The organism is Microcoleus sp. K4-B3 (assembly GCF_036704615.1).
GTDB lineage: Bacteria > Cyanobacteriota > Cyanobacteriia > Cyanobacteriales > Microcoleaceae > Microcoleus.
This window is the reverse complement of record NZ_JAUBSF010000001.1, coordinates 173,015-357,844: the sequence shown is the minus strand read 5'-3', so window position 1 is coordinate 357,844 and position 184,830 is coordinate 173,015. Positions and strand designations below refer to the sequence as shown.

At 45.6% G+C, this 184,830-nt stretch carries 165 protein-coding genes, 2 tRNA genes and 5 pseudogenes; 93 read left to right on the top strand and 79 right to left on the bottom strand.

Features of this window, described 5'->3' with window-relative positions; genetic code table 11:
- From QUA78_RS01470 to QUA78_RS01455, 4 genes and pseudogenes are all read right to left on the bottom strand, one after another.
- A partial coding sequence (locus QUA78_RS01470; RefSeq protein WP_445302441.1) for an ISAzo13-like element transposase-related protein occupies positions 1–576 on the bottom strand: 576 nt, incomplete at its 3' end.
- Positions 577–642: 66 nt separating this feature from the next.
- Positions 643–1,002: pseudogene (locus tag QUA78_RS01465) on the bottom strand (helix-turn-helix domain-containing protein); the annotation flags it as partial.
- 177 nt (positions 1,003–1,179) lie between these two features.
- Positions 1,180–2,295, bottom strand: a complete 1,116-nt coding sequence (locus QUA78_RS01460) for a formylglycine-generating enzyme family protein (RefSeq protein WP_333306231.1) — start codon at positions 2,293–2,295, stop codon at positions 1,180–1,182.
- 130 nt (positions 2,296–2,425) lie between these two features.
- Entirely contained in the window at positions 2,426–3,706 is a 1,281-nt protein-coding gene (locus QUA78_RS01455; protein ID WP_333306229.1) for a glutamate-5-semialdehyde dehydrogenase, read from the bottom strand.
- A 223-nt stretch (positions 3,707–3,929) separates the two neighbouring features.
- Between QUA78_RS01455 and QUA78_RS01450 the strand changes: the two genes are divergently transcribed.
- Complete coding sequence (locus tag QUA78_RS01450) at positions 3,930–5,654, top strand: zinc metalloprotease HtpX (RefSeq protein WP_333306227.1); 1,725 nt, start codon at positions 3,930–3,932, stop codon at positions 5,652–5,654.
- 161 nt (positions 5,655–5,815) lie between these two features.
- On the opposite strand, the gene QUA78_RS01445 is transcribed toward QUA78_RS01450, so the two are convergent.
- The 9 genes and pseudogenes from QUA78_RS01445 to QUA78_RS01405 all read right to left on the bottom strand — a co-directional run bounded on the left by QUA78_RS01445 (position 5,816) and on the right by QUA78_RS01405 (position 13,664).
- Complete coding sequence (locus QUA78_RS01445; protein WP_333306225.1) at positions 5,816–5,977, bottom strand: hypothetical protein; 162 nt, start codon at positions 5,975–5,977, stop codon at positions 5,816–5,818.
- A gap of 4 nt (positions 5,978–5,981) precedes the next feature.
- On the bottom strand, positions 5,982–7,055 hold the full coding sequence (locus tag QUA78_RS01440) for a class I SAM-dependent methyltransferase (protein ID WP_333306223.1): 1,074 nt from the start codon (positions 7,053–7,055) through the stop codon (positions 5,982–5,984).
- 137 nt (positions 7,056–7,192) lie between these two features.
- The gene (locus tag QUA78_RS01435) at positions 7,193–7,939 is read right to left on the bottom strand and encodes a peptidylprolyl isomerase (protein ID WP_333306220.1); all 747 of its coding nucleotides are present in this window, start codon (positions 7,937–7,939) and stop codon (positions 7,193–7,195) included.
- A gap of 253 nt (positions 7,940–8,192) precedes the next feature.
- Positions 8,193–8,924 (bottom strand): hypothetical protein, encoded by a 732-nt coding sequence (locus QUA78_RS01430; RefSeq protein ID WP_333306219.1) that lies wholly within the window; start codon positions 8,922–8,924, stop codon positions 8,193–8,195.
- Between the two features lie 151 nt (positions 8,925–9,075).
- Complete coding sequence (locus tag QUA78_RS01425) at positions 9,076–9,405, bottom strand: DUF4242 domain-containing protein (RefSeq protein ID WP_333306218.1); 330 nt, start codon at positions 9,403–9,405, stop codon at positions 9,076–9,078.
- 11 nt (positions 9,406–9,416) lie between these two features.
- Positions 9,417–10,473, bottom strand: a pseudogene (locus QUA78_RS01420) (IS630 family transposase).
- A gap of 104 nt (positions 10,474–10,577) precedes the next feature.
- A complete protein-coding gene (locus QUA78_RS01415; RefSeq protein ID WP_333302405.1) occupies positions 10,578–10,811 on the bottom strand; it encodes a nickel-binding protein in 234 nt (77 codons plus the stop codon).
- A gap of 247 nt (positions 10,812–11,058) precedes the next feature.
- Positions 11,059–12,267 carry an FAD-dependent oxidoreductase gene (locus QUA78_RS01410; protein ID WP_333302404.1) on the bottom strand — a complete coding sequence of 403 codons (1,209 nt, stop codon included), beginning with the start codon at positions 12,265–12,267 and terminating at the stop codon, positions 11,059–11,061.
- A gap of 194 nt (positions 12,268–12,461) precedes the next feature.
- Complete coding sequence (locus QUA78_RS01405; RefSeq protein ID WP_333302402.1) at positions 12,462–13,664, bottom strand: hypothetical protein; 1,203 nt, start codon at positions 13,662–13,664, stop codon at positions 12,462–12,464.
- Positions 13,665–14,066: 402 nt separating this feature from the next.
- Between QUA78_RS01405 and QUA78_RS01400 the strand changes: the two genes are divergently transcribed.
- On the top strand, positions 14,067–14,912 hold the full coding sequence (locus QUA78_RS01400; RefSeq protein ID WP_333302400.1) for an SMP-30/gluconolactonase/LRE family protein: 846 nt from the start codon (positions 14,067–14,069) through the stop codon (positions 14,910–14,912).
- A 117-nt stretch (positions 14,913–15,029) separates the two neighbouring features.
- On the top strand, positions 15,030–16,769 hold the full coding sequence (locus tag QUA78_RS01395; protein ID WP_333302398.1) for a hypothetical protein: 1,740 nt from the start codon (positions 15,030–15,032) through the stop codon (positions 16,767–16,769).
- On the opposite strand, the gene QUA78_RS32740 is transcribed toward QUA78_RS01395, so the two are convergent.
- Entirely contained in the window at positions 16,722–16,919 is a 198-nt protein-coding gene (locus tag QUA78_RS32740; RefSeq protein ID WP_333302397.1) for a hypothetical protein, read from the bottom strand. The genes QUA78_RS01395 and QUA78_RS32740 overlap by 48 nt on opposite strands.
- On the bottom strand, positions 16,894–17,079 hold the full coding sequence (locus tag QUA78_RS32735) for a zinc-ribbon domain-containing protein (RefSeq protein ID WP_445302363.1): 186 nt from the start codon (positions 17,077–17,079) through the stop codon (positions 16,894–16,896). The genes QUA78_RS32740 and QUA78_RS32735 overlap by 26 nt, the downstream gene beginning before the upstream one ends.
- 122 nt (positions 17,080–17,201) lie before the next feature.
- Here QUA78_RS32735 and QUA78_RS01385 point away from each other — a divergent pair, with 122 nt between their 5' ends.
- From QUA78_RS01385 to QUA78_RS01360, 6 genes are all read left to right on the top strand, one after another.
- Positions 17,202–18,260, top strand: coding sequence for a hypothetical protein (locus QUA78_RS01385; protein ID WP_333302393.1), 1,059 nt, complete (start codon positions 17,202–17,204; stop codon positions 18,258–18,260).
- A gap of 294 nt (positions 18,261–18,554) precedes the next feature.
- Positions 18,555–19,151 carry a Uma2 family endonuclease gene (locus QUA78_RS01380; protein WP_333302391.1) on the top strand — a complete coding sequence of 199 codons (597 nt, stop codon included), beginning with the start codon at positions 18,555–18,557 and terminating at the stop codon, positions 19,149–19,151.
- A 310-nt stretch (positions 19,152–19,461) separates the two neighbouring features.
- Positions 19,462–20,922: a DUF1565 domain-containing protein gene (locus tag QUA78_RS01375; RefSeq protein ID WP_333302390.1), complete on the top strand. Its 1,461-nt coding sequence runs from the start codon at positions 19,462–19,464 to the stop codon at positions 20,920–20,922.
- A gap of 310 nt (positions 20,923–21,232) precedes the next feature.
- Positions 21,233–21,568: a photosystem II reaction center protein Psb28 gene (psb28, locus tag QUA78_RS01370; protein WP_333302388.1), complete on the top strand. Its 336-nt coding sequence runs from the start codon at positions 21,233–21,235 to the stop codon at positions 21,566–21,568.
- Between the two features lie 90 nt (positions 21,569–21,658).
- Positions 21,659–22,165, top strand: coding sequence for a MogA/MoaB family molybdenum cofactor biosynthesis protein (locus QUA78_RS01365; RefSeq protein ID WP_333302386.1), 507 nt, complete (start codon positions 21,659–21,661; stop codon positions 22,163–22,165).
- Positions 22,166–22,421: 256 nt separating this feature from the next.
- Positions 22,422–23,354 (top strand): methylated-DNA--[protein]-cysteine S-methyltransferase, encoded by a 933-nt coding sequence (locus QUA78_RS01360; protein WP_333398513.1) that lies wholly within the window; start codon positions 22,422–22,424, stop codon positions 23,352–23,354.
- A gap of 168 nt (positions 23,355–23,522) precedes the next feature.
- Here the strand turns inward: QUA78_RS01360 and QUA78_RS01355 are convergent, their stop codons facing one another.
- The 3 genes from QUA78_RS01355 to QUA78_RS01345 form a co-directional block, all read right to left on the bottom strand.
- Positions 23,523–23,747: a DUF433 domain-containing protein gene (locus tag QUA78_RS01355; protein WP_333302384.1), complete on the bottom strand. Its 225-nt coding sequence runs from the start codon at positions 23,745–23,747 to the stop codon at positions 23,523–23,525.
- Between the two features lie 1,157 nt (positions 23,748–24,904).
- Positions 24,905–25,807, bottom strand: a complete 903-nt coding sequence (locus QUA78_RS01350) for an alpha/beta fold hydrolase (RefSeq protein ID WP_333302382.1) — start codon at positions 25,805–25,807, stop codon at positions 24,905–24,907.
- Positions 25,808–25,883: 76 nt separating this feature from the next.
- On the bottom strand, positions 25,884–26,267 hold the full coding sequence (locus QUA78_RS01345; RefSeq protein WP_333302380.1) for an Mth938-like domain-containing protein: 384 nt from the start codon (positions 26,265–26,267) through the stop codon (positions 25,884–25,886).
- 15 nt (positions 26,268–26,282) lie between these two features.
- Here QUA78_RS01345 and QUA78_RS01340 point away from each other — a divergent pair.
- A pseudogene (locus QUA78_RS01340) lies at positions 26,283–26,465 on the top strand (HNH endonuclease); the annotation flags it as partial.
- A 48-nt stretch (positions 26,466–26,513) separates the two neighbouring features.
- On the top strand, positions 26,514–27,911 hold the full coding sequence (locus QUA78_RS01335; RefSeq protein WP_333302378.1) for a cytochrome P450: 1,398 nt from the start codon (positions 26,514–26,516) through the stop codon (positions 27,909–27,911).
- A gap of 32 nt (positions 27,912–27,943) precedes the next feature.
- Here the strand turns inward: QUA78_RS01335 and QUA78_RS01330 are convergent, their stop codons facing one another.
- Positions 27,944–28,267: a hypothetical protein gene (locus tag QUA78_RS01330; RefSeq protein ID WP_333302377.1), complete on the bottom strand. Its 324-nt coding sequence runs from the start codon at positions 28,265–28,267 to the stop codon at positions 27,944–27,946.
- Positions 28,268–28,566: 299 nt separating this feature from the next.
- Positions 28,567–29,502 carry a class I SAM-dependent methyltransferase gene (locus QUA78_RS01325; RefSeq protein WP_333302375.1) on the bottom strand — a complete coding sequence of 312 codons (936 nt, stop codon included), beginning with the start codon at positions 29,500–29,502 and terminating at the stop codon, positions 28,567–28,569.
- Between the two features lie 333 nt (positions 29,503–29,835).
- Here QUA78_RS01325 and QUA78_RS01320 point away from each other — a divergent pair, with 333 nt between their 5' ends.
- The 4 genes from QUA78_RS01320 (at position 29,836) to QUA78_RS01305 (ending at position 33,111) form a co-directional block, all read left to right on the top strand.
- On the top strand, positions 29,836–30,738 hold the full coding sequence (locus QUA78_RS01320; protein ID WP_333302373.1) for a hypothetical protein: 903 nt from the start codon (positions 29,836–29,838) through the stop codon (positions 30,736–30,738).
- Between the two features lie 235 nt (positions 30,739–30,973).
- Positions 30,974–31,915, top strand: coding sequence for a glutathione S-transferase C-terminal domain-containing protein (locus QUA78_RS01315; RefSeq protein WP_333302407.1), 942 nt, complete (start codon positions 30,974–30,976; stop codon positions 31,913–31,915).
- Between the two features lie 234 nt (positions 31,916–32,149).
- Positions 32,150–32,788, top strand: coding sequence for a PadR family transcriptional regulator (locus QUA78_RS01310; RefSeq protein ID WP_333302371.1), 639 nt, complete (start codon positions 32,150–32,152; stop codon positions 32,786–32,788).
- 137 nt (positions 32,789–32,925) lie between these two features.
- Positions 32,926–33,111, top strand: a complete 186-nt coding sequence (locus tag QUA78_RS01305) for a hypothetical protein (protein WP_333302369.1) — start codon at positions 32,926–32,928, stop codon at positions 33,109–33,111.
- A 7-nt stretch (positions 33,112–33,118) separates the two neighbouring features.
- Here QUA78_RS01305 and QUA78_RS01300 read toward each other — a convergent pair whose 3' ends face one another.
- Together QUA78_RS01300 and thyD are read right to left on the bottom strand one after the other, a co-directional pair.
- Entirely contained in the window at positions 33,119–34,159 is a 1,041-nt protein-coding gene (locus QUA78_RS01300) for a nucleotidyl transferase AbiEii/AbiGii toxin family protein (RefSeq protein WP_333302368.1), read from the bottom strand.
- Positions 34,160–34,359: 200 nt separating this feature from the next.
- Complete coding sequence (gene thyD / locus QUA78_RS01295; protein ID WP_333302367.1) at positions 34,360–35,286, bottom strand: thylakoid membrane protein ThyD; 927 nt, start codon at positions 35,284–35,286, stop codon at positions 34,360–34,362.
- 148 nt (positions 35,287–35,434) lie between these two features.
- Here thyD and QUA78_RS01290 point away from each other — a divergent pair, with 148 nt between their 5' ends.
- Entirely contained in the window at positions 35,435–37,066 is a 1,632-nt protein-coding gene (locus QUA78_RS01290; protein WP_333302365.1) for a DUF3352 domain-containing protein, read from the top strand.
- A 172-nt stretch (positions 37,067–37,238) separates the two neighbouring features.
- Here the strand turns inward: QUA78_RS01290 and QUA78_RS01285 are convergent, their stop codons facing one another.
- From QUA78_RS01285 to QUA78_RS01275, 3 genes are all read right to left on the bottom strand, one after another.
- Positions 37,239–37,436, bottom strand: a complete 198-nt coding sequence (locus QUA78_RS01285) for a hypothetical protein (RefSeq protein ID WP_006632682.1) — start codon at positions 37,434–37,436, stop codon at positions 37,239–37,241.
- A gap of 197 nt (positions 37,437–37,633) precedes the next feature.
- Positions 37,634–38,050: a tetratricopeptide repeat protein gene (locus QUA78_RS01280; RefSeq protein WP_333302364.1), complete on the bottom strand. Its 417-nt coding sequence runs from the start codon at positions 38,048–38,050 to the stop codon at positions 37,634–37,636.
- A gap of 126 nt (positions 38,051–38,176) precedes the next feature.
- Positions 38,177–38,530 (bottom strand): HesB/IscA family protein, encoded by a 354-nt coding sequence (locus tag QUA78_RS01275; protein ID WP_172187584.1) that lies wholly within the window; start codon positions 38,528–38,530, stop codon positions 38,177–38,179.
- A 245-nt stretch (positions 38,531–38,775) separates the two neighbouring features.
- Between QUA78_RS01275 and QUA78_RS01270 the strand changes: the two genes are divergently transcribed.
- From QUA78_RS01270 to QUA78_RS01230, 9 genes are all read left to right on the top strand, one after another.
- Positions 38,776–40,422, top strand: coding sequence for a DUF6930 domain-containing protein (locus tag QUA78_RS01270; RefSeq protein ID WP_333302362.1), 1,647 nt, complete (start codon positions 38,776–38,778; stop codon positions 40,420–40,422).
- A 108-nt stretch (positions 40,423–40,530) separates the two neighbouring features.
- Positions 40,531–40,785, top strand: coding sequence for a hypothetical protein (locus QUA78_RS01265; RefSeq protein ID WP_333302360.1), 255 nt, complete (start codon positions 40,531–40,533; stop codon positions 40,783–40,785).
- Positions 40,775–41,146 (top strand): type II toxin-antitoxin system PemK/MazF family toxin, encoded by a 372-nt coding sequence (locus QUA78_RS01260; protein ID WP_333302359.1) that lies wholly within the window; start codon positions 40,775–40,777, stop codon positions 41,144–41,146. Before QUA78_RS01265 ends, QUA78_RS01260 begins: the two co-directional genes overlap by 11 nt.
- A 60-nt stretch (positions 41,147–41,206) precedes the next feature.
- Positions 41,207–42,643, top strand: coding sequence for a 9,9'-di-cis-zeta-carotene desaturase (zds, locus tag QUA78_RS01255; protein ID WP_333302357.1), 1,437 nt, complete (start codon positions 41,207–41,209; stop codon positions 42,641–42,643).
- Between the two features lie 102 nt (positions 42,644–42,745).
- Positions 42,746–43,192 (top strand): SRPBCC family protein, encoded by a 447-nt coding sequence (locus QUA78_RS01250; RefSeq protein ID WP_333302356.1) that lies wholly within the window; start codon positions 42,746–42,748, stop codon positions 43,190–43,192.
- Between the two features lie 259 nt (positions 43,193–43,451).
- A complete protein-coding gene (locus tag QUA78_RS01245; protein WP_333398512.1) occupies positions 43,452–45,521 on the top strand; it encodes a serine/threonine-protein kinase in 2,070 nt (689 codons plus the stop codon).
- An 86-nt stretch (positions 45,522–45,607) separates the two neighbouring features.
- Positions 45,608–45,681, top strand: a tRNA-Val gene (locus QUA78_RS01240).
- A gap of 576 nt (positions 45,682–46,257) precedes the next feature.
- Positions 46,258–49,833 (top strand): PAS domain S-box protein, encoded by a 3,576-nt coding sequence (locus QUA78_RS01235; protein WP_333300159.1) that lies wholly within the window; start codon positions 46,258–46,260, stop codon positions 49,831–49,833.
- Positions 49,834–49,927: 94 nt separating this feature from the next.
- A tRNA-Val gene (locus tag QUA78_RS01230) sits at positions 49,928–50,001 on the top strand.
- Between the two features lie 199 nt (positions 50,002–50,200).
- Here the strand turns inward: QUA78_RS01230 and QUA78_RS01225 are convergent.
- The 6 genes from QUA78_RS01225 to QUA78_RS01200 form a co-directional block, all read right to left on the bottom strand.
- Positions 50,201–50,947: a hypothetical protein gene (locus tag QUA78_RS01225; protein ID WP_333300157.1), complete on the bottom strand. Its 747-nt coding sequence runs from the start codon at positions 50,945–50,947 to the stop codon at positions 50,201–50,203.
- 12 nt (positions 50,948–50,959) lie between these two features.
- Positions 50,960–51,496 (bottom strand): hypothetical protein, encoded by a 537-nt coding sequence (locus QUA78_RS01220; protein WP_333300155.1) that lies wholly within the window; start codon positions 51,494–51,496, stop codon positions 50,960–50,962.
- Between the two features lie 5 nt (positions 51,497–51,501).
- Positions 51,502–52,323 carry a TIGR04255 family protein gene (locus tag QUA78_RS01215; protein WP_333300154.1) on the bottom strand — a complete coding sequence of 274 codons (822 nt, stop codon included), beginning with the start codon at positions 52,321–52,323 and terminating at the stop codon, positions 51,502–51,504.
- A gap of 83 nt (positions 52,324–52,406) precedes the next feature.
- Positions 52,407–52,574: a hypothetical protein gene (locus tag QUA78_RS01210; RefSeq protein ID WP_333300152.1), complete on the bottom strand. Its 168-nt coding sequence runs from the start codon at positions 52,572–52,574 to the stop codon at positions 52,407–52,409.
- A 183-nt stretch (positions 52,575–52,757) separates the two neighbouring features.
- Complete coding sequence (locus tag QUA78_RS01205; protein ID WP_242728623.1) at positions 52,758–52,919, bottom strand: hypothetical protein; 162 nt, start codon at positions 52,917–52,919, stop codon at positions 52,758–52,760.
- A 7-nt stretch (positions 52,920–52,926) separates the two neighbouring features.
- On the bottom strand, positions 52,927–53,925 hold the full coding sequence (locus QUA78_RS01200) for a hypothetical protein (protein ID WP_333187837.1): 999 nt from the start codon (positions 53,923–53,925) through the stop codon (positions 52,927–52,929).
- A 345-nt stretch (positions 53,926–54,270) separates the two neighbouring features.
- Here QUA78_RS01200 and QUA78_RS01195 point away from each other — a divergent pair, with 345 nt between their 5' ends.
- The 4 genes from QUA78_RS01195 (at position 54,271) to QUA78_RS01180 (ending at position 55,975) form a co-directional block, all read left to right on the top strand.
- Complete coding sequence (locus QUA78_RS01195) at positions 54,271–54,570, top strand: helix-turn-helix transcriptional regulator (protein WP_333160548.1); 300 nt, start codon at positions 54,271–54,273, stop codon at positions 54,568–54,570.
- Positions 54,571–54,882: 312 nt separating this feature from the next.
- On the top strand, positions 54,883–55,131 hold the full coding sequence (locus QUA78_RS01190) for a helix-turn-helix transcriptional regulator (protein ID WP_333300150.1): 249 nt from the start codon (positions 54,883–54,885) through the stop codon (positions 55,129–55,131).
- Positions 55,132–55,188: 57 nt separating this feature from the next.
- Entirely contained in the window at positions 55,189–55,470 is a 282-nt protein-coding gene (locus tag QUA78_RS01185; RefSeq protein ID WP_333028172.1) for a helix-turn-helix transcriptional regulator, read from the top strand.
- Positions 55,471–55,705: 235 nt separating this feature from the next.
- A complete protein-coding gene (locus QUA78_RS01180) occupies positions 55,706–55,975 on the top strand; it encodes a helix-turn-helix transcriptional regulator (RefSeq protein WP_333160550.1) in 270 nt (89 codons plus the stop codon).
- Positions 55,976–56,014: 39 nt separating this feature from the next.
- Here QUA78_RS01180 and arfB read toward each other — a convergent pair whose 3' ends face one another.
- The 3 genes from arfB to gnd all read right to left on the bottom strand — a co-directional run bounded on the left by arfB (position 56,015) and on the right by gnd (position 58,743).
- The gene (gene arfB / locus QUA78_RS01175) at positions 56,015–56,428 is read right to left on the bottom strand and encodes an alternative ribosome rescue aminoacyl-tRNA hydrolase ArfB (protein WP_333300148.1); all 414 of its coding nucleotides are present in this window, start codon (positions 56,426–56,428) and stop codon (positions 56,015–56,017) included.
- Between the two features lie 314 nt (positions 56,429–56,742).
- Positions 56,743–57,162 carry a restriction endonuclease gene (locus QUA78_RS01170; RefSeq protein ID WP_333300147.1) on the bottom strand — a complete coding sequence of 140 codons (420 nt, stop codon included), beginning with the start codon at positions 57,160–57,162 and terminating at the stop codon, positions 56,743–56,745.
- Positions 57,163–57,288: 126 nt separating this feature from the next.
- Positions 57,289–58,743 (bottom strand): decarboxylating NADP(+)-dependent phosphogluconate dehydrogenase, encoded by a 1,455-nt coding sequence (gene gnd, locus QUA78_RS01165; RefSeq protein WP_333300146.1) that lies wholly within the window; start codon positions 58,741–58,743, stop codon positions 57,289–57,291.
- 290 nt (positions 58,744–59,033) lie between these two features.
- Between gnd and QUA78_RS01160 the strand changes: the two genes are divergently transcribed.
- Entirely contained in the window at positions 59,034–59,453 is a 420-nt protein-coding gene (locus QUA78_RS01160; protein WP_172187549.1) for a hypothetical protein, read from the top strand.
- 168 nt (positions 59,454–59,621) lie between these two features.
- Here QUA78_RS01160 and QUA78_RS01155 read toward each other — a convergent pair whose 3' ends face one another.
- The 6 genes from QUA78_RS01155 to QUA78_RS01130 all read right to left on the bottom strand — a co-directional run bounded on the left by QUA78_RS01155 (position 59,622) and on the right by QUA78_RS01130 (position 67,044).
- Positions 59,622–61,487: an ABC transporter ATP-binding protein gene (locus QUA78_RS01155; RefSeq protein WP_333300145.1), complete on the bottom strand. Its 1,866-nt coding sequence runs from the start codon at positions 61,485–61,487 to the stop codon at positions 59,622–59,624.
- A 22-nt stretch (positions 61,488–61,509) separates the two neighbouring features.
- Positions 61,510–61,881 carry a GNAT family N-acetyltransferase gene (locus QUA78_RS01150; RefSeq protein ID WP_333300144.1) on the bottom strand — a complete coding sequence of 124 codons (372 nt, stop codon included), beginning with the start codon at positions 61,879–61,881 and terminating at the stop codon, positions 61,510–61,512.
- Positions 61,882–62,124: 243 nt separating this feature from the next.
- Positions 62,125–62,409 (bottom strand): DUF1778 domain-containing protein, encoded by a 285-nt coding sequence (locus QUA78_RS01145; RefSeq protein WP_333398511.1) that lies wholly within the window; start codon positions 62,407–62,409, stop codon positions 62,125–62,127.
- A gap of 412 nt (positions 62,410–62,821) precedes the next feature.
- The gene (locus tag QUA78_RS01140) at positions 62,822–65,158 is read right to left on the bottom strand and encodes a glycoside hydrolase family 31 protein (protein ID WP_333300142.1); all 2,337 of its coding nucleotides are present in this window, start codon (positions 65,156–65,158) and stop codon (positions 62,822–62,824) included.
- Positions 65,159–65,968: 810 nt separating this feature from the next.
- Positions 65,969–66,328, bottom strand: coding sequence for a group 1 truncated hemoglobin (locus QUA78_RS01135; protein WP_333160123.1), 360 nt, complete (start codon positions 66,326–66,328; stop codon positions 65,969–65,971).
- Positions 66,329–66,504: 176 nt separating this feature from the next.
- Positions 66,505–67,044, bottom strand: coding sequence for a hypothetical protein (locus tag QUA78_RS01130; protein ID WP_333300141.1), 540 nt, complete (start codon positions 67,042–67,044; stop codon positions 66,505–66,507).
- Between the two features lie 219 nt (positions 67,045–67,263).
- On the opposite strand from QUA78_RS01130, the gene QUA78_RS01125 reads away from it, so the two are divergent.
- The 4 genes and pseudogenes from QUA78_RS01125 to QUA78_RS01110 all read left to right on the top strand — a co-directional run bounded on the left by QUA78_RS01125 (position 67,264) and on the right by QUA78_RS01110 (position 73,090).
- The gene (locus tag QUA78_RS01125; RefSeq protein ID WP_333300140.1) at positions 67,264–69,477 is read left to right on the top strand and encodes an ATP-binding protein; all 2,214 of its coding nucleotides are present in this window, start codon (positions 67,264–67,266) and stop codon (positions 69,475–69,477) included.
- Between the two features lie 141 nt (positions 69,478–69,618).
- Positions 69,619–69,957 (top strand): annotated as a pseudogene (locus tag QUA78_RS01120) (transposase); the annotation flags it as partial.
- Positions 69,958–70,008: 51 nt separating this feature from the next.
- Entirely contained in the window at positions 70,009–72,066 is a 2,058-nt protein-coding gene (locus QUA78_RS01115) for an ATP-binding protein (protein WP_333300139.1), read from the top strand.
- A gap of 421 nt (positions 72,067–72,487) precedes the next feature.
- Positions 72,488–73,090, top strand: coding sequence for a 2OG-Fe(II) oxygenase (locus tag QUA78_RS01110; RefSeq protein WP_333398510.1), 603 nt, complete (start codon positions 72,488–72,490; stop codon positions 73,088–73,090).
- A 330-nt stretch (positions 73,091–73,420) separates the two neighbouring features.
- On the opposite strand, the gene QUA78_RS01105 is transcribed toward QUA78_RS01110, so the two are convergent.
- Positions 73,421–76,030: a WD40 repeat domain-containing protein gene (locus QUA78_RS01105; RefSeq protein WP_333300136.1), complete on the bottom strand. Its 2,610-nt coding sequence runs from the start codon at positions 76,028–76,030 to the stop codon at positions 73,421–73,423.
- A gap of 76 nt (positions 76,031–76,106) precedes the next feature.
- Positions 76,107–77,219 (bottom strand): AAA-like domain-containing protein, encoded by a 1,113-nt coding sequence (locus QUA78_RS01100; RefSeq protein WP_333300135.1) that lies wholly within the window; start codon positions 77,217–77,219, stop codon positions 76,107–76,109.
- Between the two features lie 298 nt (positions 77,220–77,517).
- On the opposite strand from QUA78_RS01100, the gene QUA78_RS01095 reads away from it, so the two are divergent.
- Entirely contained in the window at positions 77,518–78,312 is a 795-nt protein-coding gene (locus QUA78_RS01095; RefSeq protein ID WP_333300134.1) for a calcium-binding protein, read from the top strand.
- Between the two features lie 250 nt (positions 78,313–78,562).
- On the opposite strand, the gene QUA78_RS01090 is transcribed toward QUA78_RS01095, so the two are convergent.
- The gene (locus tag QUA78_RS01090) at positions 78,563–79,819 is read right to left on the bottom strand and encodes an AAA-like domain-containing protein (protein ID WP_333300133.1); all 1,257 of its coding nucleotides are present in this window, start codon (positions 79,817–79,819) and stop codon (positions 78,563–78,565) included.
- A gap of 53 nt (positions 79,820–79,872) precedes the next feature.
- Between QUA78_RS01090 and QUA78_RS01085 the strand changes: the two genes are divergently transcribed.
- The 8 genes from QUA78_RS01085 to QUA78_RS01050 all read left to right on the top strand — a co-directional run bounded on the left by QUA78_RS01085 (position 79,873) and on the right by QUA78_RS01050 (position 92,743).
- Positions 79,873–80,292 carry a 2OG-Fe(II) oxygenase gene (locus QUA78_RS01085; protein WP_333300132.1) on the top strand — a complete coding sequence of 140 codons (420 nt, stop codon included), beginning with the start codon at positions 79,873–79,875 and terminating at the stop codon, positions 80,290–80,292.
- A 246-nt stretch (positions 80,293–80,538) separates the two neighbouring features.
- A complete protein-coding gene (locus QUA78_RS01080) occupies positions 80,539–81,846 on the top strand; it encodes an AAA family ATPase (protein ID WP_333300131.1) in 1,308 nt (435 codons plus the stop codon).
- A complete protein-coding gene (locus tag QUA78_RS01075) occupies positions 81,836–82,495 on the top strand; it encodes a DUF4276 family protein (protein ID WP_333300130.1) in 660 nt (219 codons plus the stop codon). The genes QUA78_RS01080 and QUA78_RS01075 overlap by 11 nt, the downstream gene beginning before the upstream one ends.
- 360 nt (positions 82,496–82,855) lie before the next feature.
- Entirely contained in the window at positions 82,856–84,106 is a 1,251-nt protein-coding gene (locus QUA78_RS01070) for an alpha/beta hydrolase (RefSeq protein ID WP_333300129.1), read from the top strand.
- 899 nt (positions 84,107–85,005) lie between these two features.
- Positions 85,006–87,180, top strand: coding sequence for a glutamine synthetase III (locus QUA78_RS01065; protein WP_333300128.1), 2,175 nt, complete (start codon positions 85,006–85,008; stop codon positions 87,178–87,180).
- A 358-nt stretch (positions 87,181–87,538) separates the two neighbouring features.
- Positions 87,539–88,636: a BMP family protein gene (locus tag QUA78_RS01060; protein WP_333300127.1), complete on the top strand. Its 1,098-nt coding sequence runs from the start codon at positions 87,539–87,541 to the stop codon at positions 88,634–88,636.
- Between the two features lie 41 nt (positions 88,637–88,677).
- Entirely contained in the window at positions 88,678–91,509 is a 2,832-nt protein-coding gene (locus QUA78_RS01055) for a PAS domain S-box protein (RefSeq protein WP_333300126.1), read from the top strand.
- 229 nt (positions 91,510–91,738) lie between these two features.
- Positions 91,739–92,743 carry an ADP-ribosylglycohydrolase family protein gene (locus QUA78_RS01050; RefSeq protein WP_333300125.1) on the top strand — a complete coding sequence of 335 codons (1,005 nt, stop codon included), beginning with the start codon at positions 91,739–91,741 and terminating at the stop codon, positions 92,741–92,743.
- Positions 92,744–92,960: 217 nt separating this feature from the next.
- Here the strand turns inward: QUA78_RS01050 and QUA78_RS01045 are convergent, their stop codons facing one another.
- The 6 genes and pseudogenes from QUA78_RS01045 to QUA78_RS01020 all read right to left on the bottom strand — a co-directional run bounded on the left by QUA78_RS01045 (position 92,961) and on the right by QUA78_RS01020 (position 99,435).
- Positions 92,961–94,370 carry a cation:proton antiporter gene (locus tag QUA78_RS01045; RefSeq protein ID WP_333300124.1) on the bottom strand — a complete coding sequence of 470 codons (1,410 nt, stop codon included), beginning with the start codon at positions 94,368–94,370 and terminating at the stop codon, positions 92,961–92,963.
- Between the two features lie 112 nt (positions 94,371–94,482).
- Entirely contained in the window at positions 94,483–95,256 is a 774-nt protein-coding gene (gene hisA, locus QUA78_RS01040; RefSeq protein ID WP_333300123.1) for a 1-(5-phosphoribosyl)-5-[(5-phosphoribosylamino)methylideneamino]imidazole-4-carboxamide isomerase, read from the bottom strand.
- Positions 95,257–95,395: 139 nt separating this feature from the next.
- A complete protein-coding gene (locus QUA78_RS01035) occupies positions 95,396–96,073 on the bottom strand; it encodes a TIGR02117 family protein (RefSeq protein WP_333300122.1) in 678 nt (225 codons plus the stop codon).
- A gap of 14 nt (positions 96,074–96,087) precedes the next feature.
- Positions 96,088–97,290, bottom strand: a complete 1,203-nt coding sequence (locus QUA78_RS01030) for a glycoside hydrolase family 10 protein (protein ID WP_333300121.1) — start codon at positions 97,288–97,290, stop codon at positions 96,088–96,090.
- Positions 97,291–97,421: 131 nt separating this feature from the next.
- Positions 97,422–98,552 (bottom strand): annotated as a pseudogene (locus tag QUA78_RS01025) (serpin family protein).
- A gap of 295 nt (positions 98,553–98,847) precedes the next feature.
- Positions 98,848–99,435 (bottom strand): amidohydrolase family protein, encoded by a 588-nt coding sequence (locus tag QUA78_RS01020; protein ID WP_333300120.1) that lies wholly within the window; start codon positions 99,433–99,435, stop codon positions 98,848–98,850.
- A gap of 380 nt (positions 99,436–99,815) precedes the next feature.
- On the opposite strand from QUA78_RS01020, the gene QUA78_RS01015 reads away from it, so the two are divergent.
- The 7 genes from QUA78_RS01015 to QUA78_RS00985 all read left to right on the top strand — a co-directional run bounded on the left by QUA78_RS01015 (position 99,816) and on the right by QUA78_RS00985 (position 105,317).
- The gene (locus tag QUA78_RS01015) at positions 99,816–100,586 is read left to right on the top strand and encodes a cysteine hydrolase family protein (protein ID WP_333300119.1); all 771 of its coding nucleotides are present in this window, start codon (positions 99,816–99,818) and stop codon (positions 100,584–100,586) included.
- Positions 100,587–100,813: 227 nt separating this feature from the next.
- Complete coding sequence (locus QUA78_RS01010; protein WP_333398508.1) at positions 100,814–101,251, top strand: cupin domain-containing protein; 438 nt, start codon at positions 100,814–100,816, stop codon at positions 101,249–101,251.
- A 115-nt stretch (positions 101,252–101,366) separates the two neighbouring features.
- Entirely contained in the window at positions 101,367–102,959 is a 1,593-nt protein-coding gene (locus tag QUA78_RS01005; RefSeq protein ID WP_333300117.1) for a CocE/NonD family hydrolase, read from the top strand.
- Between the two features lie 19 nt (positions 102,960–102,978).
- Complete coding sequence (locus tag QUA78_RS01000; protein WP_333300116.1) at positions 102,979–103,326, top strand: DUF952 domain-containing protein; 348 nt, start codon at positions 102,979–102,981, stop codon at positions 103,324–103,326.
- A 13-nt stretch (positions 103,327–103,339) separates the two neighbouring features.
- On the top strand, positions 103,340–103,507 hold the full coding sequence (locus tag QUA78_RS00995; protein ID WP_333300115.1) for a hypothetical protein: 168 nt from the start codon (positions 103,340–103,342) through the stop codon (positions 103,505–103,507).
- A 65-nt stretch (positions 103,508–103,572) separates the two neighbouring features.
- Entirely contained in the window at positions 103,573–104,667 is a 1,095-nt protein-coding gene (locus QUA78_RS00990; protein ID WP_333300114.1) for a DUF262 domain-containing protein, read from the top strand.
- Positions 104,664–105,317: an MAE_28990/MAE_18760 family HEPN-like nuclease gene (locus tag QUA78_RS00985; RefSeq protein ID WP_333300113.1), complete on the top strand. Its 654-nt coding sequence runs from the start codon at positions 104,664–104,666 to the stop codon at positions 105,315–105,317. Before QUA78_RS00990 ends, QUA78_RS00985 begins: the two co-directional genes overlap by 4 nt.
- Before the next feature lie 19 nt (positions 105,318–105,336).
- Here QUA78_RS00985 and QUA78_RS00980 read toward each other — a convergent pair whose 3' ends face one another.
- Positions 105,337–106,587, bottom strand: a complete 1,251-nt coding sequence (locus tag QUA78_RS00980) for a CCA tRNA nucleotidyltransferase (protein WP_333300112.1) — start codon at positions 106,585–106,587, stop codon at positions 105,337–105,339.
- 107 nt (positions 106,588–106,694) lie between these two features.
- On the opposite strand from QUA78_RS00980, the gene QUA78_RS00975 reads away from it, so the two are divergent.
- From QUA78_RS00975 to tsaB, 3 genes are all read left to right on the top strand, one after another.
- Positions 106,695–106,943, top strand: a complete 249-nt coding sequence (locus QUA78_RS00975) for a Ycf34 family protein (RefSeq protein WP_333291180.1) — start codon at positions 106,695–106,697, stop codon at positions 106,941–106,943.
- A 190-nt stretch (positions 106,944–107,133) separates the two neighbouring features.
- On the top strand, positions 107,134–108,849 hold the full coding sequence (locus QUA78_RS00970) for a serine/threonine-protein kinase (protein ID WP_333300111.1): 1,716 nt from the start codon (positions 107,134–107,136) through the stop codon (positions 108,847–108,849).
- 2 nt (positions 108,850–108,851) lie between these two features.
- Complete coding sequence (gene tsaB / locus QUA78_RS00965) at positions 108,852–109,640, top strand: tRNA (adenosine(37)-N6)-threonylcarbamoyltransferase complex dimerization subunit type 1 TsaB (RefSeq protein ID WP_333398507.1); 789 nt, start codon at positions 108,852–108,854, stop codon at positions 109,638–109,640.
- A gap of 157 nt (positions 109,641–109,797) precedes the next feature.
- Here the strand turns inward: tsaB and QUA78_RS00960 are convergent, their stop codons facing one another.
- The gene (locus QUA78_RS00960; RefSeq protein ID WP_333398506.1) at positions 109,798–110,127 is read right to left on the bottom strand and encodes a hypothetical protein; all 330 of its coding nucleotides are present in this window, start codon (positions 110,125–110,127) and stop codon (positions 109,798–109,800) included.
- Between the two features lie 84 nt (positions 110,128–110,211).
- On the opposite strand from QUA78_RS00960, the gene QUA78_RS00955 reads away from it, so the two are divergent.
- From QUA78_RS00955 to QUA78_RS00935, 5 genes are all read left to right on the top strand, one after another.
- Positions 110,212–114,114, top strand: a complete 3,903-nt coding sequence (locus tag QUA78_RS00955) for a tetratricopeptide repeat protein (protein WP_333398504.1) — start codon at positions 110,212–110,214, stop codon at positions 114,112–114,114.
- Positions 114,115–114,350: 236 nt separating this feature from the next.
- Positions 114,351–114,974 (top strand): DUF3859 domain-containing protein, encoded by a 624-nt coding sequence (locus QUA78_RS00950; protein WP_333303604.1) that lies wholly within the window; start codon positions 114,351–114,353, stop codon positions 114,972–114,974.
- A gap of 158 nt (positions 114,975–115,132) precedes the next feature.
- The gene (locus tag QUA78_RS00945; RefSeq protein WP_333303605.1) at positions 115,133–116,992 is read left to right on the top strand and encodes an asparagine synthetase B family protein; all 1,860 of its coding nucleotides are present in this window, start codon (positions 115,133–115,135) and stop codon (positions 116,990–116,992) included.
- 140 nt (positions 116,993–117,132) lie between these two features.
- Positions 117,133–118,362, top strand: coding sequence for a decarboxylase (locus QUA78_RS00940; RefSeq protein WP_333303606.1), 1,230 nt, complete (start codon positions 117,133–117,135; stop codon positions 118,360–118,362).
- A gap of 20 nt (positions 118,363–118,382) precedes the next feature.
- Positions 118,383–119,687, top strand: coding sequence for a hypothetical protein (locus QUA78_RS00935; RefSeq protein WP_333303607.1), 1,305 nt, complete (start codon positions 118,383–118,385; stop codon positions 119,685–119,687).
- Between the two features lie 182 nt (positions 119,688–119,869).
- Here QUA78_RS00935 and QUA78_RS00930 read toward each other — a convergent pair whose 3' ends face one another.
- From QUA78_RS00930 to QUA78_RS00920, 3 genes are all read right to left on the bottom strand, one after another.
- Positions 119,870–121,624: an asparagine synthase-related protein gene (locus QUA78_RS00930; RefSeq protein WP_333303608.1), complete on the bottom strand. Its 1,755-nt coding sequence runs from the start codon at positions 121,622–121,624 to the stop codon at positions 119,870–119,872.
- 143 nt (positions 121,625–121,767) lie between these two features.
- Complete coding sequence (locus QUA78_RS00925) at positions 121,768–122,592, bottom strand: SDR family NAD(P)-dependent oxidoreductase (protein WP_333303610.1); 825 nt, start codon at positions 122,590–122,592, stop codon at positions 121,768–121,770.
- 714 nt (positions 122,593–123,306) lie between these two features.
- The gene (locus tag QUA78_RS00920) at positions 123,307–124,740 is read right to left on the bottom strand and encodes a carotenoid oxygenase family protein (protein WP_333303611.1); all 1,434 of its coding nucleotides are present in this window, start codon (positions 124,738–124,740) and stop codon (positions 123,307–123,309) included.
- Positions 124,741–124,813: 73 nt separating this feature from the next.
- Here QUA78_RS00920 and QUA78_RS00915 point away from each other — a divergent pair, with 73 nt between their 5' ends.
- The 7 genes from QUA78_RS00915 to QUA78_RS00885 all read left to right on the top strand — a co-directional run bounded on the left by QUA78_RS00915 (position 124,814) and on the right by QUA78_RS00885 (position 132,389).
- Complete coding sequence (locus QUA78_RS00915; protein WP_333303612.1) at positions 124,814–125,827, top strand: LD-carboxypeptidase; 1,014 nt, start codon at positions 124,814–124,816, stop codon at positions 125,825–125,827.
- 83 nt (positions 125,828–125,910) lie between these two features.
- On the top strand, positions 125,911–126,675 hold the full coding sequence (locus QUA78_RS00910) for a class I SAM-dependent methyltransferase (RefSeq protein WP_333303613.1): 765 nt from the start codon (positions 125,911–125,913) through the stop codon (positions 126,673–126,675).
- A gap of 221 nt (positions 126,676–126,896) precedes the next feature.
- The gene (locus tag QUA78_RS00905; RefSeq protein WP_333303614.1) at positions 126,897–127,898 is read left to right on the top strand and encodes a cytochrome c oxidase subunit II; all 1,002 of its coding nucleotides are present in this window, start codon (positions 126,897–126,899) and stop codon (positions 127,896–127,898) included.
- Positions 127,899–127,976: 78 nt separating this feature from the next.
- On the top strand, positions 127,977–129,782 hold the full coding sequence (ctaD, locus tag QUA78_RS00900) for a cytochrome c oxidase subunit I (protein ID WP_333303615.1): 1,806 nt from the start codon (positions 127,977–127,979) through the stop codon (positions 129,780–129,782).
- 136 nt (positions 129,783–129,918) lie between these two features.
- Complete coding sequence (locus QUA78_RS00895; protein WP_333303616.1) at positions 129,919–130,542, top strand: heme-copper oxidase subunit III; 624 nt, start codon at positions 129,919–129,921, stop codon at positions 130,540–130,542.
- A 74-nt stretch (positions 130,543–130,616) separates the two neighbouring features.
- A complete protein-coding gene (locus tag QUA78_RS00890; protein WP_333303618.1) occupies positions 130,617–131,012 on the top strand; it encodes an HNH endonuclease in 396 nt (131 codons plus the stop codon).
- A gap of 144 nt (positions 131,013–131,156) precedes the next feature.
- Entirely contained in the window at positions 131,157–132,389 is a 1,233-nt protein-coding gene (locus QUA78_RS00885; protein ID WP_333303619.1) for a hypothetical protein, read from the top strand.
- Positions 132,390–132,403: 14 nt separating this feature from the next.
- Here QUA78_RS00885 and QUA78_RS00880 read toward each other — a convergent pair whose 3' ends face one another.
- The 5 genes from QUA78_RS00880 to QUA78_RS00860 form a co-directional block, all read right to left on the bottom strand.
- Positions 132,404–132,703 carry a (2Fe-2S) ferredoxin domain-containing protein gene (locus QUA78_RS00880; RefSeq protein ID WP_333303620.1) on the bottom strand — a complete coding sequence of 100 codons (300 nt, stop codon included), beginning with the start codon at positions 132,701–132,703 and terminating at the stop codon, positions 132,404–132,406.
- Between the two features lie 122 nt (positions 132,704–132,825).
- Complete coding sequence (locus tag QUA78_RS00875) at positions 132,826–133,800, bottom strand: cysteine synthase A (protein ID WP_333398503.1); 975 nt, start codon at positions 133,798–133,800, stop codon at positions 132,826–132,828.
- Positions 133,801–133,865: 65 nt separating this feature from the next.
- Positions 133,866–134,450, bottom strand: a complete 585-nt coding sequence (locus QUA78_RS00870) for a Uma2 family endonuclease (protein ID WP_333398501.1) — start codon at positions 134,448–134,450, stop codon at positions 133,866–133,868.
- A 35-nt stretch (positions 134,451–134,485) separates the two neighbouring features.
- Positions 134,486–135,067 carry a Uma2 family endonuclease gene (locus QUA78_RS00865; RefSeq protein WP_333304167.1) on the bottom strand — a complete coding sequence of 194 codons (582 nt, stop codon included), beginning with the start codon at positions 135,065–135,067 and terminating at the stop codon, positions 134,486–134,488.
- A gap of 195 nt (positions 135,068–135,262) precedes the next feature.
- Positions 135,263–135,901: a peroxiredoxin gene (locus tag QUA78_RS00860; RefSeq protein ID WP_172185516.1), complete on the bottom strand. Its 639-nt coding sequence runs from the start codon at positions 135,899–135,901 to the stop codon at positions 135,263–135,265.
- A 161-nt stretch (positions 135,902–136,062) separates the two neighbouring features.
- Here QUA78_RS00860 and QUA78_RS00855 point away from each other — a divergent pair, with 161 nt between their 5' ends.
- From QUA78_RS00855 to QUA78_RS00820, 8 genes are all read left to right on the top strand, one after another.
- Entirely contained in the window at positions 136,063–136,338 is a 276-nt protein-coding gene (locus tag QUA78_RS00855; RefSeq protein WP_333304170.1) for a hypothetical protein, read from the top strand.
- A 95-nt stretch (positions 136,339–136,433) separates the two neighbouring features.
- Entirely contained in the window at positions 136,434–136,796 is a 363-nt protein-coding gene (locus tag QUA78_RS00850; RefSeq protein WP_172185512.1) for a cupin domain-containing protein, read from the top strand.
- Positions 136,797–137,346: 550 nt separating this feature from the next.
- Positions 137,347–138,222, top strand: coding sequence for a ChaN family lipoprotein (locus tag QUA78_RS00845; protein ID WP_333304166.1), 876 nt, complete (start codon positions 137,347–137,349; stop codon positions 138,220–138,222).
- A gap of 52 nt (positions 138,223–138,274) precedes the next feature.
- Positions 138,275–139,534, top strand: a complete 1,260-nt coding sequence (locus QUA78_RS00840; RefSeq protein ID WP_333304165.1) for an AAA family ATPase — start codon at positions 138,275–138,277, stop codon at positions 139,532–139,534.
- Positions 139,531–140,181: a retron system putative HNH endonuclease gene (locus QUA78_RS00835; protein WP_333304164.1), complete on the top strand. Its 651-nt coding sequence runs from the start codon at positions 139,531–139,533 to the stop codon at positions 140,179–140,181. The genes QUA78_RS00840 and QUA78_RS00835 overlap by 4 nt, the downstream gene beginning before the upstream one ends.
- Before the next feature lie 337 nt (positions 140,182–140,518).
- Positions 140,519–141,100, top strand: coding sequence for an NAD(P)H-dependent oxidoreductase (locus QUA78_RS00830; protein ID WP_333304163.1), 582 nt, complete (start codon positions 140,519–140,521; stop codon positions 141,098–141,100).
- A 151-nt stretch (positions 141,101–141,251) separates the two neighbouring features.
- Positions 141,252–141,722: a helix-turn-helix domain-containing protein gene (locus tag QUA78_RS00825; protein ID WP_333304162.1), complete on the top strand. Its 471-nt coding sequence runs from the start codon at positions 141,252–141,254 to the stop codon at positions 141,720–141,722.
- A 3-nt stretch (positions 141,723–141,725) separates the two neighbouring features.
- A complete protein-coding gene (locus QUA78_RS00820; RefSeq protein WP_333304161.1) occupies positions 141,726–142,295 on the top strand; it encodes a PIN domain-containing protein in 570 nt (189 codons plus the stop codon).
- Positions 142,296–142,721: 426 nt separating this feature from the next.
- On the opposite strand, the gene QUA78_RS00815 is transcribed toward QUA78_RS00820, so the two are convergent.
- Positions 142,722–143,555, bottom strand: coding sequence for an inositol monophosphatase family protein (locus QUA78_RS00815; RefSeq protein WP_333304159.1), 834 nt, complete (start codon positions 143,553–143,555; stop codon positions 142,722–142,724).
- 72 nt (positions 143,556–143,627) lie between these two features.
- Positions 143,628–145,061 carry a BCD family MFS transporter gene (locus QUA78_RS00810; protein WP_333304158.1) on the bottom strand — a complete coding sequence of 478 codons (1,434 nt, stop codon included), beginning with the start codon at positions 145,059–145,061 and terminating at the stop codon, positions 143,628–143,630.
- 150 nt (positions 145,062–145,211) lie between these two features.
- On the opposite strand from QUA78_RS00810, the gene QUA78_RS00805 reads away from it, so the two are divergent.
- The 8 genes from QUA78_RS00805 to QUA78_RS00770 all read left to right on the top strand — a co-directional run bounded on the left by QUA78_RS00805 (position 145,212) and on the right by QUA78_RS00770 (position 152,933).
- Positions 145,212–146,156 carry an aldo/keto reductase gene (locus QUA78_RS00805; RefSeq protein WP_333304169.1) on the top strand — a complete coding sequence of 315 codons (945 nt, stop codon included), beginning with the start codon at positions 145,212–145,214 and terminating at the stop codon, positions 146,154–146,156.
- A 163-nt stretch (positions 146,157–146,319) separates the two neighbouring features.
- Entirely contained in the window at positions 146,320–146,835 is a 516-nt protein-coding gene (locus tag QUA78_RS00800) for an isoprenylcysteine carboxylmethyltransferase family protein (RefSeq protein WP_333304157.1), read from the top strand.
- 59 nt (positions 146,836–146,894) lie between these two features.
- The gene (locus tag QUA78_RS00795) at positions 146,895–148,331 is read left to right on the top strand and encodes a hypothetical protein (RefSeq protein ID WP_333304156.1); all 1,437 of its coding nucleotides are present in this window, start codon (positions 146,895–146,897) and stop codon (positions 148,329–148,331) included.
- 390 nt (positions 148,332–148,721) lie between these two features.
- Positions 148,722–150,308: a chloride channel protein gene (locus tag QUA78_RS00790; RefSeq protein ID WP_333304155.1), complete on the top strand. Its 1,587-nt coding sequence runs from the start codon at positions 148,722–148,724 to the stop codon at positions 150,306–150,308.
- 62 nt (positions 150,309–150,370) lie between these two features.
- Positions 150,371–151,282 carry an Rpn family recombination-promoting nuclease/putative transposase gene (locus QUA78_RS00785; RefSeq protein WP_333304154.1) on the top strand — a complete coding sequence of 304 codons (912 nt, stop codon included), beginning with the start codon at positions 150,371–150,373 and terminating at the stop codon, positions 151,280–151,282.
- A 57-nt stretch (positions 151,283–151,339) separates the two neighbouring features.
- Positions 151,340–151,921: an HAD family hydrolase gene (locus tag QUA78_RS00780; RefSeq protein ID WP_333304153.1), complete on the top strand. Its 582-nt coding sequence runs from the start codon at positions 151,340–151,342 to the stop codon at positions 151,919–151,921.
- A gap of 176 nt (positions 151,922–152,097) precedes the next feature.
- Positions 152,098–152,577, top strand: coding sequence for a J domain-containing protein (locus QUA78_RS00775; RefSeq protein ID WP_333304152.1), 480 nt, complete (start codon positions 152,098–152,100; stop codon positions 152,575–152,577).
- An 83-nt stretch (positions 152,578–152,660) separates the two neighbouring features.
- Complete coding sequence (locus QUA78_RS00770; RefSeq protein WP_333191356.1) at positions 152,661–152,933, top strand: DUF3143 domain-containing protein; 273 nt, start codon at positions 152,661–152,663, stop codon at positions 152,931–152,933.
- 309 nt (positions 152,934–153,242) lie between these two features.
- Here the strand turns inward: QUA78_RS00770 and QUA78_RS00765 are convergent, their stop codons facing one another.
- The 3 genes from QUA78_RS00765 to lysA all read right to left on the bottom strand — a co-directional run bounded on the left by QUA78_RS00765 (position 153,243) and on the right by lysA (position 156,552).
- On the bottom strand, positions 153,243–153,989 hold the full coding sequence (locus tag QUA78_RS00765; protein WP_333191354.1) for an isoprenyl transferase: 747 nt from the start codon (positions 153,987–153,989) through the stop codon (positions 153,243–153,245).
- Positions 153,990–154,009: 20 nt separating this feature from the next.
- Positions 154,010–154,903 (bottom strand): diadenylate cyclase CdaA, encoded by an 894-nt coding sequence (cdaA, locus tag QUA78_RS00760; protein WP_333191352.1) that lies wholly within the window; start codon positions 154,901–154,903, stop codon positions 154,010–154,012.
- A 230-nt stretch (positions 154,904–155,133) separates the two neighbouring features.
- Entirely contained in the window at positions 155,134–156,552 is a 1,419-nt protein-coding gene (gene lysA, locus QUA78_RS00755; RefSeq protein ID WP_333398499.1) for a diaminopimelate decarboxylase, read from the bottom strand.
- A 158-nt stretch (positions 156,553–156,710) separates the two neighbouring features.
- On the opposite strand from lysA, the gene rimI reads away from it, so the two are divergent.
- From rimI to QUA78_RS00740, 3 genes are all read left to right on the top strand, one after another.
- A complete protein-coding gene (gene rimI / locus QUA78_RS00750) occupies positions 156,711–157,409 on the top strand; it encodes a ribosomal protein S18-alanine N-acetyltransferase (RefSeq protein ID WP_333303942.1) in 699 nt (232 codons plus the stop codon).
- A 470-nt stretch (positions 157,410–157,879) separates the two neighbouring features.
- On the top strand, positions 157,880–158,362 hold the full coding sequence (locus QUA78_RS00745; RefSeq protein WP_333303944.1) for a hypothetical protein: 483 nt from the start codon (positions 157,880–157,882) through the stop codon (positions 158,360–158,362).
- 88 nt (positions 158,363–158,450) lie between these two features.
- Positions 158,451–160,055, top strand: coding sequence for a hypothetical protein (locus QUA78_RS00740; RefSeq protein WP_333303945.1), 1,605 nt, complete (start codon positions 158,451–158,453; stop codon positions 160,053–160,055).
- Positions 160,056–160,195: 140 nt separating this feature from the next.
- On the opposite strand, the gene QUA78_RS00735 is transcribed toward QUA78_RS00740, so the two are convergent.
- From QUA78_RS00735 to QUA78_RS00675, 13 genes are all read right to left on the bottom strand, one after another.
- A complete protein-coding gene (locus QUA78_RS00735) occupies positions 160,196–160,789 on the bottom strand; it encodes a cyclic nucleotide-binding domain-containing protein (RefSeq protein ID WP_333303946.1) in 594 nt (197 codons plus the stop codon).
- 173 nt (positions 160,790–160,962) lie between these two features.
- A complete protein-coding gene (locus tag QUA78_RS00730) occupies positions 160,963–162,204 on the bottom strand; it encodes a 5'-nucleotidase C-terminal domain-containing protein (RefSeq protein WP_333303947.1) in 1,242 nt (413 codons plus the stop codon).
- A 24-nt stretch (positions 162,205–162,228) separates the two neighbouring features.
- Entirely contained in the window at positions 162,229–162,444 is a 216-nt protein-coding gene (locus tag QUA78_RS00725; RefSeq protein WP_333303948.1) for a hypothetical protein, read from the bottom strand.
- A gap of 88 nt (positions 162,445–162,532) precedes the next feature.
- Entirely contained in the window at positions 162,533–163,528 is a 996-nt protein-coding gene (locus QUA78_RS00720) for a nucleoside hydrolase (protein ID WP_333303950.1), read from the bottom strand.
- A gap of 72 nt (positions 163,529–163,600) precedes the next feature.
- Positions 163,601–164,584 (bottom strand): nucleoside hydrolase, encoded by a 984-nt coding sequence (locus QUA78_RS00715; protein ID WP_333303951.1) that lies wholly within the window; start codon positions 164,582–164,584, stop codon positions 163,601–163,603.
- A gap of 80 nt (positions 164,585–164,664) precedes the next feature.
- Positions 164,665–166,146 carry a bifunctional UDP-sugar hydrolase/5'-nucleotidase gene (locus QUA78_RS00710; RefSeq protein ID WP_333303952.1) on the bottom strand — a complete coding sequence of 494 codons (1,482 nt, stop codon included), beginning with the start codon at positions 166,144–166,146 and terminating at the stop codon, positions 164,665–164,667.
- Between the two features lie 40 nt (positions 166,147–166,186).
- The gene (locus QUA78_RS00705; protein WP_333303954.1) at positions 166,187–167,821 is read right to left on the bottom strand and encodes an urea transporter; all 1,635 of its coding nucleotides are present in this window, start codon (positions 167,819–167,821) and stop codon (positions 166,187–166,189) included.
- A gap of 135 nt (positions 167,822–167,956) precedes the next feature.
- Positions 167,957–168,442 carry a HAMP domain-containing protein gene (locus QUA78_RS00700; protein ID WP_333303956.1) on the bottom strand — a complete coding sequence of 162 codons (486 nt, stop codon included), beginning with the start codon at positions 168,440–168,442 and terminating at the stop codon, positions 167,957–167,959.
- Positions 168,443–168,455: 13 nt separating this feature from the next.
- Positions 168,456–168,794, bottom strand: coding sequence for a hypothetical protein (locus tag QUA78_RS00695; protein WP_333303957.1), 339 nt, complete (start codon positions 168,792–168,794; stop codon positions 168,456–168,458).
- Positions 168,795–169,310: 516 nt separating this feature from the next.
- Complete coding sequence (locus QUA78_RS00690) at positions 169,311–170,369, bottom strand: hypothetical protein (protein WP_333303958.1); 1,059 nt, start codon at positions 170,367–170,369, stop codon at positions 169,311–169,313.
- A 582-nt stretch (positions 170,370–170,951) separates the two neighbouring features.
- Positions 170,952–171,752 (bottom strand): hypothetical protein, encoded by an 801-nt coding sequence (locus QUA78_RS00685; protein WP_333303959.1) that lies wholly within the window; start codon positions 171,750–171,752, stop codon positions 170,952–170,954.
- A gap of 477 nt (positions 171,753–172,229) precedes the next feature.
- The gene (locus QUA78_RS00680; RefSeq protein WP_333303960.1) at positions 172,230–174,149 is read right to left on the bottom strand and encodes a globin domain-containing protein; all 1,920 of its coding nucleotides are present in this window, start codon (positions 174,147–174,149) and stop codon (positions 172,230–172,232) included.
- A gap of 133 nt (positions 174,150–174,282) precedes the next feature.
- On the bottom strand, positions 174,283–174,600 hold the full coding sequence (locus QUA78_RS00675; protein WP_333203659.1) for a hypothetical protein: 318 nt from the start codon (positions 174,598–174,600) through the stop codon (positions 174,283–174,285).
- 190 nt (positions 174,601–174,790) lie between these two features.
- On the opposite strand from QUA78_RS00675, the gene QUA78_RS00670 reads away from it, so the two are divergent.
- The 7 genes from QUA78_RS00670 (at position 174,791) to gmk (ending at position 180,957) form a co-directional block, all read left to right on the top strand.
- Positions 174,791–175,015, top strand: coding sequence for a hypothetical protein (locus QUA78_RS00670; RefSeq protein WP_333303962.1), 225 nt, complete (start codon positions 174,791–174,793; stop codon positions 175,013–175,015).
- A gap of 100 nt (positions 175,016–175,115) precedes the next feature.
- Complete coding sequence (locus QUA78_RS00665; RefSeq protein ID WP_333303963.1) at positions 175,116–175,304, top strand: hypothetical protein; 189 nt, start codon at positions 175,116–175,118, stop codon at positions 175,302–175,304.
- Positions 175,305–175,934: 630 nt separating this feature from the next.
- Positions 175,935–176,771 (top strand): hypothetical protein, encoded by an 837-nt coding sequence (locus QUA78_RS00660; protein WP_333398498.1) that lies wholly within the window; start codon positions 175,935–175,937, stop codon positions 176,769–176,771.
- Positions 176,772–176,951: 180 nt separating this feature from the next.
- Positions 176,952–179,054 (top strand): M3 family metallopeptidase, encoded by a 2,103-nt coding sequence (locus QUA78_RS00655; protein ID WP_333398497.1) that lies wholly within the window; start codon positions 176,952–176,954, stop codon positions 179,052–179,054.
- A gap of 509 nt (positions 179,055–179,563) precedes the next feature.
- The gene (locus tag QUA78_RS00650) at positions 179,564–179,725 is read left to right on the top strand and encodes a hypothetical protein (protein WP_333305149.1); all 162 of its coding nucleotides are present in this window, start codon (positions 179,564–179,566) and stop codon (positions 179,723–179,725) included.
- Between the two features lie 323 nt (positions 179,726–180,048).
- Entirely contained in the window at positions 180,049–180,315 is a 267-nt protein-coding gene (gene remA / locus QUA78_RS00645; RefSeq protein ID WP_172193250.1) for an extracellular matrix/biofilm regulator RemA, read from the top strand.
- A gap of 78 nt (positions 180,316–180,393) precedes the next feature.
- The gene (gene gmk, locus QUA78_RS00640; protein ID WP_333305150.1) at positions 180,394–180,957 is read left to right on the top strand and encodes a guanylate kinase; all 564 of its coding nucleotides are present in this window, start codon (positions 180,394–180,396) and stop codon (positions 180,955–180,957) included.
- A 175-nt stretch (positions 180,958–181,132) separates the two neighbouring features.
- Here the strand turns inward: gmk and QUA78_RS00635 are convergent, their stop codons facing one another.
- Positions 181,133–181,870 (bottom strand): hypothetical protein, encoded by a 738-nt coding sequence (locus QUA78_RS00635; RefSeq protein WP_333305153.1) that lies wholly within the window; start codon positions 181,868–181,870, stop codon positions 181,133–181,135.
- A gap of 235 nt (positions 181,871–182,105) precedes the next feature.
- On the opposite strand from QUA78_RS00635, the gene xseA reads away from it, so the two are divergent.
- Complete coding sequence (gene xseA, locus QUA78_RS00630) at positions 182,106–183,275, top strand: exodeoxyribonuclease VII large subunit (protein ID WP_333305155.1); 1,170 nt, start codon at positions 182,106–182,108, stop codon at positions 183,273–183,275.
- Entirely contained in the window at positions 183,272–183,499 is a 228-nt protein-coding gene (gene xseB / locus QUA78_RS00625) for an exodeoxyribonuclease VII small subunit (RefSeq protein WP_333305157.1), read from the top strand. Before xseA ends, xseB begins: the two co-directional genes overlap by 4 nt.
- Before the next feature lie 366 nt (positions 183,500–183,865).
- Here the strand turns inward: xseB and QUA78_RS00620 are convergent, their stop codons facing one another.
- Positions 183,866–184,036 carry a hypothetical protein gene (locus QUA78_RS00620; protein WP_333305159.1) on the bottom strand — a complete coding sequence of 57 codons (171 nt, stop codon included), beginning with the start codon at positions 184,034–184,036 and terminating at the stop codon, positions 183,866–183,868.
- Positions 184,037–184,830: the final 794 nt, after the last annotated feature.

Genomic DNA, 184,830 nt, shown 5'->3' with positions numbered 1-184,830 from the left:
TCTCAATGTTGTTGAGTCATCATCGGCTTGCTGATTAATGCGGTTAACTTCTTTAAAGATGGCTTCTGTTTCTGGTATCTGTTTGATTGGTTTTGTTTGAGCCACCCTTTTTAATCCATAACCTAGTTGATTTAATCGTTGTCGAATTACCTCCGCTGTTGGGAGTTCTTGATCTTGATACCCTTTGATTTCTATCAACTGATGACGAACTTGCGCTGCTGATAGTCTGGTATACAAACGGGTACTATCAAAACTCGGGTCTGTTTGGCTTTGTGGCTCTACAATTGAGCGTATATCTGACAGTAAGTTTGGCAGCCTATGTTCAATTGGTTTACTGCCTCTGAGTCGGAATGAGTCTGCTATCGATATTCCATGCTCTAATTCCTGCATCCCTTTCCGAATTGTCCGTCGATTCCATCCTAGTTCTCTTTCTGCTATTGTTGCTCCTCCTCTTCCCCATCCTTTCACCACCTCTGCCATGAATTGTCTTCGGTCACTTCCCTTTAGTTTTTTTGCTGTCTTGATGTACAACGACCTCAGACTATCACTTAGTTGCATTAACGATTCTGGAGACATACAGCAGATTGCACATTAATTATTCTCTTAGTATCCCTGATTTTGGATCATTTTTTCCTTGGATTACTCTAAATAAGTAGCCAATCTTTTAGCTGACCATCGACCAAACTCATATCCTAGCTCTTGAGGATCTTTGTCAATTGTTTCTAGTAATATTTCTATGTATTTTTCTGTAGCTTTGTGATGGTTCCCTTTCATCTTCTCATCTTTAAGACTCTCTAAATTATCTGGATCGCCATGTACGCACCAGAAACAGATTTTGTTGTGCGAACACCCGATAAATTTAGCAATTTCTTTTTGCGTCTTTCCATCATTGAGCAATAGTAAGATTAAGATTCTCTCTCTAATTTCTCCATTTTCTTCTTGTTTTAATGCTTGTTGAAGCTTTTTGACTTGCTCTGCATTTAGATGATTTTTGGCTGGCATACTTCTGGCTTTTCTGTGACTTGTGATTTATTATTATACCAGTTTTAATGCGAAACAGCTTAACAGCTTTCTCTTTTAAAATTTAGGTACAATTCGATTTCGAGCGCCCTTCTGCCGTCAGGGAAAAGGCAAAAGTGCAGAGGGTAAAAGGGTAAAGAAGAGTCTTCGCCGGGAAAACTAGGACGACGGAGAAACCGACGCTACCGCTACGCGAAAACCCCAGGGCCTCCAACTGTGATCCGCCGATAGCCACTCACGAACGGCACTGCGGCAACGGACTGCATAGATTTCCCAGGAACCCCCACGCAGCACCCGGCGATCGTCTCTGCCAGTTTCCCACGAACTTCCGTCAGTTGGTGCGCCGCTATAGTTTTCGTGCCACCTATCGCTGCACCATTCCCAAACATTGCCGTGCATATCGTACATCCCAAAGGCATTCGGGGGAAAACTCCCGACAGCAGTTGTTTTTCTGCGGTTAAGCCCTTGGGGGGCGTTTGCGTAGGGGGAGTATCCCCCATAGTTGACTAATTTCGGGGTAATGGTTTCCCCAAAATAAAATGGGGTTGTTGTACCCCCACGACAGGCGTATTCCCATTCTGCTTCACTCAGGAGGCGATATTTTTTCCCGGTTTGTTGCGAGAGTTGGCGACAGAATCCGACGGCCATTTTCCACGATACAGATTCAACAGGACGTTTTTCACCTTTGAAAAAGGATCGGTTGCATCCCATCACTGCTTGCCACTGTGCTTGGGTGATGGGATATTTGCCTGCAAAAAAAGCGGGTACTGTTACTTGATGCTGCGGACTTTCATTATCTCTTCTATCTTCCTCTGTGGCTGGGGAACCCATCATAAATGTGCCGCCGGGAATATAAACCATTTCCAGTACACTTCCATTCCCTAAATCTTCGGGGAAGAAGTGAGCATATTGACGGCGGCGACTGTTTTCTTTTCCTTCAGCATCAACTGTGATGACATCAAAGTGAAAAGTAGGCAAATATTTTTGGAACTGCTGTTTGAGATTTGGTTCATCTCTATCCTTCAGCAGCGAATAGGCTGCAAATTTAACCGCGATTGATTCATCTTTCAGTGCCGCAATTATTAAATCTAAACCTGCGTCCCCATATCTGCTGAGTGCTTCAGACAGTGCAGCAACTTTCACCTCAACAATGGGAGAAGCTAATCGAATTTTAATACCGGGAATCCCGCCTAAGACAGCCGCACCTAATGGCACTTGAGATTCACCGCCAAGGACAGCATCGTATTCTCTGGGTTGATTTGGATTTTCTGTCATAATCGGGACTTACGTAAGTGTCACACATCTATCCAGTTTAAGGGTGGGTCAAACTCAGTTCTAGGGTGATTATTCAGGGTCTCGAATTCTGACGCACCCTACTAATTATGCCAGTTGCGTAAATCTTGTATTACAAATCCCGATGAGTAAACTCCTTCGCATCCTTCCCTACATAACTCGCGGCAACATGGCCATCTCCAACAACTCGATACTTATAGGTAATCAACCCCTCTAAACCAACAGGCCCGCGAGGTGGCATTTGCTGCGTGCTAATCCCCACTTCTGCACCGAAGCCGTAGCGGAAACCGTCGGCAAATCGAGTCGAACAATTGTGATAAACTCCGGCCGCATCTACTCCATTTAAAAATGTTTCGGCGGTTTCGCTATCTTCGGTAACAATCACATCTGTATGTCTGGAACCGTATGTATTGATATGGTTAATTGCCTCTTCCACAGAATCTACTATTTTGATTGACAAAATCAAATCGCTGTATTCTGTAGACCAATCCGCTTCATTTGCTTCGGCAATATCCAAGATTTCGCTAGTTTTTTCGTCTCCCCGCAGTTCTACTTTTTTCTGCTGCAAAGCTTCGGCAACTGCGGGCAAGAAAACGGGGGCGATCGCACTGTGAACTAACAAGGTTTCAATGGCATTGCAGGCGGCTGGGTACTGAGTTTTTGCATCGACTGCAATCTCTACTGCTTTCTGAATATCCGCTGCTTTGTCTGCGTACAAATGACAAATTCCGTCGGCGTGTCCCAACACGGGAATTCGGGTATTTTCCTGCACAAAGCGCACGAAGGAATTAGAACCTCTGGGAATAATCAAATCTACATATTCATCCATTTTCAGCAGTTCGATTGTTTCTTCCCGCGTGGTCAGCAACTGCACGACTTCTGGATTGACTGCGGTTTCAGCTAATGCTTGATGTATCACTTTTGTCAATATTTCGCAGGAACGGACTGCCTCTTTGCCACCTTTGAGAATGACGCCGTTTCCTGATTTGATTGCCAAGGATACTATCTGAATTAAAGCTTCGGGGCGCGCTTCAAAAATAATGCCTAAAACGCCCAAAGGACAGGTGACGCGCTTCAGAATTAATCCTGTATCCAATTCACGGTGGATTTGCACGGAACCTACGGGATCTGGGAGTTTCGCAACGTCGCGCACGCCTGCGATCGCACTTTTCAACTTGCTCTCATCCAACTTTAGGCGATCGTACAGCGGTTTCGCAATTCCATCCGCCTCAGCCGCCTTGCAGTCAGCAGCATTCGCCGCCACAATATCCGGCGCAGCAGCTTCTAAAGCTTTAGCTATAGCCTCAATAGCTTGATTTTTGGCATCAGCGGACAAAACTGCCAATTTTCTAGCAGATACGCGCGTTTTTTGGGCAATTTCAATAATAGACATGGCAGTAACTTTTAAATTGTTTTGATTGTTGGGTTTTGACTTTTGAATTGAATCCCCAAAAAATAAATTTAGGGGCGGTTTTCAGTCTTAACAATTCTAGAGAAAATTCTATATTTTTGTTGAGACCCCTTACAGCAATCCGCATTAATAGGTTAAAACAGTGAAGTATAGATAAAATCCCACGGTCATTTCCATTTGTCAATAACCTTTGGAGATTATTATTATGTCATCTCATGCCCCTTTACGCAAGGCAGGGCGAGCCGCCAAAGCCGGCGTTAAACTGATACAGAAAACTGGGGGAAACCTCGTTTTAGCTTCCGGCGTCACCCTCAGCCTGCTGTTTGGTATGGTGTTAGCGCTATCTTTAGCCTCTGTTTTGATTCTCAACAGTCCCGATCCAGTCACCGGATTGGCGATCGCACTTCCGATTACCCTGATTTTTAACATCGCTGCTTTTTTCCTATCGCCTTACTTGATGGACTTAACCCAAAATTGGCTCTACAATACTCGCTGGGTTTCCCTAGCAGAAATTGAAAGCCTAAGTCCCGAAACAGCGAAAGTTATTCAGAAGGTTTGCAAGCAGAAAAAACTCCAGCAGCCGCGTTTAGGAATTATCGACGACCAAAACCCTACTGCTTTTACTTACGGTTCATTTCCAAACAGCGCTCGCTTAGTTGTCAGTCAAGGTCTTTTTACCTATTTAGACGACGAGGAAATTGCCACTGTTTACGCCCACGAACTCGGTCACATCGTCCACTGGGACTTTGCAGTAATGACTTTAGCTTCGACTTTGGTGCAGATTACTTATTTAATTTACACTACAGCTCAAAGAATGGGTAGAAGTGGTGGCGACAAAGCTAAAGATGCGGCCGGTACTGTAGCTGCTGTTGCTTATTTGTTTTACATCGCCGGCACTTATTTATTGCTGTATTTGTCGCGGACGCGAGAATATTTTGCCGACCATTTTGCCGCCGAAACTACTGGCAACCCCAATGCTTTATCCCGCGCTTTGGTAAAAATTGCTTACGGTATTTTGGAAGAAGGACAAACAGCAACTGAACCCAGCCGTTTGTTAGAAGGAACTCGCGCTTTAGGCATTTACGATGCCAAAGCTGCCACATCTACCGGCACTGCTTACAGGATTTCTTCGGAACCCGAAAAAATAGGGCGAGTGTTTTTGTGGGATATGTTTAATCCGTGGGGTTGGTGGATGGAGTTGAACTCTACTCACCCGCTGACTGGTAAACGAGTTCGCGCTTTGAGCACTTATGCCGAACAATTAGGCTTGGATGTTGAGTTTGATATGGGCCGGATTGTTGGCGAAGGCAATCTTTTGAGCAAGCGGAGATTGTACGGCAATTTTGTGTTTGATGTGCTGCTGTACAGTGCAGAAACTCTGGGCTTAGCGGTGGGTTTTGCGATCGGCATTTCGCTGTCTGCTGCGAATCCGATGATGATGGTTGCTTGTCCTTTAATCGCTTTGGGCGCGGGAATTTTGCTCAAAACTCTGGTGATGTTCCCCAATTACGAACAAGCAGAACATTTGGATGTTTTAAGCTTAATGTCTGACCCTTATGCAAGTCCTTTGCGAGGTCAACCTGCGAAACTGCAAGGCGAATTAATTGGTCGCGGCGATGCGGGTTATGCGTTTGGTTCAGATTTGAAATTGCAAGATAGAACGGGAATGATTTATCTGCGATATGCTTCTCGTTTTGGACCAATTGGTAATTTTCTGTTTGGGATGAAACGGGTTGAAAGTTTGATTGGAATGGATGTTAGCGCTTTGGGTTGGTTCCGCCGGGGTGTTGCACCTTGGATGGATTTGATTCAGCTTGAAAGCGATAGCGGTACGACGGTTAAGAGTTATCACCGCTTCTGGTCTGTTGTGATGGGTATAGGGGCGATCGCGATCGGTATTGTCTCGCTATTTATATCATTTCCTGCTTAATAGTTGAAAGGAATAAAGTCCTTACTACAAACAGTTTCATAGTGAAGACTTTATTCCTCTTAAGTCAGGGTTAAGGACTCAAGCATTAGTGTCAACTTCAACACTTGACAGATTAACCTCTTCATGAGTATAATCCCTGGTTTAACACCCAGGGATTATACTCATGACCGATCGCTGTTAAGTGGTTGAGCTGATTTGAATTCCGGTGTGGAAGACAATTGCTTCAGATCGATAAATACCGAAAATTGGCTGGTATCCAACAATCCTGAATTAGGCTGTTTTTTCTTCTGCCATTTTTGACCGATCGCACAAAGTTTGCACATGATTTTAGCTCTTTTTGATAAGATAATAATTGTTCATCAAATCATGGGCTAGCCGCTTGATTTCAACGCTGGCAAACCCAGCTTCGCTCAACATTTGTAGCGCTTTTTCTTGCCCCCACATCGCGCCCAATCCCATGCCGCCATAGGCTAAAGAAACACTCATACAGTGCATACAAGAAATGGTGTAGAGGAAGGGGGCAATGGGATGGTCTAGATTACCGCCGACATCCGTTGTGGCGTTGATATCTTGCATCAGGTAAACACCATCGGATCGCAGCGCATTGTAGATGTTATGCAGCACAACATCTGGTCTGGCTTGATCGTGAATGGCATCGAATGTGGTAATCAAATTGTAGCGATCGCATTCATCCAATGTGGCGGCATCCTTTACCTCAAAATGGATATTGCTTAATTTCCGCAATTGAGCTTCGGTGTTGGCACTGGCGATTGCTTCTCCCGAAAAATCGTAGCCTGTGAATCGGCTATTCGGAAAAGCTTCAGCCAGCTTGTTGAGTGCTTGCCCGCAACCGCAGCCGACATCTAGCACCTCAATACCCTTTTCCAATGCTTCGGTAAGCCCGGGAATCAGTGGCAGAATGTGCTCAAATAGCGCCGATACCACGGTTTGATTGCTATCTTCTGCCATCACCGCGTGAAAACGTTTGAACTCGGAGTAGGGTACACCACCGCCTTTGTAGAAGCAATCGATAATTCGATCCTCCACTGAACTCAGTAGGGGAATGAATTGAGCAAAGGGGGCAATGTTGTCGGAACTGGCACCTCTGGTCAGAAATGCTGCATTTTCTGTCGGCAAAGTGTAGGTTTTGTCGATCGAATTATAATCCACTAAGCGACCCGTTACCATTGCACCGAGCCATTCCCTCACGTAGCGTTCGTTCAATCCGGCAGCATCGGCAATTTGTTGACTGGTAGAGGTCGGCAATTCTGCCATTGTGTCGAACAGTTCGGTGCGATGCCCGATCGAAATCATGACTGCGAGTGCGCCACTGTTGAGAATGTCCAGCATCCGTTCGGCGAATGCTTCGGCTTTGGTTTGATCGAATGTTTGTGTCATCATAATTTAATGGTGATGGTATTCAAAAGTCATTAGTCATTAGTCATTAATCATTAGTCATTGGTGATTGGTTATTAGAACAAACAAATAACAAATAACCAACAGTCAACAGTCAACAGCCAACAGTCAACAGCCAACAGTCAACAGCCAACAGTCATTCCGGTGTTACCGGAATTGATTTCACGCATCTGTTCTTGCACCCAATTTTCAAACAGTTCGCGGAGCAAACCTTGACGCATGGCTACATCGAACTGCGCCGGAATCAATGTTTCTAATCTGACAATTACCAGCCATTCTTCTATGCGGATAGGATGCCAAAGCTGACCGGATCCGCTTATCGCCAACAGATGCGCCAAATTGGGGTGGATTGTGCCGAGTTCCGCCGGGCCAAGAATCCCATTGACTTGAGCTTCTGGGCCTTGGGAATAATCGCGCGCCAGTTCTGCAAAGGATTGCTCTTTTTCTTGAATCCGAAAATACAGTTCGCGCGCAATTTCTGCGTCTTTAACCCGAATCAAAGAATAGATGACTCGATCTAGCGATCGCTTGCTTTGCAGAAAATATGACTCTAGTTTGTGATGCCAAGTTTGGTGTTTAAATTTCTCAATTTTGAGCAGCCTTGGAATGAAAACAGTCTCTAAAAATTCCAGACTCATTCCGTCCTGTTTTAGCCAAAGCTGCTGTGTGGTTTCGTCGATCAGTTGATTTTGTTCGTAGAACTGCTGGCTGGCATTCACGATTTCTTCGGCGGTGCAATCGATGGGGGCGATCGCTTCATCAATGATGCTCTCGCGGTATAATTGGGGCAGCATTTGGTAGCTGGCAAGTCGAGGAATAATTCCCTCCCCATTGATTGTGCGATTTCCTATTTGTAAAACTGCGTTCATATAGCAAAAGGAAGTTCGGCAACGGATGAGTGTAACGGATTAACGGATGGAAGAAGTTCGGCAACGGATGAGTGTAACGGATTTACAGCAGATTCCACGTTTATGAAGCTTTTGCCGTAGGGACACGGCACTGCCGTGTCCCTACAATGGTTATGTACTTTGACTGATGCAGCCTTCAATAAACCGGGTTTTATCCTCTCAGACCCAAGGATTTTTCAAGCAACCCGGTTGCCGATTCAGTTGACTCTAGGTGCTAGACAGGAGTCATATTCAGGTTGTAGCTGCTAACGCCACTGTGTTGATAAACTTGGAGATAGTAGGTGCTACCTGGAGTCAAGAACTGAGTAATTGATTCAGACGTAGTGCCAGCGGCAGTTGAACTTACAATGACTTCACTTGCATCTACCACTGAATCGTTATTGCGATCGTTGATCGGCCGTATATCCATATCGCCACTTAAACCGCTGAGATTAAAGCGGAAATTGCGGCTTGAGTTGACAGCAAAATGGTAAGTATCAGAGGTATCCGAATTAACGATCGCTTCGTTGAAGGTGCGGGAAGCAGTCAGGGTTCCCACCTCTGTCTCGGCTGTTACGAGATTGCCGGGTTTGCTAATGGCATTGGTTGATACTCTCAAATCGTATTCGGTATTAACAGTACCAACTCGATCGACTTCAATCAGGTAGCTACCTGTATCAACGTTGTTAAGGCCAGATGACACGTTAATTGACTCAGGTTGGTTGCCAAAACGAATTGATGATGTTGCAATCTGTGAATCGTTGGTATCGCGTACACCATTGCCGTTGAAGTCTCGGAAGAATCGAACATCGGCATTAGCGGTCATATTAGTCAGGGCGATGTTGATATTGCTATCGTTCCCCAGACGAAAACTGTAGGTGTCTTTAATATCGGTATTGCCAACGAATTCACGCTTGCCTACGGGATTAGCATCGCGGATCAAGGTACCAAAGTTAAATTCAGCCATTTCATTTCTCCTTAAAGTGTAAAGGGATTAGTTAATTTGCTGGTTGTTTGCTTAACTTGATATCAATCTAACGAGGCGATCGTTCCGAAAGCGTTCCGAAAGCGTTCTCGAAGCGTTCCCAAAGCATCCAAGCGCGATCGTCGGCACGAATTCAAGGTTTGAGAACTTCGGCACACCAAACGCGATCGAAGGGAATTCCAGCTTTACCGTGGGCTTCTCGAATCACTTCGGCATCGGGCGCGTTCAGTTCGCACACCACGCGAGTTTTATCCAGCGACGCATAGGAACGCACCCATTCAATACCCCGTTCCTGATAGCACGCTAAAATTAATCGATGGGCTTCGTTCCACTCTTCATCGGTAAAGCCATTCGGATAGCTTCCCTCCAACACCTTGAGGATTGGTTCGTTCCATACAGGTGGCACACCTTCAGGTTCAATAACTTGGGCTGTCCAAACCTTGCTATAGCGATCGCAAATCATTCGTAAATTAATTAAGGGTTCGATCGAACAGCAGTTCCATTGAGTGTTGGTTCAAAAATACCAAATTTGTGTAAAAGAGAGAAAGTCAAAGCTTTGTGACTGTATGGTAAAATTGAAAAACCATTTAACCAAGGCAAAAGAACTGAGCCGATTCCCAAATTTTCTCACCCAAGTCTTGGCATGAAGCCAAATATCTTCGACTGGATTCTGCTCGCCTAGCATTAGGAGCAAACAGGACACAAGTTAAAGGCCATTCATCCCGCTCCTTACCTTGATTAATTTCTTCTAGGTAAGCTTTCATTTCTTTATATTTGTGATAGCTGGCTCCATCCCAAATAATCAAATGTCTGGCTTCGGGATTTAAAGATTGTAAGTCTTTTAAGAAAGCCACTGTATTCTCAGAATTTGCCGTTGCATATTGTCGCAGAACAAACTGTGAAAGTTAAATAATTTACTGCGCCATAATAAGTTTGTTTTTCTCTCTGATTCACCAGTGGTATTTCTATTCTCTCGTTGCGCCTTCCCCAAAGATAACCACAGACATCTCCCCACAGTAGATGACACTCATCAATCAAATACACCACAAGCTTTCTCGATTCTATAGCTCTGGCGTGTTCTTCCAGAATCTCACAGATTTCTTGGTGCTTTTTTTTGACGAGTTCTTCATCACGTTTTGGATTCTTTTTTTGAGATTTTTTCCAGCTAATTCCCGCTGAATTTAAAAGTTGGTAGTAGCTAGTTTTTGATGGAAATTCAATCAGATATCGCTCTGCTATATAATTTGATAATTCGGATAAATCGAGCGTGGTTTTTCTTTGTTAACCATTGGATTATTTCGGCTCGTTCTTCAGGCTTAAGTTGTCCCCGCGCACCCTGATAATTTAAGCGCAACCCTTCAATTCCATGCAACGCATAATTGATTTTCCACTTACTGATAAATGGAGATGATACTCCCAATATCTTTTGAATAGTTTCGCGGCGGACCCCTTCAATTAATATGCGGATAGAAGCAGCTCTTTTAAGTTCTCTTGGGTCGGGATTGCTGGCAATAAAATTTTCTAGTTCCAATCAAGCTTGGACTTCATGCTCCACAAATTTTTCTGCCGATTTCTTTTGGGACATCTCAACTCCTACTAAGATTTACGTCCTGATTATTATACATGATTTGTGATTTACAATTCATTTGCGATCGCTATAAATCCAACATCGGCTTGGCGATAAGCTTGTCGCACAGACTCTGCATCTGGTGCCTCAAAGGTGCAAATCATGCGATCGCGATCGGCTGATAGTAAAGAGTAGCACCACTTGGCATTTCTTGCCCCAAGACAATCCAAAACTCGCGTATCAGCTAACATTTCTGCGCTTATGGGTCGATCGGTCGTTGTTTCAACTTTGATGAGAGACATAATTACTTCCTCTTAATTAGTAATGACTGTTGACTGTTAACTGTTGACTGTTAACTAATGACTCATGACTAATTGTAGCGATTGATGATTTTCCCCACTCTCACCCCAATTTTTTCAGCGCCTCGCAGTGGACAAAGTGAGCGAGTTGTCACCCCCCCCCAGCATAAACGTGGGTAAAGTCTGCTCTACGCTCGCATTCTCAGCCAATCTGTAAATGATAGTATGAGCGCACAAAAATATCAGAAAATTAAGTTCTTGCCTGATGGATCTCTTGAGCAGTTCTCAATCCAGAGGCTAATGCCCCCTGCATCCATGCCTTGTTAGTAGAAGTGTGTTCTCCAGCAAAATAGACTTTCCCTTCCGACCGTCCAAGTTCATCAAAAAACGTTTTTTCTTGCTCTTTAGTCGGTTGTGCCCAAGCTGACCTTGACCACGGATCTTTAGCCCAAGAATAACTGGTGGTTTTACCCTGATAAGCACTTACACCAGGAAGAATCTTTTCCCATCGCTGTAGTAATTGAGGGAATTGTCGATCTGGAGGGAGGGTATCCATAGCGAGGGCATTTTCCCCTCTCAGATAAGCGTGCAAAATGCCTGTTTTTCCAGAAGCATCCCAAGTGGGGTGCCACAGTTCTTCAACACCACTATCAAACACTCCCCAACCATTCAATCCTTGTTTTTCCCAGAATCGTTCGGAGAATTCTACAAACATTCGTGTTGCTGAGCCATAGCTATAGCCCCCAGCTATAGCAAGCTGTTTTTGAGGTGATAGTGGAGGCTGAAAATTAATTAATCCTAAGACTGGCAAGGGAACAGTACATAGAACGCAATCTGCTGTGTACTGCTGTCCTGATTGGCACAAGACTTGAACCCCTAGAGAATTTTGTTCAATGCGAGTAACCGCAGATCCTAGATGAATTTTATCAACTAAAGCAGTAGCAAAGGCTTGGGGCAATCGATCTGAACCTTGAGCAATTTTAACAAGCTTTGATCTGTATCCTCCCGGTATAGCTTTAGCGAAATCATCAGCAGAAACAAGAAGACGTTGCCCCTTTTCAACAGAAATGTAAAACCCCTCTGGTGGGTAAAAAGGCTTTATAGCCAATCCAAAATGTTGAGCATAGTTAAGTGTTAGATTGTGAGTAGACGGAATTCTTGCTGGTCCCGTTTCTACGAAATGATTCTCACTAAATTTGTCTCTCAAGGTCAAAACTCTCCCTCCTACTCGCTCACGGGCTTCTAAAACTGTTACTGTATGACCTACTGCTGCTAACTCGTAAGCGGCAACCAAACCAGACAACCCCGCTCCGACGACGATCACTTTCTGAGAGGATAGTCCTTTTTCTAATGCTCCTGGAGTTCGGGAGTTTTGGGCTTTAACTTGAGCATGGGCTATTGCCGCACCAAACGTTACAGCGCTACTTAATAGAAATTGACGGCGATTTAGTTTAAACATAGCGCTCTAGACAATAATTACAGTAATACTAAAAGTTTTGCATAATTTAGCAAAAAAGGGGAATATGAAGCAATTATCAAACAAGCGGAAGAGTTTAAAAAATTAGATGAGCGATATGAAGTAAAGTCAAGTTCCCTGTGATGAACACCATCCCTAGTTGCAGTTCGCTACAACTAATGACTAATAACTAATGACTAAATCTGTTCGATCGCCCGATCGACAGCAGTGCGGGCGCGGAAACTCAGCGCAGGACGATCGATGCGATCGCGCAGCGATTCAAACCGCGCAGTCGCCCCCTCTCGATCGCCCAAAGCTAAAGCACCCTGAATCAAAATTGCCCAAGCCAGAGCAATCTCGCTGGGATGATCGACCGTCTGAGCAGCTTTTAAAGCAGCTTCAGCGCGGGCTGTTGCCAAAAGAGGTCGATCGCACTCTAAATCCACTTGAGCCGCCCCAATCAGCACGTAAGACAGCATCCGTTTGGCATCCACCTGTTGCAAAGTCGCGATCGCTCGCTCCAAAGCAGCATCGGCTCCAATTTGCTGAAGCTGATAGTTCGCTAAAGCTAAAAGTGCCTGGGCGATCGCACCTTCACTGCCTTCGCCTTTGATTTTGGCTCCGACGATCGCCATTTCCTGACAATAAGGCAAGGCAGCCGCCGGATCGCCCGCTTCCAGTTCCGTCATCGCCAAATAGCTGAGGTTATAACACTCGCACCAGCGATCCTGCTGGGCCGCGGCCAATCGCCACGCCTGTTGCAACAAAGTTCGCGCTTCCGCATAGTTCCCGTGATGGCGGTGTACGGCACCCAACCCTTGGGCAATTCCGATGTTTTTAGCGCCAACTCTCGCCGCCAGGGACTGCGCCTCCAGCAACAAAGCTTCTGCCCGCCTCATTTCCCGTCCAATTTCAGCCAAGCAAGACCCGCTATATACCAGCAATCGCACGGCCGTAGCTGGACTGGATGCCCGACTTACCTCTGCTGCCCGCAGCGAGTGTTGGTGGACGTTAGCGAAGTTGCTGCGATCGAAATGCAGGATCACCAATGCCTCAAGTCCCGTGGCTTCTGCTTCTTCTAAACCTAGAGCATTGGCTTCATCGATTAAGCGGTGCACCTCGCTGTCGAGTTGAGAAACTCGATCGCCCGTAACGCCTGCGATCGCGCTAACGCGCAGCAATTTTAAATGCAATTCAATCCGAGTGCGATCGTCAAGTCCTTGACACTGCTCGATCCCAAGCTGAGCTAGATCGGACGCTTCCGCGTAGGCAAACAATTTCAGGCAGCGTTCGGCGGCACAGAAGGCGCTAGACGCTGCTAATTCTCGATCGCCCCCGATGGCCGCGTGACGGGCAATATCGCCAGCCCAGGCGCTGTCTGGTGTGGAGAGTTGATTCAACTTATGGGCAATTTGCAAATGGATCAAATGGCGGCGCGGTTGTGACAACTTCAGGAATGTCAGCAGATGGCGATCGCTAATTTAAATGACATTGCTATACTATGTTATCCGCGCGGCCGTCTGTTTGAAGCTACACTTTTGTATTCTTAATATAAATGTAAGATAGATGCGGTACGATCGATTGCACTACCGCTCTCAATCAATGCAATTAACAAGGCAAACATGACCGCCAAAATTGCTACAATCATCCTCTCGTTTATACTTTTGAGTCTAGCATTCAGCAACAGGTTTTTCAAAAATGATTTCTTAAAACTTTTCCCTGACGGCAACTCGCCCAATAAATTAACATCAAAATCTACAAAATTGACCGCCCAAACGGAAAATAGGGAGAAAAAAAACACCGTGCAAGATCTTCTTGATGACAGCGCAAAATTAGAAAAACTAGCTGGGAATTTCCAATTTATAGAAGGTCCAATTTGGCATCCAGACGGCTTTTTGCTATTCAGCGATATTCCCGCCAATATTATCTATAAATTCGCATCAAACCAGCAATTTGAGGTATTTCGCCGCCCTTCGGGAAAAGCCAACGGGAATACTTTAGACAAAGAAAACCGCTTACTTACTGCCGAACACGAAAATCGCCGCGTATCCCGCACAGAAAAGGACGGCAAAGTTATCACATTGGCGGATAGATACGAGGGCAAGCGGCTCAACAGTCCGAACGATTTGGTTGTTAAATCCGACGGCAGCATTTATTTTACAGATCCGTCTTATGGTGTTAGTAAAGACCAGGAAGAATTGGGTTTTTACGGTGTTTACAGGCTGGCACCCGATGGGAAATTAACTCTGCTGGTTAAGGATTTGGTGCTGCCGAATGGCATCGCCTTTTCGCCAGACGAGCAAAAACTTTATGTCAACAATTCGGAAGCGGGATACATTGCCGTTTTCGATGTAAAACCGGACGGAACTGTTACAAATGAGCGGCTTTTTGCGGATTTAAAAGACGCCAGTCAAGGCGGAGTTCCCGACGGTCTAAAAGTTGATTTAGAGGGGAATGTTTACAGCACCGGGCCGGGGGGAGTGTGGATTTTATCGCCGGATGGTAAGCTTTTGGGGAAGATTTCGGTGCCTGAGACGGCGACTAATTTGGCTTGGGGAGAAAGCGATCGCAAAACGCTTTACATTACGGCAAATACAAGTCTGTATCGGATTCGCCTTAAAATTGCGGGTGTGCGGCCTGGAAAATAATCTAAAATCAGGCGAAGTTGAAAGTAAAGTGGTTTTTATTAGGGGTAATTGACCGGGCATGATATAGTCGTAGGTTTGAGAATCAGTCCTTCCCGATTCTTTTATCTCCAATCTCAAATGGTATTAATAGCTAGGTTGCACAAATTTCTAACTGCTACAGTCGATCGCACATCCCGATCGCGCACAATATTTTGGTTGACTCTGAGCTTGACATTTGCTGCACTTTATGCTATTTTAGGACTCAAGCAAGTCTTCAGCGCCGAGTATATGGTGCAAGACGATGCGAGGCAGCACGTTTTCTGGATGATGCGGTTTGTCGATCCTGAATTATTCCCCAACGATTTCATTGCTAATTATTTTCAATCAGTCGCCCCCGCAGGATACAGCACGCTCTACAAATTAGCCGCAACAGTTGGCATTCACCCGCTATTATTTCACAAAATATTGCCGCTATTTCTTGGGTTAATCTCGACTTATTACTGTTTTGGCTTGTGTCTAGAAATGCTGCCAGTGCCGATGACTGGATTTATTGCATCTTTGCTGCTAAATCAGCATATGTGGATGACCGACGATTTGGCTTCCACAACGCCAAGAGCTTTTATCTATCCGATATTTCTGGCTTTTTTATATTATTTGTCGCGCCGTTCGTTGCTGCCTTGTTTGGGGGCGATCGCGCTAATCGGACTATTCTATCCTCCTTACGCCTTGGTTGCTGCCGGAATTTTAGTTTTGCGCCTGCTAGCCTGGAAAAACGGCGGTTTGCGCTTGTCGGGCGATCGAACAAATTACCTATTTTGCACTACAGGTTTGGGAGTAATCTTTTTAGTAATGCTGCCCTATGCCTTAGATAACTCTGAATTTGGCCCAACTTATACCGCAGCAGAAGCGAAGCAAATGGGCGAATTTGCGCCAGGCGGCAGAAATGCTTTTTTTCGTCCAAATCCCAAAGATTATTGGTTAACAGGGCGGGGCAGCGGGATGTTTCCCAAGTCGCTGTTTACGCCTGTAACTCACTGTGTCGGATTGCTATTTCCGCTGCTGCTGTTTTTGCGATCGGCTTTTCCCTTAGCAAATCAGATTCAAAGCAAAATCTGGCTTTTGCTTCAGCTATTTTTAGCATCCTCGGCGATGTTTTTTGCTGCTCATGCTACCATTTTTAAGTTGTATCAACCAGGTCGCTATACAGCCTACAGCTTGCGATTTATTATTGTGTTGATAAGTGCGATCGTCCTAACCTTAATTATCGATGGAGTCGGTCGTTGGGCCTCAAAAACCGCAACAACATTTCATTTTAAAAATTTAGTTGCACTAATTACGACAGCGACAATCGCTATCGCCGTTGTCCTTTATCCCTGCTTAGTCGAAAAATTCCCCACAGTCGGGTATGCCGAAGGTAAAATGCCAGGTTTGTACAATTTTTTTCAGCAACAACCTAAAGATATCTTGATTGCTTCGATCGCCCCAGAGACGGATTATTTGCCAACATTTAGTCAGCGTTCGGTGTTGGTGGCAAAGGAATATGCAGTGCCTTATCAGAAAGGCTACTACAGCCGATATCGGCAGCGAGTTAGCGATTTAATTCGCGCTCAATATACGCCCGATAGAGCTGTATTGCAAAATTTTATTAATCAATATGGAGTAGATTTTTGGATGATCGATCGCAATGCTTTGACTCTTCAGTATGTTGAGGACTACGGCTGGATCGATGACTTTGATTCTACACCGCAGGCGATGATTTCTCTCAAACAAGGGAAAATTCCCGCCTTAGCTTCAGCAATGACAAGTTGTGCTGTTTTTCAGAATGAAATTCTAGTGGTTTTGGATGCGTCTTGTATTGTGAAATTGACCGGGAATTAAGGCATCGCAGGCGATCGCATTATCATTGATAGCAATATGGTCAAAGCTGTAAACTGTATGTCTATCTGAAACTGCCTCAGCTAATTTTGCTTCACCGCAACCAAAATCACCAATAGTGTAGTCGCTACGTGGTTGACACCAGCGAATCATCTCCTCCTAGGGAATAACTGCCCAATCTTTTCTTGATTCTTGATACAAAGTATGGTAATGCGCCCACTCTTGAGGGTTTTCCTGTAATAGAAGCTGGCCATTCGTGGTCAGGCCCATTAGAGCATTTCCACCAAGCTTTTTTTGCTGAGCCTGCTGGCACTTGTTCTGGAGTGAGCCACCATTCTTTGTGGGATGCCACTGCGCGGCTAGTTGAGGGTCTATAATTGATAAAGGGTTTTTCATCGAAAATACCTGTTGTAAATTGTTAATTATTGTAAATAAATGACAGATAAACTAAAACAATTTTTAGAGCTTTCGGAATCGGAAATAGAAAATATAAGAAATACTACCATCAAAGATAGGTGTCACCCTGTCAAGAGACTATTAGATCCCAGAGATGGAGGCAAAAGAGACCTTCAAGTTATAACAAATACTGAAAGAGCATTGAGGCATCTCAAGCAACATCATACTCAATGGCTTATGAATTTAAAGCCAAGGCTTCTTAATATTTATGATTATTCAACTTCTTCTGGAGCTTTAGGAGAAATCAGAGCTTTTGGATACATACTAGAGGCTGGTATTTCAGTAAAACCAATAAGCGGAAACGGAGCGGATTTTTGGGTTGAAGATAACCAAGAAAAAGTTTTGATAGAAGTACACTCAAAGCAGTTGCATGATAAAGAATCTGAATCGTTAGAAAAATTCTACAATGATTTAAGGAATGAAATGACTAACAGGGACAGAAATACAGGAGGGGTTATTGGTGAGCATAAAACTGTTCCTTTTGGAAAACCCCAAGAACATGAAAATGTAACTGAAAATGCTATAAGCAAACTATGCGCTATAAAACAAAGAGAACATCAAATGAGTACAAAATATACGTCTATCCTATGGTTAGATTTTCAAGATGAGGTATGGGACTTATTAGATACAGTCGATAGAGTATTACCTGTAAGAACTTGGAATAAAGCTTTTTACTCGGGAGAATTATGGTATGCCTTTTATGGATGGAAAGATGCTCCTATCTTTCAATACTTTAGCTTGGATATGCCTCTTAACGATGAAAAAAAAATGCGTCATCCGGGACGATTTAGAAATTCTACTAAACCTACTAAATTAGATGCTGTCATAATATCTTTTTCCAGAAATACGGTAATTTTAGAAAACCCTTTCAGTAAAAAAGCAATTAAACCATCTTTATGGAAAAAATTAACTTTTCTGCCTTGGTTTAATTTTGAGTATTCATATACAAACTGGCCTGCGATGAATTTAATACAAAGAATAGAGCTAGAGGAAGAAAAGTTAAAAAAGTTAATAGAGTTATCATCTATAGATTTATAAGCAAGCGTAAGCTTCCATCCCTGCTGCTTTCCAATCTTCATTTGGTTATTTGATGTTAAAAAGGCGATATTACTGTATATAGTGTGCCTGGGTAAGTCCTGTCTCGTAAACCCACCCAAGCTTGCTGAAATATTGCGATCGATTGACCGGACATAATACAATTGTGCTTCGTACTGGCTCTGATAAAACGAGAAGAACTATTCGGATTCTGAAGCTACAATTGCTGCATGGCTCTTCTGTAGGAGCGATCGCACAATGCGTTATAATCCCGATAGGAGATAATGGTGCGAGTCAATGACACAAGTTCTCGATCGCGAAATTCTCGATGGGCGAGTGGTGCTCAACGGCACTTGGGAGCAATTCAAGTTAATCCAGAAGGTTTCGGAAGATTCCCCTGGCATAAAGTTGTCCTTTTTTGCAGGTGCGATCGAGATTCTGATGCCGGGATTCCAACACGAAAATTTTTCGGAAATCATTGGTTACTTGGTGACCACTTTTGTGTTGCAACAAGGTATTAAGTTTTACCCTTCTGGTTCAATGACGCAGGAGAAGACGCCAGAAGCTTCAACTCAAGCAGACAAATCGTTTTGTTTGGGAGAACCTAAGTTGATTCCCGATTTGTCGATCGAGGTGGTTTATACTAGCGGTGGACTGAGCAAGTTGCCAAAATATCGAGCTTTGGGCGTGCCTGAAATCTGGTTTTGGGAAGATGGCACGCTGCGCCTGTATCATCTCCGGGAAGATGGCTACGAGCAAGTAATTCAGAGTCAACTGTCGGGATTGGAAACGCTGGATATCGATTTGCTAAGACGCTGCATTTTAATGGGTGAAACTGATTTGGCTGAAGCGGTTAAGGTTTTTGGGCCGGGAATCTTGATCGATCGTACATGACAGCAAGACGTTAGATTTTCCTAATTGGCGATCGCAATTTTAGTGGTTTTGGCAGCATCGGGAAAAAATAGCATCTTCAGAGCCCGGAATTCTTAAATAAGTCTGGTTCGGGTGTTGCTAGGAACGAGAAATACAGTTTTTTATAGGGATAACCCCCCTGTGGTTGCAACTCCTGAGGGGTGATGTTGCGGATATTATCGTGCAATTAAATAATCTCCGTAATCAAAGGTGAATATAGATTCGGGGTCAAGTTCGCAGACAATGAAAATTGCACAAAAGCTCGATCGCCAATTATCTCTTCAACAAAAACATGACAACACTTTACGTCAACCCGCAAACAGGCAGCGATTCCGCAGTCGGCAGCCAATCAGCCCCATTCAAAACTATAGCCCGCGCGATCGCCCGCACTGCATCGGGAACTACGATTCAGTTATCACCGGGAACTTACAGCGTTGGTAGTGCCGAACAATTCCCCTTGGAAATTCCCTCGGGAGTAAAAGTTATTGGCAATGAAACTAACAAAGGTAGAGGCATTCTGATTCAAGGCAGCGGCAAATTTGTCAGTCCCACCGCTGCGGGCCAAAATATCACTATACTGCTAGCAACTAATTCGGAATTGCGCGGAGTAACTGTCACCAATCTCGATAGTCGCGGCACGGGAGTCTGGATTGAGTCAACTTCTCCGACTGTGGCTAACTGCACTTTTACTCAATGCAAGCGCGAAGGCGTTTTTGCCACGGGAACCGCTAATCCTGCGATTCTCGACAACATATTTATGGAAAACTCAGCGGCTGGCGTAATTACGGCGGGAACTGCTAAGGGAGTAATACGGCGCAATATTTTTCAAAAGACGGGTTTCGGCATTTCTCTGGAAGGTCAGTCGGCTCCTTTGATTGCTGACAACCAAATTTTGGAAAATCGCTCCGGTATAGTTGTAGCGGGGGAATCTCAGCCGATTTTACGCAATAATCGCATTGAAAAAAATACGGAAGACGGTTTAACTGCGGTGGGGAAGTCGCGGCCAGATATTGGTACTGCTCAAGATTTGGGCGGCAATATTTTTCAGAATAACGGTGAATTAGACTTGCAAAACGCGACTGGGGTTAAGATTTCTGCGGTGGGAAATCAGCTCAATTCTTCGCGGGTGAAAGGTTTATTTGATTTGGGCAATGTGACGCCAATTCCGACTCCTGGCGGGCTAAAGTTCAGCGATATCAGCACGCATTGGGCTAAGGATTTTATCGATCGCTTGGCAAAGATGAATATTGTTAGCGGGTTTCCCAACGGCACTTTTCAACCTTACGAGATTGTAACTAGAGCTCAGTATGCGGCTGTGTTGGCGAAGGCGTTTGAATTGGTGCCGCGCCGTGAGGCGACGGTTTTTAAGGATGTGGCGGCGGATTTTTGGGCGCAGGGAGCGATCGACCAAGCTAATCGAGCTGGCTTTTTGGTTGGATATCCAGACAGCACGTTTCGCCCGGAGCAGAATTTGACTAGAGTTCAGGCGATCGTATCTTTGGTAAACGGCTTGCAGTTGGGGGGCGGCAACCCCAATTCTTTGAGCGTTTATGTCGATCGAGCTCTGATTCCCAGTTTTGCCACCGACGAGATAGCAACCGCCACAGAGCGCAAAATCGTGGTCAACTATCCCGCGCGCGAAAAGCTTTCCCCCGCCCACGACATCACCCGCGGCGAGATATCCGCCCTCATCTACCAAACTCTGGTAGCCACAAAGCGGGCCGAGCCAATTAACTCTCCCTACATCGTCTAAGTCCCGTAGCATCGGAATTAATATTACTCACAGTCAGGACACGGCAATGCCGTTTCCCTACCCCGATTAATTGTAGGGACTTAGGCTCTCGCGGTGTCCTCGGTATCATTCCGATGCAGCCGGAAACGATATCAGGTACACAGAACCAACCCATCTCCCCTCTCCCTTGTCTCCGATTCCCTCGCTCTCCCCCACTCTCCCCCACTCTCCCCCACTCCCACTCTCCCAAGTCTTGATTTGCGAGTACCCGAATCGTTTTATGATTAAACATTAAGAAATTAAGCAATCCTTAAGGTTCGAGTGTCAGATTATGGCTAAAATTCAATTCTCTCGGGGTATAGACGAAGATGCTGTGCCCGAAGTGCGCCTAACCCGTTCTAAAAGCGGAGATCAAGGCACTGCCACGTTTATTTTTGAAAATCCCAAAGCTCTCAGCAGCACCAGTACCGAAGACATTACTGGAATGTACATGATCGACGAAGAAGGCGAAATCCTCACTCGCGAGGTTAAGGCTAAGTTCATCAACGGTCAGCCTGCGGGTTTGGAAGCTCTTTATCTAATGAGAAGTTCCACAGAATGGGATCGGTTTATGCGGTTCATGGAACGCTACTCGCAAGCAAACGGCTTAGGATTTAGCAAGGCATAATGGGTAGTTGGTAATGGGTAATTGGTAATTAGCCGATCGCCGGTTGCCGGTTGCCGGTTGCCGATTACCGATTGCTTAGAAGAAGAAACTATGACGCAAATTCCTCACCCCGACTTATCTAAGATAACCGTAAATTGCGCTATCATTACTGTTAGCGACACGCGCTCGGCAGAAACAGACAATAGCGGCTTGTTAACTAAGAGGCTGCTAAAAGATGCGGGTCACTCTGTGGTAGCTTACACTGTTGTTAAAGATGATGCGGCAAAAATTGTATTGCAAATGCAGGCGTTTTCCCAGCGTGAAGATGTGGATGCAATCATTTTTAACGGCGGCACGGGCATCGCTCCCCGAGATACGACTTATGATGTGATGGAGAGTTTGCTCGACAGGATTTTACCGGGATTTGGGGAGATATTTCGGTTTTTGAGCTATCAAGAAATTGGTTCGAGGGCGATCGCCTCTCGCGCTGTTGCAGGCGTGTATCAAGGCAAGTTAGTCTTTTCTCTTCCGGGCTCTAGCAATGGTGTGAAACTAGCTGTGGAAAAGCTGATTTTACCGGAATTAGTTCACTTGGTAACGCAGTTGCGCGGTGGGTGAGGGCTGAATTCGGTTAATCGACTGACGCAAAGCAATTTGGTTACAATCCCCCCGAGGCATCCGTGGAGTGAGAAAAAAGCTTTGAATCCTCATCGCAAGCCCCCGGGTTTAGCAATGAGGTCGCTTTCTTCAATCTAAAATCTAAAATCTAAAATCGACTGGCTGCATTCACCGCAAGAAACGGGTGGCTTTGAGCCTGCTCTATGGCTAAAGTAAGGAAAAACCAAAATTCCCTTGACTTAGACAGATGAATTCGATGAAGAATGCGAGTGTCTATGCTAGCGAAGATTATCACCGGATTGCTCGGGCGATCGCCTTCATGCGACAACACCACCTAAACCAGCCCAATCTGGCAACTGTGGCCCAACACATAGGACTTAGTGAATATCATTTTCAACGGCTATTTACTCAATGGGCCGGCATTAGCCCCAAGCGGTTTTTGCAATATCTGACAGTTGAATATGCCAAGTCAAAAATCACTCAGACTAAAAGCCTTCTAGACCTAACATTGGACGTGAGACTATCGAGTCCCGGACGATTGCACGATTTATTTGTGAACTTAGAAGCAATGTCACCTGGGGAGTTCAAAGCAGGCGGAGCAGGTTTGCAAATTCGTTATGGCATTCATGATACCCCGTTTGGCACATCTCTAATTGCTACAACTGCCCGCGGTATTTGTAATCTTTATTTCTTGGAGACAACAGACGAACAAGCCGCCACACAAAGACTGCGATTGGCATGGAAAAACGCTGAAATTATCCGCGATGAGCAAACCACTCAATCATTGTGTGACCTGATTTTCAATTCAGAAACTCTCAGCGAACAAAAACCACTAACGCTCTTGGTAAAAGGCACTAACTTTCAGATTCAAGTTTGGCGAGCACTGTTGCAATTGCCATTTGGGGCGATCGCAACTTATCAGAGTATAGCTCAAATGGTAGCTCGCCCAACTGCTGCTAGAGCTGTAGGAAATGCGATCGGTAAAAATCCGATCGGCTATCTAATTCCGTGTCACCGAGTCATTCGAGAATCTGGAGAAATCGGTGGCTATGGCTGGGGAGTAGAGCGTAAAACAGTCATGTTAGGTTGGGAAGCTAGCCGTACAATCTGCGGAACCACCCTCGCAGGAATAGAGCCATCTAACGGTGTCAATCAGCCGCCGCAGACTACCTCCGTTCCCAACACATAACCTCTGTGCGATCGGGTGCATTGGCGTTGTTTTGCTGCGTCGCCTAGAGAACTTTTAAGAACCTCCGACTTCAATCACCGTTCTTTTTTCCCGACCATCCCATCTCAACAACTGTGCGTATCTCGTAATCAGCAAGTTCACGCTGTAAAGGTCAGTCGGGCACATTCATCAAGCAGGATTCGCATCGGCTGTCAGCATTTGCTTTGCTAATTCAAGAGCTGCAATTGTCTGTTCCCGACTGACACTAGGGAAATGGTCTAGAAATACCTCTAATGAATCACCAGCCTCAAGATAATCAAGTAGGGTTCTCATTGGCACACGAGTCCCAACAAAAACAGGGGTTCCCCCCAGAATGTCGGGGTCGCTATGAATAACACGGGATGTTAATGTCATCACAAATTCAGCCAACTGGCTACCAGCTTTGACAACAATTGTATCCCAAAGTCATTTGATTTTCGCGAGCATAATGCCAAACAAACGATCGCTAGCATCCATTTCATCTAAAACTACAACTTTTAGCAGTTTAGGTTGGGAAGCTAGCCATACAATCTGCGATCGATCGGGAAGAAAAGCTGAATTTACATGACTACACTATCGACGCGAATAAACCGAGGAAGTCATATGGGATAAGAGATAAAACCCACGGAACCACCTCGCAGGAATAAAGTGGTCTAACGACCAAGCTCACCGGGCGGGCGAAGCCGATTCCGGTGCATCTCCTTGTTAGGTCATTATTGCCTGACCTTACTGACCTTGACGGATTGAATATATTTGGTCTGCAAATTAGACAGAGGAAGATTATCGTTAATTGAATACCAAATTGAGTTCTCAATCCAGAATCGATATATAAATTCCGGAAATGTCTCTGCGCATTCCACGGTTTCGCTAACTATATTAGAGTAATCAAATGGATCGTCTTCGTTTATCATTGCGTCAAATATATCTCTGTCATAAAACAATGACGAGGCAACCACCGTGTTTGGTAAATCATTTTTTAGCAGCAAATACCACATTACGCACGACTGCGAATCATTCATGAACCGCAATGCGTAGTACCCCGGATTGCATGGGACAGGAATTGGGCTTTCTGATAATTCCAGAAAACATGCTGTGCAAGTCGGCACCTGAGCCTGCAAATTCTTATCAGAAAGAAATCTAATGAATGAATCCGAAATTGACAACCCAAGTAATCTGCACTTTTGGACAACATCCTTTAGGTTGTCTATTGTATTGTTTGGCGAATCCAATGTACACGAATATTGGTGGCCATCATTTGTAAATAGCCACGAAAAGTCATTTTGAAAATCACCAATTTTGGGCACCTTGCCATAGTCAACAACACAATAAGTGCCATCACAATCCCATAATTCCCCGTGTCCCGAGGTGATCCACACTTTCTGAATTTTCTCAATGTCTCTATTCATAGGAGGTGGGCCAGACTTATAATTGTATCGAAGTTGCGGTAGAATACCTAGTATAATCAAACAATACCTCTGCTCAATGATGTATGTCAACCCCTTCTTACTCCCCATCAGAATCTCCCTTCCTTTCTACTTGAGACTCCGATTGTAGAAATCAGCAAGTTTGTCAACGTACCTTTTTGGGTTCGTATTGTAGCTTTCTGGATGTTTCTTCGCATTGGTTTCCCAATATTCGGCCGAAGGATATGCTTCTCTGAGTTGGCGAGCGTTTTGTATAGGCGTATAAGGATCGATCGCACTGTGAACGATCAAAACTGGTCTAGGGGAAATACGACCTATCTCCTGCACGGGCTGAGAAGAAGTTAGATCGTATCCAGTCAACAAATGTCCAAACATCATGGTAGAAAGAAGAAATATCCCAGGTAATCCTGAAGCTGACTGCCAATGCTTCTGAATAATTGGATAAACCTCTGCGTAACTACTGTCAGTGACCACTGCTCCGATGTCAGAGTCATCTGCTGCTGCTCCAATTACAGTAGCAGAACCCATTGAAAAACCTAAAACCCCAATCTTTTTTGGCTTAAAGCCCCTGATTTTAAGCCAATCCACTGCTGCAATAACATCTCGCCTTTCTGTAATTCCAAAGGTGAAGCGAGAATCAGCACTTTGCCCATGTCCTCGCAGATCGATCGTAAGTATCGAAAAGCCTTTTTGATTCATAGCTGAACCAAACTCGGCAAACTTTCCAGCAAGCTCACAAGTCCGACTGGAATTCAATCCATGCACTAAAATTAATACTTTATCTGTTGCTTTTTCTGGAATAAACCAACCAGCAATCTCCACGCCATCAGGTGTACGAAATGTTACATTTTCAGGAGGAACAGCAAAAACAGATGCTTTAAGAGGGTCAAAGCATCTGTTTGGCTTTGAAAGAGTATGTCCTGCATAAGCGGAGATGCCGAAATAGGCAACAACTAGAAATGCTGAGATACCTGAAGCTAACTTGATAAAAAGATGCTTTTGGGCTTTCATCTATTTTGTTACCTAGTTCTTGAAGATTATTTTCAGCGAATGTTCTAGAGAATTTCCTGGCTGCATCGGTACCGCGTTAACACGTTGAGTGAAATATTCCCCCGACCTTCTTACCTTGTTGCATTAAATTGTTGAAAAGGTCTACAGCCAATTTGGTAGGCCCAATATAATACTCAATACCTCTTTGATGCAGCAGTTCTTCAGTTTCGGGACAGGTATGTAGCATGAGTTCCATACCACGTGTCAAAACCATAAATTCTATACCTTGCTCTAAAATTTCTTCGATATCAGCAGGTTGAATACCTGGTTGGTGACGAGTACCTGTGAGTCTCCAATCCCATTCCTTAGCACCTCCCGACCATACTTTACAATCTTTGAATTGACAAGTTTGGCCGTCAGTGGTTATCTTAATACGTCCCCAGGAGATATGACTAATTAGGCTTTTCTGAGAATTGCTCATGATCTTGTTTTTGCCATTGGAGGTAAGGATGAGTACAAAAATCTTCAACTATTGCATCGGCATTGTCACGATGTTAAAACTAAAACTGGCTTGGAATTAATCAGAAAACATAACCTGGAACTCGTATCTTCCGGAAAGAAACCTCAAGCAAGTCGGAAGAAGGGGAAGCCCTCAAATGACAAGAGTACACCCGAGTAGCCGTGTGCGGTGAAAGTGGCAAGCACGGTTCCGAATGGGAGGGAGAAGATGTTACCATCTTCTCTCGACCCTACCTGTATCGCCAGTTTTGCAATGACGCTGCCTACCGGATCTCGTTCTCCTGCCCTGTTCCAAACGCTTTCGCTGGTAGCTGACCCGATCGCATTTTTCGATCGCTACTCTGCCAAATACGGCGATACATTTACTGCCCGCGTGTTGGGGCCCGCTTCGCCCCCCGTGGTGTTTCTGGGCCGTCCAGAAGCCATTCAGGCGGTGTTTACGACGTTAGCCGATGCCTTTGAGTTTGGCAAAGTGACCAACGTATTTCGCCCGCTGGTGGGAAATGAATCCCTCATTATGAATGAAGGGCCGCGACATCTGCGACAGCGACAGCTATTAATGCCCGCCCTGCATCGGGAACAGTTGCACAGTCAAGGGCATTTGATTGTTGATTTGACGAAAAAGCAGACGATCGACTGGAAAGCCCCAGATGCGATCGCAGTCCGCGAAGAAATGTCAGAAATTTCGCTGCAAGTAATCTTGCAAGTCGTGTTTGGATTAGTGCCGGGAGAGCGCTACGAACGCTTGAAACAATTGCTCAGCAAGCTTTTAGAGGCGATTACCTCTGAACTGTACTCGATACAATTTTTCTTTGAACCGTTGCAGCAAAATTTGGGATCTTGGAGTCCGTGGGGGCAGTTTTTGCAGCAGATGGCGCAGATTGACTCGCTGATTGATGCGGAAATTGCCGAGAGGCGATCGCATTCTCTCGATTCGTCTCGCACGGATATTCTGTCGGTGTTGATGATGGCCCGGGACGACACCGGCGAATCCATCGGCGATCGAGAATTGCGCGATCAGTTGATGACGCTGTTGTTGTTGGGACATGAAACCACTGGATCGGCGTTGACTTGGGCGTTTTACTGGCTGCATCAGTTTCCCGAATGTCTCGCTAGATTGCGGCAGGAATTGGATGAATTAGGCGAGAATCCCGATCCGATCGCGCTTTCGCAGTCGCCCTATTTAACAGCAGTCTGCAAGGAAGCGCTGCGGATTTATCCAATTGCGTTAATTTCGCAGCCGCGCAAGGTGAAACGGACGATCGAACTCGAAGGCTATACATATCAACCGGGAACGATTTTAATCCCCTGTGTCTATTTGGCGCACCGTCGCCCTGAAACCTACGAAAATCCCGCCGGGTTCAATCCCGATCGCTTTTTAGACCGCAAGTTTTCCGCCTCTGAATTTTTACCGTTTGGAGGCGGGAGTCGAAGCTGCATCGGGATGGCGTTATCGATGTTTGAAATGAAGCTGGTTTTAGCAACGGTGCTGTCTTCGCGTGAGTTTGTATCGAATCTCGATCGGTCAATTCGTCCGGCGCGCCGGGGAATCACCTTTGTGCCGCCCGATCGGTTTCGATTAACGGTTGTGGGCGATCGGCGTTAGATTCAGTAAAACGCCGTGTCAAGAAAGATATGTTATTCGATGAAAATCCCAGCAACTTTGTCTCCATTCATAGTCATGTGTGCCACAAATTCATCTCCACCATCTTCAAAACTCAGCTTCCACAAATAAATCTGACTATTACCTTGTTTTATGTCGCCAAAATAATTAAATGAGTATCCCTTTTTCATGCGTGAAGCGAGCTGCTCGCTAACATCGTCAAACATTTTTTGTGTAATGCTCGCTTTGTAGCCTGCATCACCGACTGTAGTAAAAAGCTCGTAATTCTTCGATGCAGTGGCATCCAAGATAACCTGCAAACAATCGATGACGTTTTGAGAGGGGGCTGTCGGGTTCATGAAGATGTCCTTCTTTTAGGGTTTTATCACAATGTGTAACAAATGGGGCTGTAAATAGCTCCTACGGCTGTCTAATATCAAATCCGGTAGCATGGGAATTATTATATCGGTAGGGTGCGCGGTTGCAGAAATCTTTAAATCCACAGATTAGACTATTTACACTCACGCACCGTCCCAAGGATTGAATAATATCTATGCAACTTTACCATTTATAGCAGTTTTAATCGGATGAAATACAGCTTTAGACACGGCAGTGCCGTGCCCTATCCGATATCTGTAGTTCACTATACTGAAAAGCGCTACATTGCCTCAGCAACAATAGTCCGGTGTCGGACTGTATTGCAAGTGATTGTCGGCTGTGCAAAACCAGAATCAACTAAAGCTTGCTCAATATCCAACCCAAAATACTGATCCAAATAAGGCTCCGTACTCTTGAGCAAAGTCAAAATATAAGGAGGCATTTTGGCATAAACTTCCGACCGAGGATTCATATCCATAATTGTCAAATGTCCGCCAACACGCAGCAAACGCCTCGCTTCCCGGAACACTTCTCTAGTAGCTTTCTGCGGCAATTCGTGACAAACTAGACAAATAGAAACTAAATCAAAAGCAGCCGCCGGCAAACCAGTAGATTCAGCAGCAGCGTGAACCCAAGTCGGAGATTTTTGATTTAACAATTCAGATTCTCGTTGTTGGGAACGGTATTTAGCAACTGCTAAGAAATAAGGTGACAATTCCACCCCAGTCATCTTCGCTTCCGGGTAAACATCCCCAAGAGCAAAGGTACTCATTCCCACACTGCATCCCAAATCTACAATATCCTGCGGTGAAGAAGCAATCTGAGATTTGATGACTTCGTGATAGCTGGCGCGGAGTTTAGCATCGCCTTCTGCACCCGCTTCCGGCCAAATTCCCGCGTGAACTGTACGGGCGGCAACTTCAACTTCTGTAGCAGATTCCCAACTCATATTACCTTTTTCATAAGCGTGGAATGAAGTTAGATAATATTTCGGGTAAACAAGATCGGGATTTTGGACGCTGAGCAATTCTGCATCCCAATTTCGAGCTAAAAGTGCTTGGGCTTCTTGTCGCCAATGCACTCCGATTTTTTCGGCTCTTTTTATCATCATTTCCCGTGCTTGGTGCTTGGCTAGATTAGCCAAAGGTTTGATGGAGAGTACGCCATTTACTAAGCGCGAGGCTAATCCCGGAGTTTTGTTAACTGCAACAGTCATCTTTTAGGTTTTTCTATTTTGCGCCCTCTACTTTAACACATTTGGGCGATTTTGAGTTGGTCAATATAATGAAACTTAACTTGGTGCGGGCGAGTGAAATGCAAATGTTTTGTGAAAAAGACTTTTTTTAATGAACCGCAGAGGGCGCAGAGAACGCAGAGGAAGAAAAGAGAGAAAAGATAAGAGTAGGGCAAAACAGGCTGGGATGGTATAATATTTATTTGTGCTTACCTATTTAGTTCTGGGGAATTTACAAAGGAATCTGGAATCGGATTTGCCGAAGATGGAGTATTTGGAAGAACACTATCAAGTATGGCTATTTAGGAGTTTGTCGTGAGCAAATCAATTGTTGAATTGGTTGACAATTTGCCGTCTTCTGGGATTACTGTGATGATGCTAAAATCCCTGGATTTTGTGGTTCCGGGCGAGTGGAATAATCTCACGGGTTTTGATAATACTATTCAAGCGGTGACAGGGGAAACCGATCGCACATTTGTTCGGAAAATTCGCGACCGGGCGATCGAGCTTTACGCCAACCCCAACGAGCCATATCAAGGCGCAGTCAGGCTTTATCAGTTAGCAGACAGCGCCGACAGTGCGTTAGGTGCAACGGCTATGGCGAATAAAATCGGCGAAAAAATCGGCTTACTCTCCTTCATGAGCCGCCTCACTCCCAAAGCTGACACAACTCAAACGATCGACTTGTGCGTCAAAGTGGCGATCGAGCTCATAGTCTTCTGCAAACTTAACAACATTTCCCTTAACAACGTGGGAAGCTTTGCTAATTATTTATCAGACTACAAAGGCGAATCTCTGATGCGGATGGCTGCATTAGTATGCGCTGACGGTTTAATTCCCCTTGGCCCGGACTTCCTTCGAGTAGCCCAAAATACCCTAGGCGGATTGAATGCTTCAAGCTTGCAGCAAAACTCAACATTCCAAAATATCAGCAACCTAATTCCCGGCACAAATAATTCACAAAAGTTCGGATTTGTGACAGCAACTTTCGCCTCAGCCCAAGGTTGGATGAACAATTTAGTACAGTCTCGCGGCTTAACTCCCGCCACAGTTTTAGGCAATCTCAAGCAATACGTTGATGTTACTGATGACAAATTGGATTATGTCGCCGCGTTTTTAGACATGACTACCAATTATTACGAACACACGGGAATTCAGACGGTTGCTCGCCAATTGATCGATCGAGCATACGCCGAAATAGCCTTTGGCAGATACTAGAATATAGCATTTCTCAGTTGAGTGAAGTACAGATATCGGGTAGGGACACGGCAGTGCCGTGTCCCTACAGCCGTACAAATCAAGTCCTAGCAGAGAGGGATTAAGAAACCGTCGATCGCAATGTGAGTTAAAATAAGCAGATTATGTTTAGCAAACCTCTTTTAATCGCATTGTGAAAAACAAATCGCTCCCTTCATCCGTAACAGTCAAGCTCGGCAAATTTGTCTGGACATCAATGTGGCAATTAATGATGTCAAAACTAGCGCCGCCCGATCGCACCGGAGCATACATTCGCCCCAGCAGCAGTTTCCGCAACTTTGTCAGCACAGAAGCAGACAACCCTCACGGGCCCGCCACAGCACGATATCGCCTCTTCGTGGGTACGGGATGCCCTTGGGCGCACCGCACTCTGGTGACGAGAGCGCTCAAAGGGCTGGAAGATGCGATATCCGTGTCTATTGTCTATCCCTCGGAAGGGGGAATGTGGGTGATGGAGTCGGAGACTTTTGGCTGCAACACGATGCCGGAACTTTACCAGTTGGCTTTACCGGGCTATCAGGGGCGGTGTACGGTGCCGGTGCTGTGGGATGACTCGAAAAAGGCGATCGTCAATAACGAGAGTTCGGAAATTATTGTGATGCTAAACTCGGAGTTTAACGAGTTTGCTAGCAATCCTCAAATGGATCTTTATCCTCTGGATTTGCGAGAACAAATCGATCAGTGGAATAAGAAGATTTACCAATCGGTGAATAACGGCGTTTATCGCTGCGGTTTCGCGCAATCTCAAGCTGCTTATGACTCGGCTTGTAGTGAATTGTTTGCTGTTTTAGACGAGATCGATCGATCGCTCTTGAGGAGTCGTTATCTTTGTGGCGATCGGGTGACATTAGCAGACGTGCGGCTTTTTACGACTCTATTCCGTTTTGATGCAGTTTACTACAGCTTGTTCAAATGCAATGTGCGCCGCATTCAAGATTACGAGCATTTGGGAGCTTATCTGCGCGATTTGTACCAGTTACCGGGAGTTGCTGGCACTTGCGATTTGGAGGCTGTGAAGCGCGATTATTACGGCAATTTGTTCCCGCTGAATCCCGGCTGCATTATCCCCGCTGGGCCCGATCCGGCGAGTTTGCTCAAAGCTCACGATCGCGCCGGGCTCAGAAACCGGGTTTCTTAACAAAATCGCGCGTGAAGATGCCAGAATTATCGCAGAAACCCGGTTTCTTGGAGGGTCGCGTGCGGACTCAAAAACTGGGTTTAGCTCGTTCCCAGACTCCTTCCTGGTAACGAGGACAGGCTTTTGCCAGAAAACAAAAAACTCAATCACCGTATCTTTACAAATCTTTATCTAAAAATTACCGATATATCGCGATATATCGTATAGTAGAGAAAGTTGATTTTGGATTCACATATGTTTAGACGCTTTCGTTTCCACTTTCCGGCGCTTGTATCGGCAGGAGTCAGTGAAGAGGATCTATCGTTTATCAGTCATTGGTTCGAGCATGGCAAGGATCGTGGCACGCCTCATCGCGGACATCACGGCAAGCACTTTGGCGATGAAGTATTTGGTCGCGGGTGGGGAGATGAACACCGGACTCGTCGGGGTGACATCAAGTTCATCCTGCTGGAATTGTTATCCGAACACCCTGCTCATGGTTACGATTTGATCAAAAAAATGGAAACCCACAATAGCGGTTTCCGTCGTCTCAGTCCCGGCTCAGTATATCCAACACTCCAGATGCTGGAGGACGGTGGTTATCTAAGCAGCACACAGGAAGGCGGTAAGAAGATTTACACGATTACTGATGAGGGCAGACAACTCTTGGCTGAGCGTGCCCAACAGGAAACTTCAGGCTCTCCTTGGGATGCCTTCAAAACCGTAATGATGGGTAAGCCCCAAGAGTTTATTGAGTTGCGGAATGTGACAACAGAATTAGCTGCTGCTGTGATGCAAGTTGCTCGCAGTGGCAATGTTGAGCGAATCAATCGGGTGCGCGAGCTTTTAGAACAAGTTAAACGGGAAATTTACGGTATTCTTGCTGAGAAATAAGTGATATCAATTCCGGTTGCATCGGAATTATATTACCCACAATCAGGACACGGCAGTGCCGTTTCCCTACCACGATCAATTGTAGGGACACGGCACTGCCGTGTCCTCTATATCATTCCGGTGCAGCCGGAATTGATATGAGTGCGATCGGATATAACCATCGACAACACGGCAAGGTCGGACACGGCAATGCCGTTTCCCTACCCCAAAATAATCACGAACACTCCATCATAGATGTAACCATCGCCCGATTAATTGTAGGGAAACGGCACGGCCGTGTCCTGACTGTGGGTAATATCTGGTCAGTTTCGCCTGGAAACTGACCACTTATTAATCAACATCATTTATAGTCTCGCTAAATGTCCTGACTGTTATTTCCCTGCCTAAATCCTGAGCTAGTAAATCGATACCGTCAATAACTTTATTTGGCTGTGCAATACTCAAAACATCATAGCATTTTTCCCGATAATCGGGACGATCTTGGAAATACTGAATCGCTCGATCGAGCGGTTCCATAACTTGATAAGCTGCTTCCGCTTTGTCGATCGCCTCTTGGGGAATCGGAGTCGCTAACCTTTGCATAGCCAAGTCAATTAAATCTCTAGAATTTACCCGATCGCTCGGCCATCGATCCGCATTAGCCAACAACTTTTCTGCTATACTATCCATTTGATTCAAACAAGGAACAGGCGACCAATTTGGATAATTGGGTTCGCCAAACTCAATTCGCCCTTCACAAACCATCTCGAATTTAATAGTAGTGCCGTCAACAATAACAGGAAATCTTATCCCATACTGGTTTGCTTGAATATCGTTCGGGAGAACAATGCGTGAAGCGAAGCTATCCCCAAGAGAATCGCGACTAGCAAAAATCGCATCATAGCCTCCTTCGGCAACTTTTCGGCGCAGGAGATGGTAGCCATCATCCATCGGACACATAAAGTCAATATCCTGGCTCAACCGATATTCTCCGTGTTCCATACTTACCAGCGTTCCGCCGCCAAAATACGCCCGACATTCCTGTAGAAATTCGACATTTAAGTGGCTGAGTACAGTTAATATCTTTTGATGAATTTCGCGTTTAAACATTGCTTGAAAACTTACCCAATTTTCGGGATTTTTTGGCGATAAACTGCTTCCCAGTTCCGCTATTAACCAAGACTGATAGTGTTGGCTGATTAGTTGAATAAAAGCCAGTTCCTCGGAGCTAGGTTTTCCCAATACTCCCCAATAATTCCAGCCCGATTCGTAGCGGGATAGCATTTCCTTGAGAGTCATTTTTTTGACATCAGCAATTTGCCAGCAGATAGCTTGAAGAAATGGAAGCTGTGCGGGAATTTTAAAGGTGGCTGCCACTTCTTCTTTGTTCATAAGTTTTTTCTTTTTTAATGAACCGCAGAGGGCGCAGAGAACGCAGAGGAAGAGAAGAGAGAAAAGAGAAGATAACCGAAGCTGACTCTGGTAAACAGTCCTGGACGTAGAATTTATATCTGTAGGGTGCGCACTGCGCACCTTACCGCTATGAGTATCGAACTAATATTCGGCAGGTTCTGCCCCTAGGGACGAAGGATTTAATTACCTGCTAAAATCTCTGCCAGTGCTAATTTCAGCGTCGGATATTGATATTGAAAACCGCTAGCTAAAGTTTGTTTCGGCAACACTTTCTGCCCTTCCAAAACAACTTTTGCCCCGTCTCCCAACAGCATTTCTAAAGCAAAACTTGGCACCGGCAACCAAGAAGGCCGACTTAAAACTTCTCCTAAAGTTTGGCACAATTCATTCATCCGCACCGGATTAGGTGCTGTCGCATTCAAAACACCTTGAACTTGCGAATTTTGCAGAGCATACAAAATTAAATCAACTACATCCTCGCGGTGAATCCAAGAAAACCACTGTTTTCCTGTCCCAATCGGGCCGCCTGCAAATAGTTTAAAAGGTGGCAGCATTTTTGCCAACGCGCCTCCCATTCCCAAAACTATCCCCAGCCGCAAAATTGCTAGCCGCGTTCCCGCATTTTTGGCAGGTTGGGCGGCTGCTTCCCAGTCTTTGCAAACTGCTGCTAAAAAATCGTTTCCCGCAGGGCTCGTTTCGTCAAACTCAGCGGTTTCGCTGGTTCCGTAATAGCCGATCGCCGATGCGCTAACCAACACAGATGGTCTAGGATTAGCATTGACGATCGCCTCGACCAATTTTGCAGTCGTCAGTTTGCGACTGTCCAGAATTGCTTGCTGGCGCGCCTCCGTCCACCTTTCCTCCGCAATCGGAACTCCTGCTAAATTGACAACAGCGTCGCAGCCCGCGATCGACTTTTGCCAATCACCAGACTCCGCAGGAGTGTAGGCGACAACTTGCAAATTCGGATAAGCTGAAGCCGGAAAAACTCGCCCAGCCTTCGCCGCATCCCTGCTCAAAACTACCACTTGATGTCCCGCAGCTTGCAGCTTTTCCACCAGTCGGCTACCTACAAATCCCGTTGCTCCCGCGATCGCTACTTTCATCTTTTACCCGCAATGCACATCAACAGTAGTTTAGACGATCGTCCAAACTTGTTTTGAATTATACAAAAATAAAGAGCAGCCTCGATCGCCTCCCCACAAGCTTTCTGTATTTTGATTAAACTGATATGGGACACGAGGAACACAAACCATGCCTGCAAAAAAATCAAAGCTTCTAATTGCTGCCTCCATCGCCGCAGCAGGTAGCGCTGGGGTCTACTTTTACTTCCAGGGTTTGGGCCAACAAGTATCCAACCCTCAAGACAGCGCCAAAGTTGTGCCCGACGAAGCAATGATGGCCGCGTTCATCTCCCCCAATCCCCAAGCGCTGGCCAAGTTGCAGCGATTTGGCACCCCTGGGGCTCAAAAGTTGGTCGGTCAGGGTTTGAAGGCCTTTCAAGAACAAAGCTTGGCAGGCACTCAAATCGACTTTGACAGGGACTTAAAGCCTTGGCTGGGGGGGGTGATGGTCGCTTTGTTGCCCCCGGATGCTGCGGCGAATACAGAGCCTCCTAAGCTGCTGGTTGTAGTCAGCGTGAAAAATAAAATTAGCGCTTGGAATTTTGCTAATAAATTAAAATCTCAGCCCGGTGCAACTACTCAAGAAACCGAGTATAAAGGAGTTAAAATTTATGAGATTGCAGAGCCAACTGGCAAGCGCTACAGTGTGGCTTTGCTGAACGACCAATTAGTGATGGCTCCTTTGAAAAAGCCTGTGGAATTGGCGATCGATACTTTTAAAGGAGAACCCTCCCTCGCCACCCAGCAGAGCACAACTAAGTTTTTTGCAGAGAGTGCTGGTGTCAAGAATCCGATCGCAACTGTTTATATTGCTGACTATCCGGCGGCAATTGAGCAATTGAAAGCTAATTTGCCCGCAGATATCCAGTTGCCTTGGACAGTGTTTTCGCAGTTCAAACAAGTCAAGTCTTTGGTTGCGGGAATTGGGGCGGATAGTGAGGGATTGAGGGTAAAAACTATTGCTCAGTTAGACCCTAAATTCGTGCAGCAAAATCCACAATTTGCATCGAAATTGTTGCCCAGATTTCCGGATGAAACTATTGCTTTAGTCGGAGGCAAAGGCATCGATAAAATTTGGTCGCAAGCAACCGCTGAGGCAAAAGATAGCCCGGAAGTTGACAGGGGAGTTCAGCAGGTGAGGGATAGTTTTAAGCGGTTGGATTTGGATGCGGATCGGGATGTTTTTGGTTGGATGAATGGGGAATTTGCGATCGGGGCGATCGGTTCCAATCAAGGCATTTTGTCTCAGTTGGGGATGGGGGCGGCGATGATTTTTGAAACGAGCGATCGCCCTGCAGCCGAAGCAACCCTGAAAAAACTCGATGCGATCGCCAAAAGCAATCCTACAGTCAGTGTCGCCCCCAGACAAGTTCAAGGCAAAGAAGTTACGGAGTGGCAAATACCCCAGCAAGGCACTTTATTCGGACACGGTTGGCTGAATGAAAATTCTGTGTTTGTAGCTTTCGGCGGGCCTTTAGTCGATGTGATTACTTCGATGCCACCGCAACCGCTAAGCAGCAGTCCGAGTTTTCAGGCGATCGCCACTTCTTTACCGCAAGCCAACCAAGGTTACTTTTATATAGATATGGAAAAAACCATGTCTTGGGCTAACCAATATTTGCTCGCAGTACAGCCAAATTTAGTTTCGCCGCCAGTCGCTGAATTGCTGAATTCTCTCCGAGGAGTTAGCGTAGCCACAGCTTCGACAGCACCCTCAACAGCGCAGTTGGAGATGCTTTTTGCGTTCAAATCTAACAATTAGGGAATTTGTAATCGCTAATTTGTAATCGGCAATTCTTCCTTAATTCCTTCTATCCCTTAAATCCCGTACACGGCTTTGTTGCCGGACTTTTTCCTGACCAAAAAAAGATGCTGCCCTCTAGGGAGGGCAGCTACTCAAATAAAGCATCTTAAAGTCTCTCAAAACTTCAGAATTAACCTTCAGACATTCCCGATTTATTCGGCAATTGCAAATCATCAGGATCTACATAATGACAAACTGCTTTGTCCATGCAAATCAAGGCCCAGCCGGATTTATCGATGCTCATCAACTTGTAAGAAGCTGGCTGAATAAAGAAACCTTTGTGGTTGCGGGTTGCGGGTTTGATGTTAACGTGGCTGTCAGTGCTCATGCTTTTTACAACTCCTAGTATTTTCGTAGTAAAATCTGAAAACCGCTGAGCGGGTTTGTCAATCGTCTAAGTCTTCAAATACTAGCACTGACTTCCTGAGTTTTCCATAAAGTTATTTATTGATTTATTACGACATCGTAATAAACCGCAAAACCGATTTCTTCGATCCCCGCCCAAAAATCGACTTGTTTGCGCGGTTACGGCTCCAGAAGCCACTGTTTAACGCGGGCGAGACTTTTCCAGTCGGGTTTTCGGGTTAATCCTTCTTCAAAATTTTTTTTAACTTCGTCGAGCAACTCTTCGGAAGCCATCAGGAGTTGCTGAGCCACTTCTACGTGGGGGCGCACTCCTTTTTCTTTGAGATCGAGGATTGCTACTGCTAGGTTGATGCGAGCTTGGGGGTCGTGAGGGTTCAATTTAACGGCGGTTTTCGCTGCCTTTTGAGCCGGTGCGGGTTTATTTTCTAACAGGTAGAGCCACGCGAGGCTAGCCCAGGCATTGCCATTTTTGGGAGCTTTCTCGCACACTTCTTTAAACACGGGGATCAGATGAGCCGGGGCTTCGCCAGCTTGGTAGCGATCGAAACCGTCTTTAAACAATTCTTCAGGGGTCATTCGATTTTAGATTTGGGATTTGAGATTTTAGATGGGAAAGAGCATGGGGTGCGGGACGCAACAAGGCAGTCCGAGGCATTCTCAGCAATTTAGCAATTACCAATCCCCTATGCTCCATTTTCCCATTTATGTAGAAAAAGAACTGCCACAGCCGCAAGTTTGAGTTGCGTTGGGGTTAGTAAACTGAAAGCCGCCCCCGATCATAGCATCGCTGAAGTCGAGAACCAAACCGTAGAGATAAAGAATGCTCTTGCGATCGCAAACTACCTGAAAACCGTCGTAGTCGAACACTTCATCGTCGGATTTCACAGTGCTGGGATCTGCGAAATCCATCACGTAAGACATACCAGAGCAACCACCCTGGCGCACCCCTACCCGCAAGCAGAGGTCTTTACCTTGTTTTTCTCTCAGAGCTAAAACTTGACGGACAGCAGAGTCCGTCATTTGAATTCCACGCTTTTGTGAAGTGGCTTGAGTCATAATTTGCCGAACTCCTGAGATTGTCTAATGCTAAGAGTTTAATCTTATCCCTCCATTGTACAGGCATTCGCCAGAAGGCTTTTGGTTAGATGCTGAAGGCAGAATTTTTACCTTGTAATTTTTAATTGCCCTAGGGCCTCGTTCCCAAGCTCGATGTCCTCTCCCCCTATAGGGTTTATGATTGATAAGCAGCGGTTGACCGGCTACCGGCACCGCAACAATGCTTCACCCAACGGGCTTACTCTATGGCAGCGCTCAATCGCACTACTCTTCGTCGGCTACAAAACTTACCTCAAATTCCCAGCGTGTGGGAGGGCGATCGCCGACCCTTATCTAATGCTGACTCGCACATGATGATAGATGACGATGACGTTCTAGAAGCTGGTGGCGAGTGCATTCTCTGGGTGGACGGCTCCGAAGGAGTCGTGAGGGCTATGGACATGGTAGGCCCAGATGCCGGGCCAGAGGCGATCGTCCGGGCCCTGCTACGGGCAATGGAACATCCCCAAAGTCCGGCCCCTGCAGGTCGGCCCCAAAAAATAGTAGTCAAAAACCGAGAAATTCAATTTTATCTGCGGGGCGTACTTCAAGATTTAGGCATTTCCATTGACTACGTGCCGGAATTGCCCTTAATTGACGAAATATTTCGCGGCATGGAAGAGGTCGCGATCAACAGACCTCCTGAGTTGCCCCCTCAGTATGCTGAAGTTTTAATGGAAAAAGCTGCTCAAATTTGGCAAGATGCTCCGTGGCGGACTTTGAGCGAACACCAAATTATATCTATTGAAATCAATCAGTGGGATGTCGCCAGCCTCTACGTGTCCGTATTGGGGCAAGGCAGAATGGATTACGGAGTTTTACTGTACCGCTCTCTAGAATCCTTGAAGCGGTTTCGAGAACGAGTCGTCAACGATGAATCTTTTGAAGATTTAGAACAGGCTTTTTTAGGGCAAGACTGTTTGTTTCTCACCTTTGAAAGTTCCACAGATATTGATGAGGACGACGAAGAAGAAATTGATTTAGCCGATTTGCCTCCATCGGAAATTGAACCAAATTTTGGCAACCTGCATCCTTTAGAAGGATTGCGATCGATTCTTTACGAAGAAGAAGCCCTCACGATGTTAGTTGCTCTCGAAGCATTTCACCGCTTTTTCCGCAACGGCCGCCGGAAATTGGGAGCAGAGACGTTTCCCAATCTCAACAGTCGCTACCGCATCCCGGTTCCGCAGTCTGACGGAGAAATTCAACAGGTATCCGTTAAAGTTTCGACAATGCCCGATGTGTCCGACGAATTATTACAGATGCTCGGTGATGACGATGATGATGACGATGATGATGATGAATTTGAAATGCCACTGCTGCGGGACGATTTGGTGCCGCAAAATTCATTTTTGAGTCTCGGCGCCGTACCTTGGGAAACCGTAGAGTTCCTGCGCGCAAGTGTCCAGTTTCACCAAGGTGCAGAAAGTGATATTAATACCGCCGGAGATGGTTTGCCGGTGGTGATGATCCAAACTTCTCATCCGAAGGCGAAAACGATGATCCAGGATTTGAAAGAAGCTGGAGGGGTGAAGGCAATTGGTTTTAATCCGGGCGAAAATCCTTTTCAGGATGAGCAATACGACTTGGGTATTTTGCAAACTAAAAATGGGGATCTGTATTTGTTTGGGGAGTTTAATGAAAACGATCCGGTGCATCAGGAAGCTCGCCAAAAGTGGGATCGCCGCTGTAAATTAACGAACGGTTGGTGCGGTTTGATTATTGCTAAAGGGTTGATGGGTGCTTCTCGCGGTCAGCCTCAGTTTAAGGATATGGTTGCTTTGCTTGAGGTGCGCTGGGTCTCTGCTAAAGAGTTGGGAATTGGGCCGCTTCAGTTGATGCCGATGTTTTAAAGTTAGTTGACTGTTGACTGTTGACTGTTGTGAGAAGGAAGAGGTAAAAGTAATTTGTCAGGTGCGCCGCAGCGCACCCTAGTTTTTAAATTATTCAGGAGAATGATTATGTCAAATTCTACTCAAAAGCGAGAAGTGTTAGTCTCACTTGATGGTGAATTAGCTGATAAAATAGACCAGCTTACTGATAATTGGACGGAGGCGATCGAACAAGCTCTCCGTCTCTGGTACGCTAAGCAAATAGAAGATAAGTTGCGGAAGTTTTATCAAAACCGCAGCCAAGAAGATATTGAGGATGAAAAAGAGTGGTTTAATTTTGTAGAGGAACAGATAGAAGAAGCATGGATTAGTGATGGACTCTAACTCAACACCGAAAACTTATCCCCGCCAAGGTGAGATTTACCTTTCAAGAGCTTTGCGTCAGTTAGGAGATACCAAAAAAAGACCTGTAGTTGTGGTTTCTCCCGATATCCGCAACGAGTTTACCGATTCAGTCATTGTTGTTCCTTTCACAAGTAATATTGCAGGATTAGAAAATCCTACTCGTGTCTTGATTCCGGCGGGTGAGGGAGGATTGCAAGCTGATTCTCTAGCTGTATGTGAAAACGTTTCTGCTTTGCGGCAGACATTCCTAGAACAAGGCCCTTACGGTCACATTAGTGCCGATGTCCTAGCAAGAATTCAGAGGGCTATACAAGTGTCGATCGGCATTTATGAACTTTGAATGTTTCGGAAATTCTAAATTTTGTTACAATTTGTAAAAGTACTGTAAAGGATAGGTAAAATGCGGGTTGCGATCGCAGGTGCGGGACTGGCTGGAATGACCACAGCAGTCGATTTAGTGGATGCCGGCCACGAAGTAGAAATTTTTGAATCCCGCCCCTTTGTCGGCGGCAAAGTTGGCAGTTGGGTAGATCCCGACGGCAATCACGTTGAAATGGGTTTGCACGTCTTCTTCGGCTGTTATTATAACTTATTTGCCCTGATGAAAAAAGTGGGAGCATTTGACGATTTGCTCCTCAAAGAACACGTCCACACTTTTATCAATCGAGGCGGCGAAACCGGTTCTTTAGATTTTCGCTTTCCGGTGGGTGCTCCTTTGCACGGTTTGAAGGCGTTTTTTACTACATCTCAGCTATCCGTACAAGACAAAATTCAAAATGCGATCGCCCTGGGAACTAGCCCGATCGTCCGAGGTTTGATAGACTTTGACGGGGCAATGAAAACTATCCGCGATTTGGATAAAGTTAGCTTTGCTGACTGGTTCCGCCGTCAAGGTGGCAACCAAAATTCGCTCAAAAGAATGTGGAATCCGATCGCCTACGCACTGGGTTTTATCGACACTGAAAATATTTCTGCCCGGTGTATGTTGACAATATTTCAATTCTTTGCATCGAAAACCGAAGCCTCTGTCATGCGGATGCTAGCTGGTTCTCCCAACGAATATTTGCACAAACCAATTGTGGAATACTTGGAAAGCAAAGGAACGAAAATCCACACGCGGCGCCGAGTTCGAGAAATCCAGTTTCAAGAAGGTGCAGAAACTCACGTAACTGGTTTGGCAATAGCTAGCGGTGAAGCGGAAGAAACTATTACCGCCGATGCTTATGTTTTTGCATTAGATGTGCCGGGAATTCAGAAAATATTGCCCCCAGCTTGGCGGAAATGGTCGGAATTTGACAACATTTATAAGTTAGATGCCGTGCCAGTTGCTACAGTACAATTGCGGTTCGACGGTTGGGTAACGGAACTGGAAGACGAAGCCAAGCGCAAACAGTTGAGTCATGCTGTAGGAATCGATAATTTGCTATATTCAGCAGATGCAGATTTTTCTTGTTTTGCAGATTTGGCACTGACAAGTCCCAAGGATTATTATCAAGAAGGACAAGGTTCGCTGTTGCAGTTGGTGCTGACACCGGGAGATCCGTTTATTAAACAAAGTAATGAGGCGATCGCCCAACACGTACTCAAGCAAGTTCAGGATTTATTCCCCTCAGCGCGGGAATTAAATATGACTTGGTACAGTGTAGTTAAGCTCGCTCAATCTTTGTATCGCGAAGCACCGGGAATGGATGTTTTCCGCCCTGCTCAAAAAACTCCGATCGCCAATTTATTTCTAGCAGGAAGTTACACTCAGCAAGACTACATTGATAGCATGGAAGGAGCGACACTTTCAGGCCATCAAGCGGCTAAGGCAATTCTCGAAGCTTACGGTCATTAGTCATTAGTCGTCTCTCGTTTTCTCTGGTTCCCAGGCTATGCCTGGGAACAAAAAAGAAACAATTCTTCAATCTAAAATCTAAAATCTAAAATCTAAAATCGCATGACTGATTGGTTAGAACACAGCGTCCAAGTAGAAGTGGCAATTCCCATCGAATTAGCGTGGCAACTCTGGTCGGATTTAGAGCAAATGCCGCGCTGGATGAAGTGGATAGAATCAGTTCGCGTTCTCGAAGACAACCCGGAATTATCGCGCTGGAAACTCGCAACTGGCGGGTTAGAATTTAGCTGGCTTTCTCGGATTGTCAAATTAGTGCCGAATCAGATAATTCAGTGGGAATCGGTAGACGGTTTGCCAAATCGGGGTGCGGTAAGATTTTACGATCGCAAAAACAGCAGCATTGTCAAACTGACAGTAGCTTATGGAGTTCCCGGCTGGCTGGCAAAATTGATGGACAATTCATTTCTAGCGCGAGTAGTTGAATCGACTCTTATGGCTGACTTGGAAAGGTTTAAAGAGTATGCTCTGAAAGTTAAGGCGACATCTTAAATTATGAGGACGGAAGTCATGACTACAAACTGGTTAGTAGTCATGACTTTAGTTTTTTTATTTCTAATTTAGGAGTTATGCACCCGAACAAAGAAACCGGGTTTTTTAACCGAGATTGAAAGTTTTAAGCAAATATTTTGGTAAAAAACCCGGTTTCTGGTAGCCCGTGCGTCCAGGACTATAATTGTAATGCGAGAGTCGATCGCCCTTTTGCCTCAGTATCATAGAGAGATGCTGCTGATTCCTTCTCGCTTCAGTTATGAGTTACTGCCTAAACCCCACCTGTCAAAACCCGCAAAATGCCGACCGTACCCAATTCTGCCTGAATTGCGGCTCCAAACTGTTGCTGAGAGAGCGTTACCGCGCCATCAAACCCCTCGGGCGCGGCGGTTTCGGCCGCACTTTTTTAGCAGTAGACGAAGACAAACCCTCAAAACCGCGCTGTGCAATTAAACAGTTTTTCCCCCTATCCCAAGGTACCAGCAGCAGCGAGAAAGCAGCAGAATTATTCAACCGAGAAGCGGTGCGGCTGGACGAGTTGGGGAAACACCCGCAAATTCCCGAACTGCTGGCGCACTTTCAGCAGGAACGCTATCAGTATTTGGTACAGGAATTTATAGAAGGTCAGAATTTACAGGAAGAGTTGGCGCGGACTGGGCCTTTCAGCGAAAGTCAGATTCTCAGTCTGCTGAAGGATTTATTGCCAGTATTGCAGTTCGTGCACGATCGCAGTGTAATTCACCGAGATATTAAACCGCCCAATATTATCCGGCGCCGCATTTCTCAAACTCCCATCATTTATACTTACCCAACATTCACTGGGGAATTAGTTTTAGTTGATTTTGGCGCTGCAAAAGTTGTGGAGGGTTTGAGAGAAACCGGTACAGTCATCGGTTCTCCCGAATTCGTCGCGCCGGAACAAATTAGAGGTCAAGCGGTTTATGCCAGCGATTTGTATAGTTTGGGAGTAACTTGCCTTTATTTGCTGACTCAAATATCTCCTTTTGATTTGTTCGATATCAATCAAGATGTTTGGGTTTGGCGAGACTTTTTGAAGGTTCCAATTGATCCGAAATTAAGTCGCATCCTCGACAAAATGATCGAACCAAGTCTCAGTCGCCGTTACAAATCAGTAGCTGAGGTATTGAAAGATTTGCAGCCCCAGCAGTCGGCGGTGCAGGTTCCGACTCCGGCGGCCCCTGCTATTTCCATGCCGCAGAGGATGCCTGTGGTGCAGAATGCAGTGCCGCCAACGCTTGCAGGCACAATTATACCTGTGCCGCCGATGCAGCGGGTTGTGCCCGCACGCGCGCCTACTTGGAGGTGTGTTCATACTCTGGTAGGGCATTCCAATGCTGTTACGTCGGTAGCTTTCAGTCCAGATGGCGCGACTTTAGCTAGCGGCAGCGAGGACAAGACGATCGAGATGTGGAAGTTGGATGCGGGTAAGCGGTGGTACACTCTTACGGGTCATTCTGACTGGGTGACTTGTGTGGCGTTTAGTCCAGATGGCGCGACTTTGGCTAGTGGGGGCCGGGACAAAACAATTCAAATTTGGGATTTGAATAAGGGTAAGTGGTGGTACGCTTTGCGGGGTCACGAGGATAGGGTTTATGCTGTGGCCTTCAGTCGGGACGGTCAGGTTTTGGCTAGCGGCAGTCGGGACAAAACTGTGCAGTTGTGGAATTTGAATAAGGGAAGGCGGATGTCGGCTTTGATTGGTCACGCTGGCGGGGTGGAGGCGGTGGCTTTTAGTGCTGGCGGGGAGTTTTTGGCTAGCGGCAGTCGGGACATGACTGTGCAGTTGTGGGATTGGCAAAATGGTCGATCGATTTGTACTCTGGCGGAGCACGGGGATTGGGTGCGGGCGATCGTTTTTGCTCCGACCCCCCCCAGCCCCCCCTTGGTAAGGGGGGGAGTAGGAGAGGGATTGACTTCCTCTGTGTCCCCTGCCGGTCAGACCCCCCCCAGCCCCCCCTTGGTAAGGGGGGGAGTAGGAGAAGGATTGATTCTAGGGACGGGGAGTCGGGATGGTACGGCGAAGCTGTGGCGGGTGGATGCACAGGGGCGAGGAACGCTGTTGCGGAGTATGAGGGACAATTCTGGGGATGTTTTGTGTGTGGCGTTCAGTCCCGATGGTCGGGTTTTGGCGACGGGGAGTCGGGATGGTACGATTTATTTGTGGGATGCGGGTACGGGGGGTTTGCTGGAAATTCTGACGGGCCACGGGGGGGAGGTTTTGTCGGTGGCGTTTAGTGCTGATGGGGGGAGTTTGGCTAGCGGTGCGGGCGATCGAACTGTGAAGATTTGGCGGGGGATTGGGCATTAGGGGCGATGTCAAGAGTGCCCGCCTAACAAATCTCATATTTATGCTTGACAGGCGATCGAATGTTGTGCTAAATTAGGAATTCGTGAGGACGCATAGCTCAGTTGGTTAGAGCACTACGTTGACATCGTAGGGGTCACTGGTTCGAGTCCAGTTGTGTCCATACCTAAAACCCGCCCACAAAGCGGGTTTTGTTGTTTCTAAAACTTGTTTCTACAACCAAACTGCTAGATTTGGCATTCTCAATTAGGAATGACAGAATATGTCTAGGTCAGAGATTTAGTAGAGTTGCCACGTTTCGTCGAGGCTGTTGCTGAGCAGTTGCATAGTTTGCATGAGTTCGGTGTTAAAGAAATGCTAGCCCGATTCTCGTAGGCACCATCCCCATCCGCGAACAAAGCGCAAGCAAGCAGAACAAGAACGAAAACCAATGTTAGAATGCGAGCACCTTACACTGTCCGAAGCAGAAGCCGCTAACCGGATTAAAGACGAATTTGTAGCGGTGCTGTCCCATCAGTTGCGATGCCCGTTTGCTTAAACATTGAATGGCTGAGGTTTGGCGCATACTATATATTAGGATTTACGCACCAAAAGCCTAAAACCTCGATCCCCCCTTTTTTAGGGGGGAACAGTCAAAGTCCTTAAAAAGGGGGGCTAGGGGGATCTCTGCGTAAGTCCTGTACATCTTGATTCCCTAACAATAACTGGCAGAATAGGTAAATAGGCAGGACGAACCGCAATGAATGTAGAACGTACAAACTCCTTGAATCATCGAGAAGAGCTTACTGTAAATTTTCCTCAAGAGCTATGTACGGACTGCCAAGCAATTGAAGCACGATTTGCGGTGATAGTCGATCGCATGGCTGAGGCCTTCATTTCTATTAATTCAGAGTGGCACTGCACCTATGTCAACCATAAAGCAGAGCAGCTTTTAAACAGGAAGCGGCAACACCTAATCGGCAAAAATATATGGACAGTATTTTCGGTCGATATTACCTCTGAGCTATATAAATATTGTCATCAAGCGATCGCAACGCCAACTGCAATTGAGTTTGAAGAACACTACCCCTCACTCAACAAGTGGTTGAGAATTCGCCTCATCAAGAGTGAAGATGGCTTACTTCTTTACTTCCAAGATACTACTGAAACATCTGAAGTCGATCGACAATTGAAAGCCGAAATCGTCAAGTGCCAGCAGGTGGAAGCCACTCTTCACAAAGAACAGGACTTTTTGAAGGCAATTCTAAACAACGTTCAAGCTGGCATTGTGGCTTGCGATGCCGATGGCATATTGACGGTATTTAACCAAGCAGCTAAAGATTTCCATGGATTACCTCAGCAGCCAGTTCCAGCGGCTCAATGGGCTGAATATTATGACTTGTATTTGTCAGACGGCAAAACACGCATGAATACAGAGGATATTCCCCTGTTTCAGGCATTGCAAGGACAGAACGTTCGTGATGTGGAAATGATGATTGTTCCCCAGCAGGGAACTGCGCGAATGCTGTTAGCAACTGGACAGGCGATTATTGCCGCAAACGGCGAAAAACAGGGTGCAGTTGTCGTGATGCACGACATTACACAACGCCAGCAGGCAGAAACTGCTCTGCGTGAGGGTGAAGCCCAATTATCGAGCATCTTCCAAACTATTCCTGATGGCATCACCATTCTAGATTCTACCGGACAGATTATTGCGGCAAATAGGGCAGCAGAGAGAATTTTAAGATTGACTCTCAGCGACATTGTGGAGCGAGGCTATAACGATCCATCCTGGTTCATTACAACCGTGGAGGGTCATCCTTTCCCAGAAGATGAACTGCCGTTTGCGAGGGTGATGCAAACTGGTGAGCCTGTTTATAATATTGAACATGGCATTACCCATGCTGATGGAACTCGCACGATTCTCTCGATCAATGCTTCCCCTTTGTTTGACCCAGAGGGACAAATTATCAATATCATTGCTGCTTTCAGCGACATTACTGAACGCAAGCAAACCGAAGACGAACGAGTACAGCTTGTTCAAGAACAGGCAGCCCGTGCTGTAGCAGAGAATTCTCAACAACAATCAGCATTTTTAGCGGAAGTGAGTGCTGTCCTTTCCTCTTCACTAGAGTATGAACAAACTCTCCAAAGCGTTGCAAAGCTGGCAGTTCCTTATTTTGCAGATTGGTGTAGTGTCGATCTGCTGAATGACGATCGCACGATCGATCGGGTTGCAGTTGCTCATTCCGATCCCGAAAAAGTGAAGTTTGCGTGGGAGTTGCCTCAACGCTTTCCCAGACATCTCGATGATGGGTATGGCATTGCTAAAGTCATGCAAACAGGACAGGCTGAAATTGCAATTGAGATTACCGATGAACAGTTAGTTGCCGCAGTGCCGAATGCTGAATACCTGGAAATCTTACGTGGAGTTGGGTTAAAGTCCTGCATCATTGCACCGCTACAGGCACGCGGGCGCGTGTTGGGCAGCATTACGTTGGTGTTTACTGAATCCGATCGCCGCTATTGCCTGGAAGACATCGCTCTGGCTGAAGATTTGGCTCAGCGAGCAGCGATCGCCATTGATAACGCTCGTCTCTATAATGAAACACAACAAGCGAAATTAGCCGCCGAACTCGCTGCTAACCGGACGGCTCGACTGCTGGCGGTGATGACAGCTTTGTCTGAATCGCTAACCTCGGCTCAAGTGGCTCAGGTGATTATTGAACAGGGAATGTCTGCACTGGGAGCAAGTTGTGGTTTGGTTGCGGTATTAAACCAGGATGCAAGCGAACTGGAGATTATTCAAGCGATCGGGTATGAGCACGTAGGAGAATTTCTGCGCAGTTTTTCGATTCATGCGCCCTATCCTCTCGCAGAAGCCGTGCGAACTGGGCAACCTGTTTGGGTAGAAACCATCGAAAACCGAATTGCCCGTTATCCTGATTTAGCTGAAGCTTATGCCAAGGCTGGTTCAGAAGCCTGGATTTCAGTGCCATTGTTGATTGAAGGACAAGCCGTTGGTGGGCTATCGCTCGGTTTTTCGACCGTTCCCCAGCTTTGTGAGAGCGATCGCGGTTTCGTTTTGGCACTGGCACATCAGTCGGCGCAGTCGATCGACCGAGCAAGACTCTATGAGTCTGAACAGCAAGCACGGGCAGAAGCCGAAGCCGCTAACCGAATCAAAGATGAGTTCTTAGCGGTTTTATCTCACGAATTGCGAACTCCGTTGAATCCTATTCTGGGTTGGACTCGGCTGCTGCGAAGGGGAAACCTGGATTCTGGCAAAACGGCGGTAGCTCTCGAAACGATTGAACGCAACGCCCAGTTGCAAGTTCAACTGATTGAGGATTTGCTTGATATTTCTCGCATTCTGCAAGGCAAGCTGAGTTTGAACTCTACTCCTATTAATTTGAAAACAACTCTTAAAGCCGCGATCGAAACAGTTAGTTTAGCCGCCGAAGCGAAGAACATTCAAATTAAAACCCAGCTAGAACCCAATGTGGGTGATGTGTTAGGAGATGCTACCCGATTGCAACAGGTTGTCTGGAATTTGCTCACCAATGCCATTAAGTTCACCCCAACTGGAGGTAGAGTTGAAGTTGAGCTAAAAACGATTGATTCATCTGCTCAAATTCAAGTCAGGGATACAGGGAAAGGGATTAAGCCAGAATTTATTCCCTATGTCTTTGACACATTTCGACAAGCCGATAGCAGTATTACGAGAACATTTGGTGGGTTAGGGCTGGGATTAGCGATCGTGCGTCACGTCGTTGAGCTACATGGTGGAACTGTCAAAGCCGAAAGTTTTGTAGAAGGACAGGGAGCAACATTTACTGTCACATTTCCCTTATTAGCCAGAAGCAATGAGGCAAACAGCGATCGCAAGGAAAATCTATCACTCAATGCTCACACTTCTCCCTTGGCTAGATTATGTATTTTGGCAGTCGATGACCAACTAGACAATTTAGAGTTAGTTCAATGTATCTTGGAGCAAGCGGGAGCCACCGTGATCTCTGTATCTTCAGCAACAGATGCGCTACAACTACTTAATGAATCTAAGCCAGATGTTTTGATTGCTGATATTGGAATGCCACAAATTGATGGCTATAAGTTGATTGGTCAAATCAGACAACTATCCACAGAGCAGGGAGGACAGATTCCCGCGATCGCACTTACTGCCTGTGCCGGAGACATCAATCAGCAGCAAGCGCTAGATGCTGGCTTTCAAAGGCATCTTTCCAAGCCGGTTGAGCCGGAAATGTTAGTGCAGACAATTGAGCAATTGCTCGATCCAATTGGGATAAGCAGAGCATTAAACATCTCCGAAAATTAAGCTTCAGCTACCTCGGTACAAGGATTTCAAGTTGATTATTGGAGATGTCTTTTGAGTATAGTCTGGGAAAATGTCACGAATTGAAGTGATCGACAGACGCATAGTTCAGTTGGTTAGAGCACTACGTTGACATGGTAGGGGTCACTTGTTCGAGTCGAGTTGTGTCAATCAAAAGGAACCAGAGTTTACGAGTCCGGTTTCGTCGAAGCGGTTTATGGTATCGTGGGATTTTAAAGGGCGATCGAAGCGTTTACAATACTGCGGCGTAAGTTAGTAACTTGTAACAGATTTGTTTTATAAAGATGAGTTAAAGGTTAACTATTATTTATTAATCATGGTGGAATTTTTTCTAACCATTTCCTGTTAGTTATGTTGACAACCCAAGCTCAGTTACTAGGTGCGATAATATACGTTTTTGGGATTCTTTATCCATCGCTTGTAGCTTTTTTATTACTTCGGCTTCAGTTTTATCAGGCTTAGAACTTGCGAATGGTGGTATATCTGTAGGTAGTCCAACACGCATAAAGTATCTAGCAAGTGCTTGGGCAAGCTGCTCCCTGTATGGTGGAAGTAGCCGGATACGCTTTTCTGCTGCTATTGCCAATCTGCGAACAAAAGGCAGTGGAAGCGAGTAGACACGGCGAAAATCCACCACTCTAACTTCACGATGGAACTCAGGCAAAGAACATTCACCAAGAACGTGATACCCAGGAAGATTCCCACGTCGTGCCTCTTCCATTCCCACGTTTGAAGCCAAATAGCCTTCCTTAAGTTCCGAACGTTTCCATACGGCACAAAGTAGTGTTTCTGTTAACTTTTCTCGACCTTTTACCATGTCGCATGACTGTGACATAATAATAACGTCTTGCGGCCTCCATTGCCCTTTAATTTTTATATTATTAAGCTGGTCTTTTGTTATCTCAGCTAGGTTTTCTGGCAACTGAAAGACTGGACAATCTTCAAGGATATCGCCCTGTTTTATATCTTCTTCTTCCCCACTCACAAGCTGATACCAGGGATACTGATTTGTTATTTCTAAAATTAGCTCCCATTTTTCAGAGTCACTGAGTTTTGATAGAAATTCTTTCGCTAGATTGCGGCTATCAGAATCCATGCTAATTTTTCCTCATTCATCCCAAGGATCGGTAACAGGAATAGGTTGACTACGACCCCTATATTCAAATTCTAATTCTATGGTGGCCGCTGGTTTAAGTGGAGGATTTTCTAAGTAGAAATCCCAGTCAAGCACATCTTCTTCACGATCGGCCGGTGAAACTAAGAATTTATTTACATTTTGTTGCTGAGGATGGATAGCCTCAACTTTTTTAGGTGTACGGGGTAAATTTTTTGACCAATCACTGCTGGGAGATGACAGAAATCTACCACGCCGTTCTTTTGGATCACTTTTAATAAAATTAGCTTGATGGCCAACAGGTTTAGAAATTATAGAACCCATATTTATCTGCGTTCGGGGGGAAAGCGGATAATATTTTCTAACTTCAGCATTCCCAGACTCAGCCGATCTCTGTGCTAATGAAGGAACGTATGGAATCCTTCGGACAGGAGTGGAAGAAGAGTTTTTCGGAGATGTTTGGAGCGTTGTTAAAACATTTGCTTCTTCTTCTTGTTCGACTTCCTTAAAGGAAGATGTAATCATAGTCATAAGCTTTACCCTCTCCGCTTCCAAATATTTGTCTGGATTTTTTTATCAGTTAAATCAGCAAATGCCTGTAGAGTCCATTCATGTGCCACATCAAACCAATTTTGCATTAAATCCAAAGAGCTATATTTGCCAATTCCCCGAACACTTAATTCAAAAAGAAGAGTGGGATGGTTGTCAGCAAGTCCATTCCTGATCGATATATGTAATCTGCCCAATTCTTCGGGCAAATCAAATGTCGTATGCCAATGAATATATTGAGGTTTTGGAAGAAATCTCTCTAGACTGTTGTGCCATTTAAAGTCAGGAAAAATTTGGCCGATGTCCTCAAGAGTTTCCCATGCTTCTCCTTGTGAAATTTGATTGACATAACTTAGTTCATATTGACGTATGTGAATTGTACCTAGCTCCGCCTCTTGTAGGAAACCATTAAAGCTTGTCAAATGACCTTGAAATGCTTTAATAAGGCTGTCATATCTAGGATACTCACTATTTGGACTAATTTTTCTCCAGTTATGAATCAGCCGATCTCGCTGGATTTGGACAACCTTTGTTTCATCAGAGCTAATGAACCATACTCTGGGCAAAGGAGGAATATCACTTACTTCCAGCATAGTTTCAATAACCTGATTATTGAAAACTTCTACATTTCGTGCTAGGGGATAAACCTCGTCGCAAAACGGGTAGTCCGGTTGGAACCTCTGCCATAACAAGCCGATATGGGGAGTCAGTAAGGCTTCGATAGGGTCGAACAAAACACTGCAAATCACCTCATTAACAGGTGGTTTCTCATAAGATAGTAATTGCCTGCTGTCTACGCCTAATGTCACGCTGCCTCCTGTGGTTTCCTGAAAAAACTACTCCTTAGATTTATACTCTAATATTCAGTCTAACTCAGTATGAACCACCTTGCTCAATCGTTAAGATAACGTTGGCTCCGATCGGCGTATCCTCGCCGACCATGCTTTTTGTCCCGGGCGAACAGGGCTATCAGCTTTTCCGGTTGAGACTGTTGATGCCAAACCATCCAAGTTTTAAGAGCTGAGGGTTTTTGGTGTTCCATCGTCTCTACAAAAGTCATAAAACACCGCAGACATCACCCGTCTACCCACAACGCTGGCACCTTAAACCCCGGCCCACACTTGGGACACTCCGATCGCAATTTTAACCAATGTCGATCGCCCCCCAGCATCCCCAAATCCTATCAAATCCGATCGCCAGTCGATCTCAGGACACGGGACTGCGCCGTGTCCTTAGCCGTAACTTACCTGCGACAGCCTTGGGCGATCGCCCTTAACACCGCTAGCCGCACTTCTGGATGAGATTTCTCAAGCCCGTTAGCCCGAAAAATCCAGTGTCCGCCGCCCGCGTGCTCGATCGCAATCTTCTGACCGTCAGGCAAAACTATTTGCCACCAATTCAACACAGTGGCTTTAATAAGGTGGCACTGAATTTCGTTCAGTTGAACCTCCATTAATTTCAGTTGACGCATGATTGGATTTTGGGCAGATGACTTCATGATTTTTCTCTTTAAATGAATTCGACTGTTTCTCGGCTTTGATTTCAGTTTGCCGATTTTTCAACTTAACTTCACCTTCCGAACTTTTCGCCTTTACTTCCCCTTCCGAACTTTTCGCCTTTACTTCCCTTTTACCACCTTTAGGCTCAATTTTGACTCCAAAACCTTTAGACTTAACTTTTCCTTGGGCAGAAGTTGAAGTCTGTTCCGTTGCCGGCTTCTTAAACTCCGCGTCTAATTGGTCTAAAATCTCCTCTTGTTCGGGAGTATGTTCCGCTGGCTGCTCTAAATTTCTGGGATTGTATTCGTCAACCAACCTTGCCAAAAATTCCGAAATTGACAGTCCGGCTGCGGCTGCTTTTTTCGTTAAAAGGGCGTAAGTGTCGGTTTTAATCCGAATTTGTTTGAGCCGGAGGTTGGGATTGTTGTCAACTGTTTCGGCAATAGTTACTGCCGTAATCCTTTCTTTTGGTATGACATCAACAACTTCTTGCCACTTTTCCTGTAAAGGACTGTCGCCGTATTGGTCGGTGATTGCGTGTTTGAACAAAGGGACAACTTGAGCAACGCAGCTCGGCAAAATCTCAAATCCGGCTTTAATTAAGCGCAGGCAAATGCCAGCAGATTTGATAATTTGCGTGCAGTAAAAATACTGTCTGCCTAATGCTTGTTCGCAGTAACTTTTAAAAGTTTTGAACTTGTGTTTGTACAATCGCAGTTTTCGGATCGCGTCCAGCATGATTCCTTGACGCACGTAGTCTAGGAATCCCCTTTTAATTTCGCCTGTCAAGTAGTCTAAATCGTGAAAGGGAGATTGATTCTGGATTTCTTCTTCAAAGTCTAGCAGCGGGCCTGCAAAGTGAAAGTTGGAGGCGACATCGCCTAGGTAGAAGTTGTCAATTGATGTGGACATGATCTGGAATGGTTCGAGAAAGGGCACGATAGCACGGAACTTGTGCGATCGCAAAGTAGAAGTTTTGGTCTGGATCTTTGATACAATTTTGAGCTGGGCACTCCTGTGAGGTCGATCGACCTTTTACATGGAATCACCTCCTCGGGCTTGAGGAAAATAGGCTTGAGGTATGCGCCCAACCCCCAAAAAAACGCTTGGGTATGCAAGCACAATTGATAGACACTACAAGTAAGGCGGTTCTTCAAACCTGCATTTTGACGAAAGTAGGCTCGCCCGGCCGCCTTTTTTGGGTGGATCTACATGAAGTGTACTTCATCAAAACAACCAAGTCAAGAGGTTAGCTTCATGAAACAAACTTCATGCACTGTGGAAGAAAATTTGCAAGAAAAGGAGAAGTCCCCATTAAGGCTTCTCAGAGAACAAGCTGGGCTAACCCGCCCTCAAGTCAAACAACATATCGGCGTTTCTGAGCGGATGCAAGCTGACTGGGAATCAGGAAAGTCCATGCCAACTGTTGAAAACGTAGCTGCACTGGCTAACCTGTACCAGGTTTCTCTAAAAACTATGTTTGAGCTTTTAGGATTAGATGTAACCAAAATTCCCGATGACTTACCAAGTCGATCGCCCTCGCAGAATGACAACTAACAAGTACAGCGAAGTCATGGTCTGGATGTTTGATACAATTTTGAGTTGGGCTGTGAGGTCGATCGACTTTTTACATGGAATCACCTCCTCGGCGTTGAGGAAAAGAGGCTTGAGGTATGCGCCCAAGCCCCGAAAATACTAAGGCTATGCAGGCATAATGGGTAGACACTACAAATAAGGCGGTTCTTCAAACCTGCATTTTGACCTTGGAGGCTCGCCCGGTTGCCTTTGTTTTGCCTATCTACTAGCAGTTTAGTGCCAGATTCCATTTTTGTCAAGCACTATTCTGCTAGCAATTAACTGCTACAATTGATGGAAGCTAAAGATCAAGAAACCATAACCTTGAAAAACCTTAGAGAAAGTGCAAATTTGACCCAACCCGAACTTAGTCGTCGAATGGGCGTAGGAATTCGCATTATTGGCGATTGGGAACGAGGAGAATCAATTCCTCGCTTCGATCGGGCTATTGCTCTGGCGCGCGAGCTAGGCGTGCCACTAAAAACACTTGCTAGATGTATGCGACTAGACGTAACCAAAATTCCCGATGACCTATCAACGTGAAGTTTACGTCTTATCAAACTCTTTGTTAAGACGTTTGCATCATGAATATTTCGTCCTATGATAGAAGAAGATTTACAAGAAAAGGAGAAGTCTCCTTTGAGACTACTCAGAGAACAAGCTGGACTAACACGCCCTCAAGTCAAAGAAAAAATTGGAATTTCCGAGCGAAGACAAGCTGACTGGGAATTAGGCAAGGCTCTACCTAATGCTGAAAACATACTTGCTATGGCTAACCTGTACCAGGTTTCTCTAAAAACTATGTTTGAGCTTTTAGGATTAGATGTAACTAAAATTCCCGATGACTTACCAAGTCGATCGCCCTCGCAGAACGACAACTAACCCGCAGGGGTTCGGAAATGTCAAGGGAAACGGGTTTGAGTCATGCACCCAAGCCCGGAAAATAGGCTTGGCTATGCAGGCATAATGGGTAGAAACTACAAATACGGCAGCTTGCTAAACCAAAGCGTTTCCACCGTCCGGCTAAAGCAGCGGCCTTTCTGTTGTCTCTATCTTTAACAAGGATACTTGTAAACCTCTCGGTTGTCAACAAGTTTGCTTGTGAATTTCCCATGATATGCCCCGAAAGAAACAAACTCAAGAGTCCAAAGATATACCAGCACTGCAAATCTTGCGGGAGGCTGTTGGTTTATCGCAAGCAGCTTTAGCAAAACAAATTCCCGACAAAACGGGCGCAAAAACCCTAAGTCAACAAGCAATCAGTAACTGGGAACGAGGCCTAGACGAACCCGAACTGACGATTGCTCAAATGAAAGCTCTTTGCAAAGCTTTGGGAAAAACGCTTAACGATTTACCGGACGACTTAGGCCCACCAAATCCCGACTGACAAATAAAAAGTCAAAAAGCCCGATCGACCTTTCATCGATCAATCCGTGACTTTCCCTCTCAGAGCTTTAATCTGCCCTCGCTTGGTTTTGCTGTCGAGACGCTTGCGCTGGGAACTACGAGTTGCTTTGCTGGGTTTGCGCCTTTTCGGTATGACGATCGCACTTTTAATCAGTTCTAGCAGCCGTCTCAAAGCCTCCTCCCGGTTTTGTTCCTGGCTGCGGTGTTCCTGGGCTTTGATAACAATCACACCTTCGGAGGTGATGCGCTGGTCGTTGATTTGCAACAAACGCTCCTTGTAGCGATCGGGCAATGAGGAAGCTGGGATATCAAAGCGCAAGTGAATCGCACTCGCCACCTTATTTACATTTTGTCCCCCCGCGCCTTGAGAGCGAATCGCACTAATCTCGATTTCGCCATCTGGAATGAACACAGTATTAGAAATTTGTAACATGATGAATAAGTGAAATTAAAGATACTGAGAAAGCAGTGCATCTTTTATATATAACTTACTGTAGTTAGGGAACAGGATATTACCCACAATCTGGACACGGCAGTGCCGTGTCCCTACAATTAATCGGGGGATGGTTGCATCTGGTGCGAGCGCAAGCGATTATTTTGGGGTAGGGAAACGGCACTGCCGTGTCCTCTCCGTTGCTATTTTTTGACTAACAGTAAACAGTCAACAATCATGGATGAGTGCCACCGGAATCGATCTTATTTACACTTCTTAGCTGTCAGGATGAATTCGATGAGTCTTTTTCGATCCTATAACTCTACGCCGTTAGATTCAGCAAGGTTGTAAGCATTTTCGGTAAATCTGTTGTTGGTGATGACTCTTCCTTTATTTCCTTTGTAATGTCTGACGGCTCCTGCTACTTCTTGAACTGCTTTAATACCAACTGGATTTTTGCTTCTTTTCGCTTGAACTACAGTTTTCGATCCATCTTTGTATAAAATTAAATCCGCCCCATAATCTTGACTATCTTGAGTTAAAGTAACACCATAACCAAAGTTGCTAAAATGGACATAGAGAAAATTTTCAAACTCTTTTCCCGTCATTGAATCCACTTCCAGAATACCACTGTCTAATAAACGTTTGCTTGACTCTTCTTCTTTCAATGTATCCAATACCGATGCCGCAATATCACCTATAAATGCAGCCGATTTTAGTATAAAATTTTTCATAAAATTACATTTGTTTTAAACGAGTAGTTAGGATTGTACCCGATTTACTCAGTAACAAACGTCAAAACAATTTGCAACTGCCAATCAATTCGTAAGGTGCGCCGAAACGCACCCTACAAAAATTAATTAGTCCGTAGTACCTGTTTGCAGCGACTCTTTAGCAGTCTGCGTCCACTCAGAGTGGAAGAATTCGCCGCGCGGTTTGTCGGTGCGTTCGTAGGTGTGAGCCCCGAAATAATCACGCTGAGCTTGCGTGAGGTTTTGCGGCAATCTTTCGCGCCGGTAGCTGTCGAAATAGTCCAGCGAGGCGCTAAATGCCGGTACTGCAATCCCCAGTTTGCAAGCAGTAGCTAACACGTCCCGCCAAGCCGATTGGCGATCGAGAATGCTCTGTTTGAACTCCGGCGCTAACAGCAAATTCGGCAACGTGGGATCGTCCTTAAAAGCTGTTTTAATCTTGTCCAAAAATCCAGCCCGAATGATACAGCCACCTTTCCAAATTCGGGAAATTTCGCTCAAACTCAAGTCATAGTTGTACGACTTCGAGGCCGCGCTCAAAAGTGCCATACCTTGCGCGTAGGAGCAAATCTTCGAGCAGTAAAGCGCATCCCGGACTTTGTTCACAAACTCTTTAGTATCGCCTTCGTACTTGCCGCTAGGCCCGGTCAGTGTTTGGGAAGCTTTAACGCGCTCGTCTTTGTAAGAAGACATGATTCTCGCATTCACAGCAGCGATAATTGTGGGAATGCTCACGCCCAATTCCAAAGCACTCATAACAGTCCAGCGGCCGGTGCCTTTTTGACCGGCTGCGTCCATAATTACCTCAACTAAGGGTTGCTTAGTTTCCGGGTCGTTGTACTTGAAAATATTAGCCGTAATTTCAATCAAAAACGAGTTGAGTTCGTCTGTGGTATTCCATTCGGCAAAAACTTCCTGCAACTGCTTGCCGTCCAATCCACCAACGTTTTTGAGCAAATCGTAGGCTTCAGCAATGAGCTGCATATCCCCGTACTCAATGCCGTTGTGAACCATCTTCACGTAGTGACCGGCGCCACCGGGGCCGATGAATGTGACGCAGGGGCCGTCATCTACTTGAGCCGCAATTTTGGTGAGAATTGGCTCTAGTATGCCGTAAGCAGCGTGGGTGCCACCGGGCATCAAGCTAGCACCGTTGAGCGCGCCTTCTTCGCCGCCGCTGATGCCCATGCCGACAAATCCCAGTCCCGCTGCTTCTAAATCTTTGGTGCGGCGTTCGGTGTCGTCGTAGAGAGAGTTGCCGCCGTCAATAATCATGTCGCCCGGTGACAGCATGGGTTTGAGCTGGTCGATGACGGCATCTACGGGTTTCCCAGCTTGCACCATGACTAAGATTCGGCGCGGGGTTTCTAGGGCATCGACGAATTCTGTCAGAGTCTTGGCGGCTACAATGTTTTTGCCTGGGGCGCGTTTTGCCATGAAGTCGTCGGTTTTGGCTGCTGTGCGGTTGTACACAGCCACGGAGAAACCTCTGCTTTCGACGTTGAGCGCGAGGTTCTCGCCCATCACTGCTAGACCGATTAAACCAAAATTTTGCTTTGTCATGCTAATAACCCGCTGGTTGTTCCCGCTTGAGGATAGATTTGCGAGAGAGGAAAGCGAGGCGGGGTGTACCGCTTTCCGGTGGACTAAAAGTATTGGACAATAGACCGAGGAGGTTTAGGTTTATTTTTATATTCTAAGAATTGCTGTTTGGTAAATCAGTAGGGTTTTTTTAAGATTTAAGGGATATTAAAGAGCTCGGCGGGTGATAATAAAGCAGATATTCAGTCGATCGCAGTAACGGTAGATACAAACAAGCGGACATTTTGAGCAAGATTTAGGAGACTGTAACTATGGAAGATTTGCAGTATCTCGCGGCCTGGGTGAAGGAGCAACACGCTCGCGAGTATATTTTGACTTGGCTGCTGAGTCAACAGGGGTTGTGGTGGTCAGATGGGGAAATTTATCAGGCAGTTTTGCAAAAGTCGGGAAAGCTGTTGAAAGCTTATGTTCAAAAAAGGCAAGCGGGAGAGTTATTTGAGGGAATTTCTGAGAAGTTGGTAGGAGATGATAATTGGGATGATCTGGTGGTGAGTTTAGGGCGAATTGTTGCTCTTTATCAAGAGGAATTGCTGAAGTTGCAAGAGCGCGATCGCCGGGGTGATGGGGTAAAAAAAAATTTGATTAGCCAACCGTTGACTGGAGATTCTTTGTCGCTTGAAGTGCAGCAAGCTTTGCCCGATCCTTATGCGGATACGCTGACGGGGAGATAGTCATGGGGCATTGGGCATGGGGCATTGGGCATGGGGCATTGGGCATTGGCCAAACAGGGCATTGGGCGGAGCGAAGCGGAGGGATTGGGCGTTGGTTATTCGTAACTAATAACTAATAACTAATAACCCATAACTCATAACTCATGACTCATAACTAATGACTAACGACTAAATATAGCTGCTAGCTTGACGGGTGAACATTGAGCAGTAAATTCCGTTTGATGCTATCAATTCGTCGTGAGTTCCTATTTCTGCTATTTTACCGTTTTCCATGACGGCGATACGATCGGCAATTTTGGCTAAGCCCAATCTGTGACTGATGACTATGGTTGTTTTCCCGGCGGCTATTTGGCGGAAGATGCTGTAAATTTCGTGTTCTGTCTTGGGGTCGAGGGCGGCGGTTGGTTCGTCAAAAATGAGCATCTCGGCTGTGTCAAGCCGCATTAAGGCGCGGGCGATCGCAATTCTTTGCCACTGTCCCCCCGATAAGTCTATGCCGTCCTCTAATTGTTTCCCCAAGGGTGTTTCTAAACCTTGCTCTAAACTGTTGACTTTTGCGCTAATTCCTGCTTCGGAAATAGCTTCGTTAATTGCGCTGTCATCCGACAGGGAAAGCAAGTCGCCGAAACCGACGTTTTCGCGAACTGTGGAGGGGAAACGGGCGTAATCTTGCATAACGACGGCGATGCGCGATCGCACGTATGCTAGAGAGTACGATCGCAAATCTTTGCCATTCCAGGCGATCGTACCGCTTGTCGGGTCGTACAGGCGACCGAGGAGTTTGCCAAGGGTCGTTTTACCCGCGCCATTTTCACCAACAAGCACTAGCATTTCACCCGGATTAATCGTTAAATTGATATCTTCAACGGTGCTTTTATTGCTGCCGGGATAGCGAAAAGATAAATGCTTAATCTCAATGCCAATTTTATCTTTTGTGGATGTGGCATCTTGCCCGCCATCTGGTAAACTAGGCAGGCGAGATGCTACATCTCCAAGCGGAGACTGCAATTCTGGTTTGAGTTCCAAAAGTTGAAAAATCGGACTAACGCTGAGTGAGATATCGTACAAATTAGTAGAAGTGCTAATCAGCATCTGCAAACTTTGCTTTACTTGGACAATCAAACCAGAATAGAGTGCTAAATCGCCCAAAGTATAGCGGCCACCCAAAGCTCCAATTACTACATAAATAAATGGCAAAGCCACTCCGATTCTACTAAACATCGACCAGAAAAGTACAACAAAAGCTCCTTTCTTTCGGATTTGCTGCATCTCGCTAAAAAATTGCAAAAACTGCTCCTGCCAGCGTTTGAGCCAAAGTTCTTGCAACCCAAACAAACGCAATTCTTTAGCATATTCTTCGCCCGTCAAGACTCTAGCGGATAAGTTCATTTCGCGGCTGATTTTAGCTTGCTTTCTTTGAACTCTCCAGATGATTCGGCTATATTTTCTTTGGGTGTAAATTGAGGGAGATGATGAGATTAACATCAGCAATGGCACCCACCAAGCTATCGCGGCAGCAAGGCCTATCGATGGGATAAATATAAAAATTCCCGTGATGGTCATGCTGATGGTAAAGGCTAGTTGCTGTATTTTGGATACTCCGCTTTTCGCGAGTTCTACTATATTTAATAGTTCGGGGTTTTCAAAGAGGGCAATATCGTCGAAATTGGCGACTTTTTCCAGGACTTTTCCTTCGACAAAGCCTTGAACGCGATCGCGCAAAGATGTCGCGACAAAAGAGTTCATTGTGTCTAGGGCATCACCGACTAACTTGAGACTTAAGACTCCGCCAATACTCCACAGCAATATTGGCCGGGAAAGCATCAAAGCAAAGGGCTGTGCTGTTTGGGTTTGCGACAGCAACCGAGATACTTCATCAATGATTAATTTATCTAAAAATAGCACGGCAGAGGGGGCAGCACCGCTGATGATGTTGAGTAATATTAAATTGCGGAGTTCTATTGGTGCGGCTTTGATTATCAGGCCCAAGCTGCGCCGCAAAGCTTGGAATGTGGTAATTTGGATGGGTTGCATTATTTGTTGTTACAGATAACTGTTAACTAAACTCTTCAATAATTGTTTCTATTGGCAGAAATAGCGATAGTTCTCGATCCTGAAAGGGAATAAATTCGTGTTTTAGATAAAACTCCTTGGCCTGCAAATCGATCGCATCAACTCTGACTGCAAAGATGCCAATTTCTTGAGAAGCGCGAACAGTTCGAGCGAGCGCATCTACTAACAAATCTCTGCCTAAACCTCGTCCTTTAACTGAGTTATCGACGGCAAGCTTGCCAATCAATACTGCTGGAATTGGATAGGCAGGCATCCGGCGCTGGTAAGATTCAGGTAGAGACTCAAACTCTATAACGCTGGAACTAACTGTATAATAACCGTCAATTTTTAAGCCTCCTGATGCTGAAATTGCCACAATAGTTTTAGCGGTTCCTTTGTTGTGATTTTGCCTAGCATATAGCCTTTCTCAGAAAGATGAGGTACTCATGGGCATAGGGCATAGGGCATAGGGCATAGGGCATAGGGCATAGGGCATACCTCACTTTTTTGAGAACCGCTATATCTTTTCAAGTATTCATTCAAAATAGGATAACCGCAATCAAAGGAAGCTCTTTGATGGTTTTTGGCAATTGACAAAAAATTCCAGGTCACGCTGCTGTTACTTCTCGTATTTCTCTCTATATTTTTTGATGGCGGATTTGAGTTTTCCCTTGAGTTTTGGCGGGTTTTTCATAACTGATAGAAACAAATCCCGATCGCGATCGGACAAAATTAGCCTTTCATAAAAATCGATCTCCTGTCTCGCTGCTGGTAGTAGGTAAAAGAGCGTATAGGCACTCAGGGAAACTCCTTTGAGACTGGCGGCGCGTTCCAGCAGTTCTTTTTGTTCCTGAGTGACTCTCAAATCGATGCGGCAGTCTTTGACTTTTGAGGTTTCTGGCAAAGTCAATTCCCCATTGACTTTGGTATCGATTAATATTATAGCTTTTGAGGCGGACAGCGTACACACAAATTATATAATATGCGTTTACATCAGAATAATACCGAGAACGCGAGAACGCGACAGCTCGCACTGCACGGGTGAAAATTACCATCGCGATACCAGCGTCTATAATATTAGATAAAATGCGTTGAAACTGAGATGTTGCACCATTCTCAATAAGCTTTTTATGAACAGGCAAGATGCCTGTTCCACAAAGAGTGAATTTTCTCGCTTCACAGGCATCTTGCCTGTTCTTGAGAATGGTGCAAGATGTGAGTTGAAATGAACTTGATGCAGCAGGGAAACAGCAAGAACCTAGACACAGAAGGACACAGCAGTGCTGTGTCCCTACGGAGATAGGTGATAAAATTTGTTAAAATGTCAAAAAACGCCGAACCGTACCATCATCTGTAAATTGCTGTTCGCCAAGGCCAACAACTTCCACAATAACTTCGCGTTCTGATATCAAAAATTGGCCCTCGCGCGCGGCAATTTCAACGATGATTTTTTCCCCTTCCAAATACACCTTGTAATTAGTCGTAGCCCAGACACCTTTTTCATGTTCAAAACTGTGTCCGTCGTCCTCATAAAGCGTCCATTCACCGCTTCCGGGCCAAATTCGCATTTTTAATGACTCAAGCGGTTCTTCGCTGACAAATTGCCTCACAGGTGCGATCGCAATTATGCCCCCGCCCCGCACGTAAAGCGGCATTCTCTCCAAAGGTGCATAAGCTAAAATGTGCGTCGGGCCCTGATAGCATTCGCCCGTCCACCAATCAAACCAAGTCCCCTCCGGCAAATACACGGCGCGATGCTCAACTCCCGGCCGGTAAACAGGTGCAGCCATCAGCGACGGGCCGAGTAATACTTGATCGTAAAGGTGATAAGTTGCCCGATCGCGCGGAAAGTGATACAGTAGCGGTCGCAAAATCGGCGTTCCCGTCGTCGCTGCTTCCCAAAACAACGTGTAAATATAAGGCAACAACTGATAGCGCAAATTGATGTATTCGCGGCAAATCTTCTCAGTGCGATCGCCAAAAACCCACGGTTCGTGCTGCGCCGTACTAATCGCCGAATGACCGCGCATCAAGGGATACAGCATTCCCACCTGCATCCACCGCGCGAACATTTCGGCGGTTGCATTCTCCGCAAAACCCCCGATGTCGCAACCGACAAACGCCACGCCGGAAAGCCCCATATTGCAAAGCATCGGCATCGACATTTCTAAATGATCCCACAGCGATTGATTGTCGCCCATCCATACCGAGGAGTAACGCTGAACGCCCGCAAAACCCGATCGCGTCAGCACAAAAGATCGCTCGCCCGATCGCACTTTTTGCAAGCCCTGTGCACAAGCTTTCGCCATCATTAAACCATACAAATTGTGCGTTTCCGCGTGGGTGGCGCCCTCGGATTCCGGGCCTTGCGGTGCATCCAGCGGAAACCAGATGTGTTGGTGGCCGTCGCCAAAAGGCCGTTCTGCGATCGAAGGTTCGTTCATGTCGTTCCAAATCCCCGCAACGCCCATATCTGTAAGGTTTTTGTGCAATTCGCCCCACCACTGGCGCACCTCTGGCCGCAGGAAGTCGGGAAACACCGCTTTTTCGGGCCAAACGTAACCGTGAAATAGCCTTCCCTCGGCGGTGCGGACGAAATAGTCGTTTTCCACACCCCGATCGAATACTTCATAATCTCCTTCCGGTTCGTACTTGACACCGGGATCGACAATCGTGACAACCTTAAAACCGGCTGCTTTCAAGTCTGCGATCAGTTTCGCGGGATCGGGGAAACGCTTCGGGCTCCAGGTAAAAATGCGGTAGCCGTCCATATAGTCGATGTCAAGGTGGATGACATCGCAGGGAATCGCCCGATCGCGAAATTGCTTCGCCAACTCCCGCACAACGTCCTCGGAGTCGTAGCTCCAGCGGCATTGGTGGTATCCCAGCGCCCATTTTGGCGGAAGCGGCATCCGGCCGGTTAACTGGGTGTAGGTAGCGAGAATTTGGGCGGGTTCCGGGCCGTAAATGATGTAGTAATCGAGTTCCGGGCCTCTGGTTTCCATCCGCAAAACTCCCGGTTGTTGGGCGCCGATGTCGAATTGACTCCAAAATGTCGTGTTGAAGAAAATGCCGTAAGCGCGATCGGGATTCAGGGCGATGTAAAAGGGGATAGCCTGGTACATTTCATCGCTGAGGGAATTGTAGTCAAGCGCGTCTATTGTCCAGTTTGTCTTGACTTCGGAGAGTTTGTCGAGAAAGCCGGTGCGTTCGCCAAAACCGTAGAAGTGTTCGTCTGCTTCGATGCGTTTCCAGCCTGCGGTTGCGCCGGTGCGCCATCCCATACTAGGATCGCAGTCGCTAGCAAAGGGTTTTCCCGATTTGTCAAAGCATTCGATTGCAGAGCCAGATCGCTTTACAGAAATCAATATTTGTGCGGTTTCAATTTCTATTTTTTCGTCTGTTTCTCGCACTTCAAATGGTGTGATTTCCCACTCTTCGTCAGGGACAGTTATTGAGTGCGATCTGCTTTTGAATTCACCTGTCGGGGACATTCGCACTCTGATTAAATTCGGCGCGAGGATGCTGAGGTTTAGGGAAGTTTCGCCGCAATTAAAGTGAAAGGTGCGATCGGTTTTATTTATGGATTCTACCGAACCGATTGTTGACCAAGGCTGTTCAGTAGTTTGGAGTTTTCCGAAGTATTGTGGCATACACTCTGACTCGAAATATTATAGATTTTGCTATGAGCCGTTAAGGGTTGTCATCTGGCAAAAGGCCGAACTAAGTAAATGAACTAATTAAACGTAAAACTATCTCGCTGTTAGAGCCCCGACTTCTTAAAGAAGTCGGGGCTCTGGGTGTGGTGTTTTTTTGAGGTGGGTCTAGTTACAGGCTATTAAGTTTTAGGATTGGATAGGAACCGTTGGCGAAGAGCAAGTAAATGGCTAGTATTAAGCTTAGTAACTCTAATCCACTCTTGATTTGGAGAAGGATCTTAATTTCGTCTATGACTCTTTTCATAGCTTTTTTCCTCCTTTTGCGCCGTCATCTGTAGACCGGCTTTTTGATTTTTTCGGTAGCTTAGTCGCCACGTAAACGAGCAGTGTAGCCATATCCGCCATGCTCTTAGCGTTCGCCAACAAATCCCTCCCTTCAGGGGAGAAGCTTTTGGATCTCAGAAACAAAAAAATTGGTTTGTCCGATCCTAATCATAGATTAACGCAACCTAACACTTATTTTTGACGGGTTTTCAGGGATTGAGTAGCGTGATAACCGAACATGGCTAGCAATGGGAAATAAATCGCTCGCGCTATAGCTTCCGACAAGTCCTAGGGGGTATCAGTTAAATAAATATAGCAATCCTCCCATCAATTGTGAACTCTTCTCTTCTCTTCCTTCGCGTCTTCGCGGTTCGTTAGGTTCGACACAAAACGAAGTGGATCTTTCGCTTCACAATCACGAACTCTCCACTTTTATCACTATTCTAGTGGCTGCAAAAACCCTATTGCCTTCACTCGATCTTACTTGTACAAAACAGCCTCTTTCAAAGTCGCGATCTTACCTAGCGCTTCATCGAGATCCTCTTGGGACGCGCCGTGGGCAACTATTGCATCTGTCAAATGCTTCACAATCGCATCAAAGTGTTCTGGCTGTAAATTCAAACCTGCGTGTGCCTTCTCCATTGAACGACCTGAGTATTGCTTGGGGCCGCCGAGGGCATAAGAGATAAAAGCAGTTTGATGGCGGCGCTGCTTTTCCATATCTGTATGATCGAAGAAGTGGCTCACTATCTCGTCAGCCAAAACATCGCGGTAAAAATCATCAACCATCTCTTTAATGGCTGGCTCTCCACCCATTTTTTCGTACAATGTTGTTGCCATATCGTTTCAGCGAGTTGTTTTTTTTCACTTACTCTTTAATTTTAGCTGGCAGCTTTGCTTTTTTCACCCTGTGAAATATTAATTTAATCTGAAATAATTACTTAGTAACTGTTGCGGCTGGTGGTATTTTTGAGATCGCCCTCTATTTGTAAACTTTATTAACGTTCTATTGCCAGTTAGATATAGTCGATCGCCCTCCCAGCATTTTGACCTAATGTAGGGAGTGCTTGTTTTAGCAAGATGTTTCGGACACAGCAGCAACACGCATCTGTTTTCCAGCTAGCAAACTCAAGAAATCGGTGAGCAAACAGTGGCCAGATGCGATCGCAATTTACGCGATCGCCCCTGCAATTCCACAAGTTAAAATAAATGGGCGATCGGCTGCTGAGCGGCATCATGTATAATTGAATTGCAAATATAATCGAATCACAACGACGATCGCCTGTATAGTAATATTTGGCAGTTGCGAGTCGGTTGCGACACTTCCGGGCGATCGCAATCTGTTCGCTCCGCAGCAAGTTGCCTTTGGAAAGAAAAATAATGCCAGCGTGAACTTCGCAGGCGCGTGCGAACCTCTCGAAATCGCCGACATTCGCTGTCACCAGTATGCGATCGTCCGCACCGAGCAAACCGCGATCGCAAACTGCAACTGCATCAATCAAAAGCTCTTCGCACAGATTGCGCGCTACAGCAGGCGAAAGAGCCTGGTCAATCAAAATCTGCAGTTGCTGAATACAGGTATGAATGGAAGATTTCCCAATTGCTATAAGCCAAGTATGGTGAGTTTTGTAACATCAAGCGAAAAGTTGATTCATACCGTGAATCAGCAACGCCAAAACTTTTAACGATCCTGTTGAGGGCAGATCGAAATTTGGACGATCGGCACAAATTACTGCAAGCTGGAGTTGTCGTTCTCGATCCCTGATTTACAACTCATGAAAAAGCCTTCATCCAGCAAAGTCCGGGCATTCCCGTTGCAGCTTGTCCTGATTGTTCCCTTCGTGCTGCAAGTTTTTGGCGCTGTGGGGCTGGTGGGATACCTATCGTTCAAAAATGGTGAGAAAGCGGTTCAGGATCTAGGTGAGCGGTTAATGCAGCGCACCGGCAGTGAGCTAGATCACCATTTGGATGCCTATCTGTCGATTCCCCAGCAAGTCATCCAGATCAATGCCGATGTAATTCGCATGGGATTGCTCGATTTGCGCGATCGCAAAACCCTCGGCAAATACTTCTGGCATCAAATGCAAGCCTACGACCTGAGCTACATTAGCGTAAACCTTCCCACAGGCGAAGCCGCAGGAGCCGCCCGCTACGATGGTAAGACTGTCAGCATCGATGATATACCAACCAAAACCCCAAGCCTGCCCAACAATCAGACGACTTACTCAACCGACAACGATGGCAACCGGACTCGCATTTTAAACACAAGTCCGTGGGATACCCTCAACGAGCCTGTGTATACTAAACCTGTGAAAGCAGGAAAACCGATATGGAGTGGGATTTATACCTTTTACAATCCCAGTTATCCGCCCTACATTGCGGCATCAGCAGGTCGTCCAGTTTATGATGACAACAAAAAACTCATTGCCGTGGTGGAGGCAGATATCCATCTATCAAAACTGAGCGAATTTTTGCGAAACTTAGATGTCAGCCGCTCCGGGCAAGTATTTATCATGGAGCGCAATGGGATGTTGGTTGCCAATTCCTCCCAGGAGCAGCCTTTTATCGTAGCCAATAACGAAATTAAGCGCCTCCAGGCTACCGACAGTTCTAACCCGGTTTTACGGAGTATTGCCCAGCAGCTTCAGCAACAGATTCCCGACTTTCAGACTATTACCAATACTCAAGAAGTGAACGTCGATTTTCAAGGAGAAAAATATCACACGCATATTGCGCCCTGGCGCGACAAATATGGGTTGGACTGGTTGGTAGTAACTAGCATCCCGGAAAGCAGTTTCATGGCACAGATTCATGCCAACACCACAACCACGATTATCCTGTGTTTGGGGGCGCTGGCAGTGGCAACGGCGATCGGCATTTTCACCTCCCGCTGGATTGCCCGTCCCATCCGGCGCTTGAATCAGGCAACTCAAGCAATGGCATCCGGTGATTTAGAACAAACCGTCGAACCAGGCAACATCGCAGAACTCAACATTCTCGGCCGCTCTTTTAACCACATGGGAGGGCAATTGCGCGAATCTTTCATCGCTTTAGAAAACAGCAATGCAGAACTAGAAGCGCGAGTAGAAGAACGTACCCTTGAACTCAAAACCGCATTAAAGGAATTGCAGCGCACTCAGGCACAGGTGATTCAAAGTGAAAAAATGTCTAGTTTGGGACAACTGGTGGCTGGAGTTGCCCACGAAATTAACAACCCAGTCGGCTTTATTCACGGAAACCTCGCTCACGTCCAAGAATACACCCGGAATTTGTTAGATTTTTTGCAACTCTACCAACAACACTATCCACATCCGGTGGATGAAATTCAAGCCGAAGCCGAAGAGATTGATTTGGAATTTATTCAAGATGATTTGCCAAAAATGCTGTCATCCATGCAAATCGGCACCGATCGCATTCGGAACATTGTGCTTTCCCTCCGCAATTTTTCCCGCACCGACGAAGTTGATATTAAAGCAGTAAACATCCATGAAGGCATTGACAGCACTCTGATGATTTTGCAACACCGCCTCAAAGCTCGCTCAGAAAGACCGGAAATTCAGGTGATTAAAAACTACGCTTCTCTACCGCTGGTGGAGTGCTATGCAGGCCCGCTCAATCAAGTGTTTATGAATATTCTCTCCAATGCTATTGATGCCTTGGAAGAGAATAATGCGCGGCGGAAGTACCAGGAAATTAAAGAAAATCCCAGTCAAATTACCATCCGAACCTCTGCAATCGATGCCGAGTGGGTGGAGATTGCGATCGTCGATAACGGTTCGGGTATATCGAAAGAGATTAAGCAGCGCATTTTCGATCCTTTCTTCACAACTAAACCGATTGGCAAAGGAACGGGAATGGGGATGTCGATCAGCTATCAAATTGTTACTGAAAAACATGGGGGCAAGCTGGATTGTTTCTCTATTATGGGTGAGGGAACAGAGTTTTTGATCGAGATTCCTGTTAGACGGAAACTTGGTCACGCTAGCTAATACTAAAAATAGTTTTTAATTTGGATTTGTTGGTCTGAGTTTTGCCATCGGTCGATCGCACTAACGGGACTTAAACAAAAAATACGATATAAACGAGTTATAATGTTTACAGGTCAAGCACATAACGTTCAAAAACGAGCCATGAAAGAGACCACCCCTGCTGCCATGCCCCCCTGCTTTGATCGATGGTGTCAAAGATTTGACGATATCTTTGGTCATATTGCCCAAAAACGGGAGTTTAGGAACTATTTAGGCGGATTATTGGGAGAAAGCGAACGAAAAAACATCCAGCAGATGGCGGCAAACGCCGTGGGAGTAACATACCACAAATTACACCATTTTTTAACGGCAGCACCTTGGTCAGCAATGGAACTGAATCAACGCCGTCTGGAAGTAATGAATCAGTGTCACCAAACCAAGATTAGTCGAGGATTTAGCCTAATCATCGATGATTCAGGGCATAGAAAAAGTGGTAACTTCAAAGTAGCATCGCTCAAAGTTTAACAAATATCCTGTTAAGACATTAATTTTATGCTGAAGTCTCTCAGATTCTGGAATCCCAAAAATCAGCCGGATTTCCACAACTATCTCAGCAGTACAGCAAAACAATTTCTCACTCTTTTTCTACCCTTGACGGCAGTAGTCGGCACAGGATTTATCACCTTTTATCAAATTCAGACTAATCTGGTTCAGAGCGAAATTGCCAGCTCAGAACGTCGTGAAGTAGAGGTGAAAACAGCGTTATTTGCCAACCGTTTTAGCTCAATTCGGGCTGACTTGATGATATTGGCGCAACAGCATGAACTGCTGGTCATTCTCGATCCGGCAAGTAACCAAGACATTCTGAGGGAGTTTCGCTCGGCCCTGGCAGAAGAGTACCTGGTTGCGTCTCAACAGAAACAGCAATACGATCAGATTCGGTTTTTGGAGCTGACTGGACAGGAAGTAGTGAGGGTCAATTTTAATAGAGGACAACCTAGTATCGTACCCGATAAAAAATTGCAAAATCAGTCTAAGCGCTACTGGTTCAAAGATACTTTTGGGTTGCAAGCAGGTGAGGTGTTCATCTCACCTCTGGACTTAAATATCGACTTCGGCAAGATAGAGCAACCCCTGAAACCCATGATTCGCTTTGGAACCCCTGTATTTGATGCTCAAGGGCGTAAGCGAGGAATAGTTGTACTCAATTATCTGGCTGAAGCGTTTCTCCAAGACTTATCCCAAAAGAACTCGCTATCTTCTGGAACCGTACTGCTGCTAAATTCTGAAGGATATTGGCTGAAAGGTAAAAAGCCGGAAGAGGAGTGGGGCTTTATGTATGACGATCGCCGCGATCGCACGCTTGCTAAGTCTTTTCCTGCAACATGGCAGCAGATCCGCGATCGACAAGCTGGGCAATTTCGTACCAATGAGGGGCTATACACCTTCGCGACTATTTATCCATTGCTAGACATTTTAGGAGCGCACTCAAGTATGGGTTCGGCTCATGCTTTCGGTTCTAGTCCTGCTCAAGTAAATGCCAAATCCTACTCCTGGAAACTGGTTTCTCACGTTCCAACAGAGGTTCTAACTGAGCGATCGCAAGTAATCCGCAATCAACTGCTACTCTTTTTTGTTGGACTCACAGGATTAATTGCGATCGGTTCCTGGCTTCTCGTACAAACCAGACTCAAACGTCAGCAAAGCGAACAAGCAACAAAGGGGCTAGAGCAAACCCTACAGGATGTGCATCGTAATCAAGCTCAATTAGTACAGACTGAAAAAATGGCAAGCCTCGGTCAACTGGTAGCCGGAGTTGCCCACGAAATTAACAACCCTGTAAACTTCATTTACGGCAATCTTACTCACACCGATGAATATACTCAGAACCTACTAAGCTTGATTGGACTTTATCAAAAACATTATCCCAATCCAGTTTCTGAAATTGAAGCCGAAGCCGATGCTGTTGACTTGGCATTTTTGCAAGAAGACTTACCAAAATTACTGGCATCCATGAAAATGGGAGCCGACCGCATTCGCCAAATTGTGCTGTCGCTTCGCAACTTTTCCCGCATGGATGAAGTTGATATTAAAGCAGTAAACCTCCATGAAGGGATCGACAGCACTCTGATGATTTTGCAGCACCGCCTCAAAGCTCGCTCAGAAAGACCGGAAATTCAGGTGATTAAAAACTACGCTTCTCTACCGCTGGTGGAGTGCTATGCAGGCCCGCTCAATCAAGTGTTTATGAATATTCTCTCCAATGCTATTGATGCCTTGGAAGAGAATAATGCGCGGCGGAAGTACCAGGAAATTAAAGAAAATCCCAGTCAAATTACCATCCGAACCTCTGCAATCGATGCCGAGTGGGTGGAGATTGCGATCGTCGATAACGGTTCGGGTATATCGAAAGAGATTAAGCAGCGCATTTTCGATCCTTTCTTCACAACTAAACCGATTGGCAAAGGAACGGGAATGGGGATGTCGATTAGCTATCAAATTGTTACTGAAAAACATGGGGGAAAGCTGGATTGTTTCTCTATTCTGGGTGAGGGAACAGAGTTTGTGATCAAGATTCCTGTTCGACAGAAATTTGGTCACGCTAGCTAATACTAAAAATAGTTTTTAATTGGGATTTGTGAGTTTTGAGGTTGAAATTAAAAAGTTAACAAGTTTTTAGTTCATTAATAAATCAAAAACCTCTGGGTGCCGACGGATCACATCCCCTCTTAGGGTGCGCCGAGGTGCACCTCCCCCTTACTTATAGCGGGTTAAAGGATTTGTTGGTCTGAGTTTTGCCATCGGTCGAGCGCACTAACGGTCGATCGCCTGTATAGTAATATTTGGCAGTTGCTAGTCGGTTGCGACACTTCCGGGCGATCGCCCGCAGTTAAGAAAAACCTTGGACTTAAGTACGCGGACTTAAATCAAGATTATGATGTCATCCGCGAGGAACGAAGCAATCCCAAATCTGAGCGATTGCTGCATTTCAATCTGCTGTTTCCTTAAACTTTGATGATTTTTGAGTGCCTTGAAATACTATAGCCAACGTCCTAACGCTTTCTCGATCGACTACCTCAACGACTTGCGAGGAGCAATTCTAGCCTCCCCTTATCTAGCAATCAACAACCTCAACCGCGATTTCATTGGCACAAAAGGGTTTTCCGTGGTGTTTCAACGTGCGGAAATCGCCGAAGTAGAACGGCGGTTCCCTTTGTTCAAACCCTATCTAGACCAAGCATTACAGCCTGAATGCAATGCTTTTTACCTCAACCCTTTGTTGCTGGGTGAAGGTTCCCGTGTCGATCCGCATATCGATCGATCCTTGCGATCGTACTGCAAAACGGTTGAACCTCCCGCAGCCGTCAGCGTTTTGTACGTACAAGTGCCGCCGAACTTGCAAGGGGGAGAGTTGATACTGCGGCGCAACAAACAGCAAGTCGGGCAGATTAAGCCGCAAGCCAACTCGCTGATCTATTTTCAAGGAGATTTGACTCACTCTGTCAACGCTGTTAAAAGTACCGGAACTCGTTTGAGTTTGGTTTGCGAACAGTACAGTTTGAGCGAAACAGAACTGCAAGATATTCCAGGATTCACAGTGGAATCTAGGGCCGTAAAAGCCAAAAGCAAGTAATGTTTATTATTTTAAACAAATAGCAGTTTTGACCATCAAAATGTCTCCCAAAGAAGGAATTACTGTCAGACTACCTACAAAACAAACTTAAATACCCAGCTCTATCTTGGGCGCTTGTTTATACCAGTAAAAAAAGAAGGCAACTGTAGGGCCGTGAACCAAACCCTTAGTTCATTAGTCGTTGCCAATTCTTTAATCTCAGGCCTTACGTAACAGTCACAAGACTTTTAGGTATGTTGTTGCGCTCGACTCGCTCTTAGGATATCAAATAGCGCTGAAGCGCAACAATATACCTTTGTTTAACGATGCCCATTGTGTAAGTCCTGTTTTTTAAGGATTGCAGATTTCTGCGATCGCTTTTTCTTCGGCATGATTAGCAATATAATTGCTCAGCCATTGGCAACTCAGTTTCATTAAACTATCTACATCAAGTTCCAAATTCCAGATTCTTAAAGTAGAATCATCGCTGGCAGAAACAAGAGTTTTGCCGTCGGGACTGATGTTAACATCATTAACTCGATCGCTATGTCCCTCAAAAGTTTGTAGGGGCCGCGCCTCCGATCCTGTTTGGCCGTCTGCTACATTCCACAGTTTAATTGTGCGATCGAAACTTGCAGATGCGATCGTTTTGCCGTCGGGACTGAAACTAATGCTTTTTACCCAAGTTCCGTGTCCTTGAATAGTTTTGAGTTCGGTGCCTGTTTCTGCATTCCACAATTTAATGGTGCTGTCATCGCAAGCAGATGCTAAAATTTTGCCGTCGGGACTGAAACGGAGGCTGGTAATTCGGCTGTTATGCGCTCTCAGAATCCTTCTTGGGGTAGATTCTAAATTGTTTAAAGCCCAGAAATAGATTGTGCGATCGTTCCCTGCGGATGCTAAAGTTTTGCCATCGGGACTGAATGTGACACTTCTAACTCTTTCGAGATGTCTTGTGAAGGTTTTGATTGGGGCACCGCTTTCTAGATGCCACAATTTAACAGTTTTATCGACTCCTGCTGATGCTAAAATTTTACCGTCGGGACTGAAAACAACGCTATCAATTCCCCTTTGATGTCCTGAAAGAGTTTTGATTTCGCTGCCAGTTTCTAGGTTCCACAATTTAATAGTTCGATCGCTTCCTGCGGATGCTAAAATTTTGCCGTCAGGGGCGAAACTGACGCTGGTGACAGCACCTCGATGTCCTAGAAAAGTTTTGATTTCGCTGCCGTTTTGTGCATTCCACAATTTAACAGTGCGATCGCTGCTACCGGAGGCAACTGTTTTGCCGTCGGGCGAGAAAGTCGCACTCAAAACCTGACGGCGGTGGCTTTCTAGAACTTTCGGTTCGATGCCGGTGAGGTTCCAGAGTCGTACCGTGCGATCGGTACCTGCCGTTGCCAAAGTGCGGCCGTCGGGACTGAAACTAAGGCTCGAAACCCTGCCGCTGTGTCCTTTGAGCGTTTGCGGCTCGATGCCTCCTAACTGCGATAAATTCCACAATTTGACGGTGCCGTCTTCGCTAGCGGTAGCCAGAGTTGGGCTGCGGCTGCCTCTGGGACTGAATTTGACGTTCCAGACTTGCTGGCTGTCGGCTTGCAGGGTTTTGAGGAGAGTCAGGTTTTGGACATCCCACAGCTTGACTAAACCGTCTTCACCAGCGGATGCTAGGGTTTTGCCGTCGTCGGAGAAACTGACACTTCTGACAGCGTTGGTATGGCCTTTCAGCGTGGCAATTTCCGTTCCGTCTGCTGGATTCCAGAGTTTGACAGTGCGATCGCTACCCGAAGATGCGATCGCCCTCCCGTCGGGCGAAAAAGTGACGCTTTTTGCCCAGCCCCTATGTCCGGTAAAGGTTTTGAGCAAAGTGCCGTCTGCTGGATTCCAGAGTTTGACAGTGCCGTCGGAACCCGAAGATGCGATCGCCAACCTGTCGGGAGCAAAACTGACTCCTCTCACCCAGCCCTTATGCCCTGTAAAGGTTCTAATTTCTGTGCCGTTTTCGATGTTCCAGAGTTTGATAGTAGCATCGTCACTAGCAGATGCGATCGTCTTGCCGTCAGGTGAGAAACTGACAGTCCAAACGTTGTCGCGGTGTCCGGTGAGGGTTCTGAGTAAGATACCGTCTGGGTTCCAGAGTTTGACGGTATCGTCTTCGCTAGCGGATGCGAGGATTTTGCCATCGGGCGAGAAAACGACGTTTCTGACGCCAGCTTGGTGGCCGAGGAGCCGATCGCGCTCTCGGATGCTGTAAATTGCTTGTTGGAGGGCGATCGATACTTGCATCTTAGTTTCGGATTTTGCCGGACTGAATGCCTCTAATTTTTTAAGTTTATGTGCTGCAAGGAGTGCTTCGATCAGTGCTGGAAAAGGGTTTGAGGCTAAAGTTGTCTTTGACGACAAACTTTCGAGGACTATTTTGGTTTCTGCGAGTTCTCGATCGGCTTTAATTACTTGCAATTGTACGGCGATAGCTGCTGCTAAAGATATCCCTAAAATTGTCGAACCGATCGCAATTATTTTTCTAGCTTGTTTTTTAGCTAACGTTAACTCTGTTTTAGCTTGATGCTGAGCCAGACTTAAAGTTTGATTAGCTTGTGCTAATATTTGAGTTTCCTCAGTTTGCAGTGCAAAAGCCAATTCAACTTCTCGCTTTTCCAAATCCTGAGCCGCCGCTAAAAAGCGGTAATCCAGATGGCTTAAACTTTGATATTTGGCCCATTCCAAAGCTTGTTGCAGTGCCTGACCCCGCAGCAGTCGCGAATTATCCTCAAAATTGGCAGCATTCCAAGCATTAAAGCTTTCCGAATAAGGCCGCAGCTTTCCTAACTGTTTTTCCACCCATTCAAGATTGAAAACTTCGGCATAAATTCGGTTATAAACTTTTAATTTTCCCTGCTGTTGCACGACTAAACCTGACAGTCGCAATTCCGTTTGTTCGGGACTGCCATCAGCAATCACCCCCCCAGCCCCCCCTTGCTAAGGGGGGGAGCAAGAGTGGCTATTTCTTGCTCTCCCAGGGGTGAAATAGCAGCATTTAGCCCCCCCTTAGCAAGGGGGGGTTGGGGGGGTTCGCGGATTGCAAAACCTGCTGGTAAAGCCCCAATAACTGCCCTGCTTTTTGCTGATTTCTCAAAAGTCGATCGCGAATAGTTTTTAAATGTTCAGGCTCATCCTGAGACTCCCAATTCTCCACAATCTGCAACTTCACCAACCCCTCAACTCCCTCCTCTTCTGTGGAACAGGCATCCTGCCTGTCTGTGGGGGTGGAACAGTCAGGATGCCTGTCTGTGGGGGTGGAACAGTCAGGATGCCTGTCTTTCTCAACGCCCTCTGTGCCTCTGCGGTTAACTTTCTTCAACTCCTTTTCCAGCACCAACTTGCACAGCTTTTGCGTCAAAAAAGGTTGTCCCCCCGTCCAATCCAAAATATCTGCGATCGCACTTTCAGGATTGCCAACTTGCCCCTGCCAACCATCAATTAAAGGCTGCACTTCATCAATCTGAAAACCGCGTAAATTTATCGCCTTACCAATATTAAAAGGAGTTTGAGTTTTATCAGCAATCAAATCCGAAGGCGTCGCCACCCCCAACAGCGCAAAAGTTAGCCTGCGGTACAGAGGATTGTCAACTCTTTGATTGTAAAACCAGCGAATCAGAGCAAAAAACTCATCGGTAGAGAAGTTCATGCTCAACACTCGATCGATCTCGTCAATAAAAATAACAATACTGGCTTCTATTTCAACTAAAACAACTTCTTCAATAAATAAACTAAACCGCTGGACTGGCGATAACAAATCCCGGCGTTCGCGCCACCAATTCCGCCAATTAATTTTATTACCTAGCTGACAGCTACTGACCAAAGAATTGACAATGCCTGCATACCACTTTTCGGGAGTTACATCTTCCTTACCAATCCCAGTTAAATCGATAAAAGCGCAAACAGTACCTTCAGCTTGCAATCTTTGCATTGCCCGCACCCGCAAACTAGATTTGCCCATTTGCCGCGAATTCAAAACGTAACAAAACTCACCCGCTTTCAAACTTTCGTAAAAGTCCCAGTCTGCTTGGCGCGTCACGTAACTCGACGCATCTGCGGGGAGACTCCCGCCAATCTGATATTCATCACTAACTGGAGATTCTTTTATCATTGCCTGCACCAAAATCTAGATTTGATTGTACGATCGCAAACCTGACTATGTAGAGATTTACCAAAAAACCTGATTTTTGCTGATTTTGATGATGCTTTGTCAGGCTGCACCTGATTTTTTCCGATAAATTCCGAGTGCGAAGCTCTTTATCAGTTCCTATAATACCTGATTTTATCACCATTGCAGTTCAAGAGTTTAACGAAGAAACTGATAACAGAAAGCGAAAGGTGCAGCAAACAAATACAAACACTTAGCGCTTTGACAAACTCATAATACACTCATAAATAGGATTACTACCATGACAGAACTTAGAACGATCGCCGACGCTAACATTTCTACCCTGAGATTCGGTTCAATTGAAGAATTGACCGACGTTCCCCGGAAGGAAGACCCTGATTCAGATAATCCGAATCCTAAGCCTAATAAATTCGGTTTGATTGAAGACTTTACCGATGTTCCTCGGACGGAAGACCCCGATGCAGGTAAACCGCCGAATCCCAATCACAATAAATTCGGTGCTTTTGAAGACTTGACCGATCGTCCTCGGGAAGAAGATGATTCTACTAACCGTTTGTTCGGCAGCATCGATAAAATCAGTGGCTTACCCAATGAAAACATACAGGGAACGCCAGGAAATGACTACTTAGTAGGAAAGCATTACACGGACGATGCCATCTTTGGCAGTGGCGGTGCAGATACACTCAAAGGTTTGGACGGTGACGACTTCCTATTTGGCGGTACTGGCAATGATAAAGTCTATGGCGGTGGCGATTCCGATTGGCTAGAAGGCAATAGCGGGAATGACATTCTCATCGGTCACAGCAATAATGACGGAGGATACGATTATTATGAAGTCGATACCTTAATTGGCGGTTCGGGAGCCGATACATTCTCGCTAGTTATCGACGGCCCAGAGTTTGAAGTTCCTTACTTAGATGGCTTAGGCGATCACGCTTATGCAATTATTCGGGACTTTAAGAAAGCAGATGGAGATGCAATTTTGATGGTCGGTCAAAAGCAAGACTACGAATTTGTATCGGGCTACTACGATTACGGCAATGACTCTCTGAAAGACACAAAAATATTTTATTAAGGTGACATGATTGCCGTATTTTCTGACACAATGGCTGCGGATTTAACCCTCTCTTTTGTGTAATTTTATCCGTAGGCTGGGCATGACCCGCTATTTAACTGGTTCCCAGACTCAGCCTGGGAACCGATGTCCAGAGGCTCTGCCTCGATTCTGCCTCGAAGACTTTCCATGAAAATTGAAGGCAGAGCCTCCGGATCTGCCTTACCGGGCAGAGCCTGGCAACGAGTAGATATGTCTGACCCACTCTTTTTCAACCTAAAACACGGCAGAAATACTCGCGGTACAAATTGCAACGCGGCATGACATAATTGTTTGGCCGCCGCACAATTCCCATGCTGTGCAATTTGTAAATTTGCATTGAATCTAATTCAACTGGTTCGGCAGAATTGACAACTTTTTTCAAAGCTAAAGCTAATTCAGGATTGTGTTGCAGTATTTCCAACTGCTTTCGCAAATGACTGCTGTAAATTCCCGATTCTGATGCCGCATTTTTTAATAACTGAGTTAATGATATTTTGCCACAACTAATCTCATACATTGCCAATCTTACTAAATAAGGATGTCCGCCGATCGCCCCGATCAACTCTCCCAATTGCCCCTTATCCCAATCCAAGCCGTGCAGCCGAGCTAAATCGTGAAGTTGCTGGTTCTCAAACTCCAGCAACTCAACGGGAACTCCCGCATTAAACGGAGATTGATTCATATCCAAAGGAATATAAACTTCCGTAGAATGCGCCATTACCAACCGCAGTTTTTTCCAGATATCCGAAATCTTGGCTTTTTCGTGCCAGCTTCGCAGCATCCCCAGAAAATCTTCAACTACTTCGGTGTAGGGAAATATGGGATCGACTTCATCCAACCCCAAAACCAGAGGCGTTTCTGTTGCCGCCAGCAAATACTCTTCAAAGTAAACCGTACAGTTATCGTTGCTGCCCAAAATATCCGTATCCCAATACTCGTTTAACTTGTTTTCTAACTTTAACTGTCGGCTTACCATCAAACACAACCAGCGCAGAAATTTATCCAGATTTGTTAATATTCCTCGGTCGGCGGCGCTCAAATCGAGATAAACTGCGTGATACTTTTCCCGAACAGCGCCAGCTAAAATTATGTTCATCAGTGAAGTTTTGCCCATCATCTCCGGTGCTTTAATCCGAATCAGCGAACCGGGTTTCACAACTGTCTCGCAGCACAAAGATTCAATGTTGCAACGCTCCACATAAAAAGGAGAATCTAATGATACCGAGCCTTCGGGAAACTGCAAATTTGCCGCAGTCAGTGGTTGTAAGAGCAGCTTTGTGTTAATATATTGAGTGGACTCTTGCGATGCAAATCTCCTCAGAGCTTCTTTAAAATTTTTCTTCGTAATTTTTTCTGCTAAGGCTTCTGAAAGCTTGTGCCACAATTTATTGCCGACATCTTTGTTGAGGTATTCAGCACTGTAGCCGTAAGTTTTGGCGATTTCATCGTAACTTTTGCCTTCCCAGGAACCTTGAAGGACTTTCATTTCGATGTCGCTGAGATGTTTGCCGGTATTTTGAGCAAAAATGCGATCGGCAGATGTTCAAACCCTATCTAGACCAAGCATTACAGCCTGAATGCAATGCTTTTTACCTCAACCCTTTGTTGCTGGGTGAAGGTTCCCGCGTCGATCCGCATATCGATCGATCTTTGCGATCGTACTGCAAAACTGTTGAACCTCCCGCAGCCGTCAGCGTTTTGTACGTGCAAGTACCGCCGAACTTGCAAGGGGGAGAGTTGATACTGCGGCGCAACAAACAGCAAGTCGGGCAAATTAAGCCGCAAGACAACTCGCCGATCTATTTTCAAGGAGATTTGACTCACTCTGTCAACGCTGTTAAAAGTACCGGAACTCGTTTGAGTTTGGTTTGCGAACAGTACAGTTTGAGCGAAACAGAACTGCAAGATATTCCAGGATTCACAGTGGAATCTAGGGCCGTGAAAGCAAAAATTAAGTAAGGTTTATTCGATCCTGGGAGGGTGATAAATTCAGGACACGCTTAACCAGCCGCTTGCATCAAAGGTTCCATCACCGCCAACTTATGTGCTAGGAGATTATCCATAACAACTACTGCGATCCGAGTGGGTTAAGACCGAGCATTATGGGCGATATGCTTAAGTAAAATCAAGTATAATGTTAGAGTTACTGAATTGTTATATGGTTAGAGTAACTTATAACATTCCTAATGGAGCAGAGGAACTTAAGTGGCAAAAATAGAAGGATTTAGGGTAATAAATTACCGCTCGCTGCGTGATATTACTATGGGCAAGCTGTGGAATACGCAAAATGTCCAGGCACTAACGCCAATGACAGCCGTTATCGGTAAAAATGGTGTTGGTAAAAGCACGCTTTTCGACACTTTTGGCTTTCTTGCAGACTGCTTAAAAGGGGGAGTCGAAGAAGCCTGTGATTCCCGTGGGCGGGGAGGTTTCGAGAGAATTCGATCGCAAGGACAAAAGGGAAGTGTTGAGTTTCAGATTTACTATAAAGAGGATGGTAACGCTCGACCAATAACCTATGATTTGGCAATAGACCTTGACTCTTCTGACAGACCGTATGTAAAAAAAGAAAGACTTAGACAACGGAGAAAAAACCAAAAAAAAGGACAACCTTATTCTTTTTTAATTCTAAATGAAGGTAAGGGTTTAGCATGGAAAGGTGAAGAAGAAGGCCAGCTACTTGATGAAGAACGAGGAGAATTTGATGTAACTAATTTAATAGAAAAGATCCAGATAGGTGAGACATCAGAAGAAAGTAAAGAAAAGGAAATAGTTGAACTTGACGACAAGCGAAAACTGGGAATTGCTACTTTGGGATCGCTCAAACAACACCCAAGAATTTCCGCATTTCGTAGATTTATCGAAGGATGGTATCTCAGCTATTTCACACCAGACGCTGCCCGTAGCTTACCTCTGGCTGGGCCACAAAAACATTTGAATATTCATGGAGATAATCTAGGAAATGTGGTTCAATTTATGGAGAGAGAGCATCCTAAGAAATTCCAATCAATTCTGCAAAAAATATCTAGTAAGATTCCAGGGGTGGAAAAGATTAGCACCGCAAAAAGTCCAGACGGTAGACTTCTGCTGCAGTTCAACGATCGAGGTTTTCAAGAACCGTTTTATGCTCAACAAATGTCAGACGGAACACTGAAGGTATTTGCCTATCTCCTTCTTTTAGAAGACCCCTCACCACCGCCATTTTTGTGCATTGAAGAACCAGAGAACGGACTTTACCATAAGCTTTTAGAAACTCTAGCCCGAGAATTTCGAGAACACGCTAAAGCTCGAAGAAGTAGATCGCAAGTATTTGTTACAACACATCAACCCTATTTTGTAGATGCTCTTGAACCTGAAGAGGTTTGGGTACTTGAAAAGGGCGAGGATGGTTTTTCTACAATCAGACGAGCTAGCGAAGATTCTCTCATTAATAACCTTGTTTCTGAAGGATTGCCCCTTGGCGGACTTTGGTACAGCGATTATCTAGATAAAAGGTCAATAAATGCACTTTGAGATACTTGTCGAGGATATTTCTGGAAAAACTGCTCTTGAAATTCTTATACCAAAGATTATTAGCACCAAACAACACACATTTAAGATCCATTCTTACAAAGGAATTGGGCATAAGGTTCCTCAAGATCTAACATCTACTTCTGATGCAAAAAAACGAATTTTGCTCGAACGAATTCCGCCAATTGTTCAAGGATGGGGTAAAACATTATCTGACAATCCTGATTACTCTTTTGTCCTTATTGTAATTTGCGATCTAGATAACCGATGCCTCAGTACGTTTCGCAGAGAACTACTTGACCTTGTGGATAAGTGCACTCCTAAGCCAAAAACGCAATTTTGCATAGCAATTGAAGAAGGAGAAGCATGGTATCTAGGCGATTTAGCAGCAGTTAAGGCAGCTTATCCGAGAGCAAAAGAAGCAGTCCTAAAGTCGTACATTAATGATGGTATCTGTGGGACGTGGGAGAAGTTAGCTGATGCGGTGTTTTCCGGTGGCAAACAAAAATTATCTAAACAAGGTTGGCAAGCAATTGGTTTAGAGAAGACAAACTGGGCTAACAATATTCCTCCCCACATGGACGTAGATAATAATTTGTCACCAAGCTTCTGTTATTTTCGAGATAAACTTCGAGGCTTAACGAGTCACTAAAGAAACCGGGTTGTTTTATTGGGAATCGCCTAGTGCAACGAAGTAGACTCGTAAAAAAAAACCGGTTTCTCGACACCCGTGCCTAAGTCCTGCCTAACTACCAAAATCGGAATAATAGCCAAACTTTTAATGAGTAACAACTCATACAGCTAGTTTAGCGGGACAACCTCAGCTTAAGATTCCCACAAACAGCGAACAACCCCAAAGATGAAAATAGAACGATGCAAAGCATTTTCGATCGCCGCAGGATGCCGGAGTCAATGAAGCTGCTGGTTTGGTAAAATGCTAGAGGCGATCGACTTACCAATAAAAACCGCCAGATTAATTTAAGCTGATTAAAAATTAGGCTGCAAAAATCCGATGATCCGCAAGAATAACCGCAAAAAGTTACCCTTATTAGCAGCTTTCTTAGTCTCGCCATTTATTTCTTGGTTCCTGAGTGCGATCGCACTATTTCTCAGTCTCTGGGTCATCGTACCAGCACCCGCGCTGTTCCTGTACCCTTTGGCGGTGGGAGCACCAGAAATCAGTCCTTGGTTGGTCGGTATCAATACGATCGCCCTTCTGCTGAACCTGCTCAGACGGCATCAAGGCAAAGTCTACATTATTTTGTCAATTTGTAACCTGTTCGCCCTAATCCTGGGCCTGCTTCCCCTGATTCAGTTCCCTGCAGCCAATGCAGCGATAGCTACCCAAATGCAAGCTGTTCTGGGGGAAAACTATTTAGCAGCCGTTCCTCAAGCCGATCGCGCGCAGCTACGCCCTCAACCGTTTATCCTCGCAGATGCGTTCCGAGGAATTCCCATCAGAGACGTTAGGATCGATCGGGCTATTGTATTTGCCAACCCTGACGGAGTTTCGCTGCAACTAAACCTTTACCGGCCGGTGCAAATTGGCAAATATCCGGCGATTATCACACTCTACGGGGGAGCTTGGCAGAGAGGCAATGCCGGTTCCAATGAAGAATTCAGCCGCTACATGGCCGCCCAAGGCTATTGTGTGGTTGCAATTGCTTACCGCCACGCTCCCAAGTATCGATTTCCTGCTCAGATTGAGGACGTACAAGCCGCTCTTTCCTATATCAAAACTCATGCTGCTGATTGGGAACTCGATCTCGATCGGATTGCTCTGATGGGAAGGTCTGCAGGTGCCCATTTAGCAATGCTAACTGCTTATAATTCTAGTGTGCTTCCAGTTCGAGCAGTGGTGAACTATTACGGGCCAAATGACCTGATCCGGGGATACAATGACCCACCTTTTCCTGATGCCATAAATGTTCGAGCCGTCTTGCGTGCCTTTCTGGGAGGAACGCCAGATGAACTCAACGAGCTTTACCGTCTGGCTTCTCCCATAAATTATATTAAACCGAATCTTCCCCCTTCTCTACTGGTTTATGCAGGTCGCGACCATATAGTTCAGGCTAAGTTTGGTCGATCGCTCTACGAACGATTGCGAGCCACGGGCGATCGGGCTATTTTGCTCGAAATTCCTTGGGCTGAACACGCCTTTGATGCAGTTTTTAATGGCCCGAGCAATCAATTAGCTTTGTACTACACAGAACGCTTTTTGGCTCATACTCTGAAGTCTTCGGATTACCAACCAGTTAAATAAAAGTTTAAAATTTACTCATTTATTCTCACTAAACGGCGTCTAAAACTGTCTGAACTATTGCTTTCAATCTCTTTATTTTAAATTCATAGAAATCCCCATTACTGCGCCGGGAAAGTTTTGTGGGGCTGCAGAATCAAAGCTTACCCCGTCAGCGGTGCGGCAACCACGGGGGGATTGCCCCTACAAATTTCATACCCGAATTCAGCAACGCCAAAGCGAGATCCCTTTCTTGGCACACTATATATAGTATCCCTCGATAAGTCCTGTAAATGTACGATCGCCCCTCAGTTTCAGCGCCCCGCGTCCTGTTACACTGGAATCCTGCGGTTGTGTGCGATCGGCGCGATCGACCTTTCTGAAAAAAACATAAAATTCTGTAGCCTGCAATACATTTATTTGGTTAATGATTGTTTAAACTCTCCAAGTGTAGATTGTGTACTCTCCATAATTCTCCAAAACCCCTAAACGAGTGCGTTGTTTGCTGGACTGCGATTTATCGATCGTCGAACCGTTAAAAACCATAAGTAGTTTTGACCTGAATTCATCGGAATTGATTCGCACAAAATTTTTGAGCTGACCAGGGTGAAGATTAGTTACTAAATTTGTGCAGTGCAGACATCTATAATGTTGACTCAAGTTTGTACAGGCTCTTGCCATCTATCTTCTTGCTAATAACCGCAATCCAACCGCATCTCACACTGGATTGTCACACCCGATGGACGGCGAAGTCATTGCGCCTCGCTCCTCCAATCTTTTAGAGTCTGCCAAAAAGGCATTCTCCCAAAAGTTAGCTTTGACTAAAAACGTTGGGTAAATCCAACATATTTGTCAATCGTTAGACTTTTGCTAACATCTATTTTTTATCAACAACTCGTCCTGCAATCCCCATAAAAATAACCATGAGTGGAAACGAATCGCGCGTTCAAGCAATTTCTCAAATCGTCAACCGCAAACTGATGCCGGCGCGGCCTCCCAAGCGGCTAGAAGATATGTGGGCAACAGACGTTTTTAGTCTCAGCAAGATGCAAGAAAGTCTGCCCAAAAGTATTTTCAAATCAGTAAAAAATACCGTTCAAACCGGCCAAAAACTCGATGATTCCGTAGCTGATGTAGTTGCAGCAGCAATGAAAGATTGGGCTATTTCCAAAGGAGCCCTGTACTACGCCCACGTATTTTACCCGCTAACCAACGGCACCGCCGAAAAGCACGACGGTTTCATCTCAGTGCAAGGCGACGGCTCCGTCATCTCAGAATTTGCAGGGAAAGTTCTCGTACAAGGCGAACCCGATGGCTCCTCATTCCCCAACGGCGGCATCCGTTCCACCGCCGCCGCTCGCGGATACACAGCCTGGGATGTCACCAGCCCTGCTTATGTCATGGAAACAGACAACGGCATGACCTTGTGCATTCCTACTGTTTTCATCTCCTGGACAGGTGAAGCCTTAGACAAAAAAACGCCGCTTTTGCGTTCCATTGCCGCCATGAACAAAGCAGCAACCCGAGTGTTAAAGCTATTAGGAAATACCGAAGTTGCTCCGGTAAATTCCAGTTGCGGTTCCGAACAAGAATACTTCCTGGTAGATGCCAATTTCACCAACAGCCGCCCGGATTTACTGCTAGCAGGTCGCACCCTTTTTGGCAAACCTCCTGCGAAAGGTCAGCAATTTGACGACCACTATTTTGGAGCAATTCCAGAGCGCGTTCAAGTCTTCATGCAGGAAGTAGAAGAAAGAATGTACCGGCTGGGAATTCCTGCCAAAACCCGCCACAACGAAGTAGCTCCCGGTCAGTTTGAAATTGCACCAGTTTTTGAAGCAGCAAACGTCGCCAGCGACCACCAACAATTAACCATGACAATTCTTCGCAACACAGCGAAGAAACACGGTTTTATGTGTTTGCTGCACGAGAAGCCTTTCGCCGGCATTAACGGTTCCGGCAAACACGTCAACTGGTCCGTCGGGAATGCCACCCAAGGAAACTTATTAGACCCAGGCGATACACCGCACTCGAACATACAATTTCTAGTGTTCTGCGGCGCTGTGATTCGCGGAGTTCACAAATACGGGCCGCTGTTGCGCGCCGTAGTAGCTACTGCCAGCAACGACCACCGATTGGGTGCAAATGAGGCTCCGCCAGCAATTATCTCTGTCTATTTGGGTTCGCAATTAGAAGATATTTTCGGGCAAATTAGCCGGGGAGAAGTTAAGGACTCTAAAGGTCGGGGAATTATGAACTTAGGTGTAGAGACACTGCCTACTTTCATGAAGGATGCTGGGGACAGAAACCGGACTTCGCCCTTTGCCTTTACTGGAAACCGGTTTGAATTCCGTGCAGTAGGTTCCGGTCAGTCTGTTTCCGGGCCGCTGGTGGCGATGAATACAATTCTTGCAGATTCTTTGGACTGGATTGCTAACAAATTAGAAAGCGATTTGGCTAACGGAACTGAACTGAATGCTGCCATCCAAACAATTCTCAAAGAAGTGATGGACGAGCACGGTGCGGTTGTATTTGGCGGCAACGGCTATTCGGAAGAATGGCACAAAATGGCCGTTGAGGAACGGGGTTTAACTAACTTGCGGACTACGGCAGATGCTTTGCCCGTGTTGAAGGAAGGATACATTGAAGACTTGTTTGAAAAGACAGGTGTTCTGACTCCCGTTGAATTGGAAAGCCGTTATGACGTTTATGCAGAGCAGTATTTGCTGGCAATTGAAGTCGAAGCCAAACTGGTATCAAGCATGGCAAAAACCATCATTTACCCGGCAGCGGTGAGGTATTTAGCTGAACTTTCTGGCACGATTTCTAAGTTGAAAGAGATTGGGATTGAACTGTCCAAGGAAAGTGCCGAAAAAGTAGCGGTGCTGCTTAAATCCATGATGGATACTGCGAGCAAATTGAGTGCTGCTTTGAGCAAGCACGATTTTGCTTCGACCGAAGACCATATGCAGTATGCTTCGCAAACAATTCGTCCTTTGATGGATGAGGTTCGCCAGTATGCGGATGCTCTGGAAGGTGAAGTGGCTGATGATTTGTGGCCGCTGCCTACTTATCAAGAAATGCTGTTTGTTAAGTAATCGTAAATCTGGTTAATTTCCGGTGATATTTGTAGGGACACGGCACTGCCGTGTCCTTACTTGTTTTTGAGGTTAAATGAGTGTTACGCTGAATCTGTCAATCGATTTGAGATTTGAGATTTGAGATTTGAGATTAAAGAATTGAAGCATTGACCCCACGGATAAATTCGGGGGCTCCTTTATCGGATACAGGTTTTTTATTTCTCCACGGATGAATCCGGGGGCTTGTATCCTGGATGCTTTCGGTCAATCGATTTGAGATTTGAGATTTGAGATTTGAGATTTGAGAATTGAAGCATTGACCCCACGGATGAATCCGGGGGCTTGTATCCTGGATGCTTTCGGTCAGAGTCATAAAATGCGAGCGAAAGTAAGAGTTGTGAAGAGTGTTGAGATACCGTTCAACAAATTAATCGGGGTAGAAAAAGTAATCTTGCTGCGAAAAGCTATTATGCGAATTCAATCTCTTTTCAAACAAATGACTCTGGCGGCTCTAGCTCTATTTTTTGCGCTCGGTTGCAGTCGATCGACTCCGAAGATAGACTCTTCCCCTGAAGCAAGTACCTCTAGCACCTTTAGAGTGGCGTTGGTCACGACAGGGCCTAAAGATAACAACAGTTGGGATCAAGCTTGCTTTGAAGGATTGAATCTCATCAAAGATAAATTTAATGCTCAGGTAGACTTTACTGGCAGTATTGACGGCGAACATAGTGAAGCTGCCATTCGCAAATATGCCCAGTCAGGCTATGACCTGGTAATTGCAGCCAGTGGTGCCTATCCCAAAGCTGCCGAAAAGGTCGCTAAAGAATTTCCGCGAACGAAATTTGCCCTAGTTACAACGCATCCAGGGAATAACAGAAATTTGGGGGCTGTTGCCTTTCGATCGGGTGAGGTGGGGTACCTCACAGGCGCTTTGGCTGCCATGAAGACCAAAAGCCATAAAGTTGGCTATATTGTGGGTGCACCTTATCCGGTTTATAAAGAAGAAGAAGCCTTGTTTAGGCGGGGAGTGAAGGCAACGAATCCCTCTGTTCAAGCCTCGACGGCTTTTCTCAACACTTGGAGCGATACGCACAAAGCCACCAAAGTCGCAACGGATATGGTTGCCTCTGGAGTAGATGTTTTGGCAATCAACGCGGATGAGGCAGGGTTAGCCGCGCTAAAAGCCGTTACGCAAAAGCCAGGAGTCTTTGTGATTGGTTGGGCAAAGGATCAGTACGAACTGGCTCCCGGCAAAGTCCTAACTAGCGTTCTGCAGGACATTCCCCATCTAGTGCTAAATGCGGCCGTGTTAACCCAGGAAGGTCGCTGGGAAGGAAAACTTTACAAGTTTGGGATCAAGGAAAATATCTACGACTTTGCCCCTTTCCGCGGTACTCTCACGTCTCAGGAAGAGGAAACTTTCAAGACCGTTCGAGAAGCTGTGACGACTGGCAAAATTAATGTTTCTCCTTAGTGTGCCGATGAATTGATTTACCGTTATTTGTCCTAAGTCTGATGAACAATCAACGCAACGATCGCGTTCTGCCCATTGCCAGAAGCTCCCGTTCTCATCCCTGGCAACGCTTCTTATCTATTGCAAATCAACTCCGCTACGGTTTGATATTTTTGGTTCTCCTGAGCTTGCTGCCCACTGGTGGCTGGCTGATCTACCTCAGCTTTCAGGCGCAGATCCAGCAATCGCGATCGCTCCAACAAGAGCGCAGTCAGACAGCAGCAGGGCAGATTGATGATTATCTAGATGACTTGAAACAAAAACTGAGCTATTTAGCTAGGGTCAAAGGACTCACCAACTTTCAACCTCAAGTGCAGCAGAGCCTGTTGGAAGGGTTGACTCGTCATAATGATGCTTATGAAGCAGTTGCCATTTTGAACCGGAAGGGACAAGTTATCGCGTCAGTTTCACCCTACGAACCGCTCAAGTTAGAAAATCTAGCCAATTCGCCACTGTTTATTCGTGCCTTCAAACAACAGGAAGATTATGTGAGTCCTGTAGAAATTAATCCTCAAACTCACCAACCAAGCACAATACTGGTGGTTCCGATTCGGAATGAGCGAGATGAGGTGGATGGGGTGCTATTAGCGCAGGTAAATCTCAACTTTCTCTGGTTTGTTGTTTCCCAAACAAAGGTTGGCAAAACTGGTTATATCTATGTAGTCGATGAACGTAATTTTCTGATTGCTCAAAAGGGTAGTAAGCCAGAAACTTTTGAATTTCAAGATATTTCTCAGCGCCCTTTCTTTCAATTTTTGAAAGCATCCGAAGATACTAAGCACCTTAATGTTTATCGGGGTCTAAAACAAGTAGAAGTAATGGGAGCCAGTACCTTAATTAGGAGCGTGAATTGGAAGGTGGTTGTAGAACTGCCAACGGCTGAGGCGTATGCTCCCGTTTACCAAATGCTCTCAATTATGGAAGGCTCATTGGCGGTGGTGACGATCGTCGCTGTTGGCATTGGGTATGTATTTATTCGGCAAATTGTGGTGCCGCTCCAGCGCTTAACTACGGCAGCTACTGAACTCAGTGCGGGGCAATTAGAGACGCGGGTCAACATCCACAGCCAAAACGAATTGGGGACATTGGCGATCGCCTTTAACAATATGGCAACCCAGTTAGAGGAACTGATTAAAGCTGTTGAAGTGGAACGCAATTTTGTTTCAGCTATTCTTGAAATTGCAGGTGCCCTGGTAGTTGTGCTCGACCCGCAGGGACAAATCGTTCGCTTTAACCGAGCTTGCGAACAAATGACTGATTACTCGTTTAGTGAAGTGAAAGGGCGCTACATTTGGGAATTGTTCCCGAACTCAGACTTAGCCGGACAAGCCAAAACTGGTTTTGAGTCTTTAAAAGCTGGTAAATTTCCCCAGCAGTATGAAGGCAGTTGGTTGAGCAAAGATGAACAACTCAGACTGATTGCCTGGTCAGATACTGCTTTAGTGGATAATCTGGGTGAAATTGAGTACATCATCAAAACAGGGATTGACATTACTCAACGGAAACAGGCAGAAGAAGAACTCAAAGCGTCGGAGCAGCGACTATCTTTTCTATTCCGCCAAAGTGCACTGGCAGTTGTGGAATGGGATTTAAACTTTCAAGTCACTGCCTGGAATCCAGCGGCAGAGCAGATTTTTGGTTACACGGCTACAGAGGCGATGGGACACCATGCCGCAGAATTAATTGTGCCTGCGTCTGCCAGAAAGGTCGTCGATCAAATTATGAACGAGTTGTTGAGGCAGAGCCAAGGAATCTACAGCGTCAACGAAAATATTACGAGAAACGGCAAAATCATTATTTGCGAATGGTTCAATACGCCTTTAGTAGGGGATGGTGAAAATATTGTTGGAGTTGCATCCTTGGCACTGGATATTACTGAGCGTCAGCAAGCCGAAGCTGCTTTAAGGCAAGCAAAAGAGGAAGCTGAGGTTGCACTCAAAACCTTACAGCAAACTCAGGCACAGCTTATTCAGGCAGAGAAAATGTCAAGTTTGGGGCAACTGGTTGCTGGTGTTGCTCACGAAATTAATAATCCAGTCAACTTTATCTATGGCAACCTGAGCCATACTGCCGACTACACGCAAAATTTACTAAAGTTGATTCAGCTTTACCAGCAAACCTATCCAACTAATACCCAAATTCAGGAAAAAATTGAAGAGTTCGAGCTGGACTTCATTAGTGAAGATTTGCCCAAAATCCTGAGTTCAATGAAGGTAGGAGCCGATCGCATTCGTCAAATTGTCCTGTCGCTGCGAAACTTCTCGCGGCTGGATGAGGCAGAAAAGAAGCCAGTTGATATCCACGAGGGAATTGACAGCACATTAATGATTTTGCAAAATCGACTGAAGGCAAATCCGGCTCATCCTGCTATTGAAATTGTCAAAGAGTACGGTGACTTACCGCTGGTAGAGTGCTATGCCGGACAGTTGAACCAGGTGTTTATGAATATTCTGGCAAATGCGATTGATGCTTTAGAAAACTACGACAATCAGCGTTCTCCAAAAGACATCCAAAAGAATCCCAGTCGCATCACTATTAGGACTAAGCTAGTCACAAACGAAACTCAGCCCCGTCATTGTAAAAACGCGGTGATTCAAATTCAAGACAATGGATTTGGAATGACGGAAACTGTTAGACAACAGGTGTTCAATCCCTTCTTCACCACAAAACCAACTGGTAAAGGAACTGGATTAGGGCTATCCATCAGCTATCAAATTGTAGTTGATAAGCACGGTGGCTCCATCGAGTGCTTCTCTCAACCCCATCAAGGAACAGACTTCCGCATTGAAATTCCTGTGTTACAAAGCGGTGCTGTAGCACTTGTTGGTAAATAACTGCGATCGCCTTCCTCTATATATAGCGTTTTTAAAGTAGCTTGAAAACTGCTATAGCGCTTCTGAATAATTTGTGTAAATCACATAAAAGTGGTAAGCTTAACTTTAATAAAAAAAGCGGGTAGACAAGTAGTTAGTGCCAGCAGCGGGCGCTCTGACTCTCCACAGCAGGCTTTAAGAAGTCGGGGATTTAACATAAGATTAGATCGACCTACTTAAAGCTAGATAAATGACAGTCCCGCGTCTGGAACAATTTAGAGGTTGTCTGATCGGTCAGTGTCTCGGCGACGCTATAGGCTGTAGAGTAGAAGGCTATCCGCCGGAAGTTTGCCAAAACTTTGTCAGCTACGAAGTTAGACTCAAAAAAATCAAAGATCGCGATCGCTTCGGCTTCCCTTTTGGTCAATACACCGACGATTCCCAACTCGCCCGCGAACTCCTCCAAAGCTACGTCGCTTGTGGCGAATTCGACCCCAGCGACTACGCCACCCGTATTGCTGACATTTTCGCTCAAGAGCGCATTGTCGGGCGCGGTCGATCGACCGAAGAAGCTGCAAACCGCCTGATTCGGGGCGTTGCTTGGCAAGAAGCCGGTACTCCTGCTCCCAGTGCTGGTAATGGCAGTGCTATGAGGGCTGCACCGATCGGCTTAATGTTCTACGATGACCCGTCCCAGCTTGTACAAGCTGCTTGCGATCAAGGGCGCATCACCCATCAAGATTCGCGGTGTTCTGCCGGTGCTGTGGCGATCGCCGGGGCTGTGGCGATCGCCCTTCAATCTGACATGATTGAAACTGAGCCATTTCTCGGCCAACTGAGCGAATGGGTAGCAGAAGTTGATTCTTCCTTTGCCGCTTTGCTCAAAGATTTGATTGATTGGGTCAAATTGCCCCCAGAGTCAGCCGTAGAGTTGATTTCTAGAGCTGGACTCCCGTTAAACTACCAGCACTCTTGGCAAGGAATTTCCCCTTTTGTAGTCGGTAGCGTCTTGTGGAGTTTATATGCGTTTTTGAGAACGCCTCAAGATTACTGGGAAACTCTCTGTACTAGCATCGCCGTCGGTGGCGATGTGGATACCACCGCAGCAATGGCTTGTGCCATCAGCGGGGCATTTCTGGGCCTAGAAGCCATCCCGAATCAACTAGCGGAACTTTTGAACGATCGGGAGACTTGGGGTTTGGGGGAACTGATTCAACTCGCTGACAATTGTTATCAGTTGAAAGTCAAGCTGTAGCCGCTTCTCACAACTTAGGACTTATTATTACGGCTAGATAAATTGGGACGATCGACCTTTGTTTCTAAATCAGTCGATCGTCCCGACTCAAATTCCCTCAATCATATCGTTTCCGGTTGGATGGGCACGATCGAGTCAAGGTCAATAATTCCCCCTTCCCCGACTCCCGACTCCCCACTCCCCACTCCCGATCATTCCGGTGTAACCGGAATTGATATCAAACGATTTTCTCGCTAGAAAGTTCCCCACTAGCAGGAGGCTCTACCGTATCGCCAAAGGCAATCCGCAGAAATGGCGGAGCCAAAAAAGTCGTCAGAATCACCATGATAATAATCGAGACTTCTAACGGTTTATCCAAAACCCCACTCGCCGAACCGATGCCGGCAAACACTAAGCCGACTTCGCCCCGAGGAATCATCCCCACTCCGATCGCCAATCGATTGATTCCAGGCTGACCAAACACCACCCAACCTGTTACGATCTTGCCAAAAATAGCAACGACAATCAAGAAAGTGGCAATCAAAAGTCCCGCCCGATTATCCGGTACTGTTGGGTTCAACACCCCCAAATCGGCCCGCGCTCCCACCGTCACAAAAAAGATGGGCACAAGCAAATCGGCGATCGGCTTCACCAATTCAACCAACTTGTTTTGGACATCGCTTTTATCCAACACCAAGCCAGCCGCAAAGGCCCCCAAAATCGCTTCGAGATGAATTGCATTGCCCAGAAAAGCCATGAAGAAAGCAAAGATAAACGCCGGGATGACTATATTGCCGCGAGTTTTGAGTGTGTCTACCACCGCACTAAAGCTTTTGTTAAACACACCGCCCAACAGAATTGAGCCCAAAAGAAACACAGTTGCACTGACTATCAAATAGATGACATTAATAACATCAATCTCACCAGTTTTGGCTAAACTGGCGACAACAGCCAAGACAATAATTCCTAGCACATCATCAATCACCGCCGCACCAACAATGATTTGACCTTCTTTAGAGTTGAGTTGTCCTAAATCAGACAACACTTTAGATGTAATTCCAATGCTGGTTGCCGTCAAAGCTGCCCCCGCAAAAATTGCTGGAATTGCCGCCGTGTGGAAAATTATCATCAAGCCCGCAGTACCAGCAGCAAAGGGAACTGCCACACCTACGCAGGCGACAACGGTAGCTTGAATTCCGACTTGCTTGAGTTGTTTGAGATCCGACTCTAAGCCAATTTCAAACAGCAGAATAATCACGCCTAATTCAGCTAGCACTGCAATGATTTCACTCTGCGATTCAAAGACACTGGTGAGGGCGGCGGGAGACAGATGATTAATCGATTGCAGAACTGTCATAATCCCTGAGTTGGATGCTGACAGCCCGCTTCCGGGAAAAACAATCAAGTGTAAAGCAGATATTCCAATAATCACCCCTGCTACAAGTTCACCCAAAACCGGGGGAAAATCAAATTTTAGAGCCACTTCCGCGCCGATTTTACTGGCGATATAAATCACTACCAAACTGAGCAAAACTCCGCTGAGGACGATCGGCGAATTTTCGGGATCGACTGTTGCTAACAAAGGTATGGGAGCAACTAGGGAGGCAATCCCAGAACTTAAAGCTGTAATTGTATGATTTACAAACATGAGTGAGGTGATAGTAAGCAGAACAATTATAAGCTGATTTATGTGAGATTCCAGACTTTGCAGAAGTTGTCTGGAATCTGGGGTAAGTGATAATTAGCTTGCGGAATGACGATCAAGCAAAACTTGAAGAACCCAAATCTGGGGGAACATCCTGCCACCTTCCTTGACCTACGGCTTGAATTGCTTCTTTTAGCAAGATATCGCCGGTATAAATTGCCCTACCGACGATCGCACTTTTGACGCCAATTGGTTCCAAAGCCAGCAAACTCAACAAATCTGCGATCGAACTAACGCCACCGGAAGCAATCACCGGAATCGAAATAGCATTAGCAATTTCGCGCAAAGATTCCAAATTCGGCCCTTCCATAGTACCGTCGCGGTGAATGTCGGTGTAAATAATTTCAGCAGCCCCTAACTCGGCCATTTGTTGCGCCAATTCGGTTGCTAAAACTTCCGAAGTTTCTAGCCAGCCTCTAGTCGCAACTTTACCATTTCTGGCATCAATGCCAACCAGAATTCGACCGGGAAATTCGGCGCACAATTCGCCGACTAATTGCGGTTGTTCCACGGCGACAGTGCCGAGAATCGCCCGCCGAACGCCTAAATTGAGGATAGCAGCAACAGAAGCGCGATCGCGCATTCCCCCACCTACTTGACAGGGAACGTCTACCGATCGGACAATGGCTTCAATGGCTGCTTGGTTGACTGGATGACCTGCTTTAGCGCCGTCGAGGTCTACTAAATGCAGCATGGTTGCGCCTTCATTTACCCACTGTCTGGCAACTTCGACGGGGTTGTCGTTAAAAGTTTGAGACTTCGCGTAGTCTCCCTGATACAATCTGACGCATTTTCCATCCAATAGGTCGAGCGCTGGAATTACATTCATGATTTTTCCTCAAATTGGTAATTATACCAGCTAAAAAAAAGAATGCAACTTTAGGCAATCTCCCAACTCATACACAATCATTCATTCCGAATTCTAAAATGTAAAATCTAAAATCTAAAATGGTATTACCGATTACCATTTATTCTTGACATTCGCAACCGCTATTTAAATGAAACATAATCGCCGAAGACAGCGTTGACCATAAAGGAGTATTGACCTCGGCTTTTTGCAAAGCTTCTGCCGTCCAGTCGTTGCAAGTTCTTAAAATATAGTAACTGCCTTTTGCTTCATAAAAACTGTCGCTGTTACCGTAGCCGTAGCTAATTTTCATTTTCTTACCTGCTGCATCTAATTGGAATGAATTTTTAATAAAATTTACCAGCATCAGATAATTTTTCCCACTAATCTTAACACATTTGGTTTCAATATTTAGGGGAAAAACCCGATAACCTTGAACCTGTACGGTAGACGGAGTAGGGAGAAATAGCGCCTTGAAAGCTGTAACTGGGTTGATACTTCCTGATGTGGGAGTTTCCAACATAAAAGCTCGATCTCCCCAGCCAAAAGACAAATATTTATAATCAGAAGTGGCATCCCGCCCTATTTCTGTTAGCAGTAAAAATTGATTCCAGTCAAAATATTCATTTTTAACTGGAACAATGATTTCGGTGTGGATGCCTTGGTTGGAAATGTATAGAGAGATTCTGCAATCTGCTTGCGAGTAATTTCCCCACTTTCTAGGAGTGAGATAGCCAATTGTTAGGAAAGCAGTCAAAGATAAGATGACAATTCCTAAGCGCTGTATGATTTTTCTCATTTTAACCGTGGGTTTCAACTTGTGCCTTCGGATGGCGGGCGCTGCATCTTTGTGGGAAAGAATTCTTGCAAGGCATAATTGCGCTGTTCCGGGGTTTCGCTAGCCCAATTCGACAAACTTTCGTAGAAAAAGAACGACACGCCCGCGAAATCTCTTTTTCGCACTTCTTGCACTTGTTCTTGAATTTGTTTGAGGGGGACTGAATTATTTTTAAGACCCGTCAAAATGCCGATCGCAGTTGGAATGTGAAGTTTAGCTAATTTGACTTCTTCCCGTTCCAGTTCGGCACTAAAACGCTTGATATCGCTGCGATAAACCTGCAACACAATTTCTTGGATGTAGCCGCGTCTTTCCCAGGTAAACCAGTCCTGCAAGTGGGCGGGTAAAGCAAAGTGAAAAGGGTTCGGAGATAAGCTGACAATACATTTTTCTTTGCGGGATTTGATGGCCCGGGAAACTCGCCCCACGAAGTCGTTGATTTTGTCAGCGCGCCAGCGCACCCAGAAGGTTTCGCGGGCGTCGTCGGAGGGAGGGCTTTTGATTTGTTCCTGATACATTAACACAGTTAGTGGCTCGTAGCCAAATTCTACTGGCAAGCCGAAATGGTCGTCAAATTGAATGCCATCTATATCATAATTATCGACAATTTCTAGGATTAAATCTAAGATAAATTGCTGAACTTCGGGATGAAAGGGATTCAGCCAAACTCGCTCGTGTTGGCCTTCTTTCCAAATAGTTGAACCGTCGCGCCGGTGCGCCAGCCAGTCGGGGTGAAGTGTGGCTAATTCCGATTCGGCTGGAGCCATGAAACCAAACTCAAACCAGGGGATTACTGCTATACCTTTTTGGCGGGATTGTGCTATGATTTCTTTGAGGATGTCTCGGTCTTTCAATCCGGGCGATGGGTCGATCGACTGGCCGAATACTCGTTCGGCTGCTGCACTGGGATAAAGCGTATAGCCTCCTTGCCAAACCGTGGGATAGATGGTATTGAAATTGAGTTTATCCAGTCGATTTACAGCGTCAATGATGTTGTTGCGCGAGAAGATAACGTCGCTGTCAATGTTCGTCAGCCAGACGCCGCGTACTTCGGTTGTTGGGGTTTTGGGCGGGGTTTGAGCCAAGAGACGGGGGGATAATATGGCGGAGGAGGTAAGGGCGATCGTAAAAACAACTATTAAAGCCAGTATCCGCTGCCATTTGTGCAATTTAATCATCAATTTGTCGCAAATATGATTATTTTGATTTTTCAATTTTACCGTTGAATTAGCTTGGTAGGGTGTGTCAGCTAGGGTTATTTTATTAAAAGTCGATCGAACATTTCCTGACGCACCTACTATTTTTGATATTATTTCGGGTCAACGATGGTACCCATAAATAATATTGTTCCTGTAGTATTGTCTCGAATGGCACAAAAGAATGGACGGTTTACTTTCATTTGAAAAGGCGAGCTTCTGGTTCCGATGGAAGTCACTGCTGCTGCTTCTGTACCTTCTTCGTTTACTTCGACAAATGTTTTGTGTTGTACTGAATCTACTGCTATTTTGTCATCAGTCATCGGAGAAAAGTCAGCTTTTGAAATATCAAAAATTCCTGCCATTCCCAAAGGTATGAGTGTGTTGCTGAGTTCAACTTTATAATCTATCTTGAAGCGCGGTATTTCAATTATACCCTTTTTTTCGCTAAATTCTTGCCTCCATTTATCCCAGTTTTCTGGTGTTAATTGCTGCAATAAAGTTGCCAAATTGCTATTGGATTGGGGCAAAAAAATATACATAGCCAGAGCGCCTTCTTTTCCGTAAGGTAAACTGACTGCTTGAAATTGGTGTGTTTCGTAGTACCAATAAAAGCCTTTCTGAGACATCATCGGATGCTGTTTTGAACTGCAATCGGGTCAAGAGAAAGTTTTGTTGGCAGTTTGAAATTTATCAAAGGGGGTTTTCCAGTTGCCTTTGAAATAGATAGCATTAATCAAAAACAAGACTTGCTCCGAGCTAATTTGATCGACTATTTTATCAATTTTTCCTTGAGTTTTTTGGCTCACCCAGTTGTTAATGATGCTGGGAGCTTGCGGATTCATAAAGTCTAGTTCGGTAAGATTAGCATTGTAGTAGTGTTGATTTATTTGCAGAAATTCAGGTTTTAAGGAGAAGCCTTGTTTCGCCCAAAGCGAGTTGGCAATTGATACTTGGACATTGGGGTCAACTTTCTGCAAACTATTTTGCAAAGCTTGATTTGCTGCGTTGATTTCTTGCGGAGTCATTCCCGTTAATTCGAGAACTTTTGTCATTTCTTGTTTGGTTTCTCCGCTAACTCCGTTGTATGCCATTGATAGTGCGAGGGCGATCGAAGTAGGGGAAATAAAGATATTTTGATTCGGCTGTTGTTTGGTGAGGGAGTTGAACAAGTTAAAGCCAAATTTGGTATTAGCTGCAACAAGTCTGGCGTCTACATTGCTCGGATTGTTAGGGGGTGTCATAGCTGCAGCTTTTGAGTGAGGAGGATTTGCGAGGTTGATGGGGTTAATTTTCAGTGACGGCGCTAATTCTGCGAAAATTGCTAATGTAATGATGGCTGCAGTAACAATCCTGGTTTTCCATGACACAACAGTTCTCTTTGGTTGATATTTTGGGTGGTGTGGTATCACGTTTTTACCTCTTTGTTTTTAGTTTCGCGACTGGGGACTAAAGTTTTTGAGAGTTTAATATAGTAAGGATTAAAGTCCTTACTATAAACAGTTGGTTAACTCTTTTTAGGAATAGAGAGGATAGCTTTTAAGAGTAACCTTGCAGTTTCATCACTTGGCGGTAGTGCGCTTCAATCTCGTTCACCGTTTGCGATTGACGCTTGCTCGTCCACTCGCTGCGATCCAATAATTCTCGCCTCAAAGCATTAACATCGATCGTTTTCACCTTACCTTCGGCTACAATTTGCTTGCCGTTGACCCAAACGCTGTCTACCGCATTAGTCGGGCACCCCAATATTAGCAAGCCAATCGGATCGGTGCGCGGCAGCAATGATAAACTGGTTAAATCATACAGCACAAAATCTGCTTTTTTACCCACTGTCAGCGAACCCATTTCATCGGCTGCATTCAAGCCTTTTTCTCCTTCCAGGAATGCCATTTCTACAGACTGGCGCGGTGTAATCCATTGGCGGTAATCCAAATCCGTGATCTTGTGCAAAATCGAACCAATTTTAATCGCTTCCAGCAAATCTTGAGAGTCATTGCTAGCAGCGCCGTCGCAGCCAAAAGATACGTTGACTCCCGCTTGACTGTATTTCAAAATCGGTGCAATTTCGCTTCCCAGGCGCAAGTTGCTGAGGGGATTTTGTACGACTGTCGCTCCAGTTTCTGCCATAATCGCCATATCGCAATCGTCCAGCTAAACGCAGTCCGCTAAGGAAGTTCTGGGGTTCAAATAACCAATCCTTCAATCGCACTTATGCAATTATCCACCACTTGCACGTCTGTGGTTTCATAACCCCTATCAACCGGAATTAAAGCATTTTCAATTATAAAGCTCACAGATTTACCCTTTTTGTAAATTTGCATTGATTTTTATTTTATGATTGCAGGGCGCTAACATTTGCGATCGCTAAACTGTAATAAACTTAATAAATCCTAAAATTTATCAAAAAGTTACCCCGGATACTTAATTATAGTAAAGATTTAAGATATGACAAGTTAGTAACAATCAAATTGTTATAAGATTGAAATTGTTTTTGAGTCAAACTCCCTATGAATCCTGATTCTCTCCGCACCTTGGGCGTACCGCCGAATGCTTGGAAAGTTGATGCCAAAATTGCCGATATCACCCGATCGCCGATCGCACCTCAACCTGTTACCCTGGAAACAGAAACTAAAACCCTGCGTGTGGACTTGGCAAAAGCTGCAATGTTGGTGATAGATATGCAAAATGATTTCTGTCATCCCGACGGTTGGCTGGCGCATATTGGCGTAGATGTAACGCCCGCGAGAACTCCAATTAATCCTTTAATAAATTTGCTGCCAAAATTGCGATCGCACGCCATGCCAATTATTTGGATAAACTGGGGGAACCGCCCCGATTTGCTCAATATTAGTGCAGCTTCCCGTCACGTTTACAATCCCACGGGCGACGGCGTAGGTTTGGGAGATCCGCTGCCAAAAAACAACGCACCTGTACTGATGGCAGGGAGTTGGGCGGCACAGGTTGTCGATGAATTGGAACCGAAACCCGAGGATATTTGCGTTGATAAATATCGGATGAGCGGCTTTTGGGATACTCCTTTAGATAGTATCTTGCGGAACCTCGGAAGAACTACACTTTTCTTCGGAGGAGTAAACGCCGATCAGTGCGTCATGGCTACCCTGCAAGATGCTAATTTCCTCGGTTACGACTGTATTTTAGTCAAAGATTGTACAGCTACGACATCTCCCGAGTATTGCTGGCAAGCTACTCTTTATAACGTTAAACAATGTTTTGGCTTTTTGTCGAATTCTCAGGCTATGTTAGAAGCAATTAAATAGCAGTCATCAGGGGAGCATCCCTCTGGAGTGTAAAAAGCGTTTTTTAGGAGTGTGAGAGTCCCGCACAGCAAAGCCTATATCTCGTTTCCTGCTCGGACAGCGAACTCTCCTGTGAAATCCATAAACTTTGGAGGTTGAGCGGCGGACTAATGACTCTGGATTTACCACTAATGACAGCAGAAACATAACCACTGACAACTAACAATAAAAAAATGACAAACCAGTGCATGATTCCTGTTATAAAGTCTCCGAAAGACTACCAAGCATTTCGCATCAGTCCGGGCGATACTAATAGATTAGCGATCGTCTTCGATCCGGTAACAGCTAATGTTTCATTAACTGTTTGTGTGGAGATTTTCGATGCGGGTGGCAAAACTCCTCCCAACCGCCATCAATTCGCAGTAGAAATGTTTTTTGTACTTAAAGGAAGAGGGCAAGCAACCTGCGACGGCAAAACAGTTAGTATTCAACCGGGAGATAGTTTGTTAGTGCCTCCAACGGGCACTCACGTAATTGAGAATACGGGCAGTGAACGTTTGTACGCTTTGTGCATCATGGTGCCGAATGAGGATTTTGTGGAACTAATTCGCAGCGGTACACCAGTCGAACTCGATGAAGAAGATATGAGAGTTCTCGGGCGATCGGATGTACTCGTACCGTGCTAGGTTTGTAGTAAGGACTTGATTCTTTAGAAAAAGCACTAAAGCCCTTACTACGAACTTTTTTATTTGATGTTTTTTAGAATTTATGCTGAAACTTTGCCCGAAAGAAACAGCGTCAATGCTAACTAAAGATGGCGTGCGTTTAGATGCTGACATCTACCGCCCCGATGCGGAGGGCGAATTTCCAGTATTATTAATGCGGCAACCTTACGGAAGGGCGATCGCCTCTACATTAGTATATTCCCATCCCGCATGGTACGCCAAACACGGCTACATCGTTGTCATCCAAGACGTGCGGGGACGCGGCACTTCCGAAGGCGAATTCAACCTATTTGTTAGCGAAACACAAGACGGTTTTGATAGCGTCAATTGGGCAGCTAATTTGCCTGGAAGTAACGGCAAAGTCGGAATGTACGGTTTTTCCTACCAAGGCATGACTCAACTCTACACTGCTGCTGCTAAACCGAGCGCTTTAATCACAATTTGTCCGGCAATGGTAGGGTGCAATTTATACGCAGATTGGACCTATGAAGGCGGCGCGTTTTGTCTGCAATCAAATCTCGGCTGGGCAATTCAGCTAGCCGCAGAAACCGCTCGCTTAAAAGCCGATATTTCTGCCTATCAAGCCTTGTATGCAGCTTCGAGAAATCTCCCGCTATACGATACCGTGCCGGCGCGTCCTGAGATTATTAAAAATCTTGCCCCAGACTCATATTATCACGATTGGTTGGATAATTATCGACCGAGCGAGTATTGGGAAAAGTTATCGCCAAACATCAAAGATTTAGACTTGCCAATGCTGCACGTTGGCGGTTGGTTTGATACTTATTTGCGGGGAACAATCCATCTTTACAAGGAAATGGCGAGCCGGAGTTCCTGTCCGCAGCATTTGATAATTGGCCCTTGGGCGCATTTACCTTGGGGGCGAAAAGTTGGAGCGTTGGATTATGGTTTTGCAGCTTCAAATCCTGTGGATGAGCTGCAAATTCGCTGGTTCGATCGCTTCCTCAAAGGAGTTGATACAGGAATATTAGACGAGCGGCAGATTTCGCTATTTGAGATGGGGAGGAATGATTGGCGGAAATTTGATAAATGGCCTAATAATTATCATAAATCTTATTTTTTAGCAAGTACCGGACTTGCCGCGATGAGAGAAGATGCGGGTATTTTAACAGATTGTTGCCCGGATGTTTGCACTGATGATATATTCGTACATGACCCTTGGCGGCCGGTGCCATCCTTGGGAGGTCACGCTGCATTTCCTGCAGGCGCGATGGAGCGATCGGCTATTGACTGCCGCACCGATGTTTTAACATACACTTCGGCACCGCTAACGGCAGATTTGCACTTAGCTGGAGATATAATTGTCGAAGTATTTTGTACAGCAGATGCGCCGAGTTTTGATTTGTGTGCGATACTTTCTGAGGTCAAAGATAGCGGCAGCGTATACAATTTTACTCAAGGGTACGTGCGGGTTAATTCAGGTGAAACACCTGTGAGAATTGTGCTGCAAGCAACTTGTATGCAAATTGCCAAAGGTAATGCGTTGCGTCTGAGTTTGAGTGCGGCTTGTTTTCCCGCTTACGGCGTGAATCCGGGAACGGGTGCGCCGGACGGTGAAGCGCGGGCGATCGATGCTAAAATTATCACGCTGACAGTAAGTTGTGGCGGGAATTGTCCCTCTCAAATTTTGCTGCCAATTGTCAATTAAACCTAAAACCTATCTAACTATGAGCGTTATTTTTCACATCACCTGCAGCCAACAGTGGGAACAAGCAAAACAAGTTCAATCCTATCGCGGCGATACGCTAGATTCTGAAGGATTTATCCACTGTTCGACTCTGCCGCAAGTTCTTAAATCTGCTAATAAATTTTTTGTGGGACAAACAGGATTGCTGTTGCTTTCGATTGACTCGGGAAAAGTAGAATCTGAAATTAAGTATGAATTGGCTGCGGGTGAGAATTACCCGCACATTTACGGGCCGCTGAATGTTGATGCTGTGTTGAAAGCTGTTGAGTTTGAACCGGGTGCAGATGGCAAGTTTGAATTGCCGGAAGAATTAAAAGATATTACCTAACATAATTTGATAAATGTTGAGTTTGGCTTGTTTTCCCCCTGGCGATGTAAATGCGGGAACCGCGATCGCTGTGAGGAAAACGCAGGCGATCGATGCTAAAATTGTTGCACTGACTGTGAGTTGCGGTGGCGAGCGTCCTGAAAGAGCATTGTTAGGTGCGATGGAAATCAATTATAATTAGATATGTCACCTTTCAACTGAGAATCTCATTATTAATAGCTTGATTAGCTAAGGAGGGAAAATAGTATGAGCTTGCAAGAAGAAATTACCACAAAAACTAAAGAATTTCGCACAGAGAGTTATTCTATGTCTATTGGGGAAATCGCTAATCTTTATAAAGATGGCGAACTCATCATCGATCCAGAATTTCAAAGATATTTTAGATGGAGCTTACAACAAAAGTCAAAATTTATTGAATCTTTATTGCTTGGTATACCCACCCCTCCTATTTTTGTATATCAAAGAGAAGATGGTATCTGGGAGTTAGTAGATGGATTGCAAAGAATATCAACTATTTTAGAATTTATGGGTTATCTAAAAGATGAAAAAGGACATGAAAAACCGCCCTTGGTTCTTGAAGGGACGGAACTGCTTCCCAGTTTAAAAGATGCGGTATGGGAAACTGAGGAACGCAATAATACTGCGATTTTTCCTAAATTTGATTTCCGAAGAGCTAAAATCAAAGTAGAAATTATTCAAAAAAGCTCAGATATTAATGCCAAGTTTGAAGTATTTGAAAGGCTGAATACAGGCGGTTCCTTTTTGTCGTATCAAGAGGTTCGCAATTCTTTGTTGGTAATGATTAACAAAGATGTTTATTTGTGGTTATCTGATTTAGCAAGTAATGAAGATTTCCAAAACTGTATTTCCATAACAGAGAGGCTTGTGCAAGAGCGTTACGATATGGAACTTGCCTTAAGGTATGTAATCTGTTCGCACTTTGACTTAAAAGATATGAAAGATGTGAATCAGTATTTAACTGACTGTTTGGTGAAGTTATGTAAAAACAATGACTTTGATTTTGAATCAGAAAAACGAAAATTTTACCAACTATTCTCGCTTCTGAGCAAATCGACTGGAGAGAGTAGTTTCAAAAAATATGACGGGGAAAAGTTTAAGGGAAAGTTTCTGGAATCTGCGTATGAAGCAGTTACCATTGGATTAGGTGCAAACGTTGATAGTTATTCAGACACGGAGTCTGACCTAGAATTGTTAACTGAAAAAGTAAAGCAGATGTGGTCAGAAAGTGATTTTACTACTTACAGCGGCTCTGGTTCCAATGCGCGCGTTAGAATTCCTAAAATGCGTCAGTTTGGGATCGCGTACTTTAGCAAGAAATGAGTAAAAAAAATAGAACTCTTCTCGATCTTCAGGATAACATAGATCGAGATTTTGCCTGGAGAATCAAGGAACTTAGCCTACTTAAAAGTAAAATTCCCAATACACCTAACAGAGATCCTTTACAAGATGTACTAATCAGAGCCGGTGTCACAATGTTATACGCTCATTGGGAAGGTTTTGTCAAGTGTGCGGCAGAGAATTATTTAAATTATGTATCATTAAAAAGATTGAGGCACGATGAACTTGAGTCATGCTTTGTGGCTCTTTGTCTCAAAAAGAAAATTAATGAAATGGATAATACTAATAGATTTGACCTGCAAACAGCAGCCGTTGATTTTATGTTAGAGCAGTTAAATGAAAGGGCTTATATTCCCTATGAAGGAATAATTCAAACAAAATCAAACTTGAGTTTTTTTGTTTTTCGCGATATTTGTACTGTTATTGGGATTGATTATAAAAAATATCAGCTTAAAGAAACCTTGATAGATCGAGAGCTACTTCAATTCCGAAATAGCATAGCTCACGGGAAATATTTAAGTATGAATTTTAATGAATATCTTAAGATTTATGATAAAATCATTGAAATGATGCGAGATATAAAAGACGATATACTGAATGCAGCAGCTACTGAAAAATTCAAAAGAAGCTGATAATTTAGAGATCTATCTTTTAGTTATCAACCAACTCTGCCGCAAATTTCAGCGCATCTTCGCGAGTCGCAATTCTCCCCTCCACCCGCGCTAATTGAATCTCCATTAAAAATTGACCGATGCGCGGACTTCTGGGCAAATTTAAATATTCCATTAAATCATTGCCGCTAACTAATTGTGTGGGATGAGCAATAATATCATCAGCATCCAGATAGCGATTAATTAACAGTGAAATTTCATCAATCGCAACTCCCGCCGCCACCGCCAAAACCGCTAAAACTGGAAATACTATTCCTACATCCCGAAACAAAAAATACTGTTCTCGCAAAGACATTTCCGCGATAGGTTTTGCTTGCAATTTGGGCAAGTATTTCAAAAGCCCGATCGCACTTTTAATCTCCGCATTGCTGTACTTCAACCGCTGCAACTGGGTTTCAGCAATTGTCGGGTCGGAATCTGCCAAAATAGCCAACTTCGCGACAGCTAACAAAGGCGTTTTAATCGTATCTCGAATCTGACGCCCGAATTCCTTCCCCAAATCTGGATAAATTGCCGCTAATTTGTCAGCAGACGCATCAATTTTTGTCAAAATATCAAAACGGTCGATCGCACTTTCAAACCAAATCGAAAACAAACCATCTTCGCAACCGCGACAAATCCAAGGAACACCCTCTGGATTGCTCAACAAATAACCCAATTCCGTCCGCACCCGTTCCACCGCTACCCGACTCAACAGCGGTGCTAATTCCCGAATCGCCGATTGAGTTTCAGGTTCGATCGCAAAACCTAACTGCGCCGCTTGGCGGTAAGCTCTTAATAACCTCAGCGGATCGTCCTCCAAATTAGACCGCGAAATCATCCGCAGCAAACCCAACCGCAAATCAGTTTGACCGTCCAAAGGATCGATGATTTCTCCTGTAAAAGGATTGCAGGCGATCGCATTTATCCGAAAATCCCGGCGTCGCAAATCCCCATCCAGACTCCCCCCTTCCGCCTGCGCCAAATCCACCGTACCGCCCGCAAATACAACCCGCGCAATTTGGCGTTCCGCATCCAACAAGACAAATCCACCATTCGTGCGATCGGCAATTTTTCGAGCAGTCTTCACGGCCCGTGTTAGCATGACAAAATCCAAATCAAAATAGTGCGATCGCCTCCCCAGCAGCGCATCCCGCACTGCACCGCCCACCAGATAAGCAGGCGCAGTCAACAGTTCCAAATCAAACGGCCAAGAATCAGGAGATAATGGAGGTGGCAAACTATTCGACATCGCAACAAAAATAAATAAACTTACAAACAATAAAGCTCTTGCTACGCTAGATTAACAGAAAGCTCAAATTTCACCAATCTTTTTGAAATGCACAGAGGATATCAAGAATGTGTATTTGTATTAACTGCCACTATGTAGACCGCTGCTTCACCTACCACGCCGTAGAAGGACAGCACGAACAGCTTCACCTCACCGAAACACCCGATTTCGACCCCGTAGAACCCACCATCAACGTCAACATCCGTCCCCGCCAAGACGAAATTGAAATGGAATGGGATGTAGTTGGCTGTCAAAGTTTCAAGCAAGAGACCGGCAAATGGGCAAAATTGCGGCCAGGCGAACTCGTCCCGACTTAAGGAAGAAGTCATTAGTCAGTAGTCAGTAGTCATTAGTTATTTGTTGGTTGTTGGTTGTTGGTTGCTATTTGTTGGTAATAATAACCAATAACCAATAACCCATTCCCAATGCCCGATTCCCAATGCCCGATGCCCGATGCCCGATGCCCAATTACAAATCTAAAATCTAAAATCTAAAATCTAAAATCCAATGTGCTATTGCTTAAACCCAACTTGTCAGAATCCGCAAAACCAAGGGGATGCAGAATTGTGCCAAAGTTGCGGCTCAAAATTGTTGTTAACTCTTGACTCAGAAACGCCCTCAGCATCTCGCTACCGAACCATAAAGCCGATCGGGCAAGGAGGCTTCGGCAGAACCTTTCTAGCAGTAGATGAAAGCAAACCCCAGATTTTTTCGCAGTGCGTAATCAAGCAATTTTTGCAGCAGCAAAATACCGCAGCCGAAAAAGCCGCTCAACTATTTCACCAAGAAGCAGCCCAGCTAGAAATATTGGGCAAACATCCCCAGATTCCCGAATTAATTGCGCATTTTGAACAAGACGGGAGACAGTATTTAGTACAAGAATTTATAGACGGCAAAAACCTAGCCAGAGAATTAGAACAAAAAGGAGCCTTCACCGAAACTCAAATTCGGCAAATCCTCAACGATTTATTGCCAGTGCTCCACTTCGTCCACAAATCCAAAGTCATTCACCGCGATATCAAACCAGAAAATATCATTCGCCGCCGACTATCTCCAGCCCCTTTACCCGCCTTAGAAAATTCCTATCAACCCTCTCCTTTCCAAAAAGATATTGTTTTAGTAGACTTTGGGGCAGCTAAGAAAGTAACAGCAACCGGATTGCCGCAAACTGGTACAATCATCGGCAGTGCTGCTTATACAGCCCCAGAACAATTGATGGGAAAAGCCGTTTTTGCCAGCGATATCTACAGTTTGGGCGTTACTTGCATTCACTTGCTGACAGAAATTCCTCCCTTCGATTTGTTCGACAGTACAGAGGATTCTTGGGCTTGGCGAAATTATTTGAAGACTGCTGTTAGCGATGATTTCGGCCGCATCCTCGATACCATGCTTCAAAGTGCCACCAACCGGCGCTACAGTTCAGCATCAGCAGTCATCCGGCACTTGAACCCCAAACCGGTGTATTTAGACGCACAGCCGGTGCTAGACGCGCCGGAAACGCCCGCAGAACGGGTGGTTACACCTGCGCCCGGTGTCTCGCTTTTCACTCGCCAAGAGCAAGCCGAAATTCAGCAAGCTTTGCAAGAGGATCTCGCCCCGTACAATGTTACAATCCAAGTCAGTCAAGCCAAGCAACAGCTCAATATCGTCATCAACAGAACCGAAGACAACCCCGTTTACTATCCGCACTTATCTCAAATAATTGCCACCCGACTCACCGATTTGCAGTTAAATAAAGTCGCAGCCGTGAAGCTGTTGGGAAGAGTCAACAATTCTCGCCGCCCGGAGTGGAAGCAAATATTGCAAATCGATCCCAAGATTCAATTGAGAAACAAACTCGTGCGGCTGCAACACAATCAATTACTCAAGAAAATCGCCCCTGTTGCTACCCAAGAATTTTGGCTGCCGAAGTTGAAAACTCAGGATTTTTGGATAGATGCGTTAATGTTTGCCTTAGTTTGGTTTATCTTTGGCTCTCAAATAGTCATTTTTAATTCGTGGTTCGCGCTAATAGTTTCTTCTGGTTTTATGACGGTCAAGCATCAAGTTTCCCAACACAAAGAATTTGCTAACAAAAATTTATTTGCAAGTTTAGTAGTGCTGTTTTTGATGACTGGGGGGATGGGGAATTCCAGGATTTTAAATACGGGAATATTTGGCATTCTTTTGGGTTGTTTAGTTGTGGCTTTGCCGCTGTTTTTTGTTAAGGAAAATTATCAATAATCGTGAATAGCAATCCCCAAGACGGAACATCTGTTAAAAAATACGGCTTAGCCCTGCACACAGCTAGTCGCGAGCTCGGTTTAGCCATCAGCAATTTTGCCGGGGATTCTCGCTGCCAAACTTGGAATTTGGATCGGGATTTAGCGACTCATTTGCATCAGTATTTAGTCGAGTTTATTCAACCGCAAACTTGGGCGGATTTGGCTTTTATTGCAGTGGCGAAGGGACCCGGAGGTTTCACGGGGACTCGGATGGGTATGGTGACGGCGCGGACTTTGGCTCAACAGTTGGATATTCCTGTTTTTGCGGTTTCAACTTTGGCGGCTGTGGCTTGGGCGGCACCCCCCCAACCCCCCCTTGCTAAGGGGGGGCTTTTGAATACGGAACCTTCCCTTGCTAAGGGGGGGCTTTTGAATACGGAACCCCCCCAACCCCCCCTTGCTAAGGGGGGGCTTTTGAGTGCAGAACCTCCCCTTGCTAAGGGGGGGTTTTTGAGCATCGCGCTGCAAATGCCTGCACAGCGGGGTCAATTGTTTGGGGCGGTTTATTCAGTTAACAAAGATTCTGGTTTAACTGAGTTGTTTCCTGATACCGTAATGACGGCGGAATCCTGGCAGGAAAAGTTGGAAAGTTGGGAAAGTTCCTATCAGTTAATTGAAGTTGGCAGCGAGTTGGGCTGGTCGGTTTCTAGTGTGTTGGAATTGGCTTATTTGGAGTGGCAAATGGGAAGTCGTCCTGATTGGTCGGATGCTTTGCCTTTTTACGGGCAACATCCGGTTAAGGGACACTGAATATTGGGAATAGGGCATTGGGAATAGGGCATTGGGCATTATTTTGTTTCAGTTAAATCAACTTGTAGAGTGCGTTTTTTTTCCGACCATACCCGATGCCCGATGCCCGATGCCCGTAAATGATTTATAAGCAATTAAGCAGACTTGATATCGTTGTTTATTTAAGGGCGATACAAACTTCGAGGCAAAAAGTTAATGTTAGCGGGTCTGGGTTTTCGGTTCGCAATCGATCGATCTCAGCTCGATCGCAGCCGCGAGATTCCATAAAATCAAGCATCCAGTTCGTTATGGTAGCGAGATCGATGTATTTTGCTCCGAGGCAAACAGGGCAAATTTCGGGGCTGAGGGTACCGGTGCCGCCGCATTCGGGGCAATCCCAGTGGGTTGTTACGGCATCGGGGGTAGTTAGGATGTTGTTCATGCTGGGAAAAAGTTCGTGAAGCGTAGCTATCCCGCAGGGAATCGCACTACTCGTTAACTCTAGCAAAAATGCCGATCGCCCTGACTTCTTCCTGCCTTTACACTAAGCGAGCTAGTGATTAAGATTGACAAAAATACTAAGGGGGTGGTTATGTTCGATCGCACTCAATGGGTTTGGGCCAGTATGTCGATCGCGCTTTCGGTTCAGCTAAGTCAGCCAGTTGCAGCAGCCGTGCCAGTTGGTAAAGTCGTACAAACAGCACCAACTAACAGTAGCGAGGCTGCCCAAAAAGTATATGAAGAAGCAGAGAAACTCTACGAACAAGGAACGGCGGAAGCAAAAAGAAGTGCGATCGTCAAGTTGGAAGAAGCATTAAAGCTGTATCGAGAAGCGGGCGATCGTTCTGGGGAAGCGAACACCCTCACCTGGCTCGGCGGTATTTACTCAGATTTGGGAGAAAAACAGAAAGCGCTAGAGTATTACAGCCAGTCCCTTCCCCTGTTTCGAGCAGTAGGCGATCGCCGTGGGGAAGCTGTCGCCCTCAACGGTATTGGCAGAGCCTACTTAGAATTGGGAGAAAAACAGAAAGCGCTAGAGTATTACAGCCAATCCCTTTCCCTGAGTCGGGCAACAGGCGATCACTCAGGGGAAGCTTACACCCTCAACAACATCGGCACAGTCTACTCAGAATTGGGAGAGGAACAGAAAGCGCTAGAGTATTACAGCCAATCCCTTCCCCCGCGTTTGGCAGTGGGTGATCGTCGTGCGGAAGCTATCACCCTTAACAATATTGGCCTCGTCTACTCAAAATTGGGAGAGAAACAAAAAGCGCTAGAGTATTACAGCCAGTCCCTTCCCCTGATTCGGGTTGTGGGTGATCGCTTACAGGAAGCTATAACCCTCATCAACATCGGCAGTGTCTACTCAGAGTTGGGAGAAAAGCAGAAAGCGCTAGAGTATTACAGCCAGTCCCTTTCCCTGATTCGGGCTGTGGGCAATCACGCCAAAGAAGCTAACACCCTCATCAACATCGGCAGAGTCTACTCAGAGTTGGGAGAAAAGCAAAAAGCGCTAGAGTATTACAGCCAGTCCCTTTCCCCGATTCGGGCTGAGGGCAATCACGCCAAAGAAGCTAACACCCTCAACGGTATCGGCAGTGTCTACTCAGAGTTGGGAGAAAAGCAGAAAGCGCTAGAGTATTACAGCCAGTCCCTTCCTCTATTTCGGCTACTCGGTGATCGGGATGGGGAAGCTACCACCCTTAACGACATCGGGAATGTCTACTTAGAATTGGGAGAAAAGCAGAAAGCGCTAGAGTATTACAGCCAGTCCCTTCCCCTGAGTCGGACGACTGGCGATCAGCGTGAGGAAGCTACCACCCTCGCCAGTATGGGCAGTGTCTACTTAAAATTGGGACAAAAACAGAAAGCGCTAGAGTATGTTAGCCAGTCGCTTCCCCTATTCCGGGCCCTCGGTGATCGTGGTGGGGAAGCTATCACCCTCAACAACATCGGCTTAGTCTACTCAGAATTGGGAGAAAAACAGAAAGCGCTAGAGTATTACAACCAGTCCCTTCCTCTATTTCGGCTACTCGGTGATCGGGATGGGGAAGCTACCACCCTCAACAACATCGGCTTAGTCTACTCAGAATTGGGAGAAAAACAGAAAGCGCTAGAGTATTACAGCCAGTCCCTTCCTTTATTTCGGGTACTCGGTGATCGCGGTGGGGAAGCTGGCAGCCTCAACAACATCGGCAGAGTTTACTCAGAATTGGGAGAAAAACAGAAAGCGCTGGAGTATTACAGCCAGTCCCTTCCTCTATTTCGGGTACTCGGTGATCGGGATGGGGAAGCTACCACCCTTAACAACATCGGGAATCTCTACTTAGAATTGGGAGAAAAGCAGAAAGCACTAGAGTATTACAGCCAGTCCCTTCCCCTGAGTCGGACGACTGGCGATCAGCGTGGGGAAGCTATCACCCTTACCAATATGGGCAGTGTCTACTTAAAGTTGGGAGAAAAACAGAAAGCGCTAGAGTATTACAACCAGTCCCTTCCCCTGACACTGGCAATCGGTGATCGCCGTGAGGAAGCCGCCACCCTTAACAACATCGGTAGAGTTTACTCAGATTTGGGAGAAAAACAGAAAGCGCTAGAGTATGTTAGCCAGTCTCTTCTCCTATTTCGGGTACTCGGTGATCGGGGTGGGGAAGCTGGCAGCCTCAACAACATCGGCTTAGTTTACTCACAATTGGGAGAAAAGCAGAAAGCGCTAGAGTATTACAGCCAGTCCCTCCCCCTGAGTCGGGCAACAGGCGATCGCGCTGGAGAATCTCTCACCCTTTTCAACATGGCTTCTGTCAAACGCCACCAAAACAATCTTCCCGAAGCCCTCAAAGATATTGAAAATTCTATCAAAATCATCGAAAACCTCCGCACCAAAATAGCTAGTCCAGAACTCCGCACCTCTTACTTTGCCACAGTACAGGACTACTACGAACTATACATCGATTTGTTAATGCAACTGCATAAAACTAATCCTAAATCCGGTTACGATACTAAAGCCTTAGAAGCCAGCGAACGTTCTCGCGCCCGCAGCCTCCTCGAACTCCTCTTTGAAAGTAACGCCAACATTCGCGAAGGCATTTCCCCCGCTTTACTGCAACAAGAAAAGAGCGTGCAACAGCAACTCGATGCCATTGAAAAGCAGCGCATCGAAGCAATTAGCAGCCCCAATCCTAATCAAACTAAAATCGCTGAAATTGACAAACAGCGCCTCGCACTTTTGCAAGAATATCAGCAAATTCAAACCCAGATTCGTACCGCCAGCCCCCGCTACGCTGCCCTCACCCAACCCCAACCTTTAACACTCCCAGAAATTCAGAAACAGATTCTCAATGAAAACACGATTTTATTGCAGTATTCCCTCGGCTCATACCGCAGTTATTTGTGGGTTGTGACATCAACGGGACTAACTAGCTATGAATTGCCAAAACGCGCCGAGATTGAAACAGCAGCAGGAGCTTTCCGCACCGCAGTAACTATTAGCCAAAATGACAGATATATTCCCCAAAAAGTTGCCGAAGCGAGTGCAAATCTAAGCCAATTAATTTTACAGCCCGCCGCAGCCAAATTAGGAAACAAACGCTTATTAATTGTTCCCGACGGCGTGCTGCACTATACCCCTTTTCCCGCGTTAACTATTTCCCAAACCGCAGGACAAAATACCAATGTTCCCTTAATTGCCGAACATGAAATTATCACTCTGCCTTCTGCCTCAACTCTCGCCATTCTCAGGCAAAATTACGGAGATAGAAAACCACCCATCCAAAATTTAGCAATTTTAGCCGATCCTGTTTTCACTCCAGACGATGAAAGAGTTAAAGGACAACTTACCCCAGCAACCACCGAAAAGTTAGAAGCAAATAACCTCGGTTTAAATCGCTCGCTTCGTGCTTCCGAGATGAAATGGCCGCCAAAACGCCTACCATTTAGCCGCCAAGAAGCCCAAACAATATCAAGCTTATTCCCCTCAGCTTCTACCCGTCAAATACTTGATTTTGATGCCAGTCGCACTACCGCCACCGACGGCAGTTTAGTCAATTATCAAATCATTCACTTCGCCACCCACGGCATTGCCAACCCCGAAAATCCCGAACTGTCAGGAATTGTGATGTCTACCGTAGATGACAAGGGCAATCTTGTCAATGGCTTTTTGCGCCTTACCGATATTTTTAACTTGAAAATAGCGGCAAATTTAGTGGTTTTAAGTGCTTGTCAATCGGGCATGGGACAGAATGTTAAAGGCGAAGGAATGGTGGGATTAACAAGGGGTTTTATGTATGCGGGGGCGCAGCGGGTGGCGGTGAGTTTGTGGAGTGTGGATGATGAAGGAACTGCTGTGTTAATGCAAAAGTTTTATCAAAAAATGCTGCAACAAAAGTTAGCGCCGGCGGCAGCTTTGAGGGCCGCACAGATTGAAATGATGCAGCAGGAAGAATGGAAGTCTCCCTATTATTGGGCTGCTTTTACCTTGCAAGGCGAGTGGAAATGATATAGCACTTTGACTGGTAAGTAAGTACATAGCCCTTGTAGGACACGGCAATGCCGTGTCCCTACCGGGATCGAAGAGCGATCCGGGTGTATTTCATAAACGTGGAATCTGCTGTATGACTTTTATGAACTCAAAATTATGAAATTTATGAATTGACTTGAAGCTCAGCCTGTTTTAAAATGTTAATTAACTGGGGTCAGTAAGTCGCATAAAAAACTCCTACCGGGTCTTAATATATGGAAAATCGACTGACTCAAACTCAACTAAAGCAAATAGTAGCTGAAGTAGAACGCCTTTCTAACATCCGGCAATCTGAACTTGATTCCGAAGAAGTCAAAGAAATTTTGCAGGAATTGAGCTTGCCTCCAGAGTTGCTAAATGAAGCTTTAATCCAGTTGCAGCGTCGGGAAGCACTGGCCCAGCAGCAGCGGCGAAATCGGTGGATTGCAGGAGGATTGGCTGCGGCTGCGGCGGGGGCGATCGCCTTTACCGGATTCTACATTCAGCAAAACCGACAAGCGATCGATCGCGTTTCAATTCAAGCAAACCGCATAACTTCGGTGCAGGATGATGGTGGCAATTTGACAGTTATTTCCCGCCAAAATAATCCTGAAATATTTTATCGTACTACCTTAAAAGATGCACCGGTAGGGAAAAAACTGTCGTTATCTTGCGATTGGATTGACCCCAGCGGTCAAGTTGTCAAACAAAACCGCTATCAGACTCGCGAAATCGACAAACCTATCTGGAATACTCAATGCCGCTACCAAATTGGTACTGCTGCTGCTACCGGAAAGTGGCAAGTTAAAATGTTCGTTGAAACTCGTGCGATCGGCAGTACATCCTTTGAAGTTAAATAATCCTACATAACACAAACTCTGCCCTTTCACTCTCCTCCTTCTCCAACTCTGCGCTCTCTGCGCTCTCTGCGGTAAATAAAAAAAAATCTCATTTACAAATTAAAAAATGATGGCAACAGTATCTTCGCCCAAAAACTCGCCTATAGATAGATTATAACATGGCAATCACCAACAAAGCGCGTCAATTTTTAGGATACTGGGGCTGCGATTCTCGCCACAAATCAGAAGCGCTGCTGGCGAAAATCATCAGCCAGTCTGCCAGAGAAATTCCAGTTCAAAAAGTCGAGCATTCTTCCAGTTTCTCCACCGCAGGCAGCGAAAATCATCCAATTTGGAATGTTGCTAGTACCGAACTCGATGGCGCGCCAAACTTGCCGACCAAAAAGAGCAATTCCCTGCGGGATAGCTACGCTTCACGTAGTTTTCAAATCGCGGCACTTTCAGCATCTGGACTATCTACATATCCATCAGCTAACGGTTTGCTGTTACCTGATGTCTGGGTAAACGTTCGAGAAAATTGCCTGATTTTGGGAAGGGAACCCTTCGGGCGAGTAACACTTTACTGGACGCGAATCGGGCAGAGTATTTGGTTTGCATCGAGTTTGCAACTGCTGTTAAATATTTGCGAACAGCCAGGTGTAAGCATTCCCGGTTTGTACGGTTATAGCTGTTTTTCCTATGTCCCAACTCCTTTAACTCCGGTTAAAAATGTATTCGCAGTTCCCGCAGGAACCGAATTAACTTGGGAGTGCGAGCGAGATAGCGGTGTCATTTTTGAACCAAAATCAAAACGCTTGTTGGAATGGGGAGAAAGTTCAGAAAAAATACAAGACGAAGCAGAAGCGATCGCACAATTACAAAACTTACTTAAAGATGCCGTTCACCGTCAAATTGCCGATATAGACAGCAGTGAAACTGTCGGAGTATTTCTATCAGGCGGTTTAGATTCCTCAGTTGTCGCAGCTTTATTAGTAAAAGCCGGAGTCAAAGTGCGCGCTTATACTCTGGACTTTGGCGAAGCCGGAATTCCTGAATATCCTTGGGCAGAACAAGTAGCCTATTCGCTGAAAATTCCCTTAGTAAAAGTAGATGCCAGGCCGCACCGGATTAAACAAGTTTTGCATTCTGCTGTGAAAGCTTTAGATTTGCCTTTTGGCGACGGAGTTACAGTGCCGCTGTACCTTTTAAATGAAGCTGCGAGTCAAGAAACCGATCTCGTTTTCAACGGCGAAGGCGGCGATCAGTTATTTGCGGGATGGACGAATAAACCCCTGATTGCAGCGGGTATTTATCAAGCCGCAAATCCAGCCGGAGACGAAGCTTTTGCCCTGCAATACCTGCGAACTTTTCACCGGATGTGGGAGTACGAAACTAAAGTTTACCAGCCGCAAATTTACACTCAAATTCTGAATTTGCACCCTCAAGATTGGCTGCTAGAGGCTCTTAATCCTGCTTTAGGCGGGTCTTTACTGCACCGCCTCCGCCGCGCGGGGCTGATGCTCAAAGGCGCGCAGAACATCCATCCCCGCGCTGCTAATTTAGCTCTAGCTTTTGGTCTGAAAGTGCGATCGCCCTTTTGCGATTTTGCCTTAACAGACTGGACGTTTAAACTGTCAGGAGAATTGTTTTTGCGGGGTGCTTGCGAGAAATACATCCTCAAACGAAGCGTGGAAAATTGGTTGCCTGCGGAAATAGTTTGGCGGGAAAAGCGGGGTATGGGGGTTCCCTTAACCTCTTGGTGTTTTAATGAATTTTGGCATCAAATTGGCGATTGGTTGAACCCTGCCGTGCTGCTATCAGAGAAACGCTGGCAACCCGATTTGGCTGCTCAAATTGTGTCCGGCAAATTCGCAGCGGGAATTCAAGGCCGCCGCATTGGCGAAATTATTTGGCTGTTAATTATGTGGCAAATTTGGCGATCGCAAATCTTAGGCGAGGAAGTGACAAACAAATCTTGGAATCATCCATTTTGGTTGCCTCGATCGGTTTGGAACTACCGCCAGCGGTGGCAAGAATAAAAGCTACTCCCTTTATGACTCGGCGGTTGAAACCGCGTCTACACAAACGAAGTCAGCGCAACGCGAGACTAAAGAATAACTGAGGTATGAAAGCTGGATTTGGGATAATTGCTAATTAAAAAAACATCTACTTTACCATTATGTCAACAATCGCATATCGCAAATCACTTCTCAAAGAACCGCCTTTTACTCTTTCCCTAGCCCAAGAGTTATTAGCTACTTACGGATCGCCGCTTTACGTTTATCAAAGCGATATTTTGCGCCAGACTATTGCCCGCATTACTAAGGCAATTTCCTATCCGCGAACTCAATTTTGTTTTGCCAGCGTGACAAATGGCAACATCGGACTGCTGCAAATTTTTCAAGCTTGCGGGTGGGGACTGCACGCCAATACACCGGGAGATATTTATTTAGGAAGTCAGGCCAGTTTTTCGCCCAAAAACATTGTTTACAGCGGCAGCAATTTGCACCGAAATGAGATGGAACAAGTTCTCAAATGGGGTGTCAAAACTCTGAATTTCGACAGTCTCGCTCAGTTGCAGTTGTGCTGTGAAGTTTATCAATCTCTCAGGGAAAACCAACTGATTTTAGAACCGCCTCGTTTGGGTTTAAGACTGAATTTGCCCGAACTAACTGGAGACAGTCGAATTGGAGTGCGATCGACTGAATTCCCAGAGGCGATCGCCATAACTAGAAAAGCCGGATTAAAGCTCAGCGGATTGCATTTTTATCGCGGTACCGGCACTAATTCTACCGCAGCTTTTACTCAAGTAATTGATACTGTAATTGCCGCAGCTCAGCAATTGCCAGATTGGGAATATCTCGATTTTGGCGGCGGTTTTGGCTATCCTTACCGCAGCGGGGGTACAGCCTTTGACTGGGAACTGTTCGGAGCAGAATTAACCAGCAAAATCAGCCAACTCGATCGCGAAATTCAGCTAATAGTTGAACCAGGGCGATCGGTTGTAGCGGGATGCGCTACTTTGCTCGCTCAAGTTGTTTCTACAAAATGGCAAGAAGCCAAACAAATTGTGGGCGTGGATACTACTGTTGCTAATCTTTCAGTGCCGTCAGTTCACGGCGGTTATCGAGAGATTTATACCTGGAATTGCCGGGATTCTCTACATCTTACTGATGTTTGCGGCAATACTACTTATTCGCGGGATTATTTGGGAAAAAACGGTCAACTGCCGGCTTTGGGAGTTGGGGAAATCCTGGCTATTTTAGATGTGGGAGCCTACGGCTATGCCATGTCATCGCACTTTTTGCACCGCCCCAGACCTGCGGAAGTGCTGTTAGAAAATAACCAGCATCGCGTGATTCGCCAAAGAGAAGATTACAGCATTTTGTTAGCAAATCAAGTTTTTTGAATAATCAATAGGAGATTTTTATGAAGTGTATTAACTGCCATACTGACAATAAGTTAAAAGATCGCACGGCAAATAGCGGCCGCTGTGTACGATGCAGGCATAAGTTTGCATTTGAACCGACTTCAATGACTGGTGTCAAAATAACTGACCCGATGTTTGCCAAGGCGATCGCAGATATTTCGGTTAATGATACGCTCTTTTTTACCCCTAAGCAGTTATTTTACCTTTTAGACAAGCGATCGAGACCAAAAATTTATGATGGGTTCTACACAATCCCAGGATACCTAATTATTAATATAGTTTCGGGTATCTTTGTTGCTATGTGGACAGCCACTCTATTTTCTGGAGGGAGTATAGCTTTCATTTTGGTAATGTTTGTAATAAATAGTTTGTTGATTGCAGGAACTTTTACTGCTAGCCGTTCTAGCAAGTATCCGTACAAACAACGCCAGAAATTTGCAAAAAATTTGCTAGTTTGGGGAGGAATAGTTCTGGTGTGCGGAATTGGTGTAACTCTGTTATCAAGTTCCTTTCCGCTGTTTTTAGCGAGCTGCGCTATCGGGCTGCTATCTATCTATTTGGGTAGCAAAAAAGTTGAAAAAAGACCTGCAAATAGTCAAGATTTTACTATTGAGTTAAATCAGTTTCAAGGCTGGCTTAATACTTGGACAGAAATTAACTCTATGACTAAATTGCTGCCGCCTCCCCGCGCTCTAAATGCAAATACCGCCGTTAGTCCTGATGTCAGCGCTTACAGTTTTGACAGATTAGTTGTGTGCGATCGCCCGGAAATTGCCCAATTTTTAATTGCCAACAATTTTCACTTTGAAAATAACTGTGCAGTCCTCAGCATTACCGGATATCCTCAAAATATCTTCGACACAACTATGGAAATGCTGCGCCGAAATCCTGACTTAAAAGTCTACGCTTTGCACGATTGCACTCCCCGAGGAATTGGTTTAGTTGACCACCTACGCACGAGTCCTAATTGGTTCTCAGATAGCAGCGCGATAATTATTGATATCGGACTGCTGCCCCGGCAAATTATTGCGGCTGGCGACAATATGTTTGTTCTAAGTTCTGAGAGTTCGGCACGAGATGCTGTACAATTGCCGCCAGCAATTCGCCAAGATTTATCCGATGAAGAATTGGAGTGGTTAGAATTAGGTAATTATGTTGAATTGGAATCGTTTAGTCCTCAAAAACTGATTCAAATTTTGAATCGAGGAATTGCCGGCAGTCGAGATTTAGGCAGCGATGACAGCAGTTTGATTCTGCTAGGCGGTACGGATAGTTCTATCTATGTTGTTGACAGTTTTGGTTGAGGTTTGTAGGGAAACGGCATTGCCGTGTCCGCGCAAATATCCTGTGCGGTAGGGAAACGGCATTGCCGTGTCCGCGCAAATATCCTGTGCGGTAGGGAAACGGCATTGCCGTGTCCGTGCAGATAAGGAAACGGCAGTGCCGTATCCCTACAGATATAATGTGCAATTAAGCCGATTTGATATTACTTATTACCTTGCAGCCAAATTTCTAAACTCGCCAACAGCCACAGTTTAACGCCGTAACGCCCCCAGGTATCTCCTTCATAGTCTAGCCATTGACCTATCAAAGATTGGTTGAAATAAGGAGCGATCGCAGCTTTTTTCGACAGCAGCAAACCCTTAGCTTCTCGCTGCCAAAACTTCTTAAATCCCAACTGTACTGGAACCAGCATCCCGCTTTTGGGCCTGTCTAAAATTTGAGCGGGCAGAAGGTTTGCAACCGCTTGTTTTAAAACAGCTTTTTCCACAACTCCCGATAGTTTGTATTCCGGCGGCACAGTCATGCTCAAGTCAACTATTCGCTGGTCGAAAAGAGGCGATCGCCCGTGCAAGTCAGCAGCTTGAGTCAAGTTGTTCACTTTCGTCAAAATCTGGTCTGCTCCCTTAAATTTAATATTTAATGCCATTAATCGATTGAGATAATTGCCGCTGCTATTCAAATCCGCACTAAATACCGAAGGTTCTGTTTTTACTGCCGCCAAAATCTCCGGTTTTAACAGTTGAGGCAAATCCGCAGCGCACTTTTGAAATGACATCAAATATGCTGGCAGCGCATCCAAATTAGTGACAGAATTGTACAAGCTGTTAATTAGCATCGGTTGATTTTTCGGCCCGCCAAAACAGGGGTCGCCACCTTCGCCGTTGAGGACAACTTCGACAGATTCTCGCGCCAATTTTCCTAATAGCAAGTTTGGCACTGTCAGCGGATCGCCGATCGGATCGTCTAAATAGCTCATTGTTTCTGGCAACTTTTCCCACATATCCCGAAAGGTAATTTCTAAAATGTGGTGTTGAGTTTGGCAGTGTCGGGCGACTAGACTGGAAAACTCTAATTCGTTGGCGCATTCTGCACCAAAATGAATTGAGTAAGTGTGAACTGGTCGATCGTGAAATTTAGCAGCTAAAGCGGCGATGCAGCTAGAGTCTAACCCGCCGGAAAGAAAGACGCCTACAGCTTGATTTGCAGGCAAATATTCTCGGACAATTTCATCTAAAAGAGAGCGCAATCTCGCGCTGTGCCATTCTAAAGATTGTTCGGCCTCGACAACTTGTTCTCGGAGTTCCCAGTAAGCGGAAATTGTCTCGTCAGGGAAGCTTAAAACGGTTCCTGGGCGCAGTTCTCGCACTTGCTGCCAGAGGGTACGATCGCCCGGAACGAAGGAGCAGCAGAGGTAATCTCGCAGCGCTACGAGGTCGATCGCCCTTGAATGGTAGGGTGCGATCGCCCGCAGTTGAGGAGAAATCCAGCGAGTCGCGCCAACATCAGTGTAGTAAAGAGTTCGCGCACCCGCGCGATCGCGCGCCAGCCGCAAAACTTGCCTTTCTCTGTCCCAAACCGCAAACGCGAACATACCCGCCAGCAGCGGCAAACATTCAACGCCCCAGTGTTCCCAAAGTTGAGCGACTAATTGGCGATCGCACCCCTGCCAACTATTAGCAGCAATCCCCAATCTTTCCAGCAATTCTAATCGGTTGCTCAGCCAAATATCGCCGACAACTGCAAATTTTTCTGAGGCACTTAGAATTATCTGAACAGTTGGGTTTGAGCAAATAATAGCAAGTTGACCTTCTCGCCACGCTGTATTATCTTCGATAGCGTCTGTTTTACCCCAAGCTATCCCCCAATTTGAGGCTAATTCAACCAGAGAATTTGGAGGTAGAGAGGATTTTTGTTTTTGGCTACCTGTATAATTGAGAAATGATTTTTTATCGCTCATTTTTGCAAATTTAAGATAATTTTAAATAATCTCAATTATAACTTACATATTGCACCATTCTTTGTGGAACGGGCCGGAGAGCCCGTTCTACAAAGAATGAGTTTTCTTGTGGGGTGGGCCGGAAAGCCCGCCCAGAAAAGGGTTTATCGCCCGCTAGCTAAAGCCTCCCGCAATTTGCGATCGCGCTGCGATTTATCCCGAAGTTCGGGAGTTGCCATCCGCAACACAAAATCCAGCAGCCAAGGAGCAATTCGGTGACACCAAACTGCTAGATGACTTTGATATCCTACTAAGATTTCCGGCGCATCTTTGTGCAATCCCGCCACCAGTGCTAGGGCAACTTTTTCGGGAGTTGTGGGCACTACCCAGCGAAATTGTTCCAAGTCTCGCACCATGTCGGTATCTGTTAGGGATGGCAGCAAAGCTGTCACTCGAACATTGTACTGAGTTAACTCGCTGCGCAAAGCTTGGGTGAATCCCAAAATGGCAAATTTGGTAGCAGAATAAGTAGCCATTGTGGGAGCAGCAATTTTTCCCATCAAGCTCGATACATTGACGATTGTTCCCTCTTTTTGAGTCGCCATTCGCCGAGCTATCAAGCGGGTAATTGTGTAGGTTCCGAGCAAATTTAAGGCGATTTCTTCCTCGATTAACGGCAGCGGGGAACGCAAGAATGATGCTTGGTGGGCGACGCCCGCACAGTTGACTAGCAGGTGAATCGGGCCCCAATCTCGCCAAGCTTGGGCGATCGCAATATTCACCGCTACTGACTGAGTTAAATCCAAAGCTAACGGCACTACTTCTGTGCCCAAAACATCGATTTCCTCTGCCAGTTCAATTAATTGCCTGCGGTTGCGCGCCACAATCAACAAACGTTTGACTCCTTGTCTCGCTAATTCCAGGGCGATCGATCGCCCAATTCCGCGCGAAGCTCCTGTAACAAGAGCTGTTTTTCCTTGAAGTTGCATAGATTAAACCTTTTGGTTGATGCTCACCGCGGCACGGAGTTATGAGTTGTGAGTTGTGAATTATTAGTTATGAGTTGAATGTTTTGGCGGTAACAACTCATAATTCATAATTTTGGGAAAGGCTATCTTGTTCCGACAAGCCTAATTTTTTCGTGGGGTTAACTCAAAACAAAAAACTTTTGAATCGCTAACGTGCGCGTGAGTTGAACTAAACTTTGAGTTTGCCAGGAATCAGTCAAATATCTGGTCATTTAACCTCATGCAAGCAGACAAACGTGAGATGAGAAAACCTAGTCGGGAATCATGCCAAAGCGGGCTTTAGTACCGCTCTTTCTTCAGTTAGCGGAGGTGGACTTTGCCTGTGTAGCCGCGAACTTATTCGCCGGGGATTGGTTTTCTTCAGTCCGCGGAGGCGGACTTTGCCTGTGTAGCCGCGAATTTATTCGCCGGGAATATTCACCCCGAATTTGTGATTTTTCGGGGCTTAATTACCCCTGTTTTTTTAGTCCGCAGAGGCAGACTATATCCTGTGCCACCGCGACTTAAAATCGCCGGGGATTCGTGCGAATTGGCACAGGATAATTGAGCAATGCAGATTATCAATTCCACACCTCCTAGATATGAGAATTTCCTATCTACACACACCTTAACAACTAGAAGTTAAAGCGGCAACAATTTTTAATAAATCTTCCGCAACACTTCTTTACACAATTCTCATACGGCCGATTTCCAAGTGCCGTGAAAGCCCAAAGGTATGACACCGGGCAATTCTAGCTGGCAAACAGGGGAATCTGAAAGTCTGTCGCTGTCAAATATCCAGACTTCGCTGCTGTCAGAATTGCCGTCGTAAACAACTGTCAAAATCCAACCTTTGTCTGAGTAAATATCTGGAACGTAGATGGGCTCGGCGGGATAGCGATTTTCGCCACAGTCGGCAATTGTGAGATTGCGGCTTTGCGTGTCAAAACGGGCGATCGCACCATAACGTTCCGGTACAATATCAAGGTCAGGCCGATACATTGCCAGATAAATATATCGCGACTCTTGCCCTATTTCTGAAGCAGGTACCGTCGGAAATTCGCAAGGTTGATCCAACAATTCTTCTGTTGCTGTCACTTTGCCCGTCAGAGGATTGAGATGCACTCGACAAAGAGTCCCCTCCGCATCGGTGCGAGTTTCACCCGCCGCTACTTCTTTCAGGCGCTGATTAGTTTTAAAGTCAGCCAAGCGCACTAAATCAACGGCCACCGAACCATCTTCCTTGACAAAACCGTTAGCAAAATGCCACTGAAACCAAGAATCGGTTTGGCCTCGACTAACTAAAGAGAGAGTTTCCGAGTCAACAACTAATATCTGCGTTCCTAACTCGGGTTTCCATTCCAAAGAGTCGCTGTAACTGCTGATTCCAGCTAACACTGGCAAAAATTTGAGTCGTACTGGCGGCACAAAAAATATTAGATACTTTCCAGCCAAAACAAAATCGTGGAGCATAGGAGGGCCATCTAAAGCAACAGTTCCTTGTTGCACAATTTTGCCTGTAGGATCGCTTTTATACAGATTCAACTTTGTACTGGCACCATGTGTAATCCCAAAGTTAAAAATATTGCCAGTAATCGGGTCGCGCTTGCAGTGAGCGGAATAAGAAGATCCACTCTCTAAACTTCCTAAATCGTCCGTTCCCTGAGTTTCCAGAGTTTGCAAATCGAGGCTGTGAGGCAAGCCGCCTTCCCACAAAGCTAAAAGGCGATCGGGCAAAGCTAACACAGAAGTATTGGCAGCATTTTTAACAGATTTCTTCCACCGCAACCACGCAGGCACCGGTGCTGTCATCCCATAATTACTGTAGAGAAATTTATCGGCTTTTTCCTCAGCTTGATATCCCGCTGTTTCCACGTAGCGATAAACAGCCGCAGCACCCGGATCGGTAAAATGTACTGCCAAAATTGCACCGTCGCCGTCAAACCAATGTCCCGCATTCATGCCGCCGCGTTGCAAACGTGCGGGCCCGTTACGGTAGAGAGTTCCCCGCAATCCTGCGGGAATTTTACCGCTTTTAACCAATAGCTGAGTCAGCGGAAATTCCGCAGCCGGACGGGCTAAAGCTTGAGCCCAAGATTTTTTAGCTGAGATTTGAGTGTCTGTTTTCATTTGAAACTCGCAATTTTAAACTGATATGACATAATTTTTGCTATACAATTATAGCAAAAATTAACTAACAGCTATGACTCTCCGCCGCCGCGCTCTGCTCAGAACTTTTGGGCTGACTGCTATTGGTACTCAGCTTTTGCCCATCGCCCAAACCAACCTATCTCCCAAAACTGCGATCGAGCCGCGCCGCCTGCAAGTCGGCGATACTGTAGCCTTAATCAATCCTGCCGCTTTCAACTACGAAAAAGAAGTGCAGCCCTTTTTTAAAGTTCTGGATAACCTGGGTTTAAAAGTTAAATTGGGAGAGCATTTTTACGACCGCTACGGCTATTTAGCAGGCAAGGATGCCGATCGCGCCGCCGATGTCAACGCAGCCTTTGCCGATGACTCAGTGCGAGCTATTTTTACCGGGATGGGCGGCTGGGGCTGCGGTAGAATATTGCCGCTCCTAGATTACAATATTATCCGCAACAATCCCAAAATTATTATGGGATTCAGCGATATTACTGCGCTGTTATTGGCGATTTATGCTAAAACTAATATAGTTACTTTTCACGGCCCTTTAGGTGCCTCAAGTTGGAGTCCCTTTACAGTAGATTACGTCAAAAAAGTTTTGTTTGAGGGAGGCTCTGTTACGCTGCAAAACTCCAAAAGCCTGCAAGTTGAAACAATCTGGCGCGGCACAGCTAGGGGAAGACTAATCGGCGGCAATTTATCAGTAATCGCAGCAATGGTGGGTTCTGCATATTTACCGACATGGGAAAACAGTATTTTGTTTGTCGAGGAAGTTGGCGAAGAGGTTTATCGCATCGATCGAATGTTGACGCAGCTCAAATTAGCGGGCATTCTCGATAAAATATCCGGTTTTATTTTCGGACAGTGTACCAAGTGCGAAGCTGAAAAACCCCAAGAGTCACTAAGCTTACCTCAAGTCTTGTCAGACCAGATTCGCCCCTTGAAGATTCCTGCGTGGTATGGTTCAATGGTGGGGCACATTCGGGAGCAGTTCACTTTGCCGATCGGCAAACAAGTCGAAATCGACTCAAATTCGGGTACAATCAAACTGTTAGAATCCGCTGTCAACTAAATATTGAACTATTCTCGATATTATCGAGGCATATCCAGGGAACGAGAAACGAGAAAAAATTTAAACACAAAATCAGAAATATCGTGAAAAAAGCCGCACAATTAATTAAACCCTTAACAGCAATTCTATTAACAATAATTTGCTTGTTATCGCAGAACGCTTGCACAGCAGCAGAAGCAAGTAAAACCGCCAGCAGCGACACCATTTATCAGCAGCGAACCGTCCACAATCCCGACGGCACCGGCAAATTTTACATGGGTCGAGAAATTGCCCAAGTCATGGGATATCAAGGTGCGGGTTGGCTGGAAAGACCTTCTCGCGGCATGGAAGAAAAATCAGCTCGATTAGTGAACAATCTCGATTTAAAACCAACCGATATTGTAGCCGACATAGGAGCGGGAACGGGATATTTTAGCTTTCGCATTGCTCCCTTAGTTCCAGAAGGAAAGGTTTTGGCAGTTGACGTGCAGCCGGAAATGATTAATTTTATTAAATTGAATAAACAAGAAAAAAATATTGCTAACGTTGAGCCAGTTTTGGGAAGTATCGACAATCCGAATTTGCCTGAAAACAGCGTAGATTTAGTTGTGATGGTGGATGCTTATCACGAATTTGCATATCCCAGAGAAATGATGCAAGGAATTGTGAAAGCACTCAAACCGGGAGGACGCACGGTATCGATCGAGTATCGGGGCGAAAACCCGATGATTCCCATTAAAGGTTTGCACAAAATGACGCAGAAGCAGGTAAAAAAAGAAATGGCAGCCGTCGGTTTAGTATGGAAAGAGACAAAAGATATGTTGCCACAGCAGCATTTGATGGTGTTTGAGAAAAAATCTCAAATTTAGCAGCCAAACAGAGCGATTGCTTACCATTTTTAATCATTTTTGTCAAGGTACAAAAGACGTAGTTTTGAGGCGATCGGGCGATCTGTCAAACATACTAAGCCTTAAGTAACCCTTAAGATAGACATTTTACTAAAAATACCATTTACAATTAAAAATTGATAACCCAGAGGCGCTTCCTTCATTTTTCAAGCGAAGAAGTGTCGCTATTAAGAAGTACCAGCGTGAACATTCCAAGTTCCATCCTCACCATGCTCGCCGGCATCGTAGTGACTCTGATCAGTCTCTGGTACGGGCAGAATCACGGTTTGATGCCGATCGCCGCCTCTGACGAAGCATCCGACATAGACGCACTTTTCAATACAATGATGACCATTTCCACTGGACTATTTATCATGGTCCAAGGAATTCTCATCGTTGCTGCAATTAAATATCGCCGTCGTCAAGGAGACAACACAGATGGCCCGCCTTGGCATGACAACTTTCCCTTAGAAATTCTTTGGACAGCCGTGCCGGCGGTGATTATTTTAGGAATCGGAGTCTACAGTTTTGAGATTTACAACTCAATGGGAGGCCTCGATCCGATGGGAAATCACGACCACGGAACCATGCAAGCGCACTCTAAAATGCGGGGAAGTGCGATCGCCGCCACACTCTCAGACATGGGTCAAAACACCCCACAAATTCCGTCTAGAAAACTTGTTGCTCTAGGCGTCGGCGCTTCCCCAGAAAACGAAGACAAACCAGCAGACTTAGTTGTCAATGTCATGGGTTTGCAGTACGCCTGGATTTTTAGCTATCCAGAAAGCGGCGTTAGTTCTGGCGAACTGCATATGCCAGTCAACCGCGACGTACAGCTAAATATCTCAGCTCAAGACGTGCTCCACGCATTTTGGCTGCCGGAATTTCGCCTCAAACAAGATGCAATTCCCGGGCGGCCGAGCGAACTGAGATTTACACCAACTAAAACCGGCGAATACCGGGTTGTTTGTGCTGAATTGTGCGGCGCTTATCACGGAGCGATGAAAGCTTTAGCAGTCGTTCACACGCCCGAAGAATTCGACAGTTGGCTGCAAAGCCAGCAAGTTGCTAGCAGTCAAAACTTAGAGCAAGCAGTTGCAGTCAATCCTGGGGAATTGTCAGACGGTGAATTTTTGGCTCCCTACGTCAGGGAAATAAAAATTAATTCCGAAACCCTAGAACAACTTCACCCAACTCATCACTAAAAATAGTCATTAGTTCCTGGCACTGGGTCTTCGATCCTGAGCTAATAATTAATGACTAATAACTAATGACTAATAACTATGACACAAGCACAGTTCCAAGAAAGTGCCAACACTGAGGCTCGCGGAACAGCGCCCGCCGATAGACATTGGCGCGACTACTTCACTTTTAATACCGACCACAAAGTCATCGGTATTCAATACCTGGTAACAACATTTATTTTCTATCTAATCGGCGGCGTGATGGCAACTTTGGTGCGAACAGAACTCGCCACCCCCGACGCCGATTTTGTCACCCCCGAACTCTACAACAGTTTATTTACTGTTCACGCGACGGTGATGATCTTCCTGTGGATCGTACCCGCCGGAGCCGGATTTGCTAACTTTTTGATCCCCTTAATGATTGGGGCACAAGACATGGCATTTCCCAGGCTGAATGCCGTTGCCTTTTGGCTGATTCCCGTAGGCGGCGTGTTGCTGTTGAGCAGTTTTTTGGTAGGAGCTCCGCAGGCGGGTTGGACTTCCTATCCGCCTTTGAGCTTAGTTACTGCTCAAGCCGGGGAAGAAATTTGGATTCTCAGCGTTTTGATTCTCGGAACTTCTTCGATTTTGGGGGCGGTAAATTTTGCCGTTACCATCTTTACCATGCGCGTTCCGAGCATGAGTCTCAATGAAATGCCTTTGTTTTGCTGGGCGATGATTGCGACTTCAGCGCTGACTTTGATTGCTACTCCAGTGTTAGCGGCAGCTTTGATTTTGCTGTCGTTTGACTTGTTAGCGGGGACGGCATTTTTTAACCCTACCGGCAACGGCGATCCGATCGTCTACCAGCATTTATTCTGGTTTTATTCGCACCCGGCAGTTTACATTATGATTATGCCCTTTTTCGGGGTGATTTCAGAAGTTTTGCCGGTGCATTCCCGCAAGCCAATTTTTGGTTATTTGGCGATCGCATATTCCAGTCTCGCAATCAGCTTTTTGGGCTTGATCGTCTGGGCGCACCATATGTTTACCAGCGGCACTCCCGGCTGGCTGCGGATGTTTTTTATGATCACTACTATGATCATCGCCGTACCAACTGGGATTAAAATATTTAGCTGGTTGGCAACTATTTGGGGAGGAAAACTCCGGCTTGTCAGCGCGATGCTATTTGGGATGGGTTTTATCTCAACATTTGTGCTCGGCGGCATCACCGGGATTATGGTGGCTTCCGTACCTTTCGACATTCACGTTCACGACACTTATTTTGTCGTCGCTCACCTACACTACGTGCTGTTTGGCGGCTCAGTGTTTGGAATTTACGCTGCTTTTTACCACTGGTTCCCCAAAATGACGGGGCGGATGATTAATGAATTTTGGGGTAGAGTTCACTTTGTTTTAACTTATGTTGGCTTTACTGTAACTTTCCTGCCGATGCACGCTTTGGGGATGCAAGGAATGCCCCGGCGGGTGGCAATGTACGACCCGAAATTTACCACAATTAATGTCATTTGTACTGTCGGTGCTTATATGCTGGCAGTGTCTACAATCCCGTTTATCATTAATGTGATTTGGAGCTGGAGGTACGGCCCGAAAGCAGGTGACAATCCTTGGCAAGCTTTGAGTTTGGAATGGATGACGACTTCGCCGCCCCCGATCGAAAATTTTGAAGGAGTGCCGGTATTGGCAACGGGGCCTTACGATTACGGCATGGAAAAAATTCAGCGTACTGGGGAACGTCTCAGGCTCAAGCTGAGGGAAAATGCCACCCGCAACGCCCAGAAAACAGGTATTCCTATTGCGGAGGCTCAAGCTTCAACTTTCTTGGGCCGTACTGCAACTTTGGTCGCTCCTGAATCAGAGATAGATGTTGATTCTCCTGCTGATGAAAGTCAAGATGGCGAATAGTCATTAATTATCAGGCATTAGTCATTGGGCATTGTTGACTGTTGACTGTTGACTGTTGACTGTTGACAACTGCCCACTGACAACTGCCCACTGACAACTGCCCACTGACAACTGACTTCTTCATTACCAATTTCTTATGCAAATTCCAGCGATCGATCCGGCCAAAACAGCCCTGAATTACCACCACGAGGCTGAGGTAGAAGCACACGGTGTGGAGCATCCCGACCACCGAATGTTAGGTGTAATTGTGTTCCTGTGCGCTGAAGGCATGATATTTTTCGGTATGTTTGCCGCGTATTTGATTTATCGGGCGATGGCCCCCGTGTGGCCTCCTGAAGGTACGCCGGCGCGAGAGTTATTGCTGCCGGGAATTAATACGGTAATTCTGATTGCTAGCAGTTTTGTGATTCACAATGCTGATACTGCAATCAAAAAAAATGATGCCGCCGGAATGCGGAATTGGCTGCTCGTAACTATTGCTATGGGCGCAGTTTTCTTGTTCGGTCAGGTTTACGAATACACTCATTTAGAGTTTGGCTTGACGACCAATTTGTATGCCAGTTGCTTTTACGTTTTGACTGCTTTTCACGGCTTGCACGTTACGTTGGGAGTGCTGCTGATGGTGGCGGTGGTGTGGCGATCGCGCGCGCAAGGTCATTATTCTAGCGAGCACCACTTCGGAATCGAAGCGACTGAGATTTACTGGCACTTTGTGGATGTTATTTGGATTGTCTTGTTTTTGTTGCTGTATATTTTGTGATCCCAGAGGCTTTTGGGCCTCTGCCGCAAGAGATTTGTAGGACCCCCAATTGGGGGTTTTTTATTGTTTGGAGAGTGCGATCGACTTTCATTCACCCTCTCAAAGCCGATCGCGCTAAACTAAAAGTAGCAATTCTCCTATCCAGCAGCATTGAGAAAATTATGCAGTGCGAATTGTGCGATCGACAAATGGAAGCATTAACCGCCCATCACCTCATCCCCAAACAAAACACCAAGCGGAAAAACGAAGACCCAAGCCCGACAATCGACATTTGCTCCGCTTGTCACCGCCAGATTCACTCTCTATTTGAGAACAAACACCTCGCCCAAGAGCTCAATACCCTGGAAAAGCTCAAAAATAACCCAGAACTCCAGAAATTTGTCTCTTGGATTAAGAAACAAAAAACCGACAAACGCATTCAAGTACGCGGCAAAAAAGCTCGATCGCAGGGCCACAACTCATATATATAGTCCTGGACGCAGTTACTGTCTGAGGCCCGGTTTCTTCATTAATTTTTCGTTTCCCAACCCAAAATTTTGCACAGCAGCCCGGTTTGTTTGCGTAAATCCTAGTATAGTGATTTACTTATTCGTAACAAGCTGCCAACAATTATCATGAACCTCACCTCCCTCGAACTCGCAAAAGACCGAGCGCGCATCTTCAAAAACTACCTCCAAATGGAAATAGATGCTAAAGCTAACATAAACAAACTAGCTTTTTTAGACCGGGGCATTGAAAAATCCCCTTACCAACAAGAAATTAAAAACTATCCCGATTATCTCAAACAAAAACCCGACGGCTTAAAAGTAATTAGCTCTATTCCCGGACCCAATAATCCCCTTAAACTTACCCCATTTCCCAGCCTGGGAGAACTACCTCAAATTAACTCTCAAGCTTTAAGTTTCCTCCACGAAGACATCAAAGAAGCCTGCGTTTGCATTGGTACTTTTGTAGAGGGCAAAATTCAGGCGCAGTGGCTAGGAAAAAACGCGCTTACCAATTCTGAGCAGTGGAGTGCCACTAAAATTATTGCACTCCTTAATATCGTCAGTCAAGTAAATAGCAAATATCCCGACTGCGACATTGACAACTGCGTTGTTAGAGATGGCAACGGGCTAAGACACGATTTTTACTTTTACGATGTAGCAAAAGACATGATTAACTATGCCTCAACTATAGCAAGTTCAAACTCCTTAGCTGCGATGTTCAAACGCTTCGATACTCGCATAGGACTAGAGCAATGGCTGAAGAGCGCTACTGGCAATAATGACCTAATTTTTCGCGGCGATTACGGCGAAAATCCTTATCACAACAACCCAAAAATATTCGATCTCACCAAAAAACAAGTGCTGCTAAGTGCCGCATTAAACAGCACCAAACAAAAAAATTCCGTATCTGCTTATGATTTGACCAGGCTGATTTCCATGTTAGGATGGCACTTCCACATCGAACAGCGATCGCGCATGAAAGCATCTCAGTGGAACAGCTTAGAAAGCATTGTCAGAGCAATGGGACACGACAGCGCTCGATATGTGGACGTAGCAATTAAAACTTTGGGGATGGATAGCCTGATCACTTCTCCAGTAATTATCTCAAAATTGGGTTACGGACTGAGCTCGATCAGGGGAACCCTAGAAACAGTTTATGTGGCTTTAGTGCGGTTTGTTGACGAGCGGCCGAAGGCGGCGGGAAAGCCGGCAAAACTCAGAACTTTAGCCATGACTTTGCGGGCAGAAAAAGCTGTAGGCGGTTCCAGCAGTGTCGATCGCCTAGCGATAGAACTCGACGCCAGATTTTGCGCCGAAGTCACGGAAATTCTCCGCCGGTTGTTTGCGGAAGAATATTAAACGCGGGCGATTGACTAATGAGAGAGTCGGTGAAACTTGCGGTAAAGCATCCTGTTCACCGGCTTTGCCTCCCGCAAATGTTGCTCAGTTATTGCCGCAACTTCCTCCTGGCAAACACCGCTGTACCAAACCTCTTCTGGCAGCACTAACACCATCGGCCCGTTGCCGCACTGTCCCAAACAACTGCTAGCAACAACTTCAACTTCTGAGGGCGACAATTTCTGAAAAGCTGCCAGTACCTTTGCTGAATTTTGCTTGCGACAAGTGCGGTTTTGGCAAACAAGAACTCGCCTAGAAGATTCGATGATTTTCATGTTTTTTACTTGACAGTCTGGTACATATATGCTATTTTTTTATCATGGGAATATGTGCGCGCATATATACTCTAATTTGATATATGCCCAAATTTTAAGGTGCGCCGCAACGCACCCTACGGTTAATCTGGTGACAGACCTTTGGAAGCCAACCATTGTCGATCGAACAAACGCGACTGATACCGAGCCCCGCCGTCGCAGAGTACCGTAACAATCGTATGTCCAGGCCCCATTTGCTTCGCTAAAGCCACGGCCGCCCCCACATTAATCCCCACAGAACCGCCCATAAACAGCCCTTCTTTCCTCAGCAGTTGGTAAATCACCCTCACAGCTTCAGTATCGTTAATTTGGATGGCGTCGTCTACCGGGGCATTCTCCATATTTGCAGTGACGCGAGTGGTGCCAATTCCCTCAGTAATCGAACTGCCTTCAGTCTTAATTTCCCCAGTTTTGAAATAACTGTAAAGCCCGCTGCCCATCGGGTCTGCCAAGACAATTCTAACAGCAGGATTTTTTTCTTTCAAAAACATTCCTACCCCAGCAAAAGTGCCGCCTGTACCCGTTGCGGCTACCCAAGCATCAATTTTCCCATTTGTTTGTTCCCAAATTTCCGGGCCAGTTGTCTCGTAATGAGCTCGGCGATTGGCTAAATTGTCAAACTGATTTGCCCAGACTGCATTTTCCATTTCCGCAGCCAATCTTCCCGACAATTTGACATAATTATTCGGGTCTTTGTAAGGAACAGCGGGAACAGTCCGAACTTCAGCGCCCAAGGTTTTCAAAGCATCGATTTTTTCTTGAGATTGGTTATCGGGAATCACAATCAAACATTTGTAACCTTTAGCGTTGCAAATGTGTGCCAAACCGATGCCAGTATTGCCGGCAGTGCCTTCAACAACCGTGCCGCCCGGTTTTAGCAAGCCTTTTTCTTCTGCATCTTTGATGATGTATAAAGCAGCCCTATCTTTAACGGAACCGCCGGGATTGAGAAACTCTGCTTTACCGAGAATTTCGCAGCCAGTTTCATCGCTGAAGCTGTTTAACCGAATTAGTGGCGTGTTGCCGATTGTGCCTACAAAGCCGTTTTTAATATCCATATTTTTTGCCTGTTTGCATTCTATTATTAATTTTTACAATAAGTTGATATTTATTGCTAGCAGTTTTACCAAATCTTGCTCATATTGAGTACGAATCCCGGCAAAACGGGGTCGCCGCTAACTGTAGCCGGATTCTCCAAACATTCCTCTGGCCAACCAGGACGGTAAATATAAACGCGGCGATTTTTGCGGTCAATCAACCAGCCTAACTGCACTCCTGGTTCTCTCATATATTCTTGCATTTTTTCTTGCAAGGGCTTGAGATTGTCAGAAGCCGACCTCAGTTCTACTACAAAATCCGGGCAAATCGGGGCAAACTTTTGCTTTTGTTCTGGTGACAAAGCATTCCATCTTTCCAATTTTATCCAAGCAGCATCCGGCGACTTTTCTGCACCTGTTGACAGAGTAAATCCTGTACTCGAAGTAAACGCTAAACCAGTACCATTTTGTTCTGCCCAAACCCAAAGTGGCCCAAATATATTACCTTCTCGGTTTCCCGTCTCCGAACCAGTAGGCGGCATAATTAGCAATTCTCCCGATTTGTTGCGTTCTATGCGTAATTCACTATTGATTTGACAGAACTCGAAAAACTGGTCATCTGTCATTTGCAATTCTGGTGGTATTCGCAACACAATTGTTGATGTCAACATAATTGATTTCCTCGATCGTTGCTCCTATACTCAGCTTACCAAATCTTGCTCATATTGAGTACGAATCCGGGCAAAACGGGGTCGCCGCTGACTGTCGCGGGATTCTCCAAACATTCCTCTGGCAAACCGGGACGATAGATGTAAACTCTGCGATTTTTGCGGTCAATTAACCAGCCTAACTGCACTCCCGGTTCTCTCATATATTCTTGCATTTTTTCTTGCAATGGCTTGAGATTGTCAGAAGCCGACCTCAGTTCTACTACAAAATCCGGGCAAATCGGGGCAAACTTTTGCTTTTGTTCTGGTGACAAAGCATTCCACCTTTCCAGTTTAATCCACGAGGCATCTGGAGACTTGTCACCCATTGCAAGTTTAAATCCCGTACTGGAGTCAAAGCAGATACCGGTTCCATCTTGCCCGGCCCAAATATACAACTCTCCAAAGAGGCTACCGCTGCGATTTCCAGTCTCCGAACCAGTAGGGGGCATAATTAGCAATTCTCCCGATTTGTTGCGTTCTATGCGCAATTCACTATTGATTTGACAGAACTCGAAAAACTCGTCGTCTGTCATTTGCAATTTTGGCGGTATTCGCAACACAATTGTTGATGACAGCATTTTGCCTTTCCTCAAATCTAAAGTGTTTACACAAGATTGCACAATTTTTTTGTTTGTAGTGAGGAATCAAGTCCTCAAAAATCAGGATTAAGGACTCAATTCCTAACTACAAGCTGGTTTGAGGCGCGAATTATAGAGGTAAGGTGTGCAGTACACACCTTACATAATTAGGTTCTGCGTCCAGGAATGTTAAACCTATTTATTCGGCTGAGGAGTCATCCGCAAATAAGGCTTAACCGGTGTGTAACCTTTAGGAAATTTCTCTGCCAATTCTGCGGGGTCGGTAATCGAAGGTACGATTACGCAATCGTCGCCGTCTTTCCAATCAACTGGAGTCGCAACGCTGTATTTGTCTGTAAGTTGCAAGGAATCGATTACTCGCAAGATTTCATTAAAATTCCGACCAGTGCTCGCCGGATAAGTAATGCTCAAACGCAATTTCTTTTCCGGGTCAATTACAAAAACTGTGCGGATTGTTAAGTTGTTCAGCGAGTTGGGATGGATCATGTCGTAAATGTCGGAGACTTTACGATCGCCATCTGCTAAAATCGGATAATTGAGGGTGACATTTTGAGTTTCCTCAATATCTTTAATCCAGCCCATGTGAGAATCCACATCATCGACGCTGAGGGCAATGGTTTTGACGCCCCGCTTTTCAAATTCCGACTTGAGACGGGCCACTGCACCGAGTTCTGTCGTGCACACTGGAGTATAGTCTTTCGGGTGAGAAAACAACACTACCCAGCTATCGCCGGCCCAGTCGTAGAAATTGATTTCCCCTTCAGATGAAGCTTGGGTAAAGTTGGGAACTGTATCGCCTAATCGCAGAGTCATAACTGATTTCCTCTAATTTTATTTAAGGACTGTTCCTTATCATGCCATAATTGCCCGGTTTCTCGATCGAGCTGTAAAGGATTCTAAACTTTTTGATCGATCGATCGCCAATTCCACTACTGTAATGTATTGTGTGGCTTCTAACCCTGAATTTGATTGCTATGCTTTACTTTTTGCTTAAGGCAATACAGCCTGTTTTAGTCCCGCTGTGTTTTGTCTCCGCCTGGGGTTTAGTTTTTTTGCTCTTTTCGAGTATCGGGCGCACTGTCGCCGACTCCCTGCGCCGAGCTCAGCGGATGCACCAAATCCCTTGTGCTAACTGCGTATTTTTCACCGGCGACTACCACCTCAAGTGTCCCGTTCAGCCTACAATAGCTTTATCTGAAGATGCGATCGACTGTCCTGATTATCGATCGCATTCGGGAATTTACGGTTAAAAAATCCGGTCGCCACTTTACATATTTCTTAACATTTCTGGCTCTTTCAATTAAACTTAAGTTGTGGTCAAGAGATTTTCAGGAGTGTGGAAAGAATGCTAATTCAAAAGCTAAATGCCTGCGACGAGTTTATTGCTGGCGACGGTACTCAACTGCGAGAATTGCTGCATCCAGACAAACAAGCTGTGGATTTGCGTTACAGTTTAGCGCACGCCGCTTTGCCACCGGGACAAACTTCTGTGCTGCACTCCCTGACAACTTCTGAAGTTTACTACATCCTCAGCGGCGTTGGAGAAATGCACATCGACGACGAAAATCAATTCGTGGAAGCTGGAGATGCAGTTTACATTCCTCCAAACGCCAAGCAGTTTATTTACAACTGCGGCACAGAGCCACTAATATTTATTTGTATCGTCGATCCCGCGTGGCGAAAGGAAGACGAGACAATTTTCCAGTAATTTTCTAGTTTTTCTCCTTGTATGCTTGTTACCCGGCTCTGCCCGGTAACGCATATCTAGAGGCTCTGCCTCTACTGAAAAAAACATCACAAACCGAAAATCTCTTTTAACAACAACAGCACCCAGCCATATGTACCGAGTGATTTCCTCTTTTTTCAACTTCGATGTGGAGTTGCAATAATCCTCGGATTCAGTTGCATTGCTCCCCTCTAATTAGTTGAGGAAGTATCAGCTTTGTTGGTGGGTGCTGCTATTGGTTTTTAATGAGACAGATGTGAGATTAAACAGCGTTTTTACTCCTTCGATTCTATTGTGAACTTCGCTGTGGTATCTGGATTTTGTATCTGTCGGAGAAGCTTTTTGTTTGCTTCATATTATTAATTTACCACCTTCTTCTAGAAGCGCAAGTACCTGCAACTAAACTTTACATTTTTAGAAGTAACCACGGATAATTATGAACTTAAATTAAGTATTGAGCTTTCTAGCTGCTCAGCTAAAATAGTAGAGTTCGGCTGTGCTTGCTGCTGCGAGAAACAGGCATAATATTTGTATGAAAACAAGCAAACTCATCAAACTGTGCGCCTTATCGCTGAGTATCTTTCTGCTGTGCAGCAGTGCAGTGACAGCGCAAACGACGGGGAACCCTCAACCTCCGCAGACTTACACTAACCAAGAGATTCTGCAACAGTTGGTGAAGGCAAAAGTCGTTTATCTGGGAGAAACCCACGATAGCGCGGAAGACCACCAAGCTCAACTAAAGATTGTCCGAGAAATGCAGCGGCAAAATCGGAAAATTGCGATCGCCCTAGAAATGTTTCAGCGCCCCTTTCAAAGCGCGATCGACAACTACTTAGCAGGTAAACTGACTGAAGAGCAATTAGTCGAGCAAACAGAGTACGATCGCAGGTGGCGTTTTCCCTGGGAATATTACGCCCCCATTTTGCGGTTTGCCAAAGAAAATCAACTACCAGTCATCGCCTTAAATACACCATCCGAAGTAACGAGAAAAGTTGCCAGTCAAGGTTTAGAAAGCCTCACTGCAGAGGAAAAAAAGTACATTCCCCCAATATCCGAAATTCGCACCGACAACGCCGAATACCGGCAAATGCTGCTAGAAGTTTACCAGCAACACCAAAAGGCAGGACAGGGAAACAGTACGGCTTTTGAAAGATTTTTACAAGCCCAAGTTTTGTGGGACGAAACTATGGCGGAAAAAATAGCTGAATTTGTCAAAGCCAACCCCGACTATCAAGTTGTGGTGTTGGCGGGAAAAGGACACATTATTTACGGTTACGGCATTCCCAGTCGCGTCGAGAGGCGTTTGGGAGTCGGGAATGTAAAAGTGCGATCGATCTTATTCAATTCCAGTGAAAATCTTCCTTTGTCGGCAGATAGACCCATTGCTGACTTTGTTTGGAAGCATTGATTTGATATGATCTCAAAAATATAACCCACTCAGCCAGAGGGAGAACCAAATCGTGAAAATCAAGCGTCTAAAAATGAACTCATTCCGAGGCATCAGCGATTTGACCCTGAAGTTTGATACAACAGATGAGCCGACTGTGTTCATCGGTATCAACGGTGTGGGGAAGTCCAGCATACTTGAGTGTTTGGCTATTCTTCTCTCCTGGCTGACAAAGCGAATTCAAACTCCCAATAGTAATGGACGTTCTTTCAACGAAGATGATATCAAAAACGGATGCAAAGAAACTCACAACGAAATTACAATTTCAATCAATGACTGGCCGGAAGTGGTATGGTCTTTAACCAAGGTTCGTAAAGAGCGAAGCAAGGATACTAGCAGCAACCTTGGGAACTTAAAAAAAGTTGTCGATCAGATACACAGTCAGTTAGATGCTAATTCTTACGAAGCATTGCCTCTGGCTGTTTACTATCCAACTAACCGTGCCGTACTTGATATTCCTTTGGAGATTAAGACGAAACATTCGTCTGAGCCGATAACTGCTTATGACGAGGTTCTCACGGGAGGGCAGATCGATTTTAGGCGCTTTTTTGAATGGTTTAGAGATCGGGAAGATTTAGAAAACGAATTACGACTAAATAATACTAATGAGTATCGCGATCGCCAACTAGAAGCAGTCAGATATGCGATCGCTAACTTACTAGACGGCTTGTCAAATTTACGGGTTAGGCGATCGCCTTTGTTGCGAATGACTGCAGACAAACAAGGCGAGGAACTGATCGTCAATCAAATATCCGATGGTGAAAAATGCTTGTTAGCACTAGCAGGAGATTTAGCAAGGCGTTTGGCGATCGCAAATCCGAATCCAGATTGCAATCCGCTTGAGGGCTCCGGCGTTGTTTTGATTGACGAGATTGAGCTCCACTTGCACCCAAAATGGCAACGGGCGATTATTCCGAATCTTAAAAAAACATTTCCAAATTGCCAGTTTATAATTACGACTCATTCGCCACAGGTAATCAGCGATCTCAAATGGGTTCATCTTTTGAGGTCAACATCTGAAGGAATTGCGATCGAGCGAGTACCATCCTTTGGGAAAGATAGCAATCGGATTCTAGAAACGCTTATGGGAACTCCAGAACGTCCGCAGGAAATTAAGGAAGCTTTACGTGAATTGTTTGGCTTGATAGACAAGGGCGAACTCGGAAAGGCACGGCAATTTCGCCAAAATTTAGCAGACAAAATGGGAGAAGAAGATCCTGAATTTGTGAGAGCAGATTGGCTAATTCAACGCAAGGAAATTCTCAATAAATGAAATATATTCAAAAGGGGAAAGAACATCAAATTTTTTCTGAATGGAAGGCTCAACAGAGGTCTCTCGGTGTCAACTATGCTGATTACGAATATCTTCTCAACCCTGAGAGAAAAGCGGTACACATTTCTTTGCTAAGTGAACAAGGCTATATTTGCTGCTACTGCTGTAAGAGTGTTGACCAAAGTAATAGCCATATTGAACATCTAGACCCCCAGAGCAAGACTGATTTAGAATTATCTGTTGAGTACACAAATATGCTAGCTTCTTGTGGCCGAGATACAAATAAGCCAGAGTATCGTTGGCCAGAGTATTGTGGCAATAAGAAGGGGGATCTTGCGATCGGGGTTTCGCCACTACAAGCCAACTGTGAAGAATTTTTTGATTACTCTAGCACTGGTGAGATACTGCCAACTGCAAATAATTTAGCTCATCAAAAAGATGCTCAAACAACCATTAAAGTTTTGGGACTCAATCATTTTGACTTAACAGAGGGACGAAAGCAAGCATTTGAAGCATTGCAAGGAATAACACAGGAAGAGGCAGAATTATTAGCTCAAGTTTGTCAACAAATGAATGCACAAGGGCAATACCAGCCTTTTTGTAATGCAGTTTTGTGTTTTGTCAAAAATTATTTTGGTGTTTCTTAAGTTTAATGTTATCCAAAGATTGCGCGCTCGACGATCGGACTTAATATAAACTTTACCCCACCGCATCACCCGATCGCACAAAATTAAATCGCCCGATCGCCGATTGCATAAACTCGATGCACCAAGGCACACTTTACATATCGGTCATCGGTCGGCTATATTTACTACAAACCGCGCGCCTGGTGTGGGAGACTCCTCCGTCACGCCTGCCCGGTTTTTTGTTGGTGACAATTTATTTAACTAATATATCTTAAGGAAAGAGACAGCGAGCCCCTTCCTTTGCTAAAATTTATCTTGGAAATGTCAAGATTATCTTGTCAAAATATCAGGAAATACCGTGAACAATAGACCAAAAATACTTGCATTTGCCGGAAGTACCCGCGAAGCATCCTATAACAAACTGCTGGTAAAAGTTGCGGCGGCTGGGGCTAGGGCGGCGGGTGCAGAAGTTACTTATGTAGATTTGCGCGATTTGCCGATGCCGCTATTTGACGAAGATTTAGAAGCAAAAGAGGGAATGCCAGAAAATGCTCGGCACTTGAAGGAATTGATGGTAGGGCATGATGGGTTTTTGATAGCTTCTCCTGAGTATAACAGTTCAATTACGCCTGTGCTGAAAAATGCGATCGATTGGGTATCGCGCCCAGCACCGGGTGAACCGGGATTGGTGGCATTTACTGGTAAAGTAGCGGTAATTATGAGTGCTTCCCCAGGCGGAATCGGCGGTTTGCGGGGATTAGTGCATTTGCGATCGATCCTGGGGAATATTAACGTATTGGTGCTCCCCGATCAGAAAGCAGTTCCCCAAGCTTTTGAAGCATTTAATGCTGACGGTACGATGAAAGATCCCAAACAGCAGGACTCTGTGGAGAATCTCGGTGCTAAGTTGTCTAATGTGCTGTCGAAATTAATCGCATAAGGCAATAAATTCATTTTGCAGTAGGGACACAACATTGTTGTGTCCCAATCCCAGCATCTGTTATTTTGCTGGCTGCATCAAGTGCGATCGCCTCGCAAAAAAATTGCTACGATCGTAGTCGATCGCCTGTTATTCTCACCCCCAAATTAACATGACATTCACCGGAGATCCCGACTCAGCACCTGCTTTGCCGACACCAGCAGAAGCAGCGGTTGCCAAAACCAGCAGCCGCGCTTTAGAATCGCACTTGCAAAATCATCCGTCTGGCGAATCCCTCAAATTGATATTAAACGAAAAAGAGGGAAAGACAATTGACATACCTGCCGCAGCGTTGCCACTGCTGTTAGCAATTTTGCAACAGACAAGCAGCGGCAATACTGTCAAGCTAACTCCAATTACTAAAGAACTTCATATTTATCAAGCAGCAGACATTCTGGGAGTTTCCGATAAATATATGCGGCAGTTGCTGGATGCGGGAAAAATTCCTTACAAGACAGTTAGGAACAGTCGCCGGATACGTTACGAAGATTTAATGGAATATAAGAAACAAAGTTCCGAAGAAAGCAGTAAAATTATGGATATGCTTGTAGATGAATCAGAAGCACTCGGTTTGTACCATTAAAACATGGCAATTTTAACTGTTGTTTACGATGCTAATGTTTTGTATTCGGCATCTCTTCGTGACTTATTTGTAGAGTTGGCAACTACCGACATAGTTGAGGCACGTTGGACTGAAGAAATTCACGACGAGTGGATGAGAAATGTACTTATAAACCGTCCCGATATAAGATTTGAACAGCTTGCTCGAACCAAAAGATTAATGAATGCAAGTGTTGAAAATTGCTTGGTGCAAGGCTATGAGACTCTTATACAAGAGTTAGAACTTCCCGATCCGGGAGATCGCCATGTCCTCGCTGCTGCAATTCACTCTCGTTCTAAGTTTATTATTACTTTCAATCTCAGAGATTTTCCTGAAGAAGCTCTTGCACCTTACGACATTTTAGCGCAGCATCCAGATGATTTTATTTTAGACTTGCTTGACCTCAACTGGCAAACAGTATGCAAAGCAGCCGAGAAACAAAGAATCCGGCTCAAGAATCCACCAAAAACGCCTGACGAGTATTTGGGAACGCTGGTAGAATTAGGACTGCCGCTGTCAGCAACTCGGATGCGAGAATTGTGCTATCGAGATTAGTTCGATCGCAAATCGCAGACTTTTCCGAGTTTCTTTCAAGGTTTATTCTTGTATCTTCCCAGAGGCTAACTCTTCAACCTAGCCAATATACCACTCATCTACTTTTTCCAACACCGCAGTAAACGTATTTTCCAGTGTGCCTCTACTTGAAAACGGGCATAATTTTATTTCCTAGAGATAATAGCTAGTGGAAAAGTTACCACAAATTGTACCAGCACCGCATCACCCGATCGACGTAAAACAAAACCACCCGATCGCAGATTGGCAGAAATAGACAACAGTAGACATACTTAAACCATCGGTCATCGGTCGGTATATTTCTTCCAAACAGCACGGCAGGCGTGGGAGACTCCTCCGTCACGCCTGCCCTGCAGTTTTATTTAATAATTGTTCGATTTCCTACGGGATAGCTTCGCTTCACCTAAATTACCCCATTTTTCTCTTCTTCCAAGCCTCCACAAACGGCAAAAACACCGACACCAACTCCTGCCGATTCATCACCAAAGTTGGATAAGAAATCCTGCCGTAATTCTTCCCCACTTCCAGCGGAAAAATAGCCTGCGATTCCAGTGGCAGCCAAACCGCACCCGCAGCTTTCACAATTACCCAACTCCCGGCAATATCCCAAATTTTCGGAGTCGCTTCCACCCCTCCCATAGCCACACCCGAAGCCACAGTCAAAAAATTGTAACTAGCCATGCCCAACATCCGAATTTTACTCGGAAGATGAGGCCCGATTCCCACACTCCGGGAACACAAATTAAAAATATGATTTCCACTCATTTTATCAGCAGTGGGACAAATCTGCCGATTGTTCAAAAACGCACCTTGAGGCATATTTGCCAATACATTGTCGCCCGCTAAATCCCCTGCATAAAAACCGTGAAAAGATTGATTCACCGGCGGCAAATGCACGCAGCCAAAAACCGGAGTTCCGCGATACAATAAACCCAAAGAAATCCCCCAAATCGGAATTCCCCGAGCAAAATTAGTCGTAGCATCCAAAGGATCGACAACCCAACACCATTCAGTATCTGGGAAAACGTGTTCTCCTTCCTCGCTCAAAATCCCGTGACTGGGAAAAGTAGATGCGATCGCACTTCTAATCTCCGCATCCGCCCAATTGTCAGACTGCGTAACCAAACTCCCATCATCCTTCTCATCCGCTTGGGCAGAACCGAAATCTTTCAAAAACTGCTGGCCGACTGTCTTGACAGTAGTCTGAGAAAAACTTAAAATAGAATCCCAAAAATCATTCATTAGTTATTGGTTATTGGTTATTTGTTATTGAAACTAACAACTGGCAACTGGTAACTGCCAACTGAGGAAATATCAGTCTAAGTCATTTTCAAGAATAGTGGCGATCGCACTTTTAGCATTATCCTGAAACTCCCCAACATCCACCCTACCCAACAGCCAAACAGCCAGAATCATACCCGCAGCCGGCACAGCAAAAACCAACCCGTAAGCCAGCATCGGCACCCCAAACAAACTCCTGCCAAAATCCAAAATAGCACCGCCGCTAACCGTCGCCACACCCCGCGCCATCGCCTGCGACAAACCCCAAGCACCAATAAAAGTGCCAGCAGTTTCTGCAGCAGTCAAATCCAACATCAAACTCAGCGCACCCGTCGTCGTAATTCCCGAAGAAAAACCAAACAACATTAAAGCCGACTTAAACACAATTGGATTTCCTGTGAATCCAGATAAAATAATTAAACTCAAACAAGTCGCCACCGACAAACAGCCCAACCTAATCGTATTTTGCTTGCCAATTCGCGGCACAATTAAAAAACCAGTTGCGCTCAAACCGATCAGAGTACCAGTACCATAAATAGCATTCAACCGAGTAGTTTCCGAAATCGGCATCTTAAAAATTTCCCCGCCGTAAGGTTCCAAAACCGCATCCTGCATAAACAAGCAAATTGTCATAACCAGCAGGAAAGTAAAAAACAAACCGGTTTGGCGGCTAGCAGTCAAAATCCGCAGCGCACTTCCCAGAGTAATTTTATCTTCTCGATTCACTGCGCTCGATCGCACCTTGTACCGCGAATACTTTTTCTCAACCCCAAAAGTCGCAATCCCCACCAACAGCAAAACAAGCGCCGGCACCTTCACAAACAAACCGTTAATCGAAGCCTGCAACACTTCCCGCGACACATCCCCGTCAATTTGCTTCAGCAAACCGCTGCTAACAATCGCCCCGATAATAATACCAACCATCAGCATCGACCACACCACACCCACCAACTTCGATCGATCCTCCTCATCCGAAACATCCACCAACAAAGCAGCAAAAGGAGTCGAACTCGAACAAATAGCAATACCGTAAAGCGCAAAAATCAAACCCAACAAACCCACCCAACCGTAAGTAGGAGTCGTCCACCCCACAGCCTCCAAACTAGCGCCCAAGCCCCACATCACCTGCACCGCCAAAAAAGCAGAAATCACAAACAAAACGCTTCCTACCCACACATAACCCGTGCGGTGATGGCCAAACAAAGGCTTAGCATCAGACATTTGCCCGAACCACACCCTAGCCGGCGCCACAAACTGGTGCATGGCCAGCGTACCAGCCACCACAGTAGCCGGAATCGCCAACTCCTTAATCATGACGCGATTGAGCACCCCCAGCGTCAAAATCGACATCATGCCCAATCCCATCTGAAACAAACCCAACCGGAACATCGTCACGAGGGAAACTCTCTTGATGGCAGGAGTCGCGGAATCTGTTAATCTTGAATCTGGCAAACGGTCGATCGACATAACTATTCAAATAAACACAGCATTTGCATTTATAGTAACTGAGATATCGCCACCAGCCGCGTTTCCTCCCCCGGCTAGAAGCTCGATCGCGATTATTCGTATAAATTCATATAAAAATAAAGAGAATCAATAACTGTGGATTTACCAACCGTGACAACCATTACCCTAGGAAAAAATGGCCCAGCCGTCATTCCCCTGTGCGTCGGAACTTGGGCTTGGGGCGACAAACTATTTTGGAACTACGGCAGCAACTACGGCGCCGCCGAAGTCGAAGCAGCATTCAAAACATCCCTAGACAGCGGAGTCAACTTCTTCGACACAGCCGAAGTCTACGGTAAAGGCTTGTCAGAAGAATTGCTGGGGCAGTTTATCAAAAAAACCAGCCAACCCGTGCAAATAGCCACCAAATTCGGCCCCCTACCTTGGCGGGTTACAGGAAAATCTGTTTCCGACGCTTTGAGTGCCAGCTTAAAACGCTTGCAAGTAGAACAAATAACCCTCTACCAAGTGCACTGGCCCTTCACTTTTTTACTCAGTCAACAAACCCTGATGAACGCCTTAGCCGATGAAGTAAAACAAGGCAGAATTCAAGCAGTAGGAGTCAGCAACTATTCAGTAGAACAGATGCGCGAAGCCCACAAAATACTAGCAGCCAGAGGCGTTCCCCTAGCAACAAATCAAGTCCGGTACTCCTTGCTGTCGCGGCAAGTAGAAAAACAAGGAATTGTGAGTGCAGCCCGTGAATTGGGGGTCACAATTTTAGCTTACAGCCCCTTAGCCCAAGGATTGCTCACCGACAAATACACAGCCCAAGAACAACCTACAGGAGCCCGCAAAATGGACTCCCGCTTCAGCAAAAGCGGCCTCGAAAAAATCGAATTAGTCATGTCCACGCTGCGGAAAATGGGCAAAAAGCGCGATCGAACTCCCGCCCAAGTTGCCCTAAACTGGTTGATATGCCAAAACGGAGTCATCCCCATTCCCGGCGCCAAAACCGCAAAACAAGCCCAAGAAAATGCAGGCGCATTAGGCTGGAATTTGAGCCAAGATGAAGTCAACCAACTAGAACTAATGACTCGTCCCTGGCTAGAATAAATTTGTTAATTGTTGACTGTTCACTGTTGACTGTTCGCTGTTCGCCGTAGGTTGGGTTTTACTTCAGCCTACCCAACCTACAGTTCACTTTCTTCTCACCTCTTCCTTCTTCCTTGCATCCGTTACATCCGTTACAAAATCCGTTGCCGAACTTCGTCTTACTATGAAAATCTTAACTGACTGGGGCTTCACGCGCGAAGGCTGGCGCAACAACAGCCGCGGCGAATATTTAGTTTTGCTTCAAGGAGCATTGCTCACAGGATTTGCAATTTTACCAGTTTATCAACTGCCAGGATTAAAAATTCAATCAAATCAATTACTTGCTCTTACCTGGATTGTAGCAAGTATTCTCGGCTTAACCGCATTAATTTTAATCATCAAAGCATTGATAGACTTAGGAAAAAATCTCACACCTTTACCGTATCCCATAGAAAACGGAGAATTAGTCCAAACAGGCATTTACGGAATAGTGCGACATCCATTATACAGTGGCTTAATTTTAGCCGCCATCGGCTGGACACTTTTTCAAATGAGCATATCGCACTTAATAGCCAGCGCAATATTAATAATATTTTTCGACATTAAAGCCAGCCGCGAAGAAACCTGGTTAACCGAAAAATATCCAGACTATTCAGAATACAGCCAGCAAGTCAAAAAACTAATTCCCGGAATCTATTAACACATCCCCTCTGCATCTGCGTTAATCCGCGTTAATCTGCTTCAATCTGCGGTTAAAAAATGAAATATCACAAAAAACTACAAATTAAACTGCTAGTATTAACACTATTTTTATGCTTGTCACAGCAATTAACAGCGTGCAGCTTTGTCACAAAACCCTTTCAACTTCCCGCCTCAGCCAAACAAGAACCCTGGCCAATTCAAACAGGCCTCCGAGCAGCCATCCTCCGCGACAACATACCAACAGTCAACCGCATAGTTTTAGTACCCGACGAAGCCACATTCTTAGCAGCTATCCACAAATGGAATCTCAAAGGCAACTGGCCTATTCTCATCGAAGACAACAAATATGCGCCCATGTTTTTGCAGCGCTTTCAACCAGAAGAAATAGTGCGTTTGCCAAGCATCAAACAGCAACTGCCAAAAGGTCAAAAACTCCAACAATTAATGCTCGACAGCGCAGCAGCAGCCTGGAATGCCACCAATACTCAAACCTTAAAAGCACAATGGAAGCAACTCGGCTGGGAACCGCCAGGAGTAGTGATTACATCAGAAAACGACCCCGCACGCTCAGCAGCAGTTGCCTTAGCAGCAGCTCACGGCCAACCTTTAGTATTTCTAGAAGGCAACTTCGGAAAACCAAACGATACCCTCAATAACACACAGTGGAAAACTTTGCAAACAGCAGTTACAAAAGCTGTCGAATCAACCGGATATTTTTACTCTCAACTCGCAGACCCGATCGACACAATAACCATTGTACGCCAACTAGCCGTAAAATATCAATCTCCTGAAAAACCAGACGAACAACTAGCCGTTACCGACGGTTTGGGACGGCACCCCAACGGCGAACGCTGGGCGGCTGTCGGCTGGATTTACGGCTCGGAAGTACGATCGATCTATCAAGCCATGTGCGCGTTATTTCTCGATACCGAAACCGCCATGCTTTATGACAGTTACCCCAAGGAAGGAAATTGGGGAAAATATGAAATGAACTCAGCAGCTAGCGGACTAAAAACCATAGATGTTAATGTCGAAGTAGTCCAGAAACCAGAATCTAGCTTGGAAAAGTGGCGGAGTTTAGCCTCAAAACCGTGGACATTTGACTTAATATTAATGAATTCCAAAGGCTATCCAAAATCATTTCAAGTCGGCAACGGCGACGCTTCTGTCGAGGACATACCAAAACTCCAATTTCCCGCAGCAATCCACATGATCCACAGTTGGTCAGCAGCAGCCCCAGATGACACAAACACCGTTGCCGGAAGGTGGCTACAAAATGGTGCTTACGCATATATTGGCAGCGTCAACGAACCTTTGTTATCTGCATTTATTCCGCCTAAATTAATGGTCGATCGCCTGAAGCGAGGGGCACCCTTTTTAATCGCAGCACGCCAGCTAGAATCCCCGCCCTGGAAAGTCGCTACCATCGGCGATCCGCTAATGTCGATCGCCAAACCCAGACCAAGAATCCCGCCCACTCAACAACCGATGTGATATTGTGCGCGATCGAGGGATTTGAAATTTGAGATTTGTGGTTTTAAGGTAAAATCTCAAATCCCCAATTATTTAATCTGAATGTTGTTTTTCACTGAGTTATCTGATATTAACAGTTCACTGATGCGATCGCCCTAAGCGCCAACACTGTAAATATACTTAATTAGCATTATCGCGAGAGTCTATCTAAGTTTGAATGTAACTCAGAATACAATTACGCCAAATCTGCTGACTCTCTGAATCGGTCATTCCACCCCAGCCGCCAGCGCAAAAAATCTACCCTAAAATACGCCTTAATTAACTTGTCAATTCCCGTAAAATCACTCAAAATTAAAAAAAGAAATAAAATGTAATATTTATCTAACTTCTCACAGAAGAATTAACCGCTAAATGAGAGTCACCCCTCCTGTGGATCTGCCGCCACCCGGGCCAACCGCAGCAACTCCCCAAGCCTCCCGCCTAAGCCCGCTATTCAACCGCCTGCACCCCAGCCCAGAAACCCTCTTGCTCATCCTCTCCCTAGTCATCGGGGGAGTTACGGGCGCAGGCGTCGTCACCTTTCACTATCTCATCCACTTCATCCACAGCCTGATGCTGGAAGACTTCATGGGGGCGATCGCCTCCAAAGGCTCTTGGACGCTAGCCTGCATTCCCACCCTCGGCGGAGTCGTCATCGGGCTGATGCGCTGGCGGTTTCGGGACTTTGGCCCGAATATGTCTTCCTTAATTGCAGCCACCCGCGGCTTGCAAGAACTCTCTCCTCTCAAGCCCATCACCAAAATGATGGCAGCCTCAGTTTCCCTCGGCACCGGCGCCTCCCTCGGCCCGGAAGCGCCCAGCGTCGAAATCGGCGCCAACTTCGGAATGCTGCTGGCTCAAGTTTTGCAGCTCTCCCCAGAACGGCAGCGCTTGCTCCTCGGCGCCGGAGCAGCAGCAGGTTTATCCGCCGGGTTTAACTCTCCCATCGCCGGAGTATTCTTTGCCTTAGAAGTCGTGCTCGGCAGCACCTTTGCCACTTCGTCAGTCAGCGTTGTCTTGCTCTCGGCGGTAGTTTCCGCGCTCATCGCTCAAATCTGCTTGGGATCTCAGCCGGCTTTTTCTTTGCCAGTCTACGATGTCCGCAGCCCCCTAGAACTGCCTCTGTACATGGGATTGGGACTTTTGGCGAGCGGAGTGTCTCTAGCGTACACAGAAGCAATTCAATTAGCCGATCGCTGTTTTCAAGGAAAACTCCGAGGATTTGCTTGGCTCGGACTAATCCCCCGGCCGCTTCATCCCATCATCGGCGGGGCCTGCGTCGGCTTAGTCGCCCTGCAATTTCCTCAAATTTTGGGTGTCGGCTACGAAACAGTCCAAGCAATGCTCCAAGATGTTAAATTTTCCTTGCCTTTGCTGCTGCTGCTGCTGTTTGTCAAACTGGCGGTGACAGCAATCAGCCTCGGCAGCGGTTTAGTGGGCGGTATCTTCGCTCCGGCGATGTTTTTGGGAGCTTCCCTGGGTTCGGCTTACGGCCTCTTTTTGGAAATGCTGCCGGCAATGAGCGATCGAGTCGCCGGCCCTCCCGCCTACGCAATGGTGGGAATGGCCGCCGTGCTCGCCGGCAGTGCCAGAGCACCGCTGACAGCCATCCTGTTGATGTTTGAATTGACTAGAGATTACCGGATTGTTTTGCCTTTGATGGCAGCAGTCGGATTGAGCGTTTGGCTGGTGGAGTGTGTCAACCGCCGATCGACAGCCCACAGCCTCAACCTTCAGCAAATGGGCGTAGACGTCGCTATCAATACACCGATCAAAGCCAGAGAACAGTTGCAGGATTGGGAAGATGTTCTGGGCGATCGCATCGTCACAGAACTGATTTCTTGCCAAATTCCCATTGATGATGACGAACACAGGGACGATGAGCCTGTGCTGGCGATCGCCAATGCACATTTGCAGGAAAATGTCAAATCATTACCTGAAACAAAATCAGCAGTTTGACCCTGATCCAATCCCGTTGGTTCGTCACAAAACCAATAACCTCAAAGCTAAATCTGACAACTATGATATTTATCAACCCTAAAACCGATTACGCCTTCAAAAAAATATTCGGTTCCTCAGAAAGCAAAGACATTCTAATTAGCTTTCTCAACGCTCTAATTTATGAAGGCAATCCCACCATTGAAGACTTAGAAATTATCAACCCGAATCTTCTTCCAAAACTTGAAGGTTTGAAAGATACTTATCTGGATGTGAAAGCAAAACTCAACGATGGCACTTTAGTAATTATTGAAATGCAAGTGCTCAACGTCCAGTCTTTTGGGAAACGAGTTTTGTACAATGCAGCGAAAACTTACGCTTTTCAATTGGAAGCAGCCCAAGGATATCGAATGCTGAAGCCAGTAATTGCTCTGACAATTACTGATTTTGAAATGTTTCCTAACAGCCCAGAATTTATTTCCAGGTTTGTGTTCAAAGAAGTCAAGACCAATTTGACTTATCCCGAAAACGAGCTGGATTTAGTGTTTGTAGAGTTGCCAAAGTTTACCAAAGGACAGGAGGAACTTGAAACTTTAGCAGACAAATGGATTTATTTTATGAAAAATGCGAGAAGTCTGACATCGGTTCCAGAAACAATGGATAGCATACCAGAAATACATGAAGCTTTTAATATTGCGAATCAAGCCAGTTTGAGCAGAGAGGAAGTGGAAGATTTGGACAGAAGAGAACAGTTTATTTATGACCAACAGGGAGCAATTATTAAAGCTGTTCAGGACGGCATAGAACAAGGCATAGAACAAGGACGAGAACAAGGACGAGAAGAAGGAATGCGAGAAAAGGCGATCGCGATCGCCAGACAATTAATTTCACAGCTAGATAATGCCACGATCAGCCAAGTTACCGGGCTTAGCGTTGAGGATGTGCAAAATTTGCGTGAAGCGAAGCTATCCCGAAGGGAATCGGGCGATTCATAGCTTAAAGTAATTGGGTACAGGATTGGCGTCAGACATAGTGATGAACAATTTTTGATTATGGATGCTCCCAAAAAACTATTGATCCTCGATCTTGATGAAACTTTAATTTATGCTACCGAAGCATCTCTCCATCGGCAAGCTGACTTTTTAGTAGAGCCCTATCACATTTACAAACGACCGTTTCTTGATGTCTTTTTGAAAAATTGCTTAGACTGGTTTGAGGTGGCAGTTTGGACATCTTCTACGCCGTCTTATGCGATCGCAATTGTGTCAGCCATCTTTAAAAACCCTAAAATTTTATCGTTTGTGTGGGCAAGCGATCGCTGCACAGTTGGTTACGATCTTGAATGGTTTGAATATTACAATCGGAAAAATATCAAAAAGGTCAAGCGCAAAGGGTATCGTCTAGAGTCAATCATTGCAGTAGATGATACGCCTCAAAAGTGGGAGCGCAGCTATGGCAATCTGGTGCGAGTAAACCCCTTTGAGGGGGATGAGACGGATAATGAATTGAAGTATTTGCAGCTTTACTTGGATAAACTCAGATATGAAGAAAATATCCGCAGTGTCGAGAAAAGGTTCTGGCGAAATCGGCTTACCCAATCGATGGGTGAGTCAGATATCTCAAACACGCAGTAAGTCGCATAACAAATCGATGAAGCGGACGGCATGAATATCTTGGTGCTGAGTTTGATGTTACTTGCTGTCGCCGATCGCCCACCCTCAACCCCTCGACATCGCAGACTGTGGCGCTACCCTCAACTCTGGGCTAAAATAGATCGAAAATTATAAACAATAGGCAGAGAGGGGCTTCGGTGGCAGGAAACGAGGCAACTGCAAAAAACAAAAGTCAAAAAATACCCGAAAAAACCCCCTTGGGTTCCACTCATTACAGCTTGTTAGGGCTGCATCCTTCAGCCTCTGCGATCGAAATTCGGCGATCGTACCGGGAACTGAGCAAACTCTACCATCCCGATACCACCGACCTGCCGCCCGCAGTCGCCACCGCCAAATTTCAACAGCTCAACAACGCCTACGCCACCCTCAGCAACCCAGAACGCCGTCTCGCCTATGACCTCAAAATAGGCTATTCTCGCCTGAACGTGATTGGGCCGCCCCCAGGCTTCAATACTCCGGTTTCGGGCTCTGGCAAAAAAACTTCCAACTCCGCTTACCTAGATCCCACGGATCGACCTCTTTCCCCCGGAGAAATGTTCGCCCTGTTTATCATGGGAGCTAGCTTAATCGGATGTTTGGTACTGGCGATCGCGATCGGCTTAATTCGCGGCAATTAAAGCCTCAAATCCCAAATCCCCAATCCTCAATCCTCAATCCCCAATCCTCAATCTAAAATCTAAAATCTAAAATCTAAAATCGCATGACTCTTCCTTCCGCTGACACTCCTTTGTACAACCATCCGCTCCCGGAAATCGAGCAGTGGCTCATCAGCCGCGGCTGCCAGCAAGACCGGCAAGAACTCCACTCCTGGCAGATCGATCGACCTACCTGGAAAGCAGAACTCTCCCTCGATATCGACCAACTCACCATCCGTTACATCAATGCTGGAGCAGACGGCCAAGATATTCAGCGAGCCTTCAAATACTCCCTCTCGCGTCAGGACATTGAATCTGCCGTTTTCTCCGGCCCCTAATTTGATTTGAGATTTGAGATTTGAGATTTCTCCTCCAATCTAAAATCTAAAATCGTTATGTTGAGCCAGAAATCAGTGTAATTGGTATTAGATTTTAGATTGGGAATCAAGGTGAGAATCAGGAGTATTAAGCGTGCAAGCATTTACATGGGAGTGCGAGGGTCCCGCTGTATTGTGCTGTGCGGGACCCTCGCAGGTCGTAAAAACGTTTTTTACTTTCATGGAGATGCTCCCTCAGAATCGACACCTACTGGGAAACTGAAAAATCAACCAAAAAATCTAAAATCTCAAATCCAAAATCCAAAATCGTTACACTTTGCCAAATCGGCGACTGCGCTGCTGATAATCAGACAAAGCGCGGTGAAACTCCGATCGATCGAAATCCGGCCACAGCGTCTCAGTAATGTAAATTTCCGAATAAGCCATTTGCCATAGCAGAAAATTGCTCAACCGCATTTCCCCGCTCGTCCGGATCAGCAAATCCGGGTCACAAACATCAGCAGTATACAAATAGCGTTTAAATAAAACCTCATCAATCTCCTCCGGCTGCAACTTGCCCTCTTTCACCTGAGTGGCGATCGCCCGACAAGCTTGTACAATCTCCTGACGCCCCCCGTAATTCGTCGCCACCGTAAACAGAATTCCCTGATTGTGCTGAGTTGCCGTCACAGAACGCTCGATTTCCGCCTGCAAAGACTTCGGCAAAGCCTGCAAATTTCCCATAAATTGAATTTGCACGTCCTCGTCCACCATCTCCCGCAATTCTTGGCGCAGCTTACCCTCAAACAAACTCATTAAAAAATCCACCTCCCCAGCCGGCCGCCCCCAATTCTCCGTCGAAAAAGCATAGGCCGTTAAAGCAGGAATCCCCCAATCTTTGCAGCAGCGCAGCAGTTCCTTCAGAGTGCTAGCTCCTCGGCGGTGTCCCGCAATCCGCGGCAACCCCTTATTCTTAGCCCAGCGCCCGTTCCCGTCCATAATCACTGCTATGTGCTTAGGCAGTAGTTCCTGTTGCAGATCCTCCGGCAACTTTTCCAAGCAAATTCCTTGACTCATGGTTTCTCCCGATTACCCGACTAACGGCGCAGTATCCGTTTTAATAGCGTCACTCCCTTCAATCCTATCTGGCGTCCGAGATTGCCGATCGGAATTGGAGCCACAGCTCTTTCTCCCTCCGACGGAAACAGCTTTGCTTCCAGCAATTCCTTAAGTTTGCTGCTAGTCAAAGGTCGATTTAACATTCCCATCTGGGCTAAAGAAATAGAACCCGTTTCTTCGGACACCACCACGCACACGCAAGCTTGCACCCGTTCCGTAATCCCCATCGCCGCCCGGTGGCGGGTTCCCAACTGCCGCGACGCGCTGCGATCGGACAAAGGCAAAATTACCCCCGCCGACACGATCCGCGAACCTCGAATCAAAACAGCTCCGTCGTGCAGCAGAGTTTGCGGCTGAAAGATAGTCTGCAACAATTCTTTAGAAACTTCAGCATTTAGCTTTAATCCCGGCACAGAAAAATCTCGATCGTCGATCGGAGAATCTGTTTCTATAATTAGTAAAGCGCCCGTGCGGTTTTGCGACAGTTCTTTTACTGCGTCCACAATTTCATCTATTACGCTGTCCGGTTCCGGATTTGGTCGGCGATCGCGTCCAAACAATTGCCGAAATTCCCCCCGACCCAATTGTTCCAGAAATCGGCGAAACTCCGACTGCAATATTACCGCCATTGCCACAGCCGAACCAGTCACCAAGCTATTGAGCGCAACGTGCAACAGCCTTAATCCAGCCCAGTTGCTCACCGCCGCCGCCAGCATCAAAATGATAAATCCCCTTACCATCCACAGCGTTCTGCGCTCGCCAACAATGACGAGCACCAAATACGCAAGGGCAAAAACCAGTCCAATATCGATCCCTTGAATCAATAAGGACTGAACCAGGGCCAAGTCAAAGCCAGATTGTTGATTGTTCATGGTTCATCGAACGCTACCGCCTGTGAACCGCGAACCGTGATGCACTCGAACCCATGAACCATGAACAGTTGTTATAAGGAATATGCTGAAAATCCCCGTGTTTTTAGACCGGGGAGTGTCAATCCAATCGCGTGACTGAACAAGGCAAAAGTTAAAAGTGAAAAGGCAATCATCACTAAATAAACATGGATTGTCTTTCTTTTAACTTTTAACTTTTAACTTCTAAGTTTTTACTTTGGAGATCCGAGTCGTTCAGGAAGGCGGTCAAGCCTCAGCAAATCCTGGTAAGTTTCCCGCTGTATAATCGTGTTAACTTCCCCATTTCTCACTAAAACCGCTGCCGGTCGGGGTACTCGGTTGTAGTTAGAAGCCATGCTGTAATTGTATGCCCCTGTAGCCGTAACCGCGAGGACATCTCCGGCATGACACTCTGGCAATTTGGCATCTTTAATCAGAACATCGCCTGACTCGCAGTGTTTCCCAGCGATTGTCACTGTTTCGGTTAAGGGAGCAGACATTTTACCGGCTGCGAGGACTCGATAAACTGATTGATAGGTAATAGGACGCGGATTGTCGGACATCCCTCCATCCACAGCTAAATAAGTCCGCATTCCGGGAATGACTTTTTGAGAGCCAACGGTATAAGCAGTGATGCAGGCTGTACCCACGAGCGATCGACCCGGTTCGCAAAGCAATTTTGGTAATGGCAATTGCTGCCGCTCGCAAGCTGCTACCACTGCGGAGCAAATTGTACGAGCCCAATCTTCAATGCTGGGAGGATCGTCCGCTTCAGTATAGCGAATGCCCAACCCGCCGCCAATATTAATTTCTGTCGCAGGCAAACCATAACTCAGTGCTTTTGTCAATGCCTCAACTATGACATCGGCTAAATCGTCATGGGGTTGCAGTTCAAAAATCTGAGAGCCGATGTGAGCGTGCACTCCCACGCAAAATAAGGACGGCTGTTGGCTGATGAAAGTAAATACTCGATCGAGCGAGTTGGGATCGAAGCCAAATTTACTGTCGATTTGACCCGTCTGAATGTACTCGTGGGTGTGACACTCAATTCCAGGAGTAAACCGCACCATAATTCGTGTCGGCCCACCTGTGAGGCTGCTGACACCCAATTGTCCCAAATCTGCTAGAGTCTCTAAATCCCGCCAATTGTCGGCTACGGTAATGCAGCCGCTTTCGACAGCTAGCTGCAGTTCCTCGCGGGACTTGTTGTTACCGTGGAAGTAGATTTTGTCGGGACTGACGCCGGCTTGCAGTGCAGTGTAGATTTCCCCGGCGGATACGACATCTATGCCTAAACCTTCCGAAGCTGCGATCGCGCAAACTGCCAAACAACTCCAAGCTTTAGAAGCATAGAGCACTTGAGATTCGCCCGGATAGTAACGCCTAAAAGCATCCCGGTACTGGGTACAAGCCGCCCGCAGCGTTTCTTCGTCTAAAATGTACAACGGCGAGCCAAATTGCTCCACCAAAGCTGTCACCTCGCAGCCTCCGATTTCCAACCGATCGCTGCTGTTAACACTGGCTGTCAGCGGTAACAGTTCTTGATTGGGCGATCGATTTTGCAGGGCTTGTTGAGACTCAGACAGATACTTAAGTCCCGATTCCACCCCGAAAGATTGAGTTGATACCATCGCGCAATAACTATCCTAGGTTATTAGTCAGCAGTCATTAATCAGCAGTCAGCAGTCGGCAGTCATTAATCAGCAGTCATTGGTCGTTGGCAGTAGACTAATGTCTGGAGACTTGTGAGTCATGACTCACAACTAGCAACAAACAGCTAATCGCTACCGTGTTTTCCAGTGTACAATTTACAGCCGTGCGTTTTCTACAAATTAAACATCTCGCCGCAGAACACCTCAACAGTGCAGTCGAACTCGATCGGCTCTGTTTTGGCGGACTGTGGACGATCGAAGGCTATGGGCGCGAGTTAGGCAGTCCTAACAGCGATTTACTGGGCTTGTGGGCTTTGGAAACCGAGGTCGGCGCATCAGAAAGGTTCGACAGCGAACTCGAGTCGATCGAGTCCAACAGCATTCTCTACTCAAAAACGCTCAGTGTTGAGAGTTCCTCGCCAGCAACTCCCAACTCAAAACTTACCCCAACCCTGATCGGTTTGGGTTGCCTGTGGGCAATTTTAGAAGAAGCTCATATTACAATTTTGGCAATTCATCCTCGCTTTCAAGGTCAGGGTTTAGGACAAGCTCTGCTTTGGGCTTTACTAAAAAACGCTCACTACAGACAATTAGAACGGGCAACCTTAGAAGTGCGGGGATCTAATTTAGCCGCTGTTTCTCTTTACCAAAAATTTGGTTTTAAAGAGGCAGGACGGCGGAAACGGTACTACGAAGACACCGGAGAAGATGCTCTGGTAATGTGGCGCAGCGGCCTAGAGAAACCAGAATTTCAGCAATATTTGGCGGTTGAGAAAGTGCAAATTTGCGATCGGCTGCATCAGAAAAACTGGCATTTGGCGAGCGAGAGTTTTTAGTTTTGAATGTAATTGGTTAAGAATTTAATAAGACTTACGCATGAGGGTTCAGAAACTGGGTTTTTGAAAAAAAATACTTCGTTATATCAATTCCTGTTACATCGGAATGATAGTAAGGTCGGACACGGCAGTGTCGTTTCCCCTACCCCAAAATAATCGTAGCACGGGCGAGGCTCCCAGCCATCATGCTCGCGAGGAGGACACGGCAGTGCCGTTTCCCTACCCCAATTAATTGTAGGGAAACGGCATTGCCGTGTCCTAATTGTGGGTAATATTAATTCTGATGCTACCGAATTTGATATTACAGCCCGCAGATAAGCGTAAAAAACCCGATTTCTTTGGTCGGAGTGCGATCGCGAACTGTTTAATAAAAAAACAGAATACCCAAATTCCCAATTTCTTAAAGAAGTCGGGGATTTAGTAGAATTACTAAGACTTTTTTAATATCAATATTAGGAGGCTCGATCGTTATGGCGACAATAACAGGCACAATCAAAGTCAACATCGTCAACGTCACAGATCCCGAATTCGCGGGTATCTACACGGGTGACTTTTCCTACGACGATACACATCTCACCAAAGTCGGCACGGAATCGATGACTGTCAATGGTGGAAATGGAGATAGACCCGGACTGCTATCACTGAACTTGAGATTTTTGGACTTTGCTACAGGCTTAACTCCTGTCACCTATACGGCCAGTGATGATTTCAACTTCCCAGATAATCCTGTTTTAGCTTTTGAGAACGGACTTCCAATTCAATTTGGCTTTCAAGTGGCTCCGGGAAATGGTGGCGGAGTTTGGGGCGGAAATAACGGATTTATGTTTGTAGATCCTGGTATATTTAAGTTCGTCTTGCGAAATGGAACTATTGGAGGTGAGGGGCTAGTGACCTTAGAAATTAACGAATCTCCTCCTACTCCCGTACCGGAGAACGCCTCCCCATTGGCCTGATTGTTGGCCTTTTTGGGCTTGGGTGCAGCTCACTTGTGGAGAACAACAATTCATCATCTTTAACAGCCTAACTTGAGAGGAATAGACAATGGCAGTAATAAATACTCCGTTTTTGGTAACAGGTGGCGAAACTAACAGACCACCTAGCAATGCTTTTAGTCCAAGTCAGCGTCAAATAAATATCCGTGCGCCCTTCTCGGTTCCCTCTGCGGATCAATGGACCAATCAAAAAGTATGGTTGCTGATTCCTGGTTTCACAGCACCCAGCAATTCTTTTGATGCAACTCTGGCGACAGCCATCTATGATGCTAACCCAAACGATACAGTTTTAGCCCTTGACTGGACGCAAGTGAGCGGCACCCCAACAAATAATGTAGCAGCAGGGATCGCTATAGGAGACCTTTACAGGTCTGGTTCGTGGATTACTCCAGTGGCAACAGCAGTCCGAAACAAACTTGTGGAGTGGGGAATGCCAGCCACAGCACTCAATATTGTTGGTCATAGTCTTGGTGCTCACCTTGCCAGCGAACTTGCCGCCAGTTTCAATACTACCTATGGGAGTCAAGTTGGTTCGGTTACAGCCCTTGACCCAGCATCAAATGGTTCGAGAATTGTCAGTCCCTACGATATTATTAATGGCTTCGATACAGACCTATCAAATGGATACCGAAGGAATGGAGGAATTGCAGACCCAATCGAACGCTTAGACTTTGGTGCTACGACTTCAAGAAGAAGTTTTAATGGCATCAGTAGTGTAGCAGGAAATGAAGCTCAAGCTGGAACTGCCAGGGAATCTTTCCTGTTTGACTTCGGCACTAATCCGCTTAATCCCGTAGACCAAGCTGCTCAACACAACCGTGTCGTGACCGCGTACACAAATTTGGTTAAAACTGATGCAGCCGACAATTCTCGTTTAGCCACAAATATTCTGGGTCTGACTGACACGCAGCCCGATCATCAATTTCGACCAAACTTCTATAGAGGGGATTTACTTAACTCTCTTCAAGTGCATGAAGGAGTGATTCCCGTTGATGCTCAAGATAATCCTTTGTTTCTGGTTGCTGCTAAGCTTAATGGCGGAACCAACGATCGCTTCATCTATGGGACTAACAGCAACGACGTATTAACAGGAACTGGGATTTTTGGGAAATATTACAACAACAACGGCAACCATACTTATTATTTTGGGGATGGGGACGATATTGTCTCTGCAGGCACAGGGAATGACACCATTAATGGCGGGGCTGGAGATGACAACATTAATGCCGGAAATGGCAACAATACCATTCGCGGTGACGAGGGTAATGATGTTCTCACTGGTGGAAACGGCATTAATACCTTGTTTGGTGGTTTGGGAAACGACATTCTTGGAGGTGGTGCGGGTCAGAACATATTAAGAGGTTCAGAAAGCAACGGGCAGTCTGGTGTTGAGGTAGATACTTTAATTGGCAACAGCGGTAACTCGGTTAACACATTTTATATTGGTGATAACACCACAAATTGGTACTCAGTCGGTGGTGGAAATGATTACGCCAAAATTGTTAACTTTGCAGAAACTGACGTGATTGTAGGTGGCGTCAATATTGAGGCGCAAAACGGCATAACTGAAACCTTTCTCTGGTCGGGAAGTGAATTGATTGCAAAGATTGAGGGTCTCTGGGCTTCGGAACTACTGTTCCCTGTAAGGATTTAGAGTTGATATCTTCCCGGTCTGGCAGAGGCGGCTGTGATTCGTTATACTTTGCACGGTCATAGACCGTGCTTTTTCACCAGTCCCAAGAATTGTAAAATTGCCACAAGCCGAGAAGAAAAGTAGTCCCCATCCCTAGCGGCCTAATCTGCCTGCCCGGCCATACTTACGGCTTTGCTTCGCGCTTCTATAATTTGACCTATCTCGCGTCCCAAGCTGGGTTGACGTTCAATCATCGTATTTACAGCATCTGAGTAAATAACAAGAACTTGCAAATCGTCAACGGCGACGATCGATACCGGACTCGGTTCCCCACTAAACAGTGCCATCTCGCCAAAAAACTCACCGCGCAAGATAGTCATTACCTCCAACTCCATGCCCAACTTGTTCGTGACTGTGACCTTAGCCTGACCAGCAATGATAATGTACAAAGCATTACCAGGCTCGCCCTGCCGGATGACTTTCTCACCCGCACCAAACTTCTGTAAAATAGTTCCCTTAGTTAAGTCATCTAAATTTTTCGGCTCTCTAGCTAAAGGCATAAATCCGGGAATTGAGTGCAGGCTTTGGGCTAACTTACTTGAAGCGCTATCTGCCTTGTCCCCAGGTTCTACAGCATATTCATATCGGTAGCGATATAGCGTCAGGTTGTTTCGCTGCGCTGCGTACCAGACTCGTGTCATAAATCGATCGAGTATCTGCTCCACATCCTCAAAGTTTTCGATAAAAAACTCCACCTCATAGATAATTGCAGTCTCATCATAGGATGTGGTTTTGATTTCTGGTTCTGGTTCGGCTAATATTCCTTGTGCTGATTTGTATTAAAGATTCCTAATCTAGTTTCTTATTGGGCAGGCAAGATGCCTGCCCAATAATAACAATCAGTGAGAAACAGCTCTGAACAATCTACTTACTTGTAGATCGATCGGCCTTCGATCTGGCTGTTCAGATTTTGATGATGGCTAAAGTATTCTTCAAGGATATTCTGGCAGGATGTTGCAACTACCTTTGCGTTGTCTAATTGTGTCAATTCTTCACTTGTTATGCCTAGACTATGCACTGAATTTTTGTAATGATATTCCTCTACACAGATAGTGTAGTGAGCATCCGCTTGTACGGGCTGTCCATTAATGCTCAAAGATTCAAGCTGATTTTGAGAATCACTGTAAACTGCCTCAATACCTTTGCTGACCTGAAAACAACAACTTTCACCGGGTATTCTGTTTTCCTGTCTCATAATATGTGCGAAAATCTGGGTGAGCTGTACGCCTGTCACTTTAAGTTTATAAAGTACATCGTCGTAAGGAAAAACTTCTTTAAGATCGCTCAGTGTAACTAGCGGGCCTAATTTTGTTTTACGGATTGAACCGCTTCCGATCAGAGCTACATCCAACAACGTATCGAGTTGGGCAACAATATCAACGATTAAGTTACCCAATTCCGTTTCTTCTTCACGATTAGGATGGGTCAGTTTATGGGCTAATCGTCCAATTAGTCGATTATATTTGCGATCGACCTGTTCTTGGAAAGTCGCAATCAGCTTTTCGATTTCTGGATATGCCTCGGCCAGATTATTATCTACAGGCAGGAGTTGCCACTTCCATTCAACAATGCTGTTAGTATCGTCATCTACTACAATATCGAAACGTCCTATTTGGTCTGTGCCAATTCCAGCTTGTGCGCTCAGAATATTGTTAACTTCGGCAGGTTGTTCTAAAAATGTATGGGAGTGCCCGCCAATGATCATATCGACACCCCATTCTGGGTTGAGCAACGCCGCTAGTTTTTTATCCTCTTCAAAACCGATGTGTGTCATGAGGACTGTTAGGTCAATGTCCTCGTTTTTGTAGGCGTTGCAAATTTTACCAACTTCTAAAGCAGCATCTTCAAGACTTACAAATGTGCCGATACTGGTATCCATTTTCAATAACTTGAGAACTTCTTCCGTGACAATCCCGATGAACATAATATCAAATCCATCTACATTGAGGATGATATATGGATTCATCAACCGTTTGTTGTATTTTTTGATATACAAATTGGCATTCACGATCGGAAAATTTGCCATCTTTTCCAAGAAGAGTAAGTGAGGCAACCCATAATCCAATTCGTGATTCCCCAGAGTCACTACATCTGGAGCGAGGTAATTCATAATCTCTATGGTTGAAAGACCTCTCTATTCCTTATAAATGAGAGAACCCTGAACCATGTCACCTGAAATCACAAACAGTACGTTTTTCTCTTCTTGGCGTACCTTATTGATATAGCCCGAAAGCAGCGATACTCCACCAATCAGATGACCCTCTTCACCCCCAGCCTCTGCCAGAAAGTCTCCGTGCATATCATTGGAATGCAAAATCGTGAACTTTTTAAACCGCTCTGTGGTCGTCATTATTTTTTACCTTTGTGAAACTAACACGTTTAATTTTGTCTATGCAGTTCAGATACCCGGCTTCTTAGAGAAGCTGGGTATCTCGCCTTCACGAAAGCTCGGCGGTTGTGAATAGCTGCTTCAAATCTTCAACGAAACTGGTGAAAAACTTGCTCTCATCAACCTGCAACGCTACCCAGGCATTTGCTCCTGTTTTCGGTGCAGGACGACTATCGATCGATGTCTGTCCCAGTGTCAACTCTCCCTTTGTTTCAACTCGGACTTTTGCCCTTTTTAACATCAAAGTTTCTGGATAAAACAGGTATCCCAAGGTTGCTGCATCATGGACAAGAAGACCTGGAATTCCTGCTGTTTCTCGATAACCCAAGGCTGTGCCAATCATGAACTCACAAAGAGCTATCAAGAATTGGGACAGTTTACTCTCTGGATTCGCCTGAGTGACCGCGTGAGTCATATCTCGTGTGAAAATTAAGTGGCGCGTTACGTCTAGCGGCATCACGACAATATCATCGCGGCTGTCAAATACTGTCTGAGCGGCTTCAGCATTAAACCAAATATTGAATTCAGCATGGGGAGTCACATTACCGGAACAGAAGAAAGCACCCCCCATGATGACAATTTCTTTCGCTTTTTTGAGGATGCCGGGACTTTTCGTTTCCGCCGCAGCGAGGTTTGTCACCGGACCGATCGCTACAATGGTAATCTCCCCTGGATCTGCGTTTAGCTCGTCGATGATGATTTCGTCGGAGTAGCGAGCATCCTCAAAATTATGGGTGGCTGGGGGTAAAGTATGAGACAGATTGCCCATCCCATCCGACCCATGAATATGTCCGGCATCTTCCACAACTTGTTTGATGGGGACACCGCGACCCACTTTAATCTCTGGGAACCCTGCTAAATTTAAAATCTGCGACGCATTAGAAAACGTGCGTTTAGCAGCGACATTGCCATCTGCGGAAGTAACGGCGACAAGTTCAGCTAGTCCTGATTTGACCAAGCTCAGAAGCCAAAGAAAGGCATAGATATCGTCTCCGCCCGGATCGGTGTCGAGAATGATTCTGGGATGAGTGAGTTGAGTTGTCATCAGGATTGGTTGCTCAAGCAAGGGATGATTGTAGAAAAGTCCGATCGGGCATTGTACAACCTGTGTCACTCATCAGACAAGTCGATCGAATAGCTGCATAAACCGTTCAGTATCCACATCTAAGCAAGCCTCTACATTGGGGGGATTCGTTTCCTCATCTCTGCGATCGCGTCGATCGGCTAGTGACATTCCCGTTGTAAATCTTCCTTCTGTTTCAACCATCATATGCAGCGATTCTGTAGTTACTAAACTAGAATCAATCGCCACCGCCATCGCCAATGGATCGTGTAAATAACACCCATAAAAGCCTTCGTTGTCACGGTAGAAAGCCATATAAATTCCCGTGCAATCGGCAATAAATTGGCTGACTTTTGAAGGACGACGCTGTAAATTATCTTCAACAACTTGGCGGGGTAAAGGCGCTTTCATCGCCACATCTAGACCAACCAAGGTAAGGGGAATTCCTGACTCCATCACGACTTGAGCGGCATCGGGATCGACAAAAAAGTTAAATTCAGCCGCTGCTGAAATATTTCCCGGTACTGTAACCGCCCCACCCATGATGATAATCCGCCCGATTTTTTTCATGGTTGCAGAATCTTTCTGAATCGCTGTGGCTAGATTGGTAAGTGGTCCTAAAGCAATAACGGTCAGATTATCGTAATCTTGAGCTGCTTTTAGCAACAGATTAATAGCATTTTCTGTAGATGGCTTAGTAGTAAGTTTGGGATAGCGAGGTGTACCATCCGCTTCCTTAAATTGATCCAACTCACCCAAACCATCTGCCCCATGAATTCCTGCTGCATTGAAGGGAGGTTTCAGCAGTGGTTTTTCACAGCCTTTAGCCACAATGGGCGAAGTATCTGGCTCAACAATACTGATAACGCGCAACACATTATTAGCAGCCTGATCGACGTTAATATTACCAGCGACAACGGTGATGGCTTTCAGGTCTAATTCGGGTGAATTCAATGCCATAATCAAAGCCAAGGCATCATCAACACCACCGTCTGTATCTACTATTACTGGAACCGACTGATTTGAAAGTGCGATCATGCTATTACTGCTCCATTAAACTTATTAGAAGTAAATTATGACCGTACAGGTAGAACCCGTAAAGCAAGAAATTAAAACCTTTACTTGTAGACAAATCTTCCTTCGATCTGGCTATTAAGATTTTGATGATGACTAAAGTATTCTTCAATGACATCCTGGCAAGATGTTGTGACTACCTTGGGGTCAGCTAATTTTGTTAATTCTTCATGGGCTACGCCTAGAGTATGTTCTGAATTTTGGAAACGATAGCCATCCATACAGATGGTGTAGTGTTGATCGTCTTGTACAGGTTGTCCATTAATACTTAAAGATTCCAGCTTTTCTTCAGCGTCTCTATAAACTGCCCGAACACCTTTACTGACCTGAAGATACTCGCTTTCACCGGGTATTCTGTTTTCCAATCTCATAATATGCGCGAATATTTTTGTGAGCTGTATGCCTGTTACCCTATATTTAGACATAGGATCTTCGTAAGGGAAGATTTGTTTAAGATCGCTCAATGTTACTAGGGGTCCTAATTCTGTTCCCCGGATTGAACCACTGGCGACAAAAACTACATCTAAGCTATCTAATTGGGCAAAAATATCAGCGAATAAGTTACCCAATTCCGTTTCTTCTTCACGCCTAGGATGGGTCAGTTTATGGGCTAAGCGTCCAATCAGTCGATTGTATTTACGATCTACATCTTCTTTGAAGGTAGCAATCAGCTTTTCAATCTCAGTATCTGGCTGGGCCAAATTATTATCCACAGGTAAGAGTTGCCACTTCCATTCAACGATGCTGTTAGTATCGTCATCCACTACAATATCAAAGCGTCCAATTTGGTCTGTGCCAACTCCGGCTTGGGCAATTAGAATGTTGTTAACTTCGGCAGGTTGCTCTAAAAATGTATGGGAGTGGCCCCCGATGATCAGATCCACACCCCATTCTGGGTCTAGCAATGCCGCTAGTTTTTTATCCTCTTCAAAACCGATGTGTGTCATGAGGACTGTTAGGTCAATGTCGTCATTTTTGTAGGCGTTGCAAATCTTACCAACTTCTGAGGCAGCATCTTCAAGACTTACGAATGTACCAATACTCCTGTCACGTTTTAATGTCTTAAGAGCTTCTTCAGTTATAATTCCAATGAACATAATATCGAATCCATCGACATTGAGGATGATATAAGGGTTCATCAAGCGTTTGTTGTACTTTTTGATATATAAGTTGGCATTCACAATCGGAAAATTTGCCATCTTTTCCAAGAAAAGTAGGTGAGGAAACCCATAATCTAATTCGTGGTTTCCCAGAGTCACTACGTCTGGAGCGAGGTAATTCATAATTTCTATGGTTGAAAGACCTTTATACTCCACATCAATCGTAGAGCCTTGAAGCATATCACCAGAAATAACGAACAGCACGTTTTTCTCTTCCTGGCGTACTTTATTTATATAGCCTGAAAGTAGCGCCATTCCACCAATCACATGACCTTCTGCGAGACCCGTAGCTTCTGCCAGAAAGTCTCCGTGCATATCATTGGAATGTAAGATTGTGAAACTTTTAAACCGTTCTGTGAGCGTCATAGTCTTTTACCTCTGAATATAATTGTTTATTAATTTTGGTTTAAGTCAGCAGCAGCACCTCAATAAACCGATTCCAAGTCAACGCCTGTCCTCCTGTTTGCTCTTGCAAAAATGTGATTTCATCCTGAGACAGAGGTGGCTCTTTCAAACTGGCTAGTGCCGTATTCATCTCCTGCATACTGATGGCATCATCTGCATCGACATCAATGGGTAGGAAATAGGTGACAAATTCTGTATATCTCGACATCAACCGTTGATGGCGCAACATCAATTCGCCAAATTCCTCAAAGTCGATCGCGCCACTGCCATCTCTATCCATGCAGTTGAACAGATAGGTGAGTTCACCCTCAGAGAGGACTTTTCCTGCCTGATGCAAGTGAGTTGCAAGCTCCTGGGTTGAGAGGAACCCACTGCGATCGCCATCGATTGCATCGAAAATGTAGCGTAAATCGCCTTTAATCGCAGGAGTTGCCTGCTCAAACAAGATGTTGCGTTGCTGCCCCTGAAGCGCGGCTCTGAGTTGTTGCCGGAAGCTAGCAATAGTTTCCTTGGCTGCGAGGAACCGCTGTCGATGTTCCTCCGGACTCGCCACTGTATGCAGCACCACGGGTACGAGGGAAGGCAGCGATCGCTGCAAGATCAGAAAACACCCAATCGTTACAATTGCAAACGGCACGGACAGAACCGGTAGCTTGAGCAGCGAGAAAAGGGGTGCTAGGAGAATGCTGGCGATCGATGCCAAGAAAGCACAGAGGAGACCAATCGAAATGCTGAGACGGTTTGGCGTGTAAAACACTCCACCAATTGCTGTCGCGGTGAGAGCTGCATTGTAGCCCCACAACCCCGTATAAAGTTGATCTGGCTTAGCTCCCAGCAGCAAACCGGCTAGCAGGTACATGGCGCAACCGAGCAATCCCACCACTGCACCTATCGGGGTACAGATGGCAATGCCTAGGACGACTAGCACAACTGAAATAAGCTTGTCTGAGAAAAAGATCTGCCCCAGACCCATCGGCAATGATTGTACCAAGCGCAATCCGTCAATCGCACCAGCGGGAAAAGGGGGCGGCGGCGGCCCCAGATCGAAGAAGGGTTGGGGTACAAATGCCAGCAGGAGTAGAAATGTCAGCATCACCCCATTAAAGGGGATGCCCAGGGGAGCCACTCTGAACCGGGTGGCAAACCACGTCCCTACCGTTTCCATCACCACCGCTGTCAGAGCAGAGAGGATAATGACGGCGATCGCCCAGACAGGATTCCAGGCTCCATTGCCAAACGCCCCAAAGAACGCCATCGCAGCACCAACGAGCATTCCATTCAACCCGAAGATCCCATTCTGGATGGCGCCTGGATTGGCTTTGAGGACGATCGCCGTTAGCGTTGCGGCGGCAGTCCCGACTAAGCTCATGCTCCCCAGCCAGGGAGACTGAATGAACATAGCAGCGAGGATTAGCAATCCACTTAAAGGGTTGTTGACGAAAATGACCTGACTAATTCCCCGCAAAGTGGCGTTGATGAAATCCAGCAGGGGTTGATTAGCGAGGCGCTGATTGAGGGCTTGCATTGTACCTAGCCCCGATAGGAGTCCCTTCGGCTTCTGAAAGGAGGGTTCCGGTGCTAAAATCCGCGAAATCAGTTCGTGTAAGGGTAATGGCTCGTCGTTTGTGGTGGCCATAGAATGAGCGTTGCTTATTGGTTTGTCGGTTTTGAGCAAATAAATTAAGGGGGTTTTCCGCCTAAATGCAGCGGTTTAAGGCGTAATCTTTGGATTTGCCAAATTCTACCCAAATTACAGATAACGCAATATAAACTAAACCATAGCACAGGCAGCGATCGCAGACTTACCGTATTTTTCTGTCATTTTATCAAAGCCTGTTACCAGTTCATTAAGCAAGCCAAAAACCTCTTGAGCGGACATTAATACAGTGAGTTTGGTGAATTGGTGGAGGTCGGAAAACAAGACCGAGACATTAGAAATCCGATCGGCAATTTCTCGATCGGCCTGTTTGAAGCCTTTGGCAATTGCGGGAGTAAATATACTTAAGACCAAGGCTTCATTTTCGCGATTGCTCTGTTCGATTAATTGAGTTTCGGTACGAATGCTACCTATCGTTTGATTAAATGACTTAGCTAAGTCTCCAAATTCATCTTGCGAACCAGATTTGACAACGGCATCAAATTCCCCAGACCCCACCAGGCGGGCGCTAGCAATTAACATCTTGATGGGTCTGACAAAGATTGCGGTCAGCCACATGGCCACAAGCGTGATTAGCGCGATGATTAAAGTAGCCCCCATCAAAACTTTTTTTTCAGATGTAGTGGTACTGCAAGTAACGGGCCGCTGCTGTTTTTGGCGTGTAGGATGCCAGAACGGGTGAACCCTCGTTAGTTCGCGTTAGTTTGGTTAGAAATTCTGTCCGGTAGTAGGTATCAATTTTTGCGTCAAAATCCGCTGGTACTGTCGATTTTTCAAGTTGGCGGTAGGCTGTCTTGAACTCCTGCATGGCACCGACGACTGTCAGGTCTTCGCTTAAGGTTTGACTATGGTAGTAAAGGCTTTGAAAATAATCTTGGATTTGATCGGTTTTGGCCGCCCGAAGGCTGGTTAATTGGTTGAAGACTTTTTCATTCAGAATAGATTTACACACTATAGGATATAAAGGTAGTTGAAAGCATAGCACAAAAGCTGGCTACCAGGGAGCATCTCATATTTGTAAAAACACTTGTTCTCTCTCCTTCCTTTTTTCTCTTTCCTTCTGCCTCCTGCCTCCTGCCTCCTGCCTCAAAACTGAGATTTCTAGCTTGCCTGCAAAAGTGCGATTCTCCCGACTACCAGCAACATGACTATGAGTTTTGTCTTGATACTTAATTGATTCAGTAATTGCATAGGATGTTTTTTGATACTCTTTGCCTTATTTTTTTCATGTCTAAGAATTAGACATGAAAAGCTAATCTCTGATTATTGGCGATCGCCTTGCAACGGCTCGCATTTCATTCAGCCAAAGCTTTTATACTGACAGATTCCTCACCTGTCAGTTATAAAAGCACATCAAACACCTCTTACCTTCTTCCTCGTTCTGCTAGGCTCGATGCTCCACTTGGGAAAACCCCAGATGCTCTCATAGGAGATGCTGCCTCTCAAATTAACGTTTGCCTTGCTCAGATCACGACAGCAACAGAAGCAACGCAACTCCTCCAACAAAAACTACTATTTGAATTGCTAAAAGCCTGCGATCTAGTCGAACAACCCGCGCATAGCTTTCTGGTGTCTCATCCTTAATCCAGTCAGCCGTTACGATCGCTTCCAAAATCGAAATAGTAATCAGTAGGTACGCCAGGGCATAGATCTTATCGAGCAAAACCAGATAGCCAATATTCGGCAGTGTTGAAGAGTAGGACTGCTGTAAGAATACAGTAGTTAGCAGTACAGTCACGGATAAGGCAATGCGGGAATCAACGTATTGTGGCTTGAGCAGCAATGCTCCCCAACTGGCAGCTACAACAATCACCAGAGGTAACAGCAGTTTCCAAACGAAGAAACTAACGGGTCGAGAGACAGTCAGTGAATATTGTAGAATCGAATACTGAGTTATATCTCCCAATCTTGGATCGCCAAAATTAGTCGTGTACTCATGAACTAGACTCGACACATCAGCCGCTTGAATTTCCCAGCCCGGAATTGATATCTTACTTGAATAACCCGACTGCTTGTTGTCTGCTACGTAAACCATTTGGTCAACAGTATAAACAGAATCTTCTAGCGAAATCGTTAGATTCTGCTGATCTAGCGGATACTTTGCCAAAGCAAACGGTTGGACAAAGCGACCTTCAACTCTCACAGCTTGAAAGAAGCGACCGTCTGGTAGTTTTTCGGGCTGTTTATATGAGGGGACTGAAGTCGTGTCTGAGTCGCTAACTCCATTGAAATACTCCAGGTTGGTAGTTGGGTCTAGGTTACCCTTCCACTTAAACCAAACATAGAAGTCCAGGGAGCAAGTATTGCTTGAGATATCAAGATCGTAGAGGTTCATTACAAAGATTCCTGTCTCAACCTGTTCTGCTTGAGCAGGAATATCAGACAGTGGCTTGAATGTATCAGACTTTGTTTGAGACTGAGCCGAAACTCTGACCCCACTACCCAACTGAAGCAAGAGAGCGAGCAGGGCAACTAAAAGTACAGAGAACAGCAGCTTGCGAGTAGTACTGCTTCTAGCGATGTGCATTTAACTAGGTAATTGCGTTTTGACGTTCAGGAAGGCGGTGGCTGTCCGGTCTTCTCTCAGGGTCTGGCTATGGTTGTTAAGTGTTTCAAAATAATCTTGGATTTGATAAGTCTTGGCAGCCAGGAGGCTGGTTAATTGATTGAAGACTTTTGCGGTCAGAATAAATTTACCCACTAGACCATATAAAGGTAGTTGCAAGCATAGCACAAAAGCTGACTACCAGCAACATGACGGTGAGTTTTGTCTTGATACTTAATTGCTTCAGTAATTGCATAGAATGTTTTTTGAGATTCTTTGCCTTATTTTTTTACTATCTAAAAAATTAAAGAATAATCTCTCACCATTGGTAGGAGCGCATTTCACTCAGCCAAAGCTTTATACTGACATATTCCTCATTCTATCAGTATAAAAGCACAACATAAAAATATTACCAAAAAAATGGCATCTTTTCCTGGTTTTTTGGGAAAAAAATGTTTTTTTTAATGAGGTAAAATTTAAAATTTCTGGAATTGGACGACAATTTATGCTGTGCTAAGCTTTTCTTAACTGGTGTAAGAATTACTTGAGTAATAACTCATTTGCTTAACCTATTTTAGGCTCCTCATCCTTCAATAGCTCCTCACGCAGTCGATGGTACGACTTCTCTATAGATGACAAATCAATATCCGCACTAGATTTTCCGTTGTACTCAAAAGGATTGTCAAGATCGTAGACGAGGAACAACAAATACATGAATGACGTAAACAGAAAACCTGAAACAATCAAATTGGTATTAAAATCGTCGGTACGCGTTATTAACAAAGCACTGATTGAGGCAATTATCAGAAGGTGCAGCAATCCATAGGCCGCTGCCAGAAAGTCGGTATCACGAATCCTTTGAATTCGATCGATCAGAAGACGAATCTTTCCCTGTTCACCTTGAAGGCGACTTATCGAAGGAATTTCGCAAAACTTTGAGAATTCACCCAGTAATTGATTGAGGTTGGTAACGGCATTCTCCACTCTGATGAATGGCTGACCCTGTTTCAAACAGAGTAGGACTGATTTGAGGATCTCAGCTAACCCTTCTGTAAGTAGGGTTGGATCGTAGTCGGGCTTACGGGCTGCAATGAACAAATTCGTATCTTGAATCGTTTCAACTGCATTCACAATCTGGCTTGGCATATCTTCACTGGTACGGTAATCATTCAGCGTCCCGTTCAGCATAAACGCCAAGATGAATGTTACCGCCGCTAACAGAGAACCTACCTGACTATCGAACTTACCAAATTCCCACTGCATCTGATGAGCAATCCATTTTGCCAAGCAAAATAGTGCTGTTAGGGGAAGAACTTTGAGTAAGATTGACCACTTTGACAGATCGGTAAATTTTCTGAGATTCATTGCGTTTATCCTTGATTAAAGATGTGTTTTTGGTAATGAACGAGTGCGATCGCTTACCTCTGCCAATTTTAGTATTAATGGAGAAGCCGATCGCGCTACCATTTAGATTGCATCCAGAGAGGGTCGTCCTACGCCAATAGGATGGACGAACTCAACGGCAATTGCAGAGTCACAGCTAGAGCCACCGTTGCTCATCGCTAGAAGTTTTCCGGCATTTTTGTACACCGCGATTTAGACGCTGCAACTATGGTTGCGACATAACGCTTCAGAAACTTTTTCGGTAATCATCCCTAGTGTAGAGGATATTAAGAGCGAGGTTGCTATCTATTTTTTGTCACGAGCAGCTTCAATGAAATGATTCTACGCCAACCCTCCCGTGCGATCGCATTTCAGTAAGCCAAAGCTTTTCTACTAAAGAGGTCGTCACCCTTTTAGTAGAAAAGCAGACAAAAAGGTCATCAAAAAACTGGCATCAATTTATTGATTTTTGACCCGATCTTCCCGAGACTTATACTTCGAGCCATCAGGCATAATAGCGCCTTCAAGCAAAGCACCACTCAGGTCAGAAATGCTAACTTTAGCACCTTTGAGATTGGCACCACTTAGGTAGGCACTATTCAAATTAGCACCACTCAAACTAGCATTCTTCAAATTGACGCCGCTCATATTTGCGTTGCTCAAGTCCGCACAAATTAAATTAGCGTCACTGAGGTTGGCACTACTGAGATTAACCTGACTCAAGCGAGCAAAACTCAGGTTGGCATCACTGAGATTAGCACCACTCAATTTAGCCTGACTGAGGTTAGCATTATTGAGGTTAGCGTGGCTCAGATTGGCATTACTGAGGTCGGCTTCACTCAATTTTGTTTCACTTAGATTGGCGCGAGAGAGATTAATAGCTACTAACTCTGCACCAATAGCATCTACACCTCTGAGAGAAACACCATCCTCATTCAAATCTTGGAGTGCCAGAATTCTTGCATAGCTAACTTTTACGCCGTGTGCTGCATCAACTGTACTCCAAGCTTGGTAATGAAATTGTTTCCGGCGATCGGGAGCTTCCTTAATGAATAAAATTAAAGCAACGACCATACTAAGAGCATCAGCACTCTGCAAAATCTCTCCAATCAAAGAATTGTCGTCTGCCGCCACATAAATTATGATGAACAGAACGGCTGAAACAATAGCCACTAACCAGGCAGGTTGTACCCAAAAATTATCAATGAATTTTCCTAAAATTCCTTTGAGAACTTCACCCGATCGCTTAACGAATGATTGACCCTGAAATTGCTGATAACTATCAGTTATTTTCGAGAGCATTTTTTGGATAATTTCACTATCCAACTGAATTGGTACTAAAGGCTTTTTCTGTTCCTCGGTTTGTGGTGCGATCGGCTTAGATTCATTCAGTAATTGTGTCTTTGATTCTTTTGGCTGATTGTGGGTGACATCTTTTTCATGTGGGACAACCTTTGGTGTAGAAACTGCACCTGCGCCTTTTAACATCAAACCTGTAATTGCTCTGTAGGCATCTGTCCACGCCAGCTTTACTTCGGGAGTCCAATCTTCTTGGAGAGACTGCTCAAAAGCCATCAGCAGTGCGTCTCCAACTGGACCATAATATTTGGGAATTACCCCATAGCCGATGTGTCTGCCTCCCAAGGAGTTGAGAACTGGCTCTAAAGCTTCTGGAGAGCGGAGATTTTCTACTACCAACACCAAAGCATTTATGAGCTTTTTCTGTTGTTTTTCTATAGCGATATTGGCAAACAGCGGTTTAAATTCTGGGTGAGCGATGAAGAGGTTTTCGTAGAAGCTAGCGGCAAATTCATCAGCACGAGGTTTGATTTTCTCGAAACTTCTTTCCAGTAATTCTACGGCTAATTGTGGCTCTTTTTCCGGAACTGATTCTAGTGGGTGATTAGCTGCTACAGTCACCTGTTTCTCGGGAATTATCTGTGCTTTTAATTGGACTTCTTCACGTGTAGTTTCTACACCTGCGCCTTTTAACATCAAAGCAGTAATTGCTCTGTAGGCATCTGTCCACGCCAGCTTTACTTCGGGAGTCCAATCTTGCTGGAGAGACTGCTCAAAAGCACTCAGTAGTGCTTCTCCAACTGGGGCGTAATATTTAGGAATTACTCCATAACCTATGTGTCTGCCTCCCAAGGCATTTAGAACAGGCTCCAAAGCTTCTGGAGATCGGATATTTTCTACTACTAAAACCAGAGCACTTATGAGCTTTTTCTGTTGCTTTGCCATATCAGTTTTGGCAAACAGCGGTTTCAACTCGGGGTGAACTGTAAACAATTTTTCGTAGAAGCTAGCGGCAAATTCATCAGCACGAGGTTTGATTTTCTCGAAACTTTGCTCTAAAAGTTCAACATTTAAAGACATATTTTTGTTTCTCTCTTGAAAGTTGACGATCCCTTGTCTAAAGACAGGGGTTTTTAACTATCCGGCTGTGATGAATGCTTTTGATAGAGTGTTTGGAACCTGAGAGTTTCTTGGCTGACGCCAGGGCGAGATATTACAAACTCAAATTTTCCAACTCTTGCCAGAGGGTAGTCATAAACTCCTCTGCATCGTTGATGCCCATTTCTCCTAAAGCTTTCCACTCTTCACTGGTGTAATCTAAATCGAGTCCCATCACATCTTGAGTCCAGTAGGGCAAATTAGATGGGTTTTCCATTAGGTCACAGGTTATTTTTAAGATGTCTGTTCCGGTCGTCTTTTTTCTCGCCTTTGTTGCCAAGCAAAAGGATAGCAATTTTGCCAAATTACTTTCTGGTGGAATGGCTATTAGAAAGGCCATATTTTGTGCTATTACAAACTTGTCTAACTTCATTGGATATTTTCCTCTTCCTAGTTTTAAGGTACTCTCGTAAGTAATTTTTTTCGTTCAATCACACCCACAGGACTTACGCTACATAAGTCAATTCTTATACTATCTATAGTAGTCTGGTGCTTCAGACGCCCACTACAAGTATAGTCTGTGCGTAAGTCCTAACAATTTATATTACCTCAAAATTAAATTTTTGTCTTCTAGACCTCGAATTTCCCTTGGCGGGAGAGATGCTAAGTATCTAGCATCTCTATTGAGAAAGCTGCGCGATTTGTCACAATTGAACGCTCCAGAAGTTATCAATAATCAGAGTAAAAGTTTGCGATGTCATGGTATAGTTTGGAAAAATACTACTGAACCTAATGGCTTTGGGATTCCCAATGAAGACGAGCTAGTAAATGTTCCGTACCAGTTTTAAAGATCTGCTAATGAATACGGCAGGGTGCATGGCTTTTTTAGTGAAAATGTTTTTTATATTGTCTGGCTAGACCCAGACCACAATCTTTACAGTTGAAATTATGATAAATTACCCACGGTCAGGACACGGCAGTGCCCTTTCCCTACAAGATAATTGGGTGATATTTACGTCTCTGGCGATCGCTTATTTTGAAGTAGGGCAACGGCATTGCCTTGTCCGACTTGCTTGCTATTACGCACTCCGACTTCTCGAAACCGGGTGGTTTACCGAGTCTGCGGGCTGCGACTAACTATTCTAGTAAAAAAAACTGGTTTCTGAACCCGATGCGTCCCGGACTAATTTTAAGAAAATTTTGCATATAGAGCTGAAATAAAATTAACGCTTAAAAAGCCTACTGCTAGTACAAGAATGATAAAGATGGCGATACTGAAAATAGACTTTAGCCGATCGCCAATTCCGGGTTTTTCTGAGTTCATTGGTCAATTTTTGCAGTAAATTTGAGAGGGGCTATTGAGAAAGAGTAGATTATACCAATGCGCGAACAAAAAGGCAACTCCCGACAAGCTCCAAACCCCCATCGCCCTCAGTAGGTCGCATTTTTTTAACTTTTAATCTAAAATCTAAAATCGTCTTAGGCATTGTTCGGTTAGCCTGGGCAGCCCGAAGTCGATCGCCCGAACCCGATGGCCCTAACTCCTGTAAAATAGAGGGCGCGTTGGGGCGAACCTTTTAACAGCCGGAATTAGGGGCGATCGTCACAGGCTCCCAAATACATAATAATATGTCAGTCATCCTTAACTTACTCACAAAGGTAAAAATAGAAGAGTGCCAAGAAATAATCTAAAACATATAACTGAAAAAAGGATAGAAATCGATGCTCCACCCAGTCTCGCAACCTTACCAACAACGAGCAAATACTATGACCCAAAGAGCCGTGCGGAAGCCAAAACCCTCTGTTGCAAACCACTTGAGACCAAGTTTTCCTCAAAGGCACTGGCTGGAGCTGGCAGAGTACGCCTCTCTGGCGGCCTCTGGTGTGGGTTCCCTGGCGGTGGCAGTGTCGGGTCAAGCTTTTTACGGGGTGGCTCCCCTAACTTTGGCTTTGTCGCTGAATGTTGCTAACAGGTATCGGTTCGAGCAGCAAGTGCGGGTTCATCAAAATTCGGAAATGGCCCAAGTCCAAAAGTCTGTCAATAAAGTCGAAAAAACGGCGGTGACGGTAATTGTTAAATTACGCAAGCAGTTGTCAGCAGATATTGCAGCGCTGCGCCAGCAAATGGCTGCACTGCCTAGGGCTGAGGGCTTTGAGGAGTCGATAGACATCCAGCGGCAGTTGCTGAGTTTGGGAGAGTCGGTAGCTTCTTTGCAAGAAATCGTGGCGTCTGCTGTCCTCGATGTCCGCCAGCAGGTGAGCGAACAACTGCAAGATTTATCGGTTGGTCAACGGGCGAATCTCGAAGCTGTGGAACAGGCTATAGAGCAACTGCAAAGCGCCACGCAAGGCTTGGCAGAAACTTCTCTGACGCGAGACGACTGGGAAGCAGTAAATACTCGATTTTTGGAAATCCAGAAAGTCATGGCCAATTTGCAAAGCCAACTGCAAGCTCCCGCGCACCAATCGACTGCGGATTTGTCGATCGTCCAAGCTCAAATCCACCGTTTGGAACACGAGCAGCAAGAAGTTGTCAAACCTCACCTCAAGCGCTTAATCTCAGTTGTCAAGGAGTTGCAGCACACACCAGAAAACCGTCAGTAGTCATTAGTCAGCAGTCATTAGTCATCAGTCAGAAGGAATACTTTTCCCATCGGACACTGAGACACTCTCCGACTCTCCGACTCTCGCCCGATCGAGTCCTACTTTTTTGACAACTGTGTTAAAAGATTAAAAGCTAATCTGTCTAGTTCACCTGTTTTCAACCTGTTACAAGAAAAATCAATGACTGCAACCGTAACTATTGCTGATAACCCGTTACTAATCGGTCAAGGATTGCCTCCATTTGACGCGATCGAACCGGAACACGTAGTCCCCGCTGTTACCCAACTGCTGACCGAACTAGAAGCCTCGCTAGCTGACTTAGAATCGTCTGTAGAGCCGACTTGGAGCGGCTTAGTAGAACCATTGCAGCGACTCGGAGAGCGTTTAAATTGGAGCTGGAGCATTGTCGGACATTTGATGGGCGTGAAAAATAGCCCGGAACTGCGATCGGCTCACGAAACAGTGCAGCCGGAAGTAGTAAAATTTTGGAGCAAGCTCAGTCAAAGCAAACCGCTTTATGAAGGTTTTAAAGCGCTGCGGGCTAGCGAAAATTGGGACAGCTTAGAGTCAGCTCAAAAGCGAATTGTCGAAGCCGCTCTCCGAGACGCCCAACTCTCCGGCGTCGGTTTAGAAGGCGAGCAAAAAGAGCGTTTTAATGCCATTCAATTAGAATTAGCCGAAATTACTACCCAATTTTCCAATCACGTCCTCGACGCTACCAAAGCATTCAGCATCACCCTCACAAACAAAGACGAAATTGACGGTTTGCCGCCGAGTTTGTTGAGTTTAGCAGCTCAAGCCGCTCGCAGCGCGGGCGAAGAAAATGCGGATGCCGAAAACGGCCCTTGGCGGATTACTTTAGACTTTCCGAGTTACGGCCCTTTCATGCAGCACAGCACCCGCCGCGACTTGCGCGAAAAGTTGTACAAAGCTTTTATCGGCAGAGCAAGTAGCGGAGAATTGAATAACTGGCCGTTGACCGATCGAATTTTGGCTTTGCGCCAGGAAAAAGCTGCTTTGCTCGGGTTTAGCAGTTATGCCGAATTGAGTTTGGCGAGCAAAATGGCTCCCGACGTTGCAGCAGTGGAAGCTTTGTTAGAAGAATTGCGCTTAGCTAGTTACAGTGCGGCTGTCAAAGATTTAGAAGAATTGAAAGCTTTTGCTGCCGAAAAAGGCGCGGCGGAAGCTGGAGATTTGAAGCACTGGGATATTGGTTTTTGGTCGGAACGGCGCCGGGAAGAAAAGTTTGCTTTTAGTGCCGAAGAATTGCGGCCTTATTTTGCTTTGCCACAGGTATTAGAGGGGTTATTTGGATTAGTAAAGCGGCTGTTCGGTGTGACAGTAACTGCGGCGGACGGTCAAACTCCTGTCTGGCACGAAGATGTGCGCTATTTCCAAATAAATGATGAAGCAGGAAATACGATCGCCAATTTCTATTTAGACCCCTACAGCCGCCCCGAGGAAAAGCGCGGCGGTGCTTGGATGGACGAGTGCGTGGTGCGCGCTAAATTTGTGGAAGCGTCCAAGACAACCACGCGGTTGCCGGTGGCTTATTTGGTGTGCAACCAAAGTCCTCCGGTTGACGGCAAACCGAGTTTAATGACTTTTTTGGAAGTCGAAACTTTGTTTCACGAATTCGGTCACGGTTTGCAGCATATGCTGACAACGGTAGACTATCCGGGGGCTTCGGGCATCAATAATGTTGAGTGGGATGCGGTGGAATTGCCCAGTCAATTTATGGAAAATTGGTGTTACGATCGCGCGACTTTGTTCGGGATGGCAAAGCATTACCAAACTGGGGAAACTTTGCCGGAACACTACTATCAAAAGCTGCTAGCAGCGCGCCACTACATGAGCGGCACCGCCATGCTCAGGCAAGTACATTTTAGCAGCGTTGACATCGAATTGCACCACCGCTACCGATCGGGCGGCAGCGAAACTGTGGCCGATGTCCGCAACCGCATCGCTAAAACTACGACTGTTTTGCCTCCTCTGGAAGAAGACGCATTTTTGTGCGCTTTCGGACACATTTTTGCGGGTGGCTATGCGGCGGGGTATTACAGTTATAAATGGGCGGAAGTCCTCAGCGCTGATGCTTTTGCGGCGTTTGAGGAAGCGGGTTTGGAAGATGAAAGTGCGATCGCCTCTACAGGCAAGCGCTTCCGAGATACAGTGTTAGGATTGGGCGGCAGTTTGCACCCGATGGAAGTGTTTAAAACTTTCCGGGGACGCGAACCGAGCACTAAAGCTTTGTTGAGACACAGCGGTTTAGTTGCTGCTTAATTTAAGTGTGGAATAACTCGGGATTAATGCGGGTGAAGTTATCTGCATTAATCCCGGTTTTTTGTTGAACAAGATTTACGCATATCCTGTATGCGTAGGGTGCGGTGTGCATGGAGTCTTACCGCTATCCAGCCAATTCCAGGTTTATAAATTACACCCCAGATCGTTCGATATCCCTAGGGACACGGCACTGCCGTGTCCCTACACTTCATAAACCTGGAATCCGCTATAATTCATGCGTAAAATCACTTTTTGCGTAACTTTTATTGTTATAAAATTGATAATTGGATAGACACTTTTTTTATTGGTATTAATAGGACTTGCATTCCTCACTACCAACCAATTTTATTGTAGAACATGATGCAAGAAACATCTGTAGTTTGGCACATCATCCCCAATCTTTTTTAGGACTTACGCAACTGTCACAAATTGGTATTAAATTTTAGGTATGTAGTTGCGCTTCAGCGCTCTTAGCTTAGGAAAGAGCGCTGAAGCGCAACTACATACCTTTGTGCCAGTTGGCCTTAGTCCTATTTTTGTGGAAAATCGGGCATAAAGTGCGATCGCCAGCAACTTTTAGTTTAGCTTGGAAAGCTCATCAAAGCAGCATCAGTCTCAATACTGTTAGTATAGACTTCGATTTGCGAATATTTACTGTCATTTATCACTGATAATACTGAAATTTCCCTATTCCGACAAATAAATTTATATTTCGCAACATTTACGTGTTGTTTTCTCGATACAGCTCATGCTTTTATTTGCCACTAAAAATCGATGCTTTTATGGAATCTTTAAGATAGAGCGGCAACAGCGAGTCTTTTTTAAATTTTTGATAAAGAACGGGGTACTCGGCGTCAAAAGGGTAAAATTTTTAGGTAGAAACTAAAAAACTTAGTTGGAATTAATTTGAGGATTCTCAGAAAAAATTTTTGTATATTATATGATAAAAAGTAAGGATTGATAGTCAATCGTTCACCTACAGATTAAGATTTTCATGGATATTCAATTAATTAATATCGGTTTTGGTAACATTGTGTCTGCTAATCGAGTGATTGCCATTGTCAGTCCCGAGTCAGCGCCAATTAAGCGGATTATTACTGATGCGCGGGAGCGGGGACAACTGGTTGACGCAACTTACGGCCGCCGCACGAGAGCGGTAATTATTACAGATTCGAGTCACGTCATCCTCTCGGCGATTCAGCCGGAAACGGTTGCTAATCGTTTTGCGATCGGCAAAGACGGTCAAGGTCGGGATGATTGAGGTTGGTCAGTTGCAATTTGAGCGTTTACAGTCTAAAGTAAGCAGAAACTTAAATTGTTACACGTTTCTATTCTAAAAATGAAATCTGGTAAATTAATTGTTCTGACGGGGCCTAGCGGTGTGGGGAAAGGCACCTTAGTACGATCGCTCCTCAATCGCCATCCCGAATTGTATCTTTCGGTATCGGTGACAACTCGATCGCCCCGTGAGGGAGAAATTGAGGGAAAGCATTACTATTTTGTCAGCCGCAGCCGCTTTGAACAAATGGTTGAGGCTGGAGAATTGGCCGAATGGGCCGAGTTTGCCGGCAATTTTTACGGTACTCCCTATTTTGGTCTCCAGCAGGTTACCGCTGAGGGAAAATGGGTATTGCTCGAAATTGAGTTGGAAGGGGCTAGGCAAATTAGAAATAAGTTTCCAGAGGCGCTGCGAATTTTTATTTTACCTCCTTCTTGGGAAGAATTGGAGCGGCGGCTGCGGAATCGGGGTCAAGATTCCGAAAGTGCGATCGCCCGTCGGTTGCTGCGGGCTAAAGAGGAAATTGAAGCTGCGGGGGAATTTGATTTTCAGGTTGTTAATGATGATTTAGAAGTTGCTTTGAAAAAACTGGAATCCATATTGTTTGTTAGCGACGGGAAATGAGGGGATGGGGAAAAGTTTTGAGTTTCGACTTGGGAGATGGGAAGAAAGAGATAGAATTTGATGATTTTCCTAGATGCAATGTTCTTCGCTTGGGCGATGTGCAGATTCTTTGCTAGCGAGTGGGACGGTCGCACTTGGGTATTCGGAGCGATGTAACCGAATTGGATATTACCCATTACCAATTACCAATTACCCATTTTTCAGTCCTGGCTAAAACTTCGCTACTTTGTTTGATAGCAACACAAACTTTTAAATTCAATTCCAGAATATTTAAGGAAGGCGGAAATTTCCTGAGCGGTTCGATTTCGCGAGCAGAACAGCCCAACATTTCCATATAAGCTAGCGTCCACCCAATAGCTGCAATATCGTCTACATTGCCAGTACCCTCGCACAGGTGACAGCTAATTTCGCCCTCCGGCCCGCACTCGGGACAAACCCAATTTCCCAGTTGTGAATTCGGCTGATTTGTGCGGGTGGCGGATGCAATTGTTAATGCTTTAATATGATTTTGAACTACTTGTTTAAAACCTCGGCTTTGGTTGCTGCGGTGGTCAGAATTGCCCTGCGATCGCCCGATTTCTTCTGCTTGCTGTTGAAACGAAGCAAGAGATGCTGTTTGGTTCTGCCTTGTTACTCCAGATTCCCCTAGGTTCGCAGTTAGCTGAATACCATAGCCTTTCGACTCCGCAGTCTGAGAGTGGTTGAGTGCGCTGGAGGAATCGGGTTCGCAAGTTGTGAAGGATGTTTCTATTTGATCGGCAAAATCTTGCATTGAGAGGTGATGTTCGATCGCCAAAGACCAAGTTCTTTTATGTCGGAGGTCGCCATATTTTCTGGCTTCGGCCTCAGTAATGCCGATCGCCGCAGCCTCTTGGCGCAGCACATTCATCGAAGTCGTTGTATCTGATATCATGAGTTTGTTTGCAGTTAATTTACGATCGCCCGATCGGCCTACAAATAAATTACCTTAGATCTAGTACAATAGTCCGGACTATTTTTAGATCCTAGTCTGAAACCCTTGATTTTCCGTTAGGAACTCGATGGCGCAATCGCCCTGAAACCCTTATTTTACGGTTGGCAATCACACACTGTCCGAAGTATTGATAGTAGCCTAAATCTAAAATCTAAAATCTAAAATCTAAAATTGGATGACTTCAATTCTTCCCGATACAGCGTTGTCTGTTGCCGGACTAACATCTTACCTGCAAGACTTGTTGGAGGGCGATCGCAACCTGCAATCAGTTTGGCTGACAGGCGAGGTGTCCAACGTTTCGCACCACCCCAGCGGCTGCTTTTTCACTCTGTGCGACACCGACAAAAGCGCTGCCATTCGCTGCGTGGTGTGGAATTCTCAGCGGCAAAAATTGGTGCAAATGCCCGCAAAAGGAGAACAGTTGCTGGTTTTGGGAAGCATCCGGGTTTACAAAAATCGCGGCGAGTACCAGTTGACTGTTGTGCAATCGCTACCGGCTGGGGAAGGGTTGCAGGCTTTGCGGTTGCAGCAATTGCGATCGCGCTTGGATGCTGAGGGTTTCTTCGATCCCGCCCGAAAGCGCCCGATTCCCGCCCACCCGCAAATTGTGGCCGTGGTGACATCCGATACCGGCGCTGCTTGGGGGGACATTCAGCGCACTCTAGCCCAAAGGTATCCAGGTTTGCGGGTGTTGCTGTCGCCGACAGGAGTGCAGGGAGAATTGGCTGCTGCTGCCATTGCTAGGGCGATCGCCCGGGTAGAATTGGACGGTAGGGCGGATGCGATCATTTTAGCGCGGGGCGGCGGTTCTGCGGAAGATTTGGCTTGTTTTAATGATGAGAGAGTTGTCAGGGCGATCGCGAATTGTGCGATTCCAATTATTACAGGCATCGGGCATGAAAGAGACGAATCTCTCGCCGATTTAGTAGCAGATAAACGAGCCCACACTCCCACTGCGGCGGCCGCTCAAGCTGTACCAATTTTGGCAGATCTTTACTTTGAACACAAGCAGCGAATGGTCAATTTAGCAAGTGCTGTGCGGGCAAGATTTCAGACAGAAGAAGAGCATTTGCAACTGTTACAAAATCGATTAAAACGGTTGCCTGCGACATCCCGAACTTTGCGGCAAGCAACTGGTAAACTGGAGGTATTGCAAGAAAAGTTATCCGCACTGAATCCGGCGGCGGTTTTGCAAAGGGGTTATGCGGCGGTAATCCAAAGTGACGGTACGATCGTCCGCACAACTGACGGTTTGGAATTGGGAGAAGAATTGACTGTGAGGTTGAGTCGGGGCGTGCTGAAAGTTAAGATTGTAGAAGTATTGGATGCGGAAGAAAAGTTATGATTGATTCGCAGTTGCGCCAGTCTGACTGGAATTATGAGGAAACGGTCGATCGAATTGAAGCAATTATCGATCGGGTGGAATCGGGAGATTTGCCTCTAGAGGAGGTTTTCGAGGAGTTTGGGGTGGCTGTGGAGTGCTGGCAGGAGTGCGAAAGATTTTTGGCGCGGGGGAAGGAACAGATGGATTTATCGATCGAGCTTTTAGCTGCGGAACCCGATTTTTAAGCGCAGATGAACGGGGATTAGGGCCGATAAATGTAGATCAAATAGCGCGTTTTGCCGAAAGCCAGACAGGGAATTAATTCCCTGTCGGAATGTGTGTCTGACGTGTTTGTTGACATAATTAAACACCAGAGATCAATGCAAACCCTGACAAATAAACCCCGACCACTAAATCAAATCATCAAAAGGATTTGACATAGTATAAATATTTTATTTCCAACTTTCATATTATTTCTTCTGTTTCTGAATCTGATTCTCCCGCTTCACTATTTCCTTCAACTCCGCCCCCAACTTATTAAACTCATCCGTCTTCTTGTGGTAGGATTTATGCCGCAATTTTAACTCCTGTTTTTCTTTTTGAACCGCAGCCTATTTTGACTTTAAATCTCCAATAATTGTCTGAAGCAACGGAGCGATGGGCGGTTGATAAAGCCGCTGCAACTCCGCACCCGAAATTGTCCGCAACCTCACCTGTGCCCGTCGCAAAGCCTCTGGACGACTCAAACCTTCCTTGGGAATGCGATAAGTAGGTAGGTACAAAAAAAGCCAACTATGTAAAAATATGTAAATATAGCTTTTCTCAGGTAGATGAGGTACAACAGCACTAACTTAAACTAATCAGAAAATAGTAGATCGAACAGATCGGAAACCTTTGATTCAATCGGTGAGTGTGCGCCCCGCTTTCCTACTGTAAACCAGGCTGCTCGTCGAGCCTCACGAGCTTTTCGGCAGTCAATTGATCCGGTGCGGTCGATCGCTCCGGTGCGATCGATTTATGCGATCGAATGATTACAGAAAACATGAGACATTAATCAAAAATGAAATCTTATTCTCTTGACTTGCGCCAAAAAATAATTAACGTTTACGAAACTGAACCTATCTCACAAAGAACAATAGCCAAGGGATTTTGTGTAGCTTTGAGCTTCGTGCAAAAATTGCTCCAACAATACCGTCAAACCAAAGACATTTCACCTCAAACTCATAGATGTTCGCTTGCCACTTAAACGAGGTTGCGAACAACTGGTAATTTTAGCCGAATTGATTGAGGCTCCGGACGATGCGACTCTCGAAGAGCTTTGTAAATTACTCCATGAAAAAATCAGTGTCACTATCAGCCGAGCGACAATGGGCAGAATGACACAACGCTTAAACATGACCTTCAAAAAAAACGCTCTTTCCCTCGGCCAAAGGCAGCGACAGAGTTGAAAACCTGCGAGTCCAGTTCTGGCCGCAAGTAAATAAGCTTAAGGTAGAGGACTTAATCTTTATTGATGAATAGGCGAGTTAATCTGGCGATGGTCAGGTTATATGCCCGATCGTTAAAAGGTTCAAGA

Bases quoted from the DNA above. Each gene is read 5' to 3' on its own strand.
- QUA78_RS01460 (WP_333306231.1), bottom strand. From the start codon at position 2,295: ATGACAGAAAATCCAAATCAACCCAGAGAATACGATGCTGTCCTTGGC.
- QUA78_RS01455 (WP_333306229.1), bottom strand. From the start codon at position 3,706: ATGTCTATTATTGAAATTGCCCAAAAAACGCGCGTATCTGCTAGAAAA.
- QUA78_RS01450 (WP_333306227.1), top strand. From the start codon at position 3,930: ATGTCATCTCATGCCCCTTTACGCAAGGCAGGGCGAGCCGCCAAAGCC.
- QUA78_RS01445 (WP_333306225.1), bottom strand. From the start codon at position 5,977: ATGTGCAAACTTTGTGCGATCGGTCAAAAATGGCAGAAGAAAAAACAG.
- QUA78_RS01440 (WP_333306223.1), bottom strand. From the start codon at position 7,055: ATGATGACACAAACATTCGATCAAACCAAAGCCGAAGCATTCGCCGAA.
- QUA78_RS01435 (WP_333306220.1), bottom strand. From the start codon at position 7,939: ATGAACGCAGTTTTACAAATAGGAAATCGCACAATCAATGGGGAGGGA.
- QUA78_RS01430 (WP_333306219.1), bottom strand. From the start codon at position 8,924: ATGGCTGAATTTAACTTTGGTACCTTGATCCGCGATGCTAATCCCGTA.
- QUA78_RS01425 (WP_333306218.1), bottom strand. From the start codon at position 9,405: ATGATTTGCGATCGCTATAGCAAGGTTTGGACAGCCCAAGTTATTGAA.
- QUA78_RS01415 (WP_333302405.1), bottom strand. From the start codon at position 10,811: ATGTCTCTCATCAAAGTTGAAACAACGACCGATCGACCCATAAGCGCA.
- QUA78_RS01410 (WP_333302404.1), bottom strand. From the start codon at position 12,267: ATGTTTAAACTAAATCGCCGTCAATTTCTATTAAGTAGCGCTGTAACG.
- QUA78_RS01395 (WP_333302398.1), top strand. From the start codon at position 15,030: ATGGTATTAATAGCTAGGTTGCACAAATTTCTAACTGCTACAGTCGAT.
- QUA78_RS32740 (WP_333302397.1), bottom strand. From the start codon at position 16,919: ATGATTCGCTGGTGTCAACCACGTAGCGACTACACTATTGGTGATTTT.
- QUA78_RS01385 (WP_333302393.1), top strand. From the start codon at position 17,202: ATGACAGATAAACTAAAACAATTTTTAGAGCTTTCGGAATCGGAAATA.
- QUA78_RS01380 (WP_333302391.1), top strand. From the start codon at position 18,555: ATGACACAAGTTCTCGATCGCGAAATTCTCGATGGGCGAGTGGTGCTC.
- QUA78_RS01375 (WP_333302390.1), top strand. From the start codon at position 19,462: ATGACAACACTTTACGTCAACCCGCAAACAGGCAGCGATTCCGCAGTC.
- psb28 (WP_333302388.1), top strand. From the start codon at position 21,233: ATGGCTAAAATTCAATTCTCTCGGGGTATAGACGAAGATGCTGTGCCC.
- QUA78_RS01365 (WP_333302386.1), top strand. From the start codon at position 21,659: ATGACGCAAATTCCTCACCCCGACTTATCTAAGATAACCGTAAATTGC.
- QUA78_RS01360 (WP_333398513.1), top strand. From the start codon at position 22,422: ATGAAGAATGCGAGTGTCTATGCTAGCGAAGATTATCACCGGATTGCT.
- QUA78_RS01355 (WP_333302384.1), bottom strand. From the start codon at position 23,747: ATGACATTAACATCCCGTGTTATTCATAGCGACCCCGACATTCTGGGG.
- QUA78_RS01350 (WP_333302382.1), bottom strand. From the start codon at position 25,807: ATGAAAGCCCAAAAGCATCTTTTTATCAAGTTAGCTTCAGGTATCTCA.
- QUA78_RS01345 (WP_333302380.1), bottom strand. From the start codon at position 26,267: ATGAGCAATTCTCAGAAAAGCCTAATTAGTCATATCTCCTGGGGACGT.
- QUA78_RS01335 (WP_333302378.1), top strand. From the start codon at position 26,514: ATGTTACCATCTTCTCTCGACCCTACCTGTATCGCCAGTTTTGCAATG.
- QUA78_RS01330 (WP_333302377.1), bottom strand. From the start codon at position 28,267: ATGAACCCGACAGCCCCCTCTCAAAACGTCATCGATTGTTTGCAGGTT.
- QUA78_RS01325 (WP_333302375.1), bottom strand. From the start codon at position 29,502: ATGACTGTTGCAGTTAACAAAACTCCGGGATTAGCCTCGCGCTTAGTA.
- QUA78_RS01315 (WP_333302407.1), top strand. From the start codon at position 30,974: ATGTGGCAATTAATGATGTCAAAACTAGCGCCGCCCGATCGCACCGGA.
- QUA78_RS01310 (WP_333302371.1), top strand. From the start codon at position 32,150: ATGTTTAGACGCTTTCGTTTCCACTTTCCGGCGCTTGTATCGGCAGGA.
- QUA78_RS01305 (WP_333302369.1), top strand. From the start codon at position 32,926: ATGAGTGCGATCGGATATAACCATCGACAACACGGCAAGGTCGGACAC.
- QUA78_RS01300 (WP_333302368.1), bottom strand. From the start codon at position 34,159: ATGAACAAAGAAGAAGTGGCAGCCACCTTTAAAATTCCCGCACAGCTT.
- thyD (WP_333302367.1), bottom strand. From the start codon at position 35,286: ATGAAAGTAGCGATCGCGGGAGCAACGGGATTTGTAGGTAGCCGACTG.
- QUA78_RS01290 (WP_333302365.1), top strand. From the start codon at position 35,435: ATGCCTGCAAAAAAATCAAAGCTTCTAATTGCTGCCTCCATCGCCGCA.
- QUA78_RS01285 (WP_006632682.1), bottom strand. From the start codon at position 37,436: ATGAGCACTGACAGCCACGTTAACATCAAACCCGCAACCCGCAACCAC.
- QUA78_RS01280 (WP_333302364.1), bottom strand. From the start codon at position 38,050: ATGACCCCTGAAGAATTGTTTAAAGACGGTTTCGATCGCTACCAAGCT.
- QUA78_RS01275 (WP_172187584.1), bottom strand. From the start codon at position 38,530: ATGACTCAAGCCACTTCACAAAAGCGTGGAATTCAAATGACGGACTCT.
- QUA78_RS01270 (WP_333302362.1), top strand. From the start codon at position 38,776: ATGGCAGCGCTCAATCGCACTACTCTTCGTCGGCTACAAAACTTACCT.
- QUA78_RS01265 (WP_333302360.1), top strand. From the start codon at position 40,531: ATGTCAAATTCTACTCAAAAGCGAGAAGTGTTAGTCTCACTTGATGGT.
- QUA78_RS01260 (WP_333302359.1), top strand. From the start codon at position 40,775: ATGGACTCTAACTCAACACCGAAAACTTATCCCCGCCAAGGTGAGATT.
- zds (WP_333302357.1), top strand. From the start codon at position 41,207: ATGCGGGTTGCGATCGCAGGTGCGGGACTGGCTGGAATGACCACAGCA.
- QUA78_RS01250 (WP_333302356.1), top strand. From the start codon at position 42,746: ATGACTGATTGGTTAGAACACAGCGTCCAAGTAGAAGTGGCAATTCCC.
- QUA78_RS01245 (WP_333398512.1), top strand. From the start codon at position 43,452: ATGAGTTACTGCCTAAACCCCACCTGTCAAAACCCGCAAAATGCCGAC.
- QUA78_RS01235 (WP_333300159.1), top strand. From the start codon at position 46,258: ATGAATGTAGAACGTACAAACTCCTTGAATCATCGAGAAGAGCTTACT.
- QUA78_RS01225 (WP_333300157.1), bottom strand. From the start codon at position 50,947: ATGGATTCTGATAGCCGCAATCTAGCGAAAGAATTTCTATCAAAACTC.
- QUA78_RS01220 (WP_333300155.1), bottom strand. From the start codon at position 51,496: ATGACTATGATTACATCTTCCTTTAAGGAAGTCGAACAAGAAGAAGAA.
- QUA78_RS01210 (WP_333300152.1), bottom strand. From the start codon at position 52,574: ATGACTTTTGTAGAGACGATGGAACACCAAAAACCCTCAGCTCTTAAA.
- QUA78_RS01200 (WP_333187837.1), bottom strand. From the start codon at position 53,925: ATGTCCACATCAATTGACAACTTCTACCTAGGCGATGTCGCCTCCAAC.
- QUA78_RS01195 (WP_333160548.1), top strand. From the start codon at position 54,271: ATGAAACAAACTTCATGCACTGTGGAAGAAAATTTGCAAGAAAAGGAG.
- QUA78_RS01190 (WP_333300150.1), top strand. From the start codon at position 54,883: ATGGAAGCTAAAGATCAAGAAACCATAACCTTGAAAAACCTTAGAGAA.
- QUA78_RS01185 (WP_333028172.1), top strand. From the start codon at position 55,189: ATGATAGAAGAAGATTTACAAGAAAAGGAGAAGTCTCCTTTGAGACTA.
- QUA78_RS01180 (WP_333160550.1), top strand. From the start codon at position 55,706: ATGCCCCGAAAGAAACAAACTCAAGAGTCCAAAGATATACCAGCACTG.
- arfB (WP_333300148.1), bottom strand. From the start codon at position 56,428: ATGTTACAAATTTCTAATACTGTGTTCATTCCAGATGGCGAAATCGAG.
- QUA78_RS01170 (WP_333300147.1), bottom strand. From the start codon at position 57,162: ATGAAAAATTTTATACTAAAATCGGCTGCATTTATAGGTGATATTGCG.
- gnd (WP_333300146.1), bottom strand. From the start codon at position 58,743: ATGACAAAGCAAAATTTTGGTTTAATCGGTCTAGCAGTGATGGGCGAG.
- QUA78_RS01160 (WP_172187549.1), top strand. From the start codon at position 59,034: ATGGAAGATTTGCAGTATCTCGCGGCCTGGGTGAAGGAGCAACACGCT.
- QUA78_RS01155 (WP_333300145.1), bottom strand. From the start codon at position 61,487: ATGCAACCCATCCAAATTACCACATTCCAAGCTTTGCGGCGCAGCTTG.
- QUA78_RS01140 (WP_333300142.1), bottom strand. From the start codon at position 65,158: ATGCCACAATACTTCGGAAAACTCCAAACTACTGAACAGCCTTGGTCA.
- QUA78_RS01135 (WP_333160123.1), bottom strand. From the start codon at position 66,328: ATGGCAACAACATTGTACGAAAAAATGGGTGGAGAGCCAGCCATTAAA.
- QUA78_RS01125 (WP_333300140.1), top strand. From the start codon at position 67,264: ATGAAAAAGCCTTCATCCAGCAAAGTCCGGGCATTCCCGTTGCAGCTT.
- QUA78_RS01115 (WP_333300139.1), top strand. From the start codon at position 70,009: ATGCTGAAGTCTCTCAGATTCTGGAATCCCAAAAATCAGCCGGATTTC.
- QUA78_RS01100 (WP_333300135.1), bottom strand. From the start codon at position 77,219: ATGATAAAAGAATCTCCAGTTAGTGATGAATATCAGATTGGCGGGAGT.
- QUA78_RS01095 (WP_333300134.1), top strand. From the start codon at position 77,518: ATGACAGAACTTAGAACGATCGCCGACGCTAACATTTCTACCCTGAGA.
- QUA78_RS01090 (WP_333300133.1), bottom strand. From the start codon at position 79,819: ATGAAAGTCCTTCAAGGTTCCTGGGAAGGCAAAAGTTACGATGAAATC.
- QUA78_RS01085 (WP_333300132.1), top strand. From the start codon at position 79,873: ATGTTCAAACCCTATCTAGACCAAGCATTACAGCCTGAATGCAATGCT.
- QUA78_RS01075 (WP_333300130.1), top strand. From the start codon at position 81,836: ATGCACTTTGAGATACTTGTCGAGGATATTTCTGGAAAAACTGCTCTT.
- QUA78_RS01070 (WP_333300129.1), top strand. From the start codon at position 82,856: ATGATCCGCAAGAATAACCGCAAAAAGTTACCCTTATTAGCAGCTTTC.
- QUA78_RS01065 (WP_333300128.1), top strand. From the start codon at position 85,006: ATGAGTGGAAACGAATCGCGCGTTCAAGCAATTTCTCAAATCGTCAAC.
- QUA78_RS01060 (WP_333300127.1), top strand. From the start codon at position 87,539: ATGCGAGCGAAAGTAAGAGTTGTGAAGAGTGTTGAGATACCGTTCAAC.
- QUA78_RS01055 (WP_333300126.1), top strand. From the start codon at position 88,678: ATGAACAATCAACGCAACGATCGCGTTCTGCCCATTGCCAGAAGCTCC.
- QUA78_RS01050 (WP_333300125.1), top strand. From the start codon at position 91,739: ATGACAGTCCCGCGTCTGGAACAATTTAGAGGTTGTCTGATCGGTCAG.
- QUA78_RS01045 (WP_333300124.1), bottom strand. From the start codon at position 94,370: ATGTTTGTAAATCATACAATTACAGCTTTAAGTTCTGGGATTGCCTCC.
- hisA (WP_333300123.1), bottom strand. From the start codon at position 95,256: ATGAATGTAATTCCAGCGCTCGACCTATTGGATGGAAAATGCGTCAGA.
- QUA78_RS01035 (WP_333300122.1), bottom strand. From the start codon at position 96,073: ATGAGAAAAATCATACAGCGCTTAGGAATTGTCATCTTATCTTTGACT.
- QUA78_RS01030 (WP_333300121.1), bottom strand. From the start codon at position 97,290: ATGATTAAATTGCACAAATGGCAGCGGATACTGGCTTTAATAGTTGTT.
- QUA78_RS01020 (WP_333300120.1), bottom strand. From the start codon at position 99,435: ATGGCAGAAACTGGAGCGACAGTCGTACAAAATCCCCTCAGCAACTTG.
- QUA78_RS01015 (WP_333300119.1), top strand. From the start codon at position 99,816: ATGAATCCTGATTCTCTCCGCACCTTGGGCGTACCGCCGAATGCTTGG.
- QUA78_RS01010 (WP_333398508.1), top strand. From the start codon at position 100,814: ATGATTCCTGTTATAAAGTCTCCGAAAGACTACCAAGCATTTCGCATC.
- QUA78_RS01005 (WP_333300117.1), top strand. From the start codon at position 101,367: ATGCTAACTAAAGATGGCGTGCGTTTAGATGCTGACATCTACCGCCCC.
- QUA78_RS01000 (WP_333300116.1), top strand. From the start codon at position 102,979: ATGAGCGTTATTTTTCACATCACCTGCAGCCAACAGTGGGAACAAGCA.
- QUA78_RS00995 (WP_333300115.1), top strand. From the start codon at position 103,340: ATGTTGAGTTTGGCTTGTTTTCCCCCTGGCGATGTAAATGCGGGAACC.
- QUA78_RS00990 (WP_333300114.1), top strand. From the start codon at position 103,573: ATGAGCTTGCAAGAAGAAATTACCACAAAAACTAAAGAATTTCGCACA.
- QUA78_RS00985 (WP_333300113.1), top strand. From the start codon at position 104,664: ATGAGTAAAAAAAATAGAACTCTTCTCGATCTTCAGGATAACATAGAT.
- QUA78_RS00980 (WP_333300112.1), bottom strand. From the start codon at position 106,587: ATGTCGAATAGTTTGCCACCTCCATTATCTCCTGATTCTTGGCCGTTT.
- QUA78_RS00975 (WP_333291180.1), top strand. From the start codon at position 106,695: ATGTGTATTTGTATTAACTGCCACTATGTAGACCGCTGCTTCACCTAC.
- QUA78_RS00970 (WP_333300111.1), top strand. From the start codon at position 107,134: ATGTGCTATTGCTTAAACCCAACTTGTCAGAATCCGCAAAACCAAGGG.
- QUA78_RS00955 (WP_333398504.1), top strand. From the start codon at position 110,212: ATGTTCGATCGCACTCAATGGGTTTGGGCCAGTATGTCGATCGCGCTT.
- QUA78_RS00950 (WP_333303604.1), top strand. From the start codon at position 114,351: ATGGAAAATCGACTGACTCAAACTCAACTAAAGCAAATAGTAGCTGAA.
- QUA78_RS00945 (WP_333303605.1), top strand. From the start codon at position 115,133: ATGGCAATCACCAACAAAGCGCGTCAATTTTTAGGATACTGGGGCTGC.
- QUA78_RS00940 (WP_333303606.1), top strand. From the start codon at position 117,133: ATGTCAACAATCGCATATCGCAAATCACTTCTCAAAGAACCGCCTTTT.
- QUA78_RS00935 (WP_333303607.1), top strand. From the start codon at position 118,383: ATGAAGTGTATTAACTGCCATACTGACAATAAGTTAAAAGATCGCACG.
- QUA78_RS00930 (WP_333303608.1), bottom strand. From the start codon at position 121,624: ATGAGCGATAAAAAATCATTTCTCAATTATACAGGTAGCCAAAAACAA.
- QUA78_RS00925 (WP_333303610.1), bottom strand. From the start codon at position 122,592: ATGCAACTTCAAGGAAAAACAGCTCTTGTTACAGGAGCTTCGCGCGGA.
- QUA78_RS00920 (WP_333303611.1), bottom strand. From the start codon at position 124,740: ATGAAAACAGACACTCAAATCTCAGCTAAAAAATCTTGGGCTCAAGCT.
- QUA78_RS00915 (WP_333303612.1), top strand. From the start codon at position 124,814: ATGACTCTCCGCCGCCGCGCTCTGCTCAGAACTTTTGGGCTGACTGCT.
- ctaD (WP_333303615.1), top strand. From the start codon at position 127,977: ATGACACAAGCACAGTTCCAAGAAAGTGCCAACACTGAGGCTCGCGGA.
- QUA78_RS00895 (WP_333303616.1), top strand. From the start codon at position 129,919: ATGCAAATTCCAGCGATCGATCCGGCCAAAACAGCCCTGAATTACCAC.
- QUA78_RS00885 (WP_333303619.1), top strand. From the start codon at position 131,157: ATGAACCTCACCTCCCTCGAACTCGCAAAAGACCGAGCGCGCATCTTC.
- QUA78_RS00880 (WP_333303620.1), bottom strand. From the start codon at position 132,703: ATGAAAATCATCGAATCTTCTAGGCGAGTTCTTGTTTGCCAAAACCGC.
- QUA78_RS00875 (WP_333398503.1), bottom strand. From the start codon at position 133,800: ATGGATATTAAAAACGGCTTTGTAGGCACAATCGGCAACACGCCACTA.
- QUA78_RS00870 (WP_333398501.1), bottom strand. From the start codon at position 134,450: ATGTTGACATCAACAATTGTGTTGCGAATACCACCAGAATTGCAAATG.
- QUA78_RS00865 (WP_333304167.1), bottom strand. From the start codon at position 135,067: ATGCTGTCATCAACAATTGTGTTGCGAATACCGCCAAAATTGCAAATG.
- QUA78_RS00860 (WP_172185516.1), bottom strand. From the start codon at position 135,901: ATGACTCTGCGATTAGGCGATACAGTTCCCAACTTTACCCAAGCTTCA.
- QUA78_RS00855 (WP_333304170.1), top strand. From the start codon at position 136,063: ATGCTTTACTTTTTGCTTAAGGCAATACAGCCTGTTTTAGTCCCGCTG.
- QUA78_RS00850 (WP_172185512.1), top strand. From the start codon at position 136,434: ATGCTAATTCAAAAGCTAAATGCCTGCGACGAGTTTATTGCTGGCGAC.
- QUA78_RS00845 (WP_333304166.1), top strand. From the start codon at position 137,347: ATGAAAACAAGCAAACTCATCAAACTGTGCGCCTTATCGCTGAGTATC.
- QUA78_RS00835 (WP_333304164.1), top strand. From the start codon at position 139,531: ATGAAATATATTCAAAAGGGGAAAGAACATCAAATTTTTTCTGAATGG.
- QUA78_RS00825 (WP_333304162.1), top strand. From the start codon at position 141,252: ATGACATTCACCGGAGATCCCGACTCAGCACCTGCTTTGCCGACACCA.
- QUA78_RS00820 (WP_333304161.1), top strand. From the start codon at position 141,726: ATGGCAATTTTAACTGTTGTTTACGATGCTAATGTTTTGTATTCGGCA.
- QUA78_RS00815 (WP_333304159.1), bottom strand. From the start codon at position 143,555: ATGAATGATTTTTGGGATTCTATTTTAAGTTTTTCTCAGACTACTGTC.
- QUA78_RS00810 (WP_333304158.1), bottom strand. From the start codon at position 145,061: ATGTCGATCGACCGTTTGCCAGATTCAAGATTAACAGATTCCGCGACT.
- QUA78_RS00800 (WP_333304157.1), top strand. From the start codon at position 146,320: ATGAAAATCTTAACTGACTGGGGCTTCACGCGCGAAGGCTGGCGCAAC.
- QUA78_RS00795 (WP_333304156.1), top strand. From the start codon at position 146,895: ATGAAATATCACAAAAAACTACAAATTAAACTGCTAGTATTAACACTA.
- QUA78_RS00790 (WP_333304155.1), top strand. From the start codon at position 148,722: ATGAGAGTCACCCCTCCTGTGGATCTGCCGCCACCCGGGCCAACCGCA.
- QUA78_RS00785 (WP_333304154.1), top strand. From the start codon at position 150,371: ATGATATTTATCAACCCTAAAACCGATTACGCCTTCAAAAAAATATTC.
- QUA78_RS00780 (WP_333304153.1), top strand. From the start codon at position 151,340: ATGGATGCTCCCAAAAAACTATTGATCCTCGATCTTGATGAAACTTTA.
- QUA78_RS00770 (WP_333191356.1), top strand. From the start codon at position 152,661: ATGACTCTTCCTTCCGCTGACACTCCTTTGTACAACCATCCGCTCCCG.
- QUA78_RS00765 (WP_333191354.1), bottom strand. From the start codon at position 153,989: ATGAGTCAAGGAATTTGCTTGGAAAAGTTGCCGGAGGATCTGCAACAG.
- cdaA (WP_333191352.1), bottom strand. From the start codon at position 154,903: ATGAACAATCAACAATCTGGCTTTGACTTGGCCCTGGTTCAGTCCTTA.
- lysA (WP_333398499.1), bottom strand. From the start codon at position 156,552: ATGGTATCAACTCAATCTTTCGGGGTGGAATCGGGACTTAAGTATCTG.
- QUA78_RS00745 (WP_333303944.1), top strand. From the start codon at position 157,880: ATGGCGACAATAACAGGCACAATCAAAGTCAACATCGTCAACGTCACA.
- QUA78_RS00740 (WP_333303945.1), top strand. From the start codon at position 158,451: ATGGCAGTAATAAATACTCCGTTTTTGGTAACAGGTGGCGAAACTAAC.
- QUA78_RS00730 (WP_333303947.1), bottom strand. From the start codon at position 162,204: ATGAATTACCTCGCTCCAGATGTAGTGACTCTGGGGAATCACGAATTG.
- QUA78_RS00725 (WP_333303948.1), bottom strand. From the start codon at position 162,444: ATGACGACCACAGAGCGGTTTAAAAAGTTCACGATTTTGCATTCCAAT.
- QUA78_RS00720 (WP_333303950.1), bottom strand. From the start codon at position 163,528: ATGACAACTCAACTCACTCATCCCAGAATCATTCTCGACACCGATCCG.
- QUA78_RS00715 (WP_333303951.1), bottom strand. From the start codon at position 164,584: ATGATCGCACTTTCAAATCAGTCGGTTCCAGTAATAGTAGATACAGAC.
- QUA78_RS00710 (WP_333303952.1), bottom strand. From the start codon at position 166,146: ATGACGCTCACAGAACGGTTTAAAAGTTTCACAATCTTACATTCCAAT.
- QUA78_RS00705 (WP_333303954.1), bottom strand. From the start codon at position 167,821: ATGGCCACCACAAACGACGAGCCATTACCCTTACACGAACTGATTTCG.
- QUA78_RS00700 (WP_333303956.1), bottom strand. From the start codon at position 168,442: ATGGGGGCTACTTTAATCATCGCGCTAATCACGCTTGTGGCCATGTGG.
- QUA78_RS00690 (WP_333303958.1), bottom strand. From the start codon at position 170,369: ATGCACATCGCTAGAAGCAGTACTACTCGCAAGCTGCTGTTCTCTGTA.
- QUA78_RS00685 (WP_333303959.1), bottom strand. From the start codon at position 171,752: ATGAATCTCAGAAAATTTACCGATCTGTCAAAGTGGTCAATCTTACTC.
- QUA78_RS00680 (WP_333303960.1), bottom strand. From the start codon at position 174,149: ATGTCTTTAAATGTTGAACTTTTAGAGCAAAGTTTCGAGAAAATCAAA.
- QUA78_RS00675 (WP_333203659.1), bottom strand. From the start codon at position 174,600: ATGAAGTTAGACAAGTTTGTAATAGCACAAAATATGGCCTTTCTAATA.
- QUA78_RS00665 (WP_333303963.1), top strand. From the start codon at position 175,116: ATGATAAATTACCCACGGTCAGGACACGGCAGTGCCCTTTCCCTACAA.
- QUA78_RS00660 (WP_333398498.1), top strand. From the start codon at position 175,935: ATGACCCAAAGAGCCGTGCGGAAGCCAAAACCCTCTGTTGCAAACCAC.
- QUA78_RS00655 (WP_333398497.1), top strand. From the start codon at position 176,952: ATGACTGCAACCGTAACTATTGCTGATAACCCGTTACTAATCGGTCAA.
- remA (WP_172193250.1), top strand. From the start codon at position 180,049: ATGGATATTCAATTAATTAATATCGGTTTTGGTAACATTGTGTCTGCT.
- gmk (WP_333305150.1), top strand. From the start codon at position 180,394: ATGAAATCTGGTAAATTAATTGTTCTGACGGGGCCTAGCGGTGTGGGG.
- QUA78_RS00635 (WP_333305153.1), bottom strand. From the start codon at position 181,870: ATGATATCAGATACAACGACTTCGATGAATGTGCTGCGCCAAGAGGCT.
- xseA (WP_333305155.1), top strand. From the start codon at position 182,106: ATGACTTCAATTCTTCCCGATACAGCGTTGTCTGTTGCCGGACTAACA.
- xseB (WP_333305157.1), top strand. From the start codon at position 183,272: ATGATTGATTCGCAGTTGCGCCAGTCTGACTGGAATTATGAGGAAACG.